The sequence below is a fragment of the Pseudarthrobacter sp. fls2-241-R2A-127 genome, assembly GCF_030209355.1.
Classification (GTDB): domain Bacteria; phylum Actinomycetota; class Actinomycetes; order Actinomycetales; family Micrococcaceae; genus Arthrobacter.
In genome coordinates, this window is the sequence record NZ_JARVSF010000009.1 from 1 (window position 1) to 226,179 (window position 226,179).

210 protein-coding genes, 3 tRNA genes and 2 pseudogenes (1 of these 215 only partly in view) are annotated in these 226,179 nt (G+C 66.7%); 110 read left to right on the forward strand and 105 right to left on the reverse strand.

The window, feature by feature from the left end; all coding sequences use genetic code 11:
* Positions 1 to 396: 396 nt before the first annotated feature.
* The 4 genes from QRN53_RS06670 to lysS all read right to left on the reverse strand — a co-directional run bounded on the left by QRN53_RS06670 (position 397) and on the right by lysS (position 5,425).
* Positions 397 to 2,889, reverse strand: a complete 2,493-nt coding sequence (locus tag QRN53_RS06670) for an ATP-dependent Clp protease ATP-binding subunit (protein WP_285243236.1) — start codon at positions 2,887 to 2,889, stop codon at positions 397 to 399.
* Positions 2,890 to 3,233: 344 nt separating this feature from the next.
* A complete protein-coding gene (locus QRN53_RS06675) occupies positions 3,234 to 3,566 on the reverse strand; it encodes a histone-like nucleoid-structuring protein Lsr2 (RefSeq protein WP_285243237.1) in 333 nt (110 codons plus the stop codon).
* Between the two features lie 141 nt (positions 3,567 to 3,707).
* Positions 3,708 to 3,884, reverse strand: coding sequence for a hypothetical protein (locus QRN53_RS06680; protein ID WP_285243238.1), 177 nt, complete (start codon positions 3,882 to 3,884; stop codon positions 3,708 to 3,710).
* A 2-nt stretch (positions 3,885 to 3,886) separates the two neighbouring features.
* Positions 3,887 to 5,425: a lysine--tRNA ligase gene (lysS, locus tag QRN53_RS06685; protein WP_285243239.1), complete on the reverse strand. Its 1,539-nt coding sequence runs from the start codon at positions 5,423 to 5,425 to the stop codon at positions 3,887 to 3,889.
* Between the two features lie 68 nt (positions 5,426 to 5,493).
* On the opposite strand from lysS, the gene QRN53_RS06690 reads away from it, so the two are divergent.
* Positions 5,494 to 6,408: an alpha/beta fold hydrolase gene (locus QRN53_RS06690; protein WP_285243240.1), complete on the forward strand. Its 915-nt coding sequence runs from the start codon at positions 5,494 to 5,496 to the stop codon at positions 6,406 to 6,408.
* On the opposite strand, the gene atzF is transcribed toward QRN53_RS06690, so the two are convergent.
* From atzF to QRN53_RS06715, 5 genes are read right to left on the reverse strand one after another with little or no spacing between them, the layout of a single operon-like run.
* Entirely contained in the window at positions 6,386 to 8,248 is a 1,863-nt protein-coding gene (atzF, locus tag QRN53_RS06695) for an allophanate hydrolase (protein WP_285243241.1), read from the reverse strand. The genes QRN53_RS06690 and atzF overlap by 23 nt on opposite strands.
* The gene (uca, locus tag QRN53_RS06700; protein ID WP_285243507.1) at positions 8,245 to 11,976 is read right to left on the reverse strand and encodes an urea carboxylase; all 3,732 of its coding nucleotides are present in this window, start codon (positions 11,974 to 11,976) and stop codon (positions 8,245 to 8,247) included. The genes atzF and uca overlap by 4 nt, the downstream gene beginning before the upstream one ends.
* An 11-nt stretch (positions 11,977 to 11,987) precedes the next feature.
* A complete protein-coding gene (locus QRN53_RS06705; RefSeq protein ID WP_285243242.1) occupies positions 11,988 to 12,665 on the reverse strand; it encodes an urea amidolyase associated protein UAAP2 in 678 nt (225 codons plus the stop codon).
* Entirely contained in the window at positions 12,662 to 13,537 is an 876-nt protein-coding gene (locus QRN53_RS06710) for an urea amidolyase associated protein UAAP1 (RefSeq protein ID WP_285243243.1), read from the reverse strand. Before QRN53_RS06710 ends, QRN53_RS06705 begins: the two co-directional genes overlap by 4 nt.
* A 43-nt stretch (positions 13,538 to 13,580) precedes the next feature.
* Entirely contained in the window at positions 13,581 to 15,086 is a 1,506-nt protein-coding gene (locus QRN53_RS06715; RefSeq protein ID WP_285243244.1) for an amino acid permease, read from the reverse strand.
* Between the two features lie 229 nt (positions 15,087 to 15,315).
* Here QRN53_RS06715 and QRN53_RS06720 point away from each other — a divergent pair, with 229 nt between their 5' ends.
* Together QRN53_RS06720 and QRN53_RS06725 are read left to right on the forward strand one after the other, a co-directional pair.
* On the forward strand, positions 15,316 to 15,987 hold the full coding sequence (locus QRN53_RS06720) for a TetR/AcrR family transcriptional regulator (RefSeq protein WP_285243245.1): 672 nt from the start codon (positions 15,316 to 15,318) through the stop codon (positions 15,985 to 15,987).
* A 56-nt stretch (positions 15,988 to 16,043) separates the two neighbouring features.
* On the forward strand, positions 16,044 to 16,880 hold the full coding sequence (locus QRN53_RS06725) for an alpha/beta fold hydrolase (protein WP_285243246.1): 837 nt from the start codon (positions 16,044 to 16,046) through the stop codon (positions 16,878 to 16,880).
* A gap of 66 nt (positions 16,881 to 16,946) precedes the next feature.
* On the opposite strand, the gene QRN53_RS06730 is transcribed toward QRN53_RS06725, so the two are convergent.
* Positions 16,947 to 18,392, reverse strand: coding sequence for a DHA2 family efflux MFS transporter permease subunit (locus tag QRN53_RS06730; RefSeq protein WP_285243247.1), 1,446 nt, complete (start codon positions 18,390 to 18,392; stop codon positions 16,947 to 16,949).
* Positions 18,393 to 18,519: 127 nt separating this feature from the next.
* On the reverse strand, positions 18,520 to 19,086 hold the full coding sequence (locus QRN53_RS06735; protein ID WP_285243248.1) for a type 1 glutamine amidotransferase domain-containing protein: 567 nt from the start codon (positions 19,084 to 19,086) through the stop codon (positions 18,520 to 18,522).
* A gap of 307 nt (positions 19,087 to 19,393) precedes the next feature.
* On the opposite strand from QRN53_RS06735, the gene QRN53_RS06740 reads away from it, so the two are divergent.
* Positions 19,394 to 19,660 carry a hypothetical protein gene (locus QRN53_RS06740; RefSeq protein WP_285243249.1) on the forward strand — a complete coding sequence of 89 codons (267 nt, stop codon included), beginning with the start codon at positions 19,394 to 19,396 and terminating at the stop codon, positions 19,658 to 19,660.
* Between the two features lie 46 nt (positions 19,661 to 19,706).
* Here the strand turns inward: QRN53_RS06740 and QRN53_RS06745 are convergent, their stop codons facing one another.
* From QRN53_RS06745 to dacB, 15 genes are all read right to left on the reverse strand, one after another.
* On the reverse strand, positions 19,707 to 20,633 hold the full coding sequence (locus QRN53_RS06745) for a 4-phosphopantoate--beta-alanine ligase (protein WP_285243250.1): 927 nt from the start codon (positions 20,631 to 20,633) through the stop codon (positions 19,707 to 19,709).
* Positions 20,634 to 21,527 carry a Rossmann-like and DUF2520 domain-containing protein gene (locus QRN53_RS06750; protein ID WP_285243251.1) on the reverse strand — a complete coding sequence of 298 codons (894 nt, stop codon included), beginning with the start codon at positions 21,525 to 21,527 and terminating at the stop codon, positions 20,634 to 20,636.
* On the reverse strand, positions 21,520 to 23,082 hold the full coding sequence (locus tag QRN53_RS06755; protein ID WP_502934824.1) for a PH domain-containing protein: 1,563 nt from the start codon (positions 23,080 to 23,082) through the stop codon (positions 21,520 to 21,522). Before QRN53_RS06755 ends, QRN53_RS06750 begins: the two co-directional genes overlap by 8 nt.
* Positions 23,079 to 23,591 (reverse strand): PH domain-containing protein, encoded by a 513-nt coding sequence (locus tag QRN53_RS06760; protein WP_285243252.1) that lies wholly within the window; start codon positions 23,589 to 23,591, stop codon positions 23,079 to 23,081. Before QRN53_RS06760 ends, QRN53_RS06755 begins: the two co-directional genes overlap by 4 nt.
* Positions 23,572 to 24,117, reverse strand: a complete 546-nt coding sequence (locus tag QRN53_RS06765) for a DUF3180 domain-containing protein (protein ID WP_285243253.1) — start codon at positions 24,115 to 24,117, stop codon at positions 23,572 to 23,574. The genes QRN53_RS06760 and QRN53_RS06765 overlap by 20 nt, the downstream gene beginning before the upstream one ends.
* Positions 24,114 to 24,659: a 2-amino-4-hydroxy-6-hydroxymethyldihydropteridine diphosphokinase gene (gene folK, locus QRN53_RS06770; RefSeq protein ID WP_285243254.1), complete on the reverse strand. Its 546-nt coding sequence runs from the start codon at positions 24,657 to 24,659 to the stop codon at positions 24,114 to 24,116. The genes QRN53_RS06765 and folK overlap by 4 nt, the downstream gene beginning before the upstream one ends.
* Positions 24,656 to 25,048, reverse strand: a complete 393-nt coding sequence (gene folB / locus QRN53_RS06775) for a dihydroneopterin aldolase (protein ID WP_285243255.1) — start codon at positions 25,046 to 25,048, stop codon at positions 24,656 to 24,658. The genes folK and folB overlap by 4 nt, the downstream gene beginning before the upstream one ends.
* 14 nt (positions 25,049 to 25,062) lie before the next feature.
* Entirely contained in the window at positions 25,063 to 26,001 is a 939-nt protein-coding gene (gene folP, locus QRN53_RS06780; RefSeq protein WP_285243256.1) for a dihydropteroate synthase, read from the reverse strand.
* 6 nt (positions 26,002 to 26,007) lie between these two features.
* The gene (gene folE / locus QRN53_RS06785; protein ID WP_285243257.1) at positions 26,008 to 26,652 is read right to left on the reverse strand and encodes a GTP cyclohydrolase I FolE; all 645 of its coding nucleotides are present in this window, start codon (positions 26,650 to 26,652) and stop codon (positions 26,008 to 26,010) included.
* A 9-nt stretch (positions 26,653 to 26,661) separates the two neighbouring features.
* Positions 26,662 to 28,725 (reverse strand): ATP-dependent zinc metalloprotease FtsH, encoded by a 2,064-nt coding sequence (ftsH, locus tag QRN53_RS06790; protein ID WP_285243258.1) that lies wholly within the window; start codon positions 28,723 to 28,725, stop codon positions 26,662 to 26,664.
* 172 nt (positions 28,726 to 28,897) lie between these two features.
* Positions 28,898 to 29,971, reverse strand: a complete 1,074-nt coding sequence (locus tag QRN53_RS06795) for a LacI family DNA-binding transcriptional regulator (RefSeq protein WP_285243259.1) — start codon at positions 29,969 to 29,971, stop codon at positions 28,898 to 28,900.
* Between the two features lie 41 nt (positions 29,972 to 30,012).
* Positions 30,013 to 30,564: a hypoxanthine phosphoribosyltransferase gene (gene hpt, locus QRN53_RS06800; protein ID WP_285243260.1), complete on the reverse strand. Its 552-nt coding sequence runs from the start codon at positions 30,562 to 30,564 to the stop codon at positions 30,013 to 30,015.
* 30 nt (positions 30,565 to 30,594) lie between these two features.
* On the reverse strand, positions 30,595 to 31,659 hold the full coding sequence (tilS, locus tag QRN53_RS06805; RefSeq protein ID WP_285243509.1) for a tRNA lysidine(34) synthetase TilS: 1,065 nt from the start codon (positions 31,657 to 31,659) through the stop codon (positions 30,595 to 30,597).
* 123 nt (positions 31,660 to 31,782) lie between these two features.
* Complete coding sequence (locus QRN53_RS06810) at positions 31,783 to 32,913, reverse strand: Rv3626c family coenzyme F420 biosynthesis-associated protein (protein ID WP_285243510.1); 1,131 nt, start codon at positions 32,911 to 32,913, stop codon at positions 31,783 to 31,785.
* Positions 32,914 to 33,181: 268 nt separating this feature from the next.
* Complete coding sequence (dacB, locus tag QRN53_RS06815; RefSeq protein ID WP_285243261.1) at positions 33,182 to 34,699, reverse strand: D-alanyl-D-alanine carboxypeptidase/D-alanyl-D-alanine endopeptidase; 1,518 nt, start codon at positions 34,697 to 34,699, stop codon at positions 33,182 to 33,184.
* Between the two features lie 154 nt (positions 34,700 to 34,853).
* Here dacB and QRN53_RS06820 point away from each other — a divergent pair, with 154 nt between their 5' ends.
* The 3 genes from QRN53_RS06820 (at position 34,854) to QRN53_RS06830 (ending at position 37,595) form a co-directional block, all read left to right on the forward strand.
* Positions 34,854 to 35,342 carry an inorganic diphosphatase gene (locus QRN53_RS06820; protein WP_142042744.1) on the forward strand — a complete coding sequence of 163 codons (489 nt, stop codon included), beginning with the start codon at positions 34,854 to 34,856 and terminating at the stop codon, positions 35,340 to 35,342.
* 146 nt (positions 35,343 to 35,488) lie between these two features.
* Entirely contained in the window at positions 35,489 to 36,832 is a 1,344-nt protein-coding gene (locus tag QRN53_RS06825) for a carboxylesterase family protein (protein ID WP_285243262.1), read from the forward strand.
* 7 nt (positions 36,833 to 36,839) lie between these two features.
* Positions 36,840 to 37,595, forward strand: a complete 756-nt coding sequence (locus QRN53_RS06830; protein WP_285243263.1) for a DUF429 domain-containing protein — start codon at positions 36,840 to 36,842, stop codon at positions 37,593 to 37,595.
* Position 37,596: 1 nt separating this feature from the next.
* On the opposite strand, the gene QRN53_RS06835 is transcribed toward QRN53_RS06830, so the two are convergent.
* Positions 37,597 to 40,023 carry a phosphoketolase family protein gene (locus QRN53_RS06835; RefSeq protein ID WP_285243264.1) on the reverse strand — a complete coding sequence of 809 codons (2,427 nt, stop codon included), beginning with the start codon at positions 40,021 to 40,023 and terminating at the stop codon, positions 37,597 to 37,599.
* Positions 40,024 to 40,191: 168 nt separating this feature from the next.
* On the opposite strand from QRN53_RS06835, the gene QRN53_RS06840 reads away from it, so the two are divergent.
* A complete protein-coding gene (locus tag QRN53_RS06840) occupies positions 40,192 to 40,791 on the forward strand; it encodes a hypothetical protein (RefSeq protein WP_285243265.1) in 600 nt (199 codons plus the stop codon).
* A gap of 98 nt (positions 40,792 to 40,889) precedes the next feature.
* Here the strand turns inward: QRN53_RS06840 and QRN53_RS06845 are convergent, their stop codons facing one another.
* Positions 40,890 to 41,474: a histidine phosphatase family protein gene (locus QRN53_RS06845; protein WP_285243266.1), complete on the reverse strand. Its 585-nt coding sequence runs from the start codon at positions 41,472 to 41,474 to the stop codon at positions 40,890 to 40,892.
* Positions 41,475 to 41,533: 59 nt separating this feature from the next.
* Positions 41,534 to 42,418, reverse strand: coding sequence for an HAD family hydrolase (locus QRN53_RS06850; RefSeq protein ID WP_285243267.1), 885 nt, complete (start codon positions 42,416 to 42,418; stop codon positions 41,534 to 41,536).
* Positions 42,419 to 42,655: 237 nt separating this feature from the next.
* Between QRN53_RS06850 and QRN53_RS06855 the strand changes: the two genes are divergently transcribed.
* A complete protein-coding gene (locus QRN53_RS06855) occupies positions 42,656 to 43,651 on the forward strand; it encodes a hypothetical protein (RefSeq protein WP_285243268.1) in 996 nt (331 codons plus the stop codon).
* Positions 43,652 to 43,736: 85 nt separating this feature from the next.
* Here QRN53_RS06855 and serS read toward each other — a convergent pair whose 3' ends face one another.
* Positions 43,737 to 45,017, reverse strand: a complete 1,281-nt coding sequence (gene serS / locus QRN53_RS06860; protein WP_285243269.1) for a serine--tRNA ligase — start codon at positions 45,015 to 45,017, stop codon at positions 43,737 to 43,739.
* 87 nt (positions 45,018 to 45,104) lie between these two features.
* On the opposite strand from serS, the gene QRN53_RS06865 reads away from it, so the two are divergent.
* Entirely contained in the window at positions 45,105 to 46,193 is a 1,089-nt protein-coding gene (locus tag QRN53_RS06865) for a diacylglycerol/lipid kinase family protein (protein ID WP_285243270.1), read from the forward strand.
* A gap of 65 nt (positions 46,194 to 46,258) precedes the next feature.
* Here QRN53_RS06865 and QRN53_RS06870 read toward each other — a convergent pair whose 3' ends face one another.
* The 3 genes from QRN53_RS06870 to QRN53_RS06880 all read right to left on the reverse strand — a co-directional run bounded on the left by QRN53_RS06870 (position 46,259) and on the right by QRN53_RS06880 (position 47,866).
* Positions 46,259 to 46,465 (reverse strand): hypothetical protein, encoded by a 207-nt coding sequence (locus tag QRN53_RS06870; RefSeq protein WP_018762673.1) that lies wholly within the window; start codon positions 46,463 to 46,465, stop codon positions 46,259 to 46,261.
* 94 nt (positions 46,466 to 46,559) lie between these two features.
* Complete coding sequence (gene pheA / locus QRN53_RS06875; RefSeq protein ID WP_285243271.1) at positions 46,560 to 47,540, reverse strand: prephenate dehydratase; 981 nt, start codon at positions 47,538 to 47,540, stop codon at positions 46,560 to 46,562.
* A complete protein-coding gene (locus tag QRN53_RS06880; RefSeq protein ID WP_285243272.1) occupies positions 47,540 to 47,866 on the reverse strand; it encodes a rhodanese-like domain-containing protein in 327 nt (108 codons plus the stop codon). Before QRN53_RS06880 ends, pheA begins: the two co-directional genes overlap by 1 nt.
* A gap of 225 nt (positions 47,867 to 48,091) precedes the next feature.
* Here QRN53_RS06880 and QRN53_RS06885 point away from each other — a divergent pair, with 225 nt between their 5' ends.
* From QRN53_RS06885 to QRN53_RS06895, 3 genes are all read left to right on the forward strand, one after another.
* Complete coding sequence (locus QRN53_RS06885) at positions 48,092 to 49,498, forward strand: amidase (RefSeq protein ID WP_285243273.1); 1,407 nt, start codon at positions 48,092 to 48,094, stop codon at positions 49,496 to 49,498.
* A 136-nt stretch (positions 49,499 to 49,634) separates the two neighbouring features.
* The gene (locus QRN53_RS06890) at positions 49,635 to 49,862 is read left to right on the forward strand and encodes a hypothetical protein (RefSeq protein WP_285243274.1); all 228 of its coding nucleotides are present in this window, start codon (positions 49,635 to 49,637) and stop codon (positions 49,860 to 49,862) included.
* A 488-nt stretch (positions 49,863 to 50,350) separates the two neighbouring features.
* On the forward strand, positions 50,351 to 50,821 hold the full coding sequence (locus QRN53_RS06895) for a LapA family protein (RefSeq protein ID WP_285243275.1): 471 nt from the start codon (positions 50,351 to 50,353) through the stop codon (positions 50,819 to 50,821).
* Between the two features lie 60 nt (positions 50,822 to 50,881).
* Here the strand turns inward: QRN53_RS06895 and QRN53_RS06900 are convergent, their stop codons facing one another.
* Genes QRN53_RS06900 through QRN53_RS06910 form a run of 3 tightly spaced genes read right to left on the reverse strand, consistent with a single transcriptional unit; the run spans position 50,882 to position 55,050 of the window.
* Positions 50,882 to 52,408 carry a carboxyl transferase domain-containing protein gene (locus QRN53_RS06900; RefSeq protein ID WP_285243276.1) on the reverse strand — a complete coding sequence of 509 codons (1,527 nt, stop codon included), beginning with the start codon at positions 52,406 to 52,408 and terminating at the stop codon, positions 50,882 to 50,884.
* Position 52,409: 1 nt separating this feature from the next.
* The gene (locus QRN53_RS06905) at positions 52,410 to 53,624 is read right to left on the reverse strand and encodes a CaiB/BaiF CoA transferase family protein (protein WP_285243277.1); all 1,215 of its coding nucleotides are present in this window, start codon (positions 53,622 to 53,624) and stop codon (positions 52,410 to 52,412) included.
* Positions 53,625 to 53,682: 58 nt separating this feature from the next.
* A complete protein-coding gene (locus QRN53_RS06910; RefSeq protein ID WP_285243278.1) occupies positions 53,683 to 55,050 on the reverse strand; it encodes an SLC13 family permease in 1,368 nt (455 codons plus the stop codon).
* 129 nt (positions 55,051 to 55,179) lie between these two features.
* On the opposite strand from QRN53_RS06910, the gene QRN53_RS06915 reads away from it, so the two are divergent.
* Entirely contained in the window at positions 55,180 to 55,878 is a 699-nt protein-coding gene (locus QRN53_RS06915; protein WP_285243279.1) for a FadR/GntR family transcriptional regulator, read from the forward strand.
* Between the two features lie 107 nt (positions 55,879 to 55,985).
* Here QRN53_RS06915 and QRN53_RS06920 read toward each other — a convergent pair whose 3' ends face one another.
* Together QRN53_RS06920 and QRN53_RS06925 are read right to left on the reverse strand one after the other, a co-directional pair.
* The gene (locus QRN53_RS06920; protein WP_285243280.1) at positions 55,986 to 56,489 is read right to left on the reverse strand and encodes a DUF4190 domain-containing protein; all 504 of its coding nucleotides are present in this window, start codon (positions 56,487 to 56,489) and stop codon (positions 55,986 to 55,988) included.
* 34 nt (positions 56,490 to 56,523) lie between these two features.
* Positions 56,524 to 57,120, reverse strand: a complete 597-nt coding sequence (locus QRN53_RS06925) for a LysE/ArgO family amino acid transporter (RefSeq protein ID WP_285243281.1) — start codon at positions 57,118 to 57,120, stop codon at positions 56,524 to 56,526.
* Positions 57,121 to 57,191: 71 nt separating this feature from the next.
* Here QRN53_RS06925 and QRN53_RS06930 point away from each other — a divergent pair, with 71 nt between their 5' ends.
* A complete protein-coding gene (locus QRN53_RS06930) occupies positions 57,192 to 58,115 on the forward strand; it encodes a LysR family transcriptional regulator ArgP (RefSeq protein WP_285243282.1) in 924 nt (307 codons plus the stop codon).
* Here the strand turns inward: QRN53_RS06930 and QRN53_RS06935 are convergent.
* On the reverse strand, positions 58,075 to 58,995 hold the full coding sequence (locus QRN53_RS06935; RefSeq protein WP_285243283.1) for a nuclease-related domain-containing protein: 921 nt from the start codon (positions 58,993 to 58,995) through the stop codon (positions 58,075 to 58,077). The two genes, QRN53_RS06930 and QRN53_RS06935, sit on opposite strands and share 41 nt — an antisense overlap.
* A 240-nt stretch (positions 58,996 to 59,235) precedes the next feature.
* Between QRN53_RS06935 and pgm the strand changes: the two genes are divergently transcribed.
* Positions 59,236 to 60,909, forward strand: coding sequence for a phosphoglucomutase (alpha-D-glucose-1,6-bisphosphate-dependent) (gene pgm / locus QRN53_RS06940; protein ID WP_285243284.1), 1,674 nt, complete (start codon positions 59,236 to 59,238; stop codon positions 60,907 to 60,909).
* A 127-nt stretch (positions 60,910 to 61,036) separates the two neighbouring features.
* Here the strand turns inward: pgm and QRN53_RS06945 are convergent, their stop codons facing one another.
* The gene (locus QRN53_RS06945) at positions 61,037 to 61,642 is read right to left on the reverse strand and encodes a malonic semialdehyde reductase (RefSeq protein ID WP_285243285.1); all 606 of its coding nucleotides are present in this window, start codon (positions 61,640 to 61,642) and stop codon (positions 61,037 to 61,039) included.
* Between the two features lie 199 nt (positions 61,643 to 61,841).
* On the opposite strand from QRN53_RS06945, the gene QRN53_RS06950 reads away from it, so the two are divergent.
* Positions 61,842 to 63,194 carry a uracil-xanthine permease family protein gene (locus QRN53_RS06950; RefSeq protein ID WP_285243286.1) on the forward strand — a complete coding sequence of 451 codons (1,353 nt, stop codon included), beginning with the start codon at positions 61,842 to 61,844 and terminating at the stop codon, positions 63,192 to 63,194.
* A gap of 12 nt (positions 63,195 to 63,206) precedes the next feature.
* On the opposite strand, the gene QRN53_RS06955 is transcribed toward QRN53_RS06950, so the two are convergent.
* Complete coding sequence (locus QRN53_RS06955) at positions 63,207 to 64,124, reverse strand: SGNH/GDSL hydrolase family protein (RefSeq protein WP_285243287.1); 918 nt, start codon at positions 64,122 to 64,124, stop codon at positions 63,207 to 63,209.
* Positions 64,121 to 65,008: a GAF domain-containing protein gene (locus tag QRN53_RS06960; protein ID WP_285243288.1), complete on the reverse strand. Its 888-nt coding sequence runs from the start codon at positions 65,006 to 65,008 to the stop codon at positions 64,121 to 64,123. The genes QRN53_RS06955 and QRN53_RS06960 overlap by 4 nt, the downstream gene beginning before the upstream one ends.
* A 186-nt stretch (positions 65,009 to 65,194) precedes the next feature.
* On the opposite strand from QRN53_RS06960, the gene QRN53_RS06965 reads away from it, so the two are divergent.
* The 5 genes from QRN53_RS06965 to treS all read left to right on the forward strand — a co-directional run bounded on the left by QRN53_RS06965 (position 65,195) and on the right by treS (position 72,605).
* The gene (locus tag QRN53_RS06965) at positions 65,195 to 66,079 is read left to right on the forward strand and encodes a LysR family transcriptional regulator (RefSeq protein ID WP_285243289.1); all 885 of its coding nucleotides are present in this window, start codon (positions 65,195 to 65,197) and stop codon (positions 66,077 to 66,079) included.
* A gap of 214 nt (positions 66,080 to 66,293) precedes the next feature.
* On the forward strand, positions 66,294 to 67,391 hold the full coding sequence (locus tag QRN53_RS06970) for a tartrate dehydrogenase (protein ID WP_285243290.1): 1,098 nt from the start codon (positions 66,294 to 66,296) through the stop codon (positions 67,389 to 67,391).
* Between the two features lie 175 nt (positions 67,392 to 67,566).
* On the forward strand, positions 67,567 to 69,015 hold the full coding sequence (gene dctA / locus QRN53_RS06975; RefSeq protein WP_285243291.1) for a C4-dicarboxylate transporter DctA: 1,449 nt from the start codon (positions 67,567 to 67,569) through the stop codon (positions 69,013 to 69,015).
* 1 nt (position 69,016) lies between these two features.
* Positions 69,017 to 70,216, forward strand: a complete 1,200-nt coding sequence (locus tag QRN53_RS06980) for a glycerate kinase (protein ID WP_285243292.1) — start codon at positions 69,017 to 69,019, stop codon at positions 70,214 to 70,216.
* A gap of 112 nt (positions 70,217 to 70,328) precedes the next feature.
* Positions 70,329 to 72,605: a maltose alpha-D-glucosyltransferase gene (treS, locus tag QRN53_RS06985; RefSeq protein ID WP_285243293.1), complete on the forward strand. Its 2,277-nt coding sequence runs from the start codon at positions 70,329 to 70,331 to the stop codon at positions 72,603 to 72,605.
* Positions 72,606 to 72,665: 60 nt separating this feature from the next.
* Here treS and QRN53_RS06990 read toward each other — a convergent pair whose 3' ends face one another.
* Positions 72,666 to 73,886: an ROK family transcriptional regulator gene (locus tag QRN53_RS06990; RefSeq protein ID WP_285243294.1), complete on the reverse strand. Its 1,221-nt coding sequence runs from the start codon at positions 73,884 to 73,886 to the stop codon at positions 72,666 to 72,668.
* A 192-nt stretch (positions 73,887 to 74,078) separates the two neighbouring features.
* Between QRN53_RS06990 and QRN53_RS06995 the strand changes: the two genes are divergently transcribed.
* The 9 genes from QRN53_RS06995 (at position 74,079) to QRN53_RS07035 (ending at position 83,487) form a co-directional block, all read left to right on the forward strand.
* The gene (locus QRN53_RS06995) at positions 74,079 to 75,176 is read left to right on the forward strand and encodes a Gfo/Idh/MocA family protein (protein WP_285243295.1); all 1,098 of its coding nucleotides are present in this window, start codon (positions 74,079 to 74,081) and stop codon (positions 75,174 to 75,176) included.
* Positions 75,173 to 76,003, forward strand: a complete 831-nt coding sequence (locus tag QRN53_RS07000) for a hypothetical protein (RefSeq protein WP_285243296.1) — start codon at positions 75,173 to 75,175, stop codon at positions 76,001 to 76,003. Before QRN53_RS06995 ends, QRN53_RS07000 begins: the two co-directional genes overlap by 4 nt.
* A 112-nt stretch (positions 76,004 to 76,115) precedes the next feature.
* Positions 76,116 to 77,441: an ABC transporter substrate-binding protein gene (locus tag QRN53_RS07005; protein WP_285243297.1), complete on the forward strand. Its 1,326-nt coding sequence runs from the start codon at positions 76,116 to 76,118 to the stop codon at positions 77,439 to 77,441.
* Between the two features lie 9 nt (positions 77,442 to 77,450).
* Positions 77,451 to 78,413 (forward strand): carbohydrate ABC transporter permease, encoded by a 963-nt coding sequence (locus tag QRN53_RS07010; RefSeq protein ID WP_285243298.1) that lies wholly within the window; start codon positions 77,451 to 77,453, stop codon positions 78,411 to 78,413.
* Positions 78,413 to 79,306: a carbohydrate ABC transporter permease gene (locus tag QRN53_RS07015; protein ID WP_285243299.1), complete on the forward strand. Its 894-nt coding sequence runs from the start codon at positions 78,413 to 78,415 to the stop codon at positions 79,304 to 79,306. The genes QRN53_RS07010 and QRN53_RS07015 overlap by 1 nt, the downstream gene beginning before the upstream one ends.
* 46 nt (positions 79,307 to 79,352) lie before the next feature.
* Positions 79,353 to 80,105, forward strand: coding sequence for a sugar phosphate isomerase/epimerase family protein (locus tag QRN53_RS07020; protein ID WP_285243300.1), 753 nt, complete (start codon positions 79,353 to 79,355; stop codon positions 80,103 to 80,105).
* Positions 80,102 to 81,229 carry a Gfo/Idh/MocA family protein gene (locus QRN53_RS07025; RefSeq protein ID WP_285243301.1) on the forward strand — a complete coding sequence of 376 codons (1,128 nt, stop codon included), beginning with the start codon at positions 80,102 to 80,104 and terminating at the stop codon, positions 81,227 to 81,229. The genes QRN53_RS07020 and QRN53_RS07025 overlap by 4 nt, the downstream gene beginning before the upstream one ends.
* A gap of 20 nt (positions 81,230 to 81,249) precedes the next feature.
* On the forward strand, positions 81,250 to 82,440 hold the full coding sequence (locus QRN53_RS07030; protein WP_285243302.1) for a Gfo/Idh/MocA family protein: 1,191 nt from the start codon (positions 81,250 to 81,252) through the stop codon (positions 82,438 to 82,440).
* Positions 82,441 to 82,485: 45 nt separating this feature from the next.
* Positions 82,486 to 83,487, forward strand: coding sequence for a sugar phosphate isomerase/epimerase family protein (locus QRN53_RS07035; RefSeq protein WP_285243303.1), 1,002 nt, complete (start codon positions 82,486 to 82,488; stop codon positions 83,485 to 83,487).
* A 134-nt stretch (positions 83,488 to 83,621) separates the two neighbouring features.
* Here QRN53_RS07035 and QRN53_RS07040 read toward each other — a convergent pair whose 3' ends face one another.
* Positions 83,622 to 83,975, reverse strand: coding sequence for a hypothetical protein (locus QRN53_RS07040; RefSeq protein WP_285243304.1), 354 nt, complete (start codon positions 83,973 to 83,975; stop codon positions 83,622 to 83,624).
* 142 nt (positions 83,976 to 84,117) lie between these two features.
* Between QRN53_RS07040 and QRN53_RS07045 the strand changes: the two genes are divergently transcribed.
* Positions 84,118 to 84,642: a DUF6328 family protein gene (locus QRN53_RS07045; RefSeq protein ID WP_285243305.1), complete on the forward strand. Its 525-nt coding sequence runs from the start codon at positions 84,118 to 84,120 to the stop codon at positions 84,640 to 84,642.
* A 31-nt stretch (positions 84,643 to 84,673) separates the two neighbouring features.
* On the opposite strand, the gene QRN53_RS07050 is transcribed toward QRN53_RS07045, so the two are convergent.
* The 3 genes from QRN53_RS07050 to QRN53_RS07060 form a co-directional block, all read right to left on the reverse strand.
* The gene (locus QRN53_RS07050) at positions 84,674 to 85,798 is read right to left on the reverse strand and encodes a glycerate kinase (protein ID WP_285243306.1); all 1,125 of its coding nucleotides are present in this window, start codon (positions 85,796 to 85,798) and stop codon (positions 84,674 to 84,676) included.
* 61 nt (positions 85,799 to 85,859) lie between these two features.
* A complete protein-coding gene (locus QRN53_RS07055; protein WP_285243307.1) occupies positions 85,860 to 86,324 on the reverse strand; it encodes a hypothetical protein in 465 nt (154 codons plus the stop codon).
* A gap of 154 nt (positions 86,325 to 86,478) precedes the next feature.
* Entirely contained in the window at positions 86,479 to 87,255 is a 777-nt protein-coding gene (locus QRN53_RS07060) for a class I SAM-dependent methyltransferase (RefSeq protein ID WP_285243511.1), read from the reverse strand.
* Between the two features lie 179 nt (positions 87,256 to 87,434).
* Between QRN53_RS07060 and QRN53_RS07065 the strand changes: the two genes are divergently transcribed.
* The 3 genes from QRN53_RS07065 (at position 87,435) to QRN53_RS07075 (ending at position 91,883) form a co-directional block, all read left to right on the forward strand.
* Positions 87,435 to 89,108 carry a sensor histidine kinase gene (locus QRN53_RS07065; protein WP_502934825.1) on the forward strand — a complete coding sequence of 558 codons (1,674 nt, stop codon included), beginning with the start codon at positions 87,435 to 87,437 and terminating at the stop codon, positions 89,106 to 89,108.
* 19 nt (positions 89,109 to 89,127) lie between these two features.
* Positions 89,128 to 90,678 (forward strand): putative bifunctional diguanylate cyclase/phosphodiesterase, encoded by a 1,551-nt coding sequence (locus QRN53_RS07070; RefSeq protein WP_285243309.1) that lies wholly within the window; start codon positions 89,128 to 89,130, stop codon positions 90,676 to 90,678.
* Between the two features lie 173 nt (positions 90,679 to 90,851).
* Complete coding sequence (locus QRN53_RS07075) at positions 90,852 to 91,883, forward strand: EAL domain-containing protein (protein WP_285243310.1); 1,032 nt, start codon at positions 90,852 to 90,854, stop codon at positions 91,881 to 91,883.
* Positions 91,884 to 91,896: 13 nt separating this feature from the next.
* Here the strand turns inward: QRN53_RS07075 and QRN53_RS07080 are convergent, their stop codons facing one another.
* From QRN53_RS07080 to QRN53_RS07090, 3 genes are all read right to left on the reverse strand, one after another.
* On the reverse strand, positions 91,897 to 92,709 hold the full coding sequence (locus QRN53_RS07080; RefSeq protein ID WP_285243311.1) for a glycerophosphodiester phosphodiesterase family protein: 813 nt from the start codon (positions 92,707 to 92,709) through the stop codon (positions 91,897 to 91,899).
* 28 nt (positions 92,710 to 92,737) lie between these two features.
* On the reverse strand, positions 92,738 to 93,001 hold the full coding sequence (locus tag QRN53_RS07085) for a hypothetical protein (protein ID WP_285243312.1): 264 nt from the start codon (positions 92,999 to 93,001) through the stop codon (positions 92,738 to 92,740).
* Between the two features lie 107 nt (positions 93,002 to 93,108).
* Positions 93,109 to 93,927 carry an HAD family hydrolase gene (locus QRN53_RS07090; protein WP_285243313.1) on the reverse strand — a complete coding sequence of 273 codons (819 nt, stop codon included), beginning with the start codon at positions 93,925 to 93,927 and terminating at the stop codon, positions 93,109 to 93,111.
* Between the two features lie 89 nt (positions 93,928 to 94,016).
* Here QRN53_RS07090 and QRN53_RS07095 point away from each other — a divergent pair, with 89 nt between their 5' ends.
* Entirely contained in the window at positions 94,017 to 94,448 is a 432-nt protein-coding gene (locus tag QRN53_RS07095; protein ID WP_285243314.1) for a LexA family protein, read from the forward strand.
* A 26-nt stretch (positions 94,449 to 94,474) separates the two neighbouring features.
* On the forward strand, positions 94,475 to 95,755 hold the full coding sequence (locus QRN53_RS07100; protein ID WP_285243512.1) for a Y-family DNA polymerase: 1,281 nt from the start codon (positions 94,475 to 94,477) through the stop codon (positions 95,753 to 95,755).
* A 55-nt stretch (positions 95,756 to 95,810) separates the two neighbouring features.
* Here QRN53_RS07100 and QRN53_RS07105 read toward each other — a convergent pair whose 3' ends face one another.
* The 4 genes from QRN53_RS07105 to QRN53_RS07120 all read right to left on the reverse strand — a co-directional run bounded on the left by QRN53_RS07105 (position 95,811) and on the right by QRN53_RS07120 (position 97,696).
* A complete protein-coding gene (locus tag QRN53_RS07105) occupies positions 95,811 to 95,957 on the reverse strand; it encodes a lmo0937 family membrane protein (protein WP_109044233.1) in 147 nt (48 codons plus the stop codon).
* A 320-nt stretch (positions 95,958 to 96,277) separates the two neighbouring features.
* The gene (locus tag QRN53_RS07110) at positions 96,278 to 96,907 is read right to left on the reverse strand and encodes a maleylpyruvate isomerase family mycothiol-dependent enzyme (protein WP_285243315.1); all 630 of its coding nucleotides are present in this window, start codon (positions 96,905 to 96,907) and stop codon (positions 96,278 to 96,280) included.
* Complete coding sequence (locus QRN53_RS07115) at positions 96,904 to 97,347, reverse strand: SRPBCC family protein (protein WP_285243316.1); 444 nt, start codon at positions 97,345 to 97,347, stop codon at positions 96,904 to 96,906. The genes QRN53_RS07110 and QRN53_RS07115 overlap by 4 nt, the downstream gene beginning before the upstream one ends.
* Positions 97,340 to 97,696 (reverse strand): ArsR/SmtB family transcription factor, encoded by a 357-nt coding sequence (locus tag QRN53_RS07120; RefSeq protein WP_285243317.1) that lies wholly within the window; start codon positions 97,694 to 97,696, stop codon positions 97,340 to 97,342. Before QRN53_RS07120 ends, QRN53_RS07115 begins: the two co-directional genes overlap by 8 nt.
* 258 nt (positions 97,697 to 97,954) lie before the next feature.
* On the opposite strand from QRN53_RS07120, the gene QRN53_RS07125 reads away from it, so the two are divergent.
* On the forward strand, positions 97,955 to 99,130 hold the full coding sequence (locus QRN53_RS07125) for an ABC transporter substrate-binding protein (RefSeq protein WP_285243318.1): 1,176 nt from the start codon (positions 97,955 to 97,957) through the stop codon (positions 99,128 to 99,130).
* A 642-nt stretch (positions 99,131 to 99,772) separates the two neighbouring features.
* Positions 99,773 to 100,363 carry a matrixin family metalloprotease gene (locus tag QRN53_RS07130; RefSeq protein ID WP_285243319.1) on the forward strand — a complete coding sequence of 197 codons (591 nt, stop codon included), beginning with the start codon at positions 99,773 to 99,775 and terminating at the stop codon, positions 100,361 to 100,363.
* Between the two features lie 138 nt (positions 100,364 to 100,501).
* On the opposite strand, the gene QRN53_RS07135 is transcribed toward QRN53_RS07130, so the two are convergent.
* The 4 genes from QRN53_RS07135 to QRN53_RS07150 form a co-directional block, all read right to left on the reverse strand.
* A complete protein-coding gene (locus QRN53_RS07135; RefSeq protein ID WP_285243320.1) occupies positions 100,502 to 101,716 on the reverse strand; it encodes a sensor histidine kinase in 1,215 nt (404 codons plus the stop codon).
* A gap of 206 nt (positions 101,717 to 101,922) precedes the next feature.
* Complete coding sequence (locus tag QRN53_RS07140) at positions 101,923 to 102,150, reverse strand: DUF2188 domain-containing protein (protein WP_285243321.1); 228 nt, start codon at positions 102,148 to 102,150, stop codon at positions 101,923 to 101,925.
* Between the two features lie 228 nt (positions 102,151 to 102,378).
* Positions 102,379 to 103,320 (reverse strand): carbohydrate kinase family protein, encoded by a 942-nt coding sequence (locus tag QRN53_RS07145; protein ID WP_285243322.1) that lies wholly within the window; start codon positions 103,318 to 103,320, stop codon positions 102,379 to 102,381.
* 35 nt (positions 103,321 to 103,355) lie between these two features.
* A complete protein-coding gene (locus QRN53_RS07150) occupies positions 103,356 to 104,144 on the reverse strand; it encodes an alpha/beta hydrolase (protein ID WP_285243323.1) in 789 nt (262 codons plus the stop codon).
* 179 nt (positions 104,145 to 104,323) lie between these two features.
* On the opposite strand from QRN53_RS07150, the gene QRN53_RS07155 reads away from it, so the two are divergent.
* Together QRN53_RS07155 and QRN53_RS07160 are read left to right on the forward strand one after the other, a co-directional pair.
* Positions 104,324 to 105,349 (forward strand): hypothetical protein, encoded by a 1,026-nt coding sequence (locus QRN53_RS07155; RefSeq protein WP_285243324.1) that lies wholly within the window; start codon positions 104,324 to 104,326, stop codon positions 105,347 to 105,349.
* 89 nt (positions 105,350 to 105,438) lie between these two features.
* Positions 105,439 to 106,611: a chaplin family protein gene (locus QRN53_RS07160; RefSeq protein ID WP_285243325.1), complete on the forward strand. Its 1,173-nt coding sequence runs from the start codon at positions 105,439 to 105,441 to the stop codon at positions 106,609 to 106,611.
* 131 nt (positions 106,612 to 106,742) lie between these two features.
* On the opposite strand, the gene QRN53_RS07165 is transcribed toward QRN53_RS07160, so the two are convergent.
* Entirely contained in the window at positions 106,743 to 107,402 is a 660-nt protein-coding gene (locus tag QRN53_RS07165) for a GntR family transcriptional regulator (RefSeq protein WP_285243326.1), read from the reverse strand.
* A 214-nt stretch (positions 107,403 to 107,616) separates the two neighbouring features.
* On the opposite strand from QRN53_RS07165, the gene QRN53_RS07170 reads away from it, so the two are divergent.
* The 12 genes from QRN53_RS07170 to QRN53_RS07225 all read left to right on the forward strand — a co-directional run bounded on the left by QRN53_RS07170 (position 107,617) and on the right by QRN53_RS07225 (position 120,665).
* The gene (locus QRN53_RS07170; RefSeq protein WP_285243327.1) at positions 107,617 to 108,831 is read left to right on the forward strand and encodes a 4-oxalomesaconate tautomerase; all 1,215 of its coding nucleotides are present in this window, start codon (positions 107,617 to 107,619) and stop codon (positions 108,829 to 108,831) included.
* Positions 108,828 to 109,853, forward strand: a complete 1,026-nt coding sequence (locus tag QRN53_RS07175; protein WP_285243328.1) for an amidohydrolase family protein — start codon at positions 108,828 to 108,830, stop codon at positions 109,851 to 109,853. The genes QRN53_RS07170 and QRN53_RS07175 overlap by 4 nt, the downstream gene beginning before the upstream one ends.
* Before the next feature lie 20 nt (positions 109,854 to 109,873).
* Positions 109,874 to 110,557, forward strand: a complete 684-nt coding sequence (gene ligK, locus QRN53_RS07180; protein WP_285243329.1) for a 4-carboxy-4-hydroxy-2-oxoadipate aldolase/oxaloacetate decarboxylase — start codon at positions 109,874 to 109,876, stop codon at positions 110,555 to 110,557.
* Positions 110,558 to 110,603: 46 nt separating this feature from the next.
* On the forward strand, positions 110,604 to 111,524 hold the full coding sequence (locus QRN53_RS07185) for an amidohydrolase family protein (protein WP_285243330.1): 921 nt from the start codon (positions 110,604 to 110,606) through the stop codon (positions 111,522 to 111,524).
* Between the two features lie 43 nt (positions 111,525 to 111,567).
* Complete coding sequence (locus QRN53_RS07190) at positions 111,568 to 112,974, forward strand: MFS transporter (RefSeq protein ID WP_285243331.1); 1,407 nt, start codon at positions 111,568 to 111,570, stop codon at positions 112,972 to 112,974.
* 156 nt (positions 112,975 to 113,130) lie between these two features.
* Entirely contained in the window at positions 113,131 to 114,474 is a 1,344-nt protein-coding gene (locus QRN53_RS07195; protein WP_285243332.1) for an ABC transporter substrate-binding protein, read from the forward strand.
* A complete protein-coding gene (locus QRN53_RS07200) occupies positions 114,474 to 115,367 on the forward strand; it encodes a carbohydrate ABC transporter permease (protein ID WP_285243333.1) in 894 nt (297 codons plus the stop codon). The genes QRN53_RS07195 and QRN53_RS07200 overlap by 1 nt, the downstream gene beginning before the upstream one ends.
* Entirely contained in the window at positions 115,364 to 116,203 is an 840-nt protein-coding gene (locus QRN53_RS07205; protein ID WP_285243334.1) for a carbohydrate ABC transporter permease, read from the forward strand. The genes QRN53_RS07200 and QRN53_RS07205 overlap by 4 nt, the downstream gene beginning before the upstream one ends.
* A gap of 42 nt (positions 116,204 to 116,245) precedes the next feature.
* On the forward strand, positions 116,246 to 117,328 hold the full coding sequence (locus QRN53_RS07210) for an ABC transporter ATP-binding protein (protein WP_285243335.1): 1,083 nt from the start codon (positions 116,246 to 116,248) through the stop codon (positions 117,326 to 117,328).
* The gene (gene ggh, locus QRN53_RS07215; RefSeq protein ID WP_285243336.1) at positions 117,325 to 118,683 is read left to right on the forward strand and encodes a glucosylglycerate hydrolase; all 1,359 of its coding nucleotides are present in this window, start codon (positions 117,325 to 117,327) and stop codon (positions 118,681 to 118,683) included. The genes QRN53_RS07210 and ggh overlap by 4 nt, the downstream gene beginning before the upstream one ends.
* Before the next feature lie 27 nt (positions 118,684 to 118,710).
* On the forward strand, positions 118,711 to 119,889 hold the full coding sequence (locus QRN53_RS07220; RefSeq protein WP_285243337.1) for an ROK family transcriptional regulator: 1,179 nt from the start codon (positions 118,711 to 118,713) through the stop codon (positions 119,887 to 119,889).
* A gap of 44 nt (positions 119,890 to 119,933) precedes the next feature.
* Positions 119,934 to 120,665 carry an SDR family NAD(P)-dependent oxidoreductase gene (locus QRN53_RS07225; protein WP_285243338.1) on the forward strand — a complete coding sequence of 244 codons (732 nt, stop codon included), beginning with the start codon at positions 119,934 to 119,936 and terminating at the stop codon, positions 120,663 to 120,665.
* 107 nt (positions 120,666 to 120,772) lie between these two features.
* Here QRN53_RS07225 and QRN53_RS07230 read toward each other — a convergent pair whose 3' ends face one another.
* From QRN53_RS07230 to uriH, 3 genes are read right to left on the reverse strand one after another with little or no spacing between them, the layout of a single operon-like run.
* Positions 120,773 to 121,741 (reverse strand): ribokinase, encoded by a 969-nt coding sequence (locus QRN53_RS07230; protein ID WP_285243339.1) that lies wholly within the window; start codon positions 121,739 to 121,741, stop codon positions 120,773 to 120,775.
* Entirely contained in the window at positions 121,738 to 123,153 is a 1,416-nt protein-coding gene (gene uriT / locus QRN53_RS07235; RefSeq protein WP_502934826.1) for a uridine transporter UriT, read from the reverse strand. The genes QRN53_RS07230 and uriT overlap by 4 nt, the downstream gene beginning before the upstream one ends.
* A 12-nt stretch (positions 123,154 to 123,165) precedes the next feature.
* Positions 123,166 to 124,272, reverse strand: a complete 1,107-nt coding sequence (gene uriH, locus QRN53_RS07240; protein ID WP_285243341.1) for a uridine-preferring nucleoside hydrolase UriH — start codon at positions 124,270 to 124,272, stop codon at positions 123,166 to 123,168.
* 216 nt (positions 124,273 to 124,488) lie between these two features.
* Between uriH and QRN53_RS07245 the strand changes: the two genes are divergently transcribed.
* From QRN53_RS07245 to QRN53_RS07255, 3 genes are all read left to right on the forward strand, one after another.
* The gene (locus tag QRN53_RS07245) at positions 124,489 to 125,478 is read left to right on the forward strand and encodes a LacI family DNA-binding transcriptional regulator (RefSeq protein WP_502934832.1); all 990 of its coding nucleotides are present in this window, start codon (positions 124,489 to 124,491) and stop codon (positions 125,476 to 125,478) included.
* 45 nt (positions 125,479 to 125,523) lie between these two features.
* Positions 125,524 to 126,630: a GTP pyrophosphokinase gene (locus tag QRN53_RS07250; RefSeq protein ID WP_285243343.1), complete on the forward strand. Its 1,107-nt coding sequence runs from the start codon at positions 125,524 to 125,526 to the stop codon at positions 126,628 to 126,630.
* 180 nt (positions 126,631 to 126,810) lie between these two features.
* Positions 126,811 to 128,328, forward strand: a complete 1,518-nt coding sequence (locus QRN53_RS07255) for an arylsulfotransferase family protein (protein WP_285243344.1) — start codon at positions 126,811 to 126,813, stop codon at positions 128,326 to 128,328.
* A 51-nt stretch (positions 128,329 to 128,379) separates the two neighbouring features.
* Here the strand turns inward: QRN53_RS07255 and QRN53_RS07260 are convergent, their stop codons facing one another.
* Both QRN53_RS07260 and QRN53_RS07265 read right to left on the reverse strand, forming a co-directional pair.
* Positions 128,380 to 128,814: a hypothetical protein gene (locus tag QRN53_RS07260; protein ID WP_285243345.1), complete on the reverse strand. Its 435-nt coding sequence runs from the start codon at positions 128,812 to 128,814 to the stop codon at positions 128,380 to 128,382.
* Between the two features lie 159 nt (positions 128,815 to 128,973).
* Positions 128,974 to 130,518, reverse strand: coding sequence for an MDR family MFS transporter (locus QRN53_RS07265; RefSeq protein WP_285243346.1), 1,545 nt, complete (start codon positions 130,516 to 130,518; stop codon positions 128,974 to 128,976).
* A 128-nt stretch (positions 130,519 to 130,646) separates the two neighbouring features.
* On the opposite strand from QRN53_RS07265, the gene QRN53_RS07270 reads away from it, so the two are divergent.
* The 4 genes from QRN53_RS07270 (at position 130,647) to QRN53_RS07285 (ending at position 133,960) form a co-directional block, all read left to right on the forward strand.
* Positions 130,647 to 131,237, forward strand: coding sequence for a TetR/AcrR family transcriptional regulator (locus QRN53_RS07270; protein ID WP_285243347.1), 591 nt, complete (start codon positions 130,647 to 130,649; stop codon positions 131,235 to 131,237).
* Positions 131,238 to 131,302: 65 nt separating this feature from the next.
* Positions 131,303 to 132,001 (forward strand): ABC transporter ATP-binding protein, encoded by a 699-nt coding sequence (locus tag QRN53_RS07275; protein ID WP_285243348.1) that lies wholly within the window; start codon positions 131,303 to 131,305, stop codon positions 131,999 to 132,001.
* Positions 131,998 to 133,284: an ABC transporter permease gene (locus QRN53_RS07280; protein ID WP_285243349.1), complete on the forward strand. Its 1,287-nt coding sequence runs from the start codon at positions 131,998 to 132,000 to the stop codon at positions 133,282 to 133,284. Before QRN53_RS07275 ends, QRN53_RS07280 begins: the two co-directional genes overlap by 4 nt.
* A gap of 274 nt (positions 133,285 to 133,558) precedes the next feature.
* Positions 133,559 to 133,960 (forward strand): VOC family protein, encoded by a 402-nt coding sequence (locus QRN53_RS07285; RefSeq protein WP_285243350.1) that lies wholly within the window; start codon positions 133,559 to 133,561, stop codon positions 133,958 to 133,960.
* A 68-nt stretch (positions 133,961 to 134,028) separates the two neighbouring features.
* Here the strand turns inward: QRN53_RS07285 and QRN53_RS07290 are convergent, their stop codons facing one another.
* The 5 genes from QRN53_RS07290 to QRN53_RS07310 all read right to left on the reverse strand — a co-directional run bounded on the left by QRN53_RS07290 (position 134,029) and on the right by QRN53_RS07310 (position 139,210).
* The gene (locus tag QRN53_RS07290; protein ID WP_285243351.1) at positions 134,029 to 135,369 is read right to left on the reverse strand and encodes an LLM class flavin-dependent oxidoreductase; all 1,341 of its coding nucleotides are present in this window, start codon (positions 135,367 to 135,369) and stop codon (positions 134,029 to 134,031) included.
* Positions 135,366 to 136,316 carry a TauD/TfdA dioxygenase family protein gene (locus tag QRN53_RS07295; protein WP_285243352.1) on the reverse strand — a complete coding sequence of 317 codons (951 nt, stop codon included), beginning with the start codon at positions 136,314 to 136,316 and terminating at the stop codon, positions 135,366 to 135,368. Before QRN53_RS07295 ends, QRN53_RS07290 begins: the two co-directional genes overlap by 4 nt.
* 67 nt (positions 136,317 to 136,383) lie before the next feature.
* Entirely contained in the window at positions 136,384 to 137,286 is a 903-nt protein-coding gene (locus tag QRN53_RS07300; protein WP_285243353.1) for an ABC transporter permease, read from the reverse strand.
* Positions 137,286 to 138,188 (reverse strand): ABC transporter ATP-binding protein, encoded by a 903-nt coding sequence (locus QRN53_RS07305; RefSeq protein ID WP_285243354.1) that lies wholly within the window; start codon positions 138,186 to 138,188, stop codon positions 137,286 to 137,288. The genes QRN53_RS07300 and QRN53_RS07305 overlap by 1 nt, the downstream gene beginning before the upstream one ends.
* A complete protein-coding gene (locus QRN53_RS07310) occupies positions 138,185 to 139,210 on the reverse strand; it encodes an ABC transporter substrate-binding protein (protein WP_285243355.1) in 1,026 nt (341 codons plus the stop codon). Before QRN53_RS07310 ends, QRN53_RS07305 begins: the two co-directional genes overlap by 4 nt.
* A 603-nt stretch (positions 139,211 to 139,813) precedes the next feature.
* Between QRN53_RS07310 and QRN53_RS07315 the strand changes: the two genes are divergently transcribed.
* Together QRN53_RS07315 and QRN53_RS07320 are read left to right on the forward strand one after the other, a co-directional pair.
* On the forward strand, positions 139,814 to 140,194 hold the full coding sequence (locus tag QRN53_RS07315) for a low affinity iron permease family protein (RefSeq protein WP_285243356.1): 381 nt from the start codon (positions 139,814 to 139,816) through the stop codon (positions 140,192 to 140,194).
* Positions 140,195 to 140,256: 62 nt separating this feature from the next.
* Positions 140,257 to 140,601, forward strand: a complete 345-nt coding sequence (locus tag QRN53_RS07320) for a hypothetical protein (RefSeq protein ID WP_285243357.1) — start codon at positions 140,257 to 140,259, stop codon at positions 140,599 to 140,601.
* A gap of 65 nt (positions 140,602 to 140,666) precedes the next feature.
* On the opposite strand, the gene QRN53_RS07325 is transcribed toward QRN53_RS07320, so the two are convergent.
* A complete protein-coding gene (locus QRN53_RS07325; protein WP_285243358.1) occupies positions 140,667 to 141,257 on the reverse strand; it encodes a TetR/AcrR family transcriptional regulator in 591 nt (196 codons plus the stop codon).
* A gap of 106 nt (positions 141,258 to 141,363) precedes the next feature.
* Between QRN53_RS07325 and QRN53_RS07330 the strand changes: the two genes are divergently transcribed.
* Entirely contained in the window at positions 141,364 to 142,473 is a 1,110-nt protein-coding gene (locus tag QRN53_RS07330) for an ABC transporter permease (RefSeq protein ID WP_285243359.1), read from the forward strand.
* Between the two features lie 39 nt (positions 142,474 to 142,512).
* Here QRN53_RS07330 and QRN53_RS07335 read toward each other — a convergent pair whose 3' ends face one another.
* The 5 genes from QRN53_RS07335 to QRN53_RS07355 all read right to left on the reverse strand — a co-directional run bounded on the left by QRN53_RS07335 (position 142,513) and on the right by QRN53_RS07355 (position 151,392).
* A complete protein-coding gene (locus tag QRN53_RS07335) occupies positions 142,513 to 143,394 on the reverse strand; it encodes an SDR family NAD(P)-dependent oxidoreductase (protein WP_285243360.1) in 882 nt (293 codons plus the stop codon).
* An 88-nt stretch (positions 143,395 to 143,482) separates the two neighbouring features.
* Positions 143,483 to 144,370 carry a helix-turn-helix domain-containing protein gene (locus QRN53_RS07340; protein ID WP_285243361.1) on the reverse strand — a complete coding sequence of 296 codons (888 nt, stop codon included), beginning with the start codon at positions 144,368 to 144,370 and terminating at the stop codon, positions 143,483 to 143,485.
* A gap of 31 nt (positions 144,371 to 144,401) precedes the next feature.
* Positions 144,402 to 146,741, reverse strand: a complete 2,340-nt coding sequence (locus QRN53_RS07345) for a beta-galactosidase (RefSeq protein WP_285243362.1) — start codon at positions 146,739 to 146,741, stop codon at positions 144,402 to 144,404.
* An 11-nt stretch (positions 146,742 to 146,752) separates the two neighbouring features.
* Complete coding sequence (locus QRN53_RS07350) at positions 146,753 to 148,069, reverse strand: cellulase-like family protein (protein WP_285243363.1); 1,317 nt, start codon at positions 148,067 to 148,069, stop codon at positions 146,753 to 146,755.
* Complete coding sequence (locus QRN53_RS07355; protein ID WP_285243364.1) at positions 148,066 to 151,392, reverse strand: DUF5107 domain-containing protein; 3,327 nt, start codon at positions 151,390 to 151,392, stop codon at positions 148,066 to 148,068. The genes QRN53_RS07350 and QRN53_RS07355 overlap by 4 nt, the downstream gene beginning before the upstream one ends.
* A 227-nt stretch (positions 151,393 to 151,619) precedes the next feature.
* Between QRN53_RS07355 and QRN53_RS07360 the strand changes: the two genes are divergently transcribed.
* Positions 151,620 to 153,974, forward strand: coding sequence for a polysaccharide lyase family protein (locus QRN53_RS07360; protein WP_285243365.1), 2,355 nt, complete (start codon positions 151,620 to 151,622; stop codon positions 153,972 to 153,974).
* Positions 153,975 to 154,013: 39 nt separating this feature from the next.
* Positions 154,014 to 154,181: pseudogene (locus QRN53_RS07365) on the forward strand (twin-arginine translocase TatA/TatE family subunit); the annotation flags it as partial.
* A gap of 76 nt (positions 154,182 to 154,257) precedes the next feature.
* Here QRN53_RS07365 and QRN53_RS07370 read toward each other — a convergent pair.
* Positions 154,258 to 154,647, reverse strand: a pseudogene (locus QRN53_RS07370) (CBU_0592 family membrane protein).
* A gap of 255 nt (positions 154,648 to 154,902) precedes the next feature.
* Here QRN53_RS07370 and QRN53_RS07375 point away from each other — a divergent pair.
* From QRN53_RS07375 to QRN53_RS07385, 3 genes are all read left to right on the forward strand, one after another.
* Positions 154,903 to 155,352 (forward strand): helix-turn-helix transcriptional regulator, encoded by a 450-nt coding sequence (locus tag QRN53_RS07375; protein WP_285243366.1) that lies wholly within the window; start codon positions 154,903 to 154,905, stop codon positions 155,350 to 155,352.
* Positions 155,349 to 155,768 (forward strand): VOC family protein, encoded by a 420-nt coding sequence (locus QRN53_RS07380; protein WP_109044183.1) that lies wholly within the window; start codon positions 155,349 to 155,351, stop codon positions 155,766 to 155,768. Before QRN53_RS07375 ends, QRN53_RS07380 begins: the two co-directional genes overlap by 4 nt.
* A gap of 92 nt (positions 155,769 to 155,860) precedes the next feature.
* On the forward strand, positions 155,861 to 158,251 hold the full coding sequence (locus QRN53_RS07385; RefSeq protein WP_502934827.1) for an ATP-binding cassette domain-containing protein: 2,391 nt from the start codon (positions 155,861 to 155,863) through the stop codon (positions 158,249 to 158,251).
* Between the two features lie 34 nt (positions 158,252 to 158,285).
* Here QRN53_RS07385 and QRN53_RS07390 read toward each other — a convergent pair whose 3' ends face one another.
* Complete coding sequence (locus tag QRN53_RS07390) at positions 158,286 to 159,257, reverse strand: alpha/beta hydrolase (RefSeq protein WP_285243367.1); 972 nt, start codon at positions 159,255 to 159,257, stop codon at positions 158,286 to 158,288.
* Positions 159,258 to 159,348: 91 nt separating this feature from the next.
* Between QRN53_RS07390 and QRN53_RS07395 the strand changes: the two genes are divergently transcribed.
* Positions 159,349 to 159,918, forward strand: a complete 570-nt coding sequence (locus QRN53_RS07395; protein WP_285243368.1) for an MOSC domain-containing protein — start codon at positions 159,349 to 159,351, stop codon at positions 159,916 to 159,918.
* Between the two features lie 137 nt (positions 159,919 to 160,055).
* Here the strand turns inward: QRN53_RS07395 and QRN53_RS07400 are convergent, their stop codons facing one another.
* From QRN53_RS07400 to QRN53_RS07410, 3 genes are all read right to left on the reverse strand, one after another.
* Complete coding sequence (locus tag QRN53_RS07400; RefSeq protein ID WP_285243369.1) at positions 160,056 to 161,414, reverse strand: MFS transporter; 1,359 nt, start codon at positions 161,412 to 161,414, stop codon at positions 160,056 to 160,058.
* 205 nt (positions 161,415 to 161,619) lie between these two features.
* Positions 161,620 to 162,492 (reverse strand): NAD(P)-dependent oxidoreductase, encoded by an 873-nt coding sequence (locus QRN53_RS07405; RefSeq protein WP_285243370.1) that lies wholly within the window; start codon positions 162,490 to 162,492, stop codon positions 161,620 to 161,622.
* 157 nt (positions 162,493 to 162,649) lie between these two features.
* Positions 162,650 to 162,853 (reverse strand): hypothetical protein, encoded by a 204-nt coding sequence (locus QRN53_RS07410; RefSeq protein WP_285243371.1) that lies wholly within the window; start codon positions 162,851 to 162,853, stop codon positions 162,650 to 162,652.
* Positions 162,854 to 163,158: 305 nt separating this feature from the next.
* Here QRN53_RS07410 and QRN53_RS07415 point away from each other — a divergent pair, with 305 nt between their 5' ends.
* Positions 163,159 to 164,502: a glycosyltransferase family 87 protein gene (locus QRN53_RS07415; protein ID WP_502934828.1), complete on the forward strand. Its 1,344-nt coding sequence runs from the start codon at positions 163,159 to 163,161 to the stop codon at positions 164,500 to 164,502.
* 28 nt (positions 164,503 to 164,530) lie between these two features.
* Positions 164,531 to 165,787 (forward strand): glycosyltransferase 87 family protein, encoded by a 1,257-nt coding sequence (locus tag QRN53_RS07420; RefSeq protein ID WP_285243372.1) that lies wholly within the window; start codon positions 164,531 to 164,533, stop codon positions 165,785 to 165,787.
* Here QRN53_RS07420 and mptB read toward each other — a convergent pair.
* On the reverse strand, positions 165,784 to 167,400 hold the full coding sequence (mptB, locus tag QRN53_RS07425) for a polyprenol phosphomannose-dependent alpha 1,6 mannosyltransferase MptB (RefSeq protein WP_285243373.1): 1,617 nt from the start codon (positions 167,398 to 167,400) through the stop codon (positions 165,784 to 165,786). The two genes, QRN53_RS07420 and mptB, sit on opposite strands and share 4 nt — an antisense overlap.
* Positions 167,401 to 167,547: 147 nt before the next feature.
* Complete coding sequence (locus tag QRN53_RS07430) at positions 167,548 to 167,949, reverse strand: MerR family transcriptional regulator (RefSeq protein WP_285243374.1); 402 nt, start codon at positions 167,947 to 167,949, stop codon at positions 167,548 to 167,550.
* 184 nt (positions 167,950 to 168,133) lie between these two features.
* Between QRN53_RS07430 and QRN53_RS07435 the strand changes: the two genes are divergently transcribed.
* Both QRN53_RS07435 and QRN53_RS07440 read left to right on the forward strand, forming a co-directional pair.
* Positions 168,134 to 169,633: a SulP family inorganic anion transporter gene (locus QRN53_RS07435; RefSeq protein WP_285243375.1), complete on the forward strand. Its 1,500-nt coding sequence runs from the start codon at positions 168,134 to 168,136 to the stop codon at positions 169,631 to 169,633.
* A 48-nt stretch (positions 169,634 to 169,681) separates the two neighbouring features.
* Entirely contained in the window at positions 169,682 to 170,086 is a 405-nt protein-coding gene (locus tag QRN53_RS07440; RefSeq protein WP_285243376.1) for a DUF1003 domain-containing protein, read from the forward strand.
* Between the two features lie 9 nt (positions 170,087 to 170,095).
* Here the strand turns inward: QRN53_RS07440 and QRN53_RS07445 are convergent, their stop codons facing one another.
* Complete coding sequence (locus QRN53_RS07445) at positions 170,096 to 170,839, reverse strand: FadR/GntR family transcriptional regulator (protein WP_285243377.1); 744 nt, start codon at positions 170,837 to 170,839, stop codon at positions 170,096 to 170,098.
* 228 nt (positions 170,840 to 171,067) lie between these two features.
* Here QRN53_RS07445 and QRN53_RS07450 point away from each other — a divergent pair, with 228 nt between their 5' ends.
* The 6 genes from QRN53_RS07450 (at position 171,068) to QRN53_RS07475 (ending at position 177,239) form a co-directional block, all read left to right on the forward strand.
* Positions 171,068 to 172,432: an MFS transporter gene (locus QRN53_RS07450; RefSeq protein WP_285243378.1), complete on the forward strand. Its 1,365-nt coding sequence runs from the start codon at positions 171,068 to 171,070 to the stop codon at positions 172,430 to 172,432.
* A 145-nt stretch (positions 172,433 to 172,577) separates the two neighbouring features.
* Entirely contained in the window at positions 172,578 to 174,320 is a 1,743-nt protein-coding gene (locus QRN53_RS07455) for a dihydroxyacetone kinase family protein (RefSeq protein ID WP_285243379.1), read from the forward strand.
* Complete coding sequence (locus tag QRN53_RS07460) at positions 174,317 to 174,787, forward strand: ribose-5-phosphate isomerase (RefSeq protein ID WP_285243380.1); 471 nt, start codon at positions 174,317 to 174,319, stop codon at positions 174,785 to 174,787. Before QRN53_RS07455 ends, QRN53_RS07460 begins: the two co-directional genes overlap by 4 nt.
* Positions 174,771 to 175,580, forward strand: coding sequence for a triose-phosphate isomerase family protein (locus QRN53_RS07465; RefSeq protein ID WP_285243381.1), 810 nt, complete (start codon positions 174,771 to 174,773; stop codon positions 175,578 to 175,580). Before QRN53_RS07460 ends, QRN53_RS07465 begins: the two co-directional genes overlap by 17 nt.
* Positions 175,577 to 176,377, forward strand: coding sequence for a sugar phosphate isomerase/epimerase family protein (locus tag QRN53_RS07470; protein ID WP_285243382.1), 801 nt, complete (start codon positions 175,577 to 175,579; stop codon positions 176,375 to 176,377). The genes QRN53_RS07465 and QRN53_RS07470 overlap by 4 nt, the downstream gene beginning before the upstream one ends.
* A gap of 1 nt (position 176,378) precedes the next feature.
* Complete coding sequence (locus QRN53_RS07475; RefSeq protein WP_285243383.1) at positions 176,379 to 177,239, forward strand: phosphogluconate dehydrogenase C-terminal domain-containing protein; 861 nt, start codon at positions 176,379 to 176,381, stop codon at positions 177,237 to 177,239.
* Between the two features lie 90 nt (positions 177,240 to 177,329).
* On the opposite strand, the gene QRN53_RS07480 is transcribed toward QRN53_RS07475, so the two are convergent.
* Entirely contained in the window at positions 177,330 to 178,373 is a 1,044-nt protein-coding gene (locus QRN53_RS07480) for a LacI family DNA-binding transcriptional regulator (protein WP_285243384.1), read from the reverse strand.
* Positions 178,374 to 178,614: 241 nt separating this feature from the next.
* Here QRN53_RS07480 and QRN53_RS07485 point away from each other — a divergent pair, with 241 nt between their 5' ends.
* Genes QRN53_RS07485 through QRN53_RS07515 form a run of 7 tightly spaced genes read left to right on the forward strand, consistent with a single transcriptional unit; the run spans position 178,615 to position 185,863 of the window.
* Entirely contained in the window at positions 178,615 to 179,943 is a 1,329-nt protein-coding gene (locus QRN53_RS07485) for an extracellular solute-binding protein (protein WP_285243385.1), read from the forward strand.
* Complete coding sequence (locus QRN53_RS07490) at positions 179,940 to 180,875, forward strand: carbohydrate ABC transporter permease (protein WP_285243386.1); 936 nt, start codon at positions 179,940 to 179,942, stop codon at positions 180,873 to 180,875. Before QRN53_RS07485 ends, QRN53_RS07490 begins: the two co-directional genes overlap by 4 nt.
* A 1-nt stretch (position 180,876) precedes the next feature.
* Complete coding sequence (locus QRN53_RS07495; protein ID WP_285243387.1) at positions 180,877 to 181,782, forward strand: carbohydrate ABC transporter permease; 906 nt, start codon at positions 180,877 to 180,879, stop codon at positions 181,780 to 181,782.
* Between the two features lie 14 nt (positions 181,783 to 181,796).
* A complete protein-coding gene (locus QRN53_RS07500) occupies positions 181,797 to 182,975 on the forward strand; it encodes a Gfo/Idh/MocA family protein (RefSeq protein ID WP_285243388.1) in 1,179 nt (392 codons plus the stop codon).
* A gap of 37 nt (positions 182,976 to 183,012) precedes the next feature.
* The gene (locus tag QRN53_RS07505) at positions 183,013 to 184,017 is read left to right on the forward strand and encodes a sugar phosphate isomerase/epimerase family protein (RefSeq protein ID WP_285243389.1); all 1,005 of its coding nucleotides are present in this window, start codon (positions 183,013 to 183,015) and stop codon (positions 184,015 to 184,017) included.
* A gap of 47 nt (positions 184,018 to 184,064) precedes the next feature.
* Entirely contained in the window at positions 184,065 to 184,763 is a 699-nt protein-coding gene (locus tag QRN53_RS07510; protein ID WP_285243390.1) for a ThuA domain-containing protein, read from the forward strand.
* Complete coding sequence (locus QRN53_RS07515; protein WP_285243391.1) at positions 184,748 to 185,863, forward strand: Gfo/Idh/MocA family protein; 1,116 nt, start codon at positions 184,748 to 184,750, stop codon at positions 185,861 to 185,863. The genes QRN53_RS07510 and QRN53_RS07515 overlap by 16 nt, the downstream gene beginning before the upstream one ends.
* Positions 185,864 to 185,887: 24 nt before the next feature.
* Here QRN53_RS07515 and QRN53_RS07520 read toward each other — a convergent pair whose 3' ends face one another.
* Positions 185,888 to 187,039, reverse strand: coding sequence for a GGDEF domain-containing protein (locus QRN53_RS07520; RefSeq protein ID WP_285243392.1), 1,152 nt, complete (start codon positions 187,037 to 187,039; stop codon positions 185,888 to 185,890).
* A gap of 247 nt (positions 187,040 to 187,286) precedes the next feature.
* Between QRN53_RS07520 and QRN53_RS07525 the strand changes: the two genes are divergently transcribed.
* The 7 genes from QRN53_RS07525 (at position 187,287) to QRN53_RS07555 (ending at position 195,851) form a co-directional block, all read left to right on the forward strand.
* Positions 187,287 to 188,648 (forward strand): hemolysin family protein, encoded by a 1,362-nt coding sequence (locus QRN53_RS07525; protein WP_285243393.1) that lies wholly within the window; start codon positions 187,287 to 187,289, stop codon positions 188,646 to 188,648.
* Positions 188,641 to 189,681, forward strand: coding sequence for a hemolysin family protein (locus tag QRN53_RS07530; protein ID WP_285243394.1), 1,041 nt, complete (start codon positions 188,641 to 188,643; stop codon positions 189,679 to 189,681). The genes QRN53_RS07525 and QRN53_RS07530 overlap by 8 nt, the downstream gene beginning before the upstream one ends.
* A gap of 254 nt (positions 189,682 to 189,935) precedes the next feature.
* Positions 189,936 to 191,096, forward strand: a complete 1,161-nt coding sequence (gene rsgA, locus QRN53_RS07535) for a ribosome small subunit-dependent GTPase A (protein ID WP_285243395.1) — start codon at positions 189,936 to 189,938, stop codon at positions 191,094 to 191,096.
* 110 nt (positions 191,097 to 191,206) lie between these two features.
* On the forward strand, positions 191,207 to 192,307 hold the full coding sequence (locus QRN53_RS07540; protein ID WP_285243396.1) for an agmatine deiminase family protein: 1,101 nt from the start codon (positions 191,207 to 191,209) through the stop codon (positions 192,305 to 192,307).
* A complete protein-coding gene (locus QRN53_RS07545) occupies positions 192,304 to 194,076 on the forward strand; it encodes an amidase (protein ID WP_285243397.1) in 1,773 nt (590 codons plus the stop codon). Before QRN53_RS07540 ends, QRN53_RS07545 begins: the two co-directional genes overlap by 4 nt.
* A gap of 176 nt (positions 194,077 to 194,252) precedes the next feature.
* Positions 194,253 to 195,503 (forward strand): D-arabinono-1,4-lactone oxidase, encoded by a 1,251-nt coding sequence (locus QRN53_RS07550; protein WP_285243398.1) that lies wholly within the window; start codon positions 194,253 to 194,255, stop codon positions 195,501 to 195,503.
* A 9-nt stretch (positions 195,504 to 195,512) separates the two neighbouring features.
* Entirely contained in the window at positions 195,513 to 195,851 is a 339-nt protein-coding gene (locus QRN53_RS07555) for a hypothetical protein (protein WP_285243399.1), read from the forward strand.
* 44 nt (positions 195,852 to 195,895) lie between these two features.
* On the opposite strand, the gene QRN53_RS07560 is transcribed toward QRN53_RS07555, so the two are convergent.
* On the reverse strand, positions 195,896 to 196,429 hold the full coding sequence (locus tag QRN53_RS07560; RefSeq protein ID WP_285243400.1) for a MarR family winged helix-turn-helix transcriptional regulator: 534 nt from the start codon (positions 196,427 to 196,429) through the stop codon (positions 195,896 to 195,898).
* 129 nt (positions 196,430 to 196,558) lie between these two features.
* The gene (locus QRN53_RS07565; protein WP_285243401.1) at positions 196,559 to 197,380 is read right to left on the reverse strand and encodes a LysR substrate-binding domain-containing protein; all 822 of its coding nucleotides are present in this window, start codon (positions 197,378 to 197,380) and stop codon (positions 196,559 to 196,561) included.
* Here QRN53_RS07565 and QRN53_RS07570 point away from each other — a divergent pair.
* Positions 197,343 to 197,747, forward strand: a complete 405-nt coding sequence (locus tag QRN53_RS07570) for a DUF5997 family protein (RefSeq protein WP_285243402.1) — start codon at positions 197,343 to 197,345, stop codon at positions 197,745 to 197,747. The two genes, QRN53_RS07565 and QRN53_RS07570, sit on opposite strands and share 38 nt — an antisense overlap.
* 3 nt (positions 197,748 to 197,750) lie before the next feature.
* Here the strand turns inward: QRN53_RS07570 and QRN53_RS07575 are convergent, their stop codons facing one another.
* Complete coding sequence (locus QRN53_RS07575) at positions 197,751 to 198,131, reverse strand: VOC family protein (protein ID WP_285243403.1); 381 nt, start codon at positions 198,129 to 198,131, stop codon at positions 197,751 to 197,753.
* 13 nt (positions 198,132 to 198,144) lie between these two features.
* Positions 198,145 to 198,702 carry an NADPH-dependent FMN reductase gene (locus QRN53_RS07580; RefSeq protein WP_285243404.1) on the reverse strand — a complete coding sequence of 186 codons (558 nt, stop codon included), beginning with the start codon at positions 198,700 to 198,702 and terminating at the stop codon, positions 198,145 to 198,147.
* Positions 198,703 to 198,862: 160 nt separating this feature from the next.
* Here QRN53_RS07580 and QRN53_RS07585 point away from each other — a divergent pair, with 160 nt between their 5' ends.
* Positions 198,863 to 199,489, forward strand: coding sequence for a hypothetical protein (locus QRN53_RS07585; RefSeq protein ID WP_285243405.1), 627 nt, complete (start codon positions 198,863 to 198,865; stop codon positions 199,487 to 199,489).
* Positions 199,490 to 199,549: 60 nt separating this feature from the next.
* Positions 199,550 to 200,158, forward strand: coding sequence for a DUF6919 domain-containing protein (locus QRN53_RS07590; protein ID WP_285243406.1), 609 nt, complete (start codon positions 199,550 to 199,552; stop codon positions 200,156 to 200,158).
* A gap of 21 nt (positions 200,159 to 200,179) precedes the next feature.
* On the opposite strand, the gene QRN53_RS07595 is transcribed toward QRN53_RS07590, so the two are convergent.
* Positions 200,180 to 200,662 (reverse strand): pyridoxamine 5'-phosphate oxidase family protein, encoded by a 483-nt coding sequence (locus QRN53_RS07595; RefSeq protein WP_285243407.1) that lies wholly within the window; start codon positions 200,660 to 200,662, stop codon positions 200,180 to 200,182.
* Positions 200,663 to 200,728: 66 nt separating this feature from the next.
* Positions 200,729 to 202,120 (reverse strand): flavin monoamine oxidase family protein, encoded by a 1,392-nt coding sequence (locus tag QRN53_RS07600; RefSeq protein ID WP_350224161.1) that lies wholly within the window; start codon positions 202,118 to 202,120, stop codon positions 200,729 to 200,731.
* A 108-nt stretch (positions 202,121 to 202,228) separates the two neighbouring features.
* Between QRN53_RS07600 and QRN53_RS07605 the strand changes: the two genes are divergently transcribed.
* Positions 202,229 to 202,969, forward strand: coding sequence for a TetR/AcrR family transcriptional regulator (locus QRN53_RS07605; RefSeq protein ID WP_285243408.1), 741 nt, complete (start codon positions 202,229 to 202,231; stop codon positions 202,967 to 202,969).
* Positions 202,970 to 202,984: 15 nt separating this feature from the next.
* Here the strand turns inward: QRN53_RS07605 and QRN53_RS07610 are convergent, their stop codons facing one another.
* Positions 202,985 to 203,914, reverse strand: coding sequence for an NADP-dependent oxidoreductase (locus QRN53_RS07610; protein WP_285243409.1), 930 nt, complete (start codon positions 203,912 to 203,914; stop codon positions 202,985 to 202,987).
* Positions 203,915 to 204,068: 154 nt separating this feature from the next.
* On the opposite strand from QRN53_RS07610, the gene QRN53_RS07615 reads away from it, so the two are divergent.
* Positions 204,069 to 205,196, forward strand: coding sequence for an L-talarate/galactarate dehydratase (locus tag QRN53_RS07615; protein WP_285243410.1), 1,128 nt, complete (start codon positions 204,069 to 204,071; stop codon positions 205,194 to 205,196).
* 9 nt (positions 205,197 to 205,205) lie between these two features.
* A complete protein-coding gene (locus QRN53_RS07620; protein ID WP_285243411.1) occupies positions 205,206 to 205,934 on the forward strand; it encodes a FadR/GntR family transcriptional regulator in 729 nt (242 codons plus the stop codon).
* Between the two features lie 159 nt (positions 205,935 to 206,093).
* Here QRN53_RS07620 and QRN53_RS07625 read toward each other — a convergent pair.
* Positions 206,094 to 206,176: transfer RNA gene (locus QRN53_RS07625), tRNA-Leu, on the reverse strand.
* A gap of 395 nt (positions 206,177 to 206,571) precedes the next feature.
* Here QRN53_RS07625 and QRN53_RS07630 point away from each other — a divergent pair.
* From QRN53_RS07630 to pknB, 7 genes are read left to right on the forward strand one after another with little or no spacing between them, the layout of a single operon-like run.
* Entirely contained in the window at positions 206,572 to 207,321 is a 750-nt protein-coding gene (locus tag QRN53_RS07630) for an FHA domain-containing protein (protein WP_285243412.1), read from the forward strand.
* On the forward strand, positions 207,318 to 207,800 hold the full coding sequence (locus tag QRN53_RS07635; protein ID WP_285243413.1) for an FHA domain-containing protein FhaB/FipA: 483 nt from the start codon (positions 207,318 to 207,320) through the stop codon (positions 207,798 to 207,800). The genes QRN53_RS07630 and QRN53_RS07635 overlap by 4 nt, the downstream gene beginning before the upstream one ends.
* Before the next feature lie 2 nt (positions 207,801 to 207,802).
* Positions 207,803 to 209,506: a PP2C family protein-serine/threonine phosphatase gene (locus tag QRN53_RS07640; RefSeq protein WP_502934829.1), complete on the forward strand. Its 1,704-nt coding sequence runs from the start codon at positions 207,803 to 207,805 to the stop codon at positions 209,504 to 209,506.
* Entirely contained in the window at positions 209,503 to 210,900 is a 1,398-nt protein-coding gene (locus QRN53_RS07645; protein ID WP_285243414.1) for an FtsW/RodA/SpoVE family cell cycle protein, read from the forward strand. Before QRN53_RS07640 ends, QRN53_RS07645 begins: the two co-directional genes overlap by 4 nt.
* The gene (locus QRN53_RS07650) at positions 210,897 to 212,357 is read left to right on the forward strand and encodes a peptidoglycan D,D-transpeptidase FtsI family protein (RefSeq protein WP_285243415.1); all 1,461 of its coding nucleotides are present in this window, start codon (positions 210,897 to 210,899) and stop codon (positions 212,355 to 212,357) included. The genes QRN53_RS07645 and QRN53_RS07650 overlap by 4 nt, the downstream gene beginning before the upstream one ends.
* Entirely contained in the window at positions 212,354 to 214,075 is a 1,722-nt protein-coding gene (locus tag QRN53_RS07655; protein ID WP_285243416.1) for a serine/threonine-protein kinase, read from the forward strand. The genes QRN53_RS07650 and QRN53_RS07655 overlap by 4 nt, the downstream gene beginning before the upstream one ends.
* A 15-nt stretch (positions 214,076 to 214,090) precedes the next feature.
* Positions 214,091 to 216,037 carry a Stk1 family PASTA domain-containing Ser/Thr kinase gene (pknB, locus tag QRN53_RS07660; RefSeq protein ID WP_285243417.1) on the forward strand — a complete coding sequence of 649 codons (1,947 nt, stop codon included), beginning with the start codon at positions 214,091 to 214,093 and terminating at the stop codon, positions 216,035 to 216,037.
* A 22-nt stretch (positions 216,038 to 216,059) separates the two neighbouring features.
* On the opposite strand, the gene QRN53_RS07665 is transcribed toward pknB, so the two are convergent.
* Genes QRN53_RS07665 through QRN53_RS07675 form a run of 3 tightly spaced genes read right to left on the reverse strand, consistent with a single transcriptional unit; the run spans position 216,060 to position 217,665 of the window.
* Complete coding sequence (locus QRN53_RS07665) at positions 216,060 to 216,701, reverse strand: aminodeoxychorismate/anthranilate synthase component II (protein ID WP_285243418.1); 642 nt, start codon at positions 216,699 to 216,701, stop codon at positions 216,060 to 216,062.
* Positions 216,698 to 216,874, reverse strand: coding sequence for a hypothetical protein (locus QRN53_RS07670; protein ID WP_285243520.1), 177 nt, complete (start codon positions 216,872 to 216,874; stop codon positions 216,698 to 216,700). The genes QRN53_RS07665 and QRN53_RS07670 overlap by 4 nt, the downstream gene beginning before the upstream one ends.
* Positions 216,871 to 217,665 (reverse strand): class E sortase, encoded by a 795-nt coding sequence (locus QRN53_RS07675; RefSeq protein WP_285243419.1) that lies wholly within the window; start codon positions 217,663 to 217,665, stop codon positions 216,871 to 216,873. The genes QRN53_RS07670 and QRN53_RS07675 overlap by 4 nt, the downstream gene beginning before the upstream one ends.
* Positions 217,666 to 217,838: 173 nt before the next feature.
* Here QRN53_RS07675 and QRN53_RS07680 point away from each other — a divergent pair, with 173 nt between their 5' ends.
* Both QRN53_RS07680 and QRN53_RS07685 read left to right on the forward strand, forming a co-directional pair.
* Positions 217,839 to 218,090, forward strand: coding sequence for a cell division protein CrgA (locus QRN53_RS07680; RefSeq protein ID WP_285243420.1), 252 nt, complete (start codon positions 217,839 to 217,841; stop codon positions 218,088 to 218,090).
* A gap of 31 nt (positions 218,091 to 218,121) precedes the next feature.
* A complete protein-coding gene (locus QRN53_RS07685; protein ID WP_285243517.1) occupies positions 218,122 to 218,727 on the forward strand; it encodes a DNA-3-methyladenine glycosylase I in 606 nt (201 codons plus the stop codon).
* A gap of 193 nt (positions 218,728 to 218,920) precedes the next feature.
* Here QRN53_RS07685 and QRN53_RS07690 read toward each other — a convergent pair whose 3' ends face one another.
* The 3 genes from QRN53_RS07690 to QRN53_RS07700 form a co-directional block, all read right to left on the reverse strand.
* Positions 218,921 to 219,388 carry a carboxymuconolactone decarboxylase family protein gene (locus tag QRN53_RS07690; RefSeq protein WP_285243421.1) on the reverse strand — a complete coding sequence of 156 codons (468 nt, stop codon included), beginning with the start codon at positions 219,386 to 219,388 and terminating at the stop codon, positions 218,921 to 218,923.
* 539 nt (positions 219,389 to 219,927) lie between these two features.
* Positions 219,928 to 220,806: a rhomboid family intramembrane serine protease gene (locus tag QRN53_RS07695; RefSeq protein ID WP_285243422.1), complete on the reverse strand. Its 879-nt coding sequence runs from the start codon at positions 220,804 to 220,806 to the stop codon at positions 219,928 to 219,930.
* Positions 220,807 to 220,815: 9 nt separating this feature from the next.
* Complete coding sequence (locus QRN53_RS07700) at positions 220,816 to 221,361, reverse strand: peptidylprolyl isomerase (protein ID WP_285243423.1); 546 nt, start codon at positions 221,359 to 221,361, stop codon at positions 220,816 to 220,818.
* Between the two features lie 155 nt (positions 221,362 to 221,516).
* Between QRN53_RS07700 and QRN53_RS07705 the strand changes: the two genes are divergently transcribed.
* Positions 221,517 to 222,503, forward strand: coding sequence for a hypothetical protein (locus QRN53_RS07705; RefSeq protein ID WP_285243424.1), 987 nt, complete (start codon positions 221,517 to 221,519; stop codon positions 222,501 to 222,503).
* 112 nt (positions 222,504 to 222,615) lie between these two features.
* Complete coding sequence (locus tag QRN53_RS07710; protein WP_285243425.1) at positions 222,616 to 223,491, forward strand: glycosyltransferase family 2 protein; 876 nt, start codon at positions 222,616 to 222,618, stop codon at positions 223,489 to 223,491.
* A gap of 34 nt (positions 223,492 to 223,525) precedes the next feature.
* On the opposite strand, the gene QRN53_RS07715 is transcribed toward QRN53_RS07710, so the two are convergent.
* The 6 genes from QRN53_RS07715 to gyrA form a co-directional block, all read right to left on the reverse strand.
* Positions 223,526 to 224,467: a DMT family transporter gene (locus QRN53_RS07715; protein WP_285243426.1), complete on the reverse strand. Its 942-nt coding sequence runs from the start codon at positions 224,465 to 224,467 to the stop codon at positions 223,526 to 223,528.
* Positions 224,468 to 224,550: 83 nt separating this feature from the next.
* Positions 224,551 to 224,626 (reverse strand) — tRNA-Ala (locus tag QRN53_RS07720).
* 72 nt (positions 224,627 to 224,698) lie between these two features.
* Complete coding sequence (locus QRN53_RS07725) at positions 224,699 to 224,815, reverse strand: DLW-39 family protein (protein ID WP_285243427.1); 117 nt, start codon at positions 224,813 to 224,815, stop codon at positions 224,699 to 224,701.
* Positions 224,816 to 224,886: 71 nt separating this feature from the next.
* Positions 224,887 to 224,960 (reverse strand) — tRNA-Ile (locus QRN53_RS07730).
* 97 nt (positions 224,961 to 225,057) lie between these two features.
* Entirely contained in the window at positions 225,058 to 225,699 is a 642-nt protein-coding gene (locus QRN53_RS07735) for a DUF3566 domain-containing protein (protein ID WP_285243428.1), read from the reverse strand.
* Positions 225,692 to 226,179, reverse strand: partial view of a DNA gyrase subunit A gene (gyrA, locus tag QRN53_RS07740; protein ID WP_285243429.1) — the 3' portion only. It continues 2,191 nt past the right edge of the window; only the last 488 of its 2,679 coding nucleotides appear in the window; its start codon lies beyond the right edge, outside the window; its stop codon occupies positions 225,692 to 225,694. Before gyrA ends, QRN53_RS07735 begins: the two co-directional genes overlap by 8 nt.

Below are 226,179 nucleotides of genomic sequence, written 5' to 3' on the forward strand. Positions count from 1 at the left end.
CAACAGCGAAATAGATGAGGACAAAAGCGGGCGCAAGTTGCCATCCCATAGTCAACCCGGCTACCACGCCGACAAGGATGCCGCTTGCGATCCACAGCACGAGCCTGAGTTTGCTTCGAGGTTGATAGCCGCCATCCATGGCTCAGGCTAACCCTGATTGCGCTTAAGTGACAGGCGTACGTCTCACTGAAAAACCTGATTCACGACGTTCCATCGGATGCCGATGGGGGCCGTTGGTCCACTTCCACGCAAAGAAGGCTCCGCCCTTAGTAGGACGGAGCCTTCTTCAAAAAGCCAAGCCGATCGCTGGCCGCTAAAGTGAAACGTCAAGCATTTAAAAGTCCAACTTTGGGGGACCAGTTCATTGTGGAGTGGCGGGGCTTTCGGGTGTGGCGCTTAGACGCTCGGGGCGATTTCCGGGATGCGGGGCTTGGCGTTGCCGGCGAAGGTGAACTTCGCGTCGTCGCCTTCGCCCTCGACATCCACCACGACGATGTCGCCGGGGTGGATCTCGCCGAAGAGGATCTTCTCGGAGAGCTGGTCCTCGATCTCGCGCTGGATGGTGCGGCGCAGCGGCCGGGCACCCATGGCGGGATCGTAGCCGCGGGTTGCCAGGAGCACCTTGGCGGCCGTGGTGAGCTCGATGCCCATGTCCTTGTCCTTGAGGCGCTTCTCCAGGCGGGTGACGAACAGGTCCACGATCTCGATGATCTCGTCCTGGGTCAACTGCGGGAACACCACGACGTCGTCAACACGGTTCAGGAACTCGGGGCGGAAGTGCTGCTTGAGCTCTTCCGTGACCCGGGCACGCATCCGGTTGTAGCCGGTCTGCGTGTCGGTTCCCGACTGGAAGCCGGTGGCAACGCTCTTGGAGATGTCCCGGGTACCCAGGTTGGTGGTCATGATGATCACGGTGTTCTTGAAGTCCACCACGCGGCCCTGGGAGTCGGTCAGGCGGCCGTCTTCCAGGATCTGCAGCAGCGAGTTGAAGAGGTCCGCGTGGGCCTTTTCCACTTCGTCGAACAGCACCACGGAGAACGGACGGCGGCGGACCTTCTCGGTCAGCTGGCCACCCTCTTCGTAGCCGACGTAGCCCGGAGGGGCACCGAAGAGCCGCGAAACGGTGTGCTTCTCGGAGTATTCGGACATGTCCAGCGTGATGAGGGCGTCCTCTTCACCGAACAGGAATTCCGCGAGTGCCTTGGCGAGCTCGGTCTTGCCGACGCCGGTGGGGCCGGCGAAGATGAACGAGCCACCGGGACGCTTGGGGTCCTTGAGGCCTGCACGGGTGCGGCGGATAGCCTGGGAGAGCGCCTTGATGGCTTCGTCCTGGCCGACGACCCGCTTGTGCAGTTCCTCTTCCATCTTGAGCAGCCGCGAGGACTCTTCCTCGGTCAGCTTGAAGACGGGGATGCCCGTGGAGTTGGCCAGCACTTCGGCGATGAGGTCCTCATCCACCTCGGAGATGTCGTCCATGCCGCCGGACTTCCAGTGCCGCTCCTTCTCCGAACGCTCGGAGATCATCTTCTGCTCCTTGTCGCGGAGCGCGGCAGCACCTTCGAAGTCCTGGGCGTCGATGGCGGATTCCTTTTCCATCTTCAGCTTGGCGATGCGCTCGTCCATTGCCTTGAGCTCCGGCGGAGCGGTCATGCGGCGGATGCGGAGCCGGGCGCCGGCCTCGTCGATCAGGTCGATTGCCTTGTCCGGGAGGAAGCGGTCCGAGATGTAGCGTTCGGCGAGGCTTGCCGCCGAGGCCAGGGCGCCGTCGGTGATGGTGACGCGGTGGTGTGCCTCGTACCGGTCGCGCAGGCCCTTGAGGATCTCGATGGCGTGCGCCACGGAGGGTTCCTTGACCTGGATCGGCTGGAAGCGGCGTTCCAGCGCGGCGTCCTTCTCGATGTGCTTGCGGTACTCGTCCAGCGTGGTGGCACCGATGGTCTGCAGCTCGCCGCGGGCCAGCATGGGCTTCAGGATCGAGGCTGCGTCGATGGCGCCTTCGGCTGCGCCGGCACCAACCAGGGTGTGGATCTCATCGATGAACAGGATGATGTCCCCGCGGGTGCGGATCTCCTTGAGGACCTTCTTCAGGCGCTCTTCGAAGTCACCGCGGTAGCGGGAGCCTGCCACCAGGGAGCCGAGGTCCAGGGTGTAGAGCTGCTTGTCGCGGATGGTCTCCGGGACATCGCCGCGAACGATCGCCTGGGCCAGGCCTTCGACGACGGCGGTCTTGCCGACGCCGGGCTCGCCGATGAGGACCGGGTTGTTCTTGGTGCGGCGGGAAAGGACCTGCATGACGCGTTCCATTTCCTGCTCGCGGCCGATCACCGGGTCCAGCTTGTTCTCGCGCGCAGCCTGGGTCAGGTTGCGGCCGAACTGGTCCAGGACCACGGAACCGGCGGGTGCGCCCTCGGGCTGGCCGCCGCCGACGCCTGCACCGGTGGTTTCCTTGCCCTGGTAGCCGGAGAGGAGCTGGATGACCTGCTGGCGGACCCGGTTAAGGTCTGCGCCGAGCTTGACCAGCACCTGTGCGGCGACGCCCTCACCCTCGCGGATGAGGCCGAGGAGGATGTGCTCCGTGCCGATGTAGTTATGGCCCAGCTGGAGGGCTTCGCGCAGCGAGAGCTCCAGTACCTTCTTGGCACGGGGGGTGAAGGGGATGTGGCCGGAGGGAGCCTGCTGGCCCTGTCCGATGATCTCCTGCACCTGCTCGCGAACGCCGTCGAGCGAAATGCTCAAGGACTCAAGAGCTTTGGCGGCAACGCCCTCACCCTCATGGATCAAACCCAAGAGGATGTGTTCGGTACCGATGTAATTGTGGTTCAGCATGCGTGCCTCTTCTTGGGCAAGCACAACTACGCGACGGGCACGGTCCGTAAATCGCTCAAACATTTCGCCACACTCCTAGCTACGACGTACTTTGATGCTACGTGCCCGGTCCGGAGTTGTGGAGCGTGTTCGCCACAGGGGAAACCGGGCCGCTTGCGGGAATAACCGCGGCGGCGCCACGGGCCGCCCGGCACCCGGCGATACCGGGGGCAGGAATCCCGGGCAGGCCGGGTGTTCCAATGCCGGGAACGGCCCAAATGTTCCCGGCCGGCGGGCGCGGCCGCATGATCCGAATTGCCAATTGGCCAAAGCACCGCACGGGCAGTCCGGCCGGCTTATTTGACAATGGAAAAACCCCGCCCCGCCTGGCGGCGGTAAGCGGGGTTTCTGCGGAGCTAAAGCCCGGGCTAGGAATTTGCCTTTTGGTAGGCTTCCTGGATTTCGGCTTGAATTCGGCCGCGGCTGTTAACCGTGTAGCCGTTGTCCCGTGCCCATTGCCGGATTTGCGCCGAATCGTGGCCCCGGCCGCCGGCGGGTGCCTTGGCCCGCTGGGCCCTGGCCGCTCCGGAAGCCTTGCGTGCGACGCCAATGAAGCGCTCCAGCGAAGACCGGAGTTCAGCGGCATTGGCTGCCGACAGGTCAATCTCGTAGTTGACCCCATCGAGGCCAAACTTAACATTCTCGTCTGCGGATCCCCCATCCAGATCATCAACGAGGATGATGTTTACTTTCTGTGCCATTAAAAGTCTTCCTCTTGCTGGAAAGTTCGGTTTTCAGAAAAGCAGGATGTTTCCTAAAAAGTATGACTCTTGTGTTGGCAACGCGTCAAAGCGCCTTTTGGTTCCCGGTGGATAAAGGCGGAAAGTCGGCGGGGATTTAATCTATTGTGAATCCGGCCGCGGGCGTTCTGCGGGCTGTGCCGGGAGGGAATCTGCCTCGGCCTGTGCACGGGCTTCGGCCTGGCGCTCAGCCTTATCCGCGTTGAAGATCGCCTTCATGGCAAACCAGAAAATCAGGCCCACCACCAGGGAGGGAAGAATAACTGCTACGTATTCCATGGTCAGTGCCCTTCGGGCTTCAGCAGGGGGAACAGGATGGTTTCGCGGATACCGGCCCCGGTGAACAGCATCACCAACCGGTCGATGCCCAGGCCGATGCCGCCCATGGGCGGGGCACCGTACTCAAGGGCGCGCAGGAAGTCCTCGTCCAGCTGCATGGCTTCGACGTCGCCGGCGGCTGCGTGGAGGGACTGCTCGGTGAGGCGTTCGCGCTGGATGACGGGGTCGATCAGCTCGGAGAAGGCGGTGCCGCGCTCCATACCGCCGATGATCAGGTCCCAGGCCTCGATCAGCCGGCCGTCCTCCCGGTGCGGGCGGGCCAGCGGCTGGGCCGAGGGCGGGTAGTCGTACACGAAGGTGGGGTTGAGCAGGGTGGGCTCCACGATCTCGCCGAACAGCTCGACCGCCAGCTTCTCGGCGTCCCAGTTGGGATCCACCTTGACGTCGTGCTTAGCTGCGATCTCCCGAAGCACCTCAGCGGAGGTGTCCGGCGTGATCTCCTGCCCAACGGCGTCGGACAGTCCGGGGTAGACGGCCAGCCAGGTCCACTCGCCGTCGAGGTTGATCTCCCCCGCCTCGGTCTGCAGGACGCGTCCTGCGCCCACGGCGTCAGCGGCGTCCAGGATGATCTCCTTGATCCGCTCCGCCATGACGAACTGGTCTGCCCAGGCCTCGTAGCACTCAAGGGTGGTGAATTCGGGGCTGTGGGTGGAGTCCACGCCCTCGTTGCGGAACACGCGGCCCATGTCGTAGACGCGGTCGATGCCGCCCACCACGGCGCGCTTGAGGTACAGCTCGGTGGCGATGCGCAGGGTCATCTTCTGGTCGAACGCGTTCATGTGGGTCTCGAACGGACGCGCCAGTGCGCCGCCGTGGACCAGGTTCAGGATGGGCGTTTCCACCTCCACGTAGCGGTGGCGGAACAGCGTTTCGCGGATGGACCGCGTGATCGACGCGCGGGTATAGACCATCTCGCGGGCCTCGTCACGAACCATCAGGTCCACGTAGCGCTGGCGGACGCGGGTTTCCTCGTTCAGGTCCGCGTGCAGGACCGGCAGCGGGCGGAGGGCCTTGGATGCCATGGACCAGGATTCGGCCATGACGGACAGCTCGCCGCGGCGGGAGGAAATGACCTCACCCTTGATGAACACGTGGTCGCCAAGGTCCACCAGGGCCTTCCATTCGGCGAGCGCTTCCTCGCCCACGTTGGCCAGGCTCAGCATGGCCTGCAGGCGCGTGCCTTTGCCGTCCGTCCCGCCCTCCTGCAGCGTGGCGAAGCAGAGCTTGCCGGTGTTCCGGACGAAGACCACCCGGCCGGTGACGCCCACAACGTCGCCGGTGGTGTCGTCTGCCTCGAGGTGGGCGTACTTTTCCCGGATCTCGGCGAGGGAATGCGTGCGTTCCACTCCCACGGGGTACGCCTCCGCGCCGCGCTCAAGAAGTTTGGCGCGCTTTTCCATGCGGATCCGCATCTGCTCGCTGGCGTCGAGGGGCTCCGGGGCGTTCTTGGGCGCGGGGGTGTTTTGGGAAGTCACAATCATCAAGTTTACCGGGACTTGGCCACCCGGACTTTCAGCTGGCCCGCAGGCTTGCCTCCTAGGATGGGCGGGTGAAAGAACGGGTACTTCCAACGCACGACGGCGGCAGGCTGGCTGTGTACAGCTACGGCACCGAGGATGCGCCGGGAGAGCGGCGCGTCGTGCTGATCGGGGGAGCGTTCCTCACCGCCTCGATCTACCGCCCCTTCTCGGTTGAACTGGCGAAAGGCCTGGGCGACGGCTGGGCGGTGGACGTCTATGACCGGCGCGGCCGGGGCAACTCCTCCGAGCAGCCGCCTGATTACTCCATGGCCACCGAGATCGCCGATGTCCGGACCGTGATGGATGCAACGGGGGCGCGGAACATCCTGGGCCACAGCCTGGGCGGCGCAGTGGCGCTCAATGCCGTGCAGGAGTTCTCCGGCATCGGCTACGTGCCGGACAAGCTCGCGGTGTACGACGCCGCGGTGAACATTGACGACAGCATCGACACCGGCTGGCTGGGTGGGTTCGAGGACGCCGTCAACAACGGCGAGGTGGGCCGCGCCTTGGCGTACATGACGAAGGCCACCAGCCCCGGCTCCGTCATGGCACGGATCCCGGACCCGGTGCTGGCGGGCCTGATGGCGGTTCTGTCCCGCACCAAAATCAACAGGATGTTCCGCGAGGTAATGCCCAGCGGCGTGGGCGAGCTGAAGGCCGCGTACGACGAGAAGGACCATGCCCGGGACTTCAGCGTGCTGCCTCCCGGCACCCACTTCATGGCCGGCGGGAAGAGCCCAAGCTACTACAAAGTGACGGCGGAACGGCTCCACGCAGCAGTCCCGGGGAGCACCTACCAGTTATCCCCCAAATGCGTCCACGGTTCCATCCCGGCGGCGGTCAAGGAGCTTGTGGCCGATATCTCCGCCTACTTCACGGGAGGGAATCCGGACGGGCCGCCCCGCCCGGATTCTCCTGGAGCTATCCCCGTTCCCCGCGGCTGAAGCCTGCGAGGGCGGCAACTCCCAGGTCCCGCCACAGGGTCTGCGGCCGGGGTTCCGTGCTCCGGTCAGCCAGCCAGTCGCCCCAGGCGGTGATGTCCTCCCCGCCCGCGGCGGCCACGGCGTCACAGGCGAACCCCACGGCGGCCGTCCCGTCGCGGAGCTGGACCGATCCGAGCAGCATGGGCTCGGGGAGGGAAGCCAGGAACGTCCCCAAGGCTGCGGGCGGCAGCAGCCACCGCTCCCCCACCAGCTCGGCGCCGTCGTCGGACCGGTAGACGCCCGGCTTCGGCGGCATGGTGTCCAGCGCAACCATCCGGTAGCGCGCAGCGGTCCGGACGTGGCCGTCCCAGAAGGCGCCGAGTTCCTCCAGTTCGTGGGCCAGCGGCTGGCCCTTGCGGTGCGCGCCCACCACCACCAGCGGTACGGCAGCAGCCCCCGCGGCCACGGGCCAGGGAACGGGCGACGACGGCCGGGCGGCTCCTGCGGTTGCATCCAGTGCCGGGGCGCCTGGCGCTGCCCCGGCTGCGAAGAGCCCAGACGGCGCGGGAGTGGTTTCCACCCGGCGGGCGATGTCCGCCGCCACGGCGTCATCGAACGCCCGGCCCACCACGGTGACACCGAACTGGGCGCCGTCCACCTCGCCGGCCGGGACAGCCACGGCGCAAAGATCAAACAGGTTGCAGAAGTTCGTGTAGGTGCCCAGCAACGAGTTCACCCGGACCGGATCCGCAGCCACCTCGGCCAGGGTGGGATGGAACGGTGCCGTGGGGACCAGGAGGGCATCGAAGCCCTCGAGTTGGGCCATGGCAGTGGATTTCAGCTCCAACAGCCTGGCGGTGTCTGCGACGTACCGGTGCGCCGGCACTGTCCCGGCCGCCCGGATAATGCCTTCCACCGTGGGATCGATTCCCGCCTTGCTGTCCCGGCCGCCGTCGTACTGTTCAAGGAAGCTGCCGACGGCGGCGAAGCGCTCTGCCACGAGCGCGCCGTCATAGAGGAGGCGCGCAGCCTGGAGGAACGCGCCGAATTCGATGGGTTCCGCGTCCACCCCCGATTCACGCAGGCGGTCCACTTGGCGGCCGAACTCGGCGGCCCATGCCGGCGGAAGGGCCGGCAGGGAGGCGGGATACGCCACGCGCGGCCGGGCCGGTGCGGCGAGCTTTGTGTCCGTGGGCCACGGCCGGGCGTTGCCTGCCATGGCGCCCATGGCGAGTTCGGCGGTGGCAAGGTGCCGGGCGAAGATGGTGACGGCGTCCCAGGAGCGGCACGCCGGCACCACCCCCGCCGTGGAGACCACGCCCAGGGTTGCCTTGATTCCAACGATGCCCTGCAGGCCTGCCGGTACCCGGCCCGAGCCGGCAGTGTCGGTGCCGATGGCGATGTCCACCAGGCCCAGCGCCACGGCCACGGCGGAACCGGAGCTGGACCCGCCGGAAATCCGGTCCGGCCGGCGGGAATCGCGGACGGCGCCGTAGGGGCTGCGGGTCCCCACCAGGCCGGTGGCGAACTGGTCAAGGTTGGTGGCCCCCAGTACCAGGGCACCGGCGGCGCGGAGGCGCGCCACGGCTTCGGCATCCTGCTCCGGCACGTATGCGAAACCCGGGCAGGCCGCCGTGGTGGGGATCCCGGCCACGTCAACGTTGTTCTTGACGGCCAGCAACAGCCCGGCCAGCGGCAGGTCCGCACCCCTGGCCACGGCGGCGTCGATGGATGCCGCTTCTGCCAGGACGTCCCCGCGGCTGCGGAGCGTTATCCAGATTTCGGGCCGGTCCACGGCTTCAATCGCGGCGAATGCTGCTTCGGCGCGCCGCGTGGCGGCGCCTGTGGGTGCCGGGCTCATACCGTCGCCCCTTCCAGTTCCAGGTCCTCAACCTCGATCAGCGGCAGGTCGGTGCCGCCAAGGACAACCACTGCCTCGCCGGCAACCACCTGGGAGCCGGCCACCGGCAGGACCCGGAGCACCACGCCGTCGCATGGTGCCTCCAGGACTGTTTCCATCTTCATGGCCTCCAGGGACACCAGGGGCTGCCCCCTGACCACGCGGTCGCCTTCGGCTACGTCCACCTTCCAGACGCTGGCGGCGAACGGGGCGGAGACAAGGGACCCGCCGTCCGGAACCACCACGTCATCCGCTGCGGGGGCGGCGACGGCGGCCAGCGCCTCGGCACGGTCGAACTCGCCGGCGTCGGCCCAGGCCTGCCGTTCCACCGCGAACGCCGCACCCTGCTTTTCCCGGAACGCATCGATGGACGCGCGGTTTTCGGCCAGGAACGCCTCGTGTTCAGCGAGCGAGAACGTGCCGTCCCCGATCTCCACGCCCCGGCCGCGTCCGGCGGCCATGTCGGCGCGCAGGTCCAGGAGTTCCTCGGGGCTGACGGGGTACCAGGAGATCCGGTCGAAGAAGCGGAGCAGCCATGGCGATCCGGGTTCGAACGGAGCGGAATCGGCGTACCGGGACCACACCTGGGTGGTGCGGCCCACGAACTGGTAGCCGCCGGGACCTTCCATGCCGTAGATGCACATATACGCCCCGCCGATGCCCACCGCGTTCTCCGGGGTCCAGGTCCGCGCCGGGTTGTACTTGGTGGTGACCAGGCGGTGCCGCGGGTCCAGCGGCGTGGCTACGGGCGCGCCCAGGTACACGTCGCCCAGGCCCAGGACCAGGTACTCGGCGTTGAAGACGGTGTCGAAGACGTCGTTGACGGAGTCCAGGCCGTTGATCCGGCGGATGAACTCGATGTTCCAGGGGCACCAAGGGGCATCATCCCGGACGCCGGCCATGTAGCGTTCGATCGCTTCGCGGGTGGCGGGATCGTCCCAGGAGAGCGGCAGCCGGACGGTGCGGCTGGGAACCACCAGCTCGGAGCTGGCAGGCAGCGCCGCCTCAACCTCCTGGACCAGGTCCAGGAGCCGGGTGGTGGACAGGACGGAGGGATCCACCTTGATCTGCAGCGACCGGATTCCCGGCGTGAGGTCCACGATGCCGGGCACCCGGAGCCCCTCGATCTGCTGGTGCAGGGCATGAACCCGGGCGCGCAGGCCAAGGTCCAGCACCATGTCGCCGTATTCGACCAGGAGGTTGTCATCGCCGGAGCGGCGGTAGGTGACGGCGGGCCGGCCGGTTTCTTCCGGCACCCGGCCCAGCACGCCGTCGTCGCCATCTCCGCGGACCAGCCGCTGCTCTGCCGAAGAGCCCGTCGGCAGGGCATTGCCCGGCCACCCGGCGTCGGCCGGGAGGACCAGCTGGCGGCCGGGTCCCAGGTCCGTGGCCGACGGCGCCTGGCTGGCTTTAATGGGCACGAACCGGACCTTGTCCCCCGGGCGGAGTTGGCCCAGTTTCCAGCGCTCGGCGGTAACCACAGTGACCGGGCAGACGAATCCGCCGAGGCTGGGTCCGTCCGGGCCAAGCAGGATGGGGGTGTCGCCGGTGAAGTCCAAGGCTCCCACGGAGTAGGCGGTGTCGTGGATGTTGGACGGGTGCAGGCCCGCCTCGCCACCGTCGGTCCGTGCCCAGCGGGGTTTGGGGCCAATGAGGCGGACGCCGGTGCGGGCTGAGTTGAAGTGCACCTCGTACTCCGCGGCGTACAGTTCCTCGATGTCTTCGCGCTGGAAGAACTCGGGGGCACCGTGCGGCCCCTCGGCCACGGCCAGTTCCCAGGTGGATACCAGGGCGGGGCGGTTGTCGGCGGGCACCGGCGCGGCCGGGACGCCTGCCGGTGCGCCCGTAGCGGGTTTGACCGCGCGGAGCACGTCCCCGGCGCGCAGCACCCGTCCGGCGTGGCCGCCGAACTGCCCCAGGGTAAAGGTGGAGGCGCTGCCCAGGTAGGCGGGGATGTCCAGGCCGCCCTGGAACAGGATGTAGCCGCGCAGGCCCTTGCCGGTGGCGGTGCCGGCGTCGAGCGTTCCGCCGGCCGGCACGGTCACGGGCGTCCAGGCGGGCACCTCCACGCCGTCGACCGTTATGGTGACCTCTGCGCCGGTAACGCAGACGGTGGTGGCATGCGTGAACACCAGGCTGGGGCCGGTCATGGTGAACTCCAGGCCCGGGGCTCCTTCGGGGTTGCCCAGCGCCTTGTTGCCCAGGCGGAAGGAAAGGTCATCCATGGGGCCGCTCGGCGGAACGCCGATCTGCCAGAGCCCGGTGCGGCCCGGCCAGTCCTGCACGCTGGTCTGCAGCCCGGGGCGTTCCACGGTGATCCGCGGTTCGGGATCCCCCACTGAGTCCAGGGTGCTGGTGGAGTGGCCCACCGTGCGGACCACGTCCATTCCGGTGACGGCGCGGAGCATGCCGAGGTTGGTCTCAATGCCGTCGATCCGGGTGCTTTCCAGTGCTGCGGCGAGCCGGTCGAAGGCCTCGGCGCGGCTTGCGCCGGAGGTGATGATCTTGCCCAGGAGGGGGTCGTAGTTGGTGGAAACTTCCGTGCCGGTTTCCACCCACGCATCCACCCGCGCTCCTGCCGGGCCGGGGTAGGCGGCGTTGGTGACAGTTCCGGCGCTCGGCTGGAAACCGCGGGCCGGGTCCTCCGCGTAGACGCGCGCTTCCACGGCGTGGCCTGACACCGGCAACGCATCCGGGACCTGGGCCAACACCGTGCGCGCTTCGGCGCCGCCCTGGGCCAGGCGGAGCATCCAGTCCACCAGGTCCACTCCGGTTACGGCCTCGGTGACGGGGTGTTCCACCTGGAGCCGGGCATTGACTTCCAGGAAGGAGGCTTCCTTGCGGGCGGAGTCGTAGACGAACTCGACCGTGCCGGCGGAGCGGTAGTTAACGGAAGCGCAGAGGGCACGGGAACTGCGGTGAAGTTCCTCGCGGAGATCCGCGGGGAGGTCCGGGGCGGGGGCCTCCTCGAGGACTTTCTGGTGGCGGCGCTGCAGTGAACAATCGCGGTCGCCCAGGCTGACCACCCGACCCTCGCCGTCGCCAAAGACCTGGACCTCGACGTGCCGGGCGTTCTCCACGTAGCGCTCGGCGAAGACTCCGGCGGTGCCGAAGCTGGCGCTTGCCAGGCGGGCCACGCGGGGGAAGCTTTCTGCGAGTTCCTCCTCGGAGCGGCACACTGTCATGCCGATGCCGCCGCCACCGCCGGTGGCCTTGAGCATGAGCGGGAACCCGATCGTCCTGCCGGCTTCGACGGCAGCGTCCACGTCCTCAAGCAGCCCGGAACCGGCGATCATGGGCACCCCGGCCGCCCGTGCGGCGTCGCGCGCTGTGTGTTTGGTGCCGAAGATGCGCAGCTGCTCAGGAGTGGGGCCAACAAACACCAGCCCGGTGGCTTCCACTGCTTCGGCGAAGGCGGCGTCCTCGGAGAGGAACCCGTAACCGGGGTGGATGGCACCGGCGCCGGTGGCTTTGGCCGCGGCCAGGATCGCCTCGATGCGGAGGTAGGACTCCTTGGCCGGGGCGGGGCCCAGGAGCACCGCCTCGTCGGCGAGCCGGACGTGCTTGGCGCCGCGGTCCGCTTCGGAGAAGACGGCCACGGTGCGCAGCCCCAGCTTTTTGGCGGATTCGATGATGCGGCAGGCAATCTCGCCGCGGTTGGCGATCAGGAGGGTGTCAAAGGTGTTCACGGTCTTGCTGGTCACAGTGCAGCCTCCGGCCGGGTGATGATCATGCGGACGGGGGTTGGGTTGAAACCGTTGCAGGGGTTGTTGACCTGCGGGCAGTTGGAAACGAGCACCAGGGTGTCCACCTGGGCCTGCAGGGCCACCCGTTTGCCGGGAGCGGACAACCCGTCAACGATGCCCAGGGCGCCGTCCGGATCCACCGGGACGTTCATGAACCAGTTGATGTTGGACACCAGGTCCCGCTTGCCAAGGCCCCAGCGCGAACCCTCGATCAGGAAGTTCTCCACGCAGGCGTGCTGTTCGCGGGTGTGCTGGCCGTACCGGAGGGTGTTGGATTCCTGCGAGCAGGCACCGCCGATGGTGTCGTGCACGCCCACCTCATCTGCGACGACAGTCATGAGCGGCGTGCCGGTGTCTGCCCTGAGGACGGATCCGGTGGTCAGGACGATCGACCGCTGCGCCGCGATGGTGGCGGCGGCTGAGTAGCGAACGGTGGTGTCCCCCGCGGCGTAGAGCAGGCAGTCCACGGCCTGGTTTCCGTCGAGGTCAACGATGGTCAGGACGTCACCGGCGGCCACGACGGCGGACCAGGGGCCGCGGGCTTCAACGAGTTCATCGAGGACTAATTCGCCGGCGACCAGCGCTGTTGCCCCCGCGTCCGGGAGGGTCTTGGTGTCAAGGGCAGTGTTCATCGGGCGTTCCTTGCGGCGAGGTCGTGGTCGGTGTTGCGGAGGGCCTGGAGGTGCTCGGGGGCCAGCGGGCCGGTCAGGTTGCCGGCCTCCAGGGCGGCGAGGTCCTGCGGAGCGTGCCAGGCGACGATGTCGACGGCGGTTCCGGCGAAGTCCGTGCGCGGGTCCAGCGGATGGGCGGTATTGGCCAGGACCAGCACGGCGTCCATGTGGAGGAGGAGTTCGACGACGGCGCCGGGCCCGGCGCTGCCGGAAAAGGCGATGCTGCCGGCCGGGTCAACGGTGATGCCCTTGAAGAAGGACAGTGACGGAGCGACGTCCCGCGGGCCCAGGCCGTTCTTCAGGGCGCCCAGCGTCAGCAGTTCGCGGGCGGCGGGTGAGGCGCTGTGGACGGTCCCGGCTCCGTATTTTGCGGTGTTTCCGGCGAGGGTGGTGGCCCCCGTGAGGGCGTCGTGGCGTGCGGAGGTGTCTGCCACGATCGTGGCCATCAGCCGGCCTGCGTCGGAGAGCAACGGGTGGCCTGCAGCGGGGTAGGCCTGCCACGGGACCTTGACGGTGTCTGCGACGTTCAGGCGTTCCTGCGTGGCGCCCGAACGGTACATCAGGGTATGCACGCAGGCGTCGCCGGCGGTGTCCGTGAGCCTGAGGCGGGTGCCGCGGCCCAGTGCCATGGCGGTGTAGCGGCCGAAGGCGAGCGACTCCGCCCAGGTGGGTGAGGCGGCGTCGGGCAGTCCTGCCAGGAGGCGGGCCGGCGCTGAGGTTGCGGGGACGAAACGCATGGTTTCGGCGGTCTTGCCGTGCTGTTCCCTGGCGTGGGCGCGGGCGCCGGCGGTGGTGGCGGTGCCGGTGGCGGCCGTTTCGATGGTCTGTGTCATGGTCAGTCCTGGTGTCTGTCGGGATCGATGAAGTACGTGGCTATCAGGCTTTGGCGGCGGCCAGGTTCCTGTTCCGGACCCAAAGGCCCAGGAGCAGGACGGCGGCGACCATCAGCGGTGCGGACCACAGGAGGAGTCCGTTGTCGCCGGAGGGGTCGTACACCTCGGGCCGGGGCCAGGCGAGGTTGACCACCATGACGCCCCCGTAGAGGACGGCGAGGATGTTGACCGGAAGTCCCCAGCGGCCCAGTGAAAAGAGGCCGGCGGGCATGGTTTGCCCCACCCGGTCCCAATCCCCGCGGAGCCGGTTGGCCAGCTGCGGGACCGTGACCAGGAGGTAGGCGATGTAGACCATCACGATGCAGACGCTGCAGAGGGTGGTGAACAGCGCGGCGTTGCCCACGTTGATGGCCAGCACGGCTACAGCCAGCGCGCCGATCACGATGGAGGGCCACATGGGCGTGCCCCGGGTGGGGTGGACGGAGGAGAGCAGTGCCGACGCCGGGAGCTTGCCGTCGCGGGCCATCGAGAATACGAGCCGGGAACCGGCGGTCTGGATCGCCAGGGTGCAGACGAAGATGGCGATGGCGACATCAACCAGCAGGACCTTGCCCCAGAAGGTGCCCAGGACGGCGGTGAGGACGTAGGGCAGTCCCTCGGTGGCGAGGCGGCCGTCGTCGAGGCTGGGGGCGGCCATCAGGGCGGTGATGATCATCAGGGCGCCCCCGATGCCGGAGATGAGCAGGGCGGAGAGGATGGTCCGTGGGGCGGTGCGGCGCGGGTCCTTGGTTTCCTCGGACAGCTCGCCGGCGGAGTTGAAGCCCACCATGACGTACGCGGCCATGAGTCCCGAGACCAGGAAGGCTCCTACGGCGCCGAGGTCTGAGCCTTGGAGGACGGTGGTGTCTGCCACCACGTCCGGACCGCGCTGGGCGGCGCTGATGAGGGCAAGGATCACGGCCGCGACGCCGACGATTTCGCAGGTGACACCGACGGAGTTCACGTGTGCCATGAGCTTGACGCCCAGGGAGTTGATGATGGTGGTGGCCACCAGCAGGACGGCGCCCAGGATTACGGCGTTCGAAGCCCCGGTGACCGTGTTGAGGGCGGGGTCGCCTCCCACCACCTGGAAACCGTCCCACAGCTGGGGCAGGACCACCTGCAGGGCAATGGCTGCTGCGGCGGCGGTGACCACCTGCGCGATGGCCATGAACCAGCCGGCAAACCAGCCAACCGCTTCCCCGCCGACGCGCCGCGCCCACTGGTAGACAGCTCCGGAGAGCGGATAGCGGGCGGCGAGTTCGGCAAAGTTGAGGGCCACGAGGAGCTGGCCCACCAGCACTACCGGCCAGGTCCAGAAGAACGCGGGACCTGCGAAGGAGTAGCCGAAGGCGAAGAGCTGGAAGATGGTTGTGAGGATGGAGACGAATGAGAAACCGGCGGCAAAGGAAGCGTAGCGGCCGAGCTTTCGGTGCAGGGTGGGCTGGTAGCCAAGGGACGTCAGGTCGGCATCGTCCTGGTGGACGGTGGGGAGAACGGTTGATGTCATGGGAATCTCCGGGGCTGGAAAGGGATCTTGGGTGCGAAGCCTTCCGGCAGTGCAGCGCTCGGCCGAAGGCTGCGGATTACCGGTCACTTGATAGTTTTCCAGCGCGATGTCCCCAAACAGTTTCACCTCTGTAAAAGGCGGATAGACATCTTGTTTCGGGGACATTTCCGTCCCCTCACCGCCGCCGCAGGGCACCTTCGAGCCCGCCTGGCGGTGCAAGAATGAGTCGGTGACTTACGCCGGACCGGGACGCCCCCGCCACCAACAGCCCTCACGGCCAGGCGCCACCGCCCGCGACGAAATCCTCGACGCCGCGGCGGAACTGTTCACCACCCAGGGTTTCGCCAGCACCTCCACCCGGTCCATCGCGGACGCCGTCGGGATCCGGCAGTCATCGCTCTACCACCACTTCAAGACCAAGGACGACATCCTGGAGGACCTGCTCGAGGGAACGGTGTCCGGCGGCCTGGAGTTTGCCCGGGCCGTGGCCGCACTGCCCGCCGGCAGCGCAGGAACCGAAAGCCCGGCCGGAAGCCGGCTGCACGCCGTCGCGCTTTATGACGGCACGCAGCTGTGCAGCGCACGCTGGAACGTCGGCGTCCTGTACCACCTGCCCGAGGTCCGGAGCACGCGCTTTGCCCGGTTCCTGGCCCACCGGCGCGAACTGCGGCGGCTCTACGGAGAACTTGGCAGCGGCCTGCCTGCCGCCGCCCCGGGTCCGGACGGCGGCGACTTCACGTTCCGCCTGGTCGAATCGCTGATCTACCTTCGCGCCGATGGAGCCGCCAACGCAGAATCGGCACTGCAGGCGGCGGACGCCGGGCTCATCCTCTGCGGCCTCGGCCCGGAACTGCCGGCCATCCGCGCGGCCAGCCGGGAGCTGATCGAGCGGCTCGCCTGAGGCCGGCCGTGCCGTCCGTGATGCCCGCACCCGGCTTGCTCGGCTAGGCTCGGAACATGACGCGAGAGAACATCAGGACCCCCGACGGCGGCACTGTGGAGCTCTTCTCCACCGGCGCGGAACTGGCTTCGGCAGGTTCGGGCGTGGTGGTGGTGCCGCCTTCCATGGTGACGGCTGCGGATTACACCAAGTTTGCCCAGAAACTGAGCGCCGCCCTGGGCCGCCCGGTGCATACCTTCAACCGTCGCGGCCGCGGCACATCGTCCCCGCAGCCCGAGGATTACACGCTCGACGTGGACATCCGGGACCTGGACACGGTCATGAAGCACACCGCCAGCACGGACGTCTTCGGCCACAGTTTCGGCGGCGCAGTGGCCCTGCACGCGGCCCGGACCCTGCCGGTGGAGCGGCTGGCGGTCTACGACCCCGCCGTCTCCGTGAACGGCAGCGTCACTGCCGACTGGATCGTGGAATATGAGCGTGCCATCGCCGCCAAGGACGACGACCGTGCCCTCGCCGTGATCCAGCGCGGCCTGGAAGCCGGCGGTGCATTTTCTTCGCGCATGCCGCTGTCCATGCTGACCCTGGCCAACAAGCTGACCGCGGGCACCACCGAAGGCAAGCAGCAACGCGAACTGATGCGCACAGGCGTCCGGGAAATCAAAGCCATCATTGCCGCCGACATGCCGGCCGAACCGTTCCAGGCACTCCCGCTGGAGACGCTGATTGTGGTCGGCGAGAAGAGCCCTGCGTACTTCGGCATCGCCTGCGGCCAGATCCACGACGTCCTCTCCGGCTCCAGCTACACCATCCTGCCCGGCTTCGGGCACGACGGCGCCATCAAGTCCCCGGACAAGCTGATCAAGGAACTGAGCGAGTTCTTCGCCGGCTGACCCATGTAACTCGCAGTAGTTGTCGTTTTGACCGCTCAAAACGACAACTACTGCGAGCCAGTTGGGCTAGTGCGCGCCGTGTCCCGGTCCGGCGCCTTCGGTCCTGCGCATCATTGCGGACAGCACGACGGCGGCCAGGGCTATGACCGTTGCCGTCAGGAAAGCGGCGCTCATCCCGGCGACGAGTCCCGACGCCGCACTCACCACCGCGAAGATGGACACGAGCAGCGCCGTGCCGGCAGCGCCGGCCACCTGCTGGGTGGTGCTCATGATCGCGGAGCCGTGCGAGTAGAGGTGCGGCGGCAGCGGGTTCAGCCCGGTGGTGAAGGCCGGGGTGAACAGCAGGGCCAAGCCGAAACTCAGCCCGACGTGCAACGTGATGATCCACCACACCGCCGTGCCGGCGTCGAGCATTGAAAACTGCCAGAGCGTCACCACCATCAGGATGGACCCGGTCACGGTGAGCGGGAACGGGCCCACTTTGTCGAACGCGCGGCCAATCACCGGTCCGAGCAGGCCCATGGCCAGGCCGCCGGGGAGCAGCGCGAGTCCGGTTTCCAACGAGCCGAGGCCCCGGACTTCCTGAAGATAGAGCGGCAGGAGGATGACCCCGCCGAACAGTGCCATCATGGCCACCACCATCAACAGGACCGAGACGGTGAACATCCGGAAGTTGAAGGCGCGCAGGTCCAGCAGCGGGGCAGCGGACTTCTGCAGGCGGACCTGGCGGAGGACGAAAACCGCCAGGGCAGCCACGCCGATCACCAGGGCTGCGATGGCTGCGGCGCCAGGCCCGGCCTGGCCGCCGCCGCCGATCTGGCTGAGCCCGTAGACCAGGCCGCCGAAGGCCGGGACAGTGAGGAGCACGGAGAGGAAGTCCAGCTTGGTCTTCTCCGCCTCGCCCACGTTGGTGAGGAACTTCGCGCCGATAGCCAGGGCCGCGAGGGCTACCGGCAGCACGAACACGAACATGAAGCGCCAGGTGAAGTGCTCAAGGATCAGCCCTGAAACAGTTGGGCCCATGGCGGGGGCGACCGAGATGGCGATACTGACGTTGCCCATGACGGCACCGCGCTTGGCGAGCGGAACCAAGGTGAGGATGGTGGTCATCAGCAGCGGGAGCATGATGGCCGTGCCGCCTGCCTGGACGATGCGCGCGAGCAGCAGGACTTCGAACCCGGGGGCCACGGCCGCCAGTGCGGTACCGCCGGCAAACAGGCCCATGGCCAGCATGAACACGGCCCGGGTGGACAGGCTTTGCAGGATGAAGCCGGTGGTGGGGATGACCACGGCCATGGTGAGCATGAACCCGGTGGACAGCCACTGGACCGTGGGCGCGTCCACGCGCAGGTCCACCATGAGCCGCTGCAGGGCGACGTTCATGATGGTCTCATTGAGGATCACTACGAACGTCGCCACCAGCAGCGTGCTGATGATGGTCACCGATTCCCGGGACATCTTCTCCGGCACAGCGGTGCGGGTGCCTGCATTGGGAGAGACTTCGGTAGACATGGGTATTCCCTCAGGGGTTTTGAAAGTGATGCGCGGGCCGGCGCCGCTGCAGATGCCAACACTCTACCCGTTGGAGTAATTCCCCGGCACGGGGATGTCTCCTAAACCCTGAGGGAACAGTAGGGGTTTAGGCCGTCTGGCCCGCGTGCCGGCCTTCCGAGATCTCCTCCACCAACTTGCTGTTGAATGCCGGGAGGTCATCCGGGTTGCGGCTGGTCACCAGGCCCTGGTCCACCACCACTTCCTGGTCGGTCCAGTTGGCGCCTGCGTTCTTCAGGTCGGTTTCCAGGGTGAAGTAGGACGTCACGTTGCGGCCCTTGATCACGCCGGCCTCGATCAGCAGCCACGGACCGTGGCAGATCGATGCCACCGGCTTGTGCTGTTCAAAGAAGCTGCGGGTGAAGTTCTGGGCGTCCTTGTCGACGCGCAGGTGGTCGGCGTTGACGACGCCGCCGGGAAGGACCAGTGCGTCGTAGTCGGAGGCATCTGCTTCCGCCACCGTGAGGTCGACGTCGAAGGTGTCGCCCTTGTCCGTGCCGTTGTAGCCCTGCAGCTTGCCGCTCTTGGGTGCCAGCAGGGTGGGCTCGCCGCCGGCGTCCTTCACGGCCTGCCAAGGACTGGTGAGCTCCACCTGCTCCACGCCGTCAGTGAGAAGGAATGCGACCTTCTTGCCTGCGATGCTGTGCTCTGACATTGCTCCTCCTTGCCTGGGGCGGACCACGCGCCGGTACGGCGTACGGAGATCCGCTTCCAGAGTTGAATTCCTGACAATTTCCACCCTAGGAAAGGTGAAAGTAATAAGCAAGCTGACTATATTGGGTTATGCAAGCAAATCGCTTCACCGGATGCTCGGGACCTTCGACTCTGGTGCTGCGGGTTTATGCGGGATTGGGGTACAGACAGAACCCGGTTTCCGGCAGTAAGGTTTCACCTACGCGCAGTGCTCTCGACGCCGCAGCGGCCACCCACGGGCCACTTCGGATTGGTGCAAGGAGGCCCCGATGACAGTAGAGCGGATGTTCCAGGGCGTTCCCTCGGACCCGGACCCCTGGATGTCCGGCGACACCCCCGAGGAAGTCCGGCAGTTCGCCATCGAATCGCTCCGATGGCAGGCCCAGGAGATCATCGACGAGGTGCTCTGCAGCAAGGATCCCCGGGAAGAGTGGGTCCGGGACCGGCTTCGCGGGTGCGTGGCCAGGAATCCCGGGCGTCCGGAGCGCGCGCTGCTGGAGCAACTCATGAGCAGCCCGGACAGGTCAGGCTTGTAGTCCGGGCACGTCCGCCGGCGCCAAGCCACAGCGCCCGGGAAGGCGCTCAGGAACTCAGCGGCATGTTGTCAATCAGGCGGACCGGCCCCACCTTTGCGGCGATGAGGGCCAGGGCGTCGCCGCGGAACGGGGTCTCCCTGCAGTTCTCGGCCAACGGCTCGAGCGTGCCGGGGTCCACCACATCGAAGTAGTCCAGTTCCACCAGCGGCTGGGACTCCACCAAGGCCAGTGCCGATTCAAGGTCCAGCGGCTCGTGGGCGTTCGCGCGCTCCTCGAGCAACCGCAGCGCCCGGGACAAGACCAGCGCGGCCTCCCGCTCGTCCGGGGACAGGAAACGGTTGCGGCTGGACAAGGCCAGCCCGTCCGCCGACCTCACCGTGGGCACGCCGACGATCTCCACCGGGAAGTTCAGGTCCGCCGCCATCCGCCGCACCAGGGCCAGCTGCTGGGCGTCCTTCTGCCCAAAGTAGGCCCGGTACGCCGGCAGTCCGCCGGGCGAAGCTGCGTCCGCGGACCCGGCCGGAAGACCCGCCGCGGGCATGCCGTAATGCAGCAGTTTCGCCACCACGGTCAGCGCGCCGTCGAAATGGCCGGGACGCGATGCGCCCTCCCACTTCTCGCCGAGGCGGCCGGACGTGATCCGCACCAGGGGTTCCCCGCCGGGATACACCTCTTCCACGGAGGGCGCGAAGGCCAGGTCCACGCCCTGTTCCTCCAGCAAGGCAAGGTCCGCCTCAAGCGTCCGTGGGTAGCGGTCCAGGTCCACGGCGTCGCCGAACTGCAGCGGGTTGACGAAGATGCTCGCCACCACGAGGTCGTTGTGCTCGACGGCGGTACGCGCCAGCTCTGCATGGCCTTCGTGGAGTGCGCCCATGGTGGGCACCAGTCCCTGTGAGGCGCCACGCCTGGCGCTGAGGAGCCGGGCGCTCTCGGCGTGCAGCCCGGCGACGGTGGTGACAAGTTGAATGGACATTCAGTCCTCCTTCGGATCGAGGGCCTCGCGCAGCCCCTTCAGCTGGTCGGGTTTAAGCAGTCCACGGCCCTGTGCCCGCAGGGCCGTGGCCCGGGCCATCGCAAGGTAGGCCTCCAGCACGTCACCGTGCCCGCCGCCGTCGAACTCCCGCAACGCTTGGGCGTGCGCACGGACCGTCCCCACGTCGCCGCGCGCCACCGGGCCGGTAAGCGCGGATTCGCCGGAGGCCAGCGCGTTCTCCAGCGTTGCCCGCAGGAGCGGGCCCAGCATGCGCTCCGGCAGCTCCACCCCTACCTCGCGCAACAGCTGGGACGCCTGCGCCACCAGGGTGACCAGGTGGTTGGAACCATGGGCCAGGGCAGCATGGTAGAGGGTCCTGTCCGCTTCGGCGATGGCCACCGGCTCAGCGCCCATCTCCACCACCAGCGCCTGGGCGATGGGCAGCATGGCGGCATCGGCCGTCACGCCAAAGGTGCAGTCCAGCAACCGGGTGAGGTCCAGGCTCATGCCGGTGAATGTCATGGCCGGATGCAGGGCCAGGGGCACGGCACCGGCGGCACGCACCGGGTGCAGCACGCCCACGCCGAACCGGCCCGAGGTGTGGGCCACCAGCTGGCCGGGCTGCCAGGCGCCGAGCTTCGCCAGTCCCTCCACAAGGCCCGGCAGGGCGTCGTCGGGCACAGCCAGCAGCACCAGCTCGGCACGCTCCACGATGTCCTGCACCTCAAGGATGGGGACGCCCGGCAGCAGGGACTCAGCCCGTTCGCGGCTTGCGTCCGAGACCGCCGAGACCCCGACGACGGCGTGCTCGGCAGCGCGCAGGGCTGCACCAAGCACGGCGCCCACCTTGCCGGCGCCGATGATTCCGACGCCGAGGCGTCCGGGTTTAGCCATGCTGCTGGCCTTCCTGTTGAGGTGGAGTGCCGGCGTTCGCCGGTTCAATGGCCGGAGCAACCTGGCTGAGCCATTGCTCGGTGGTTTGCCGTTTCCGGGCCAGCCGTGCACGTGCGGACTGATCGTTGAATAGTTGCCGGACCTCATCCAGCCCGGCCTGGGTCAGCCGCGGGGCGACGGGCCCGGCGGTGGTGTGCAGCACCAGGTCTGCCACCCGGAACAGACGCGCCACGGGGCCCTGCTGCAGGGCCAGTGACTGCGTCCGTTGGTGGGGAACCACCACAAGCTCCCGCCACCAGCGCCCGGAGCGGAGCAACAGGGCGGTTTCCGTGGCGGCAAAGCCGTTGCGGCGCCACGCAAAGGGGGCAAGCAGCCATGCCCGCTGCGGCGTGGTGACGAACCCGGCGCCGGAATCCCTCCCGTTCAACCCGGCGGCAAAGACGGCTGCGGGCTGGTCCGTCCCGGGGTCCGGCAGCACCAGGGAGAGCATGGCCAGGACGTCGGGAAGCCTGCCCACCGGCAGGAGGATGGTCCGGGTATTGCCCTCGACGGCGTTTCCCGAGTGCCCGTAACCGGCCACATTCACCTGCATCCGGTACCAGCCGAACGGGCGCCACAGCGGCGACTGGGCAACCTTCACCGCCTGGATCCGGCCGGGCGGCAGGGTCTGCGCCTGGGTGTCCAGCAGTCCGTACCTCAGCCGGATGCCGTCCGGCGAGACGGCAGCCGTGAAGTTGTAGCCCCGGTTGAAGTAATTCCAGTAGCCCGCCGCCAGGCCCAGCACCGCCGGCACCAGGTAAAAGTAGAAGGCTCGGTTGTCCGTCACCGCGGACAACACCACGGAGGCGGCGCCGCCCGCCACCACAAAGAAGCTCTGCTCACTCAGCAGCAACGACCCCAAAAGGCGCGACGGCGGGACGGAAAGTACCGCGAATTCCGGCGCCTCGGTGGCGGGCCGGGCCGGCTGTCCGCCCTGGGAGGCGGCGCCGGCTTCCGGCGCGGCGACTGCGGCGGCACCCGACGCGCGGGCCAGGATGGTGGCGCGCAGTTGGCGGGCATCGCCGATCTTGAGATAGGCAAGCCGCATCGCCGACTCGCCGGCATCGGCCACCTCGAACTTGAGCTCGGCCAGGCCGAAGATGCGGGCCAGGAGCGGCTGCACGATGTCAATGGCCTGCACCCGGTCCAGCCGCGCCTGCCGGTGCTGGCGGAACAGCAGGCCGCTGGTGACCCGGACGTAGCCGCCGGACACCTGGTACTTGGTGAAATACCAGGTCAGCACGAATCCCAGCACCGCCACCGCCAGCACGGCCGCGCCGCCACCCAGGAGCCACGGGGCCCGCCGCGCCAGGCCTTCCTCGAAAACGGGCTGGCCCTGCAGGGCCCGTTCAAAGATGTCCCGGCCAAAGAAGAACGCAATGGCGGCCAGGGCAAACCAGCCCCGGACGAACGGCGAGGCGGGGTGCACCCGCAGCCATCCGTCGTCGGACGCTGAAGTGGCGTCCCGGCGGGCCGCTGCAGGCGGCATCGCAGGCGGCCGGCCGTCAGCGGTCACAGCCCGGCCAGCCTGGCTTCGCCGCGTGCCGTCAGCTCTTCCCTGAGCCGGGCGCCCTCGGTCGCTGGAAGTCCTGGAACGCGGGCGTTGGTCCCGGGCGAGGCGGTGTGGAGTTTCAGTGTGCACAGGCCCAAAGCGCGCTCCACGGGCCCCACGGCGATGTCCACGTACTGCATGCGGCCATACGGCACGGCCATGGTGCGCTGGAAGAAGATGCCGCCCCTGACCAGCAGGTCCTCATCCCGTTCGGCGTAGCCGATAGCCCGGACCTGGCGGGGAATGAGCACCAGCCGCCACAGGGCCACGGCCAGCATCGCCGCAGGGACGGTCACGGCAAGCCACAGCGGCGGCCATGACCACCAGCCAAGGAGGACAAACACCAGCGGGGCGGACAGGACCAGCACCGCAACCAGGTTGCCAAGGGCCCACTCCGCGAGCCGGACCGTGACGTACCGTGGTGACACCCGCTGCCAGTTGATACCGGGCGGGTCAATCGCCTCGGTATGCATATTCGCCTTCTCCGGCGGCCTCACCGCGGGCAGGGCGGCCCTTGCCGTCGGTACTGGTGGTGTCGCCGTCCTCCGGGGGAATGCGGCAGAACCGCTCCACCACGAGTCCCACCACAATCATCACCAGGCCGCCGCCGGCCATGGCCAAGGCAAGCCAGGTGATGCCCTGGTCGCTCCGCAGGCTCCAGATCCTCAACTGGTCCAGGAAGATTCCGGCATGCCAGCCGAGCAGCACTGTTCCGGCATAGGCGCACGCCTGGGCAAGGATCAGCGTCCTCGCGGCCAGCAGCGGATCCAGCTGGGTCTTCTTTGCCTTGCTGCCCGGCTTGAGGCTGTTGCGCCAGCGCAAGACCCGGATGCCCAGGATCAGCGTGATGATGACGATGACGCCCATGGTGGCCAGCGCGGTGGCGGGCAGGACAGGCGTGGCAATGCTGTAGCGGCTGGTGACCACGGTCGCCGACCAGCCCGCGACGGCAAGTATGACGCCGATCAGCATCAGGCGCAGCGGGTTGATGGGTTTCATCGCGGCTCCACCGCTCCCGCCGTCGGCATCCCGTCGAAGTCCCCGAAACCGTCGAACGGGGCAAGGTCGCCAAAGTCCGGGGCCCGGACCGCCAGCGCACTGATCCGCTCGCCGTTCAGGGTGGCGGCGGGTTCGATCAGCGACCACGGATACAGGACGAAGGCGCGGGTGGCGGCCCGGGGATGCGGGAGGGTCAGCGCGGGATCGTCGCTGTGCAGGTCGCCGTAGGTGATGATGTCGACGTCGAGCGTCCGGGGCCCCCAGCGGACCTCTCGGACGCGGAAGTGCTTGTTCTCCACCGCCTGGCAGTGCTCCAGCAGTTCCTGCGGATCCAGGCTGGTCTCCACGGTGATCACCATGTTCAGGAAGTCCGGCTGGCCGGCCGGCCCGCCCACGGCCTTGGTCTGGACGATCGGGGACACTGCCAGGAGCCGAACTTCGGGCGGGTCCACGAGGTCGGCCACAGCTTCGGTGAGGGTCTCGTTCCGTTCGCCAAGGTTGCTGCCCAGGGCCAGCACAGCCTTGGTGTACAGGCCGTTCATGCCTGCTCCCCGGACAGGCTGCCGACGGCGGGAACACGGCTCCGGTGGACAGTGACGGCGACGTCGCCGAAGGGCACTTCGATGGGAGCCTGGGGTTTGTGCACAGTGATGTCCACCGCCTGGAGCGGAAATTCGGTGAGCAGGCCCTCGGCGATCCGCACGGCCAGGGCTTCGATGAGGTTCAGCGGTTCCCCGGAGATCCATTCGGTAATACGCTGGGCCACTTCGCCGTAGTGCGCGGTGTCCTTGACGTCGTCGGACTGCGCCGCTGCGGCGAAGTCAAGGTACAGCACGGCGTCCACCACGAAAGGCTGGCCCTCGCGGCGCTCAAAATCAAACACGCCGTGATGGCCGACGGCTGTCACTCCCGTCAGCGTAATCCTGTCCATGGGGTCCCCCGGCCCTAGTGCGTCTTGGGTACGGCCTGCGGCGTTGGCACCGCGGCCATGCGGGAGGCCACCTTGACGGCGTCAAGGCTTGGCCCGACGTCGTGCACGCGGACTGCCCAGGCGCCGCGGGCGGCGCTGATGGCGGTGATTGCCGCCGTGGCCCCGTCCCGTTCCTCCGGGGCGGCGGACTTGCCGGCCACGGTTAGCAGCGTGCCCAGGAACCTCTTGCGCGACGCCGCCACGAGGACCCGGTGCCCCAGGCTGTCCAGCTGGTCGAGGTTCTGCAGCAGCTCCCAGTTGTGGGAATCGTTTTTGGCGAACCCAAGGCCCGGGTCCACGATGATCTGTTCAGGGCTGACACCGGCGGCGTAGAGCTTGTCCCGCACCCCTGCCAGTTCCGCCACGACCTCGCCGGCCACGTCCGTGTATTCGGCGAGCGAATTCATGGTCCGGGCGTCCCCGCGGCGGTGCGTGAGGACGTACGGAACCTTGGATGCTGCCACAAGTTCTGCCATCTCCGGTTCGATGGTCAGCCCGGAGACGTCATTGATGATGGCGGCACCGGCCTTAAGCGCGGCGGCCGCGGTGGAGGCGTGGGTGGTGTCGATGCTGACCAGCGCGCCGGCCTTCACGAGTGCTTGGATGACCGGCAGGACCCGCCGCTGCTCTTCCTCCGGCGTGACGTCCTCGGCGCCCGGCCGGGTGGACTCGCCCCCGACGTCGATGATGTCCGCACCCGCGTACAGCATCCGCAGGCCGGCCGCGACTGCGGTGTCCGCGGTGGGGTGCTTTCCGCCGTCGCTGAAGGAATCCGGGGTGACGTTCAGGATCCCCATGACCAGCGTGCGGCCGGTGGGGAGGTCCTCGAAGCGCGCAGCCGGGCGGGGCTTGCGCAGGATGGGCAGCGGGGAGGTTGCGGGCCCCGTTCCGGGGGCTGCAGCGAGTGAATCCATGGTTTGTTACCTTCCGAGGATGAGGCTCATGGCCTCGGCACGGGTGGCCGGGTCATGCAGCTGCCCGCGGACCGCACTGGTGACGGTCTTCGCTCCGGGCTTGCGGATGCCGCGCATCGACATGCACATGTGTTCGCATTCGACGACGACGATCGCCCCGCGGGGCTTGAGGTAGCGGACCATCGCTTCGACGATCTCCGTGGTCAGCCGCTCCTGGACCTGCGGGCGGCGGGCGTAGATGTCCACCAGCCGGGCCAGTTTGCTCAACCCGGTGACCTTTCCGTCATGCGACGGGATGTAGCCAACGTGCGCCACCCCGTGGAACGGCACCAGGTGGTGTTCGCACGTGGAGTAGAACGGAATGTCCTTGACCAGGACCAGTTCCTCGTGGTCCAGGTCAAAGGTGGTGGACAGGACCTCAGCGGGGTCGTGGTGCAGCCCTGCGAACACCTCGGCGTACGCCTTCGCAACCCTTTTGGGGGTATCCACGAGGCCGCCGCGGTCCGGGTCCTCGCCGATGGCGAGGAGGATCTCGCGGACGGCCGCCTCGATCCGGGGCCGATCCACTTTTTCATGTTTTGGGGACCGGTGACCGTCCTCCGCCGAGTGATCGGCGGAGGCGGAAACGTCGTCGTCGTCGAAGAAAGTCACAGGGAAAGCTTAGCCGTGAAGGGTCCCTGGCCCCGATTCGGGGGTGCCTCCGTGAAACGGCGCATCCTCCGCGACACCTTGGGAATGAGGCGGCTGGGCGTCCAGCGGCTCCTCCATCCGGGCCTTCTTCGCTTCTTCCTGCGCCTCGCGTTCGGCACGCTCCATGCGGCTCTCCACCGGCCCGGCCAGCTGCACGGGGCGGGTCTCCTTGGACAGCCACACCTCCCGGAAGTCACGCTTGCGGACGTCACGGAAAATGTCGGCGATCTCGGCCTGGTTCAGGGTTTCCCGCTCCAGCAGTTCGAGGGCCAGGATGTCCAGGATGTCGCGGTTTTCGGTGAGGATTTCGTACGCCTCGTCGTGGGCCTGCTCGATCAGGCGGCGCACTTCCTCGTCCACCACGTAGGCGATCTGGTCCGAGTAGTTGCGCTCGTGCCCGGCGTCGCGGCCCAGGAACGGCTCGCCGCCGCCCTGGCCCAGCCGGACAGCGCCGACGCGTTCGCTCATGCCGTATTCGGTGACCATCTTGCGGGCGGTTCCGGTGGCCTTTTCGATGTCGTTGGACGCACCGGTGGAGGGGTCGTGGAACACGATCTCTTCGGCGACGCGGCCGCCCATGGCGTACGCCATCTGGTCCAAGAGCTCGTTGCGGGTCACGGAGTACTTGTCGTTATCCGGCACCACCATGGTGTAGCCGAGGGCGCGGCCGCGCGGGAGGATGGTGATCTTGGTGACCGGTGCCGAGTTCCGCAGGGCGGCGGCAACCAGCGCGTGTCCGCCTTCGTGGTACGCGGTGATCTTGCGTTCGTGTTCCTTCATGACGCGGCTGCGCTTCTGCGGGCCGGCCATGACACGGTCGATGGCCTCATCCAGGGCGCGGTCATCGATCAGGTTCGCGTTGGACCGCGCGGTGAGCAGGGCGGCCTCGTTGAGGACGTTCGCCAGGTCTGCACCGGTGTAGCCCGGCGTCTTCTTGGCGACGGCCTTGAGGTCGACGCCCGGAGCCATCGGCTTGCCCTTGGCATGGACCTTGAGGATCTGGTCGCGGCCGATCAGGTCGGGGGCCTCCACGCCGATTTGGCGGTCGAAGCGGCCCGGACGCAGCAGGGCCGGGTCCAGGACGTCAGGCCGGTTGGTGGCTGCGATCAGGATGACGTTGGTCTTGACGTCGAAGCCGTCCATCTCCACCAGCAACTGGTTGAGGGTCTGCTCGCGTTCGTCGTTGCCGCCGCCGATCCCGGCGCCGCGGTGCCGGCCAACGGCGTCGATCTCGTCCACGAAGATGATGGCCGGCGAGTTGGCCTTGGCCTGTTCGAAGAGGTCGCGCACGCGGGAGGCGCCGACGCCGACGAACATCTCCACGAAGTCGGAGCCTGAGATGGAGAAGAAGGGAACGCCGGCCTCACCGGCAACCGCGCGGGCCAGCAGCGTCTTACCGGTACCTGGAGGGCCGTAGAGCAGCACGCCCTTGGGGATCTTGGCGCCGACGGCCTGGAACTTGGCGGGCTCCTGCAGGAATTCCTTGATTTCCTGCAGTTCCTCCACGGCCTCATCGGAACCTGCCACGTCAGCGAAGGTGACTTGCGGCATGTCCTTGCTGACCATCTTGGCCTTGGACTTGCCGAACTGCATGATCTTGGAGCCGCCGCCCTGCATTCGGGTCATCAGGAACCAGAAGAGGGCGCCCAGCAGGATCACGGGGATCAGGAGCGAGAGCAGGCCGGAGAACCAGTTGCTTTCGATCGGCTGGTCGGTGAAGCCCTGGGCGGGCTTGGCGTCGGTGACTGCCTTCACCACATCCTGCGCACGGGCATCCACGAAGAAGAACTGCACGCTCTTGCCTTTGTCCTGCCCGTTCACCTGCAGGTTGTCCTTCAGCGTGAGGTCAACGCGGTTCTCGCCGTCGAAGATCTTGGCCTGCTCCACCTTGTTGCTGGAGAGCAGTTCCAGGCCTTTGTCCGTGTCGATCCGGGCCGCACCGCCGGGGGCGAGCGTTGCAAAAGCCACGAGGAGCAGACCGACCACAACGACGATCCAGATGCCCGGGCCTTTGAAGAAGTTCTTAGCTTTCATCTGTTCGGGGGCTCGCCCCGTCCCTTCCGGTAGTGCTTCACGGCGAGTAGTCTGCGCGCGTGATGGTGCTGCGTCAGCTTCTAGCTATACACCGTCCGGAGTACATCACGCATAGCGAAAAGCAAAAGTTCCCTGTGGGCGTAGCGGGCCCGGAAGTCCGGGAATGCCCCGGTCAGGGCTGTTCCCGCGGTGCTGCGACGGACCCGCGGGTGACCAGCGGGCAGCCGAGGAGCACCGTGCCGGCTGTCCCGCCATCGGTGCCGGCGCCGGTCCTGGGGGCTTCGCCGGAACCGGCTTCGATGGCGTCGATCAGCCGGCCTGCCGCCCACGCACCCATTTCGTAGTGCGGCAGGGCCACGGTGGTCAGGCCGGGGTGAAGGCTGGCGGCAATCAGTTCCTGGTCATCGAAGCCGACGACGGACAGGTCGCCCGGGATGGAGAGGCCCAGTTCCGCCGCGGCGCGGTAGGCGCCCATGGCCATGCGGTCGTTGTAGCAGAAGAGGCCCGACGGCGGGTGGCCGCTTTCCAGCATCCTGCGGGCGGCAGCGTATCCGCCGGCAGCATCGGACGACGCCGGTTCGACGGGGGCGGAGGCGCCGTCCAGGCCCGCGCGGGTCAGCGTGTCCCGGAAACCCTGGAGCCGCCGGACGGTGGAGGGAACGTCCTCGGTGTTGTTGATGAACCCGATCCGGGTGTGGCCCGCAGCAAGGAGGGCTTCCACCGCGGCGGCCGCGCCGCCGTACTCGTCCGGGACTACTGCCGGAAAGCTGTCATCCGCTGTGACGGCATCCACCAGAACTGAAGGGACCTTGCCAAGGTTGGCGGGCGCCTCCAGGTACCGGTGGTACATGGTGGCGTAAAGGATGCCGTCCACCTGCCGCTCCAGCAGGGACTCCACGTCGGCTTCGCGGGAGCCGTGGTCCGCCCAGCCCGCCGTATTGATGATCATCAGGGTGTAGCCGCGGGCGCGGGCCGCTTCGTCGGCGCCAAGGATGATGCGGCCGGCATGCGGCGTGGTGGCCACATCCTCGCTGACCAGGCCCAGCACACCTGACTTGCGGCTGCGGAGGGCCCGGGCCAGCCGGTTGGGCCCGTACCCCAGCCGGACCGCCGTCGCCTTCACTTTTTCTCGGGTTTCGGGGCTGACGCGGGCGTACGGCGCGTCATTGAGGACATGGGAGACGGTGGTGGCGGACACCCCTGCCGCCCGGGCCACGTCCCTGATGCCAACGTTCCTGCTACCCACGGTGGTTGCCCCGGGCAGCAGGGGCTGGGCCCGCGGGCAGCTTATTCGTAGACGTGCGGGGCGAGGGTGCCCACGAAGTCCAGGTTGCGGTACTTTTCGGCGTAGTCCAGGCCGTAGCCCACCACGAATTCGTTGGGGATGTCGTAGCCAACGTACTTGACGTCGATCTCCACCTTGGCGGCGGTGGGCTTGCGGAAGGCGGTGCAGATCTCCACCGAGGCAGTGCCGCGGGATTCCAGGTTGGTCTTCAGCCAGGACAGCGTGAGGCCGGAATCGATGATGTCCTCGACGATCAGGACGTCCTTGCCCATCAGGTCGGTGTCCAGGTCCTTCAGGATCCGCACCACACCGGAGGACTGGGTGCCCGAGCCGTAGGAGGACACCGCCATCCAGTCCATGGAGACGTGGCTGTGCAGGGCCCTGGCCAGGTCTGCCATGACCATCACGGCGCCCTTGAGGACACCGACAATGAGGATCTCGCGCCCTTCGTAGTCCTTGTCGATCTGTGCAGCGAGTTCGGTGATCCGCTGCTGGATCTGTTCCTTGGTGTAGAGAACGTGCTTGAGGTCTGCCTGGACGTCGTTTGAATCCACCAATGGCTCCTGTTTAGATGCGGGGTGCGACTATTCTTGGGGCGGTTTTTGAGGCCGGAATACTAGCTTCCCACAGCGCGCCCGTTCACGGGGAACGGAACCGGCGCCTCCCGGACCGCCGGGACCGGCAGGCCGTTCCCGTTGCGCCAACGACAACCGGTACACGCTCACGCCGCCGGGAAGCTCCACCGGACCGGCCGAACCCTGCCGCCGGAGCAGCGCTTCGGCCGCCAAAAGGCGCTGGTAGCCGGGCTGCTGGCCGCCGGTGGCGGCCGCCGCCTTGGCGATCACGCGGAACCTGATGGCAGGGGCCAGGGCCCGCAGCGGCTCCTCGGGCAGGCTGAGGTCCGCGCCGTCCCGCTCCACGAGGGAGGCGTAAGTGCTTTCTGCCACATCCTCCAGGTAGTCGGCGTCCAGCTGGAGGATCGAGGCGGTCCGGGCCAGGGATTCGGCCACGCCGGGACCCAGCTTTTGCTCAAGGTGCGGGAGGACTTCCACCCGGGTACGCGAGCGCGCGAACGCGGGGTCGGTGTTGGTGGGATCGTGCCAGGGCTCCAGTTCCTCCACCTCGCAGATCTCCTCCGTGCCGGCCCGCCGGAGTCCGAGGAACGGGCGCAACAGCACCTGGTTGCCGGTACCTGCGCGGGCGGGCCGCATGCCGGCGAGGGACCGGGTTCCGGAGCCGCGGGCCAGGCCCAGCAGGACCTGTTCGGCCTGGTCGTCGAGGGTGTGGCCCAGGAGGATGGCGCCGGCGCCCTGCTCCGCGGCCGCCGCCTCAAGTGCGGCGTGCCGGGCCTCGCGGGCTGCCGCTTCCGGGCCCATGCCTGACGCCGAGACCGTGACGGTGCGGATCTCCACGGGGTGGAGACCGAGTTCCCGCAGTGCGTCGGCGGTGCGGGCGGCCACCTGGGCGGAGCCGGCCTGCAGCTGATGGTCCACCACGACGGCGCCCACGGCCAGCGGGTGGCCGTCCACGTGGCCGCGCCGGGCGAAGTAGGCGGCCACGGCGGCGAGCGCCAGGGAGTCGGGCCCGCCGCTGCATGCAACCGTAACGCGGCCGGGATATCCGGCGTCGGCGAGGGCGTTCTGCAGCATTTTGCGGGCGGTGCCGACGACCGGGGCGAGCCTGCCGGGACGGCGCCGTCCGCTGCGGCGCGGGGTTGGGCCGCTGGAAGGATTGTCAGGCATAGGCGGCTGCTGCGGCTGGGCGTCCGGCAATCAGAGACCCATCCGGTCGATCCAAAGCTTGGCGTCGTGGATCTCCGGTTCCGTGGGCAGGTGGTCAACCGACTCCCAGACCCTGTTGAAGCCCTCCATGCCGGCCACGTCCACCACGGCGCGGACAAAGCGTGCGCCGTCGGAGTACTGCCGCATTTTCGCGTCCAGGCCCAGGAGGCTGCGGATGAACTTCTCGATCACGCCGCGGTCCTTGCCGCGGTCGTTGAACCGCTGCCGGATGGTCTTCACGGAGGGGACGATGCTGGCATCAACGGCGTCCATCACTACGTTGGCATGTCCTTCGAGGAGGCTCATCACTGCAGTGAGGTGCGAGATGGCGGCCTTCTCCTCGGGGTCCTGCAGGAGGTCCAGGATGGCGCCCCGGCCTGGCGTGTTTCCGGTGGCCGAGCGGTCCTTCAGCGAACGGGCAGCAGCGGAGGCGCGCTCCATCAGCGAGTCGACGTTGCCCAGCAGGTGGCCGCTGAGTTCGTCGATCTGTTCCAGCATGTGGTGGCGCAGCCAGGGCGCCGCGGCGAACTGGACCCGGTGGGTCTGCTCGTGCAGGCACACCCAGAGCCGGAAGTCCTCCGGCGCGACGTTGAGCTCCCGCTCCACCGTGACAATATTTGGTGCCACGAGCAGGAGCCGGCCGGCTGCGGGCGCGGTGGAGTTCTCGGCCAATGCCGCGAAAGGATCGTACTGGCCCAGCACCTTGCTGGAGAGGAAGGCGAGGACCGCGCCGAGCTGGCCGCCGGTGATGGCGCCGCTGACGCTGGCAGCGGAGGGGCTCAGGTTGCCGCGGCGGCTGTCCAGCATCTTCTGCATGGCCGGCTTGAGCATCACCGCGAAGCTCTGCGTGTTGGCCTTGGCCCAGGAAGCCCGGTCCACCACCAGCACTGAGGAATCCCGGAGGTCCCGGGCGGCTTCCAGGCCGGTGATTTCGTGGACGTGCGGGACGGACGCGTCAGCGAGCCGTCGAAGGCTCTCCACCGCCTCGCCGATGGCCTTTTCATCCAGCACCGGGCCGGCCGGCGCCAGCCGCGCCGCGGCGGAAGCAGCGAGGTCCCAGTTGATCAGGGACTGGGCCGTTGGGGACAACGTCGGTGCGGACTCGCGCGCGGTGGACTCCATGGTTCCCATCAGAACACAGCAGGCCGGGGAACGTCCTTAAAGTTCGCTGACCGGCGAACTTCCACAGCCACAGCACAGGGTGCCGAAAGCACCGGCCCAGTCCGCCCGGCCATGGTGGAGGTACAGGCCAAGACCCCGTATGAAGGAGGCCCCCCCGTGATCCCCTACCGCCCCATCCCTCCCCTGACCACAAGCCCGGGCAAGGGCTGGGCGTCGGTGCTTGCCGCCGTCGTCATGGCCGCGTTGCTGGGCGTGCAGCCGCAGTAAGTCAGCGGCAGCCGCATCCGGCCAGCGCCGTGGCCGCCCGGTCCAGCGCCTGCTTGTTTCCTGCCGCCCCCGGCGTGAGCCCGTTGCCGATGAAAGAGAACACCAGGAGCCGGCCGTCGGCGTCCACCACATAGCCGCTCAGCGCCAGGACGGTGTTCAAGGTCCCGGTCTTGGCGCGCACCAGCCCTGCGCCGCCCGCAGTGGTGGCATCCCCGTACCGGGCGTCCAGGGTGCCGGAAAGTCCGCCCACCGGAAACCCGTCCAGGGCACCGCGAAGCCTGGAATCGGGGCCGGTGGTCATGGCCCTGACCGTGTCCGTGAACTGGCGGGCGGACACCTGGTTGCCCAGGGCCAGCCCGCATACGTCCACCAGTTTGATGGTGTCCGGGGTGACGCCGGCGGCCCCTGCCTCGGCGGTGACCACGGCCGTGGCGCCGTCATTGCTGCCGGGCCGGCCGGTGGCCAGCGCCGCCATCCGGCCCATGGTTTCGGCCAGGTAGTTGTCCGATACCTGCAGCATCAGGTCCACCTGCTCGGCCACGGTGGCCGATTCAACCTCTGCCAGCACCGCCGGCTGTGCCTGGGCAGGGGCGCCTGCCGCCGTGGCCGCCACGGGTGCGCGTTCGACGCCGGCCGCAACGGTCAGGCCCGCTCCGGCACCTGCAGCCCGGAGCCGTGCCGCGAATTCCCCGGCCGCAGCCATGGCAGCGTCCTGGGGCCGCGGACCCGTGGTGGCCGCGGGATCAAAACGCGCGGAGTTGAGGGCGAGCGGGTAAAGCGGGGCGATTTCGCCTGCTTCAACGTCTCCCGCCAGCCAGGCCGGGTTCAGTGCGGGGCCCGTGAAGAGCGAATCGTCCAGCAGGACGGTGATTTCCCCGGTGGTGCCGGCAGCCCGCAGGGCATCCACGGCCAGCGCGGCAAGGGTAGCCATCCCGGCGTGGCCCAGTGTCTGTTCCGGCTGCGATTCCCCCGCCCCCAGCAGGACGTCACCGCCACCCAGCAGCACTACCTGCCCCGGAGCGGGACCGCGCAGCACCTTGGTGGCGAACCGATGGTCCGGTCCCAGGGTCCGCAGCGCGGCGACGGACGTCAGAAGCTTGAGGTTGGACGCCGGCACCCGGCCTTCGGAGCCGCCCCGGTCAAAAAGGACCTGGCCGGTGGACGCGTCCTGCACGATGCCCGTGAACGTACCGCCGCCGTCGGTCGTCAACAGCGGATCCACCTGGGCCGCCACCACCGAGGGCGCGGGCACCGGTGCGGACTGCTGGAGCGGGGCAAGGGCCTGCGGGGCCGGCACGGTGGCGGGGAGCTGCTGCCAGGGCGGCACCGGCGCTGCCGGGGCGGGAGCCCCGGGGCTGACGAAGCCCTGGGCCACCAGCAGAGCACCCGGAACCGCCAAGGCCGCCAGCAGCAATATCGCCAGCACCGGCAGGACGGCCGGCCTCAAGGCCCGGACCAGGCCTGCCGAGCCCCGGGATCGCCGGCCACGCCGCGATTCCGTGCCGGTTGTGTTGCTCATGCTGGTGCTGGTCCTCAAGTCCTGAAATTTCCCCACAAGTTCCTGATTCCAGGGCCTCTCGCTATATCCTCAATAATAGTCGGCGGCACCGACACTCTTTTTTGTGGGCCGTCAAGTGTGCCGCGCACCCCCTGTAATTGCCGAGGAGCATTCCATGAAGCACGACGTGACCATCGAGATCCCCAAGGGATCACGCGTCAAGTACGAAGTTGACCACGAGACCGGCCGCGTCCGCCTGGACCGCGTCCTCTTCACCTCCATGCAGTACCCCACCCACTACGGGTACTTCGAAAACACCCTCGGCGAGGACGGTGACCCGCTGGACGCCCTGGTCCTGCTGCAGGACTTCGACCTGCACCCGGGCGTCATCGTCGAATCCCGCCCCATCGGCGTCTTCAACATGACCGACGACGGTGGCGGAGACGCCAAGGTGCTGTGCGTCCCCGTGGATGCCCGCTTTGACCACATCCAGGAAGTCAGCGATGTCAACGAATTCCTGATCAAGGAAATTGAGCACTTCTTCACCCGCTACAAGGACCTGGAGCCCGGCAAGTGGGTCAAGGCCGAGGGCTGGGGCGACCGCGCCGCCGCCGAAGCCGAACTCGAAGCCTCCATCAAGCGTTACGTGCCCACCGGCCACTAATCCCCACCGTCCCCCTAACCTCGCTTCGCTCGGTCAGGGAACCCCTGACGGCGTGGGCCCTGTCTTAACGCCGACGGCGGGTGGCCGGCTTTTCGAAGCCGGCCACCCGCCGTCGTTGTTCCAGGAACTTATGGCATCGTGGGGCTGTGAGTTCCGAGCCAGCGTTGACATCCCAGCTTCTGTTCCACCCACCCTGCGGCCCCGTGGGCGGCTGGCGCGACGGCGACGTCCTCCGGGCCACCGGCATCCCGTATGCAAGGGCCGGGCGGTTCCAGCCGCCGGCACCGGTCCCGGACTGGATCACTGAGCTTGCCGCCACCTCGCTCTCCCCCGCTTGCCCCCAAGCACCTGTACCGTTCCTCGACGACGTCCTGGGCACCAAGTACGGGGAACTTCCGGGCAGCGAGGACTGCCAGAACCTCTCCATCACCATGCCCGGCGACCTCCAGCCGGAGGAAAAGCTGCCCGTGATGGTATGGATCCACGGAGGGTCATACACCACCGGGTCCGGAGACCTGGCCATCTTCGATCCGGCCCGGTTGGTGGCCGAAAACCGGGTGGTGGTCGTGTCCGTGACCTACCGCCTGGGCCTGTTCGGGTTCCTCGCCACGCCGGCCGGCCGGCCCGGCAACCTGGGGCTCCTGGACCAACTGGAGGCGTTCCGCTGGGTGCAACGGAACATTGCGGCCTTCGGCGGCAACCCGCGGCAGGTCACGGCCTTCGGCCAGTCCGCCGGCGGCGACGCGATCGCCCACCTGATGGCCACCCCTGAGGCGCCCGCGCTCTTCCAGCGTGCCATCATCCAAAGCGCACCGCTGGGCATCACCCGGGGCCGGGCGAAGATGAACCACGCCATGGGCATCGCCGCGGACGGCGTCACGGAGGAGACTCCGGCCATGGACGTGGTGGCGCTTGAGGCACAGGTTACCCAGGTGGCCAAGAAGTTCGGGATGCTCGCGGCCATGCCGTTTGGAACCCAGTACGGCCACGATCCGCTCCCCGATGAGGATGCCGTCGAGGCGGCCTGGGACCGGTCCGCGCCGGAGATCGACGTGCTGATCGGGCACACCTCAGAGGAGGCCAGGCTGTTCCTCCCCCGCAGCCCGCGGCTCATGCGGGTGGCCGCCGTTCCGCTGGTGGGCGCCGCCGCCGTCCGCGCCATCGACTGGGTGGTCACCGAAACCGTGTACGGCCGGGCCACCCGCCGCTTTGCCCGCCGGCACGTGAAGGCGGGCGGCCGGGCCCACCGGTACGTCCTGGACTGGCACGCCCCCGGCAACATCTTCGGCGCCGCCCACACCATCGACCTGCCCCTGCTGCTTGGCACCCGGAAGACCTGGGACGGCGTGGGCCTGATCGAGGGCGCCCGCTGGGAGGACGTGGACCTGACCGGCCGCTCAGTACGGGCCCTGTGGGCTGCCTTTGCGCGGGGCGATGACCTGGGCGAAGCCGGATCCGTGGACGGGGCCCTGCACTACCGGCGCGTCTGAGCCCGGCATGAAGACCCTTGGCGTAGACCTCGCGGCGGCCACCAAGAAAACTGCCGTGGCGGCCATCGAGTGGAGTGACCACCAGGCCCGGCTCACCCACCTGGCCCTGGACGTGGACGACCAACACATCGTGGAGCTGTTCGGCAGCAGCGACATGACCGGCGTCGACTGCCCCGTAGGCTGGCCCGATGCCCTGATCCCGTTCCTCACCGGCCATCTGGACAACATCGCGGCCCCCGTCCTTGAACACGACGGAATCGCCGGCCGCCGGCTGCTCGCGTACCGGGACACGGACCGTTTCTGCACGGCACGGACTGGCCTGATCCCGCTCAGCGTCTCCGCGGACCGGCTGGCCCACCCTGCCATGCGCTGCGCGGTCATCCAGGCAAAGATCGCCCAACTCCATGGCCCGCAACCGAGGGACGGTTCCGGCCGCCTGGCCGAGGTGTATCCGGCGGCGTCCCTGAAGATCTGGGGCCTGAACGGCCGCGGCTACAAAGGCCGGGGCGCCCCGGAATCCGAACGCCTTGGCTTGCTGCTTGCGGCCCTCGAGGAGCGGGCACCATGGCTGGACCTGGGCGGTGACCGGGACAGGCTAACCAGTTCGGACGACCTTTTCGACGCCGTCATCGCGTCACTGACCGCCCGTGCCGTGGCCCGGCGTCGTACGCTCCTGCCGGACATCGCCCACGCTGCGGCCGCGCGCAGCGAAGGCTGGATCCACCTGCCCGGCTGCACGCTGGATGAACTCCCGCTTCAGTAAGTCAGCCGCCGAGCCTCCAGTTCCGGATCTCCTCCGGGTCCTCACCGTGCGTGCGGGTGTGCTCACGCGCCCGGTTGCGCCGGTCCTGCAGGTCCTGGCGCAACAGCGCGTGCTTCCCCGCCAGGCCGGGGACGCGGTCGATCGCGTCGATGGCCAGGGTGAAGCGGTCAATTCCGTTGAGCATGGACATGTCGAACGGCGTGGTGGTGGTGCCCTCTTCCTTGTACCCGTGCACGTGCAGGCCCTGCTGGTTGGTCCGGCGGTACGCAAGCCGGTGGATCAGCGCAGGATAGCCGTGGTAGGCGAAAATGACCGGCTTGTCCGAGGTGAAGATGCCGTCAAAGTCGTGTGCGGCGAGGCCATGCGGATGCTCGCTGTCATCCTGCAGCCGCATGAGGTCCACCACGTTCACCACCCGTACTTTGAGCCCGGGAGCGCCGTCCCGGAGCAGTTCGGCGGCGGCGACGGTCTCCACGGTGGGGACGTCGCCGGCGCAGGCCAGGACGACGTCGGGCTCCTCGCCGGGCACCTCGGACCCCGCGAACGTCCAGATGCCCAGGCCGCGCCGGCAGTGGTTGGCGGCGTCTGCAGGGCCAAGCCACGTGGGCGAGGGCTGCTTGCCGCTGACCACGATGTTCACGTAGTCCGTAGAGGCCAGGCAGTGCTCCATGACGGACAGCAGGGTGTTGACGTCCGGCGGCAGGTACACCCGGATGACCTCGGCCTTCTTGTTCACCGCGTGGTCGATGAAGCCCGGATCCTGGTGCGAGAAACCATTGTGGTCCTGCTGCCAGACGTGCGAGGACAGCACATAGTTCAGGGAAGCCACCGGCCGGCGCCACGGCAGTGCCCGCGAGACTTTAAGCCATTTGGCGTGCTGGTTGAACATGGAATCGACAATGTGGACGAAGGCCTCGTAGCAGTTGAACACCCCGTGCCGGCCGGTGAGGAGGTATCCTTCCAGCCAGCCCTGGCACAGGTGCTCGCTCAGCACCTCCAGGACGCGGCCGGAGCGCGCAAGGTGCTCGTCGACGTCGTCAACCCGGTACTGCCACACCTTGTCGGTGGCCTCGTAGACGTTCTGCAGCCGGTTGGAGGCTGTCTCGTCCGGCCCGAAAAGCCGGAAGTTCTCCATGTTCTGCGCAATCACGTCCCGCATCCAGGAGCCCAGCGTGACCATCGGGCTCACCCGTTCAGTGCCCGGGCGGGGCACCTCCACGGCGTGGTCCCGGTAGGCGGGCAGCTTCAGGGCGCGCCTGAGCAGTCCGCCGTTGGCGTGCGGCGTTGCACTCATCCGGAAGTCGCCGGTGGGGGCGCCCTCGGCGACATCGGCGCGGAGCCTGCCGCCGCCGTCGAACAGTTCCCGGGGCCGGTAGGACTGCATCCATTCCTCCAGCTGCTTCAGGTGGTCACCATTGGTGCGGACTTCGGACAGCGGCACCTGGTGCGCACGCCACGTCCCTTCCACCTGCAGCCCATCCACGGTCCGCGGCCCGGTCCAGCCCTTCGGCGAGCGCAGCACGATCATCGGCCAGCGGTGGCCACCCTCCCCTGTTTCCGCGCCGGCGGGGACTTGCCGGTGGGCGTCCTGGATGGCTTTGATGTCCGCCAGGCACCGGTCCAGGACCGCGGCGAAATCCCGGTGTGCCTGTTCCGTGTTGTCCGGGTCCGCCACGGTGACGAAATATGGCTCGTGCCCATAGCCGCGCAGCAGCTGCTCCAACTGCTGCTCAGGCATCCGGGCCAGGATGGTGGGGTTGGCGATCTTGTAGCCGTTCAGGTGCAGGATGGGCAGCACCGCGCCGTCCGCCGCGGGATCCAGGAAGTTGTGGGAGTGCCAGCTGGCAGCCAGTGGCCCGGTTTCCGCCTCGCCGTCGCCAATCACAACGGCGGTCACCAGCCGGGGGTTGTCGAACACCGACCCGTAAGCGTGCGCCAGGGAGTACCCGAGTTCCCCGCCTTCGCTGATGGAACCGGGAGTTTCCGGGGCCGCGTGGCTGGGGATTCCCCCGGGGTACGAGAACTGCCGGAACAGTTCAGCCATGCCGGCCTCATCGTTGCCCACGTGGGCAAAGATTTCGGAATACGTTCCCTCCAGCCAGGCATTGGCGACGACGGCGGGGCCCCCATGGCCGGGACCGGCCACAAAGAGCATCTCCAGGGAGTTGCGGCGGATCACGCGGTTCAGGTGGGCGTAAACAAAGTTGAGTCCGGGTGTGGTGCCCCAGTGGCCCAACAGGCGGGACTTGGTGTCCTCCGCCTGCAGCGGTTCCCGCAGGAGCGGGTTGGACCGCAGGTAGATCTGCCCCACCGAGAGGTAGTTTGCGGCCCGCCACCAGCGGTCCACCAGGGCCAGTTCGTCCGCCGACGCCGGTGCCTGCCCCTGCCCGTCGTGCCGCATGTCGTCGTGCCCTGTATTCCCGGCCATAGCCATCCTCACATCGGGTGTGCCGCTGGGCGGCCGTTCCCCCATGGCAACAGATGAAGGGGCACGCGGGCAAGACCCGGCGTCGTGCCCGCGGGCCCCTTACAGGACTTTCATGCCCCCGGACCCGGCCGTTTCGTCATTTCTACTTCCGGGTAGTGTGTACCCAGAATGTTCACGCTGACCATCAACCAGACTGACAGCCGGCGCGACGGCGACCAGGTGCCGCAGCTGCTTAAAGCGCTGCGACATATCCCTGCGCGCCTGGATTTTGACCGGTCCGTCGAGGATGAGGTGCAGGGTGTTGTGGACTGCCCGCACCAGGCCGTGGAAGCGGCGCTGATCGCTTTGCGCGGCGGAGCCTGGTACGTGGGGATCGGCGCCGGGCCGGTGGACGAGCCGCTGCCCAACCAAATCAAGGACGCCACCGGCCACGGCCTGGTCTACGCGCGGCGGGCCGTGGACCGGCTCCGCAACGGCAAGGAACGGATTCCGGTGGCAGTGGAGGGGCCCCTGGCCGATGTGGCCCATGACGCGGAGGCCGTACTGCGGCTGCTCGGACACATTGTCCGGGACCGCTCCGGCGCCGAATGGCGGGTGCTTGACCTGCTGACGCCCGGTGTCCGCGGCCAGCAAAAAGCGGTGGCGCAGGAACTGGGAATCACCACCCAGGCAGTGAGCAAGGCAGTGTCCCGGGCGCAGTGGAACGAGGAACATTCCGCCCGGCCCGCCGCGGCACGGCTGCTCGCCTTGATCCTCGAAGCGAGGTAGCCGGGAACCCGCTGCGCTGGGTCAGACCTGCTTAGCTGCCGGTCAGGAGGCGGCTGGTTGGACTGCGGCCAGGCGCCCGCGGCGGGTCAAGCCGCTGGTCAGGCGCCCGCGGCTGCCATCATCGGTTCGCCGTTGAAATACTCCAGCTTCCACCCGTCCACAGCGTGGTGGTGTGCCAGGTTCAAGGCGGCGTTGTCAACGCTGGCAAGGGTTTGGCCGATGGCGCGGCTGAGGCTGACCCGGAGCAGGGTGCCGTGCGCCACCACCAGGACGCGTTGGCCGCGGAACTCTTCCGCCAGCGCCTCAAGCGCGGCAAGGCCACGGTCCGCCGCCTCGGCTTCGCTCTCCGCACCCTCGAACCCGCCGGGGACCCGCAGCGCCTCCAGTTCGGGGCCGGCCTGCAGTCCTTCAGCCGGCCCGAAGCTACGCTCGGTCAGTTCGGGGATGCGCCTGGACACAGCGAGCCCCAGCCCCTCGGCGATCAGGTCCGCGGTTTCGGCGGCCCGGCTCAGCGGCGAAGAGACGATGGCATCCCATTCGTAGGGGGCCAGGACGGTGACGGCGTCCCGTGCCTGGCCGCGTCCGACGTCGTTCAGGGGGATATCGGTGGCACCCTGCAGCCGGCGCTCGGCGTTCCAGTCGGTCTGGCCATGGCGGACGAGGGCGAACGTCGTAAGGGTCATGCTCCTATTTTGCCTTGGTGCCGGGTGCCGGTCGGAATCCGGGCCTTCGGTGTGGACTCCTAGAGGAGGCTGCGCAGCACGTGGGCCGCGCCGTCGTCGAACACCGAATGGGTGACCTCATCCGCCGCCGCAATCACTTCCTGCGGAGCTTGCCCCATGGCCACGCCGCGGCCGGCCCAGGTAAGCATTTCAATATCGTTGCGGCCATCGCCAACGGCGACGGTGCGGTGCTGCTCGATGCCGAGCCGGAGGCGGAGGCTCTCCAGGGCGCTGGCCTTGGTCACCCCTGCTGCTGCGATATCCAGCCATGCGGTCCAGCCCACCGAGTACGTCACCCCGGCCAGTCCCACGTGCTTGATGGCCTCATTGAATTCCTCGGGCGTGTTTTCAGTGCTGAACACCACCACGCGCACCGCGGTGGCCTCCAGCATGGTGTGGAAGTCGACGCCTACGGCCTCGACGCCGAAACTGGCGTCCTGGAACCGTTCCGTGGAGAGGAAGTTTCCGTCCGCGTCCTCCAGGGCGTACTTGGCAGAGGGGAGCCGATCCCGGAGGGCCCTCAGGGCCGGACCGGGGTCGAAGGTGGCCTTGTGGATGATCTCGTAGCCGTTGGCCAGTTCGGGGTGGAGCCGGAGGGTCACGCCGCCGTTGCAGCAGACTGCGTAGCCGCGCTCTATACCGATTTTTTCGATGACGGGAAGGGTGGCGTTCAAGGAGCGGCCGGTGGCGATCATTACCTCGTGCCCGGCTGCCACCACCGCCTGCGCCGCGTCCCGGACGCCCGGCGTCATGTGGCCGTCGTGGTCCACCAGGGTGCCGTCCACGTCCAGTGCGACCATCAGCTTCTGGCCGATTTCCGAAAAGCGGTAGGTGTTGGTGTTGTCTTGGTTGTTCTCTCGCCGGTCATCGTTGCCGGCGACTGAGGTTTCAGTCAGCGTTGTCATTGAAACAGTGAAGCAGACGTCACTGACAGGCGCTAGGACGCAGGACACAGCTTTACTGAACTGTTGATTAACTGCGGGTTTCCGGCGCCGCCGCCACCGCGGCACCCCCTTACGGACGGTGCACCCCCGGACGCGCTGGTGCATCGTCCACTCGGGGGTGCAGGCGCGGGTTCCGGTTGTCCACATGCCCACGCCGGGTCCTTCAGCACCGCTGACGCTCCGGCCACCATGAATGGCATGCAGCTGATTTCCGCACTGGACCTCCGCCACAGCACCGGGGATATCCGATCACTCAGCAGGCGCTACGCGCAGGGTGAACTCGTCCGCGTTCGCAGGGGCGTATACGCCGTCAGGGATGAGTGGGTATCGCTGGCCCCTTGGCAGCGATACCGCCATACGGTGCTTGCCGTGGACCTGGAACTGCCGCAATCCACGTTCTGCCTGAACACTGCTGCCGTCCTGTGGGACCTGGACCTGCTTGCTGTGCCCGGATATGTCCACTTGTCGGGAGCGTCCAGGGGCCACACCGGCCGCAGGAAGCCAACCACCTCTGCCGCTCCTGACAAATCCGGGCGGACCGGGATCACCCATCTCACCGCATACGGCGTCCACAGGCATGGCGGGGATGCAGCGTCGGTCCGGCGCGGAGGCCTGCTGGTCACTACGCTGCCCGATACCGTCATAAACGTCATCGCGAGGGAAAGCTTCGCGGCAGGGGTCGTGCTGGCGGACCACGCAATCAGCCCCCGCCGCGCCTCCGGGCCTCCGGTCGGCAAGGACGAGCTGGTCCTGGCGGCTTCCCTGCTCCCGTCGGCAGCCCGCCGAAACTGGGTTGCCCGGGTGATTGACTTCGCCTCGCCCCATTCGGAGTCAGCCGGAGAATCCCTCAGCCGCGCACAGATGCATCTTCTCGGCGTCCCGGCTCCCATGCTCCAGGCGAAGTTCCTGCAGGCGGGTACGTTGCTGGCCCGGACTGATTTCTTCTGGCCGAAATACCGGCTGATCGGCGAGTTCGACGGCGACGCCAAGTACCTCAATGACGAATACTTGGGCGCACGGACGGCACGGCAAACAGTGCTCGCAGAGAAGAAGCGCGAGGACAAACTCCGGGCGGCGGGTTTCCGGGTGGTCCGGTGGGACTGGGCAACAGCATCCGACCCCGCCCGCTTTGCGGCATGCCTTCGGCAGGCAGGCCTGCCCGTCAAGCGGAACAGAGTATCCAGCACCCCGTAACGGACAGTGCACCCCCGTGTTCGGGGGTGCACTGTCCGTTGGCGGGTGCAATGCCCGGGACCCGGTGCACCGGCGGGGAAGGACCCTAGAGGACCGGGAGCACCTCGAGGCCGCCCAGGTACTTCTGCAGCGCCTTGGGGACGTTGACCGAGCCGTCAGCGTTCTGGTGGTGCTCCAGCAGCGCCACGATCCAGCGGGTGGTGGCCAGCGTGCCGTTCAGGGTGGCCACGGCCCGGGTTCCCTTGGCCACGCCGTCAGCGTTGACCGCGCGCTCACGGATATTGAGGCGGCGCGCCTGGAACGTGGTGCAGTTTGAGGTGGAGGTCAGCTCGCGGTAGGCGCCCTGGGTGGGAACCCATGCTTCGCAGTCGTACTTGCGGGCGGCGGACATTCCCAGGTCACCGGCTGCGGTGTCGATGACGCGGTACGGCAGCTCGCACTTGGCCAGCATCTCTTCTTCCCAGGCAAGCAGGCGCTGGTGCTCGGCGGCGGCCTCTTCCACGGTGGTGTAGATGAACATCTCCACCTTGTTGAACTGGTGCACGCGGATGATGCCGCGGGTGTCCTTGCCGTGGGAGCCGGCTTCGCGCCGGTAGCAGGAGCTCTGGCCGGCGTAGCGGATGGGCCCGGCTGAGAAGTCGAGGATTTCGTCCGCGTGGTAGCCGGCCAGGGCCACCTCTGAGGTGCCCACGAGGTAAAGGTCGTCCTCGGCCAGGCGGTAGATCTCGGCGTCGTGCTTCACATCGAAGCCGGTGCCCTGCATGGTTTCGGGGCGCACCAGCGTGGGGGTGATCATCGGGACGAAGCCTGCTTCGATGGCCTGCTCCATGGCCATCTGCAGCAGTGCCATTTCCAGCCGGGCACCCACGCCGCGGAGGAAGTAGAAACGGGCGCCGGAGACCTTGGCACCGCGCTCCATGTCGATCGCGCCGATCAGCTCGCCGATCTCCAAGTGGTCCTTGGGCTCAAAGTCGGGGAACTCACGCGGGGTTCCGACGGTCTTGACCACCACGTAGTCGTCCTCGCCGCCCTCCGGAACGCCATTCTCCACCAGGTTGGGGACGGTGCGCAGCAGCTCTTCCTGCTTGGTTTGGGCGGCGTCGGCCTCGGCGGAGGCTGCCTTGACGGAGTTGGCCAGTTCCTTGACCTCTGCCAGCAGCGCCTGCTTTTCCTCGCCCTTGGCCTGCGCCACCTTCTTGCCGAAGGCGTTCTGCTCGGCGCGGAGGTTTTCGAAGCGGATCAGGGCTGCGCGGCGGGCGGCATCCGCGGAGATGATCGCGTCCACCACTGATTCGTCCGCGCCGCGGGCGCGCTGGCTGGCACGGAACTTGTCCGGGTTTTCGCTGAGGTCTTTTACGTCGATCACCAGACAAGGGTATCCAATACAGCGCACGACGGCGGGCGGCAGGCCCGTGCGCCAGGCCGCCGCGCGCCGGGCTACTGTTGAACCACCATGAGCGACTGGATTCTCTACCTGCTGATTGCGGTGGCGCTTGCCTTCGCCACCTCCAGCTGGTGGGGGGTCCGGCGCCTCCAGGCCCTGCACGTGCGCAGCACAGTGGCCGGCGAAGCTTACGATCCAGGCCTGGCGCAGCAGCGGGTGGCCGTTGTCCTGAATCCCATCAAGGCGCGGGCGGAGGAAGCAAAGGCAACAATCCAGCGCGCCTGCCTGGCGGCAGGGTGGGAGGAACCGGCCTTTTTCGAGACAACCGCGGACGACCCCGGCTTTTCCCAGATGCAGGCGGCCCTGGCCGGCAAGCCCGACGTCGTCCTGGTGGGCGGCGGGGACGGCACGGTCCGCGTGGTGGCCGAGGCCCTGGCGCACACCGATGTTGCCATGGGCCTGATCCCGCTGGGAACCGGTAACCTGCTGGCCCGGAACGTCGACCTTGACGTGAGCGACCTCCACGGGAACGTCCAGACGGCGCTGTTCGGCCGGCAGCGCTACATTGACACCGCCCGGATGGCCATTGAAAACTCCCGCACCGGTCACTACTCCGAGCACCTCTTCCTGGTCATTGCCGGGATTGGCATGGACGCGGAAGTCCTGGCGGACACCAACGACGGGCTGAAGAAGGCGGTGGGCTGGCTCGCCTACACCGAGGCGGGCGTCCGCCACCTCCCCGGCCGGCGGAAAAAGGTGTCCATCTCGCTGGACGGCAACCCGGAGCAGGTCCGGAACATCCGCAGCGTACTTTTTGCCAACTGCGGGCTGGTACCTGGCGGCATCGACTTCATTCCGCAGGCAATGATTGACGACGGAATGCTGGACGTGGTGGTCATGAGTCCCCGCAGCGCCCTGGGCTGGCTGCTGATGTACATGAAGATCATGTTCAAGCACAGCGGAAAGCTGCCGATCATGACTGTCTACAGGTCGGTCAAGGTGGTCATCAAATGCCCCGAGCCGATGCCCACCCAACTCGATGGCGACACGTCCGGGGACGCCACACAACTCACCGTCCAGGTTGAACCCAAGTCACTGCTGGTCAGGGTCAGGGCGCACGAACCGGGCGGCGCCGGGCCGGCGAAACCCCGGCTCTAGGCGTGGGCGGCCCATCAGCGTCTGAGGGAATGCCGGGCCAGGCCTGACCGGCAGGTTCACGCGGGTCAGGCGCCGGCGTCCTTCTTCTCTGCCTCAGCGGCTGCTTTCGCAGCGGCATGGGCCTCGGACTGTTCACGGATCATTGCCTGTTCCTCTTCGAAACGCAGGCGGTCCGCGCGGTCAGCGTCGTCGCCGTCCCAGTCCTGGTTGTCTGCGGCAGGCTTGGGGTTGACGATCATCCCCTGGCCGTCGTTGTCAGTGGTGCTGGTCATGACCCGCTCCCTTCGTCAGAGGCCATACCCCGTGTGGATCAAGCAAGCATACGCATTGTCCACACCCCGCGGAAGTACTCCGGAAGGCATTTGCCTACGCTGTGGGCGAAGACCCGGAACCGCTTTCACCTGCGGTGGATGCCGCATCAAGTATGGATCCCACCCACTCCCGGGCCGCTGAGAAGGCAGCATCAGAGGTATGCGCCGCCACCGGGGTGGACTGCCTGTCCGCCCGGGCATACGAGCCCAGGAACCGGGTCCCGGGGCTGATGCGGTGCAGCCCCGCCAGGGCATCGGCAACGCGCGCCTCACCGGCGTGGCCATCAGCGTCGATGCTGAAGAAGTAATGTCCCAGGTACTGCCCGGTGGGTCGCGATTCGATCCGGCTGAGGTTGACGCCGCGGCTGGCGAACTGGTCAAGGATCTCCATCAGCGCACCCGGGCGGTCCTCCGGAAGAGGGACGACGAGCGTGGTCTTGTCAGCGCCGGTGCGTTGCGGCAGGACACCCGGGCGGGCGACCAGGATGAAGCGCGTCACGGCACCCGGGTTGTCACCGATGTTCTCCGCCATCACCGACAGGCCCGGATGCACGCTCGCTACCAGCGGCGCGCAGATGGCGGCGTCGTAATGGCAGTCCTTCTCCAGCAGCCCCATGGCCGCGGCCGCAGTTGATGAACCCGGAACATATTCCGCGGCCGGCATATTGTTCTCCATCCACATCCGGCACTGCGCCCAGGCGTGGCCGTGGGTGGATACCCGCCGCACGTCCTCCCGGCCTACGCCTGGCCGCGCCACCAGGACAAAAGTGATGGGGACCAGGACCTCGCGGATGATGCGCAGTTCCTGGCCGGTGGCAATCGCGTCGAGGGTGGCGGTGACGCCGCCTTCCACCGAGTTTTCAATCGGCACCATGGCAGCGTCGGCAGATCCGGCGCGCACTTGGTCCAGGGCAGCATTGACGTTGGACGCCGGCACCCGGACTGCCTGTTGCGCGCCGGGGACCTGGAGGAGGGCAGCCTCGGTGAACGTGCCCTCGGGTCCGAGGAACGCGTAGGTGGGGGAACCGCCGGGCACTAGAGGACCAGCGGCTTGAGTCCGTTGTCCGAGACCAGGGGCTTGCCCGATTCCAGCCACTGGTCCATCCCGCCGGAGACGTTGATGGCGGTGTACCCCTGGCCCGTGAGCCATTGGGCAACACGGAAGGACCGGCCGCCGGTCCGGCAAATCACGTAAACGTCTTCGTCCGGATCGAGTTCGTCCAGCCGGGCCGGGATCTGGTCCATGGGAATGTGGAGTGCGCCGTCGGCATGCCCGGCCACCCACTCGTAGTCCTCCCGGACATCCAGGATTACGGCGTCAGCAGGGATGTCGTGGACGGGCACGGTATCGAAATCGCTCATGGGAGTCCTGTCGTGGCGGATCAGAGTCACGTTTAAGCCTAGTCCTTCCGCCACAAATGGGACGGGAAACCGGCAAGTTAGGCTGGTTTCCCAAGGAGGTTTCCATGACCCGTCAGCAGTCTGCCCGTCCGGCGCGGCCACAGGCGTGCCCTGGCCGGAACCCCGGCGAAGATGCCGGCGGGGACACCGGCCCATCTCCGCTCCACGAGCCGGAAGTCCGGGTCCGTGGCTGAACTCCACGAGCTGACGGCACTGGACCTGCGGAACCTCCTGCGCGGCGGGACCGTGTCCGCCGCTGAGGCCACAGCACATTTCCTGGCACGCATCGGCCGGCACAACCCGTTGCTGGGAGCCTTCATCACCGTCACCGCGGGCCAGGCCATGGACCGGGCAAGCGCGGCTGATGACCTGCGCTCCCACGCCCGCATCGAAGACCTGCCGCTGCTGCACGGCATGCCGCTGGGCTTCAAGGACCTGACCGATGTTGCCGGCGTGGTGACCACCCACGGAAGCGCCGCCGTCGAGCATAAACCCGCCCCCGCGGACGCTCCCCTGGTGGCGCTCCTCAAGGAGGCGGGCGTGGTGTCCCTGGGCAAGACCCAAGTGCCAGAGTTCGGGCTGACGGCCTACAGCGAAAACCGCATCGCGCCGCCGTCGCGCAATCCGCACGCTCCCGGCAGGAGCTCGGGCGGTTCTTCCGGCGGCAGCGCTGCCGCCGTCGCCGCGGGCCTCCTGCCCTTCGCCCCAGGGACCGACGGCGGCGGTTCAGTCCGGATTCCGGCCGCCGCCTGCGGCCTGGTGGGCCTTAAACCGGGCCGCGGTCTAGTGGCTGCCGGGGAAAGCAGCGGCGATCCGGCCCGGCTGGTGGTCCCTGGCCCCCTTGCCCGGAACGCCAGGGACGCCGCCCTGATGATGGACGCCCTGGCACCGGGGCACGGATACCTTGCAGGCATCGGCCAGGAGCCGCAGCGGCTGAGGATCGGCGTCACGCTGGAGAGCCCGTGGTCGGGCACCTTCCCCTTCAGCATCGAACCAGAGGCACTCGAAGCCCTCCGCACCGGCGAACGGCTACTGGAACACGCCGGCCACACCTTGGCCGAAGCGGCCGTACGGTACGACAACCGCTACCCCGATGCCTTCACCACCGCCTGGACGGCAGGCGTCGGCGCGGCACGGATCAGCCCCTCGCGTGAGGCGCTGCTGGCTCCGTTGACCCGAACCTTCCGGCGGCGGGCGCAGCAACGCAGCCCTGCGAAGCTGGCCGAAGCCCTGGCGTTCCTGCGGCAGTTCCAGCACGACACACTTGTGCAATACGGCCAGTGGGATCTGATGCTGATGCCCGCGCTGGCGCAGACACCCCGGCCGGTGGGCTGGTTCACCGGGACCGGCCACGGCGGCGAGCGCTGGCCGGCCGCGCAGTGGCCGGGAGATGCCGACGGCGACTACCGGAAGCAGTGTGAGTTTGCGCCATGGTCGTCGATGGTGAACGTCTGCGGGTTGCCGGCCATCACGGTTCCCGTCCACTGGACCGGGGGATCCGCCGGCAACGGACTTCCCATGGGAATACAGCTCGTGGGTCCCATGGGCTCGGAGGCCCTCTTGCTGCAGGTGGCACATCAACTGGGCTTCTAGGCAAGGGGCGGTGTGCTGTTGTTGACCTGAACCTAACGCCCCCTTAACCCGGCGGTAACCCCTGCGGCGCAGACTGGAAAAACCACCTTTTCGCACCCTCCATACGCCTTTCCGCCCGATGAGGAGTTGCATCACCATGAATGCTGAACAGCGCGCCACCGGCGCCGGCCCCGCCGAAACCGCAGACGACGGGCGGCCGGACCTGAGCAACTCCAACGTCCGGGAGGATCTGGCCATGGCCGGCCGCTGCGCTCTGGTGCACCTGCCCACCGGCAGGACCTGCTTGCTTCCGCTGCGTCACCGCGGCCCTTGCGAGTTCCACCGCCCGCAGGAAGCGCAGGATGTGGTGGCCGGCGGACGCTGACAGGCGCGGGCCGGCGCCGATGCCGATGCCGGACTATCGACTCCACCGCCGATGTGGAGGACGATTAAAGGGCAGTCACCATGAGGAGGTCTGTGATGTGCTATTCATCAAGCAAGGACTTCGGGTGGGGCGCCAGGAAAGAAACCAGGCGCCAGCCTGAAGAGCGGCCTGAGACCCACGAAACTCCGAAGCCGGCCAAGGCACCGGAATTCACCCTCTGGGCCTTCCCGAACTGGCACAGGGCGCCTGCGCCAGGAACGCCCACCGGCGAACGGAACAAAGAACGGGTCTGATGTCCGGCCTGCACGGCCCGGCCAGCGATCCAAGGAGGGGTTCCCTTCGGGGCCCCTCCTACCGCGAGGGCTCACCGTCCAGCCCTGCCCTTTCGTGCTGCCGTAGACGCGGGCGGCGCGCTCGTTGTACTGCGGTAACGCCGGCGTCTATGGTTGTGCCATAAGCATGCTTAGCATTCTGCGAAAGGAACGGGCGTGAGCGAGGGACAGTACACGCCAGGACCGAACAGCCAGCCGGACCCGGACATGGCCGCCACGGCGTCGAACGCGGACGGGCCGGCAGGCGGCCGGGAAGCAACTTACGGCGGCGCGCCGTCCTACGCCCCGGATGCCCCGGATACACCCGCAGTCCCAGCACCACCAGCAAGCACCGAAAAGGCCGCAGCGGGTGGCCGCGCACCCGAAAGCAAAGTTACCCGCGCCGGCGTCATCTGGGCCGGCGTCGTCGCCGCGCTGATCCTGTTGATCCTGCTGATCATCTTCATCCTGCAGAACCAGGAACAGGCCATGGTGAAGTTCCTGGGCTTTGAGGGTTCCGTCCCGCTGGGCATGGCACTCTTCATTGCCGCCGTCACCGGCGGGGTGCTGGTCGCCGTGGCAGGCGGGGCGCGCATCCTGCAACTGCGCGCCACCGCCCACCGGGCCAAGATCCGTCAACGGCGCTAGGCAAACGGCGGCCGGAGCCGCCGGAGCGAATACGCCGGCGGTTCCCGGCCGTGCGGTGCGTCAGTTGCCGCCCAGGTTCCGGTACTTCCGGAACCGCGCCCCCACCAGCCCCGCCACGGGGACGTCCGCCACGGACGCGAGTTCGTATTCAATGGCACGTGCCATCCGGGCACAGAATTCGCGCGGCTCCAGCGAAGCGTCGTCGCGCTCGTCAACGATGTGGTCCACCAGTCCGTTCGCATACAGCGCCGCCACATTGACCCCCTGCGCCTGCGCCATCCCGGGCGCGAAGGCCGTGGTGCGGTGCACGATGGCACTGGCGCCCTCGGGCGGCAACGGCGACAGCCAGCTGTGCTGAGCGGCGATGGTCCGGTCCGCGGGCAGCAGGGCGAGCGCCCCTCCCCCGGCACCCTGGCCAAGCAAAACGGAGACCGACGGCGATTCCAGGCCGATCAGTTCGTACAAGGAGCGGGCGATCTCTCCGGCGAGCCCGCCCTCCTCGGCTTCCTGCGAGAGCGCGGCGCCTGCGGTGTCGATGACCGTGAGCAGGGGGAGCCGCAGTTCTTCGGCCAGCTTCATGCCGCGGCGTGCTTCCCGCAGTGACCCGGGCCCCATTCCTGCGGCGTCCTTGCGCAGCGGGCGGGCGTGCCCCAGCACAATGCAGGACCGGCTGCCGAACCTCGCGAGCGCCAACAGCAGCCCGGGGTCCTTTTCCCCCTGTCCCGTCCCGTTCAGCGGCAGGGCGTCGCTGGCCCCGAATTTGAGGAGCTGGCGCAGGTCCGGCCGCCGCGGCCTGCGTGAAATCCCGATCGATGTCCAGGCATCAACAGCTGCCGGCCGCACGGCAAGGGTGGCCGGTGCAGCGGGCCGGATGACCGTCCCGGACGCTGCCTCCCGGCGCGGCGCCAGGATATCCAGCGCCCTGGCAACCAGTTCTGCGAGGTCCTCGGGCTTTACGACGCCGTCGATCAGACCTTTGTTGAAGAGGTTTTCCGCGACCTGCACGTTGTCCGGGAAGGACTCCCCGTACAGCGCCTCGAAGACCCTGGGGCCCAGGAATCCCAGCAGGGCGCCCGGTTCGGCCACATTGATGTGGCCCAGGGAGCCCCAGGATGCCATGACGCCGCCGGTGGTGGGATGCCGCAGGTAGACCAGGTAGGGCAGGCCCGCCTGGCGGTGCGCCCTGACCGCTCCGGTAATTTTCACCATGGACAGGAACGCCGGCGTCCCCTCCTGCATCCGGGTTCCTCCGGAGGCGGGGCCCGCCAGCAGCGGCAGGCCCTCCGCGGTGGCCCGTTCGACGGCGGCAACGATCCGCTGCGCCGCAGCGTGGCCAATGGAGCCGGCCAGGAAGGAAAACTCGCTGACGATCAGCGCCACGCGGCGGCCGCGGATCAGCCCGGTGCCGGTGAGCACCGATTCGTCGGCGCCGCTGCGTTCGCGGGCTTTGGCCAAGTCACGGGCGTATTCTTCGGACAGGGCCGGCTGGTGCGGCGGGGTATCCCAGGAGACAAACGAGTCCTGGTCCACCACGGCGTCGATGAGTTCGGCGGCGCGCAGGTGCCGCACTTTCTCGGTGGTTGGCACGTTAGTTCACCCCGGCCGCCACCGGAGCGGGCAAACCGAGCCACTCCCGGATTGCGGGCCCGTCGGCGTCCAGCAGGGGCGGCGCGGCATGATCCGTCAGGGTGGTCTCGCCGGAATCCCCTTGTTCGAAGAACCGCAGCGGCGGTCCGGGGAGGCTGACCGTTCCGAGCAGCGGATGCTCCACTTCCACCACGAGCCCCTGGGATGCCACCTGCTCCCAGGCGTACACCTCGTCCAGCGAGCGGACCTTCCCTGCCGGGATCCCGGCGTCGTTCAGTTTCTCCAGCAGTTCCGCCGCGCCATAGCCGGCAAAAGCGCGCTCGACGGCGGCAATCACCGCGCCGCGGTTCCGCACCCTTTCGGCGTTGCTGGCGAACCCGGGCGCCCCCGGGTCCAGGCCGAACGCGGCGGCGAAGGAAGCCCAGAGCTTTTCGCTGCCGACGCTGATCTGCACGCTCCCGTCCTTGCAGGTAAACAGCCCATAGGGGGCGATGGAGGGATGGTGGTTGCCCTGCGCCTGCGGAACCTCGCCGGCCACGGTGGCCCGGGTGCCCTGGAAGGCGTGGACCCCGATGAGGGAGGCAAGCAGGGAGGTCCGGACCACCTTGCCCTGGCCGGTGCGTTCACGCTCAACCAGTGCCGCCAGTACGCCGGTGGCGCCGTTCATGCCGGCCAGCAGGTCAGCAATCGGAACACCGACGCGCTGCGGATCGTCCGGGCCCGACCCCGTGAGCGACATGAGCCCGGCCTCGCCCTGCAGGATCTGGTCGTAGCCGCTGCGCCGCGATTCGGGCCCGTCATGGCCGAAGCCGGTTATGGAAAGGATCACCAGGCGGGGGTTGAGCTCATGGATGGCGGCTGTGGAGAAGCCCAGCCGGTCCATGACGCCGGGACGGAAGTTCTCGATCACCACGTCCGCGTGCGCCAGCAGCCCGCGGAGTACGGCCCGCCCGTCCTGGCTCTTCAGGTCCAGGCTGATGGATTCCTTGTTGCGGTTGCAGGACATGAAGTAGGTGGACTGCAGGTCCTCTTCCGGGCCTACGAAGGGCGGTCCCCAGCCGCGGGTGTCATCCCCGGTGCCGGGGTTCTCCACCTTGATGACGCGGGCGCCAAGGTCCGCCAGCATCATGCCGGCGTGGGGGCCTGCCAGTGCGCGGCTCAGGTCGACGACGGTGTGCCCGGCCAGGGGGCCTCGGGAATTTTCGGCTGTGCTCATGTGCTGGGTTTCCTCTCTGAAGTGGGGGGCGGCGTGCGGTGCCGGGCGGCTGCGCCGGCTAGAGCCAGCCGGGGACCACCAGTGCCAGCCAGGCCAGGATGGGTCCGGCCACGATCACGATGCCGCTGTAGCCGAGGATCTTCTTGTAGAACCGGTCCTTGTCCACGCCTTCCGGAGCATTGGCCAGGACCAGTGCCCCGTTGGTGGAGAACGGGGAGACGTCCACGATCGTGGCGGAGACGGCGAGGGCGCAGATGACGCCGACGGCGCCGATCTCGCCGGTGGAGAGGAACGGCACGGCCAGCGGGATAAGGGCGGCCAGGATGGCGGTGGAAGAGGCGAAGGCGGACACGATGGCGCCGATGAAGCAGATGATGAGGGCTGCCAGCAGCGGCATTCCCATGCCGGCCACGCCGCTGGAGACGAACTCGATGGTCCCGGCTTCCTCCAGCACGCCGACGAACGTCAACATGCCGCAGATCAGCAGCACGGTGGACCAGCTGATCTTGTTGATGGCGCCTTTCTGGGCCGCGGGTGAAACCAGGGCAAGGACGATCGCGATGGTGATGGACACGAAGCCGACGTCCATCTTGAAGCCCAGGGCCACGACGGCCAGCACGATCAGGCCCGCAATGGTGACCAGTTGCGGAATCCGGTCCTTGCGTTCCTTGGTGGCGGCAACGCCGTCGCCTGCGGGGTCGCGGGGGCCGTACATGCCGGAGCCGAAGCCCTTGAACGGCACATCGGTGCCGGCTTTGGCGCCTACGCTGACCGCCATCCGGGCCTCGGCGGCCTGCTCCACGAATTGACCCACCTTGGAGGACATGAGGTTCCTGCCGCCCAGGATCACAAAGAGGACCAAGGAGATGACCAGGTTGAAGATGAAGCTTGAGAGGAAGAGTGCGGCCGGGCTGAAGGCGAGATCGGTCTTGGCGATGATGCCGTTGACCGTGACGCCATAGACGGCGATGGGCGAGAAGCCGCCGGCCTGCGCGCCGTGGATCACCATCATGCCCATCAGCAGCGGGCTGATCTTGTACTTCCCGGCGAAGCTGAGGGCGATCGGGGCAATGATGGCGACGGCGGCGGGAGACAGTGCGCCCACGGCCGTGATGACGGCGGTGATGGCGAACATAACCCAGGGGATCAGGGCGACGCGGCTGCCCACCAGTTTGACGGCGCCCCGGACCAGGAGGTCGATGGTGCCGTTGTTTTGCGCGATGGCGAACAGGTAGGTGACGCCGACGATTGTCAGGAAGAGGCCACCGGGGAAGTTGGCAAGGATGTCATTGGTGGACATGCCCAGCACGAGGGAGCCAAGCAGGAAGGCGCCGACGAAGGCGAGGGCGCCCATGTTGAGGGGCAGGACGGTGGCGAGCAGGAACATCGCCGCCAGGATGATGATCGATAAGACAGGAGCGGACATCGTTGGTCCTCCATTGGTACGAAAGAATGTGACGTGAGTTACTGGCTCACTGGACTAGCCTCTTAGACAGTGAGTCTATCTGTCAATAGATGAAGGGGGTATTCTGGTCCCAGAACCTCGGGAGGAACTGTGGAAAAAACGGCACGGGCAGGCCTGGAACGGGTCTCGCGGCCCCGGCTCTACGAGCAGCTGGTGGAGCAGATCCTCGCCTACATCGAGTCGGCCCGGCTCCGCCCCGGGGACCTGCTGCCGGCCGAACGCGACCTTGCCGAGCGGCTGGGCGTTTCCCGCGCCACCCTGGCCCAGGCCCTGGTAGCCCTCGAAGTGCTGGGCGTGATCGACGTGCAGCACGGCACCGGCGCAGTCCTGGCACGGCGCCCCAGCGTGGCATCCGTTATCAAGGGCCTGCGCGAGCACCAGAGCCGGCTGCCGGAAATCGTCGAAGCCCGCAGCACGCTGGAAGGCAAGCTCGCCGCACTGGCCGCCGAACGCCGGACCGCGGACGACCTCGCCGCCATCAACGACGCCCTGGACGTCATGGCCCGGGAAATCAACGACGGCGACCGCGGCACCCATGGCGATGAACTCTTCCACCAGGCCATTACCGCGGCGGCCCACTCCTCCGTGCTGGCGCAGCTGATGGCCTTCATCGCCGAGATGATCCTGGAAACCCGGATGGAATCGCTGGGCCAGCCCGGGCGTCCGGAACAGTCACTGGCGTCGCACCGGAAAATCGCCGACGCCATCCGCGCGCAGGATCCGGCCGCAGCGACGGAGGCCATGCTGGCGCATATCGACCTCGTCTCGGATGTGGAACTGCTCCGCTAGCGGCAGCCGGCCGGGTTCTCGGCGGTAATTCCCCGCGCCGCAGGGACAGTTTCCCGCTTATGCGCAGGGGAACTGCCCGTCCGGAGGGGACGTCAACAGGGACGCGCCTAGAAAGTCCCCGAATTCGATCCGGTGGTGCTGGCGACGGTGAGGCCGATGATGAGCAGCAACCAGATGGCACCGTATCCCAGCAGGCACAGGTAGCCCAGCACCAGGCCGGAAATGGACATCCCCTTCCCGGACGGCTCGCGCCTGAGGGCAAGGTGGCCGGTAATGATGGCGGCGAGTTGGGGAAGGATCAGCCAGCCCATGATGACCGAGGCGATGCCGCAGACCATGCTGGCGATGCTCAGGGTCTTCGGCTCTGCCGGGCTGCCGTAGTAGGCCGGCTGGCCAAAGTATTGCCCTTGGTTGTCCTGGGGCTGTGTGTACGGGGATTGGTTGTACTGGCCCTGGTTGTAGGTTGGGCCGTAGGGCGACTGGCCATATTGGCCTTGTCCGTACTGCGTCTGGCCGTACTGCGCCGGCGGCTGGTAGCTGGGCCACGGCGCATCGTTGGCCTGGTGGTCGGGACGCCGGTAGTCGGGCCCCTGGGACGGCTGGTCAGTCATGGTTTCTCCCCTGTGGATCTGGCTCCAGCCTACTTCAGTGCAGGACCAGGCCGACGGCCAGCACCACCATCAAAACACCGATGCCGGCATCAATCCAACGCCAGCTGCGCGGATTGCCCAGGACGCCCGCCAGGGCCCGCGCCCCGTACCCCAGCACCGAGAACCACAGCACGCTTCCGGTCACGGCACCGGCGGCAAAAATCCAGCGCAAGTCCGGTCCCTGCTGGTTGGCCAGGCTGCCGAGCAGCACCACGGTGTCCAGGTAAACGTGGGGATTCAGGAACGTGAGGGCGGCCGTGGTGGCGAGCACAGAATGCCTGGAGCGGGGCGCCTGCTCCGCCAGCGCTGACGGCTTCGCCGCCGCCATGAAGGACCGCGCCGCGAACCACAGCAGGTAGGCGGCTCCGGCCCACCTCAGGACTTCGAGAGCTTCGGGGAAACGGGTCACCACTGCTCCGATGCCGACGGTACCGCCAACTATCAGCAACGCGTCCCCCGCCATGCATACCGCCACCACCACGCCGACGTGCTCGCGGCGGATACCTTGCCGCAGCACGAAGGCGTTCTGGGCGCCGATCGCCACGATGAGCGCCAGCCCGGTCAGCATTCCGGTAGTCCACGAGGTCCACATGGTTTAGACGGTAGGTTTCGGCGCTATCTGTAGGCAAATGAATGATTCTAGGGACACATTAGAATTGCTTCATGAATTTGGAGCATCTCAAGGCCCTGATCGCGGTCATTGATGAGGGAACGTTTGAGGCGGCGGCCGACCTCCTGCGGATCACGCCGTCGGCCGTCAGCCAACGGATCAAGGCACTCGAGGGATCCGTGGGCCAGGTCTTGGTGCGCCGCCGGCTCCCCTGCACCACCACGGACGCCGGCGCCCTGCTGCTGCGCATGGCACGGCAGGTGCAGGTGCTCGAGGCGGAGACGGCGGCGGCACTCGGTGCAGGGTCGCCCGCCCGCGCCCACCTTCCGGTGGCCATCAACGCGGATTCCCTGGCCACCTGGTTTGTCCCCGTCCTCCACCAGGCCGCCGGCTGGGAGGACGCCGTCCTGGACCTGCGCGTCGAAGACCAGGGCTACAGCAGCCAGCTGCTCCGCGAAGGCGAGGTGATGGGCGCCGTGACCTCTGATCCTGTGCCCGTCAGCGGGTGCCGGGCGGAAATGCTGGGTTCCATGAGGTACATCCCGGTGGCAAGCGCCGGACTGCGGCGCCGGTTTGCAGCCTCCGGCGGTGTTGACTGGGCAGCCATGCCCGTCCTGAAGTTCAACGCCAAGGACAACCTCCAGCAGCAACTGCTGGCGGCCAGGGGCATCGGGCAACCTCCCCCCACACACACCGTGCCGTCGTCGGAGGGTTTCTTCGCGGCGGTAAAGGCGGGCCTGGGCTGGGGCATGATCCCAGAGCTCCAACTCATGGAGGGATTTTCGGACGGCGCATTGGTCCGGCTGGCCGACGACTACCAGGATGTGGCCCTCTACTGGCAGGCCTGGACCCTCGATTCGGACGGGCTCAACCGGATCACGCATGCGGTCCGGACCGCCGCCGAGGACAGGCTGCGCCCGGGCAGCGCGCCGGGTCTCAGCGGGCCAAGTAGGGCAGGATATAAACGGCAAAAATGACGAAGGCCGCCAGGAGTGCCAGCTTCCCCCCGCTGGTGCCGCTCTGGTGCGCTTTGGCTTTCCCGCCCCGCCGGACCGCCGCTGCCGGGACGCCTGCCGCCGCTCCTGCCCGGGATCCGCCGGCAGGCAGGTTGCGGCCGGCCGGATGCCGGGACATGCTCCCGCTGTGGCCATTGCCATCACCGGGACGCCGCCCTTCCACCGCACCCGCCGCAGCGGGACCGGTAGGGGGCAGTGCCCCCGCCGGGCGCACCACGGTGCCGGGGCGGACGTTACGCAATGCGGTGATGCCAGGCTCCTGTTCATGGGTGAGCTGCTGGCCCAGTTGTTCGTACAACCCCACCACCGCCTGCGGGTCCAGCACCGGCGGAAGTGCCTCAATGGTCCGCACCACCCGCTGGGAACCGGCAACGGCAACATCCGACGCGGTCACCCCGAAGAGGTCCGGCTGCGCCGACATGCAGATGAGCGGACGCACCAGGCGCCGGTGCTGGGGGGCCAGCACCGAGGCGACGGCGGCGCACTGGGCCAGCGCCCCTTCCACAGCCTGGGTCCGCGCGTAGCGGCCCTGCCAGAGCACACCGGACACCACCCGCACTTCGCCGGTCCAGTTCTTCGAATCAACCACCACTACCCCGCCGGGGCCCACCAGGACATGGTCAAGGTTGGCCTTGGGCCGGCCCGGCCAGTGGACATCATGCAGAACGTACCAGCCACGCGGGACCAGTTCGCTGAGTTTGTCCGCCACCACCCGTTCGCCCAGGGCTCCAGCATCCCAGGCCTTGGTGGATCGTTCGGCCTCATCCAGCTGGCGCTTCAGCCTGGCAACACGCTCGGCAGCGAGCCTGGACTGTTCGGCTGCCCCGTCTCCTGCCCCCATTGGACGTCCCCGCTTCCTTGCCGGACGGGCCGATCGGCGGGTGCCGCCGTCGTCCGTTGCTTGCGCTTGTGTGCCTGGAATTTTCTTGAAAATAGCAGGGCGCTGAAGGGCCGGTATATAGGTACTTTCGCGGCCCTGTACTCAGGTTGACTACTTGGTTGATGACGTTATTGCGTGTCACACCGTCCGGATCATGGGCAATTCGTTTTGACTCCCGCCAGGTTCTGGCATGCTGGTCCCATGGCTAGCCGCGCGGGTACAGTTGCCCAACCCCAGGACCTTGTTGACATCACTGCGCTCCTTGACGCGTATTACGACATCGCGCCGGACCTGGGTGATCCCGGCCAGCGCGTGGTGTTCGGCACCTCCGGGCACCGGGGCTCCAGCCTCAAGGCGTCCTTCAACGAGCCGCACATCGTGGCCATTACCCAGGCGATCGTGGAATACCGGGCGGCGCAGGGCGTCACCGGCCCGCTGTTCCTGGCCAAGGACACCCACGCCTTGAGCGAACCGGCGCAGAACTCCGCCCTGGAGGTGCTCGCCGCCAACGGCGTCCACGTCCTGGTGGACGCCCGCCACGGTTACACCCCCACCCCGGCACTGAGCCACGCCATCCTCACGTACAACAGGAAGGCCGCGCCGGGAGCGCCGCAGGCTGACGGGATCGTGGTGACCCCCAGCCACAACCCGCCCGCTGATGGCGGCTTCAAGTACAACCCCCCGCACGGCGGGCCCGCGGACTCGGACGCCACCGGCTGGATCGCCAACCGCGCCAACGAACTGCTGGAGAACGGGCTGCGCGGCGTCAAGCGGATCCCGCTGGCGGACGCGCAGGCCGCGGACACCACGGGCAAGTTCGATTTCCTGAGCAGCTATGTGGATGACCTTCCGTCCGTCCTGAACCTTGACGCCATCCGCGAGGCCGGGGTCCGCATCGGCGCCGATCCGATGGGCGGCGCGTCGGTGGACTACTGGGGCGAGATCGCCGAACGGCACCACCTGAACCTCACCGTGGTGAACCCCACCGTGGACCCGCAGTGGGCATTCATGACCCTGGACTGGGACGAGAAGATCCGGATGGACTGCTCGTCCCCGTCCGCCATGGCGTCCCTGATCAGCCGGATGTCAGTGGGGGCGGACGGTTCCGTGCCCTTCGACATTGCCACCGGCAACGACGCCGACGCCGACCGCCACGGGATCGTCACGCCTGTTGTTGATGGGGTGGGCGGGCTGATGAACCCGAACCACTACCTGGCCGTCGCCATCGATTACCTCTACCGCAACCGCAGCGGCTGGAACCCCGAATCCGTGGTGGGCAAAACCCTGGTGTCCTCCTCGATCATCGACCGGGTGGCGCAGAGCCTGGGCCGCAAGCTGGTGGAGGTTCCCGTAGGGTTCAAGTGGTTCGTCCCGGGCCTGCTCTCCGGTGAGGGTGCATTCGGTGGCGAGGAATCCGCCGGCGCGTCCTTCAACAAGCTGGACGGCAGCGTGTGGACCACGGACAAGGACGGCATCCTGCTGGCACTGCTGGCCTCCGAGATCACGGCCGTGACCGGCAAGTCGCCGTCGCAGCTGTACAAGGGGCTGACGGACCAGTTCGGCGCCCCCGTCTACGCACGCATTGACGCTGCCGCCACGCGCGAGCAGAAGTCCAAGCTGGGCAAGCTCTCCGCCGCGGACGTCACGGCCACGGAACTGGCCGGCGAGGCGATCACTGCCAAACTCACCGAGGCTCCCGGCAACGGCGCTGCCATCGGCGGCCTGAAAGTCGTCACCGAGAACGCCTGGTTCGCCGCCCGCCCGTCCGGTACCGAGGATGTCTACAAGATCTACGCCGAGTCCTTCAAGGGCGAGGACCACCTCAAGCAGGTCCAGGCCGAGGCCAAGGCGCTGGTGGACAGCGTCATCGCCTGACCCGACGCCCCATCACATCCTGCCGGTAAAAACCGAACGCCCCATCACGAAAGTGATGGGGCGTTCGGTTTAAGGACGCAGAAAGTGATGGGGCGTTCGGTTTAGGGACGCAGGAGGTGGTGGAGCGTCAGACGGTGCGGACGGCGTCGTCGTAGGCGTACTTGGGCTTCGCCTCGCCCCAGGCTTCCTCACCGGGCTGGCCGACGTTGACCACCAGGAAGCTCTTCTGGTCGCCTGCCGGGAAGAAGGCGGCGTCAATGGCCTTGAAGTCGGCGCCGGTCATCGGGCCGGCGGCGAAACCGAGCGAGCGGACGGCCAGGATGAAGTAGCCGGCCTGCAGGTGGGCGTTGTTGTTGCCCGTCGCGGCGGCGAGCTCGGGATCGGCGTCGTACATGGCCTTGGGGGCGTTGTAGCCGGGCAGGAAGCTGTCCCACTTGCCCGCCCAGTCGGTGTCATAGCTGAGGATGGCCACCAGCGGAGCCGACGCAGTCTTGGCCTGGTTGCCGCGGGACAGCGCATCCACCAGGGTGGCGCGGGCTTCGGGCGAGCGGACATAGGTGACGCGCAGCGGCTGGGAGTTGAAGGCGGTGGGCCCGAACTTGGTCAGTTCGTAGATGGCCTGCGCCTGCTCCTCGGTCACCTCGCCGGTGAACGTGTTGGCGGTGCGGGCCTGGGCGAAGATCGCGTCCACGGCTGCCGAATCGATAACCGCTTCTTCGTGGGCAATGGTCATTGGCTTACCTTTCGCTGTGCCGCCCGCTTCCCGGGGTGGCCTCTGTGCTTTCCATAGTTGCAACTTCAAGTGCTTGGTTCCTCTTCCCATGACGGCACGTGACGTTGGCCACAACGGACGGCAGCGAAATACTTGGCGGTATTCTGGACCGAGTTATCCTTCGCCCCCTCGCGGCACCCCCTGAAAGGCATTCCTTCCCATGAGCATGCTCGGAATCAAATGGAAGCTGCACGGCACCGGCAAGACCATCAAGCCCGGCCAGGTGGTGGCCCCGGATGAGCGGCTGGCCTGGCCCCTGACCATCGGCGTGGGCATGCAGCACGTGGTGGCAATGTTCGGCGCCACCTTCCTGGTGCCCATCATCACCGGGATGCCGCCGGCCACCACGCTGTTCTTCTCCGGCATCGGAACACTGCTCTTCCTGGTGGTCACCAAGGGCCGGGTGCCCAGCTACCTCGGCTCCAGCTTTGCGTTCATCGCGCCCATCACTGCCTCACAGGCACAGTTCGGCATCCCCGGCGCGCTGGGCGGCGTAGTGCTCGCCGGCGCCACGCTCGCCCTGGTGGGTGCCGTGGTGCAGAAGTTCGGCGCCGGGTGGATCAACCGGCTGATGCCGCCCATCGTCACCGGCGCCATCGTGGCGCTGATCGGCCTGAACCTTGCCCCCGCGGCCAAACAGAACTTCGACGCCGCGCCCATCACCGCCGTCGTCACACTGGCCACGATCATCCTGGTCAGCGTCCTGTTCCGCGGAATCCTCGGCCGGCTCAGCATCCTGGTGGGCGTCGTGGTGGGTTACCTGGTGGCCATGGTCCGGGGCGAGGTGGCCTACGACAAGATGGACGCCGCAGCCTGGGTTGGCCTGCCGCATTTCCAGACCCCCGAGTTCCACATCGGCGTGCTGGGGCTGTTCGTCCCCGTCGTCCTGGTGCTGGTGGCAGAGAACATCGGCCATGTGAAGTCGGTTGCCGCCATGACGGGGCAGAACCTCGACGACGTCTCCGGCCGGGCGCTGATGGCTGACGGCGCGGCGACGGTCCTCGCCGGCCTTGGTGGAGGCTCGGGCACCACCACCTACGCGGAGAACATCGGCGTCATGGCAGCCACCAAGGTGTATTCGACGGCGGCCTACTGGGTGGCCGGCATGTTCGCCATCCTGCTGAGTTTCTCACCCAAGTTCGGCGAACTGATTGCCACCGTCCCGGCCGGCGTCCTGGGCGGCGCGGCCACCATGCTGTACGGCATGATCGGCGTCCTGGGCGTGAAGATCTGGGTGCAGAACAAGGTGAACTTCGCCAATCCGGTAAACCTGACCACCGCGGCCGTGGCCCTGATCATCGGCATCGCCGACTACACGTGGACCATCGGCGACCTCAAGTTCACCGGTATCGCGCTGGGTTCGGCAGCGGCACTGGTGATCTACCACGGCATGCGGGCCATCGCGAAGGCGCGGGGAACGGCGGCCGAGCCCGAAACCGAGCAGACAGGACTGCCGCCGGCCGTCAAGGCTGCCATGAATGCAGCCTCGAAGCGGTCGCCCAGGAAGCGCTGACCCGTTCCGGCGTCAGGCCACCCGGTCCGCCCTCCCGTCCGGGCCGCCGGCTGCCGTGCCGGGGCCCATCACCGACCCCTTGGCCGGGTGTCCCGGCGGGAAGGGACCGGGAAGGCCTTGGCCGAAGACCGGGCCGGCCTGCGGCCGCTTGGCCGCCAGCGCGTCGGCCTGGTGCGGCCGCAACTGCTTGAGCACCCACGGCATGAAATACTGCCGCGCCCACACCAGGTCCTCCGCCCGGGCCTGCGTCCACCCGTGGGCCGGAAGCGGCCTTGGCTGCAACGGCTTGAGCGCATGCTCCACGCCCAGCGCGTCCAGGGTAGCCGCGGCCACGGCATGGTGGCCCAGTGGCGACAGATGCAGCCGGTCCGGGTCCCACATGGACGCGTGCTGAAGTTCCGGCAGGCACCACAGGTCAACCATGATGGCGTGATGCCGGGCCCCAATGGTGTGCAGATGCTCGTTGTAGATGGCCACGCGGCCGCGGATCTTGCCGAAGACCGGCGTGTTGCCCCAGTCCGGGCCCGCAAACAGGAGCACGGTGGCACCGGTGGCCGCGAGCGTACCGATGGCCTGGTCCAGCTTCCCTGCCAGCTTGTCCGGGTCGCCGTGCCGGAAGATGATGTCGTTGCCACCGGCGGCAATGGCTACGAGGTCCGGCTTGAGGGACAGTGCCGCAGAAAGTTGCCCGTCGAGGATTTGCCGCAGCAGCATTCCACGGATGGCCAGGTTGGCGTACGCGAAGTCGGGCCGGCCTGACGCCAGCTCCTCGGCCACACGGTCCGCCCAGCCGCGGAGGCCGCCCAGGCTAAGCGGTTCCGGGTCGCCGATTCCTTCGGTGTAGGAGTCTCCCAGGGCAACGAACCGGTGCCAGGGGTGGCTGTCCGGCCCGTACGCAATGAATCGCGGCTCCTGCTTTTGGATGGTCATGCTGTCCTCCCCTCTGCGGGAGGCGGGGTTTCCGTCTTCACCGCAGCGTTCCTCCGGGGTTGCTTTCCGGTTGGAAAGCCCCGCCCCGCCGCCGACGGACGCGGAAGCTCCGCGACGCCGTCGTACGCTTCCTGCCGCAACCCGGACGGCGGTGGGCCGCTCCGGTCCCGGCCGACCCCGGGGGCCACGACGTTCAGGGCCGCGTCCCGGAGGTCAAGCTCATGTTGGAGTGCCTGCGTCTGCAGGAAGAGCAGCGCGGCCTCCCTGCTGAGGCCGTATTCGCTGGTGAGGCTGCGCACGGCCAGGTCCACCAGGACCAGGGAACTTTGGACGACGGCGAAGCCCGCCGTCGCTTCGGCCCTTTCGGCCATGAGGAACACCAGTCGCAGGGCCCGGGCCAGCTGGCGCGCATAGCCCTGGATCCTGACAAGGTCGTCGCTGGTGAACGCGTGCGGCACGCCCGCGTAGAAGGTGATGGCGGCGCTTGTCCCGCCTTCGGACATGATGGGCACGGAAAGCATTGACTGCACCCCGTGGCCCGACGCAGCACTCGCATAACCAGGCCACCGCCGGTCACGGCTGAGATCGGATACCAGCACGAATGCCTCGGTGCGCATGGCCTCCAGGAGGGGCCCGTCGGCGAACGAGCACTGTTCCCGGTCTGCCTCCCGCGCCTGCTCGGTGCTGGCCGCGAGGGTGCGTGCCTGACCCAGCCGGAAGAGCGTGGCGGCCCAGCCAATGCCGCGGTGTTCGCCCTTGATATCGCTCATGAAGTCATGGGTGAATTCCCGGAGGAAGGCTTCGACATCCTTGTTGTCGAAAACCGGTTCCGGGGTAACTGGAAGCAGCCCCCAGCCAACCTGCCCCGAAGGTTCAGCCGCCATGTTCCAGCCCTGTTCGAAGCGCTTCGGCTTACTACAAAACCTGGTTCCAAGAATACGTCCGAACCGGGCCCTGGCGGGAGTGGCAGCAGAAATCAGCCAAAAGAAGGGGAAATGGTTCGCTGATAGGGTCCCCCTGTACGGCAACAGCTGCACCGCAGCATAGGCCCGGCCGGAGAGGAGCCCCGTTTGGACACCCGGAAGCTGAAGTATTTCCTGGCGGTGGTGGATCACGGCGGGTTCAACCGCGCGGCCGAACACCTGTTGATCGCCCAGCCCTCGCTGTCGCAGACCATCGCGGGCCTGGAAAAGGAGCTGGGCGTTCCGTTGTTCCACCGGATTGGCCGCCGCGCCGTCCTCAGCGACGCAGGCAAGGAGCTGGTGGGGCCGGCCCGGCTGGTGATGAGGGACCTGGACGCCGCGCAATCCGCGGTTCAGGCATTGCGCGGCGTCCGCAGCGGGCAGCTGGACATCGTCACCATGCCCTCGCCCGGAATCGAACCCCTGACCTCGATGATCGCCGCGTTCACCCGGTCATATCCGTCGGTCAGGCTGAACGTGGAGGCGGCATTCACGCCGGAGGAGGTCATCGAGTCGGTGCGCAACGGCAGCACCGAGATCGGGCTGGCCGGTTCTGCCACCGCCATCCGCGTGCCCGGGGTGGAAGTGCTTGAGCTGGAGCGCCAGCCGCTGATCCTGATCGTTAATCCGCAGGCAGACACTTTCGGCCCGGGAAAGGTTATCGCCCGGGAGGACTTGAACGGGCACCGGCTCATCGCCAGCCAGCGGGGTTCCTTGATGCGCTGGCTGGTGGATGATGCCCTGGCCCGCGGAGTCAATGCCGAGATCGTCGTGGAAGTGGCCCACCGCACCTCGGTCCTGCCGCTCGTGCTTGCAGGGGTGGGGCACGCGGTGATGCCTTCCTCGTGGGCCCCTACCGCCGGGAAGGCCGGCCTGCGCACGCTCTTGATCGAGCCGGTTTCCCACCTGGAGGTGGCCATCCTGAGCCGCAAGGACGACCTCACTCCCGCGGCGCGCGCCTTCTTGCAGGTGGCCAGGGACCACGCGGAATAGCCGCCCATCGATTGCTCCGTTAATGCCTTTTTGAGCCCCCAAAACGGCATTAACGGAGCAATGGATGGAGAAGTTGATAGGCCCTTCCTATCAGCAGGATCGAATCTTGGTCTTGGACGCCCCACCTGCCGCGCCCGTCTACTTGAAGAGGAAGAAAACAGTGTGACCGGGGCGACACCCGCACACTGCCCATACTCAACGAGGAGGTAGGCAAATGAGCGCCAACCAGACATTCAGCATCGCTTCAATCCCGGCCGACGGCGTTGGCAAGGAAGTGGTATCCGCCGGCCGCCGCGTCCTGGACGCCCTGGCCGGCAACTCCAACGGTAAGTTCGCGTTCGACTGGACCGAGTTCCCCTGGGGCTCGGAGTACTACGCCCGGACCGGCCAGATGATGGACCCCAAGGGCCTGGAGGCCTTGAAGGACTTCGACGCCATCTACTTCGGCGCCGTCGGCTGGGAAAACGTCCCCGACCACATCAGCCTCTGGGGCCTGCGCCTGAACATCACCCAGAACTTCGACCAGTGGGCCAACATCCGCCCCGTGAAGTTCCTCCCCGGCGTGCAGTCCCCGCTGCGCAAGGCCGATGACACCGAACTCGACTGGGTCGTGGTCCGCGAAAACAGCGAAGGCGAATACGCCGGCCTCGGCGGGCGCAACCTCAGCGGCCGCGGCCCCGGCAACGAGGTGGCCCTGCAGACCGCACTGTTCACCGAGAAGGGCTGCGAACGCATCATGCGGTTCGCGTTCGACCTGGCCCGGACCCGCACCGTGAAGAAGGTTTCCTCGGTGACCAAGTCCAACGCCCAGCAGTACGGCATGGTCCTCTGGGACGAAGTCTTCAACCGAGTGGCCCTGGACTACCCGGACGTGCAGACCGAAAGCGTCCTGGTCGACGCCATGAGCGCCAAGTTCATCCTCAAGCCCGAAGAGCTCTCCGTGGTGGTGGCCTCCAACCTGAACGCCGACATCCTCTCCGACCTCGGCTCCGCCCTGGCCGGCAGCCTGGGCCTGGCCGCCAGCGCCAACCTGAACCCGGAGCGCCGCTTCCCGTCCATGTTCGAACCCGTCCACGGCTCCGCCCCGGACATCGCCGGCCAAGGCATCAGCAACCCGATCGGCGCGATCGCCAGCGCAGCCCTGATGCTGGACCACTTCGGCCTGCACGAGGAAGCCCGCCGGGTCGAAGCCGCCATCGAAGCGGCCACCGGCGCCGGCCACCTGACCCGCGACGTCGGAGGCGACGCCACCACCGAGGACGTCACCGAAGCCATCATCAAGGCCCTGACCCTCGCCCCCGCAGCGGTCTAAACACTCTTTTCAGCGGAGGTCCCACGCCAAGGCGTCCCGAGGGCCCCAACCCGAGCTTGCGAGCGTAGGGAAGGGACCTCCGCGGACGGCGGCCAGCCGGCCGCCGTCGTGTATCACCTGTGCAGCAATCCCCAAAAGCCCCACTCCAGCGATATTCCACAATGAGGTAGGAATCATGGCCCACAACAGCACCGCCGCAGCTGCAACCGCGGCCCCGAAAACCAGATGGTACCGCCAGCTCTACTTCTGGGTACTGACAGCGATCCTCATCGGCATCCTGGTCGGTTGGCTCGCCCCGGCAACCGGTATTGCCATGGAGCCCATCGGCACCACGTTCGTGAACGCAATGAAGATGCTCATCGGCCCCATCGTGTTCCTCACGATCGTCGGCGGCATCGCCAGCGTGGCGGACCTGAAAAAGGTGGGCATGACCGGGCTGAAGGCGCTGACCTACTTCCAGGTCGGCACCATCTGCGCCCTGGCATTCGGCCTGGTGGCCATCAACGTCTTCCGGCTTGGCGAAGGCGTGAACGCCGATCCCGGCGCCATCAAGACCTCGGACTCGGCCGCCAAGCTGATCGACGCAGGCCAGCACCAGGAATGGTGGCAGTTCATCACCAACATCATCCCCACCAGCGTGGTCCAGCCCTTCGTGGTTGGCGACATCCTGCAGATCATCTTCATTGCGGTGGTCTTCGGGATCGCCCTGAACGCCATGGGCAAGGTGGGTGCCCCGGTCCTTGACGGGGTGCAGCGACTTACCGGAGTCATGTTCAAGATCCTCGGCTTCATCATGAAGGCCGCGCCCCTGGGAGCCTTCGGCGCCATGGCCTTTGCCGTGGGCAAGTACGGCGTCTCCTCGCTCACCAGCATGGGCGGCCTGATCGCCCTGTTCTATGCCACCTCCATCCTGTTCGTCGTGGTGGTCCTCGGCTCGGTCATGGCGTTCCTGAAGCTGAACATCTTCAGCATGATCCGGCACCTCAAGGAGGAATACATGCTCATCCTGGGCACCTCCACCGCCGAGCCCGCCCTTCCGGGCCTGATGCGCAAGCTTGAGGATGCCGGTGTCAAGAAGGAAACGGTCGGCCTGGTGGTCCCCACCGGCTACAGCTTCAACCTGGACGGCGCCGCCATTTACCTGTCCCTGGCCGCCCTCTACATTGCCCAGGCCACCAACACCCACCTGAGCATTGGCCAGCAACTGGGCCTGCTCGCGGTCATGCTGCTCACCTCCAAGGGCGCGGCAGGAGTCGCCGGCGGCGGCTTCATCGCACTCACCGCCACCCTGGCCACAATCGGGACCATCCCCGCCGCCGGAATCATGCTGATCTTCGGCATCGACAAGTTCATGTCCGAATGCCGGGCCCTGGTCAACTTCACAGGCAACGCCGTGGCCACCCTGTTTATCGCCTGGTGGGACCGCACCCTCGACGCCGACCGTGTGCGCCGCGTCTTCGCCGGCCAAGCCGTGGACCCGCTTCCCGTCCTGGAGCCGGGCCTCATCGAGGCCGCCGACGGTTCAGGCGCCCGCCCCCACAAGGAGCCTGCCCTCCAGGAAGGCACCGCCGGCGTCGAGCCTTCCCTGCCTGCCCGCCGCCCCGCCTACTCCGAAACCGCCTGACATGCCCATCAACAGCACCACGGTCCGTGCCCTGATCGCACCCGACAAGTTCAAGGGCAGCCTCACCGCCGGCGAGGTGGCACACGCCCTGGCGGCCGGGCTCCGGTCCACCGCCGGGGCCGCCCGGACCATCGAATGCGAGCTGCTGCCGCTGGCCGACGGCGGGGACGGCAGCGTGGACGCCGCCGTCTCGGCCGGCTTCACCCGGCACACGTGTTCGGTCACGGGCCCCACGGGGCAGCGGGTCCAGTCGTCCATCGCCTTCGACGGCGTCACCGCCGTCGTGGAAGTCGCCAACACCTGCGGGATCGCGCTCCTGGCGGACGGCTCCCTGGATGCCCTCAATGCATCCAGCCGCGGCTTCGGTGAGGCAGTCCGGTTCGCGCTGGGCCTGTCGCCCGCGCGGATCGTCCTGGCCTTGGGCGGCAGCGCCAGCACCGACGGCGGGATGGGAATGCTGTCCGCCCTGGGATACGACTTCCTCGCGGCCGACGGCACGAAGCTGCCGGGGACCGGCCATGCACTCGGCCGGATCCACGCCGTCCGCGGTTCCCTCCTGCCTGGCCTGGCTGGGACGGAACTGGTGGTCGCCAGCGACGTCTCCAATCCCCTCACCGGACCAACGGGGGCGGCGGCCGTCTTCGGGCCGCAAAAAGGCGCCGGCCCGGCGGACGTCGCCGCCCTCGAGGCCGGGCTGGAACACTTCGTTGGCAGGATGGCGGACGCGGGGTTCGGCGCCGCGGCCGGACTGGCACGGCATGACGGAGCCGGCAGCGCCGGGGGAATCGGGTTCGCCTGCCTGCTCCTGGGTGCGCGCCAGGTCTCCGGAGCGGACTTCTTCCTGGACCTGCTGGACTTCGATGCCCGCAAGGACGGCTGCGACGTCGTCATCACGGGCGAAGGCAGCATCGATGCGCAGACCCTCGCCGGCAAGCTGCCCGCCGCAGTGGCCCGGCGCTCCGGCACCCGCACCCTCATCGCCGTGGCCGGCCGCTCCCTGCTCCCCCGGGAACGCTGGGCGGACCTGTCCCTGGCGCAGGTCTATGCCCTGGCCGACTACACCAGCCGGGATTCCGCCAAGGACCCCGTGCTGTCCGCCGCCCTGCTTACCCGGATCGGCCGCGACATCGGCCGGCAGATCGGGCAAGGCATCCGCCAGCACGGCACGTTTGTCCCGTCCACCGGTTGCACCGCCCAGTAGCATCGGGAGAGGGAACACCGAATACTCCCTGTCCGGCTGGGTACCTTTCCACGGGCAAGGGGCTACGGAGCATCCATGCCAGCACGGAGACGAGCAGTGGAAAGAGGAGCTTATGCGGGAGCCGGGGACCAGCGAGCGCGTTTCGGATGCGGATAACACCGCCGGAGTCGGGGAAGGGGAGGCAGCCGCCACGGAGCCGGCAGCGGACCTGGAAGTCACTTTCGACGAACAGTTCTTCGCCGCCCGGCCAAAAGCGCTGCGGCCCGTCGCGCGGCGGCGCCAATTCGTGGGCAACAGGCCCTCCTTCGAATTCGACGGCCGGAACGCCGCGTACGTGGATTGGCTGCGCAACCAGGCCATGCTCGGTGACGCCAACGTCCTGGCCCGGCAATTGTCCGGCCAGGCCAGCATGTGGCAGAACTCGTACGCGCATCCGAACCCCCGGGCCGCCGTCGAACGCGCCCCTGTCTGGTTCACCGCCTACCCGCTGTCCTTCATCACCGAGACGGGCCGATCGTTCCTGTCCGCCCTTGGAGACAAGGCCATGTGGGAAGCCTTCCGCGAAATCGGCATCCGCGGCATCCACACCGGGCCGGTGAAACTGGCCGGCGGCATCAGCGGCTGGTCGCACACGCCCAGTGTGGACGGGCACTTCGACCGGATCAGCATGGCGATCGATCCGGTCTTCGGCACCGAAGAAGAGTTCCGCAGCATGTGCGAGGTCGCTGCGGAGCACGGCGGCACGGTCATTGACGACATCGTCCCGGGCCACACCGGCAAAGGCGCCGACTTCCGGCTGGCCGAAATGAACTTCCGCGACTACCCCGGGATCTACCACATGGTGGACATTCCGGAGGAGGACTGGAACCTCCTGCCCGATGTCCCGGAGGGGGCGGATTCGGTCAACCTCAGCCCTGAGTCTGAACAGTCGCTGCAGAAAGCCGGGTACATCATCGGCAGGCTCCAGCGCGTCATCTTCTACGAACCCGGGGTCAAGGAAACCAACTGGAGCGCCACCCGGCCCATCGTGGACACCACCGGCAAGACCCGCCGCTGGGTCTACCTGCACTACTTCAAGGCCGGGCAGCCCTCCATCAACTGGCTGGACCCCACCTTCGCCGGGATGCGACTGGTGGTGGGCGACGCCCTGCACTCCTTGGTGGACCTGGGCACCGGGGCGCTCCGCCTTGACGCCAACGGGTTCCTGGGCGTCGAAAAGAGCGCCGAAGAACAGCCTGGCTGGTCCGAGGGCCACCCGCTGTCCGAGGCCGCCAACCAGCTGATCGGATCCATGATCCGCAAGGTGGGCGGGTTCTCCTTCCAGGAACTGAACCTCACCATCGACGACATCAAGGCAACCTCCGAATCGGGTCCCGACCTGTCGTACGACTTCATCACCCGGCCCGCGTACCACTACGCCCTTGTCACGGCGGACACCGAATTCCTGCGGCTGACGCTGCGCCTGTCCATGGAGATCGGGGTGGACCAGGCCTCCCTGGTCCATGCCCTGCAGAACCATGACGAACTGACCTACGAGCTGCTGCACTTCGCCGCCGGGCACCGGGAGGAAATGTTCGAACTAAACGGTGAGGAACTCACCGGTGCGCAGCTTGCCGAGCAGGTCCAGCAGACCCTGCGGGACCGGCTGACCGGCGAGAACGGACCGTACAACGCCGTCTTCACCACCAACGGCATCGCCTGCACCACCGTCAGTTTCATCATGGCGGCCCTGGGCATCCAGGACCCGGCCGCCGTGACCCCGGAGCAGGAGGCCCAGATCCGGGACGTCCACATCCTCCTGGCCATGTACAACGCGCTGCAGCCGGGAGTCTTTGCGCTCTCCGGCTGGGACCTCACGGGCATCCTGGCCCTGGACCGGAGCAGCGTCCGGGAACTCACCTCCCAGGGCGACACCCGCTGGATCAACCGCGGCGCGCACGACCTCATGGGGACCAGCCCGGACGCCACCACGTCCTCGGCGGGTATGCCGCGGGCCCGCAGCCTGTACGGCACGCTGCCGGAGCAGCTGCAGGACTCGAACTCGTTCGCGCGCAGGCTGCAGCGGATCCTTGCCGTCCGCGAGGACAACGGGATTGCGACGGGCACGTTGCTCGATGTCCCCGAGGTTTCAAACCGCGGGGCACTGGTGCTGGTCAACCGGCTCCAGGACGGCGCCTTGCAGGTCACGGCGCTCAACTTCTCCGGGCAGGACATCGCCGGCAGCATCCAGTCCAACGAGCTGCCCTCCGGGGCCAACGTCAAGGACCTCTTCAGCGGCGAGACGGTGGGGCAGGTGGATGACCTGCACAGCTTCTTCCTCGAACTGCCGGCCTATCAGGGGACGGCACTGCTCCTCACCGAGGCACCGGAGCCGGACGCGGAGGCTTAGCGGAGGACGCCGGGCGGCGCCGGAGGATTCGTTCCCGGCGCCGCCCGGCGCTGCTCTTTGTTACCCCGCGATGGCACCCGACAGCGTGGCTTCGATGATGGCCGGCGAGAGGACGTACTGGGTGACCAGCTGGCTCGCGCCGAGGACGGCCGCCTGGTCGCCCGCCCGGGAGATGTTGATGCGCAGGTGCGAGGTGGCCAGCGGCGGGGAGCGCCGGTACACCACTTCACGGATGCCTGCCACGAGGTGCTCGCCCGTTTCGCCGAAGCTGCCGCCGACCACAATGACGGACGGATTCAGCAGGTTCACCGCGGTGGCCAGTACCTCGCCGATGTCCCGGCCGGCCTGCCGCAGGGCCTGGATGGCCTGCAGGTTGCCGTCCGCGGCGAGCCGGATCACGTCCGCGCCCCGGGCCACGTCCACGCCCTGGTCCCGGAGGGAGCGTGCGACGGCTGGACCGGACGCGAGCGCCTCGAGGCACCCATAGTTTCCACAGGCGCAGAGAACCTCCGCACCGCGTGCCACCTGGACGTGCCCCAGGTCGCCGGCCGTACCGTTGGCCCCGCGCTGCAACTGCCCGTTGCTGATGATGCCGGAGCCAATGCCGGTGGCCACCTTCACGAAGAAGAAATTGTTGTGTTCTGCCCAGTGGGCGGACTGCTCCCCCAACGCCATGATGTTCACGTCGTTGTCGACGAGCACATGGACGGGCAGGGACCGCTGGACGTAGCTGACCACGTCGAACCCGTCCCAGCCCGGCATGATGGGCGGCTTGACCGGTTTTCCGGTGTCGTGTTCCACCGGGCCCGGGAGTCCGATGCCGATTCCCGCGAGTTCACTGACGCTGCGTCCCGCTGACGCCAGCAGTTCCTTGCCGTGCGCAACCACCTGGTCCAGCACGGCTTCCGGCCCATCGGCTACCTGCTGGGCCAGCCGGTGCTCGGCGAGGATTGTCCCGCCAAGGTCGGTGACCGCGACCATCACGTGCGTGGCTCCGACGTCGACCGCCAGCACCAGGCGGGCGGAGGGGTTGAAGGCAAAGCGCGACGGCGGCCTTCCGCCGCTGGAGAGCGCCTCGCCGGCGGGTCCCACCAGGCCGGAGAGCATGAGCGCGTCAATCCGGGAGGCCACCGTGGAGCGGGCGAGCCCCGTGCTCAGGGCCAGCTCGGCACGGGTGCGGGCCCTGCCGTCGCGCAGCAACTGGAAGAGGTCCCCGGCGCGCGACAGGCTGCCGGCGTCGGATTCTCTTCCGAGCTGCCTCCCAGCGGGTGAAGATGTCATGCCCTAAGTCATAACACTCTTACTTAGCACTGTCACCCGTCAGAAGAGTATCGAGAAACAAACAACTTTTGCTTGACGTTCGTCAAAAGTAGTCCTACGTTGTGATGCAGGGCACATCAGTGAATCAGATGGCTGGTATCCACCACGGTGATCCCCGAACGCCAGAGTCCGCTTACGAAGAGGTAATTGAACTTGTCCCATCACGCAGCTGCGGCAGGCCGGCCCTTGGGGGTAGGAATCCTGGGTGCAGGACCGGTCACCCAGGCCATCCACCTTCCCGCCCTGGCCCGGCTTGGCGACGTCCTCGAGGTCCGGCACATCATGGATGTCGACGCCGCGGTTGCGTCTTCCGTGGCGGCGCGCGTCGGAGCAAAGTCCAGCACCAGCATGGACGAGCTGCTGGGCGATCCCGACGTGGACATCGTCGCTATCTGCAGCCCGCACCACTTCCACGCAGACCAGGTCATCGCCGCATGCAGGGCGGGCAAGAAAGCTGTCCTCTGCGAAAAGCCGTTCGCAATGAACGGCGGGGAAGCCGCCCGCATCTCGGCGGTCAGCGCCGAAACCGGGGTCCCGATCGTCGTCGGCGCCATGCACACCTTTGATCCCGGCTGGCTGGCCGCGGAACAGAACTGGGGCAACCTCCCCGACACGGCCCACACCATCCGCTCCTCCATCGTCCTGCCGCCCAACGCCCGCTTCGAAGACTTCGCCACGGAAATCGTCACCCGCCCTGCCGCCGGCCGGCCGGACTTCTCGGACATCGAGGTCATCAAAGCCGCCCTCCAGGGCGGGATCATGGGCCTGGCCATCCACGACCTTCCGCTGGTGCGACGGTTCACGCCCGATTTCGAGCAGGTAGAGGTCCTGCAGGCACGGCACGTCCGCCCGTTCGGCTACACCGTCTCGCTCCGGACCCCGTCCCGCGTCATAGAACTGCGGGCCGTCATGAACGGCACCTGGAAGCCCGAGTGGACATTCGAGGCCATCGCCGACGATTCGGCGCTCCGCATCGACTTCACGCCCTCCTACGTCCAGGCCGGCTCCGCAGTGGCCACCTTCACCCGCAGCGATGGCAGCGAAACCACCAGCTTCGGCCCCTACGGCCACAACGGATACGAGGGCGAGTGGCGCGAACTCGCCGGGCTCGCCAACGGAACCCTGCAGGCCCAGTCCGCCCAAACCCTGATCGACGACCTCACGTTCGCCCTGTCCATCGCAGAAGCCACCGTGGCAACCGGCGCCGCGGACCATGCAAACGCAACCCGCACGGCGGGAGTTTCCGCATGAGCGCCCAATTCACGGTGCAGGCAACGCCGGCCGCCCGGGAGGCCGGCGCGGTCACGCAGACCGTGGCATCACTGCCTGAAACGTTCGGGCCCGTCCCGGCCGGCCACACCGGCCCGGCCGACGTCCTGGTGGTCGCCGGCAGCGGCGGCTGGACCGCTGAAGCCGCCGGCGCCGTGCAGTCAGGGGCGCGCGGCATTATGGTCGCCAACCCCGTTCCCGAGGACACCTCGGAGCTGGCGGCTGTGGCAGACGCCGCGGGGGCCGTCGTCGTCCTTGACCTCCGCTGGGCCGCGAACCCGGCCCTGGTTGCCGAGGGTTCCGGCCCGGATGCCCGCGCCGCGGTACGCAGCGGACTGGGAACCGCCTCGCTGCTGGACAGCGTGGCGACGGCGCCGCCCGGCACCGATCCACGGCAACTCCTCAGCGACCACCTCGCCGCGCTGCTGGCCGTCACCGGCCAACTTGACGGCGTGGCGGTCCTGCGTCGGGACGCCTCCGGTTACACGGTCAGCGGCAGGCTCGCCAACGGTGCGCCGTTCACCGCCCAGGGCGTGCTCACCGCCGCCCGGCCCGCCGGCGTCGACATCCGCCTCTACACCGCCGACGGCGGGGTGGCCGTCCAGGTCCCCGACCCGGACGCCGCTTGGCCGGCCGAGGTCCGGGTCACCGGGCCGCACGGCAACCTCCTGCTTCCCACCCTGTACGAATCCGCCCACCGGTTTGCGTGGCGGCGCCTGAAGGAGCACCTCAGCGCCGGCACCAGGCCGGACGATCTGGCCGGCTTTGCCCGGCTGACCGACCTCTACGCAACCCTGACCGCCACATAACCAGCCGCCGCATACGCAACTGATACCGCAGTCCAGTCCCACCTCCACTCTCAACGATGAGCAGGACCGTACCAACGGCACACTGCGCCCGACGGTCCCGAAAGGACACACCATGAATGCATCTTCCGAACCACGCCGCTCCTTCTCCCGCCGCGGCTTCCTGGGCCTGACAGCTGCCGCTGCCTCCGTACCGCTGCTGGCAGCCTGTGGTGGCGGCTCGGCGTCGCAGGGCGGCGGAGGCGGGGCCGCCGGAACCGTCAAGTTCTGGGACATGCCCTGGGCAACGCCGGCCTACAACGATGCTGCCAAGAGCATCGCAGAGGGCTTCTCCGGTGCCAGCGGCAGCAAGGCCAGCTACCAGATCATCCAGTGGAACAACTTCTACCAGACCTTCTCCTCCGCGATTGCTTCCAAGACCGGCCCCGCGGTTTCCACCGGCGGCGGCTTCCAGGCGTTCCAGTTCGAGCAGCAGGGCCAGATAGCCTACGCGGACAAGGTGATCGACAAGCTCAAGGCGAACGGCCAGTTCGACGACTTCCTGCCCGGCGTACTGGACCCGTTCAAGTCGGACAAGGGCTACGTTGCCGTTCCGTGGCAGCTGGACATGCGCGTCTTCTGGTACCGCAAGTCCCTCTTCGAGAAAGCCAACGTTGCCCTGCCCACGGACTGGCCGTCCCTCCTTGAAGCCGGCAAGGCCCTGAAGAAGGTCGGCGCCTTCGGCTTCACCACCGGCGCAGGTGCCGGCAACAACTACGCCAACCACTCCATGATCATGATGATGGTCAACAACGGCGGAGGCGTGTTCAACAAGGACGGCGAGCTGGACCTGTTGAACGACCGCAACGTAGAGGCCATGGAGTTCGTCCTGGAGCTCGTGTCCAACGGCATCGTGGACCCCGCCGCGGTCAGCTACACCACCGACAACATGTCAGCCCAGTGGAAGGACGGCAAGGCAGGCTACGGCCTCTTCCAGGTGAACGTTCCGCAGCGCGTGGGCGACACCTCAGGCGACCTCCTGGTGGCTGACCCGATCAAGGGCCCGCACGGGGACAAAGCCACCATTGTGTTCCCGAACAACATCATGATGTACACCAACACCCCGTCCCAGGACGCCTCCGAGGAGTTCCTGGTGTACTACCTTGGCCAGCTCAAGCAGCTGTGGCAGAAGAAGCTCATGTCCGCACTGCCGGTCTTCAAGTCCATCACGGAGATGCCCGAATTCGCGGACGATCCCAACAACGTCAAGATCGTCAAGGACTGGCAGCCGATCGCCAAGACCTTCGCCTCCCAGGGCAGCAAGCTGAACGCCAACCTTGCCGCGCTCGACGGCGGCCAGGCCCTGAACCAGTTCAGCCAGACCATCATCACCGGAAAGGCCGACGCCAAGACCGCCCTGCAGACCTTCCAGTCCGGCCTCGAGTCCGTCCTGAAGAAGTAAGCGTCCGCCATGTCCTCCACCACTGCACAGTCCGGCCTGGCCCGGGCCCGCCGCGGGGTTGCCCCCGGCGGGTCCGGGACCGCCCCCGGCAAACGCAAGAGCAAGCTCTCGGCCCAGGCCACCAGGACCTTCTTCTGGCTCCTGCTCCCCTCTATGGTCCTCCTGGTCCTGATCCACGGCTACCCGCTGATCTACGCCGCGGTCCAGGCCACGCACGACGGTGACCTGCTCCAGACCGGCAACTTCGTCGGCGTCCAGAACTTCTCCACCGTCCTGACCTCGCCGGCGTTCTGGAAAGCCGCCCAGTTCACCCTTTGGTTCACCATCGTCGGTGTGTTCGGATCCTGGCTCGTGGGCCTGGGCCTCGCCCTGCTCCTGCGTACCAAAATCCCCGCCGGCAACACGTTCAAGGTCCTGCTGCTCCTGCCTTGGGTGGTGCCGATCGTGGTGTCCTCCACCGCCTGGAACTGGCTGGTGGCCACCCCTGACAGCCTGATTCCCGCGCTGTTCCGGAACCTTGGCCTGGGTACCCCGCTGTTCCTGGCAGACCCCACCTTGGCCTCCATCACCGTGATGGCCTTCAAAGTCTGGGTCAGCTTCCCGTTCATGATGATGATGATCTCGGCCGCCCTGGCCTCGGTGGACACCACCGTGTATGAGGCCGCCAGCATGGACGGCGCCAGCCGCTGGCAGCAGTTCACCCAGATCACCCTGCCGCTGATCGCCCGCTCCACCTACATCAGCTGGATCCTGATGACCATCTTCTGCGTGAACGACTTCCCCACCATCTACCTGCTCACCGGCGGCGGCCCGGTCAACGCCACCACCTCCCTGGTGGTCCTGGCCTACCGGACGGTGTTCCAGGACTTCGCCACCGGCCCCGGCGTGGCCATCGCCTTCCTCATGACCATGACCCTGGTGGTCATCTCGGTCATCCTGTACCGCCAGATCCGAAAGTCGAGTGTCGAATAATGAGCGCAGCAGTCCACGCCCATCCGCAATCCGGCCCGGCCCTGGGAGTCGGCCAGGCAGGCAACGCCCGCCGGGTACTCTCCGAGGCGGGCCAGCGCGGCCGCTGGTGGCGGTTCATCGCCATCCTCATCATCACCGCGGTCGTGCTGGTGCCCATCATGGTCACCGTTGTGCTCGCCTTCACCCCCGGCCCCAACAGCACCGCCACCGGCCTGACCTTCGAGAACCTCAACAACGTCTTCTCCAAGACCCTCGCCGCCACCTGGCTGAAGAACAGCCTGGTCACCACCCTGTCCACAGTGGTGGTATCGGTGGCCGTGGCCGCACCCGCCGGCTACGTCCTCTCGCGCGGCCGGTCCAAAGCCGTCTCCGGCTACTCCCTGCTCCTATTCGTCATGCAGTCGCTGCCCATCATCACCTCCGTGGTGCCGCTGTTCATCCTGTTCGCCGGGATGGGCCTGGTGGACAACCTCCTGGGCCTGACCATCATCTACGTCGGCTCCACCATGACGGTGGCCACCTGGATGATGGCCGCGTACTTCGACTCCATCCCCATCAGCCTCGAGGAAGCATCCTGGATCGACGGCTGCTCCGTCTTCGGATCCTTCACCAAAGTGGTCCTGCGGAATTCCCTGCCCGGCGTCCTCTCCACCGCGATCTTCGCCTTCCTCCTGGCCTGGAACGACTACCTCGTCGCCATCGTCTTCCTCCGCTCGAACGAAATCTTCACCCTTCCCATGGGCGTGCAGTCCTTCTTCCAGCAAAACGCGACAGACTGGACCTCAGTCATGGCTTTGGCCGTGGTCATGATGCTCCCGCCCGTCATCGTGTTCGCCGCCCTGAACAAATACTTCAGCGTCGGTGGCATCGGCGGCTCCCTGGCCGGCCGCTGACCTCCGGCTCTCGTCCAACCGCTCCACAAAACTGCTAAGGAAACACATGTCCTACTCACTTCAGCTCTACACGCTCCGCAACGCCATCTCCGAAGACCTTCCCGGCACCATCAAGAAGGTGGCCGATATTGGTTTCACCCAGGTGGAGCCTTACAACTTCGTGGCCACGGCCAAGGAACTCGGCGCAGCCCTGAAAGAGAACGGCCTCACGGCACCCTCCGGCCACGCCCCGCTGATGAGCCAGGACCAGGACGAGATCTTCACCGCCGCCAAGGAGCTGGGCATCAGCACCGTCATTGACCCGTTCCTGCCGGCCGAGCACTGGCAGACGGCCGAGGACATCCAGGCCACGGCAGCCAAGCTCAACGCGGCCGCAAAGAAGGGCGCGGGATACGGCATCCGGGTGGGCTACCACAACCACGCCTGGGAACTTGAGTCCATCATTGACGGCCGTACTGCGCTGGAATACTTCGAATCCCTGCTGGACCCGGAGCTGGTCCTGGAAGTGGACACGTACTGGGTAGCCGTTGGCGGCCAGGACCCGGTGGACATCCTGGCCAAGCTGGGTGACCGCGTGAAGTTCATCCACATCAAGGACGGCCCCCTCACCACTGACAACAAGGCCCAGCAGCCGGCCGGCCAGGGCAAAGTACCGGTCATGGACGTCATCGCCGCAGCCAAGTCATTGGAAGTGGGCGTCGTGGAGTTCGACGACTACGCGGGTGACATCTTCGAAGGCATCGCCGAGAGCCTCGCTTTCCTCAACAGCAACACCGCAGCCGAGGGGGCACACGCATGAGCACTCCAGCAGCAACGTCTCTCCGCAAGGGCCCGGTGGGCGTCGGTGTCATCGGCGCCGGGGTGATCAGCAAGCAGTACCTGGACAACCTGACCGCTTTTCCGGACCTGAAGGTCCACGTGATCGCGGACCTCTTCGAGGAGGCGGCCGAGGCCCGCGCCAAGGAGTACGGCGTCCCCGAGTGGGGCGGGGTGGAGAAGGCCCTGAACCACCCCGACGTCGAGATCATCGTCAACCTCACCATCCCTGCAGCGCACGTGCAGGTGGCCACCGCCGCCGTCAACGCCGGAAAGCACGTCTGGACCGAGAAGCCGTTCTCCCTTGACCGCGAATCCGGCCTGGGCCTGCTCAAGACCGCGGACACCGCAGGCATCCGCCTCGGTTGCGCCCCGGACACGTTCCTCGGCGCCGGGATCCAGACCGCCCTGCGCCTGATCCAGCGCGGCGACATCGGCACCCCGCTGACGGCAATGACCACGTTCCAGACCCCCGGCCCGGAATCCTGGCACCCCAACCCCGCGTTTCTCTTCCAGCACGGCGCCGGCCCGCTGTTCGACATGGGACCGTACTACCTCACCACCCTGGTCCAGGCCTTTGGTTCCATCCGCAAGGTGGCCGCCGTCGGGTCCAAGGCCAAGGACGTCCGTGTCATCGGTTCCGGCCCCAAGGCCGGCGAGGAGTTCACCGTCGAGGTGCCCACCCACGTCTCGGCCATGGCACAGTTCGAGTCCGGCGCCTCCTCGCACAGCGTCTTCTCCTTCGAGTCGCCACGGACCCGGATGGGTTTCGTGGAGATCACGGGCACCGAAGCAACCCTGTCGCTGCCGGATCCCAACTACTTCACCGGCGACATCAAGCTCTGGCGTGCCGGCGACGAGGACTGGACCACCGTTCCGGCCACCGGGCCCGCCAACGGCCGCGGCATGGGCGTACTGGACATGGCACGGTCCATCCGCGCCGGCGTTCCGCACCGCGCCACCGGCGACCTGGCGTACCACGTGCTGGACACCATGGTTTCCATCAGTGAGTCCATCGACGCCGGCACGTTCATCGACGTCGAAAGCTCAGCCCCCGCATCCTCCGCCATCCCGGAGGACTGGGCCCCGGAAACCGCCACACTCTGACAGGCAAGCAGGAACGCATCATGAGCACACCCGCACACCCCTCCGAATCCGCCGCCTCCCGGCAGGCCCCGCGCCCTGTTTCCCGTCCACTGGGGGTGGCCGCCATCGGCTACGCCTTCATGGGCAAGGCGCACTCCAATGCATGGCGGAACGTGGCCAGCTTCTTCGACGTGCCGGCCTTCGAGCAGAAGGTCCTCGTCGGCCGGGACGCCACCGCCGTGGCGGAGGCGGCAACCAGGTATGGCTGGGCGGAGTCGGCCACGGACTGGCGCGCCGTGATCGCCCGGGATGACATCGACATCGTGGACATCTGCGCACCGGGCTGGATGCATGCCGAGATCGCCATCGCCGCGCTGGAGGCGGGCAAGCACGTGCTGGTGGAAAAGCCCCTGGCCAACACCCTGGCCGAGGCCGAGCTCATGACCGCCGCGGCCGCCAAGGCCAGGGCCCGGGGAGTGCAGTCAATGATCGGGTTCAATTACCGGCGCGTGCCGGCACTGGCCCTGGCCAGGGAACTGATCGCCGAGGGACGCCTGGGCACGGTCCGGCACGTCCGCGCAGCCTACCTGCAGGACTGGCTCGCCGACGCCCAGTCCCCCATGACCTGGCGGCTGCGGAAGGAAACCGCCGGGTCCGGCGCGCTGGGGGACATCGCCAGCCACGCCATCGACCAGGTCCTCTTCCTGCTGGGCGACCAGGTCAGCGAGGTCAGCGGCCGGCTGCACACCTTCGTGGACCGGCGCCCGGGCGCCGGCGGTACCGAGGACGTCACGGTCGACGACGCAGCCTGGGCCACCCTGTCCCTCACCTCCGGGGCAGTCGCTTCAGTGGAGGTGTCCCGGATGGCCACCGGACGGAAGAACTCCTTCCAGATCGAGGTCTACGGCGAGAAGGGCAGCCTCCTGTTCGACCTCGAAAACCTCAACGAACTCGGCTTCCTCGACGCGACCGTCCCGGTCCGGGAGCAGGGCTTCCGCCGGATCCTGGTCAACGAACCCGAGCACCCCTACCTGGAAGCGTGGTGGCCGCAAGGGCACATCATCGGCTGGGAACACAGCTTCACCCACCAAATCCGCGACTTCCTGCTGGCCATCCAGGACGGAACCCAGCCTTCGCCGTCGTTCGAAGAAGGACTGAACGTCCAGTACATCCTGAACGCCGTGGAAGAATCCGCGGCCAACAAAAGCACCCTCACCGTGGTCCGCCACTAACGCGCCCCCAAACCAGCCACCAGTCCCAATCCGAGGAGCCCCCGCATGCCCCGCCCCTTCACCCTGTTTACCGGCCAGTGGGCCGATTTGCCCTTCGAAGAAGTCGCCAAGCTCGCCTCCGGCTGGGGCTACGACGGCCTGGAAATCGCCGTCTCCGGCGACCATCTGGACGCCTGGCGCTGGGACGAACCCGGCTACGTCGACTCCAAACTGGAGATTCTGGACAAGTACAACCTCAAGGTCTGGGCCATCTCCAACCACCTCAAAGGCCAGGCCGTCTGCGATGACCCCATCGACTTCCGCCACCAGGCCATCGTCGGATCCAAGGTCTGGGGCGACGGCGACCCCGAAGGCGTCCGCACCCGCGCCGCCGAGGAAATGAAACACACCGCCCGGCTTGCCAAAGCACTCGGCGTGGACACCGTCGTCGGGTTCACGGGCTCCTCCATCTGGCAATACGTCGCCATGTTCCCACCGGTTCCGGAAAAAGTCATCGACGCCGGCTACCAGGACTTCGCCGACCGCTGGAACCCCATCCTGGATGTCTTCGACGAATGCGGGGTCCGCTTCGCCCACGAGGTCCACCCCTCCGAAATCGCCTACGACTACTGGACCACCGTCCGCACCCTCGAAGCGATCGGCCACCGCGAAGCGTTCGGGCTGAACTGGGACCCCTCGCACATGATGTGGCAGGGCATCGACCCCGTCTCCTTCATCTGGGACTTCAAGGACCGGATCTACCACGTGGACTGCAAGGACACCAAGATCCGCCAGACCGGACGGAACACTGTCATGGGCTCCCACCTGCCCTGGGGCGATCCGCGCCGCGGCTGGGACTTCGTCTCCGCCGGCCGGGGCGACGTCCCCTGGGAAGCCTCATTCCGCGCCCTCACCGCCATCGGCTACAACGGACCCATCAGCGTCGAATGGGAAGACGCGGGAATGGACCGGCTCCACGGCGCCCCCGAAGCACTCGCCGCGCTCAAGAAGTTCGACTTCCCGGCCTCCCAAACCAGCTTCGACGCCGCCTTCAGCAGCAACGACTGAGCGAAGCCACCCGGCATCCGAATTGCCGGAACGCTGCGGGGACGCCGGAAGGTTCCGGCGTCCCCGCAGCTTTCTGGCGATGTCAGTGCTCATCCCAACCCCCGCACGGTTGTGCAAGGCCCGGGTGAGGTGCCTTATCCGGCGTCGAAGCTCTCGTCGTCGTCGTTCGGCGATTCCTCCCGCGGGAGGTCGTTGCCGCTGCCGTCCGGAAGCCCGGTGGCTTCCTGGCCGGATTCCGAGGAAACCGGCGCGGACCCCTGGGAATCGTCATTCGACTCATCGATTTCGGCGGCGCTTGAGGGAAGATCCATATCGTGCGGGACGGGTTCGTTGCCCCCGCCCTGCTGCGGCTGGTTGGTGTCTGCGCCGGCGGACGACGTGCCGCCGGACTCCTGGCCTTGCGTGCCGGCCGCCTCCTGCTCGGCAGTGGGGGTGCCGTAGCCGCCCGGGGCCGACTCGGGTTCAGCCTGCTGGTTTTCCTGCGTCATGCTTCCTCCTGGTGTGCCAACGACGGGTAATAATCAGCAAACTTATCAAATATGGGTGCAAGTGCAACGGGGCAGCCTTGTTTCCGGGTACGTGAGGAGTAGAAAGAAGACCTGGGCCTTGGCCTGCGAGGAAGGAGGACCGGTGTCCAACGTGGAGGATTACACGGGCCGGACGGGACGGAATGAGACCCGCGAGGAGCAGCTGGACCGCAACTGGGCGGAACTCCTGCAGGAGCTTCGAGTACTCCAGACCGGGGTGCAGATCCTGGCCGGCTTCCTGCTGACGCTGCCGTTCCAGCAGCGGTTTCAAACCCTTGACGATGTCGAGGTGAGCCTTTACCTCGCGAACGTGGTGGTGGCCGCCCTCACCACCGCCTTCATCCTGCTCCCGGTCAGCGTGCACCGCAGGCTGTTCAGGAAACGGCTGAAGGAAACACTGGTGTCCAGCGCGGACACCATCACCAAAATCGCCCTTGGCGGCATCGCCCTGCTCAGCGCCGGAACGGCCGCCTTGGTCTTCGACGTCACGGCCGGCCGTTCCGCCGGAGTCACCGCCGGCGGAGCCTTGCTGGGCGTCTTGGTGGTGCTGCTGGTATTCGTTCCGCTCCGGCTCAACAAGCGGGCCTCAGGACAAGCGTTCCCGCCCCCTCCCGGCAACGAGCAGTGATACGCAGGCTGGTTAGGGGCGGCGCGCCCGGCTAGGCACCTTCCAGCACCTGGCTGGTTGCCCAGGCGAGGTACTTGCCCGCGTTGGCGACGGCGTCTTCCGGGCTCGAGGCGACGTCCAGCAGCTGCGCCGCGCCGACCACACCGTGTCCGGCGAGATCCTCAAGGGTCACCAGGATCCGGCCGGCCACCACGATCACTGGAATCCCGCGTTCCCTGGCCGCGTCGGCGAGCGCGATCGGCGCTTTGCCGGTCAGTGACTGCGAGTCCATGGACCCTTCGCCGGTGATCACCAGGTCCGCGCTGTCCAGCTGGCGGGCCAGGCCGGTCAGTCCGGCCACCAGGGCAAAGCCGCCTTCCAGCGTGGCGTTGGTGAAAGCAAGGAACGACGCCGGGAAGCCGCCGGCGGCGCCTGCGCCGGGGACATTCACGTCCCGGCCCGTTACTTCCCGCAGGATGGACGCCCAGTTGCGCAGGCCGGCGTCGAGCAGTTCCGCGGCGTCCTGGTCCGCGCCCTTCTGGGGGCCGAAGACGTGGGCCGCGCCGGAGGGCCCATACAGCGGGTTGCGGACGTCCACGGCGATCCGGAACGTGGTGGCGGCGAGCCTCGGGTCCAGCCCGGACGTGTCCAGGGATACGACGTCGGCCAGTGACCCGCCGCCCAGCGGCACCACATTGCCGGCAGCATCGAGGGGCTTCAATCCGAGGGCGCGCAGGGCACCGCTCCCGCCGTCGGTCATTGCCGAACCGCCCAAGCCAAGTACGATCTCGGTGGCGCCGGCCTCCAGGGCGGCGGCGATGAGCTGGCCGCAACCGTAGCTGTGGGCGCGCAGCGCATTCGCGGGGGTCGGTTCCATGTCAGCCAGTCCGGACGCCTGCGCCGTTTCGATCACTGCCGTGGCCGTGCCGCCGGCCGACTTATGGATGGCCCAGGCAGCGCCGACGGGAGCCAGGATCGGCCCCACCACGGCATTGAGCCGCTCCTCGTACCCGGCCGCGACGGCGGCTTCCAGGGTACCCTCCCCGCCGTCGGCGATGGGGAATTGGGTGGCCACGGCATCCGGGTAGACCCGCAACGCCCCTTCGGCGATGGCTGCGGCCGCTTCCGCCGCCGTGAGGGACCCCTTGAACTTGTCCGGAGCAATAAGAATGCGCATGCGGTCCATCTTGCCAGCTAAGCCAGGGAAAGCGCTTGCCGTGGCGTAATACGGACGCAGTTCAGGCGGGCCGGCGGAGTTCGGGCGCGTAGGGCGCGTCCGTGGCGCCGGAGCGCCCATCCGGTCCGTCCGCAACGCCGGCCCCGGCCTCGGGTACGGCCATCAAGGGCACGGCGAAGGTCACCACTGGCCGGCCGTCGTCGTCCGCGGACCTGACGGTCAGGCTCCTGGTGCCGGGAGGCACCGTGGGGGTAAAGACCTGCAGGTTGCGGGTACCGACCGTGGCCGAATCCTGCAGTGTGTATTTGGTCCCGAAGTGGTCCTGGAGCGTGAGCCGCGGCTCAGGCGCGCCGTCCGATGGCAGGTGGATGTTGACTACCAGCCCTGATGCCCACACCTCCACGGACAAGACGGTGAATTCGGTAACCGGCGTGACATGCCGCCCGTAAGTTGGTGGCAGCAGCAGCCGGCGGAGTACCCCGGACGGAATGAACTTGCGGGCGGTGTTGCCTTGATCCCCTGCCACAGCCGTTTTCCTTTCCTGCGGCCCAACTGATAAGTCTACTTACCATGGAGCCTCCGGATCCGCCCGCTGTCAAGGACCCGCGCAGGTAGGGTGTGGATGGCCTGCGGGGATGCGCACAAGCCTGCGGAAACATGCGGAAAAGCAGGGCCGCGCGCTACCGCCGCGGACGGACCACCGCATAGTAGCCAGGCACCCGGTCCTGTCCGGGGACGCCCGTCACGGGGTTGGTTTCGATGGCAACATGGCCGTCTTCCAGGAGTTCCCACTGCGACGTCGGGAACGCCCGTTCGCGTTCGGCGGGTCCGAAATGCCCGGGCATCGGCAGCCCGCGGATGGCCAGTTCCAGCGGCGCCGGGATGCCGTGCGTGCTGGCACCCAGGTGGGACACGTACTCCACCGGATTCCCGTGGAAATTGGTTTCCGCCATGAAGACCGTGCCGCGGTTTCCTGCAAGTGTCCGCAGGTTCTCCACGAGCGCCTTCTGGTGGGCCGGATCGAGGACGTGCAGGACTCCCCGGATAAAGACATTGGCGCCCTCAACACCGGCATGGATGGACTCCGCCAGGGCAGCGCCGGCGCCCGGTGCCGTCATGTCGCGGGCTTCAAAGGCGGGGTTGGCGCCTCCTGCGGATTGCCGCCGGGCCATCTCCACAGCGTGCGGGGATACATCCACGCCAACCACCCGGGGGAAAACGCCGGCGAGCGCCCAGGTGAAGCTGCCGTGGCCGCAGCCGGTGTCCACCACCGGAAGGGCCGGGTCAAGGTAGCGCAGGAGGTTGTTCTTGTAGCCGAGGAATTCGTGGTCGGTGCCCGAGTCCCACAGGACCTCGCCGCCGGGGCCGGTGGCGGTGATGCGGGCCCAATACTGGTCCCATGCCTTGTGCCGGTCCTTCGGAGCGCTCCGCGACAACCTGACGAGCTTGGGGATCATCAGGTACTTCCGCAAGGCGGACAACGTCGGTCTGGTTCGGGATGGCACGGCTCAAATATATGTTCCCGCCCGCGCGAGGCGGCGCACCTTCCGCCACATTACGGCGCGCCCCGGGCTTTGGCGGCCCGTTGCGGCGCGGGAGGGCTGTGGTGGCCACTGGCGCCCGGCATCCCCCTACAATGTACTCAACTGGGAGGGAAGGGAGCACTGTGACGGCTGTCCCGAGTGACGCGCGCCCGCCCCGCACCGCCATCGTCGCCGATCCCGACGCCGGCCGGCTGGCCCTCAACGCACACGCCCTGCGGGACGCCGGCTACACCGTCCTGGAAGCCGCCGACGCCGATGGGCTCGCCCGGCTGCTGGACGCCGGCGAACCCGCCGTCATCGTCGCGGACGCGCCGCTGTCAGGGGTCAGGACGAACGCCCCGGTCCTGGTGATGGTGGACCTGGACGACCCCGCGGACATTGCGGCAGCGAACCCTTCCGGTGTCCACGACTGCATCACCAAACCGCCCGCACCGCAGGAACTGGTCCACCGCGCGTCGGTCCTTATCGAGCAGGTGTCCCGCCGCCGCGCCTCCCGGCAGGAGGCCGAAGGGCTCCGCGAACAGCTGCGTGAAGTCTCGGCGGCAGTCCGGGCCACCAACGATCCCCAGGAGATTGCCGACCACGTCGTGGCCGGATTCGGCCGGACCTTCAAGGCCGACTACGTTGTCCTTGCCACCTTCGAGGACCACAGGGTCCCGGTCATCACGGCCACCTGGCACCGGCGCGGCCTGGTGGAACTGCACCCCGACGCCCTGCCCGGCGAGGATGACGCCCGGGCCACGGCGGATGCGCTCTGGGCCGGCACGGAAACGCTGGCTGCCGAAGGAAGCGAGGCTGACGCACATGCCCCCGTCAGGGCCGCCCCTGCCGTCGCCGGGGCCGCCTCCACCCTGGCAATTCCCATCGGTGAAGGTAAGTCCTCCCTGGGCATCATCTGGATCGCCATGATGGACCGGCCCCGGACCTGGTCCAGCGCCGAGCTGGGGCTGATCCAGCACGTGGCGGGCAACGCCGCATACGGACTGATCCAAAGCCACCTGATCAACAGCCAGCAGCAGGTGGTCAAGCAGCTGCGCGAACTCGATAAGGCCAAAACGGACTTCCTGGCCACGGTGAACCACGAGCTGAGGACGCCGCTGACCTCGATCATGGCGTACCTGGACATGATCCAAGAAAGCACTGAGCACCCGGTGTCCAAGGAAGTCCACCAGATGCTGGACATCGTGGTCCGCAATACCGAACGGCTGCGGACCCTCATGGAGGATATGCTCAGCGTCTCTCGCGGGGGCCTGGACGACACCATGATGCACCGGGCACCGGTGCGCCTGGGGCAGACCCTCGACCTGGTGGCCGCAGCGCTGCGGCCACTGGCCACCCTGCAGAACGTCACCATCGACGTCGATCCTGTACCGGAGGATCCGGAGATTCTCGCCGACGAGGTGCAGCTGCAGCAGGTCTTCACCAACCTGGTGTCCAATGCCATCAAGTTCACCCCCAGCGGCGGGCGGATCGAGGTGGGCAGCGAATCCCACGCCGGAGCCGACGGATCAAAGTGGGCCACCGTCCGGATCGCCGATACCGGCATCGGCATTTCCAGCGACGAGATCAACCACGTGTTCACCCGCTTCTACCGGGCATCCAACGCCATGAACGGGGCCATCCCGGGGACCGGCCTGGGCCTGGCCATCTCCAAGGACATCGTGGACCGCCACGGCGGCAGAATCGATGTGGCCTCCACCCTGGGCGCCGGGACCACGGTCACTGTCAGCCTTCCCGTTGGCACCGACCACGCCCAGGTCAACTAAGCCGGAAGGAGGACTGGCGATGTTTGCCGACGACGACCCCCGGCTTTCCCAGCTGCTGGAAGGCATTGTCCGGCTTGCCTCCGGCGACCTCACCTCCCGGATTGAGGTCTCCCCCGCCCGGGACGAACTCGATGCCATCATCATGGGCACCAACCTGCTGGCCGAGGACCTGCAGGTCATCTACCAGGAACTTGAGCAGCGGGTCCAGGTCCGGACCCAGCTCCTCCACGAAGCCCATCTGGAAATGCAGAAGATGGCGATGCAAGACCCCCTGACCGGCCTGGCCAACCGTTCTGCCCTCATCGACGCCCTTAGGACCGCGCTGCAGGCCGCCGGCGAAAAGGGCCCGGAACCAGCCGGGGAATGCCCGGCGATCCTGCTGATGGACCTGGACGCCTTCAAGTCCATCAATGACAGCCTTGGGCATACGGCCGGTGACCAGGTGCTGGTGACCGTGGGCGAACGGCTGCGGGGCGCGGTGCGCGGTTCCGACGTCGTTGCCCGCCTGGGCGGCGACGAATTCGCCATCGTCATGCCCTCGGCGTCGCCGGACCAGGCCGCCATCGTGGCGCACCGCATCCTGGCAGCACTCAGTGAACCCATCGAATTACCGGGCCGCAGCGTGCGCTGCGGGGCCAGCATCGGGCTCAGCGTGGGCAGCGAGGGCCAGAGCCCCGAGGACATGCTGATGGAGGCCGACGTCGCCATGTACGCTTCCAAGGCCGAGGGCCAGAACAAGCTGCACCGTTTCGAACCCGCGCTGCTGCTGATGCGGCGGCTGCGCAGCCAACTGGTGGATGACCTTCGCGCGGCCATCAAGGAAGATGGGCTGACCCTCTACTACCAGCCTGTGGTGGAGCTCAGCAGCGGACGGGTCGAGGGCATGGAGGCGCTGGTCCGCTGGAACCATCCCACCCGGGGCTTCATCATGCCGGACGAGTTCATCCCGCTGGCCGAGGAAGCGGGACTGATCTCCGAGCTGGGCCTGTGGGTGCTCCGGACCGCCGTGCGGCAGCTGCGGGAATGGATCGATGCCTCGCTGGTGGACAGCGTCTTTTCCGTGCGGATCAACATCTCCGCCACCGACCTCCAAAGCCTGCAGTTCATCGAGGACGTCCGCAATGTCCTGAAAGAAACCGGCGTCCGGCCTGAACAGGTGGTTCTGGAATTGACGGAAGTGGCCATCGTCAAGGGCAATGAGCTGGACCGGTACTCGCTGGGCGGCCTGCGGGGCCTGGGCGTGGGCATTGAAATTGACGACTTCGGCACCGGCTACTCGTCCATCAGTTACCTCCGCCGGCTGCCGGTGGACCGGGTCAAGGTTGACCGGTCGTTGATCACCGGGCTGGAGAGCGACCCCAGCCAGCCGGCCCTGGTGGCGGCAGTCCTCCAGCTGGTGCGTGCCTGCGGCCTTGAAGCTGTCTGGGAGGGCGTGGAAACGGCGCAGCAGGCGGAAATCCTTCGCGGCCTGGGCTGCCGAAGCGCACAGGGCTACTACTTCGGCAGGCCGGTCCCGCCCGACCAGATCCCTGCGTTATTGAAGGAGCGGGCGGAAAGCGCTAACCAGTAGTGCGCAAACTACTGCGCTTTTGTGTCCGCCGTTATACGATCAGCGTGCGGTGTCCGGTTTTCGTCGCCGCGGAATTTCAGGTCTCACAGCAGCACCGGACTCTAAAAGGCGTTTTTGAAATTGAACATTAATGGGCCAATGGGTCATTACTTCGTCAACTGGGGGCGTAGCTAATGTCGGTTCGTGTACAGGCATGGGGAATTATCGCCGCCGTACTGGCGGATGCGGATCCCGCGGGAGCCGCTGTCCGGCAGCGGCTGAGCCAGAGCCTCGATGAGAATCCCGGCGTGCCCGAGAGGGCCCTGCTGGAATATCTCCTGGAGGCCCGGAGCAGCGACGCCAACACGTCGGAAACCATTGAGTCCCTCCGGCAGATGCGCCTGGCGCCGCCCGCACTTCCGCCCAAGCTGGCCGAGCAGCTGGACGCCATCCGCAGCGCCTCCAGGATCAGTGCCCTGCTGGAAAACCGGATGCTGATGACCGCGTTCCAGCCCATCTACGGGCTGGAAGGAAAGACCGTGGTGGGCGCGGAGGCGCTCTCGCGGTTCGTTAGCGACGACGGCGCCACCGCGGAACTCTGGTTTGCCGAGGCAGAGGCGGTGGGCCTGGGCGCAAACCTTGAGTTCTCTGCCCTTGGCTCGGCCGCAGCGGCCGCCCGTGACCTGCCCGGCTCCCTCTACGTGTCGCTCAACATCTCACCCACGTCCTGCATGGACCCGCGCCTGCCGGAACTGTTCGAGCACATCGAGCTTCCCATCGACCGGGTGGTGCTCGAATTGACTGAAGACATTCCGGAAGAGGAATACCTCCAGTTCATCTCCGCGCTCAATCCGCTGCGGGAGAAGGGCCTCCGGATCGCCGTGGACGACACCCACACCGGAGCCGGCGCACTGAGCAGGATGATCCACCTGAAGCCGGACTTCCTCAAGGTGGGCCGCAACGTGATCGGCGACGTCGACAAGGACGGCGTCCAGCGCGCCCTGGCGGCCTGCCTGGTGGACTTCACGGACCAGCTCGGCATCATCCTGGTGGCCGAGGGCATCGAGACGGTGGGCGAGCTCAAGGTACTGACGGAGCTGGGCATCAGCGCCGGCCAGGGCTACCTGCTGGGACGGCCTTCCGTGCGGCCAGAGGACTGGGCCAGCTGGAACACGCGCCTGGACGTCGACGGCCTGGAGCGCCACCTGGCCAGCCCCGGCGAGTAGTCCCGCAGGGAGCCTAGGCTTCCTGCGCCGGCGGCCACTGGCCGCGTGCAACCAGAACCTCGCGCAGCAGGTCCGCCCGGTCCGTGACAATGCCGTCCACCCCCAACTGGAGGAGGCGGTGCATCTCAGCGGCCTCGTTGATGGTCCAGACATGCACCACCAGGCCAAGGTCGTGGGCACGCCGGATGAAGCCCGCGGTAACCACCGGGACCCGCCCGTAGCGCACGGGAACCTGAAGTGCCTGGACGTCGCGGAGCGTCCGGCGCATGATCCGGCGGAAGACGCGCCGCGGAAGGACGGGTCCCAGGAGGGCGAAGAGGGCGTTGGAGGCGACGCCGGCGGAGGAAGCCACCGGCCGGCTGAGCAGCTTCAGCACCGCCCGTCGCCGCCGGTCCGAGAAACTGGTGACCAGCACCCGGTGGTGCACCTGGTGCCGCTCAATCGCGTCGGCGGTGCTGCGCACCGAATTCCAGTCCTTGACGTCCAGGTTCAGCCTGGCCCCCGGCAGCCCGCTGACCAGTTCGTCGAACGTGGGGATGGGTTCACGGCAGCTGATCCGCGCCTTCGCCACCTCCGCTGCGGCAAGGTCCCCCACCCTGCCCTTGCCGTCCGTCACCCGGTCCAGGGTTTCATCGTGGAACAACAGCAGCACGCCGTCTGCCGTGGTGTGCACGTCCGTTTCGAGGTACCGGAAGCCCAGTTCGACGCCGGCGCGGAACGCGGCCATGGAGTTTTCCAGCCCGTCCACCGAGAAGCCCCGGTGGGCCATGCCGATCGGGAGCTGCCGCCCGGCGTCGTCAGCGTGTTCAAAAAAGGGCAGGGTCACCCTGCGAGCGTACCCGAGGCCCGCACCGTCAGTCCCGGCAGTCGGTCTCGCCGCACGGCAGGATGTCCACGCCGTCGCCGCAGTGCAGCAGGATGCGTCCGCGGCCGCCATCGAGGTGGACCCAGACAGCGGTGTGATCCGCGGTGATGGTGTCCACTGCCCCGCTCGCCTGGAAGCCGGGTGAAAGCAGGACGCGGACCCTGTCGCCCTGGCGCAACTGCTTCCAGTGCGGATCAGGCGTTGCCTTGCGCAGCGGCGTGTCCGCTGCGCGCTGTTTGACGCTTCGTGCCATCGGAACCCCCTGTGAGCCGGCCGGGGAGGGGTGTGCCCTCCTCCGTCGACGCTACAGAGGAAAGGTAAACGCCAGGTGAGCGCCAGCTGGAAGTACGGGGGCGGGAGTCAGGAAAACTGGACGCCCAGCGCAGCGAGCCTGGCCTCCAGGACCTGGGCTACGCCGTCGTCGTCAAAATGCGGGGCCTGCTGGCCAGCTGCCCTGATGGCTTCGGGGTGGCCGCTGGCCATCGCGTAGCCGTTCCCGGCCCAGCGGAGCATTTCAATGTCGTTGGGCATGTCGCCGAAGGCCACCACGTCCGCAGCTTCGATGCCCAGTGCGGCAGCGTACTCGGCCAGGGTGACGGCCTTGTTCACGCCGGGGAGGGACAGTTCCAGCATGGCAACGCCGGGCGAGGAGTGGGTGGCGGCGGCGAGGTGCCCGACGGCGGGCGCCACTTCCGCGAGGAAGTCGTCCGGCGAGCCCTCCCGCACAATGGCGAGGAATTTGACCACGGAGTCGTCCCCGGTGAGTGTTTCACTGAGCGGCGCCGGGGTGAACTCGGCCAGGAGTTCGCTGGATTCGTTTTCGATGAAGCCTGGTTCGAGGTGGAACCCGGTGAGCGTTTCGGCGGCGAACAGTGCGGCGGGCCGGATTTCCTTGATGATGCGGCGGATTTCCAGGACGGCACCGGTGGCCAGGGCGCGGGCGGACACCAGGCGGTCTTCTTCGAGGTCCCAGACGACGGCGCCATTGGAACAGATCACGCGCCCGGTATGGCCCAGCTGATCCTCCAGCGGGTGCAGCCAGCGCGGCGGGCGGCCGGTGACGAAGACCAGTTCGACGCCGGCGTCCCGGCAGGCCTGGAAGGCGCGTATGGTGCGCGGGCTGATTTTTCCGTCGTGCCCAAGGATCGTTCCGTCAATATCGCTTGCAACCAACCGCATCCTGCAAGTCTACGTTGGCCGCGGGGCGCCGTTGTCGGTGTCCGGCGCTACACTGAACTATCGAACATATTTTCGAATAAGGGTGTGTTGTGGGCGTTATTATCGGTCCCCGCGTGATAGATGCGGGTGCCTCGTTGTTCTCGGTGCTGATCTCGCCCGTGGCAGTGGCGGCGGGGTTTCCCTCCCCCGCGCAGGACTACTTCGATGGCCGGATCGACCTGAACGCCCACCTGATCAAGGACATCACAAGCACTTTCGTGGTCCGGGTGACTGGGGACTCCATGGAGGGCGCGGGCATCAGCGACGGCGACGAACTCATTGTGAACCGGGCCCTGGAGCCACGGGACGGGTCTGTGGTGATTGCTGTCCTGGACGGAGAACTAACGGTCAAGCGCCTGCGCATCACCGGCAACGGCGTGGTGCTGCAGGCGGAAAATCCGCGGTATCCGGACATCCGGGTGCTCGCTTTGTCCGAGCTGACCATCTGGGGCGTTGCCACCCGGTGCCTGCACCATGTGTAGGGTGCGTCGTGGCTAGGCCGGCCCCCATGCGGCGGATGCCGCAGATCGCCCATGTGGACGTCAACTGCTTCTACGCGTCGGCAGAGCGCGCCTTCGATCCCTCCCTGGAAGGCCGGCCGCTCGTGGTCCTGTCCAACAATGACGGCTGCGCGGTTACCCGGTCCCCCGAGGCGAAAGCCCTCGGCATCTCCACCGGGGAACCGTGGTTCAAGCTCGCGCCGCGGGCCAAAGAATGGGGCCTGGTGGCCAGGTCCAGCAATTATGAGCTGTATGGGGACATCAGCGCCCGCGTCATGGAGCTCCTCGCCCGCTACTCGGCGTGGCTGGAGGTGTACAGCATTGACGAGGCGTTCCTCGGCGTCAAGGGCGAACCGGACCAGTTGCTGGTCCTTGGCCGCGGGATCAAGGAGGCCGTGCTGCGCCATGTCGGGGTTCCCGTGTGCGTAGGGATAGCTCCCACCAAAACACTGGCCAAGCTGTGCAACAAGTGGGCCAAGAACAATCCCGCGTTTGGCGGGGTGTGCCTCTGGGAGTCAGTGCCGCCACCGGTGCGGGAGGGCCTGATGGGCCGGTTGCCCGTGGACGAGATCTGGGGCGTCGCCGGGCGCCTGGCCAAGCGCCTGAATGCCATGGGAATTCTCACCGTGCTGGACCTGATGCACGCCGATCCGGTGGCGATCAGGGGCAAGTTTTCGGTGGTGCTGATGCGTACGGTCCTCGAACTGCGCGGCACTCCCTGCATTCCCATGGAGGAGGAGCGCGTTGGCCGCGACCAGTTGATCTTTTCCCGCTCGTTCGCCACCCCGGTGACCACGCCTGCCGGCTTACGGGAGGTGCTGGGTATTTACAGCCAGCAGGCGAGCGCGCGGCTGTCCAGGCACGGTCTCCAGGCAAAGGTGCTGACGGCGTTCGCAGCCACCTCGCCGTTCCGGAACCAGGAGCAGGCATACCCTTCGGTGTGCGTCAGGCTTCCCATGCCCACTGCGGATCCGCTCCTGCTCACCAAGGCCGCGCACGCGCTGCTGCCGAAAATCCGGGAAGGGCTCAAGTACGCGAAGGCAGGCCTGATGCTGACCGATCTTCGGCCCACCGGCAACCAGCCGCCGCTGGAGCCTTTCGAGAACCGGCACGAGGAACGCGGCATCGGGCCGCTGCTGGAGGACGTCAGCCGCCGCTTTGGGCGGGGCTCCATCGGATTGGGGTACGCAGGCGTCAAATCCGGCCTTGACTGGACCATGAAACGCAATATGCGTTCACCCCGGTACACAACTCACTGGGACGAACTGCCGCTGGTGAAGGCCGCCTGACCCTCTGGGTCCCCGCCGGCGGCACCAGGGCCGGCGGCGGGGACCCTTGTGCCCATCAGGCGCGGGACCTGCCGCGGACAAAGTGGAAGATCAGGACTACCACGGCAACAACCAAAAGGATGTGGATGAGCCCGCCGCCAATATTGGCGAGCAGTCCGAGGAGCCAGAGAACGGCGATGATAATAGCGATCCAAAGCAACATGAATTTCTCCTGCATTGTTATTCGTTGGAACTGCTGCATGTGCAGTACGGCGCCTTAGCCGGGCCTACTGCAAGGAATACACCTCTACCTCTCCCTCCAGGCCCCCATGCCGCTTCCGTTCATCAGCACGGTCGGTAAAACATCGCAGTGACCTGCCGAATCCCCACACCGAAATTGTGTGGCGATTCCCAGACTATTTCAGGATGCCCCTGCTGAAAATGGCAGCGCATCAAAAAATAAACGTGTCCTTTGTGCGGGATTTCGCGCCGGGGCGCAATGTCCCAGCAGCTCTCCTGGAACGCTCCGGGGCCGGGGCAGGATCAGGTGGTGGTGAACCGGGCAGCTGCCCCGCCGGCGACGGCGCCGTTGGGCAGCCGGCGGTCCATGAGCACCATCAGGAGGTGGTGGGCGGCGCCGCGGAGGGGTTCGCCGGCCCCGAAGGCCCAGTCCAGATCGGTGGCTTCGAGCCGGACGCCGGCCAGGTCAAGCCGGAAATGCTTCCGGCTGAGCGGGCTGGTCGCATGGTCGAGGACCGTGAGGAGGCTTGCGTCGCCGACCGGGTGTTTGAGGCCGAGCGGGATGGTGATGTCCAGGCCATGGACGATGTCGTGGGTAAGGGCTCCCTGGAGTCCACCGCCGGGTGGTTTCCACAGCGTGTCCTCGTTCGCGCGCCAGCGGTGAAGCAAGGTGCTGACCGGTTCTTGGGCGTCGTGGCGGGCGACCCGATCCGCCATGCGGGCGAAGTTGCCGCGGGAGCGCAGCATCTCGCCGATGAACCGCGGGGTGGAGAAGCGCAGGGGCATGGCCATGTGCGCGACGACTTCCCGCACGCGCCAGCCGGTGCAGAGCGAGGGGGTATTCCACGCCTGTTGGGGCAGCGCTTCCAGGATTTTGGTGAAGGCCCGCCGTTCGGCAGCTATGTTCACCATGGTGTGGCTGTCCGCACTCATCGGTGGGCTCCGGCGTGTTGGGCCAGGTAGGTCTCGAAGCGGTCCAGGGAGGTGAGGAATCCGGCCTGGGCGGCGGGGTCCAGCATTGGCGCCGGAACGTTGGTTTGTTCGATGTCGACTTGGGTGCGGCGCGTTCCAAGCTCGGTGAAGGTGATGGTCACGGTCATCCCCGAGTGGTCCTCAATCCACGACAGGCGCTCTGGCGGGTTCACCTCAAGGTACCGTGCGCTGGTCGGGTAGGTGCTGCCGTCGCCGTCGTTGACCATAACGGTGGTGAAGGCACCCCCGGCCCGGGCATCCACGGTGATTGTGTCCAAGGGCGTGGTGACGCCGGTCGGACCCCAGAAGTGGGTCAGATGCTCGGGTTCGACCATGCAACTGAAGACCAGCTGCCGTGGCGCCTCGAAGATGCGGGTGAAGCGGAGGGTGTTCTCATTCATGGCGGTCTCCATTCGGGGGTTCCTGCAGGGTGCGGAGGTGTTGGTCGAGCTTGTCGAAGCGCTCGGACCAAAGGCGCCGGTTCTCTTCGATCCAGCCGGCAGCGGCATCGAGGGCCTGCAACTCCAGGTGGCAGGGGCGGAACTGGGCTTTCCGGCCTCGACTGATCAATCCCGATCTTTCGAGAACCTTCAGGTGCTTGGAGATGCCCGGAAGGCTCAAGTTGAACGGTTCCGCCAGTTCATTGACGGTGGCGTCGCCGGCAGCGAGACGGACCACGATGGCCCGGCGCGTCGGGTCGGAAAGCGCGCTGAACATCGCGTCGAGCCGCTGATCTTCCACCACTGTCATGTGGGCCTCCAGAACTTCTCCATCTTCTTATTTTACTTAGTAGCTAATTAACCGTCAAGCAAAATACAGTCTGGACATCCCCACTGCGGGGCCGGGCGCGGACTCCCGCAAGAAGACGCCTCACGACGTTTCTTGACGCTCTGCGACGCCGCGTTGCGCGTTCGCGTCGCCGGGTGAACCAGTGCGACAGGAACGATTGTGGCCCCGGTGGGCGCTCCGTAACCTCGTCTCAGCATCCGCCGCAGCAAAGGAATCCCCATGACCAACCCGCAGGACAAGGCTCCGAAGAACCCGCAGAACTCCACGCGCATCGTGGCCGGCCAGTCGGCCAAACCCAAGCGCCCCTTGGGCCTGAAAATCGGCATTGCCGCCGCAATCCTGGCCCTGGTTGGCGGTGGCGCCGCCGTCGCCTCCGCCGTCAACAGCGCCCCGGCCGCAACCCAGGAAAGCGCCCCGTCCGGCAACCCGGCAGCCGAGCTGAAGCTGGGCTACTTCGGCAACGTCACGCACGCCCCGGCCCTGGTGGGCGTCAGCAAAGGCTTTATCGCCGACGAACTGGGCAGCACCAAACTCAGCACCCAGGTTTTCAATGCCGGTCCGGCCGCCATCGAAGCCCTGAACGCGGGCGCCATCGATGCCACCTACATCGGCCCCAACCCGGCCATCAACTCGTTCGTCAAGAGCCAGGGCCAATCGGTGAGCATCATCGCCGGAGCTGCCGCCGGCGGGGCGCAGCTTGTGGTCAAGCCGGAAATCAACTCCGCCGCGGACCTCAAGGGCAAGACCCTCGCATCGCCCCAGCTGGGCGGCACCCAGGACGTCGCCCTCCGAGCCTGGCTCTCAGCGCAGGGCTACAAAACGAACGTGGACGGCAGTGGCGACGTCGCCATCAACCCCACGGAGAACGCCCAGACCCTCAAGCTGTTCCAGGACGGAAAGCTCGACGGCGCGTGGCTGCCCGAGCCCTGGGCCTCCCGCCTGGTGCTGAACGCCGGCGCCAAGGTGCTGGTGGATGAAAAAGATCTGTGGGACGGCTCCCTCTCGGGCAAGCCGGGCGAGTTCCCAACCACCATCCTGATCGTCAACCAGAAGTTCGCGGCGGACCACCCGGACACCGTGAAGGCGCTGTTGAAGGGCCACGTGAAGTCGGTTGAGTGGCTGAACAATGCCTCTGCCGCCGACAAGGCCACGGTGATTAATTCCGCCCTGAAGGAAGCCGCCGGCGCGGAGCTGAAGCCGGATGTCATTGACCGGTCCCTGAAGAACATCGTCTTCACCGTGGACCCGCTTGCCGGAACCTACCAGAAGCTCCTGGCCGACGGCGTGACCGCCGGTACCACCAAGCAGGCCGACATCAACGGCATCTTCGACCTGCGGGCGCTTAACAGCGTGTCCGGCGAGAAGACCTCGGCAGCCGGGCTCGGCAAGGAATAGCTCCGCCGCATCGGTTGCTCCGCGGGTGTCGTTTGTGCCCTTACAGAGACACCTGCGGAGCAACCGTTCTAGGCCGGCGGCCTCACCACGTCCGGGACTGCCGCTCCGCCCGGCCGGGTCATTTCCTGCGTTAATCCTGTGGATTTCCAGCGCCGGGGCCGAGCACGCCGCCCCTAAGCTAAAGGAGCTGACCTGCGGCAGGCAGCAGGGACGAGGGGGATGCCGGTGCTTGGTTCCGGGAAAAGCAACGGCTCAGGACAGGACGCGCCCAGAGATTCATTCCCGCCAAGAGTCCGGCGCTCCCCCAGCGGACGCATCCCCCAGTGGGCCATTGATGAGGCTTTTGGCGCCGCGAATCCGCCATCACCCTGGCGCGGCACTGACCCTGACCCCGCTCGACTAAAAAAGCCCCGACGCGGGCCAGGACAGCGACGTCGACCCCAACGGTCGATGCAGTTCAAGACGATGCTGGGGATCGCATTGGTTACCGGTTTGTGGCTCACTCCTGCGGTCTTTGATAGAGCAGTTCTTCCTGCCGTTGCCCCTTATCTGCCCGGGGCAAAGGTGCCTCCCCCCGGGTACGAAGCTGCCCCGTCTCCCCTGGGTACGCCTCCTCCAAGCACTGGGTCAACGGCGTTCGCCTTGCAGGCATCACCCAATGCGGATCAGCGTTTCGTCGCCTACGATCCGTGCCGCCCGGTCCACTTCGTTGTGCGGCCGGACAATGCGATACCCGGTGGCGACACCCTCATTCGGGAAGCCGTGGCAGCAGCTTCCGCGGCCTCCGGCCTGCAATTCGTTGATGACGGAACCACCACCGAGGCCCCGACAGACAACAGGCCGGTTTTCCAGCCCGACCGCTACGGGAAACGGTGGGCGCCACTGTTGATCGCCTGGTCGACTCCAGCGGAAAGTCCCAGGCTTGCCGGAAACGTAGCCGGCGATGGCGGCAGCGGCTATGCACAAGTCACCGGGCAGCCGCTGGTCCTCGTTGCGGGCCAGGTGCGCCTTGACGCGCCCGATCTCGCGGGCATACTGGCCAGCCGCCCCGATGGCGCTGCCCAGGTCCGCGCAGTCATCATGCATGAACTTGGCCATGTGCTGGGCCTGGGCCATGTGAACGATCCAGGCCAACTAATGCACGCGGAAAACATGGGTCTGGTGGATTACGCAGCTGGTGACCGCGCCGGCCTCGCCCTCCTGGGAACGGGTCCGTGCGCCCCGCAGCTGTGAGGACCGGGCGCCCAATATCCGCAGTCCTGGGCCAGGGATGGATTCCTGCCCGTGCTGGCACCCCGTCCGCAACCGGGACGCCGAGCATGAGTGGATGAGGGGCCTGTTCAAGGAGGCCGCCGGCATCGTGGCGGCTGGTTAGCTGCCAGGTCCCAGGTGAATGGTGACAACAGTCCCGGACTCGGGGGCCGGACCGAGGTCAATCCGTCCGCCGGCCGCGGCGGCAATCCGGGCGCAGGTTGCCAGGCCCAGGCCGGATCCGGGCGGGTCCCCCTGGCGGTCAAGGCGAACCAGTGGATCGAGGACGCGTTCGCGGTCGCCCGGGGCGATGCCCTTGCCGTTGTCGATCACGCGCAGGACCGCGCCGTCTTCGCCGCGGTGGCCGCTGATGTGGATGACTGGTGGGACGCCTGGCCGGCGGTAGGCGAGAGCGTTGTGGATGAGGTTCTGCAAGAGCACCCGGGTCTGGACCGGGTCAGCGGTAAATAGCAGCTCCCCCGAGTCCACCGACGCCCCCGACTCCTCCACGGCGGTAGCCAGGTCCGCGACGACATCCCCCACCAGGTCCGCCAGGGAAACCGTGGCGGGCTGCAGGTCTCCGCCGATGGTGGCGAAAGCCAGGACGTCCTCGACCATCGCCAGCATGCGCCGCCCGGTCCGTCCCACAATGCCCAGGTACTCCGGAAGCCGGGCGTCGTCGCCTGCCTCTGCGTCCATTTCGCCCAGTTCCACGAATCCGAGGATCGAGCTCAGCGGGTTGCGGAGGTCGTGGCTGATCCTGCCGGCAAACTCCGCCAGGAGGGTGTTGCTCCGCTCGGCTTCGGCCAGCGCATCAGCCAGCCGGCGTGCGCGGTGTTCGAGCTGCAGGACGTCGACAATTTGGGCGGCGAGGATTTCAAGGCCGCGGAGTTGTTCGCCGCTGAGCCGGCCGGTTTCCCGGGCGCCGGCACACAAGGTGCCCAGGACAAACCCGTCGTCGGTCACCAGCGGAATGGAGGCGTAGAACCTGACACTGCTCCGTCGGCCGTCAACATAGGGATTGTCGCGGTACCGGGGATCCAGGGACGCATCCTCGAGGACGGTGGGTTCACCACTAAGGAACCCCACCGCGCACATCGAGTCTTCCCTGGTGCACAGATACGGCTCCATGCCCGCGGTGGCTGCCTGGTATTGGAGGTCTTCGGTAATGATGTTGATGGCCGTCACGGGCTGGCCACAAACCGTGCGGGCCAGTTCGACAAGATTCTGCAACCGTTCCGACGCAGCCGGGACTTCGACATATCCGTCCGGACCAGGAATTGGCAGTCCCGTTCCGGCAAGGACTGCGTCGCGGACCATCTCGTTCACCGTCATGGCCTGCGCACCTTCTCATCAGGGCACTGGAAGCACCGGCCATCCGCACACGCGGTGGCCAAGCCATTCATGCCGGGATCGTCCACCGGTCCAGCATCGCATACAGGCGCCCCCGCGCGGGGAGAACACAGGAGGGCCTGCTCGAAACCATGAGCCGGCCCTCCTTGCCTCCCCCGGCACGGCGGCGCCAGGGGGTGCCGTACCAATCAGCCCGGGACGTTCCGGGGATCGTTGCCGTAGCTGTACTTCTCCCCGACCTGGCCATCCTGGTTCTTGACGACGTGCTCCACCCTGTCCGCTTTCGCGGCGTCGCGGCCGGCGGCTGCTGCCTCTTCCTTGGTGCTGTAGCCGGCGCCAAAAGCTCGCGCAGCGCCTTCACGCTTGTTCTTCCACTGGCCGTCTTCGTAGTACGTCTCGATGTCACCCTGAGCCATTGCACACTCCCTCTGCCGTTCGGTTCCAAGACACCTGCTGCGCAAGCGCGGATAGCGAAAAGCCCCGCAGCACAAGTTGTAGAGCGGGGCATTCCTGGCAACCACTCCGCCTGTTGGGGGGCCGGCGGAGAAGCTGACACCAACCTAATAGAAAGCATGCTTACGTTTCAAGCCGGCTGGTAATCCAAGTCCTTTGGCTCCGTGGAGAACCGTCTCCGCAACCTCGTCCTACCCCTCCACTGCGTTCAGCTCAGCCCGTGTCGGCGGATTGGCACCAGGGCGCGACACCGTAACGGCCGCCGCACGGGCAGCATGCGCCAGGAGTTCGGCCAGCCCTTCGGCGGGCAGGTTGCGCAGGTCCTCGCGGTTCTGGGCGCCGTCCAGTTCCCGGTCAACCAGGCCGGAGAGGAGCGCGGCCATGAACGAGTCGCCGGCGCCCACGGTGTCCGCCACCTGCACCTTAGGTGCGGGAATTGACGCTTCACCCGCACGGCAGACGCCCCAAGGGCCGTCCGCGCCGCGTGTCACCACCACCAGCGCGGGGCCCTCCTCCCCGCCAAGCGCCAGCCATTTCCGTGCCGAATCCAGCACGTCCTGGCCCGGGTAGAGCCAGGCGAGGTCCTCGTCGGAGGCTTTCACCACGTCCGAGAGTGCCACGAACTTCTCCGCCTGCCGGCGCGCGTAGTCCACATCGGCGATGATGCTGGGGCGGCAGTTCGGATCGAAGCTGATGGTGGCGGACGGGTGGGCATGCTCGACGGCGGCCAGCACCTCGGCGGCGCCCGGCGCCAGCATGGTGGCGATGGAGCCGGTGTGCAGCAGCGTGGTGCCCTGCAGCATGAAGCCGAGCCGGCCTGCGAGGCCGGGCAGCTCCCAGGCGAGGTCGAAGGTGTAGGTGGCGGCGCCGTCGTCGTCAATCAACGCGGTGGCAACGCTGGTAAGCAACTCATCCGGAGGCAGCGGCAGCATCACGGAACTGGCGCGGAGGTGCGCGGCCACAGAGTCGCCGTAGGCGTCCCGGCCATAGCGGCCGATGAACTGCACCGGATGGTCCAGCCGGGCCAGGCCGACCGCGACGTTGAGGGGGCTGCCGCCGACGTGCGCCTCGATTCCCGAGGCACGCTGGACGACGTCGACAAGGCCTTCGCCAATAACTGTGAGCATGGTCATACTCTGCCAGAAAGCGGCGTGGTCAGCAGTTCGTGTCAGCGCAGCAATTGCGCTACCAGTTCGCGGCACGTCGCATACGCCGGGGACACGGGATTGATCAGGTCGAAGTGGTCGCCGGGCACCATGACAAGGCGCGCAGGGACTCCCCCGGCCCCGCTTGCGTCCACGTACAGCGCAGACATGGCCACCGGCACGTCCTCATCCGCCTCCGCATGCACCGCAAAGACCGGAACGTCCAGCGGCAGCGCGGCCATGGGGTCGGCGCTGCGGTGCCGGCCGGGAAATTCCGACGACGGTCCGCCGAGGAGGTTGGCCACCGCACCGTTGCTGAGGTTGAGGCGTTCGGCCTCGGCCAGGTTCAGGACGCCCGATTGGCTGACCACCCCGGCGAGGCGGACACCGCCGGCGTCCGGTCGCTCCGCGTCCGGCCCCACCGCGGCCCGACGCCCCTTCCCCGCAGCCCAGACGGCCAGGTGGCCGCCGGCGGAATGGCCCAAGGCCACCACTTTGCCGAGGTCAAGCGCGTGCGGCTCGACCAATTCGCCGAGCTTGTCGATGCCGGCCAGGACATCCTGGAACGTGCCGGGCCAGCCGCCGCCGTTGCCGGCGCGGCGGTACTCCAGGTTCCAGGCGGCCATCCCATGTTCGGCGAGATCCATGGCAAGGGGCTCCCCGAGCTCCGCCCCATACGTTGAGCGCCAGTAGCCGCCATGGATCACCACCACTACCCCCCGGCGCTGCCCGGCCGCGGGAAGATCTGGCAGGAAAAGCTCGCCCCATTGGCTGGGGTCCGCACCGTAGGAGTACTTCAGCCGCTGCACCATGTGCCAGAGACTACAGTGACTGGGCGTGGGCGGAAGCCGCGCCGGCGATCGGCCCGAACGAACCGGCATAAGCGAAAGTTCCCTCTTGTTTAATTCTTCTATTTGCTGGACTTGGCTTCCGACCTGCGCTTATGCTTGATGTTGCTTGAAAGAGCAATCTCTGGGGGGAGGCGTTCCGAGTGAAGTCACATATTGAGCCTTGGGCTTTCCTCCGCCCCCTCCTGCTTGCCCTCGCCGCTACCGCCGCCTGGGTAGCATTGTCCGCCGGCGGCGCCGCTGCCGATACCGGAGCGGACGACTCGGACTCCCGACATTCCCTGCTCGGATCGGTCGGATCATCCCTTCGCTCGGCCACCACCAACGTCGCACATCAAGCCAAGGGTGCCTTGGAACCGGTGGAAGCCAGCATCAAGGGCGGTCCGGATAATGCGCCTGTCTCGAGCGTTCCGGCACTGATCCCCACGCCATCCCTGGGCCCGGCAGTGAAAGATGTCACCGGCCTTGCTGACCAGGTGGTGCAGGCCGTCCCCGTGGTCAACCGGGTAGTGCCGGCCGGAACGGTGGGCACGGTGGTGGACCCGGTTGTCACCACGGTCGATACCGTGGTGAACCGTACAGTGATAACCGTGGCCCCAGTTGCCGGCGCCGTCCTTGAGCCGTTTGACCCCGTTGTGGAACCGTTCATCGACGCAGTTCCGCTCCCCGGCGTGAACCCGGCCGACTCCGGCCCGGTTCCCCCCGTGGTCACCGACGCCATCGACATTCTTACCCCTGATCCGGCGCCGACCACCGCCCCTTCCGTGACCGGCCTTCCGCAGGCAGGCCAAGAAGCGGATGCGTCTGCGGTTGCAAACGCCGGCGCCGCCTTCACCGCGCCGGGTCGAGCCGCGATAAGTCACAGGGACGCCCTGCCCTTAATCGGCCAGGCCTGTGACACCCGAATGAAGTCAGTGGCAGACACCCCGGCACTTGCCGAAGCCGGCCCGGACCACGCACCAATCCACGAACCTTCGGATGCCCTCCCGGGCATGCCGGGTGCCACCACCGGCGGAAGCAGCTCCTCCGGCTTCAACGGCCCGGCCGTCCCCGCGTGGCTCAACGCCCACCATTTCTACATTCCCGCGGGGGGTACAGCCGCCATCGAAGGCCGCCTGCTTGCGGCCCCCGCACCGGTGCCTTTCGACCCCGGATCTTCTCCTGATTAGTTGAGGCCCCTCCGCGCATTCACATGCGGAATCTGAGCCAATTCCGGGCTAAGCAGTATGCCCACACCAACTTTTCAGGAGAACTCAAAATGATGCATCGCAACATTCGCAGGTGCCTGCTCGGCACCGCATTCGCCGGTGGACTGCTGGCCTTCGGGGGTGTCGCCGCCAACGCAGCAGACACCACGACCTCGGGAAATGACGGGCTTCTTTCAGGGACCCAGGTGATGGCCCCCGTAACGATTCCCATCAACGTTGGAAGCACTTCGTTTGGCCTGCTGGGCGACTCGGCAGCGAGCACACAGAATGCCGGAACACCGGCAGCACCGGCTCCGGCACCGGCCGCATCCACAGGCGGCGGCGACGGCATCGCATCCGGAACCCAAGTGGTGGCGCCCGTAACCGCGCCGATCAACCTCGGGGCAACCTCCGTGGGCCTCGTCGGGGATTCAGCCGCAAGCACGCAAAACACAGCCACTTCGGGCACGGCACCAGCAGCCCCCGCGCCCGCTGCGACCACCACCGGCGCTGACGGCATCGCATCCGGAACCCAGGTGGTCGCCCCGATCAGCGTTCCCATTACCGTGGGGGCAACGTCGGTGGGCGGTGTTGACGACTCGGCAGCGAGCACGCAGAATGCCGGAACACCGGCAGCACCGGCTCCGGCACCGGCCGCATCCACAGGCGGCGGCGACGGCATCGCTTCCGGAACCCAGGTAGTGGCGCCTGTAACTGCGCCGATCAACCTCGGAGCCACGTCTGTGGGTCTCGTCGGGGATTCAGCTGCCGGCGCTGAAGGCGCCGGCACCACGGGCACCACGACGGCACCCGCTGGGTCCATCACCACCGGCGGAACTGACGGGCTCCTCTCCGGAACCCAAGTAGTGGCCCCGATCACCCTTCCGATCTCCCTTGGTGCCACCTCTGTGGGCGTGGTTGGTGATTCGACAGCCACAGTAGTGAACCCTCCGGTTGTCACGCCGCCAGTTGTGACTCCTCCTGTGGTGAACCCCCCGGTAGTTACCCCGCCGATCGTCACCACCCCGACGGTCACCACTCCGTCCACCGAGGCTCCGGCGGACCAGCCGGCGGCCGGCGCCACTGACGTCCGCGCCGCAGCGGCTCCAATGCAGGCCAACTACGCTGCAGCCCCGGCGGCCCTTGCCAACACGGGAGTGAATACCGGCATGTTGCTGGTGGGCCTGCTGTTCCTGGCCTTCGGCGGTCTGCTGACGCTGGTCCTGCGTCGGAAGCAGGGCTGACCCAATCGCGCGTGCGGCGGGCTGCACCAGGCAGCCCGCCGCACTTTCCCGCGCCCACAACCTAGAGCCGCCGAGCAGGCCACAGCGGAACGGCGGCCGCAGGATCGCGCACCAGGTTAGTGCAGAAGGGGTCAGGTATGCGTTGAACGGATGACGTCAGCGACGCTTTCCAAATGCACCCGCATCGCATGGGCGGCGGCATCCGGATTGTGCGCACAGACGGCGTCGATGATGGCGAGGTGCTGCGGCAAAGAAACTGCCGGCCGGCCTGGCTGCCGGGCAAGCCGGAACTGGAAGCGCACGGCCTGGCCGCGGAGCCTGTGGATGGTTGCTGCGGCAGTTTGCTGTGCACTGATGTCGATGACCCTGGCATGCAGGATCTGGTTGCACTCCGAATATGAGTCCCGGTCGCCACGTTCCACAGCGTCCTTCATCCGCCCGGCAAGCTTTTGAAGCTCGGCGGCCTCATCCGCCGTGATCCGCTCGGCGGCCTTCCGCGCGCACAAGGCCTCCAAGGCGGCGCGGACTTCGGTGATCTCAACCGCCTCTTCCACGGAAACAGCGCGTACGCGGGCGCCGCGGTTCTGGACCCGCTCCACCAAGCCTTCGACCGTCAGTTCTGCCAACGCCGCCCGTATGTTTCCCCGGCTGGCCCCATATTCAGCGGCCAGGTCCGCCTCCACCAGGCGCTGGTTTGGCACCAGGTCTCCGCCCACGATGGCGGACCTCAGCACATCCACCAGTTCGGCAACCGTAAGGGACCGGCCCGTGATGCCTCCGAGGGTTTCCATGCCTTGCCACCTCCGCGCTTGTCCAGGGCAATCAATATTGTCAACAACTTTGTACCAGCCTACTTGCCCCTCCAAGGGGAGACATCCACGCCCCAAAGCAGACCGTAAACATAAATGTACAAGAAATTGTTGACAATCTTGAATGTAACTTGGTTCACTTGAGGCGACGGCGTCGTTACCGAGGGCGCCCTCCCACATCACCAAAGGACAAACCATGGATGAGGGCATTCCCCTGGCGGCGGGCGCGGGCCGCGCGGACTCAGTGGCGCCGCACACCACGCCTGCGCACGTCGGACCCTCCGCGGGAGGCCAAACCCCCGTACCGTGCTGGCTCATGCGCGGCGGGACCTCGAAGGGCCCATTCTTCCGTGCCGCCGACCTGCCGGCCGACACAGCCATCCGGGACGCGGTCCTGCTGGCGGCCATGGGCTCCCCGGACCCGCGACAGATCGACGGGCTCGGCGGCGCCCACCCATTAACCAGCAAAGCCGGGATCGTCTCGATCAGTGATCGGGATGGGGTGGACCTTGAGTTCCTGTTCGCCCAGCTCCAGCCGGACAGCGGCCTGGTGGACACCACGCCCAACTGCGGGAACATGCTGGCGGCCGCGCTCCCGTTCGCCATCGAGTCAGGTCTGTTGACGCCCGACGGCGACACCACCACGGCGCGGGTCCTCACCGTGAACACCGGCTTGGTCGCCGAGATCACGGTCCGGACGCCTTTGGGACCGGCAGGACGGTACGTCGAGTACGCCGGGGACGCCCGGATCGACGGTGTTCCGGGCACGGCCGCGCCAGTGGAAATTAACTTCCTGGACACGGCGGGCTCGGTCTGCGACGCACTGCTGCCCACCGGCAACCTCCGCGACACTGTGGAAATCGCCGGGGTGGGGGCGGTGGACGTGACCTGCATCGACAATGGCCAACCGCTGGTGATCATCAACGCCGGCGACCTGGGCCGCACGGGGCGGGAGTCCGCCGTCGACCTTAATAAGGACACAGAACTGAAGGCCCGCCTTGAGGACCTGCGGCTGGCATGCGGAAAACTCATGGGCCTCGGCGACGCGACGGACAAGAACTACCCCAAAATGACCCTGGTCTCGGCGCCGGCCACGGGCGGTGCGGTCAATACCCGCAGCTTCATCCCGCACGTCTGCCATGAATCCATCGGCGTGCTCGCCGCGGTCACCGCAGCCACCGCCGCAATCCTCAAAGGGACCGTGGCGCACGACGTCGCCATCCTGCCAGAAGGGACGGACATGACGGTCGCCGTGGAGCACCCCAGCGGTGAATTCACCGTCCAGCTCGGCCTGGACGCCGAAGACCCCACCAAAGTGGTCAAATCCGCGCTGATCCGCACGGCCCGGCTTCTCATGGCAGGCACCGTCATGGTCCCCGCCCACCTCTCATTCCAGGAGCACACACTGTGATCATCGATATCCACGGCCACTACACCACCGCCCCGGCCGCCCTGGGGCAGTGGCGGGACCGGCAGGTCGCCGCACTGCAAGACCCCGCCTTGGCGCCGTCCCCGGCAGATTTGAACATTTCCGACGACGAACTCCGGGAGAGCATCGAAGCGAACCAGCTGCGGCTCATGGACGAACGCGGAATCGACCTCACCGTCTTCTCGCCCCGGGCTTCCTACATGGCACACCACGTCGGCACCTTCGAGACCTCGGCCGAGTGGGCGGCGATCTGCAACGAGCTCTGCTACCGGGTCAGCCGGCTCTTCCCGGACCGGTTCGTCCCGGCCGCGATGCTTCCCCAGTCACCCGGCGTGGATCCGGCCACATCCATCCCGGAACTCACCCGCTGCGTTGAGGAATACGGAGCGGTGGCCCTGAACCTGAACCCCGACCCTTCCGGCGGGCACTGGACCGCTCCCCCGCTGACAGACCGGTACTGGTACCCGATCTACGAAAAAATGGTCGAGTACGACATCCCCGCCATGGTGCACGTCAGCACCAGCGTCAACCCCGCCTTCCACACCACCGGCGCGCACTACCTCAACGCGGACACCACCGCCGTCATGCAGCTCATCCAAGGCGACCTGTTCGCGGATTTCCCGTCCCTGAAATTTGTCATCCCGCACGGCGGCGGTGCTGTCCCCTACCACTGGGGACGCTTCCGGGGCCTGGCCATGGCACTGGGCAAACCCGCCCTCGAAGAACACCTGCTGCGCAACGTCTTCTTCGACACCTGCGTCTACCACCAGCCAGGCATCGACCTGCTCCTGGACGTCATCCCCACCAGGAATATCCTGTTCGCCTCGGAAATGATCGGCGCCGTCCGCGACATCGACCCCTGCACCGGCCACCACTTCGACGACACCGCCCGCTACATCGACGCCGCCGGGCTGAACGAAGCAGACCTCGCCGCCATCCAGGAACACAACGCCCGCACCGTCTACCCCCGCCTCAACACCCTGCTCAAGCAGCAGGGCCGCTAGCCATCCCAGGAGCCCCAAACATGCAGGAACTCGGCGTGGTCCACACCACCATCACCCGCGCAGCCGAACAGGACGTCAAAGCCCTCTCCGCCTTCGGCGTCAGCACCATCCACGAAGCCATGGGACGGCTGGGCCTCATGCGCCCCTACCTCCGCCCCGTCTACCCCGGCGCCGCCATGTGCGGCACCGCCGTCACCGTGTTGCTCCAGCCAGGAGACAACTGGATGATGCACGTCGCCGCCGAACAGGTCCAGCCCGGGGACGTCGTGGTCGCCGCGTGCACCACCGAAAGCGAAGACGGCTTCTTCGGCGACCTCCTGGCCACCTCCCTCAAAGCCCGCGGCGCCAAAGGCCTCATCATCGACGGCGGCTGCCGCGACGTCGCCACCCTGCAGGAGATGGACTTCCCGGTCTTCAGCCGCGCCATCAACTCCAAAGGCACCCTCAAAGCCACCCTCGGATCCGTCAACATCCCCGTTATCTGCGCCAACGCCCTGGTCAACCCGGGCGACGTAGTGGTCGCGGACGTCGACGGCGTCGTCATCGTCCCGGCCCAACGCGCCGCCGACGTCGCGGAAGCGGCCCGCAAACGCGAAGACAACGAAGAAGCCAAGCGCCAGCGCTTTGCTAACGGAGAACTCGGACTCGACATCTACAACATGCGCGGACCCCTCGAAACCGCAGGCCTGCGCTATGTCCCCTGACGCACGCAGGACTGCCGCCCATTCAACTGCCCGCCAAAGGAACCCCATGGACAGCACCTTCACCAAGTCGCCCGGCTGGCTCGACTGGTACAGCAACCCGTCAACGCCCCGCTTCAAACTTCCCGCAGGAGCAGTGGACTCCCACTGCCACGTCTTCGGCCCGGGGGCGGAATTCCCGTTCGCTCCTGAACGGAAGTACACACCGTGCGACGCCGGCAAGGAGCAGCTTTTCGCCCTCCGCGACCACCTGGGCATCAGCCGCAACGTGATCGTGCAGGCCACCTGCCACGGCGCCGACAACAGCGCCATGGTGGACGCGGTGCAGGCAGCAGGAGGCCGGGCCCGCGGCGTGGCCACCGTCCGTACGGACATCAGTGACGCCGAACTGCAGCGTCTCGATGCGGCCGGCGTGCGGGGCGTGCGATTCAACTTCCTGAAGCGGCTGGTTAACGCCGCACCCCAGGAAGAACTTGCGGAAATCGCCCGCAGGATCGCCACTTTGGGCTGGCACGTCGTCATCTACTTCGAGGGACAGGACCTCGAAGGCCTCGAGGGGTTCTTCGGATCCCTGCCCACTCCGCTGGTGGTGGACCACATGGGCCGGCCGGACGTCGCGAAGCCCGCGACCGGCCCCGAGTTCGGCCGCTTCCTCCGCTTCGTGGAGAACAACGATGTTTGGGTCAAGGTAAGTTGCCCCGAAAGGCTGAGCATTTCCGGTCCGCCTGCACTGGACGGGGAACCGCAGCCATACCGTGACGTGGTGGCATTCGGCCGCACCGTCGTCGAGGAGTTTCCTGACCGGGTTCTGTGGGGAACGGACTGGCCCCACCCGAACCTCACGGACCACATGCCGGACGACGGTCTACTGGTGGACTACATCCCCCGCGTTGCCACCACCGCCGAACTGCAGCACAAGCTGCTGGTCAGCAACCCCATGAACCTTTACTGGCCCGGCGAAAAAGCCTAGCCAGCCGCCCCGAGCTTCCCCGACCTTTGCCCCAAGGATTCCAATGACGCATTCCAACGCCGCCAACCGCCTGGACCGGTTGCCCATCTCCAAGTTCCACAAGATTGCCCTGGTGGCCGTCTCGTTCGCCTACTTCTTCGAGTTCGCGGACATCAACAGCTTCGCCACCACCGTTCCCAAGCTGATCAAGCTGTGGGGCGTCACCGTCAACCAGGTGGCGTACGTGACCTCGGCATCCTTTGTCGGCATGTTCTTCGGCTCCCTCATCGCCAGCTGGATGGCCGACCGCTGGGGACGCAAGAACGCCTTGGTGATCACCACGCTCTGGTACGCGGCGTTCTCCCTCGTCGCGGCCTTCTCCTGGGACATTGTGTCCCTCGGCGTCTTCCGGGTCTTGACGTCGGCCGGGCTCTCCGCCATGACGGTGGTTGCGGTTATCTACGTCAACGAACTCTTCCCTGCGGCGAAGCGCGGCAAGTACCAGGCGTACGCGATCGTCATTGGCATCTGCGGGACGCCGGCCACCAACCTCATTGCAAGCCTGGTAGTTCCCCTGTCTGACTGGAGCTGGCGCCTCGTCTACATCTGGGGTGCGCTGGGGATCCTCTTCATCCTGTTCACCCGGCGCCTCAAGGAATCCCCGCGCTGGTACGAAAACAAGGGCGATTACGCAAAAGCCGATGCCATCCTGAATGAGATCGAAGCAACCGTCAGCGCGGAAAAGGGCGCACTTCCCGAGCCTGCTGCACCTGTGGAGACCCTCAAAGCCACCAAGGCGCCCCTGACGCTCCTGCTGCAAAAGAAGTACCTTGCGCCCACCCTCCTGCTGACCGTCCTTTGGGTCACCCAGACCATCGGCTTCTTCGGCTACTCCAGTTGGGCTCCCACCCTCCTGGCCAAGGAAGGCTTCAGCGTGGAGAACTCCATCTTCTACGTGGCGCTGACAACCGTCGGCGCGCCGCTGGGCTCATACCTCGCCGCCCTGGTCACGGACCGCTTCGAGCGGAAGTGGTGCCTGGTGGTCTTCGGCAGCGTCATCGCCGTGTGCGGACTGCTCTACGGGCTCACCTTCAACCCGGTCCTCATCGTGCTGTTCGGCTTCCTGGTCAACCTGTTCGAACGGGGCTACACGGCACTGGCCTACGCCTACTCCCCCGAACTGTTCGACACCACTGGCCGTTCCATGGGTACCGGCGTCTCCTACGGGCTGGGGCGCCTCTCCAACGCAGCCGGGCCGCTGATCATCGCGGCTCTCTACAACGGCAGCGGCTACCAGAGCGTCTTCTTCTTCATCGCCGGCGCTTGGCTGTTCGGTGCGGTGGCACTGGCCATTTTCGGCCCAGCAACGCAGAAGGCGCGGCTGTTCGCGGCAACGGGGGCAGACCCCGCAGCCGGGCCGGTGGACGGAACCGCCGCGGCCAGGACGCACGACGGCGGCATCCGCCACTAATATGCGCGACTCAGAGCCCGGTGCCGCACGGCGGCACCGGGCTCTTCCGTTAACTCCATGTCCGCATGCTCCCCAAGGAGGGTTGACACTGCGCCACTTATGTCTAATGCTTAAACGAAAGTTTGTGCAGTGGAGCACATCCGATGGGAGCAGTCAATGACCGACACCACATTCCAACCACGGCACAGCGCCGTTTCGCGCAGAAGCCTGCTTTTGGCAGGCCTGGGAACAGCCATGTCGGCACCGTTCCTGGCATCCTGCGCGGGGTTCGACACCAGCGGAGCCGCCGCGGGCCAGGGAACCGTAGGGTTCCTGTCCACCCAGTTCACCCCCGTCGAAGAAAAGCAACGGTACGAAGCGGTCCTCAAGAAGTTCGCCAAGGTGCCCATGGCCTATAACTCCGTGGACCCCGGCGTCTTCTCCTCCACGGTGAGCACGCAGGCGGCCGCCGGGAACGTGAAGACCTCCTTGCTGGGCGGCCTGCACGGTGAGCTGGCCCCTCTCGCCGACTACCTCGAGGATGTCGACGCCCTCCTGCGGGACCTGGCCGGGCGCGGGTTCACCAAGGAAATGCTTGACCTCACCAAAGTGGGCGGCTCCACCTCGCGATATGTCCCGTGGATGCAGGCCACCTACGTGGTGGCCGTAAACAAGAAGGCCTTGGAATGGCTGCCCGCGGGCGTGGACGTCAATGATCTGACCTACGAGGGCTTCCTGGCTTGGGCCAAAGCCGCCAAACAGGGTGCAGGCAGGCCGGTCTTCGGGATGCCCGCCGGACCAAAAGGCCTTCACCACCGCTTCTACCAGGGCTTCCTGCTGCCCAGCTTCACCGGCGGCCAAATCACCACGTTCCGAAATCAGGACGCCATAGCCGCCTGGGACTACATGCAGGAACTGTGGTCCGCGATGGCGCCGGCTTCCACCAACTATGACTACATGCAGGAACCCCTGGCGCGGGGCGAGGTCCTGGTGGCCTGGGACCATGTGGCACGCCTGGTCAATGCACCCGCCGCCAAGCCTGACGACTGGCTCATGGTTCCCGCGCCCCGCGGTCCCAAGGGACGCGGCTACATGCTGATCATTGCCGGGATGGCGCTGCCGAAAAACGGCAAGGACCGTGACTTGGCGGAAAAGGCCATTCGCGCCCTGACCGAGCCGGCGTCCCAGATCGAAACCCTTCGCAGCAACGCTTTCTTCCCGGTAGTCCAAACGGAGCTTCCCTCGGACTTGACCGGCGCCATTGCGCTCGAAGCTGCCGCAGTCCGCCGGCAGCAGCGGTCTGCCGGAGCCCTGCTGGCACTTCCACCGGTAGGGCTGGGCGCCAAGGAAGGGGAAGTCTCGCAGATCTTCAAGAACTGCTTCCAGCAGATCTGCCTCGAAACCAGGCCCATCCAGCAGGTCCTTGATACGCAGGCAACACAGTTGAACACCATCCTGAAGGGCCTGAATGTTCCGTGCTGGGCGCCCGATCCGATTTCGATGAAATGCGAGGTAGCGTAATGGTCGTTGAGGCACCTCCCACCCCCGCCGCAACAGTTGCTCCACCACGGCACCGCAAGATTCCGCCCGCAGTCCTGTTGATTGGCCCGTCCGTCGTCTTCATGGCACTGCTCCTGGGCTGGCCCGTTGTCCAGGGCGTCCTGCAGGCCTTCAAGGACGACCAAGGCTTCACCCTCGAGTTCGTCAACCGCATGGTGCAGGACCCCTACTTCTGGCCGGCAGTCCGCAATACGCTGCTCCTCATTGTCGTGATGATTCCCCTGCAGTTCGCCCTGGCGATCGCCATGGCCCTCATGCTGCGGAGCAATCCGCGGCTGCACAAGGTCCACTTCTTCATCTGGGCCATACCCCTCGCCCTCAGCGACCTGGCGGCCGGCTTGGTCTGGCTCGCGATCTTCAACGATCGCGGGTACCTGAACTCGGCCCTTTCCTGGTTCGGTCTTCAGGGCATCTCCTGGCTCGCCTACGACAACCAGACCAGCATGTTCATCTGCGTGCTCATCGCCGAACTTTGGCGCGCAACCTCCCTGGTGCTGATCATCGTGGTGGCGGGCCTGCAGGGCATCCCCAAGGACTACGACGAGGCCGCCCAGGTCTTCGGCGCCACGTTCTGGCAGCGCCTGCGCCACGTAACCTTGCCGCTGCTGAAGCCTAGCCTCCAGGTTGCACTGATCCTGCGGACCATCCTCGCCTTCCAGACCTTCGCCGTAGCGCAGGCCCTGACGGGCCAGAACTTCCCCTTGGTAGTGGGGGAAACGTACCGCTGGTACACCGGGCTGCAGAACCCCAACGTGGCTGCCGCACTGGCGCTGGTCATCCTCGTTGTCTCGATGGTCACGTCGATCTTCTACCTGCGGGCTCTCCGCGACAAGAACCAGGGAGGGCTCCGATGAGCACCAAAGTGGACACCACACCGATCGCCAGGCAGAAGCGGAACCGGTTCCTGCTGCAGGCAGCATGCATCGCCGTCTCGCTGTTCATGCTGATCCCCATCTACCTGATTTCCCTTGCAGCGCTTTCGTCCAGGGCCTCGCTCAACGAGTTCCCGCTCTCGCTCCTGCCCACCAACCTCTCCGTGGAAACACTCACCGGATTCCTTGGGGCGACCGGCATTTTCGGAGCGCTGGGCAACTCGCTGATCGTTGGGGCCGGGACGCTGATCCTGGCGGCGCTGATCGGCGTGCCCGCGGGGTATGCGCTGGCCCGCTTCAGCTTCCGCGGCAAAGACCCTTACCAACTCTTCCTGCTGTTCACCCGCGCCCTGCCGATCGTGGTGCTGTCCGTCCCCCTGGCCAGGCTTTTCCTCACCGTGGATATCTACGACACGACCTATGCGGTGATCCTCCTGCACACCGCCCTGGCCCTGCCTACCACCATCCTGATCTCGGCCAGCGTCTTTCTCAGCGTCCCCATCGATGTTGAAGAAGCGGCTCGCCTCTTTGGCTGTTCACCGCTCGGAGCATTCGGCAGGGTGGTGCTGCCCATGGCCCTGCCGGGCCTCGCCGCGGCGTCGATCTTTACCTTCGTCATGTCCTGGAACGAAGTGCTGGGCGCCTCCATCCTCACCCTGGACCACCGCACCCTCCCCGCCCAGGTCCTCAGCTCACTGTCCGACTCCCCACTGGCGTACCGGTTTGCGGGCGGTTTTGCCCTGGTCATCCCGTCCATCATCTTCATCGCGCTGATGCGCCGCTACCTCACCAACATGTGGGGCTCCACCATCCGTTAGGCCCGCGCCGGCCGACCACCACTTTCCCCGAAGGAGCCGATTGTGGCTGATATCCAGATTTCCAACCTAGTAAAGACATACCCCGGAGGTTCCGAGCGCGCCACGGACGACGTGTCCCTGTCCATCCGCGACGGCGAGTTCACCGTCTTGCTGGGACCATCCGGCTGCGGGAAGACCACCCTGCTGCGGATGATTGCCGGACTCGAACTTCCGGACTCGGGTTCGATCTCCATTGGCGGCCGCGACGTCACCTACCTGCCGCCGAACAAACGCAACCTCTCGATGGTGTTCCAGTCCTACGCCGTGTTCCCGCACCGAAAGGTCCGTTACAATATCGGCTTCGGCCTGCGGATGGCGAAAGTGCCCGCCGACGAGATCGAACGTAAGGTCCAGTGGGCCGCCGACCTTCTACAACTGGGACCGTACCTGGACCGGCTTCCCGCCAACCTTTCCGGCGGACAACGGCAACGGGTGGCCGTGGCGCGGGCCATCGTCATGGACGCCGACGTGCTGCTGATGGACGAACCGCTGTCAAACCTGGACGCCCTGCTGCGCCTGACCTTCCGGTCCGAGCTCAAGAAGATCGTCCAGGACCTCGGCACCACAACTGTGTACGTCACACACGACCAAAGCGAGGCTTTGTCCCTCGGCGACCAGGTGGCCGTCATGCGCAAGGGCCGCATCGTGCAGCTGGGAGATCCGCTGGACGTTTATGACGCACCTGCGGACCAGTTCGTGGGCGGCTTCATCGGGTCCCCGCCCATGAACTTCCTGGACGCCGCAGTCAGCCACGACGGCGGCACGCTGGTCCTCGGTGAGCAGCAGCTCATGGCCCCGTCCATCCTCCGCTCGTTTGCCGGCAAGGACGTTCTCCTGGGGGTTCGGGCCGAGAACGTGACAGTCAGCAACCAGCGGTCCTCAGGCGACGTGGCGGCCACAGTCCTCGTCGTCGAACCTATGGGATCCACCGTCCTGCTCACGGTCGAGGTGGACGGCCACAACCTAAAGGTCCAGGCCCCTCCCACCTTCAAGACGGCTCCCCGCCACACCGTTTGGCTGGGCTTCGCCCCAAACACCATGCGCGTCTACGACCGCGAAACGTCAATGGCACTGGAGGCCAAATGAACCCGACCCACGCCCTGTCCATGGAAGAACTGCGCTCCGCCGCCATCGACGTGCTGAAGATCAACGATCTGGGCACCATGACCAGCGCCGCCCCCAACCTGTATCCGCATATGTGGAGCTGGGACGCGGCATTCGTGGCCATTGGGCTGGCGCGTACCAACGTCCCCCGCGCCGTCACGGAGCTGCGCAGCCTGCTCAGCGCGCAATGGTCCACGGGAATGATTCCCCACATCGTCTTCAGCGACAACGACACCGGCTACTTTCCGGGCTTCGACCGGTGGGGAACGGCGGCCGCGGCGGCGCTGCCCCCCGGGGTTCGCAGCAGCGGAATCTGCCAACCGCCCGTGCACGCCATCGCCCTGCGCCACATTGTTGACCGTGGGAGGGAAAACGGCGGAGCCGACCAGAAGGCAGCCGAGGAATTCCTGGCCGAGTCTTTTGACGGCTGGCTGGCATGGCACCGTTGGCTGGCCACGGTCCGCGACCCGGACAGCGTTGGACTGATTGAAATCCACCACGGCTGGGAATCGGGCTTCGACAACTCGCCCCGCTGGGACGGCCCCTACTCAAGGATCGTGCCGGGAGCCGTGCCGGCCTTCACGCGCCGGGATGTCCTGCACGTCGCGGACGCCAGTGAACGGCCCGACGACGACGAGTACACCAAGTACCTCTGGCTGGTGCAGCAGATGGCCGAGGTCGGGTTCGATGACGCCGCCGTGCAGGACGTCGTCGATTTCCGCGTCCGCGACGTCTTCTTCTCCGCGATCCTGGCGGCGTCCAGCGACGTCCTTGCAGGTCTTGCCGATGAGCTCGGCCGGGAATCCGAGGCCGGCGAGCTCCGGGACATGGCGGACCGGTTCCGTGCGGGTGTCGCCTCGACAGTGGACCCGGAGACCGGGCTGGCCAGGGACTACGACGTGCTCGCCAAAGAATGGATCGGCACCGAAACCGTTTCCGGCTTCGCCCCCCTCATCGCCGGCGGCGACCCTGCCCTCCTCGCGGCCCAGCGCGAACTCCTGCGCGGACCTCGGTGGATGGGCTTCCCGAAGCTCCGGTTTCCGCTCCCGCCGTCCACCTCGCCGGCCAGCGATGCGTTCCGGCCGCGAACCTACTGGCGCGGACCGGTGTGGCCTTTCCTGAACCTGCTCCTGGGCTGGGCCTGCTCCCGCGACGGCGCCACCGGACTCTTCGAGGATCTTCGGTCCGCATCAATTCAGCAACTGTCCGACCTGCAGTTCGGCGAGTACTACGAGCCCTTCACCGGCGAACCATTGGGAAGCCTCGCGCAGGCCTGGACAGCAGCGGCCGCCCTCGAATGGATGGGAACGGCGCAGGAGGCCGCGTCGGGCAAGTAGGCTTATGGACCGTGAGAGGGGGCCGGCGTGACCGTTGAAAGAGTGCCTGCCAGCTTGGGTGGGGCGACATCGCACGGATACCTGCTGGAGCTGATCCGATCCGCGGACGGATTGTCCCGGCAGCAACTCCTTTCCACTACCGGGATGTCGCGGGCCACACTTTATGAACGCCTGGATACCCTCACCCGCCGGGGCTACATCTACGAAGCAGAACCACTGGATTCCACTGGCGGACGCCCTTCACGGAAGATCCGCTTCGAGGACCGGGGCCGGGTAGTCCTGGCCATCACGCTCGGCCAGACCCACGGCACCGTGAGTATTGCCGACACCACCGGCACGCAACTGCGCTCCGTAACCAGGGACCTGGATATCAGCGATCCCGCCGCGTCCGTCCTGGATCCGTTGATCCAGGACGGACGCGCGCTGCTGGCGCGAGGTGCGGATGAGACGTTGCTTGGCATCGGTGTCAGCCTTCCGGCACCGGTGGAGGCAGTTACCGGATTCGTGAAACACCCAACCACCATCCCAGGGTGGGCCCCGGATTCCGTCGTTGCGGCCGTGAAGGCAGCCTGGGACCTGCCGCTTGTCATCGAAAACGATGCCCGCGCCGCTGCCCTCGGCGAACGGAACAGCGACACCGAAACAGTGGTCTACGTAAAGGTTGGAACGGGCATCGGTTGCGGCATCGTGGTGGAGGGTTCCATCCTCCGGGGTGCCCACGGTTCGGCGGGCGACATCGGCCATATCCGGATGACACCGGACGGGCCGCTGTGCCGGTGCGGACGTCGTGGCTGCCTGGCAGCCTATAGTTCCGGGCGTGCCATCCAGGACCGGCTCGGTCATCTGCACTTTTCGACGGCCGGCGAGGTCGGCGATGCTGCGATGGCTGGAAACCCTGAGGTGCTGAATGCCCTCGACTCGGCTGCCGAAGTCCTGGGGCGGGCGCTTGCGGCGACGGTCACCACGCTGAATCCGGACCGGCTGGTGCTCGGGGGCCGGATAGGTTCACTGGCGATGTTCGTGGACCAAGTGGCACACAGGGTCCTTGCCGACGTCGTTGAACGGATCGCCGAAGGCATGATGGTGGAGGCGGGCCATCCGGAGGATCTGGCAGCGTGCCACGGGCTCACCACGCTGGTGATGCGCGAAATATTTGCCCCCCGCGCCGTTGACCGGATGTTCTCGGATGTGACCGGCCTGGCGTGACGCCTCATCCGGTCCATCACACACCATCGAAGGAAGGCCGACCCGTGGCACGCATTTTCATCACTGGCTCCGCTGACGGGCTGGGCCTTGCGACGGCGGAGACGCTGCTCCGGGACGGCCATGACGTGATTGTGCATGCGCGGTCCTCCCGCCGGCTCTCCGCGGTGCAGCACCTGCTGGACCGCGGGGCGCACAGCCTTATCGGAGACCTGGCTATCCTGGCGGACGTCAGGCAGCTCGCTGCGGACGCCAACGGAATCGGCGGCATTGATGCGGTCATCCACAACGCGGGGGTGCTCAACGGGGCGGCACTGTTGCCCGTGAACGTGGTCGCCCCGTACCTGCTGACGGCCCTCATCCCGGGTCCGCGGCGCCTGGTCTACCTGAGCAGCGGCATGCACCGCGGCGGGGACGCCGGCCTGGAGGGCCTGGACTGGGAAGGGCGGACGACGACGGCCTCCTACTCGACCACCAAGCTCCAGGTCACTGCGCTGTCCTTGGCGCTGGCCCGGCTGGTGCCGAACGTCGCCAGCAACGCCGTGGACCCCGGCTGGGTGCCCACCCGGATGGGTGGGCGTTCCGCGCCGGACAGCCTGGAGCTGGGCCACCGTACCCAGGAATGGCTGGCCACCAGCGACGACCCGGCGGTCCTGGCCGGCGGCGGCTACTGGTACCACCAGCAACGGCAGACACCGCACCCGGCAGCCAACGATCCCCGCTTCCAGGACGCCCTGCTGGCCCTGCTCGCTGAGCACACCGGCGTCACCCTTTATTAGCTGGGCTGACCTCATCGATTGCTCCGTACTTGTCGTTTTGGAGCGCGAAAACGACAAGTACGGAGCAATCGACGAAGGTTTTGTGCCGGCGGGGTGCACCCGAAGGGTCAGGAGGAGCGGAGCCGGCGCTCGACGTCGGCCGTTTCCGGATACGCCGCTTGGGTGCCTTTCCGCGTGGTGGCCAGGGCCGCGGCAACGGAGGCGAACCGGGCGGCGTCGGCGAGCGCATCTCCGGCGGCCAGCCGGACCGCAACCGCCCCGGTGAAGGCATCGCCGGCGCCGGTGGTGTCCACGGCGTCGACCCGGGTGGGCGCCACGAAGGTCACGCTGGAGCCCGGAGCCGCTTCCGAATCCAGCACCACGGATCCGTGCGCGCCGAGGGTCACCAGGACACACCGAATCCCCCGCCCGGCAAACCGTTCCCGGACGGCATCCCATTGCGCTGCGTGGGCGTCCGCACCCGGGACCGAGGCCCCGGGGCCAAGGAACAGCGCTGCCTCGTGGGCGTTCACCAGCAGGACGTCGGTCAGTTCGGCCAGCTCCGCCGGAATGTGCGCGTACGGCGAGAGGTTCAGTAAAACCGTTGCGCCGGCGTCGTGCCCTGCCTGGGCGGCAGCCAGCACGGTGGGCATGGCCACCTCCAGGCAGAGGCTGACGACGGCGGCCCCCTCCAGGACGTCCGCGGCGTCCGCGACGTCAGCCGGGGACAGGGTTCCGTTGGCTCCGGCAGAGATGATGATGTTGTTCTCGCCGTGGGCGTCAACGGCAATCACCGCAACGCCGGTTGGTTCGCTGGAGGTCCGCACGTGCCCCACGTCCACCCCGGCCCCGGCTGCCGAGGCCTGGAGCATGTTCCCATTGGCGTCCTCGCCCACGGCTCCTACCAGGCTGACGTGTCCGCCCAGGCGGCCCGCGGCGACGGCCTGGTTGGCACTCTTGCCGCCCGGGTTCACGGCGAATCCGTTGCCGTGCACGGTCTCGCCGGGCTGCGGCAGGCGTTCGCAATAGATGGTGAGGTCTGCGTTCAGGGAGCCGACGACGACGATCCGGCCGGCGCGTTCGGCTGCGGCGCTCATACGTCCACCTCGGCCTCAACCGGCTTGGGGATCAGCAGCGACGCGGCGAACGCGGCCACGGTGAGGGCCAGCCCCACCAGCACGACGGTCAGGTACGATGCCGCCGCATCGCCCAGTGCAGACGTTGCCACCAGGACGGCAGGCAGGATGAGGAAGCTCAGGCCCGCGCCCAGGTTGAAGGCGCCGGCGTTCATGCCGGGCAGGAAGCCGGGGTTGCCGGCCGGCGAGAGGACAACGCCGAGTCCGTTGAGCATGATGTTGACGGTACCGGCGTACATGATGCCCAGCAAGACCGTGCCGGCGATCATCATCGGCAGGCTGTGCAGCCCCAGGAAGGCGATGACGGCGAGCGCGGCGATGCTGCCCAGGAGCCCGATGCGCAGCACCTTGGTGTAGCCGAGGACCGGTGCCAGCCGGCCACTGACCGGACCCACCAGCCAGCCCAGCAGGGCGTACGGGGTGAGGATGATCAGCGACATCTCGGTGGGGCCAACACCGAACCCGGGTGAGGCGGCCTGGACGTAGGCCGGGACGATCCCGTTGATGACCGCGAAGATGCCGGTCATAGTCAGCGTGGTGGTGAGCAGCGGGGCCCAGGTGGCGCGCTGGCGCAGGTGGACGGTTTCCACCATGGGCTGGGCTGCGCGCTGTTCGGTGCGCCAGAAGGCGAAGAACGCGGCGGCGGAGACGAGGACCAGCGCCAGGCTCAGCATCAGGGTGCCGGAGTTGAAGCCGGCCACGAGCTTGGAGGCTTCGTTGAGCGCGGTCAGCAGGGCTCCCACGGCAACCACAATGAAGAACACACCGCGCCAGTCCATCCGGGTACCGGCGGCGGGCTTGCTCTCCTTGGCCAGGACCATGACGAGGGCGGTGGCGGCGGCAGCAAGGACCACCATCAGCCAGAAGATGCTGCGGAAGCCGAAGTGCTCGGCGAAGTAGCCGCCCACGAAGGAGTCCACGCCGGCCACGCCACCGTTGACGGCGGTGATAAGGCCCATCAGCGTGCCGTACTTGCGGGGGTTGCTGACGGCGGAGCGCAGCATGATCAGGCACAGCGGCACGGTGGGTCCGCTGACGCCCTGGATGATGCGGCCCACGAAGAGCCAGGTGACGTCCGGGGCGAGAGCGGCGATCACGGAGCCCATGGCCATGAGGACCATCATGCCCACCAGGACCTTCTTGCGGCCCACGATGTCGCTCAGCCGCGGCAGGAACAGGGAGAACAGGGCGGCAGCGGTGAAGAACCAGGTTTGGGAGAGGCCAATGACGGCTTGGTCGGTCTTGAGTTCCTCGCCCATGGTCACCAGGGCGGGGCTGAGCATGGAGGCGTTGAGCTGGAACGCCACGCAGGCTGCCAGCAGGGCGGTCATGAGGGCGGCGGTGTTGCCGCGGCCGGTCTTCGTTTCAGTCATGGAGGCAGTCATTTACTTGACCCCTCCAACGGTGAGGTGGGCACTTTCCGGGCGTACGACGTCGGCCGCGCCGCCTGGGGTGCGCTCCGCACCTTCTTTGCTCCCGGCGTCGTCCGCGTTGGTGTTGCTGACCGGCTCGCCGATGCGGACCAGCGCGTCGGTGACGAGGTCCCAGAACCGTGCGTGATCCAGGTCCACTGCCACGCTGGTGTGGCAGTCGGCGGGGGCGGGGGCGCGGAAATCGGCGACCGTCATGCCCAGGGTGAGCGTGCCTGTCAGCTCGATGTTCACCGGCACCTTGCGGGTCGTGACGATGCTGGGGTCGATCACGTACGCGACGGCGCAGGGATCGTGCACGGGCGGGTGGTCAAAGCCCTGGGCGTCCTTGTAGGTGTGGGCGAAGAAGTCCATCAGTTCGGTGACGAACTTGGCGGGGCCGGTGCCGATGGCGGCGATCTTCTCCACGACGTCCGGGGTGGCCAGCGCCTGGTGGGTGAGGTCCAGGCCCACCATCACCACGGGCCACTTTTCGTTGAAGACGATGTGCGCGGCCTCGGGGTCGATGATGATGTTGAACTCGGCCACGGCGCTCCAGTTGCCCACGTGGTAGCCACCGCCCATCAGGACCACTTCCTTGATGCGTTCCACGATGCGCGGTTCCTTGCGGGCGGCCATGGCGATGTTGGTCAGGCCGGCGGTGGGGACCAGGGTGACGGTGCCGGGCTCGTGCGCCATGACGGTGTCGACGATGAGGTCGACGGCGTGGCGGGGGTCCAGTTCGATGGTGGACTCAGGCAGCGCGGGGCCGTCCATGCCGGAATCGCCGTGGATGTCCGGCGCGGTTTCGATGCTGCGGAGCAGCGGGCGGGGGCAGCCGGCGGCGAAGGGGACGCCGGTAATGCCGGCGATGGTGCCCACGGCCAGGGCATTGCGGGTGACTTTTTCGAGGGTCTGGTTGCCCACCACCGTGGTGACGGCCAGCAGTTCGATATTGGGGTTGCCGTGTGCCAGGAGCAGGGCCACGGCGTCATCGTGGCCGGGGTCGCAGTCCAGGATGATCTTCCGGGGCTGGTGCTGACTCTGTTGCGGGTTTGGTTCCACGATGGTTCTCCACGTCATTGGGGCCTGCCGGGGAGGCAGGGTTCAACATTCCGGTGTGATCATGGCACCGTTTCGTCGGTTACGTCAAGCGCTTAACGCGATGCTTGCGTTTGCCCACGTCAAACGCTTGATGCCCTGTCCTGCAGTGGAACGCCGGGCGGCGGCTAGGATCGAGGTATGGATTCCGGGGAACAGGTGCAGCAGCGGGCCCGTCCCCGGCGCGTAACGGCGGCCATGGTCGCCGCCCGGGCCGGAGTTTCGGTGGCCACAGTGTCGCTGGTGGCCAACGGCAAGACCGCCGGCCGCGTCTCCGAGGACAACATTGCCCGGGTGACAGAGGCCATCGCCGAGCTCGGCTATGTGGTGGACGGAATCGGCAGCTCGCTGGCCAAAGGCGTCAGTTCCATCGTGATCCTGGTGGCGCCGGACATCTCCAACCCGTTCTTCGCCAAGGTGATCGGCGGCGTACGGGAATCACTGGGCCCCAACTACCAGCTGCTGCTCTCCGTCACGGACTCGGGCGAGTTTCCCAAGGCCACGGACGTCCGGAAGCTGATGTCACTACGGCCCGCAGGGCTTTTGGTTGACGCCCCGAACGCCGGGTTCCTGGCGGATCTTTCGGTGGCCGGGCCCCTGGTTTTGCTGGACGCGCCGGGCCTGGAATCGTTCGCACCGGCCGTGAACCTTGATGTTGCCCAGGGCGCACGCGAGCTGGCTGCGCACCTGGCCGAGGCCGGCCACCGGCGCGTGGCGTACCTGGACAGCGTCACGGGAACCGAGACCTTCAGGATCCGCCGGGAGGCGTTCCTGGCGGAGGCTGCCGAGCGCGGGATGAGCCTGGATCCGGACCACATGCCCGCCACCACCATCGACGTCGGTGCGGCTGCTGCCGCGTTTGCCGGTGCCTGGCAGGGCTGGCAACGGGCGGGGGTGACCGCCGTCGTCTGCGCCACGGACACCCATGCCTACGGGGTGCTGCAGGAAGCCCGCGTGGCCGGGGTCCGGATTCCGGCGGAACTGGCCGTGGCCGGGTTCGACGACCTGCCCTATTCGGCTACCAGCAGTCCGGGACTGACCAGCGTGCACCTGCCCGCAGCGAACCTGGGCCTGAAGGCCGGTGAACAACTCCGCCGGCTGATGGAAGGCCAGGCCTTGGAGCAGGAGCAGCTCGTCCTGGGAAGTTCGCTGGTGGTGCGCGGTTCCACGTCGGCCGGCGAAACGTAGCTGCACCGGCGGGTTCCTGTCGGACCCCGGCCGTAAGCTGGGATTATGCCGAGTAACTGGGAGAGTCTTGACGCGCCGCAGCGTGAGTCGGTACAGCACAATGTGGAGATCTACGAGCGCGTCCGCCCTGCCCTGAAGCTCATCACCCGGGATGTCCTCCTCACCCTTCGGGACATGCTCAAGGGCACCGAGGTGACGCCGCTGTTCGTCAGCGGCCGCACCAAGACCGTGGAGTCGTTCAGGGAAAAGATCTCGCGGACCGAAGAACCGCTGGAGCCCGGCGGCCCGCGGCTGCTCAAGTTCCCGGACCCGTTCCGCACCCTCAATGACATGGTGGGGATCCGGGTGATCACCAAGCTCCCGGCGGAGAACGCAGTGGTGGCCAACATCATCAAGCGCCAGCGGCAATTGTTCGACTGCCGCGGCGACCGGGAAAAGGACATCGGGTCCATCGAGTCAGGCACGTACGGGTATTCCAGCCGGCACCTGATCCTGCGGACCATCCAGAACGAGGCCGTCAAGGAGTACCAGCAGGTCTTCAACCCGGATGCCGTGCCCAACGGCAGCTACTTCTTCGAGTGCCAGATCCGGACCATCTTCGCCCACGCCTGGAGCGAGATTGAGCATGACATCCGGTTCAAGGCGGAGGATCCGCGCGCGTGGACACCACACTTCGACCGGCAGTTCACCGCCACCGCCGCCATGCTGGAAACCGTGGAAACGGCGTTCGCCGACCTCCACGAACGGTACGAGGAAGTCCGCAGCTTCTGGGACCTGGACGGGGAAGGGGCGGCAGCCCTCACACCGAACCGAATCCGCGACGTCTGGCGGACCCTGCTCCCGCACGTGGACCGGAAAGTGGACGACGACTGGGGCTGGGCCGCGGAACTCCTGGCCGCCCACGGCCTCAACCAGACCGTGCAGCTGGCAGGACTGCTCAGCGCCAACCGCATCACCGAGGTCCGCAAGGCCCTGGACCACCGCTACTCCCCCGGCCCTGACCGGCTCATGGACGACCTCCTGCTCTGGCAGTACGGCACCAAACACATCGACCTCACCGCAGAACCGGCCGACGCCGTCCCGCACCCGCGGCGCGACAGCCTCCTGCGGCGGCTGCGGCAGATCGAGCGGTACAGGATGACGGCGAAGTAAGCCACCACAGTTGCCGCTGCCGGGCGCCGTCACAGCGAATGCATAGGTTGGCCGGGGCTGGGGCATAGGCTCCAGCTGTAGGTTGAACGCGTGGACGTGGAGCAGGATCCGGCACGCGAGACCGGACACGGAGGACTTTTCCATACACCGGCGGAAGGCGGAGCCAAAGGCTTGCCGAACGTGAGCCGGCGCAGGTTCCTCCACGGTGCCGGCCTGGTGGGCACCGGGGCCTTGGTGACCGCGGGAATCTCAAAGGCCGGACTGCTGCCAGCCCTCGCCACCGCTCCACGCAGCGAGCCCGCCCCCAGCGCCCAGCCCACGCCGGCGCCGTCGCCCACTGCAGCGCAAGCCTCCGCCCCGCCGGACAGAACGTTCCTCAGCACCCACCTGACGGCGCCGCACGTGACCAGCTGGGCTACGGCCGCGCCGGCATCCGGGCTTCTGTTTACCGGGCCAATGGGGCACGGCTCCAACGGGCTCATCATGAATGACGCCGGCGAACCGGTGTGGATGGAGCCGACGGGCGCGGGCGTCATGGACCTGCGGGTGCAGACGTTCGAAGGCCGGCCCGTGCTTACTTTTTGGACCGGGACGGGAATCGGCGGCCACGGGCTGGGCAAGGGCGTGGTCATGGACAGCGCCTACCGCACCATCCACGAAGTCCAGGCCGGAAACGGGATCCAGGCAGACCTCCACGAATTCACGCTCACCTCCAACGGGACGGCCCTGTTGACTTCCTACCCAACCATCCAGCAGGACTTGAGCTTGCTGGGCGGCCCCGCCGCCGGCTACATGTACAACTGCCATGTGCAGGAGGTGGACGTTCGCACCGGGGCCGTGCTGTTGGACTGGAATGCCCAGGAGCACATACCGCTGACGGACTCCTACCTGCGCCCGCAGGAGGATCCCAACAGTGACGGATCAACAGCGGCAAAGGCCTTCGATCCCTACCACCTGAATTCCGTGGACGCAGACGGTGGAACACTGCTGATCTCCGCCCGCCATACCCACACCCTGTACTTGGTGGACCGCACCACCGGGGCCGTCCGGTGGCGCATGGGCGGAAAGCAGAGCGACTTCACCCTGGGACCCGACGCCGGGTTCGCGTGGCAGCACGATGCGCGCCGGCAGGCGGACGGCAGCATCAGCATGTTCGATAACCACTACGACGCCGGCACCACGGGAACGTCCCGCGGCCTGGTCCTCAACGTCAACGAGACAGCCAGGACTGCGACGCTCCAGCGGCAGTTCAACCATGCAGGGCACCGGGGCAATGCCATGGGCAGCGTCCAGTTCCTGCCCAACGGCAATGTGCTGGTGGGCTGGGGCACGGACCCCGCGGTCACGGAATTCACGGCGGACGGCACCGCCGTGTACGAGGCCAGCCGGGTGGGCACCGGATCCTACCGGGCTTATCGGAGCCCCTGGACGGCCCAGCCCGAGACGCTGCCGGACCTGACGGCCGTGCCGGGCAACGGGTCCACCATGCAGGTCTACGCGAGCTGGAACGGCGCCACGGAGATCAACAAATGGCGCTTCTTCACCGGCCCCACCGCCGGGGCGCTCAGCGAGGCCGGTACCTTCCCCAAGCACGGGTTTGAGACCTCGATGGCGATCGCCGCGGCCCAGTACGTCGCCGTGCAAGCCCTGGACAAGAACGGCAACCTGCTGGCCACATCCGCCACTATCGCCGTCTGACGGGCGCGCCTCCGCCGGTGACCACACGGCAGCTAGCTGTACTGAGTACAGCTAGCTGCGGCGGCCTTCCCCAACGCCTGCGGTCTGCGGGGCCGTGCCCGCGGTGAGGAGTTTGATGGCCAGCATGCCTGAGAGGGCTGCGAAGGGCAGTTCAACCAGGGCAGCTTCCAGCACTGCAGTAACCAGCGGTGTCCCTTGCGCTGCGGTTGTCACGTCGAACAGGGCATCGATGCACAGGCTCGTGGAAAAGCCCGCGGCCGTGAGCGCCGCATAGCTGCTGCCCTTGAAGAGGAAGATACCGGTCAGCAGTGCTGCGAGGGCTTCGAATCCGTCCAGGGCGAGCCAGGCCGTGGACCAGTTGTAGGCAACGGTGACGGACGGCATGGTGCCACTGAGATAGAAGATCCAGACGGCGTAGAACAGCACTGCCGCGGCAGCGCAGACGATCGCTGTCCGGCGCCATCCCATACCCCTGAGCCGCACCATAATCCGCCTGCGGGCACGCAGGACCAGAAGGATGCCAAGGACGACCAGCCCTATTTTGAACCCGACAAAATGAGGGCCCGCTGACCAGGCAGCGTCCCGGGCACCAGGCACCGCGGCCAGTGCGGCCGCCGAAATATTCACCGTATCCCCGCGTCGCTGTCAGACCGCAAGTTCTTCAGCTGCCTGTTCGGCCGCCTCGGCGGGGGAGGGCGCATGCCCACGGAGCGGGACGTGCCGGATGAACAGGGCCAGGATGAAGCCTGCCGCGGCCACCAGGGCGGCCAAGAAGAAGACCGACTGGATGCCGTTGGTCACGGCGGTCTTGAACAGGTCCTGAACCGCCTGCGGGAGGGACTGGAGGGCCGCCGGGGTGATCTGCCCGCTCTGGTGCAGCCCGCCGGCGCCCATGCTGTCGGCGAGCCTGCCGGCGTAGATTGAGCCGAGGACCGAGATTCCGAGGGAACCGCCCATGTTGCGGGCAAACGTGCTGGTGCCGGTGGCCGCGCCGATGTCCCGGATGTGGACGCTGTTCTGGGCGATGAGGTTGGTGGTTTGCATCATGCAGCCCATGCCGGCACCGAGGATCGCCATGTAGACGCCGGACTGCCAGGCAGGGGTGTCCAGGCCCATCGTGGAGAACAGGAACAGACCCGTAGCCATCAGCGCCGACCCAATGACGGGCAGGGGCTTGTAGTGTCCGGTGCGGCTGACCACCAGTCCGCCGCTGAGCGAGACCGCCATGGCCGCAATCATCATCGGCATTAGGAGCAGGCCGCTGCTGGTGGCCGACTGGCCCTGGACGTACTGCTGGAACTGGGGCAGGAACGTGATCCCGCCAAACATCGCGAAGCCAACGATGAAGCCCAACGCATTGGCGAGCGTGAAGTTCAGGCTGCTAAACAGCCGCAGCGGAATAACGGGTTCCGCGGCGCGCCGCTCGATGAACAGGAAGAGCACCAGGCCCACGGCCGCCACTGCGCCCAGGCCGATGATTTCGGGTGAGTTCCATTCGTACTGGCTTCCACCCCAACTGAGCATCAGAACCAGCGCCGTGATCCACGCCGTCAGGACCGCCGAACCCCACCAGTCAATCCGGACCTTGGCAGTGCGCTCCTGCCGGGGCAGCTTGAGCGTGAACCAGCACACCACGAGGGAAAGGACCCCCAGGGGCAGGTTGACATAGAACGCCCACCGCCAGGAGGCGTTGTCGGTGATGAACCCGCCCAGGAGCGGTCCGCCGATCATCGCCAGTGGCATAACGGCCATCATAACGCCCTGGTATTTGCCGCGCTCCCGCGGCGGGACCATCAACCCGATCGCGGCCATGATGCCGACCATCAACCCGCCCGCGCCCAGGCCCTGGAACGCGCGGAATCCGATCAGCTGCGCCATGTCCTGGCTCATCCCACACAGCGCCGAGCCAGCCAGGAAAACCACGATCGAGGCCATGAATGTGCGGCGGTGCCCGAAGATATCCCCGAGCTTGCCCCAAATGGGCGTGGCCACAGTCGAGGCCAACACGTACCCGGTGGTGACCCACGCGAGGTGCTCCATGCCGCCCAGTTCACCCACGATGGTGGGAAGCGCCGGCGCCACGATCATGTTGTCCAACTGGGCAAGCAGCATGGCAATCACCAGCCCGCTCATGGCGGTCAGGATTTGCCGGGGTGAAAGTCTGGCCTGGCCAGCGTCCTGGGCTGTCATCGGGAATTCGTCCTCGGGGTCTGGGGTTTGTCGGTTCACTTACCGCGCGGTTAGTATAGTACTTACCGGCCGGTTAGTTAGCAAGAGGAACGCTCTTGAAGAAGCGCGGTTGAGAGGGAAGCGATTACATGAGGTCCACGAGCGAGGCCCCTGCGGACGGTGAGGGCGGGACACGCGAGAACATCCAGGCCGTCGCCCTGCGCCTTTTTGCCGAGCAGGGGTACGAGTCGACGTCGATGCGCCAGATCGCCGAGGAACTCGGCTTCACCAAAGCGGCCCTCTACTACCACTTCAGGAGCAAGGAAGACATCGTCCGAGCCCTGATGGAGGCGATGCGCGCCCAAATCACAGACCTCCTGGAGTGGGCCCGCACCCAGGAGCCCGGACCGGAACTGCGTCGAACCGTGATCGCCCGCTGGACCGGGATCGTCCAGGCCCAGGGCTTGCGCATGTTCCGTTTCCTGGGCTCGAATTACCGACTGCTCAGGGACATCAAGTCTGAGCCCGGCCAGCGGCAGGGAATGGCCGCGGCCGTCACCGAGCTGTTCTCGATCATCACCCCGCCCGGGGCCAGTGTAGAGGACCGGCTGCGGGTCCGTTTCGCCCTGCTCACCATCAACATGCTCGGCATCGCCGCCCGTGACCTGGACGCCGACGAGGACGAAATCCTCGAAGCGGCGGCACGGATCTCAGCCGGACTGCTGCCTCCCGGGTTCTAGAACCCCACAACGGCCCTGCCCGTCCTACAACCCCTACCGCTTTCATTCCTGATGGGAAAACCCTTATGCCTGTGCCAATCCTGTCCACCCGCGACCTGACCAAAACCTACGGCCGCGGCCCCGACCGCTTCGACGCCCTCCGCGGCGTCTCCCTGGACATTGACCGCGGCGACTCCGTGGCGATCGTGGGCAAGAGCGGATCCGGAAAATCCACCCTCATGCACCTGCTCGCGCTCCTGGACACCCCCGGCGCAGGATCGGTCCATGTGGATGGAACCGATGCCCGCAGCCTCAGCGGCCGTAAGCTGAACGCACTCCGCAACCAAATGTTTGGGTTCGTGTTCCAGCAGTTCTTCCTCAACCACGCCAGCACCGTGCTGGAGAACGTCGTGCTGCCGCTGAAGATCGCCGGCGTGGGGGCACGGGAACGCCGCGCCCGCGGCATGGCTGTCCTGGAGCAGCTGGAACTGGCCGACAAGGCCCGCAACAAAGCCGGGAACCTCTCGGGCGGACAGAAGCAACGCGTCGTCATCGCCCGGGCGCTTGCCAACAACCCGCGTGTTCTTTTCGCCGACGAACCCACCGGAAACCTGGACTCCGCCACCGGCCGCATCGTCGAAGACATCCTCTTCGACCTCAATCACAATCAGGGGATCACCCTGATCACGGTCACGCACGACCACGACCTGGCCGCCCGCTTCAACCGCCGCGTCTACATCCGGGACGGGCAGCTCATCACCACGGACGAGGAGCACGCGGCATGAATCCGCTGGAAACCCTGAAAACCGCCATCGCCAACAGCTTCCGCAGCAAACTGCGCACCACCCTCACCGTGCTGGCCATCTTCGTTGGAGCCTTCACCCTCACCATCACTAATGGCCTCGGCACGGGGATCTCCAACTACATCGACAGCCAGGTCGCCGCCATCGGCGCCAGCAACGCCTTCACCGTCACCCGGACCGATACCAACGCGGGCCTGGGCTCCGGGCCGCAGAAATACGACCCCAACACCCGCGTCCTCGCCGCCGGCGGCCGCCCCGGCTCCACCCAGGTCGCGCTCACCCAGGCCGACCTGGACAAAATCGGGGCCGTCCCCGGAATCACCGGGGTCTCCCCGGTGACGCGGCTGAATACGGCCTACATCCAGTGGAACAACCAGGAGAAGTACCAGCTGTCCGTGAGTGTGCTCGCAGGCGCCCAGCCGCAGCTGGACGCCGGCCAGAACCTCGACGACGCCTCCACGGTGCCGCAGATTATCCTCCCGTCCAGCTACGTGAGTCCCTTGGGCTTGAGCGACAGCGCCCAGGCAGTAGGCCAGGACGTGACCATCGGCATCCCCGATGCCACCGGCACCATGCGGACCGTGACGGCCACGATCAACGGCATCGAACAAAACGCCCTGCTCAGCTCCGGCGGCGCGTTCATCAACAAAGCGCTCTCAACCGCCCTCGCCCAAGCCCAGGCAACCGGAACAACCACGGCCTCAGCGCCGGTGTACACGACGGCCACAGCGTTGTTCGCGCCCTCAACCGCGGCGCAGATTTCGGACATGAAAAATCGGCTCTCCGCGGCCGGCTACACGGCACAAACACTCGATGACCGGATCGGGACGGTGAAGACCGTCATTAACGGCATCATCGGCGTCCTGGACGCGTTCGCGGTCATTGCCCTCATCGCCGCCGGGTTCGGCATCGTCAACACCCTGCTGATGTCCGTGCAGGAACGCACCCGCGAAATCGGGCTGATGAAGGCCATGGGCATGGGCAGCGGATCGGTCTTCGCCCTCTTCAGCACCGAAGCTGCGTTCATCGGCCTGCTCGGCAGCCTGATCGGCTCCGGCGCCGCAATAGCCCTGGGCACCGTCGTCAGCAATGCTTTGGCCCGCGGCCCCCTCAGCGACCTCGCCGGGCTCCAAATCCTCAGCTTCGCCCCGGGAACGGTCGCGGTGGTCATCCTTCTCGTCATGGCCATAGCTTTCATCGCGGGCACCCTTCCGGCGTGGAGGGCCGCGCGACAAAACCCGATCGACTCACTCCGCTACGAATAGGCGCCCCTCACAGGCTCGCTTCCTAGCGTCCAACCTGACATGCCGAGTCCCCTCCGGACCGTCCGAAACAGAGCCTTCCCCTTGATGTTGGCAACCTGCTCGGACGCCCGTAGCCAGCCCTTAGAAGTCAGAAAACAGGGTGAGCGTCAGCCAGCATGGGGTTGAGGCCGCTATGGTTCGGCATGCGATCGTCAGGTCGCGGGCCGCTGAAATTCCGGCCGAACGGCGGACGCTCCCCCACCGGAGCGCATGCTGCGCTGTGTAGGCTGTGGCCATGACGGCGCCGCAGATCTATGTCCTCTTCCCTGGTACGGCGCGCGAGGCTCTCGGGTTCTATGCGGAAGTTTTCGGCGGAGAGCTTTCCCTGTTTACCTACAGGGATTTCGGCCGGGAGGACGGCCCCGCTGACGCCATAGCCCATGGCGTCCTCTCTGGCGCAGTCGCCGTGGCGGGCGCGGATGCGGCAGCGGGCGAGGCGACGTTCCGGTCGGAGGGTTTGTTGCTCTCCCTGCTGGGAACCGCCGAACCTGCCACCCTGCACCAATGGTTCGACAGACTCGCCGGGAGCGGACGCGTTGTTGATCCGCTTGGCCCGAAGCCATGGGGTGCTTCCGATGGCCAGGTCATCGACCGCCATGGCCTCCACTGGCTCATCGGTTACGAATCGGGGCAGTGACAGCAGTTCCGGTGCCGCGCCCCTCGATGTGAAAACGCATCCAAGGGGCACGGCGCTCCTGGGCACTGCTATGCCGGCAGGGGCTCCAGCCTGCGCGTCGTGGCGGGCTGAGCCAGGCCGAAGTGGTCCCGGAGTGTGCGTCCCTGGTATTCGCGGCGGAAGAGCCCCCGGTCCTGAAGGATGGGGACCACCTGGTCCACGAAGATGTCCAGCCCTGAGGGCAGCACCGGCGGCATGATGTTGAACCCGTCCGCGGCGCCGGCCTCGAACCATTCCTGGATGGCGTCGGCCACCTGGGAGGGGGTGCCGGCGAAGGTCCTGTGCCCCCGGCCGCCGCCCAGGCGGCCGATGAGTTGGCGCACCGTGAGGTTTTCGCGGCGGGAAAGGTTCACGATCAGGGTGTATCTGCTTTTGGCACCCTCGATGGCGTCTTCGGAGGGCAGGTCGTCGGGCAAGGGGGCGTCCAGCTTCAGGGATTCCGCCGGCACCCGGAGGACGCCGGCGAGCTGGTTGCGGGCATGTTCGGGCAGGATGAGGTGATCGAGTTCCTGCTCCAGGCGTTGTGCTTCCTTCAGCGTGGAGGCGATGACGGGAACGATGCCGGGCAGGATTTTGATCGTCTCGGGGTCACGTCCGGCTGCGGCCGTCCGCTGTTTCAGGTCAGTGTAGAAGTGTTGGGCGTCCGCGAGGGTTTGGTGTGCGGTGAAGACTGCTTCGGCGTAGCGGGCGGCGAAGTCTTTGCCGTTCTCTGACGAGCCGGCTTGCACGATCACGGGGTGACCTTGCGGGGACCGCGGGACGTCCAGGGCGCCTTCCACTTGGAAGTGCCGGCCGTGGTGGTTGGCCTGGTGCACCCGGGTGTTGTCGGCCCAGACACCGGCGGCTTTATCGCCCACGATGGCGTCGTCGTCCCAGCTGTCCCAGAGCTTCCTGGTGACGTCGAGGAACTCGGCGGCACGGTCGTATCGTTCGCTGTGGGCGGGCTGGCCGGCGCGGGAGAAGTTCTTCGCTGCCGCGTCACCGGCGGTGGTCACCACATTCCATCCGGCCCTGCCGCCGCTGATCTGGTCTATCGAGGCGAACCGGCGGGCGAGGTTGAACGGTTCGTTGTAGGTCGTGGAGGCGGTCGCGATGAGCCCGATTCGTTCGGTGACAGCTGCTATGGCCACCAGCAGAACGGTGGGTTCCAGGCTCCCGTACGGCCGCTGGGTGACGTCGCCGTGCAACACCGGGGAGTCGGCGAAAAAGATGGAGTCCAATTTCCCGCGTTCGGCGGTCTGCGCCAGCCGTTGGAAGTGCGCCACGTCGGTCCCGGCCCGGCTGTCGCTTTCAGGCAGCCGCCAGGATGCTTCGTGGTGGCCGGTGCTCATCAGGAACGCGTTGAGGTGAAGCTGCCTCTGCCCGCTCATCGCTGCGCCCCTTCGGATACGGGGCCGTTCACGACGACGGTTTCGGAGTAGGTGGATGAGTCACCTTTGAGCGCGGTGCTGCGGCGCCCGTCCACGCCGGCCGGGATGTCACCGGCGATCGTAACGCGGTTCAGGGTGCGCGGCTGGCCGTCGTAGTTGTCCGGGGCGTAGTGCTGGGTGATGCGGTTGTCGAACAGGACGAGCTGGTTCGGTTCCCAATTGACCCGGACCACGTTTTCGGGACGGGTGATGTAGGCCTGCAGCAGCCGCAGGATGTCCTTTGACTCGGTGTTGGACAGGCCCACGATCCGCAGCCGTTGGGCAAACCCGCCGATGAACAGCCCCCGCTCCCCTGTCAGCGGATGGACCCGTACCACCGGGTGGGCCGTTTCGAAGTGGATCCGGGTGAACTCCTTGCGCCGTTCTTCGGCGTTGGCGTGCTCGAGGTTCTTGGGCACGGAGTAGTCGTAGTCGTTGGTGTGGATGGCCCAGAGGGTGTCTGCGAAGTTTCGCAGTTCCTCCGGAAGGTCCCGGTAGGCGCCGGCGGAGGACGCGATGAGGGTTTCGCCCCCATATTCCGGGAGGGTGATGCTGCGCAGGGTGGAGGCCTGGGGCGGGTTGACGACGAAAGTGACGTCGGTGTGCCAGTTGTTGGCGCTGCCATTTTCGCTGTCGACCGGGAGAACGGCCGGTTTTCCGTCCACGGAGGCGACCGTGGGGTGGGCGTTGGTGAGCGGTCCAAAGCGGCTGGCGAAGCGGACCTGCGCGTCGTCGTCGAGGACGTTTGCTTCGCGGAAGACAAGGGCCTTGTGCTCGTTCAGCGCCTCGCGGATCTGGCGGATCGTTGCGTCGCTGAGGTCGGCGTTGAGGTCCAGGCCGCGGATTTCGGCGCCGATGCGCGAGCCGAGTTTGGTGAACGTGAGCTTGGTTTCGGTGATGACGGACATGGTGGTTTCCTTTGCGTTCAGTAGGCGCAGATGCGCTGATGGGTTGGGTGGGCTGTGCGGGGGGGTGCTAGGCGGTGCCGGAGCCGACGCCGGTGCGCCAGCGGGAGAAGCGGCGTTCGACGCCGACCAGCAGGTAGTTCACGGCAAGCCCGAGCAGGGCGACGGTCAGGATGCCGGCGTACATATCGGGGATGAGGAAGCTGCTTTGGGCGTTGACGATCAGGTAGCCCAGGCCGGCCTTCGCACCGACCATTTCGGCGGCAATGAGGACAAGGATGGAGGAGGTGCCGGCCATCCGGATGCCGGTGAAGATGGTGGGGACCGCCGAGGGCAGGATGACCTTTTGGAAGAGCCCGACATTGGACAGTCCCAGGGAGCGGGCGGCACGGATCAGCAGCGGGTCCACTGTCCGTACACCGGCGATGGTGTTCAGGAGGACGGGGAAGAACGCGGCGTAGGCGACGATGCTGATTTTCGAGGTTTCACCGATCCCGAGCAGCAGGGTGAAGACCGGGAGCAGGGCCAGGGCGGCGGTGTTCCGGAAGACTTCGAGGAGCGGGTTCAGGAACCGGTCCAAGGCCCCGTACCAGGCGACGAGCAGGCCCATTATCACGGCTGAAACGACGGCGATGCCGAAGCCGCTGGCTGAGCGGGTGAGGCTGGCCGCGAGGTGGTTCTGCAGCTGGCCTTTGGCGACCAGTGTCCCGAGTGCGGCGAGGACCTCGTGCAGGGGAGGCAGGAACACCCTGGTGGATGCGGGGGCGAGGTAGAGCGGTCCCAGTTCCCACAGGAGCAGGAACAGCACGACGGCGCCTGCTCCCCAGAGTGCCCTGGCGCCGCTTCTGATCCAGCGCAGGACCCGTGGACGGCCGGTGGCCGGGACGGGGATGCTGCCAGGGACGGGGCGGCCGGACGTGGCTGGGCCCTGGGTGGTGAGGGGGGTGTCTGTGGTCAGTGTGGGGGCGCTCATCAGGCTGCCTTTCCGCTGAGGGTTTGCGGTGTCTGATCGGGTGCCGTGCCGTCCGGGAGGATCTTGGCGTGGCCGGCCTGCTGGGCCTTGAGGACTTCGTCGTGCAGGAGCGACCAGACCTTGTGCCGGCGCTCCACGAAGGCCGGGTCGGAGCGGATGTCACGCTCTCCGGTCCGCTCTCCAAGGTCGATCGGGACGATTTCCTTGAGCCGGCCGGGGCGTGAGCTGAGCACGGCGACGCGCTGGCCCAGGTAGACCGCCTCTTCGATGCCGTGGGTGATGAAGATGATGGTTTTCCCGGTGGTCCGCCAGATCCGCAGGAGCTCGTCCTGGAGCTGTTCGCGGGTCTGGGCGTCCAGCGCGGCGAACGGCTCGTCCATGAGCAGGATGTCCGGCTCGTAGGCGAGGCTTCTGGCGATGGCCACGCGTTGCTTCATACCGCCGGAGAGTTCGTGGGGGTAGCGGTCTTCGAAGCCGCCGAGGCCCACAAGGTCAAGGTAGGTGCGGGCTCTTTCTGCGCGTTCCCTGCGGCTGAGTCGTTTTCCGTCCGGCCCTGGGCCTTCGAGTCCGAAGGAGACGTTGGCCGCCGCGGTGCGCCAGGGAAACAGGGCGTATTGCTGGAAGACGACGGCGCGGTCCTTTCCGGGCCCGGTGACCTCTTTGCCGTCCACCAGGACTTTTCCGGTGTCGGGCCGGGTCAGTCCGGCCAGGAGGTCCAGGAGCGTGGTCTTGCCGGATCCGCTGGGTCCCACCAGGGTAAGGAATTCTCCGGCGGCGACGTCGAGGGTGATGCCATCGAGGGCCGTCAGGGTCGACCCGAGCGGCGCGTCCTTGGTGGGCCTGACGGTGAAGGTTTTCCCGATGGTGTGCAGGCTGATTTTGGGGGTGGGGCTTTGCGTCATGATGAGGCCTTCAGCAATCCGTTGTAATCGTTGGTGTAGTACTTCGACGGGGTTACATCTCCGGTGACGATGCCGGTGTCCTTCAGCCAGTCGGACCAGCGGCCGAAGTCCTGGTCGGTGATTTCGCCCTTGGCCGGTACACCGACGCTCTTCCAGTACTTCAGCGTCGCGGTGCTTTCATTGCGCTGGCGCTTTTCGATGATGCTTGTGAAGCGGGCGATGACCTCATCGCGGGGGGTGCTGCGTTCCCATTCGATGGCTTTGGCGACGCTGGTGGTGAAGATTTTGGCCGTCTCCGGATTCTGCTGGATGAAGTCTTTCCGCAGCACGTACTGGCCTCCGGCGAAGGTTCCGAACAGCTCGAAGTCGTTGAACAGGGAACGAAGGCCGCCCTTGGCGACGGCGTTGTCCTGCAGCACTCCGCCGAGGACGCCGACGTCGACCTGGCCGCGGCGGATGGCTTCCTCGGTATCGTTGGGCGGCACCACGACGAGCTGGACCTGTTTGATCTCGTCCTGGCTGAGCCCGTTCTTCTTGAGGTAACTGTTCAGGACGGCATCGGAGTGGGCACCCAGGGTGTTCACGGCGACCTTCTTGCCGATCAGGTCCCGTGGTGACGTGATGGGGCTGTCGTCCTTGACGTAGAAGCCGTTGAAGGTCTTCTCGTCCTCCCCGTAGTAGTTGATGACGGCTGTGACGGGTGCGCCTGCCTCGATGAGTTTGACGACGGCGCCGGAGAACGCGCCACCGAAATCGGTGGCACCGGTGGCGGCCGATTGGATGCTGGCCGGCCCGCTGATGGTGTTGCCAACCCAGTTCAGCTTCACGTTGCCCAAGTAGCCGAGGTCTTCGGCAAGCTCGGGAAGGCTGACGCTGTTGGCGGAGCCTTCATAACGCAGTTCAGTCACCTCGGGGCCGCCGGAGCCGCCTTGGGCGGTGGCCGGTCCCCCACAGCCGGAGGCCAGCAAGGCGGTGGACATGGCCGCTGCCACGCCAAGGACGGAGAAGGTTCGTCGGGACATGTGCGGATTTTTCATGAGGGACTTTCTGAGCTTTCGATGGGGATTCCCGCGGCCGGCGGTCTGTCCGGCCCGGTTGTGTCCACCATGAGAGCAGAGATGAAACCAGCGCAGAAGGGCAGTGTTCATGCTGGGAAACCAGGAGTAATCCACGGCTCATGCCCCGTCGCACAGGGCAAAGAAGACGCACCACGACATGCGGCGAAAAGGTGGCGAAATCCAAGGAAAGGCAAGGCAACGTAGCCACGGGTACGCCGACGCACGGCGTCACCCTTCGTCTCCTGGACCCTTCCCATGACACCGGCACGCGGCGTCACTCGAAACGAAACCCGAAGAATCCGACACCTGGAGACGCCTTCGACGCCGCCGAGGTATCCGCCTGAACCCTTCGAGCGCCCAAAGATTTAGCTAGAAGTCGCCCATTGTGTCGCGCCCTGGTCGGCGTCACCCTTCACGGGAACGCCGCATACGGACCGTCGGCGTCGCGCCTTTGACCTGCGGATGCATCTGCTTTGAAGCCCTGCAGACGGCGCCACCAGAAGAGTACGGGTTTATGGTTTTTGATAGGGGGACTGCCAGGTGGACAGTGCGCGGAAGGGGACCACAATGACTGCAACCGATACTGACCAGCCGGACATCTTCACCCGGTTTACCACCAGGACGGCGAAGGTTCTCGGCCATGCCTGGGTGTTTGTAGTGGCCGTCGCCGTGTTGATCATCTGGGCCCTGACCGGCCCGCTGCTCGGCTTCTCGGACACGTGGCAGCTGGTCATCAACACCAGCACCACTATCGTGACGTTCCTGATGGTTTTCATTATCCAGAACACCCAGAACAGGGATACCGCCGCCCTGCACGTGAAACTTGATGCCTTGATGCTTGAGCTCAAGATCAGCAACGCGAAGTTGTATGAAGCCGAAGAAGAGGGCGAAAAAGAAATCGAACGGCAACGGCGCCGGATCGAGGACGCCGCCGAAAAGGAAGAATAGCCGCACCAATACTTTGGTGAAGCAGTGGGTACGGGGAGAAACAAGAGAACCGGAGGACCACCATGACCATCAAACTCAATCAGGCCGCATTGCGTCACGCCCGGCAACTGATCAAAGACTCCCAAACCGCCAAGGACACCCGCGATGACTGGAGCGAGCATGCTCCGGACGCCGACCAAGAGAACAAGTTCATCGAGAAGAACGGCTATCCGGAATACGGCCGCTGGCACCTTGGCGAAGACCCCGACAAAACGCCGGAGACAAAAGGCAGGTACAGCTTTCCGTTCGGCGACTTCCGTCGGCTGCACAGGTGCGCCATCCTCGCCGTCGAAAACCGCGCTGCCCAGAACAACTACGACGATATTGCCAAGGCAGCCAAAGCCCTCCTTGAGGATCTCGACAAATAGCAGCGGGCAGTGTGCGGCCTCGTCCCGGAACCGGGCGCACCAACGTGGCCAAGTTCGGACGCCGGCTAGATACCGGCCAAAAGGGTGCGGGCGGATTCGAGGTAGGCCGCTTCTACATCCTCTCCCGCAAGGGCGCACTGGACGGCGCAGCCCTGGATCAGCCCCATGACTGCCGGGGCCAGCAGCCGTGCTTTCCCCTGCGCGTCCTCGGCAGGGCGTGAAACGCGCAGCCACGCCTCCAGATAGGTCTCGATATGCCCGCGGATCTGGGCGAGGATGCTCCGCGCCACTTCCCCCATGCGGTCGTTGCGGACGGCCTCACCCCACACCTGCACCGCGACGCCGGGGAAGAAGTCCATCTGCATCAGTCCGGTCATAAGCTCCACAATGGCCTGCTCCGGCGGCAGGACGGCCCCCTCTCCGCCCAGGCCCTCGAGCGCCGCCATCCGCTCGGCGAAAACGCGCTGGCCGGCGTCGACAATCAGTTCCTCTTTACTGCGGTAGTACACATAGACGGCACCGGCCGAGAGCCCGGCCTCGGCGATGATGTCCCCCATTGAGACGTTCGAGAAACCCTTCTCCGCGACGCACGCCAGCGCAGCCTGCTGGATGCGCTCCCGCATGGCGACCCGGTGCTTCTCGCTGACTTTAGGCATGGATCCATGCTATCTCGAAAGAAAACGAATGATCATTCTTGACGGCGTCGGCCGCCGGCCCGAGAATAGAGAACAAACATTCTTTTTCCTCCGGGAGGCAAGCACCATGTCCACCACCGCTGAACGCACGCAGGCTCCGGACCACCGGTCAGAGCCAACTACCGGCACGCACACCCCCTGGCCGCACGCCCTGCGCACCGCACTCCTTGCAGCGGCGGCCGTCTGCACTGTCCTGCTGGCCTTTGCGTGGCCGAGCGTCACCGCCAAAGTCCAAGATCTGCCCATCGCGGCCGTGGGTACCGCAGACCAGATTTCACAGGTCACGTCCAAGGCCCCGGCCGGCGCCTTGGATGTCCGCACCGCTTCAAGCCGCGATGACGCCGTAAACCTCATCAGGCAACGGGATGTCTACGGTGCAATCGTCCTGGGCGCTTCGCCGGAAATCCTGGTAGCCAGCGCCGGCAGTCCGGTCGCATCGCAGGCCGTGACCCAGATGGGCGCCCAGATGCAGTCCCAAATCCAAACCCAGGCCATCGCCAAGCTCCAGGAGGCACTTGCCCAGGCGGCAGCAAAGGCCCAGGCCTCGCAGGGCGGACAAACGGCGCAGGGCCAGTCTGCGGCCATCCCCCAGGTGACCGTGACCGACGTCGTCCCCCTCTCCTCCGATGATGCGCGTGGCACCGGACTCGCCGTTGCCGGCCTGCCTTTGGCGATGGGCGGCATGATCGGCGGCGTCCTTATTTCACTTCTCGTCTCGGGGACGTGGCGCCGGCTGGGGGCGATCCTGGCCTACGGCGTCATCGCAGGACTTGGCCTCGCCGGCATCCTGCAGGGCTGGTTCCACACCCTGCTTGGCAGCTACTGGACGAATGCCGGTGCGATCGGCCTGGGAATCATGGCGACGGCGGCCATCATCGTGGGACTGAACGCGCTCATCGGGCAGCCGGGCATCGCAGTTGGCGCGGTGATCACCCTGTTCATTGGCAACCCGCTGTCTTCGCTCACCCAGCCCAAGGAATTCCTCCCTGCACCGTGGGGTGACGTGGGGCAGTGGCTGGTGCCCGGCGCCTCGGGAACGCTCCTGCGCGATCTCTCGTATTTCCCCGAGGCCGCAACGGCGTTCCCGTGGCTCGTGCTCGCCGGCTGGGCCGTCGCGGGGGCCATCCTCATCGCCGTCGGCCACTTCCGCAACGCGCCCGCCGTCGCCGACGCTTAGCACGCGCCACCGGGCCCTGGGGCGCCGGCGCCTGAAAAGCTAGTTTGAGGCCACCCAGCCGGCGGTCAGGCCGGTGACCCGGCTGCCGTCCAGGTCAGCCAGTTTGGTGGCCACAAAGTCGTGCGCCCAGGCGGAGGTCTGGATGCGGAAGTCGGGATTTTCCTCTTCCATGGCGGCCAGGACCACCGCGGCAACGTCTGCCGGCTGTTGCGCGTTGCTGCTGGCGAACTGCGTGCTGGTCCTCGCCAGGTACGCCGAGATAGCGGGGACGTAGGATCCGGCCGAGGCCAGCAGGGAGTCGACATCGATCCCGGCGTTTTCCACGAAATTGCTCGAGACGGCGCCGGGTTCGATGACGTGCACCCCCACGCCAAGGGTCTTGGCCACGGGCTGCAGGCTTTCCAGGAAGCCTTCAACGGCGAACTTGGCGGCGCAGTACGCCTCGTTGAACGGCTGGCCCACGATCCCTCCGACGGAACTGATGGTGATGACGCGTCCGCCACTCTCGCGCAGGTGCGGCAGCGCGGCACGGGTCAGGGCCACCACGCCAAAGAAGTTAACTTCCATGGCAATGCGGAAGGCCTCCAGTCCCAACATTTCCACCGTCCCCACGGCGGCGCTTCCGGCGTTGTTGACCAGCACGTCGAGCCGGCCGTAGGCATCAATGCAGTAAGCGACTTCCCGGTCGATATCGCCGGCGTTCGTGACGTCGAGGCGGCGGACGTCCAGGACCACTCCGGCGGCATCTGCGGCAGCCCGAAGCGCATCCGCCCGCCCAAGGTCGCGCATGGTGGCAACTGTGGTCCAGCCGGCCCGCGCAGCCTCGATGGCGGTGGCCAGGCCGATCCCGGTGGATGTTCCGGTAATCAGCGCCACGCCCTTGGCCGGCGCCTGCGGCCGGGTCATGCTCTCTTCGCTCACGGGGGCTCCCTCTTACTGCTGGAATCTGCTGCCAATGGTTGCCTTCAGTCTCTCCGGCGGCTCCGGATCCGGCAAGATGCAGGCGGTCCTACCCCTTGCGCTCAGCGCGGTACGCGCTGGGGCTGACCCCGTGCAGCCGGCGGAACTGGCGGGAGAAGTAGAACTGGTCCTGCAGCCCGACGTCGCGGCCCACCTGCGCGATGGTCAGGTCCGTGGTGTCCAACAGATGCCGTGCGCGCGCCATTTTCAGGGCAGTGTGGTGGGCCAGCACGCCCCCGCCGGTCGCCTCCCGGAACAGCTTGCTCAGGTGCGACGACGAAACACCAACCAGCGCGGCAAGGTCAGCCAGCCGGACGGCTCCATCCACCCGGTCCTCCAGGTAGTTCATGGCCTGCTGCAGCGGCGTCCCCTTCTCCGGCACCCGCCGGTCCACGGCCAACGTGGCAAGCAGCTTCCACGCCATCCCCGCCGTGGCCACCAGCCGGGCGGGCGACTGGTCCTTCTCCAGGGCGCTGATGATCTCATCGAGCATCGCCGTCAACCGGTCTGCCGCCACCACCGGAACAATGCACCGTCCCGGCCTGACCCCGGCGCCCTCAACCAACTCCGCCGCATCCGTTCCCCGGACGTGGCACCACCAGATCGTCCATGGGTCATCCGCGGCGGCACCGTACGCATGGGCCTCGCCCGTTCCGCCGGGAAGGACGACGGCGGTACCCTTGCCGACGTCGGTCCGCACACCGGCGGTGTCCACCCACCCCCGTCCGTCCACACACAGGATGACGATGGTTTCCTCCGCGCCTTGCGGCCGGTAGCGGCCATGGTCCTTCGCGGCGGGAAACACGCCTGCGTCGGTGACCACCAGCCTGCGGGTGATGGGACGGTTGAGCGCCTCGAGGACCAGCGGCCGCGGCACCACCACCAGCCGCTGGTTTTGGAACCCATGCGCCCGCTCCACAGCTGCCCCCTCCGTCACGAAACGTCCATCCTATGACGGCAGGGGATGGTCAGCCCAGGTCCTCCCGCCACTCAGACCAGCACACCAGCTGCACCCCGTCCACGGCGAGCAGGTCGCCAACCGCTGCGTCCCGTCGACGCTGGGCGGCGGCGGGCAGCCCCACCTTCGCGCCCTTGGCGAGCGGCAGGACCTGGAGCGAAATGTCCGCGCCGGGACGGATGCCTGCGTCGTCAATGTCGATGACCCACGCAGACCCGTCCCAGAAGCGGTCGGCCACCACCTTGCCGTCCACGAGCAGCCGGGCGACGTCGCCTGCCCAGGTGATCTCCAGCTCGGTGGGTGCACTGCCAACGCCGGGATCCGTCGTCGGAAGTTCCAGCCGGTACACCGCAGAAAGGTCCGCCACGGATTCCCGGCCTGGCGCTGCGGCCCGGCCTGCGAGCGAGCCGAAGGACGCAGGAACCGCGGCGGCAGCGCGGACGGCCTCGACTGCGACATCCCGACGCGGAGGTTCCCGCAGCACTGCAGCAGCAGCCACGTCCTCAAATCGGCCGGATCCGCATGAATACCGTCGGGCAGCCGGCGCGCCCAACGAGCGGCCCGCCAGCCGGCCGCCGGCGTCAACCCACACGGGGTCGGAGGACAGCACCAGCTCCCGGCCACGCGGCGTCTCCAGCACCCACGCCTGGTCAGCCAGCTCGGCAGGCAGCACCAGGATTTTCACCGCACCCCCGGGGCCCGTGGCCGTCACCGGTGCCGGGCAGGAAGGTGAAAGAGCCCAGGCATTCCCGCCCAGCGCAGCGGCCCCACCCGCCAGGACCGTCCCCGCCGACAGGCACAGCCGGGGTTCGATACCGGCTTCCGCGGCGAGGACCAGCGTGGGCGATCCCTCCGGATCGAGCACTGTGAGCGCGGAGGCGGTGGCCCAGCGCAGCCGGATGCCCCCAACGTCCAGGTTCACCGGCCAGGAAGCGATGGTGCCGGCCGGAATATCGACGGGAAAGTCGGGAACCGTCACCGGCCCGTCCGCCAGCCCCAGGCGGAACTGGGCCCCAGTATATGCATTAAGCGGTATATGTGGCTGATGCCAGGTGATGAATATAAAGCCGGACTTCCCGTCGGAACGGAGCGCCCAGCGCAGCGTCTCCGTGTCCTCGATCCCGGACTGCTCCCGGTCCGGCAACGTGGACGGCATCGGCGCCAGTCGCTCCCCGAACGCGGCCAGGAATGCGTGCTGCCGGCGCAGCAGCGCGTAGCTGGGCGCCAGCCTGCCGGACGCACTGATGGGCGCATGGAAGTCGTAGTCGAACTCCGGAAGATCGTTCGGGTACCCCGTGGCCTGGGACTCCTGCAGGCCGGCCGCAGGGTTCGTCCCGCCGGCGAACATGTAGTACCCCTGCCAGCCGGATCCGCTGCCGATCTTGTTGTTGGCAACAGCCGCCACGTCCTTGCCCTGTGGCCAGGGCCGGCGCTGGTAGGCCGTGGCCATGCCCCCGGTCAGTTCGCAGGTGGCCGGCGGATAGAGGCCGGAGGCGGACCGGGGCTGCGACGCATCGTTTCCGGAGAGGTGTTCGCGGAGATCGGCTCCGATGCCTGGATCGTCCCATTGGTGGCTGAAGAAGTAGTGCTGGCGGAATGTCGGGTCCCAGGGCGCCTCGGCGTCCACCCAAAACCCGTCCCCGTAGCCGCCGAAGACCGGCAGCACGTCCGTCTCAGGCAGGTCGGCGCCGCCCCACGCGGTCGCGGTCCAGATCGGGACCGTGAGTCCGGCAGCCTGTGCCAGTTCCTTCAACCGGGAGATGTGGGCCGGCTGGTCGTAGAGCTCGTTTTCAAGCTGGATGCCGATTACGTTGCTGTCCGCCCCGGTCAGGCCGCGGAGCTCCGTCCCCAGCCGGTTGTACCAGCGCTCCACCATGGCCAGGTACGCGGGATCGTTGGTGCGGTGGTGGACGCCGGCCGCCTGGATCCAGTCCGGGAAGCCGCCATTGCGGACCTCCCCGTGCGCCCAGGGCCCGATGCGCAGGACCACGTCCAGGTCCAGCGAGCCGCAAAGCCGGACGAACGCCGCGACATCGAGGTTGCCGTCAAACCGTGCACCGCCCTGCACCGGCTCGTGGTGGATCCAAAAGACGTAGCAGGCCACCACGGTGATTCCGCCGGCCTTCATCAGGCGGAGCCTGTCCTCCCAGCGGTTCCGGGGCAGCCGGCTGAAGTGGATTTCCCCGGAGACCGGGATGGCGGGACGTCCGCCGCACTCCAGGTAGTGGTTGGTGACCCGCCACCTGGCGTGCGGATCATCGGCGTTGCTCATAGGCGGCCGCTGCAGGGCATTGCCGTGCGGCCGGTGGGTGGCGGACAGGAGGTCAAGGGCCGTGTTCGGCGAGGGCATGGCGACGTCTTTCAGTTCACTGGGGAGGTAAGGATCAGGTGGTTCATGCGGCGCTGCCACTCTTCGCTGGCCCACCCAGGGTGGTGCGGCGCAGCGTTGGAGCACAGCACCATGCCCCACACGCCGTGCTCCAGTGCGGTGCGGATGCCGTGTTCGGCGAGGTCCCGGCCCACCGGCCCCTCCTCGAAGGTGCCGTGCAGCGGTGTGTAGCCGATCCAGCCCTCGCCCACCACTGCGGGAAGGTTCTTCCAGCGGGCCCATGCGGCGAGGGCGATCACCCGCGATGCAATTTCGCGCCGCATCACTTCCCGGTAGGGCCCGTACTCGTTGTACAGCCAGGTGTCCCAGGCATTGGGGTCGATCCAGTCGTAGCCGTAGAACATCTGGCCGGTGACCACGGTGGCGCGATACCTCCACTCCGCCAGGCGGCCGTACTCCGCGGGGGACGGCGCGCCAGGTTTCAGCAAATCCCGCAATGCCTGGTTGGGAAATCCGCTGGTCCCCTCGGAACGGATATCGATCTGCTGCTGGAGGGCGTCCAGCACCCCGTAGCTGTAGACGTGGAACTGCGCCGCCCCCAGGCCATCAGGCAGGGTATGCATGGCAAGGTGTGGCGGTTTTCCGTAACTGGCGGTGATCAGAAGGTCCGGATGCAGCGAGCGCAGCCGCTCCACCTCATGCATGCCGTCGGCGAGCGCCGGGAGGATGGAGAAGTCCACCTCGTTGTGCAGCTCCACCAGGGCGATGCGGTCCCGGTGCCCGGCCCCTGAAACCACGCCGATCAGCCGGTCCCAGGCGTCGGCCAGGAGCCGGTACCGGTCATCCAGCGGGACGGCGTCGATGGCGTCGAACCATTCCGGCGATGCCGCGAACGCGGGTGACTGCTGGTATTCCCAGCTGGCCAGGATCACCACCAGCCCGTGCCGTGCGGCGGCGTCGAACAGGTCCAGGAGCCGGGCGCGGAGGTTAAGCCGGTATCCGCCGGGAACGTCGTACCAGCGCGTCCCCCGGCCGTACATTCCGCCGTCGGGCGCTGTTCCGAGCCCCTCGATTTCCAGGTCCTCGGCCAGTGCCTCCAGTCCCAGCCCGCCGCAGAGCAGCAGCGGGGCGGCGCAGATCCGGATGGCGTTGTATCCAAGCCCGGCGGCCTTTGCGCAGGCGGCGTCCAGGTCCGCGTAAGGTCCGCCGGCCTCGGCGCGGGTGTACCAGGAGAAGTCCCAGAGGCTGATGGCCAGGCGGGGCGGCAGGTGCGGCGGCGGTGCTCCCGTCAGGGAGCGCGTGTCCATGGGGACCGTTCCGGAGCCGAGGTAGCGGGGTTCTTCACTCACAGGGCACCGGTTCCTTCCAGCTGCGGGCTGCCGGCCAGCAGGCGGCCCCTCCCGGCCAGGTCCCGGAGGGACGCAGCCGCGGTGCTGCGGGACGCGGCAGTGCCTGTCGCGAACAGCAACAGCTCAGGCAGCGAAGTGGCGAAGTAATCGGGTGCGGCGGGAGCGGCTTCCAGTTCGTCGGCCCGTTCCTCCAGCCGGCGCCACACGCCCTCGGCGTCGTCTATCCTGCCCAGGCGGGCAAAGGCGACGCCCCGCCAGTAGTCGTCAGGCCCGGCGGGACCGGGGTCGACGGCCAGGGGACTTCCCTGCCGGCAGGCACGGCGCCAGGCCTCCACCGCAGCCGCTGTTTCCCCGTCGCGTTCCAGCGCGTCACCGAGGACCACGAAGCGTTCAGCCATGGTGTCCCGGGGGTGCCGGCCTTCGCCCAGGTTGGCGGGCGCTTCGACGCCGGCGCGCAGCAAGGCGATGGCCGCCGTCGGGTCCTGCTCCATCAGGGTCCGTGCGTGCTGGACCGCGGCACGGTCGTAAGCGGCGAGGGCCAGGCCTTCACCGCCCTCGAACGGCTGGAACGTGCGGGAACCCAGGAGCGCCAGGGCTTGCTCCGGGCGTCCGACGCCGGCCAGCAGGTTGGCGCAGAGAATGGCGAGGTCGTCCCGGGCCAGGACAACCGGGCCGTGCCGCTCAATGGCGGCGAGCCGCTCCTCTGCCGGCAGGCCGCGGAGCTCCGACAGGACGGCCCGCTCGAAGACCAGCCGCGCGTCATCCGGGCTGAGTTCCAGGGCCCGGGCAAAGTACGCGTCCGCGGCGGCGTGGTCCCCACCGGTGTTGACCGTGGCCAATGCGGCGTTGCGCCATACAACGGGGTCGGCGGCGCCGTGGATCATCGCCTTTTGGAGGTGGCCCAGCGCATCCGTGGGCCGTTCCGCGTCCAGCAGCCAACAGCCCATTAACCCGTGTGCCACGGGATCGCGCGGGTCGGCCTCGAGGGCCCGGTGCAGCGCATCGTAGTCGTCCAGGCCGTAGGGGAACGCATGGCTGGTGTCCGCACGCCGGGCCTTTCCCCGTTCGGCGGCAGCTTCCTGCGGGTCCAACAGTTCTTCGAGCCAGCCGGCGCGCAAGTAATGGCGGATAGGCGCGGGGTTGCCGAACGCCGCATTGCCCGGCGTCGCAGTGCCGGCGCCGCCGTCCCGGGTCAGGTCCAGGGCGAGCTGCCACTGGCCTGCGCGGGCCAGCCAGCAGGCGACGGCCAAGCCGGTTTTGGGGTCTGCGGCGTCAAGGGTTCCGGCCAGTGCGAGGGCGACGGGGTCGAGCGGGTCCGCGGCAAGGATGTCCTGCAGCAGGCGGGAGCTGTCAGCCGTGCGGCCCAGGTGCTCCAGGGCCAGGTAGCGGAGGTGCCTGGCTTCCGGGCTGCTGGATTCCAGGGCCAGCGCGGCATCGGCATGGCGGAGCGCGTTCCCGGCCTCGCCCTCCCGGAGGGCCAGCCGGGCGCAGGCGAGGAGCGCAGGGTGCGCCCAGGCCCTGTCCCAGGCGGCCTTGCCGAATCGTTCCCGGGCGTCATCAAGCCGGCCTGTCCGCTCCAGGGCCACGCCCAGCCGGTAGCTTGCCTCCCCGCTGGGAGGGTTCAGGTTGCGGCTGGTCAGCCGGGCCAGGGCGGTTTCGAGGAGTTTCCGGGCGCCGGCATAGTCCCCGGTCCGATACTTGGCAGCGGCCAGTGCCGTGGCGGCGCGGGAATCCCGGGGATCCCGGCGGAGTATCTCCTCGAAGTAGGGCAGGGGACCCCTGGTGGGGTGCCGGTTTTGGGCCAGGTGGGTTCCGGTGGCAAAGAGCTCGTCAACGCTGTCAAAGTCCGACGGCGGCCCGGGCTCGGTGGCGGCCCAGGGCTCGGCGGGACGGTCCACCGGTTGCCGCGGGGTCCATGTGATGAGTTGCGTGGTGCCGTCCATGACGCTGAGGGTGAGGTCTGTTTCGGCGGCCGGCACAGGCAGTTCAATGGTGGCGGTGAAGGGCCGGTCCGGGGACAGCGCGGCGCTCCAGGTGTGAAGCGTTTCGCCGTGCAGGGCCAGGACCACGGTGGCGGCGTCCCGGCGGGTGGTGGCGGCAACACCCACCGTGGCAGCATGGCCGGCGTGATCCACGGAAAGCGCGACGGCGGCCTCCAGGTTCGCCTGGTGCGCCGGACCGATGCGCCGGATCGGGTACCAGTACTGGCTGAACGTGCGCGTCTCACCGGGGGCCAGGTAGCTGAAGTCCGGCTGGTTGTCCGTGAAGACGCCCGCCATCAGCTCGACGTACGGGCCGTCGTCGTCCGTTAAATGTTTGTCCCAGGCCTCGCCCACCGGGCCGTTCCCCCACGTCCACTGCTTCTTGCCGGGCGCAATGCTGCGGTCCGCCCAATGGATAAAGCCGGCTTCGGCGTCGTGGTCGTAGCCGCCGAAGAAACTGTCGGCGGTGTCCGTGACCATGTAGGAGGTGGGGACGGGGATGTTGGCGTAGAAATCGAGCCGGCCCGCTTCCGGGGTGCCGGCCTGGCTGGCCAGGGCAGGGTAGTCCACCCCGTAGTAGGGCCGGTCGGCGAGGGGGAACGCCGTGATGGCCCGCCGCGCATGGTCCGCCACATAGGAGACGTCCGTGGGAAAGAAGGACTGGTAGTTCCCGTGCACCCTGGCGGCGGCGTTCGCCCACCACAGGAAAGTCTGTGGCTCGTCGGTGCGGTTGTAGAGCCGGGCCTCCACCTCGATCAGGGAGCTGCCCGGCCGGAGCCGGACGCCATGTGTTCCGCGCATCCGCTGCAGCGGGTCCAGGTCGGTGTGCCAGGCGGTGACGCTGCCGTCGCCGGCCTGCTCGATGCCGGTTTCCACCGGCAGGAACGTGGCGGGCCGGTGATGCTGAGGCCAGTTGAACTCCACCCCGCCGGAGATCCACGGCCCGGCCAGCCCCACCAGGCCCGGCTTGATCACATTATTGCGGTAGAAGAAGTCATAGCCGGCCGTTTTGTCATAGCCCACGTGGATGCGGCCGCCGATTTCCGGCAGCAGCATGAGGCGGACGTACTGGTTTTCCAGGTGTATGGCCTGCCACAGCCGGGGCTTCCTGACCGGCTCGATCCTGTCGATGAACGGCATGGGGTACACCTTGCCGCTGGAACCCTGGTACACCCGCCGGTCCAGGAACGGGGGGTAACGGTCCGGCTCCCCCGGCGCGTAGGTGTCAATGAGCACCGGTTCGCTCCAGCAGGCCACGCCGCCCGCATCAAGGATGTCCTGTTGGTCCTGCGGAGCGTCCGGCAGCACAATCCTGCCCGGCTCGTTACGTTCAATGGTCACCCCTCAAAGCTATGGAGTGGCCCTCAGGGGAGGCCATGGCAAATACGCGCCCTTATATGGACGATCGTGTTCCGGCGCCCGTGGATGCCAGCGACTACCGCGGGGCGGCGTCCGTGGGTCCGCGTGTTTGCCGTAGGCCATTGACCTTGTAGCAAACCCCTCATAAAATCGTTTCAATCACTTGGAAAGCGTTTTCCAGATCCAGTCCGCTCAACGAGGAGCCAAGTATGCAGCTCAACGGAATCCAGCCGCCGGCCAAACGGGGAATCACCCGAAGGAACGCCATCCAAGGGGTGGGCGGGGCAGCGCTGGGTGCGGTCCTTGCCAGCCAGGCCGGGCTCGCTGCCTCGGCGGCACCACCGGCAGCAGCAGGAGAAGGCGTCCGGGTGTTGATCGGTGGCGCTCCGGCCAGCGTGGGAAGTTACGCCTTCCCGGCAGAGGTCCCGGAACTGGTCCTGGACAACGGGCTGGTTCGGGCCACCTTCGGACGCGACGACGCCGGCATTCCCACCGGCTGGTCCGATGTGTCCATTACCGCCACATCGATCGTGGTCGGCGGACAGGAACTGGCGCACAATCTCAATGGCGTCGAGCCGCGGGATCCGGACCGGCAGCACTCTTTCTACGTGGACGCCTCGGGTGGCAAAACGCGGCTCGTGTGTTCGCGGGTTGACGTTGTGCGGGCCGAACCCGGCCTGGTGGAGGTTGTCTTCGTAGACACAACCAGCACCCCGCTGCGCCACGAGCACCACCTCGTGATGCGGTCGGGGCGGCGGGGCATCTACGGCTACAACGTGATGACCGCAGTGACCGACACCGTCATCAACGAGGTGCGGATGAATACCAGATGGGACCGCGGCATCCTTGACCACTCCTACAACTGGGAGCGCGGCGCGGGCCAGCAGCCGACGTACGCCTACCTGGACACCCAGCAGCGCATCCAGGACGAGACCTGGAAGGTGGACGGCATAAACAACGCGAGCCTCCCCAGCCCGGAAAGCAACTCAGGGAATTTGCCGGCGGGCTCGGTCTACAGCAAGTACGACTGGAGCCTCTACCACCATGAGAACCCTATGTTCGGGCATTTCGGCCACGGCTACGGCGCGTGGTTCACTCCGCTGGGCGGCGTTACGGACGGCACCCTGTGCGCGTTCTATGGAGCCGGGCCACAGCACCAGGACCTGGCGATCCACCAGGACGCCCTCATCCTGAACTATTTCTCCCGTAATCACTACGGGGAACCCGCCTATCCGATCCCGGCCGGATACCGAAGGCTGTACGGGCCTTGGCTGACGTTCTTCACGGTCGGGGACGGCGCCGATCCCGATGCAATGATTGCCCAGGCCGCCCGGACCGCAGAGGCCGAAATCAGCGAGCACAGGGCCGGTGCCCCGTGGGTGGCCGATGACCTCTACCCGTCACCGGCCGCCCGCACCACTGTCACCGGCCGGGTCCGGCTGACCGACGGCCGGGCCGCCGCGAACTTCCACGTCGTCCTGTCCACCCAGGACAGCGACGGCCTGTTCCCCATCGCCGAACCCACCTATTTCGTCAAGACCGACGCGGACGGCAACTTCGCCCTTCCCGGCATTCCGCCGGCATGGAAGCCCGGCAGCACGGCCTCTGGGTCCTACGTCCTGTACATCCAGCCGGCGGACGGCTCCGTTACCGACCTCTACCGCCGGACCGGCGTCGTTGTCTCCGGCAGCACCCAGGACCTCGGCGAAATCGTCTGGAGCCCAGGCAGCCGCGGAACATTCCTCTGGCAGCTTGGCCGCTCGGACCGGACCGCCGGGGAGTATGCCCTGGCTGCCGAGTCCCCGGTTAACGCCGGCCCGCGAGGCTATGTAAAGCCGTCCAACATACCGGCCGACCTGACCTTCACCATTGGCGAGAGCTGGGAACCCACTGACTGGTACTACGCCCAGACCAACAGGGGAACCTGGACGGTGCGATTTACCCTTGATCGCGCTTTCCAGGGAACTGCCTACCTCACCGTAGCAACATCAATGCAGCAAAGCGGTGCGCCCACGGTAGCCGTAAACGGCAACACCTCGTCCATAAGTGGTGTCTTTCCCAACAACAACGACTCCACCATTGCCCGTCAGGCAGACAGGAGTGGATATCCACGGACCGCCGTTTTGTCCTTCCCGGCAGCACTGCTGGCAGTCGGAGAAAACCGGATCACTTTCACGCATGGCGCTGCAGCACCGGCCGGCAAGGGACCGGGTTGGGACACGCTCGTCCTCGAAGTCGACGAAGGCACGCCCCAGCCCCCGGCGCAGCTGACCGCCGAGGTACGCAAGGCGTACTCCGGCGGCACCACCACCTGGGCGGTGACTGTCACCAACAGTGGCGCCGGGACCGCGCGGGACCTCCGGATCGGAAGCATCGTGAACCCGTCGGGTCAGCCGGCCAAAATCATCGGCCGTGACCCCGCCAAGTTCGCCGTTCCGCTGGCCGCCGCCCTGGAGGCGGGAGCCAGCATCACAGCGCATATCAGCGTCCTCGGCGGCCAACCGGTGACGGTCGCCGTAACAGCGGACGGCGGACGCACCACCGCCACCGCCTTGGCCAAATAACCGGGCCACAAAACAAGCAGGCAACGAAAGGGATTCATTGTGGGAAGACTGTTCGATGGCCCCTGGCCCATCACCATCATTGTTGTTGTGGCGCTGCTGCTGTTTGCGGCGCCGAAACTCCCGGTCATGGCACGCAGCCTGGGCCAGTCCGTGAGGATCCTGCGCTCCGAGGTCAAGGAGATGAAGGCCGACTGCGGCCAGGCCGACGGCGACCCCCACCGCAGCGATGCCCCGGCGGTCCGCAGCTGAAGGCACTTTGCGCGTACCTCCTGCCCGGGGATGCCTAGACCGCCAGGCGCGGCCCGTCTGCCACGCCGGGAGCGGAAGACACAACCGGCAGGGCCCCGGTGAGGGCTTCCACCACAGCCATCTGGCCGGTGGAATCCGGAACGCCGGGGTACTGGAGGTGGGTGGCCTCGACGGGTTCTGCGTCGGCTTCCTCCGACCGCATGCGGACCAGCGCCACCGCGGAGATGAGGAACCAGGCCACGTTGGTAACCACCGACGGCCAGGCCTGATGCAGCGTGCCGTTGAGAATGAAGGCCACGGAGCCGAACAGGTTTGCCGTCTGGAAGCCCTTGCCGGCCTTCAGTCAGCCCATGGAAACGGCAAGATATGCGCTGAGAATCGCAACAGCGCCTGTCCAGCCGGCAATTTCCCACAGCAGTTCCATGGCGTCCTTTCAAGGGTGCCCGGCGCAGTATGCAGGCAGGGCTCAAGGGGGTGTGTTCGAGGTTTGGTTTCGCCGCGCGCCGTCCTGAAGGAAACGGCGCGTCCAGCTCTGCGTTGCCTCCAGCCCTGGTCGGGCGAGGACCTCATGCTGGCCAGCGGCATAATCCTATCCTGTGCTGGGGTGGCTTTAATGCCGCCTGACAGTGACACTCCCCACGTCTGGACAAGTCCTCCACCGCGTAGCACGATCAAAGCTGTGACCAGCAGTCCAGCCTCCGATCCCTATCTCCGCGAACTCACCCAACTGAGGCGCGTCAAGGACCGGATGGACCGCGAATATGCGCAGCCGCTCGACGTCGAATCGCTCGCCAAAGACGTCCACATGTCCGCAGGCCACTTCAGCCGCCGCTTCAAGCTCGCCTACGGTGAATCGCCCTACAGCTACCTCATGACGCGGCGCATTGAACGGGCCATGGCATTGCTCCGCATCGGGGACCTCAGCGTCACGGACGTGTGCTTCGCCGTGGGCTGTTCCTCGCTGGGAACCTTCAGCACCCGCTTCAGCGAGCTGGTGGGGATGCCGCCCAGCGTCTTTAAGCAGGAGGCGGCGCACTCGACGGCGGGGATCCCCTCATGCGTGGCGAAGCAGGTCACCAGACCGGTCAGGAATCGAGAAGCCTCAACCCCTGAGCCGTTACTAGCATGACTGCCATGGACATCAACATTTCCTCAACCTTCCTTCCCGCCACCGATCCCGACGCCTCACTGGCGTTCTACCGCGACGCCCTGGGCTTCGAAATCCGCAACGACGTTGGCAGGGGCACCATGCGGTGGATCACCGTCGGCCCCGCCGGCCAGAAGGACGTTTCCATCGTCCTGCACCCGCCGGCGGTGGACCCCGGCATCACCGACGATGAGCGCCGCACCATCGCCGAAATGATGGCCAAAGGCACCTACGCCACGATCGTCCTCTCCTCCCCGGACGTGGACGCAGCTTTCGCCAAAGTCGAGGCCACCGGGGCCGACGTCGTCCAGGAACCCATCGACCAGCCCTACGGAATCCGCGACTGCGCCTTCCGTGACCCGGCAGGCAACACCGTGCGCATCAACCAGCAGCCTTAGGTATATAACCAGCAACGTATATAACGGGCGACGCCGCGGGAGGCTGCCAGCGCAGCCTCCCCGCAGTGCCGCCCAGGACAGAGGGGGACACCTTGAGTACCGACACCAGCACCGACGCCGGCCATGCCCGGATGCATCTGGCCGACAGTCATGACCTCATCCGGGTGCAGGGCGCACGGGAAAACAACCTCAAGGACGTCAGCCTCGAGCTGCCCAAGCGGCGGCTCACCGCGTTCACCGGAGTGTCCGGCTCGGGCAAGAGCTCACTGGTGTTCGCCACCATCGCCGCCGAGTCCCAGCGCATGATCAACGAGACCTACAGCGCGTTCGTCCAGGGCTTCATGCCCAGCCTGGCCAGGCCGGACGTGGACCGGCTGGAGGGACTGACCACGGCCATCATCGTGGACCAGGAGCGGATGGGCGCCAACCCGCGGTCCACCGTAGGCACAGCCACGGACGCCAACGCCATGCTGCGGATCCTGTTCAGCCGCCTGGGCCAGCCCTACGTCGGCCCGCCCACCGCCTTCTCCTTCAACGTGCCCACGCGCAAAGCCAGCGGCGTCATGAGCACCGAGAAGGCCGGCAGGGTGGAAAAGAACGTGGTCCGCCAGGTGACCTACCTCGGCGGCATGTGCCCGCGGTGCGAGGGCATGGGCGCCATCAGCGACATCGACCGGACCGCCCTCTATGACGATTCCAAGTCCTTGGCCGACGGCGCCCTCACCGTCCCGGGCTACTCCATGGACGGCTGGTACGGCCGGCTGTTCGAGGGCATGGGCCTGCCCATGGACAAACCGATCGCAGCGTTCACCGCGAAGCAGTTGGACACGATGCTGTACGCCGAACCCACCAAGATCAAGGTGGAGGGCGTCAACCTCACCTTTGAAGGCGTCATCCCCAAGATCCAGAAATCCATGCTGTCCAAGGACGTGGAGGCCATGCAGCCGCATGTGAAGCGGTTCGTGGAGCGGGCGGTCACGTTCGCCACCTGTCCGGACTGCGGCGGCACGCGACTCACGCCGGAGGTTCTCAACTCAAGGATCAACGGCAAGAACATCGCGGACCTGTGCACCATGCAGATCAGCGACCTCGCACAATGGATCCGCGGACTGGACGAGCCCACGGTGCGCCCGCTGCTGGCCGGACTGCGGGACCTGCTCGACGCCTTTGCCGAGATCGGCCTGGGGTACCTGTCGCTGGATCGTCCGGCCGGCACCCTGTCCGGCGGCGAGGCGCAGCGGACCAAGATGATCCGGCACCTGGGCTCGTCCCTGACCGACGTCACCTACGTCTTCGACGAGCCCAGCATCGGCCTGCACCCGCACGACATCGAGCGGATGAACACGCTCCTGCTGCAGCTGCGGGACAAAGGCAACACCGTCCTGGTGGTGGAGCACAAGCCGGAGATGATCGCGATCGCCGACCACGTCGTCGACCTTGGCCCGGGCGCCGGCACCGGCGGCGGCGAGATTGTCTACGAGGGCGACGTCGACGGGTTGCGTTCCAGCGGCACCATCACCGGGCGGCACCTGGGTGACAGGTCCCGGCTGAAAGATTCGGTCCGGGCGGCCCGCGGCGCGCTTGAGGTGCGCGGCGCCGCCACGAACAACCTGCGCGACGTGGACGTCGACGTTCCGCTGGGCGTGCTGTGCGTGGTGACGGGCGTGGCGGGGTCCGGCAAGAGCTCCCTGATCCACGGCTCACTGGCGAAGCGTGACGGAGTGATCGTGATCGACCAGGGTGCCATCAGGGGGTCCCGGCGCAGCAATCCGGCCACCTACACAGGGCTGCTGGAACCAATCCGCAAAGCATTCGCCAAGGCCAACGGCGTCAAGCCCGCCCTGTTCAGCTCCAACTCCGAGGGTGCCTGCCCCACCTGCAACGGCGCCGGCGTGATCTTCACCGAGCTCGGCGTCATGGCCACCGTGGAGTCCACATGCGAGGAATGCGAGGGCCGCCGGTTCCAGGCCGCCGTCCTGGAATACACCCTGGGCGGCAAGAACATCGCCGACGTCCTGGACCTGTCCGTGGACGCGGCACTGGCGTACTTTGCCGAGGGCGAGGCCAAGACGCCAGCGGCGCACAAGGTCCTGGAACGGCTGGCGGACGTCGGGCTGGGCTACATCACGCTGGGCCAACCGCTGACCACGCTGTCCGGCGGCGAGCGCCAGCGCCTTAAGCTGGCCTCGCAGATGGCCGAGGCCGGGGAGATCTACATCCTGGACGAACCCACGGTGGGCCTGCACCTGGCCGACGTCGAACAGCTCCTTGGCCTGCTGGACCGGCTGGTCGACTCGGGGAAGTCCGTCATCGTCATCGAGCACCACCAGGCAGTCATGGCACACGCGGACTGGATCATCGACATCGGCCCGGGGGCCGGGCACGACGGCGGCTCGATCGTTTTCGAGGGTACGCCGGCGGACCTGGTGGCCAGCCGGTCAACGCTCACAGCGCAGCACTTGGCCACCTACATCGGCCGCTAAGCCGTCAAAACCCGTTTGTTGAGCCTGTGGAAACCTAGCTTCGCTGCAGCCGGCCAAGGAAGGACACCGTGGCCGCGGCGATCTGCTGCTGCGCGGCCTGGCGGCTGATGCCGGGTTCGCCGTCGCCGGGCTGTGCGCCGTAGTCGCCGAAGAACGCGTGAACCCCGCCCTGGACGGCCGCGAATTCCGTGTCCGCGGGCAGGAGTTCCCGGGATGCCTGGATCTTGGCAGGGGTGCTGAGTCCGTCCTGGCTGCCGGAAACGGACAGGACGGACAAGCCGGTGCGGCCGCGCAGCGACTCGATCGGGTAGGAGGCATAGAGAACCAGTCCGCTGACATCGGTGTTGGCCAGGGCGAAAGACGACGCGGATACCCCGCCCAGTGAGTGGCCGCCCACCGCCCACGTGCTGATGTCCGGGTTGTCGTCCATGGCGCTCCTGGCCTGGTTTCCGTCCAGCAGGCTCAGCCCCAGCGGTTCCTTCAGGATGACCACCCGGTACCCGGCCCCCACGGCAGGGGCCAGGATGTCCTGGTATGCCTTGGCGTCCACGCGGGCGCCCGGGTAGAAGACCAGCCCTTTGGTGGTGGTCGTGCCCTCCGGCGACATGGTGATGGTGGTGGCTGACTCGGTAATGGCAAGATCCGACGTCGGGCCGGCTTCCGCTGCCTGGCCCGGCTGGTAGGCGAAGGGGCTGAGCCAGGCCAGCCCGGCTGCCAGCGCCAGGACGGCGATCCTGCCCGTCCAGGCACCCACGGCCCGGACCCGGGAGAGGGGCCGCGGAACGGCGCGGCGCAGCCACAGCAGGACGGCCCAGAGGACACCCGCCGCCGCGGCTGCCAGCAGGATGACCGGCAGCAGGGGGTGGCCGCCCAGGACCGCAGGATTGCCGGCCAGCATCCAGGCGGGAACGAGGATCAGGGCGGCAGCGCAGGCCACCGATGCCCAATAGAGAACGGTCCTGTGCCTGGCGGCCAGGGCACAGGCTGCGGTTGGTGTGGCGTCCATGGGTCTGATCCTTCCACTGCGCGGCCGGATTTGGTGAACGGCATAAGCTGGTTGGACCAGGGCGGCGTGGACTGTAAAGGGGAGGGAACGGATGGGGACTTTCCGGTACGACGTCGAGATCCTGCACTTGCTGGTGTCCCCCGCACACGCCTATTTCGGGAGGGCCCGGGACGGTGCCGCGGACGTTCCCACCAGTGATGCGGCCGAGGCTGAAGTGGTGGCCGGGAAGGGCATCGTGGGCGACCGGTTTTTTGGCAAGGCCGCACACATGGACGCCGCGGTGACCTTGTTCGCCGTCGAATCCCTCGAGGCCATCGCCGCCGAGCTGGGTACGCAACCCTTCGATCCGCTGCTCACCCGCCGCAACGTGGTGCTCCGCGGAGCCGAGCTGGCGCCGCTGCTGGGGCAGGATTTCGCGCTGGAGTCGGGCGGGGACCTGGTGGAGTTCCACGGCGGCCGGCACGCGCAGCCCTGCGCGTGGATGAATGAAATGCTCGCCCCCGGTGCACACGCCGCCATGCGCGGCCGCGGCGGCATCCGCTGCCGGGCTGTGTCCGGCGGTTTCCTGCACCGCGGTCCTGCCGTGCTGGTCAGCCCTGTACCGCTGGATCCGGGGAAGGCCCGGGAGGCGAGGCTGCTGCGGCCGTCGCGGCTGCCCTAGCAGCCCAGCGGTGAGACGCACGACGGCGTCACGCACGGCACGCTTTCAACCCATCTGGGGCGGCGGTGCCCCGGAAACCCGGGACACCGCCGTCGTGCTGTGCCTGAAAAGCTGTCCGGCGTGACGCGGGCGCCGAGTCAGCCGGCCTTCTGCCCCTCGAGGTCCTCGAGCGACTTGCCCTTCGTGTCTGAGGACATCAGCGTGGCCACCGCGGACACCAGGCAGATCCCAAGCGTGGTCAGGCCGATGGTGAGCGGCACGTTGGTGGAACCGGGAGGGGCGAGCGCGGTGAAGATGCTCGGGAAGAACGAGGCAATCATGAGCCCGATGTTCTGCGAGACGGCGAAGCCGGTGACCCGGATCCGCATGGGGAACTGCTCCTGGAAGAACGTGGCGAAAGTGGCGTTCCACATCTGGAAGAAGATGCCCTGCACGATCACGACGCACACGAAGACCAGCGGCAGGCTCCCCTGCTGGATCGCCCACAGGTACCCGGTGACCAGCACACCGCCAATGACCCCGCCGGCGGCCATGAGCATCCGCCGGCCGATCTTGTCCGACAACGCCCCGAAAAACGGGATGGTGATGACGGCAGCGATGTTCGCCCCCAGGGTCACCCAGAGGAATTCGCTGCTGGAGAATCCGTTGCCGTAGCCCTTCTGGGTGGCGTAGGAGACGCCGAAGATCAGCGTGGCCATGCCGATCACGTTGGTGAACGTCATCGCGACGCAGCGGACCAGGACGCCGGGGCGGGTGCGGAGGAGTTCGACGAGCGGGAAGCGCTGCTTGGCCGGGGCCGTTCCGGACTGCGCGGCGTAGGCGGGGGGTTCGGTCACGCGGCGGCGGATCAGGTATCCGGCCAGGATGACGACGGCGCTGAGCAGGAACGGGATGCGCCAGCCCCAGGAGCTGAACTGGTCCGCCGGGAGAAGGGCGGCGAGCGGGAGGAGGACGGCGGTGGCCAGGATCGAGCCTACCTGCGTGCCCTGGAGGCTGAAGCTGGCGAAGAAGCCGCGCTGGGCGTCCGGTGAATGTTCCACGATCATGGCGCTGGCACCGCCCAGCTCGCCGGCAACCGCGAAGCCCTGGATGAGCCGGAGGATCACCAGCAGCGCGGGCGCGAGGAGTCCCACCTGCCCGTACGTGGGGAGGAGGCCTACAGCGAACGTCGCGAAGCCCATGAGCAGCATCGCGAACACAAGCACCTTCTTGCGGCCGTGGCGGTCACCGTACGCGCCGAGAACCACGGCGCCGATGGGCCGCGAGACATAGCCGACGGCATACGTGGCCAGGGAGGCGATGATGGCCACGGTCGGGTTCCCGGACGGGAAGAAGATGGCAGGAAAGACCAGGGTTGCCGCCAGTGAATACAGCGCAAAGTCGTAGTACTCCAGGGCGCTCCCGATCCAGCCGCTCATCGCGGCCTTCCTGGGGTCCCGGACGCCGGTTCCAGCACCTTGGCTGGTGAGTGGCTCGCGGGTTGGGGTGGTGCTCATGTGCTTGTCCTTCGTCTTCATTGAAAAGGAACCGGAACCGCTGGTCGTCAGCAGCGTTCAGGGTTTGGTGTGCTGCGCCGCAGAAGCCGGAACGGGGCTGGAGCGGCAGCTCTTGAATCGATTCATCAAATATAGAAGGTGACGCGGATAACGTCAATGGCAAGCGCTATCCCAAAGGGTCCGGGCGTCCGGCCCCGAGTCCGGGCTACCGGCTGGCGTGGTACGCGGCAGCCATATCCTGCTTGGCATGCCCCTGGGCGGCCACCCGGTCAAGCCGGGCGGCAGCGGCCTCGGCTCCATCGAGTTTCAGCCCCTCGGCTGCTGCGGCAGAGACAATGAGGTGCGCGTCCTTGCGGGCAGTGTCCACGGCGAATGAGGCTGGCTCCAGCCCATCGTCCAGGATGAGGCCCATCTTGGTGCGCAGGTAAGGCAGGTCCAGCGGGCCGCCGTCGAGCACGTCAAGGAACTGTTGGGGATCGACGCCCAGCGCCTGGGCAAGCGAAACCACCTCCCCTGCGGCGTTGGAGGCGGCAATGACCCAACTGTTGACCACCAGTTTGAGCCGCGCCGCCGAACCCTTGGCCGGGTCATCGCCCGTCCAGATGGTGCGGGAGCCAACGGCATCCAAAACCGGCGCCACGCGGGGGCGCACGTCCTCGGCGCCGGCGGCCAGGACCAGGAGCGCGCCGGCTTCGGCGGGCGCACGGGTACCGGAGACGGGTGCTTCCACCAGGTCCAGGCCGAGCTCAGCGGCCATGGCGGCGATCGCGGGAACGTCCTGCACCCCCATGGTGGTGGACTGGATCCAGGCCGTGCCCGGGCGGATGCCGGGCGCTGCCTGGCGCATGACCTGCGCCACCGCGGCGGCGTCGTAGAGCATGGTGAGGATAACGTCGGCGGCCTCCACCGCGGCGGCAGGGGTGGGCGCCCGCAAAGCACCTTCGGCGGCGAGCGGCTCAGTCTTGGCAGCGTCCCGGTTCCACACAGACACTTGGTGGCCGGCCCGAAGGAGGTTGCGCGCCATGGCCGCGCCCATGATTCCCGTCCCCAGAACCGCCACGCTCACAGTGGTATCCATGCTGTTGTTCTCCTGACCCGGCTGTTCTCAGTGCAGACGAACGGCAGGTACCCAGGACGGGCGGAGTCCAAACGCCATGGGGCAGGTCAACCGCCGGGTATGGGGAAGGAGGTGCGGCACGGAAGTCAGTTAAGGCGCCGGGCGCCCCGGGAGGCGGCTACCAGGCCTGGTGCTCCCGGGTGAGGCCGAAGGGAACAGTCTCGCTGAGGGCAACGGTGAATTTGTCCACGCCGTGCCGGGTGACGAGGATGCCGTGGCGCTTACCGGTGAGTGCATGGGCCTTGGCGGCGGCGACGGCGGCGTCGAGTTCGCTGTCCATGCTCTGGCGGTCGGACACGGTCAGGGTCAGGGGGAAGTTCATGTGATGGTGCCTTATGTCTTTCGCGGGGTTGGGTGGTCGTACGACGCCTTGCGCTCCCCCTGGCTGCATAGGCGGTGGGCACCTACGTGCCTCGCTTCATGGTGCCTGAGCAATTAAGTGCCAGCAACTTTAGATAAATGCCGCAGGTCAGGCGCGCGGAGCCCCCGGTTTGTCCTGACAATTATTGGCGGAGATGCGCCGTGAATTAGAGTTGAACAGGACTGTAACCCGAAATTCAGGGCCTCCGGTCCCCACGAGACCCGCTTCGGGGCATTGACCCGAGCCATTTTGCGCCGCCGCTGACTGTGCAACGACCTGACAAGGAACCCGCCATTTCCACCGACGCTCTCTTCGGCAACCTCACCCGGATCCGCGACGTCATCCTTCCCGCCAGGGTGCGGGCGGCGCTGAACAGCGGACGCGGACTGCTCGGCGGCTTCATCGTGGTGCACCTGGTCTTCCTCGTGTTTGGCGCATCCTTGTCCCTGCGCGGCGAGGCCTTCAGCGATACCTTCATCTACCGCGAATGGGCCATGGCCGGCTTCAACGACGCCAACCTCTCCGGCGGCCCCAGCCCCTGGGTCTACCCCATCCTGGCCTTGATCCCCATGGCTATCGCGGGCGTGGCAGGGCCGGGTCCCTTCTTCTTCCTCTGGGTCCTCATGACCACGCTCCTTAACGGCTGGGCGCTCCTGAAACTCACTGAGCGGGGGCGCAACACCAACGCCATCCCGGCCGGCTGGTGGTGGCTGGCATTCACCTTCCTGATGGGCTGGCTGGGATTCGCCCGCGTGGACGGCCTCACCGCCCCGCTGGTCCTGGTAGCCCTGGCGTACGGCGTCCAGCGCCCGTTCGTGGCCTCGGTCCTGCTGGCAGTCGGCACCTGGGCGAAAGTATGGCCGGCGGCCATCATGCTTGCCCTCTTCGCCGTCGTAAAGAACCGCCTGCTGGTGGTGCTGGCAGGAATCGCGACGACGGCGGGCGTCGTGGCGCTGGCGGCAGCCCTGGGCAGTGTCCCCAAGCTCCTGAACTTCCTCACGCAGCAGGGCGACCGCGGCATGCAGCTCGAGGCCACCTTCACCACCCCTTGGCTCTGGTTGTCCGTACTGAATGTGGGCGGCTCCCGGATGTACATGAACACGGACATCAACTCCATGCAGGTGGACGGCCCCGGCACCGCGGTCATGTCCGTTTTGATGCAGCCGCTCCTGGTCCTCGCCGCCCTGCTGGTGGCCGGGCTGACGTTCTGGGCCCTGCACAACGGCAAGCAGAACAAGGTGGCCGGCGGCGTTGACCGCACCGAGCTGCTCCTGGCCGGGGCCCTGACGCTGGCCACGGCCTTCGTGGTGTTCAACAAGGTGGGCTCACCCCAGTTCATGGTGTGGCTGGGCCCCGCAGTCGCCGTCGGCCTGGCACACAGCTGGCGCGAATGGCGCGTCCCGGCACTCATGCTGATCGCCATCGCCGTGGCAACCTACTTCATCTACCCCCTTTTCTACGACGCCCTCAGCCACAACAACCCGTGGATGGCGCTGGTGCTGACCATCCGCAACGTGCTGCTGGTGGTTCTGTTCCTGTGGAGCGTCCGGCGCCTCTACTCCCTGGGCATGAAGACCGCAGCACCTGCCCCCGCGCTCAAGGAGACCTGAGATTTCCACGAGGTTCTTTGACCGCCTGGTGACGGTCCGCAGCAAGGTCCTCCCGGCCACGGTGGTGGATTGGTTCGCCCGCCCGTCCAGCGTCTGGTGGGGCTTCGCCGTCGTGCACGTGTATTTCCTGGGCTGGATGGCGTCCTTCTTCCTGAACGGCAACACGTTCAGCGACACCGAGCAGTACCGGCAGTGGGCCACGGACGGCTACAACCCCGTGGACCTGACCGGCAAGATCAGCCCCTGGGTCTACCCGGTGCTGGCGCAGATCCCCATCTTCCTGGCAAACATCGCCGGACCGGGACCCTACCTGCTGGTCTGGTTCCTGATCATCACGGCGCTGAACGCCGTCGGCCTGCTCTACCTCACCCGAGGACCACGGAAGGTTAAGGGCGTCGCTCCGGCCTGGTGGTGGCTGTTCTTCACCGTCTTCATGGGCTACTTGAGCTTCGCCCGGGTGGAGGGCATCACCGCACCGATCGTCCTGATCGCGCTGCTCTACGCGGCCGAACGGCCCGTGGTGGCGGGGGTCCTGCTCAGCATCGCCACCTGGATCAAGGTGTGGCCGGCGGCGGTCCTGGTTCCCATCGTCATCGCCAGCCACAAGCGCCTCCAGGTGGTCCTCGCCGGCGCCGCCGTCACCGCGGCCGTCGGTCTGGGCACCTGGCTGACCGGCGGCCTGCCGCACATCATGGACTTCCTCCTCAACCAGGGCGAACGCGGCATGCAGCTGGAGGCCACGTTCTCCACACCCTGGGTCTGGCTGAGCGTCTTCCACATCGCCGGCTCCAAAATGGCGGACAACACGGCCATCAACTCCACTGAGGTGTACGGCCCGGGCGCCAGTACCGCGGCGTTCCTGATGCAGCCGCTGCTGGTGCTGGCAGCGGTCACGGCCGCCATCCTGCTGGTGCGTGCCATGCGCCGCGGCGCGGAGCGGGAGGAGCTGTTCCTCGAGGGTTCGCTGATGATGGTCACCGCGTTCATCGTGTTCAACAAGGTGGGCTCCCCGCAGTTCATCATTTGGCTGGCGCCGGTGATCATCGCGGGCCTCACCCACGACTGGGAGCGCTGGAAGGTACCGGCAGCGCTGCTGATGGGCATCGCCATGACCACGTTCGTGATCTACCCGCTGTTCTACACGCCGCTGATCCACGCCCACCCGGTCATGGCGGCCATCCTGACCACCCGCAACGTGCTCCTGGTGGTTCTGCTGTGGTGGTCGGTGAAGCGCACCGCAGAACTGGGCCGGAAGACCGCAGCGCAGGTACCGGCAGGAGCCTAGGGGGCTTCGGAGCGGTCGACGGCGGCGTGGGCTTCAGCCCGGCGCGCAGCCCGGCGTTCAACCGCCCACGCCCAAGCACGCCGCGCCACATCGAGCGGCCTGCCTTCGATGAGAAGTTTCCGTGTGTGCACATCAAGGACCAGCAGGTAGAACGTGAACGCCAGGGCCGTGAAGAATGCCAGGGATGAGGCGTCGATGGGCAGTTCCACGAAGGACCAGACCGAGAGCTGGTCCTGGGCGCCGAACACCACGAAGAACGTCACGCCCACATACAGTGAGCGGATCTGCCAGTCGTCCCGGATGCCGGTGACGGCCAGGAACGGCAGGAACCACAGGATGTACCAGGGCTGGATGATGGGCGAAAGCATTACGACGGCGGTGAACGCCAGGGCCATCCGGCGCACCGCCCGCGAGTAGTCGCCGCGGAACATCAGCAGCAGGACCAGCCCGATGGCCGCCCACTTCATGCCGGTCCGCAGGAGGGTGGCCAGGGTCCCGCCGGGCAGGCCCAGCGCGTTGGCCAGCATCTCCACCTGCTGGCCCAGGAACCCGGACGGGGAATAGCCCGTGTAGCCCGGGGTGGGGTCCATGATGGCCCAGGTCCAGCCGACGCCCAGGTTGAACGGGATGCCGCTGAGGGCCAGGACGCCAAAGCTGATGCCCGCCGTCGCAGCCCACATCAGGAACTTGCGCGGCCAGGTGGCGCCCGGGCCGGCCCACATGAGGCCGATGAACGGCAGCAGCAGCACGGTGATGGGCTTGATTCCGATGGAGGCGGTGACCAGGAGGATGCCCAGCAGGTAGCGCCGGGTCGCGGCCAGGTACACGCCGGCGACGGCAAGCCCCACCATGAGGGCGTCATTGTGGGCGCTGGCGATGAAGCTGATGAGGAAGAGCGGGTTGGCCACGGAAACCCAGAGCGCGCGCGCGCCGTTGATGCCGTGCAGCTCGGCGAGCTTGGGCACATAGATCACGCAGAGCAGCACGCCGACGCCGGCCAGCAGCCGGAAGAGCAGGACCGATGCGTCGGGCTGGGCACCGGTCAGCCCCACCACTCCGCGTGCCAGCCACAGGAAGTAGGGGCCGTACGGTGTCCGGTTTTCCGCCCAGGCGGGGTCGGCGCCCAGGGCGAACCAGTTGTTGAGGGTGGAGATGCCAACCTCGTAGGGGTTTTGGCCCTCCATCACCAGCCGGCCTTGGCCGGTGTAGGCGTAGACATCGCGGGAGAAGACCGGGACGCAGAACAGCAGGGGCAAAGACCAGGCCGAAATGGCGATGACCACTGACCGCAGCGACGACTGCCCCCAGTCCCCCAGCCGTTGGCCCAGCCGCAGCCAGGAGCGCATCAGCAGCATGGCCCCGGCCGTCAACAGCACGGTGGAAACCGCCACGCCCCACCCTTCGGTGCGGAGCGCGATCACCACGGGCTGGCGGATCATGGGCGAGCCGTTGGCGATCCAGCCGGTGCCGATGGACCCTACGAACATCATGAGGGCACCGATGAAACCTTCGATGGTTGCCAGGTAGGCGCGGCCCTTGGCAGGCACGGAGGCGCGGGCCGGTTCGCCCGGCCGGCTGTCCGATGTCCTGAGGTGTGACCCGCCTGCCGTCATGATGTGTGTGGTCCCCTACCTTGTTACGGCCATGGCAGCACCAACTCCAAAGCCGTCCTGCGACCCGGCCATTTTATCAGCCATGCTTACGGCTGCCCCGGGGCGCGGTACGGGCCCACGGCACAGTTTGGCAACGGTGCAGGAAACCTAGCGGGCGCGCAGCAGTGCGAGGAATTCGTCAGCCATGCCGAGTTGTTCCTCAAGTTTGGCGCGGCGCCGCGCCGCTTCTTCGATAAAGCCGTTCAGCTCGTCCCGGATGTCCGCAACATCCTGGCCGGGACCGGCCGCCTCCAGCGCATCAATCACACGAAGGAGCCCTGCCATGGCTTCGAGCGAGAACCCGAGCGGTTTCATCCTGCGGATCAGCAGCAGCCGGGTGAAGTCGCGTTCGGTGTAAAGACGGAACCCGCCTTCGGTGCGGCCCGACGGTTTGAGCAGGCCTACCTCGTCGTAATGGCGGATGGTCCGCAGGGAAAGCTGCGAGCGGTCCGCCAATTCGCCGATGTGCATGGTCGCCACCACTTCTTCAGCGGTCATCTCTTTCACCATTACGTCACCAATCCTGCCCAACCCTCACGTTAGGGTAGTGTTGCCTACGCAGCCGAAAGTCACCGGCGCATTCTTCTCCACCCCCATTGTCTTCCATGGCCGGGCTGGACCCGTGCGCACCGTGGCGCGCAGAACGTTGCACACCGCTCTCCCGAAAGAGCCCAAGTCACCCTGGAGCCGCTCCTTGGCCGTCGCCGACCGCACCCGCCCCATCCGGCAACCCGTCAGCGTCCTGACGGCCCTGCGCTCTCCCCGGCAGCTGTCCCGCGAGGTCCTTGCCGGCATGGTCACCACGCTTGCCCTGGTCCCGGAAGTCATCTCGTTTTCGATCGTGGCCGGGGTGGATCCCATGGTGAGCCTTGTCGCCTCCATCGTGCTTGCCTTGGCGATGTCCATCCTGGGCGGACGGCCCGGCGTGGTGACGGCCGCCGCCGGCTCCGTCGCGCTGGTGGTCGCCCCGCTGGTGCACCAGCACGGCGCGGAGTATGTGCTGCCCGCGGTGCTCCTGGCGGGCGTGATCCAGGTGGTCTTCGGGCTGGCGGGGCTGGCCCGGCTGATGCGGTTCATCCCCCGGTCGGTGATGATCGGGTTCGTCAACGCTTTGGGTGTGCTGATCTTCATGGCGCAGGTGCCGCATGTCATCGATGTCCCCTGGCTCGCCTACGTCCTGTTCGCCCTGACCTTCGCGATCATCTTCATCCTTCCCCGGTTCACCAAGGTGGTGCCGTCGCCCCTGGTGGCCATCGTCGTCGTCACGGCGATTGTCATCATCGCCGGCCTCACGGTGCCGAACGTCGCGGATGAGGGCCCGCTCACGGGCAAACTACCCGGCATCACGCCTTTCCTGTTCCCCGTGACGCTGGAGACCTTCCAGCTGGTGCTGCCCACCGCACTCAGCGTGGCGTTCGTCGGCCTGATGGAAACGCTCCTCACCGCGAAACTCGTCGACGACATGACCGACACTCCGTCCCACAAGGGCCGCGAGTCCTGGGCCCTGGGCGTCTCCAACATCCTGGCAGGCCTCTACGGTGGCATCGCCGGCTGCGCCATGATCGGCCAGACCGTCCTCAACGTGAAGACCGGGCAGGCCCGCACCCGGATATCCACGTTCGTGGCCGGGCTGTTCCTGCTGGCCCTGGTCACCGGGCTCAGTTCGATCATGGGGCAGATTCCCATGGTTGCCCTGGCCGCGGTGATGATGGTGGTTGCGGTCACCACGGTCGACTGGCACAGCCTCAAACCGTCCACGCTGAAGCGGATGCCCGTTCCCGAGACCATGGTCATGGGCGTTACGGTGGCGGTCGTGGTCCTCACCGGGAACCTCGCCTACGGCGTGTTGGTGGGTGTCGTCCTGGCAATGGTGCTGTTCGCGCGCCGGGTGGCCCACGTCATCACCGTTGAGCGGCACCTTGCGGAAGATGGCGAACACGTCCGGTATGAGGTGGTGGGGCCGCTGTTCTTCGGCAGCAGCAATGACCTGGTGGAGCAGTTCGCGTACGCAGACGATCCGGCCGCAGTGGCCATCGACCTCAGCCGTGCGCAGATCTGGGATGCATCAACGGTGGCGGCCCTGGACTCGATCGAAACAAAATACGCGGATCACGGTGCAACGGTGGCGATCGAAGGCCTGGACGAGCGCAGCACTGGGTTCCACCGCCGCCTCACGGGGCACTTGGGCGCCTGACCAGCCCGGTCCTGCCTGTGGCATGGCTTTCTGGGTCTACCCTGAGCCATGAGCCTCCAACAGAAGACCTGGCACGAGAAACACAAAGCCTCCCTGAGCAAGGGACAGCGGGCCGCTGACATCATGCGCAACGGGATGGGAAGCTGGCCCTTCGTAGCGAGCTTCATCGGCTTCATGCTCATCTGGGCCGCCATCAATACCGTGGCACTGGCCGCCAACGCCTGGGACCCGTACCCCTACATCCTGCTGAACCTCTTGCTTTCCATGCTCGCCGGACTGCAGGGCGCCATTTTGCTCATCGCCGCCAAGCGGCAGGACGCCATTGCCGCAGCCATGGCCCAACACGACTACGACACCAATGTCGAGGCGAAAAAGGAGATCGAGCTGCTGATCTCCATGAACCGGGTCCAGCTGGAAATCCTGCAGGAACTGAAGAAGGCAGCTGCCCGATAGGCCGGTGCCCTACTGGGCGGCGTCGTATCCTGCCAGCAGGCGCCGGGATGCTGTCTGCATGTGCGAGCGCATGGTGGCGGTCACGGCCACGGCATCCCGGGCAGCCAGCGCCTCATAGATCTTGGCGTGTTCCTTCAGAGCGGCAGCAGCATGCCCTTCGTCGGTCAGGGCACGGTCCACCCAGATCCGCAGCAGAGAGCGGATGCTTTGCAGGAGTTCCTGGAGGACCTGGTTTCCTGACGCCCCGGCGATCTCGCGGTGGAAGGCTGCGTCCGCCTCGACGAAGGCGCCGAGGTCATCCAGGGTGCGGGCCATGGTGTCCAGATTGTCGCGCATCCGTCCCAGCGCCTCATCGGTGATGCGTTCCGCGGCCAGCTGTGCAGCCTGCACTTCCAGCCCGCTGCGCAGTTCCACGAGTTCGCGGGTGCGCGGGGCGCCCAGCATCAAGCCCCAGCTCAGGGTGCGGGGCAGAAGCTCCGAGACGCCGTCGCGAAGGTAGGTTCCGGACCCGGGCCGGACCACCACGATGCCCAGGATTTCCAGTGCAGCGAGGGCCTCCCGCACCGCTGACCGGCCCACGCCAAGGGAGGCGGCCAGCGTGCGCTCTGCAGGGAGCCTGGTGCCCGGCGCGATATCGCCGCTCGTGAAGAAGGCCAGCAGGCGCTCGGCCACTTCCGACACCACTGATCCCTGCCCCAGAGACCCCAGGGCGGCACTGATCTTGGCCGTCGAGGCGGCGGATTCTACGGACACCACCCAAGCGTAACAACTGGTTGACCATGCCCGGCAGCCGACGCCGCCCGCTTCGGCACCGCCTAACGAAGAAATAAATTAGTCAACCGGTTGACCAATTCTAATTTCGATTCTATGGTGGAACTCACAGCTTCACGCTCCGCGGCGCCTCCCAGGCCGCGCGTACATGAGAGAACCCCACGCCTCCAGTGACGGACGCGGCCGGGGCACCAACATCTAGGAGTCAATGTGGACACCACACAATCGGTGGTCGAAAAATCCGCAATCAGGAAGGTGGCGATCCGGCTTGTCCCGTTCGTCGCGCTGATGTTCTTCATCAACTACCTCGACCGCACCGCCATCTCTTTCGCCGGCCCCAACGGCATGAACACGGACCTGGCGCTGAATGCCGCCCAGTTCGGCTTCGCCTCGGGCGTCTTCTTCATCGGCTACATCCTGCTCGAGATCCCCTCCAACCTGGCGCTCCACAAATTCGGCGCCCGCCGCTGGCTGGCCCGCATCATGGTCAGCTGGGGTATCGTCTCGCTGCTGTTCACCTGGGTGGCCAACGTTGAACAGCTCTACATCCTGCGCTTCATCCTCGGCGTTGCCGAGGCAGGCTTCTTCCCCGGCGCCATCCTCTTCCTGAGCCTCTGGGTTCCCGCACGGCACCGCAGCAAGATCCTGGCCCTGTTCTACCTGGCCCAGCCGCTGACCACCGTGATCGGTGCCCCGCTGGCAGGCCTCCTGATCCAGCAGCACGGCCTCTTCGGCCTCGAAGGCTGGCGCGTCATGTTCCTTGGCGTGGCCATTCCCGCCATCCTCATCGGCATCATTTCCTGGTTCTACCTCGCCGATTCCCCCGCCAAAGCCAAGTGGCTCTCCGCCGAGGAAAAGACCTGGCTGACAGGCGCCCTGGAAAAGGAAAAGAACGAAACGGCCGCGGGGAACAAGCACGTCAGCGTCCGCACAGTGTTCGGCAACGGCCGCGTCTGGATGCTCTCCCTGATCTACTTCGGATTCATCTACGGCCTCTACGCCCTCGGCTTCTTCCTGCCGACCATCATCTCCGGCTTCGAAGGCATTTACGGCACCAAGTTTGACGTCCTCCAGAAGGGCCTGATCACCGCCATCCCGTACCTGCCGGCAGCCTTTGCCCTCTACTTCTGGTCAAAAGATGCCACCAAGCGCGGCGTCAAGACCTGGCACATCGCGGTCCCGGCCCTGGTGGGTGGCCTGAGCATCCCACTGGCACTGTTCGCTGGATCGCCGGCAGCCACCATCGCCGTCATCACCATCACGGCCATGGCCATCTTCGCGGCGCTGCCCAACTTCTGGACGGTCCCCACCCAGTTCCTCACCGGCGCGGCGGCCGCAGCAGGCATCGCCCTGATCAACACGGTGGGCAACCTGGCGGGCTTCAGCGCCGGCTACATCACCGGCTGGCTCAAGGACTGGACCGGCGACTACACGGTGCCGATGTTCGTGGTGGGCGGCTTCATGCTCCTCTCCGCCGTCCTGATGCTGGCACTGAGCCGCTCCGGCCGCGTCTCGGAGGGTATCCGGGCCGAGGCATTGGATCCGGCAGCCGCCGGGCAGCACGCCGAACCCTAGGACCGCAAGCAAGCCGAACTGACTCGCAGTTGTTGTCGCTGTGGACGGCCATAGCGACAACAACTGCCAGGCAGTTGCACTGGCACCACCGCACTCACTCAGTCAACCAGCCGCCCTTCCCCAGCTAGGCCCAGGAGCTTTTCCCATGACCCGCCTTTTCAACGAACCTTCGGCCTTCGCTGACGAAATGATCGAAGGTTTCGTCGCCTCCCACGGACGCTGGGTTAAGCGTGTTTCCGGCGGTGTTATCCGCAACACCAAGAGCACCCCGGAGACGGTGGCACTGGTGATCGGCGGGGGCTCCGGACACTATCCCGCGTTCGCGGGACTGGTGGGCCAGGGCCTGGCGCACGGTGCCGCTATGGGCAACCTCTTCGCCTCGCCGTCGGCCCAGCAGGTCTACAACGTGGCCAAGGCCGCCAACAATGGCGCCGGCGTGCTGCTCGGCTACGGCAATTACGCGGGCGACGTCCTGCACTTCACCCAGGCGCAGGAAAAGCTGCGCCGGGAGGGCATCGACTGCCGCAGCATCGCGGTCACGGACGATGTTTCCTCGGCCCCGGTCGAGGAACACACCAAGCGCCGCGGCATAGCCGGAGACCTGACCGTATTCAAAGTGGCGGCGGCCGCCGCCGAGGCCGGCTACTCGATGGACCAGGTGATGGAGATCGCCGAACGCGCCAACCACCGCACCCGCTCGTTCGGCGTGGCCTTCACCGGCTGCACCCTCCCAGGCGCCGAAACCCCGCTGTTCTCCGTTCCCGAGGGGCGGATGGCGGTGGGCATGGGCATCCACGGAGAGCCCGGCATCGGCGAAACGGCGATTCCGACGGCGGATGAGCTCGCCGATATGTTCGTCGCCAAGCTCCTGACCGAGGTGCCGGAGGGCGTGGACCCCAGGGGTGCACGCGTGGTCCCCATCCTCAACGGCCTGGGCAGCGTGAAATACGAGGAGCTCTTCGTGGTGTACCGCCGCGTGGCCCAACTCCTGACCGACGCGGTCCTGGAAGCTGTAGATCCGCAAGTTGGCGAATTGGTCACCAGCTTCGACATGGCCGGCACCTCCCTGACACTCTTCTGGCTCGACGACGAACTCGAGGCCCTCTGGAACGCACCCGCCGACGCCCCGGCCTTCCGACGCGGCGCCGTCGCTGCCGAGGCCCTTGAGGAGACGGCAGGCGAGACGGCCGACGTCGAACTTTCCATCCCTGAGGCCACCGCGCCATCCCGTGCCGGCGCTGTCCGGGTCCTCGCCGCGCTCGGCGCGGCCAAGGACGTGGTGGACGCCAACGCGGCCGAACTGGGCCGCATCGATGCGGTCGCCGGCGACGGCGACCACGGCATAGGCATGGAGCGCGGCGTCCGCGCGGCCGTGCAAGCCGCGGCAGACGCCGTCGGCCGCGGAGCCGGCGCAGCCACCGCCCTCTACTTCGCGGCGGATGCGTGGGCGGACAAGGCCGGCGGTACCTCGGGTGCGCTGTGGGGCATGGCCCTGCGCGCCGTCGGTGACGCGGTGGGTGACACCGAAGCGCCCGACGCCGGTGCTGTCGCCGCCGGGGTGGCCGGCGCCGCCGCCGCGATCATGGACTTCGGCAAGGCCAAGGTGGGCGACAAGACCCTGGTGGACGTCCTGGTCCCCTTCCGCGACTCCCTCGCCGCCGGCGTCGACGTCGGCAAGTCCCTTGCCGACGCGTGGGATGCTGCGGCCACCGCAGCGCAGCGGGCCGCCGAGGACACCGCCAACCTGCTGCCCCTCATGGGCCGGGCCCGGCCGCACGCCGAGAAGAGCCTGGGCACCCCCGACGCCGGCGCCGTGTCCATGGCCCTGATTGTCCGGGCCATCCACAACACCCTCAGCCAGAACACCACCATCAAGGAGAACGCATGAGCACCAAGCTGCGCCTGGTCATCGGGGCCGACGACGCCGGTTTCGACTACAAGGAGGCCCTCAAGGCGGACCTGGAAGCCTCCGAACTGGTCGAATCCGTGACCGACGTCGGCGTGGACGCCGCCAGCCACACCCCCTACCCCTCCGTGGCCATCGCCGCGGCAGAACTGGTCGCGGCCGGAAAGGCCGACCGGGCCTTGCTGGTCTGCGGCACCGGACTCGGCGTCGCCATTGCCGCCAACAAGGTCCCGGGCGTCCGCGCCGTCACCGCGCACGATTCCTTCTCCGTTGAGCGGGCCATCCTGTCCAATAACGCCCAGGTCCTCACCTTCGGCCAGCGCGTCGTCGGCCTGGAGCTCGCCCGCCGCCTCGCGAAGGAATGGCTCACCTACACCTTCGACGAAACCTCCGCCTCGGCGGAGAAGGTCGCCCTGATTAAGGACTACGAGGGTGTCACTTCCTGCTAATCCCGCCGCCCCGAAGGCCACCATCGGCGTCAGCCTGAAGATGTACTTCGGCTACGCCCATTCGGTGGACTACTGCCGTGACGTTGCCGCCATCGCGTTCGCACACCCGGCGGTCCAAAGCGGCGACATCGAACTCTTCGTTCTGCCCGTCCTTCCCGCGCTGCCGGAAGCCTCGCGGATCCTAGGCACGGCCGGCGCAGCCACCGGAGCGCAGGACATCTTCTGGGAGGACGAGGGCGCGTTCACCGGCGAGGTGGGCGCCAGGACCATCGCAGAACTCGGCGGCCGGTACGCCGAAGTGGGCCACGCCGAACGCCGCCGGATCTTCGGGGAGGATGACCGCGTCATCGGGCTGAAGACCGCGGCCGCCTACCGCAACGGACTCACCCCCGTCCTCTGCGTCGGGGAGCTGCAGCAGGGATCCGTGGAGGAAGCCATCGCCCGGTGCACGGCAGAGATCGACGGCGTCCTCAACCGTGCGCAGTCCCTCGGACCCGCCGGCCGGACCATCGTGGCCTACGAACCGCAGTGGGCCATCGGTGCCCCCGAACCGGCCAGCCCCGGGTACATCAGCGCCGTCATCACGGGCCTGGACGCGCACCTGCGCGGTCTGCCCGGCCAGCACAACAGCCGGGTGATCTACGGCGGCAGCGCCGGCCCTGGCCTGATCACCCAGCTTGATCCCGCCGTCGCCGGTTTGTTCCTGGGCCGTTTCGCGCACGACCCGCAGGCGCTGAAGACCATCCTGGACGAGACAGCGGCCCGGCTGACCGCAGTGGGGGTACCGGCATGAGCTCGCGCATTGGAATCAGCAGCTACGCGTTCTTCTGGCAGCTCTCGGACAGGGTCTCCCAGCCCCTGAGCATCCACGACGCCCTGGAACGCACGGCGGAACTGGGCGTGGACCTTTTCCAGGTCTGCGATTACGCACCGCTGGAGGTCATGACGGATTCCGGGCTGGAAGCCGTCCGGGCCACAGCGGACTCCCTGGGCATCGGCCTTGAGCTGGGCACCAAGGGGATCCGCCCGGACCACCTGCGAAGGTTCCTGCACATCGCCGGGATCCTGGGCTCGCCGCTGCTGCGCACCATGTTCAACTCCCCCGGGCACGCACCCGGCACGGAGGAAGCGGTGGCCATCTTCACGGACGTGCTGCCGGAGTTCGAGGCGGCCGGGGTGAAGATCGCGGTGGAAACCTACGAACAGGTCCCCACCGCCCGAGTCCTGGACGTCGTCCGCGGCGTGGCCAGCCCGTATCTGGGGATCTGCAGCGACCCCGCCAACACCGTCGCGGCGCTGGAGATGCCGCGCGAGGTGATTGACGCCGTCGCGCCCCATGTCCTGAACATGCACGTCAAGGACTTTGCCTTCAGCCGCAAGGACGGGTGGGTGGGCTTTACCTACTCCGGCGCACCCCTGGGCGAAGGCCTGCTCGACTACGACTACATGATCGCGAAAATCCAGCCGCACCAACGAAATATCAACCAGATCGTCGAACACTGGCTGCCCTGGCAGGACACCGAGACGGACACCATCCGGCTCGAAAACCAGTGGACCCGGCAAAGCATCGAATTCCTAAGGAGCAAGTGAAATGTCAGCAGAAACTTTGACCGTCGCCGTCATCGGAGCCGGAGGCAAGATGGGGCTGCGTGTTTCCCGCAACCTCCATAAGTCCGGCCACACCGTTTTCTACAGCGAAAACTCGCCCGCCGGCCAGGAACGCGTCCAGGCCGAAGGCCGCGGGATCACCGCCACCGACGACGCCGTCAAGGGCGCCGACGTGGTGATCCTCGCCGTCCCGGACACCGTCCTGGGCATCGTGTCCGAAGGCGTGGTCCCGCAGATGAAGGCCGGATCCATCCTGCTCACCCTGGACCCCGCCGCCGCCTACGCCGGCCTGCTGGCCAAGCGCGACGACGTCGTCCAGGCAGTTGCCCACCCCTGCCACCCGTCCGTGTTCCTGGAACGCACCACCAAGGAAGAATGGGCCGACACCTTCGGCGGCGAAGGCGCCCCGCAGAACGTCGTCGCCGCCATCGACGAGGACGCACCGGCCACTACCCGCGACAACGCCGAAGCCGTCATCCGCACCATCTACGCCCCCGTCATCGACGTCCACTGGGTCACCGTCAAGCAGCTCGCCATCCTCGAGCCGACACTCGTGGAAACCGTCGCCTGCATGATCGGCACCCTGCTCAACGAGGCCCTGCACGAGACCGTCCACACCGCCGGCGTCCCCGAGGAAGCCGCAAAGGCCATGCTGTTCGGCCACGTCCAGATCGCCCTCACCAACGCCCTGCGCGGCTCCAACCCGTTCTCCGAAGCCTGCGAAATCGCCATCCAATACGGCAAGGACACCATTATCAAGGACGACTGGAAGAAGATCTTCGACGACTCCGAACTCGACGGCGTCATCGCCAAGATGCTCAAGCTCGAGGCTGTGAAACGCTAGGAATCGGTCCCACACGGCGGCTGCCACCCCGGCCCTTCCGGCCGGGCGGGTGGCCGCCTGCCGTTTAATCACCGGCGCCGGGCCCGCTGTTCAGCCTGCGGGCGGTGCCGTGGATTCGCGGACGATCACCTGGGTGGCCAACTCCACGCGGTGGGAGTCCAGCACTTCCCCGCGCGCCTGCCGCAGGAGCGACCTCAGGGCAGCCCGACCCATCTCCTCCAGCGGTTGGGCCACGGACGTCAGCGCCGGCACGGACTCCTCGCCCTGGATGGTGCCGTCAAACCCAATGAGGCTGATGTCCCCCGGAACCCGGAGGCCATGGTGTGCAGCTTCCCCGAGAACCCCCAGTGCGATGCTGTCGCTTCCGGCGAAGATGGCTGTGGGGCGGTTCTCGAGGCCAAGAAGTGCCTTTAGCCCCGCGACTCCGCTGTCCCGGCGGAACCTGCCGCCGGAGACGATGTATTGCGGATCCACGGGCACGCCGCGGGCCGTCAAGGCCGCCATGTAGCCGTGCAGCCGGGCCTGGTTGCACTCGGCCCGCTCAATCCCCCCGATGTAGGCAATGCGCCGGTGGCCCAGCTCCAGCAGATGTTCGGTGGCGGCCTTGCCCCCGGCCCAGTTCGTGGCACCGACGCTGACAACATCCGACGAGGGTGGATTGAGTGGATCGATGACGACGACGGGAATCCGGCGACGCTGGAAGGCCTGCAGTTGCGCTTCGCTGAAGGCCGACGTCACCACGATCATCCCCGCCCTGCCCTCGTCCAGCATGCGCTGCGCACGGCGTTCCGGGCTTCGCCGTCCAGGCTCGGGCCGGCCGGTCACGCTGACCATGATGTCAACATCCTCGACGGCGGCAAATTGCAGGATCCCGTTCAGGACCTGGGTGGTGTAGGCAGAGTCGAGGACGTCCATGACTACTTCCACCACGGTCACGCCCTCGGTGGCCGCGCGGCGCTGGAGGGGTGACTGGTAGCCCAGTTGCTCCAGCGCAGCAAGAATCCTGGCCCTGGTTTCGGGAGCCACGTCGTCGCGCCCGTTGACCACCTTCGAGACGGTCGGGGCAGAGACCCCGGCCTGCGTGGCTACTGTCGCGAGCGTCGGTTTGGGCCGGCCCGGCAATGTTGTCCTCATGACGTTCGCAATCTTTCGAAAATGGAGTGCATCTCATCATTGTCCAGAGGGGTGGGCTGGCTGGTCAAGCAATTGCGAGCAGTTCTTAGGAAAGAGAAAAATGTCCGCCCCTATCCCTTGACCGTGCAGCCATTTCGGGATTTAGTTTACACCGTGACTTATATCACTCTTTCGAAATGTTTCGAAGGAGATCGGAGTTGATGCTCCGGACCTCGCCAGTAAATTCACAAATGGAGAAGCAATGAAGCAACCCCAGACCTCCCGGCGCTCTTTCCTCGCCCTCGCCGCCCTGACCCCCTTCGCCGTCGCCGCCACCACTGCCTGCGGCACATCCGGGCCCGGCGCATCCAGCGCCAACGGGGGTGCCAGCATGTGGTTCCTTTCCGGCGAACCGAACCAGACCACCATGCAGAAGGCAGTCGACGCCTTCAACGCGGCAAACTCAAGTGACAAGATCGCCGTCACCTATTTCCAGAACGACGCGTATAAGACCAAGATCAAGACCGCAATTGGTGCCAACCAGGCTCCCACCATCATCTACGGCTGGGGCGGCGGTGGCCTGAAGACCTATGCGGAAGCCAACCAGGTTGAAGACCTGACCAGCTGGTTCGACCAGAACGCCGACCTGAAGAAGAAGTTCTTCCCGGCCTCGTTCGGTGCCGCCACCGTCAACGGCAAGATCTATGCACTTCCCAACCAGGCCGTCGCCCCGATCGTCCTGTTCTACAACAAGGAAATCTTCCAGAAGGCCGGCGTCCAGCCACCCAAGACCTGGGAGGACGTCATGTCGCTGGTGAAGACCTTCAATGGCATGGGCATAGCTCCCTTCTCCCTGGGCGGCCAGTCCCGCTGGACGTCCATGATGTGGCTTGAATACCTGCTGGACCGCATTGGCGGAGCGGACGTGTTCAAGGCGATCTTCGACGGCAAGCCCAATGCCTGGATGGACCCCGCCGTGATCGAGACCGGCACCAAGATCCAGGAACTCGTCTCCGCTGACGGCTTCATCAAGGGTTTCTCCTCCATCACCGCGGACTCCAACGCAGACCAAGCACTTCTGTTCACCGGCAAGGCCGCGATGATGCTTCACGGTTCCTGGACGTACGGCTCCATGAAAAAGGACGGTCAGAACTTCGTCCAGGACGGGAAACTGGGCTTCGTCGCCTTCCCCACGGTTGCCGGTGGCAAGGGGGACCCGAAAAACGGGGTCGGCAACCCCGCCCAGTACATGTCCATCTCGTCCAAGGCCAGCGACAAAGAAAAAGAGTCTGCGAAGAAGTTCTTCAAGGACGGAATCATGACCGACGCTGTCATTGACGCCTACATCAATTCCGGGGCAGTTCCCATCGTGAATGGAATTGAAGACAAGCTGAACACGTCCGGAGACAAGGATTTCCTGAACTTCGTTTACGGGCTGGCCAAGAACGCCCCGAACTTCCAGCAGTCTTGGGACCAGGCACTGAGCCCCACCGCGGCGGAGGCGCTGCTGAACAACATCGACCAACTATTCCTGAAGTCCATCACGCCGCAACAGTTCGCCCAGAATATGAACGGCACGCTCGGGAAATGACCAGCACCCTCTCCACCGCGCCGCGGGCCCAGCTGGGCCGCGCCGATTCCGCTCCTGCCGGGCAACGCAAGGCCGCCCTGGCATGGCTGACCGTTCCCGCGCTGTTCTTCTTCCTGGTGTTCGCAGTGGTTCCGCTGGCAGGGGTGCTTATCCTGAGCTTCACCAGCTGGGACGGCATCGGCGCCATCGGTGCCGCGGGAATGGACAACTGGTTCTCCGTGCTGGCCGATCCGGGACTCTACAACGCCTTGGGCCTGACCTTCCTGATCATGATCTTCTCCTGGCTGGTCCAGACCCCCATCAGCCTCCTGCTGGGAGTCTTTACGGCGGGCAGCCAGCGCTACCGGGCTGCCCTTGCGGTGCTGTATTTCCTGCCCCTCCTGCTCTCCTCGGCTGCCGTCGCCATCGCCTTCAAAGCGCTGCTGGACCCCAATTTCGGCCTGGCCACGGGCCTGGGCCTGCCATTCCTTGCACAGGACTGGCTGGGCGTTCCACACCTGGCCTTGGGCCTGGTCATCTTCGTGATCGCCTGGCAGTTCGTGCCGTTCCATACGCTGATCTACCAAGGCGGTGTCCGGCAGATCCCCAAGTCGCTCTATGAGGCGGCCCAGATCGATGGCGCAGGCACGGTCAAGCAGTTCTTCCACATCACCCTCCCGCAACTGAAGTACACGATCATCACCTCGTCCACCCTGATGGTGGTGGGGTCGCTGACCTACTTCGACCTGATTTTCGTCCTCACCGGCGGCGGCCCCGGCAACTCCACGCGAATCCTGGCCCTGGACATGTACCTGCGCGGCTTCCGGGCCAACCTCATGGGCCCGGCCAGCGTCATCGCTGTCATTCTCGTCATCATCGGCCTTGTTCTTGCCCTTCTCCTCCAGCGCCTCGGGGGCAAGGACAAGCAGGGCAGCCAATTGGAAGGTTTGTAGGGTGAGTACAGTCCTGAAAAGCGACGTGCAGGAGGCCCGGGCGGCTTCCCCTTCAGGGGGCGGCCCGGCGGGACTCAAGCTCAGCACGCGGCTGGCCCGGCTCAACATTCCGGGCGGCCTGGGCGGATGGATCTGGCTCGCCGTCATCATCCTGCCCGTCTACTACGTGGTGATTACAAGCCTCAAAACGCAGGCAGGATACTTCGGGCAGAATCCCCTCGCGGTGCCCACCTCACCCACACTGGAGAACTACCAGATGGTTCTTGAGGCCGATTTCGCCACGTACTTCTTGAACAGCGCCATCGTCACCCTCGGTTCCGTTATTCCCGCAGTACTGGTTTCGTTCATGGCTTCCTTCGCAATCGTCCGTGGCAGCGGGCGTTTCCTCAAGCTGGTCAATGGCGCGTTCCTCATGGGGCTCGCGATCCCGCTCCAGGCGACGATCATCCCCATTTACCTGATGATCATCAGGCTCAACCTTTACGACAGCCTTTTGGCGCTGATGCTGCCATCCATCGCCTTCGCCATCCCGCTGACGGTCCTCATCCTGTCCAACTTCATCCGCGATGTACCGAATGAACTGTTCGAGTCCATGCGGCTGGACGGGTGCAGCGAATGGCAAACCATGTGGCGGCTGGCGTTGCCGCTCACCCGGCCGGCCATCGTGACCGTTGCGATCTATAACGGCTTGAATGTATGGAACGGGTTCCTGCTTCCGCTGGTCCTCACCCAGAGCCCCGGACTCCGGGTCCTGCCACTGGGCCTGTGGACCTTCCAAGGTGAGTACAGCGTCAATATCCCGGCCGTGCTGGCCTCCGTCGTCCTAAGCACCCTGCCCATCCTCGTCCTTTACATCATCGGCCGCCGCCAACTGCTCGCCGGCCTGACGGCCGGCTTCAGCAAGTAGAAAGAACCGTTGTCATGACTACCGCACAACCCCTCCGCGTGGGCATGGTGGGCTACGCCTTCATGGGCGCAGCGCACTCCCACGCCTGGCGCACCGCACCCCGGTTTTTCGACCTGCCACTGCAGCCACAGCTCACCGCGGTGGCCGGACGGAATGCCGTCGGCGTCCGCGCAGCCGCAGACAAGCTGGGCTGGGAGTCGGCCGAGACTGACTGGCGCCGCCTGATCGAGCGCGACGACATCGACCTGGTCGACATCTGCACTCCCGGCGATACGCACGCCGAGATTGCCATCGCCGCCCTTGAAGCCGGCAAGCACGTGCTGTGTGAAAAGCCGCTGGCCAATTCCGTGGAGGAAGCCGAGCGGATGACGCTTGCCGCCGAAACTGCCGCAAAGAACGGCGTCTTCTCCATGTGCGGCTTCAGCTACCGCCGGACCCCCGCTTTGGCGCTGGCCAAGCGGTTTGTGGAGCAGGGCAGGCTCGGCGAGATCCGCCACGTCCGCGCCCAGTACCTCCAGGACTGGCTCTCCGACGCCAACGCCCCTATGACCTGGCGGCTGGACAAGGCGAAGTCCGGCTCCGGCTCGCTGGGCGACATCGGGGCGCACAGCATCGACGCCGCGCAGTGGGTCACGGGCCGGAACATCAGCGGTGTATCGGCACTGATGGAAACCTTCGTCCGGGAACGTCCGCTGGCCGGGGACCTGGTGGGCCTGGGCGGCCACGGCGACCTCAACAGCGACGCCCCGCGCGGGAAGGTCACCGTTGATGATGCCGCCATCTTCAGTGCAAAGTTCGACGGCGGCCCCATCGGTGTGTTCGAAGCGACGCGTTATGCGCTGGGCAGGAAGAACGCCATGCGGCTGGAGGTCAACGGCGCCAAGGGTTCCCTTGCCTTCGATTTTGAGGAAATGAACGTCCTGTCCTTTTATGATGCGGCGGAGTCCCCCGACGCCGGTTTCCGCCGGATTTTCGTTACCGAACCCGAGCACCCCTACGTCGGCAACTGGTGGCCCACCGGCCACGGCCTGGGCTATGAACACGGCTTCACCCACCAGGTGGTGGATCTCGTCACTGCCATCGGGGAAGGCCGCCAGCCGGAACCGTCGTTCGGCGACGCCCTGCAGGTGCAGCGGGTCCTCGCCGCCGTGGAAGCGAGCGCCGCGAACTCCAGCCAGTGGCAAAAAGTCTGAGCAGCCGCCACGCATCAAGAACACCTTAGGAACCGATATGACACGACCAATCACGTTATTCACGGGACAGTGGGCCGATCTTCCTTTCGAGGAAGTGGCCCGGCTGGCCGGCGAGTGGGGCTTCGACGGGCTGGAGATCGCCTGCTGGGGAGACCACCTGGACCCGCGCCGGGCGGCCGAGGACGACAATTACCTCCAAGGGCGCTTGGACATCCTTGAGAAGAACAACCTCCAGGTGTTCGCCATCGCCAACCACCTGACCGGGCAGGCCGTGTGCGACGACCCCATCGACGAACGCCACCAGGGCATCCTCTCCGCAGAAATCTGGGGCAACGGCGAGCCCGAAGGGGTCCGGCGCCGGGCAGCGGAGGCCATGAAAGACACCGCGCGGGCCGCCGCCAGGCTTGGGGTGAAGACCGTCACGGGGTTTACCGGTTCTTCCATCTGGAAGGCCGTGGCCATGTTCCCGCCGGCCTCCCAGGCAATGATCGACGCCGGCTACCAGGACTTCGCGGACAGGTGGAACCCCATCCTGGACGTCTTTGACGAGGTCGGCGTGCGTTTCGCACTGGAAGTCCACCCGTCCGAAATCGCCTACGACTACTGGACGGCCAAACGCACCCTTGAGGCGATCGGCCACAGGGAGAGCTTCGGCCTGAACTTCGATCCATCCCACTTCATCTGGCAGGACCTGGACCCGGTGATGTTCCTCCAGGACTTCGCGGACAAGATCTTCCACGTGCACGTGAAGGAATCCGTCCGCCAGCTGGATGGACGGAACGGACGCCTGGGCTCGCACCTGGCCTGGGCGGATCCCCGCCGGGGCTGGGACTTCGTCACGGCGGGGCACGGCGACGTGCAATGGAACCGGATCTTCCGGACCCTGAATGCCATCGGCTACCAGGGGCCCACCAGCATCGAATGGGAAGACGCCGGGATGGACCGCCTGGTCGGGGCCCCGCAGGCGCTTGCCATGGTCCGGGAACTGGCCCGGATTGCCCCGCCCGCAGCCGCCTTCGACGCAGCCTTCGCCAGCCGCTGACCCACGCTTTGCCGGCAAGAGCCGGCAGCCAAACAAAGGAAACGTCAATGACAGAAACCAAGAACGCGTTGGTCGTCCGCGGCGGCTGGGACGGCCACCAGCCCTACGAGGCCACCGAGCTCTTCATCCCCCACCTTCGGGACAACGGCTATGCCGTCCGGGTGGAGGAATCCCCCAAGGTCTACGCCGATGCCGAATACATGGCGGGCGTTGACCTGGTCATGCAGTGCATGACCATGAGCACCATCGAAAAGGACGAGTTCGCCGGACTGCGGGCAGCCGTGGAGAACGGCACCGGCCTGGCAGGATGGCACGGCGGCATCGCCGATTCCTACCGGAACACCTCCGACTACCTGCACCTGATCGGGGGGCAGTTCGCCTGCCACCCCGGCAAGCACCCCGACGAGTGCGTGGGTGAGCAGTCGGACAACTACGTGCCCTACACCGTCAACATGCTGCCGGCAGCCACCGAACACCCCATCACTCAGGGCATCCAGGATTTCGACCTGGTCACGGAGCAGTACTGGGTCCTCGCTGACGACTACATCGATGTCCTGGCCACCACCACCCAGAAAGTCCGCGAGTGGGACCCCTGGCACCGTGAAGTGACCTCCCCCGCCATCTGGACCCGCCAGTGGGGCAAGGGCAGGATCTTTGTCTCCACGCCCGGGCACCGGGTGGAAATCCTCCAGGACCAAAACGTACGCACCATCATCGAAAGGGGCCTGCTGTGGGCAAGCCGTTGAACGTCGGAATCATTGGCTGCGGAGCCATCATCGCCCAGTACCTCACCAATTTCCGGCGGCTGGACCAGATCCGGCTGGTGGCCGTGGCGGACCTCGATCCGGCACGCGCCCAGGCCGTGGCGGCTGACTACGACGGCGTCCGCGCCCTGTCCGTCGAGGAACTGCTCGCCGCTGACGACATCGACCTGGTGCTGAACCTGACCATCCCCGCCGCGCATGCAGAAATCGCCCTGAAGGCCATTGCTGCGGGCAAGTCTGTCTATGGCGAAAAGCCGCTCGCCGCCACCACTGCCGAAGCACGGCAGGTGCTCGACGCAGCAAAGGCGGCGGGCGTCGTCGTCGGCTGTGCCCCCGACACCGTCCTCGGCACCGGCATCCAAACCGCGCGCAAGGCGATTGATGACGGGCTGATCGGCGCACCCGTCTCGGCCACTGCCACCATGGCGACTCCCGGGCACGAACGCTGGCACCCGAACCCGGACTTCTACTACCAGCCCGGCGGCGGGCCCCTCCTGGACATGGGTCCCTACTACGTCACGGCCCTGGTGACGCTGCTGGGACCGGTGGTCTCGGTAGTGGGCGCCGCCAGCCACACGCGGAATGAGCGAACCATCGGCTCCGGACCCCGGCAGGGTGAAAAAGTAGCCGTCAACATCGACTCCCACGTCACCGGCGTGCTGGTCCACGCGTCCGGGGCGTTGTCCACGCTCTTCATGAGCTTCGACGCCGTAAAGTCCAAATCGCCCAACATCGAGATCCACGGTGAGCGCGGCTCCCTGGTGGTACCGGACCCGAACCACTTCGACGGGGACGTCCAGCTGTTTTCGCTGGGCGCCGAGGACTGGGAAACCCTTCCGGCGTCCGCCGGCTATGTTGATTCCGGTCGCGGGTTCGGCATCGCGGACCTGGCCGCCACGCCGGTGGGCAGGGAGCCCCGGGCCGGCGGCGCCCTGGCCTACCACGCCCTGGAAGTCATGGAATCCGTGCTGGAGTCGGCGCACAAAGGGACCACGGTGGCCATCCAGAGCACTGTTGAGCGACCCGAAAGCGTGGAACTGACGGTGCTGGCCGAGCAGGCAGACGCGCTCCAGTCCAAGTAGGCCGGTGCGGGGAGCCGCGCCGCGCTACAGCAGCTCATCGCTGCGGGCGGCGCGGTTCCTGCCCAGCGACTTGGCCCTGTAGAGGGCGGCATCGGCCGAGGCGATGAGCCGGTCCACGCTGGACGTGCCGGCGTCGTAGACGGAAATTCCGTAACTTGCCGTGGGCAACTCCAGTCCGCCCGGCGCCGCAGCATCGGCCAACCGGCTGCTGATTTCCTCAGCGATTGCCTCCGCGCGCTCGGCGCTGGCCCCGGGAACCAGGATGACGAATTCCTCCCCGCCGTACCTCCCGGTCAGGTCCGTGGACCGTACGGTGGCCACGCAGGCGTCAGCGAACGCCTTCAGGGCGAAGTCCCCGGCGGCGTGCCCGTAGGTGTCGTTGACCGTCTTGAAGTGGTCAAGGTCGGCCAGGATCAGGGCCCCTGAACCGCCGGTGATGGTGCGGTCCGCAAGTTGCTCCGCAGCAAGGTCCAGGAACGCCTTGCGGTTCAAAAGCCCGGTGAGGTCATCACGGGTGGCCACCACCCGGAGGGCACGCGTCTGCTGTTCGCTGCTCAGGGCCGCCATGCTGAACGAGACCACCACCAGCAGCACCATGGTCACCAAGGTGGTCACGGCGGAACCGAAGGCCGTGGTGAAAACCGGACCGTCCTGCCCGTCCAGAAGGAATGCCATCCACCGGAACAGGTAGAAGACGGACAGCCCTCCAGCGGCCACCGCCATGGGGATGCGGACCCGCGAGTAGCCCGGTTCCAGGCGCCAGAGCTCATGGGATGCCAGCCCGATGGTGGCGCTCATGGCGGCGAGGAACACGGCCCCGCCGGCCCAGACGTTGGTGGCGGGGTGGTCCGGCACGGCGGCAACCAGCGTGACCAGCGGGATCCCCGTAAAAGCCCACTTCGGCGGCGGCACCGTGCGCAGCGACCGTGCCCCGGCCCAGACCGCCACCGCACCGTACACCAGCACTGCGTTCCCCAACGGGTTGGCCCAGGCCTGGTGGGGGGTGCCGTTCAGCAGGAAGCAGGCCGACCCCGCCAGGAAGCACACCAGGGCAACACACCACCAGCCGCTGTACGGCGAGCGCGTCACCCGGTAGGCGGAAAAGTAGAAGAGGAACACCAGCGCAAGGGCCATCAGGCCAAAGGCGATGCGCAGGGTTGCGGTGTCCAGAACCATATGCAGGAAGTCCCCCCGAAAAGCCCTAATGCTGCTGCAGCAAGTATCACATCCCGCCGCGCCGCGCAGAAGAAGCCGCACCATGATTAAGCGCTGCACCCCACACTGGGCGGCAGCTGGAACTTCGCTGGGAACTTCGCCGGAGGCAGCGGAGTTGAACCGGTTATGGACGACCCTCCTTCACATATGCCGTGGCCCCTCTGCAGCCTGACCGGATCACCGGCCACCACAGGAGAGGGGCGCCCCAATGTATGAATGGATCATGCTGGGCATCGGCCTGGTCCTGACCGTCGGTACCGGCTTCTTCGTCGCTGCCGAATTCGCCCTTGTAAACCTTGACCGGCATGACCTTGAGTCCCGCCAGGCCCGGGGCGAGAAACGCCTTGGCCCCACCATCAAAGCGCTGCGGATCACCTCCACCCACCTGTCAGGTGCGCAGCTGGGCATTACGCTGACCACCCTCTTGACCGGCTACACCTTCGAACCGGCCATCAGCCGGCTGCTCAGTGGACCCCTGACCTCGCTGGGCGTTCCCGATGCGGTGGTCCCCGCCGTCGGCTCCGTCGCCGGGATCTTCCTGGCCACGGTCTTTTCGATGGTGGTGGGCGAGTTGGTCCCCAAGAACTTTGCCCTGGCACTGCCCCTGGCCACCGCCAAGGTGGTGGTCCCGTTCCAGGCCCTGTTCACGGCCGTCTTCAAGCCAGTGATCCTGCTCTTCAACAACACGGCCAACCGGATCATCCGGGGATTCGGGATCGAACCCAAGGAGGAGCTCTCCGGTGCGCGCAGCGCGGAGGAGCTGAGCTCCTTGGTGCGCCGCTCCGCCGTCGAAGGCGTCCTGGACCTTGACCATGCCACCCTGCTGCACCGCACCCTGCGTTTTTCCGAGTACAGCGCAGCTGACGTGATGACCCCGCGTGTGCGGATGGCGGCTGTTGGTGCCGGCGACACCGCGGAGGACATCGTGGCCCTGGCCACAGCCACTGGCTACTCCCGCTTCCCCGTGATCGGCCGCGACCGGGACGAGGTGCTGGGCCTCCTGCACGTCAAGCAGGCATTCGCACTGCCCCTGGACCAGCGCGCCGCGACCACCGCGACCGGGCTGATGGTCGAACCGCAGCGGGTCCCTGAGTCCATGGGCGTGGACACCCTCCTGGGTCTTCTCCGCCGGCAGGGGCTCCAGGTGGCCATCGTGTCCGACGAGTACGGCGGCACCGCGGGAATCGTCACGCTTGAGGACCTGGTGGAAGAGATCGTGGGCGAACTGGAGGATGAACACGACCGCGCGCGTGCCGGCGTGGTCCGCGTTGGCCGGTCTGTCACGTTCGACGCCGGGCTGCGCCCGGATGAACTGCTGGACCGCACCGGGATCGAAGTCCCCGACGGGGAAGAGTACGACACTGTTGGCGGGTTCGTCACCGACCAGCTGGACCGCCTGCCGGAGCTGGGCGACCAAGTCGAGGTCGACGGCGGCGCCCTCCGCGTGGAGCGCGTGGCGGGAATGCATGTGGAACGGCTGCGTTTCACCCCCGGCGCATCCGGCGAACCGCCGCGGAGCCCGCATGAGCGGATCATCGACAACCTGACCCAGGAGCTGACCCATGAGTGACTACCTTCCCGGCATTATCTGGCTGGTGGTGCTGCTTTTGGTGAACGGCTTCTTCGTGGGGGCGGAGTTCGCCGTGATTTCGGCCCGCCGCTCCCAGATTGAACCGAAGGCGGAGGCGGGCAGCAAGGCGGCCAAGACCACTCTGTGGGCCATGGAACACGCGACGCTCATGCTGGCCACCAGCCAGCTGGGCATCACGGTCTGCTCCCTGGTCATCCTGAACGTCTCCGAGCCCGCCATCCACCACCTGCTGGAAGTCCCGCTGGGCCTGACATCCCTGTCCTACGAGTCAATCAGCATCATCGCTTTCGTTGTGGCGCTGCTGCTGGTGACGTTCCTGCATGTGGTGGTGGGCGAGATGGTGCCCAAGAACATCTCATTCTCGGTTCCCACCCGGGCTGCCCTTTTGCTCGCTCCGCCGCTGGTCCTGGTGGCGCGGGTGTTCAAGCCGGTGATCTGGGCGTTGAACGGAATTGCCAACGCGATCCTTCGCCTCTTCAGGGTGGAGCCCAAGGATGAAGCCACCAGCGCGTACACGCTGGATGAGGTGGCCACCATCGTGGAGCAGTCCACCAGGGACGGAATACTGGCTGACACCACCGGCACCCTGACCAACGCTTTCGAATTCACCGCCAAGACGGTGGCGGATGTCCAGGTCCCGATGGCGGAGATGGTGTTGCTGCCGGAGTCGGCCACGCCCGCAGATATCCAGCAGGCAGTGGCCGGCCACAGCTACTCCCGGTACATCCTGACCAACGGGGCCGGGGAGCCTGACGGCTACCTCCACCTGAAGGACGTTATGGACCTGACCACGGCAGCGAAGTTCCACCAGCCGGTGCCGGCCAAGCGCATACGGCGCCTCGCGTCAGCTTTTGCCGGCGCAGACCTTGAGGATGCGCTGGCCGCCATGCGCCGGACGGGGGCCCACGTGGCCCGGGTGTTCGACGCCGACGGCAGGACCACCGGGATGCTCTTCCTCGAGGACATCATCGAGGAGTTGGTGGGCGAGGTGCAGGACGCCACCAGTGCCTAGCCGGGTTTCCTGCGCCACCCCCTAGTGCCCGGCGGCGGCGGGAACTAGAGTGGGTGGCGGTCCCGCCTTGCCGTCCCCGGCAGGAGGACGGGTCCCCCTACGAGGGAATGGAGGTGGTTTTGATGACTGCAGTTGCCGCGCGCCGTGAGCGCCCCGCGAACACCACATCAACCATCCTCTCCCGGCTGCACACGCCTGACTGACGGCAGCTGCCCATAGCGCGTGGCACCGGGGACCTTCGCAAGGAAACCATCGTGCAGAATTCTTCAGGCAACACCCTGGACAACACCCCAAGCACCATCCAACCAACCGGCGCCCTCACCGCCTATGGCTACACCGCCGCCGTCGCCCGGCACTTCGATGATCACCCGTGTCCCGGCGCCACGGGACACGGACGGGTGGTCCGCGTGGACCGCACCCTGCTCCTGGTTGCCGTGGACGACGGGCTGCTCCACCTTCCCTACCCCCTGTCCGGCGAGCCGGCCGTCACCGGCGACTGGGTCTGGATCGGCCAAAACCGGGCCGGCGGCCGGCAGATCCTGGCGGTGCTCCCCCGCCGCTCGGAGCTCAGCCGCAAACGTGCGTTCGAGGACTCTTCCGAGGAGCAGATCCTGGCCGCGAACATGCATACCGTGGGGGTGGTGGTGCCGGTGGACCGGCCGCTCACGCACAACAGGCTGGAACGCACCTTGGTGGCGGTATGGGACTCTGGCGCCACTCCGCTGGTGATCGTCACCAAGGCTGACCTTGCGCAGGTGGCGGACGACGTCGTCGGGAAAGTCATCCTGCAGGCGCCGGGCGTGGAGGTGGTCACCACGTCCGCCGAGAATGGCGACGGGATCGACGAGCTGATATCCCGTATCCCGTCCGGCGGCACCATCGTCCTGCTGGGTCCGTCCGGTGCGGGCAAATCCACCCTCATCAATGCGCTGGTGGGCCGGGAGGTCCAGCAGACCGGTGCCGTGCGGTCCGGCGACTTCAAGGGCAAGCACACCACCACGGCCCGCGAACTGGTGCCGCTGTCCAACGGCACGGTGCTGATGGACACCCCGGGGGTGCGCGGCTTCGGACTGTTCGACGCCGGGGAAGGCCTGGGCGGGATGTTCGGCGATGTGGAGGAACTGGCCGCCAGCTGCCGGTTCGCCGACTGTGCCCACGGAAATGAACCCGGCTGCGCCGTGCGGGAAGCTATTGACAACGGCGCCTTGGAGGCACGGCGCTGGAATTCGTACCTGAAGATGCAACGTGAACTCGCGGCGCTTGCCCGCCGCTCCGACATTGCCGCCCAGCGCGCCTACTACCGGGAGTGGCAGCAGAAGGTGGTCACCGCGGGTAAGTCGCAGCGCTGGGCCGAGCTCGAGGCCTCCGAACGCGGCAGCAGGAACAGCGGGAAAGGTCGGAACCGGAAGCGGTAGCGGACGTGCCGGAACCGGCACGGGCCATCCTGGCGGCGGTGGATCGGTCACACATGGATTGGATCGGCTGATCCCTTGCGTTCGGCATTTCCGCCTCCCATAATAAATGAATGGCATTCATTTATTCCTCCGCCGTTGGGTCCGCCGCCGCGCCCAACCCAGTTTCGCCTTCTGTTGCCACCGGGATGCCCGCCGAGTGGGAAGCCCACCAGCGCACCTGGATGGCGTTCCCGCCGCCCAATGAGACCTTTGGTCCCGCGGGCAGCCAAACCCTGGACCGCGCCCGCGCCGCGTGGACCAGGGTGGCACAGACCATCGCCCGGTACGAGCCCGTTACCGTGGTGGCCGACCCGCGGGACGCCACCGCCGCAAGGGAATGGCTCGGTAGGGGCATCGACGTCGTGGAGATTCCCCTGGACGACGCATGGCTCCGGGACAGCGGGCCCACTTTCGTACACCAGCCGGACGGTTCGCTGGCCGCCGTGGACTGGATCTTCAACGGTTGGGGCGCCCAGGAATGGGCGGAATGGGGCAAGGACGAAGCCGTGGCAACCACGCTCGCCGCCACAGCCGGCGTTCCCGTCCGCGCCAGTTCGCTGGTGAACGAGGGCGGCGGGTTCCACGTGGACGGCGAAGGAACGGTACTGCTGACGGAGACCGTCCAGCTCGATCCCGGCCGTAATCCCGGCGCCACCAAGGAATCTGTCGAGGCGGAGGTTTCCGCGGCCCTTGGCACCACAAAGACCATCTGGCTGCCGCGCGGACTCACGCGCGATTACGATGAATTCGGCACGCGCGGCCATGTGGACATCGTGGCAACCTTCGCCGGACCCGGCACCATCCTGCTTCACCGCCAGGACGACCCCGCGCACCCGGACCACGCCGTCTACCTGCAGCTGAAAACCGTCCTGTCCGGCCAGTTGGACGCCCAGGGCCGGCCGCTGCGCATCATCGACGTTCCCGCGCCCACCACCCTCAAGGACGATGAAGGCTGGGTGGACTGGTCCTACATCAACCACTATGTGGCCAACAACGTGGTGGTGCTGTGCAGCTTCGATGACCCCAACGACGCCATTGCCGCAGGCATCCTGGAACGCGCCTACCCGGGGCGGACTGTGGAACTGGTGGATGCCCGCGACATCTTCGCCTTCGGCGGCGGCATCCACTGCATCACCCAGCAACAGCCGGCCGCGAAGGAGGATGGGGCATGACGCTGATCGGGGAGCAGAAACGCGTGCCCTCGGCCCGCACGTTCAACGTGGTCGAGGCCAGCATCAGCCGGCTGCGCGCCGCACTCGAATCCGGCGAGGTCACCAGCGAGGAGCTGGTGGGGCTCTATCTGGAGCGGATCCGGAAATATGACTCATCAGGCATATGCCTGAATGCCCTGGTGGTCATGAATCCGGAGGCGGTAGCTGAGGCGCAGGCGTCCGACCGGCGCCGGGCGTCCGGTTTCACCCTCGGCCCGCTGGACGGCATTGCGTACACGGCGAAGGACAGCTACCAGGCCCGCGGCCTCACGGTTGCCGCCGGATCCCCGGCATTCAAGGAACTGGTGGCGCAGCAGGACGCTTTCACCATTGAACGGCTCCGGGCCGGCGGGGCAATCCTGATCGGACTTACCAATATGCCTCCCATGGCCAATGGCGGGATGCAGCGCGGGGTCTACGGCCGGGCAGAGAGCCCATACAGCCCGGACTACCTCACCGCCGCGTTCGCGTCAGGCTCCTCCAACGGCTCCGGAACCGCCACGGCCGCCAGTTTCGCGGCGTTCGGCCTTGCGGAAGAAACCTGGTCCTCCGGGCGCGCCCCGGCGTCGAACAATGCCCTCTGCGCCTACACCCCCTCCCGCGGCGTGATCTCCGTCCGCGGCAACTGGCCCCTGGTGCCCACCATGGACGTGGTGGTGCCACATGCCCGGACCATGGCCGACCTGCTGGAAGTCCTGGATATCGTGGTGGCTGACGACGCCGAGGCACGCGGGGATTTCTGGCGCGTGCAGCCGTGGGTTCCCGTGCCAAAGGCGTCAACCGTCCGCCCGCCGTCGTACGTTGGCCTGGCCGTGCCGGGCGCTGCTGCGGCCGCCGGCGTCCTCGCCGGCAAGCGGCTGGGCGTCCCCCGCATGTATATCAATGCCGATCCCGCCGCCGGGACCTCCGCCAACCCGGGTATCGGTGGCCCCACCGGGCAGCGGATCGATACCCGGGCCTCGGTGCTGGACCTCTGGAATGCGGCCAGGCGCGACCTCGAAGCCGCAGGTGCGGAGGTCATCGAGGTGGATTTCCCCGTGGTCTCCAACTACGAAGGAGACCGGCCCGGCGCCCCCACCATCGCCACGCGGGGCCTGGTGTCCCCGGAGTATCTGCGGCGGGAGATCGTGGACCTGTCGGCCTGGGCCTGGAATGACTTCCTTGAGGCCAACGGCGATCCGCAGCTGAACTGCCTCGCCGACGTGGACGGCTCCGCCATCTTCCCCGCCCCCCAGGGTTCGCTGCCCGACCGCTACGACGGGTTCGATGACGACATCAGCGACTACCCGGCCTGGATCCGGGAGCACGGCGTTCCCATCCTGGCTGACATTCCGCACTTGCCCGAGGGGCTGGCCGGGCTGGAAGAAACCCGCCGCGTTGACCTGGAGGACTGGATGGACCGGCTGGGCCTGGACGCCGTGGTGTTCCCGGCAGCTGCCGACGTTGCACCGGCCGACGCAGACACCAGGAAAGAGTCCGCGGACATCGCGTGGCGCAACGGCGTGTGGGTGGCCAACGGGAACCTGATCCCCCGGCACCTCGGGATCCCCACCGTCACTGTCCCCATGGGAATCGCGGCAGACCTTGCCATGCCCGTGGGCCTGACCATCGCCGGCAAGGCGTACAGTGACACGGACCTGCTCCGGCTGGCCGCGGCCTTCGAAGCCACCGGGAACCGCCGTATTCCACCGCCGCGCACCACGGAGGCCGGAGAAGCAAAGGCCTCCTGACAGACGCCGCCGCGGTGGCTGTCTTGGCCGCAGACTTCCGGTGCAGCCTCCATGGCGGCCTCGAACGGCCCGGGGCACTGGCGGACGGCCGCCGCCCGCTCAGCGGAAGTGCCTTGACAGCCCGCTTTGTTAGCGCTGACAGTGGGATGACCCCGATACCAAGCGAAAGCCACTCAATGAAGAACTGGGCAGGAAACCTCGAATACTCCTCCGCCGATGTCAGGCGGCCGGAATCGGTCAGCGAACTGGCTGCCATTGTCGCCGGTTCGCCGCGGGTCAAGGCCTTGGGGTCACGGCATTCGTTCAACCCCGTGGGCGACACGGACGGTGTCCACGTCCTCCTCGACGCACTCCCGCAGCAGGTGGAGGTGGATCGGGACCGTTCAACGGTCCGTGTCAGCGGCGGGGTGAGCTACGGGGTCCTGGGCCGAAAACTGGAGGAAGCCGGCGTCGCCATCCACAACATGGCGTCACTGCCGCATATCTCGGTAGCCGGCGCGGTGCAGACCGGCACGCACGGTTCCGGCGTCAACAATCCCGCACTGGCCGGCGCCGTGGAATCCGTCGACCTGGTACGGGCCTCGGGCGAGCAGGTCACGCTGTCCCGAAAGGACGGGGACGATTTCCTTGCCAGCGTGGTGGGCCTGGGCGCCCTCGGCATCGTCACCGGGTTGGAACTGGCGGTGCGGCCAAGTTTCCGGATGCGACAGCGCGTCCTGGAAGACCTCCCGTGGGACAACGCGCTGGCGGATTTCACCGCCATAGTTTCCAGCGCCTACAGCGTCAGCCTCTTCACGGACTACTCCGGCGACACCGTCAACCAGGTCTGGCTCAAGGCCCTTGACGGGGAAGAGCCGCTGGCCAACTTGTACGGCGCCACGGCTGCCGTCCGTCCCCGCCACCCGCTGCCGGACATGTCTGCCGAGAACTGCACCATCCAACTGGACCAGCCCGGGCCCTGGCTGGACCGGTTGCCGCATTTCCGCCATGAATTCACGCCGAGCAACGGCGACGAACTGCAAAGCGAGTTCATCCTGCCTATCGGGCAAGCCCCCGCAGCGCTCCAGGCGGTCCGCGCCCTGGCGGACAAGCTCGCACCCCTGCTCTTCGTCTCGGAGATCCGCACCGGTGCCGCCGATGAGTTTTGGCTCAGCCCGTTCTTCCGTCAGCAGAGCGTGGCCCTGCACTTCACCTGGAAGCCGCTGCAACCCGAGGTGGAGGCTTTCCTTCCGGTCCTCGAGGAAGCCCTGCGGCCCTTCGGGGCGAGGCCGCACTGGGGGAAGCTGTTCACCGCGGACGGTTACGACTGGGAAGAGCTGTACCCGCGCTTCGCAGACTTCCGCGCCTTCGCCGCCGCGCACGATCCCGAGGGCAAGTTCCGGAACGGGCTGCTGGACAGCATCCTGGGGGTTCCCGCGCGCCGGTAGGCTGGACTTATGATCCGTCGCCACACAGCCCTCGCAGCCGTCCTGTCCACAGCATTGTTGCTGACCGGGTGCGGTGCGGCAGGGGACGCTGCCGGCAACGCGGCCAGTGCGGCAGCTTCCCAAGCGGCCTCCGCCGTGGCCCAGGAAGTCACCAAGCAGATTTGCGCGAGGGTCCAGGACGGGCTTGTCAGCGTGGAGGACAAGAAGGCGCTGGCCGGTCTGGTGTCTGCGGCACGGGACGCCGGGGTGCCCGCGGAAATCACGACGCCGCTGGGCGACGTTGCTGCCTCCGGAGACCAGGTGCCGGCAGACTCAGTCAAGGCCCTCCAGGACGCCTGCCGGTCCTGACCCGGGAGAGGCTGAGAGGGTCCTTCGGCGGTTTCCCGCCGTCGTCAGTTCTGGCGGGGCTGGTCCCACACCCGCATGCCGCCGGCCCGGCCGGCCTGGGCGCGGTGCCCGGTCCGGTGTTCGGGCGGCGCGAAGGGGACCACGCCCGTTTCACTGCCGGGCGGCACGGCGTGCACGAACTTCGTGAGCTCCTCCCGGAGGGCCTTCCAGGAAATGTCGGAGTCATGCGGGTAGGCGTTGACCTCCGCCTGCCGTGCGGCCTCGACCGCAGCGGCGCCCGATTCGGTCAGCTCCACCTTCAGCTGCCGTCGGTCCGAGGCCTGCCTTGTCCTGGTAATCAGTCCGGCCGCTTCCAGCCGGGTGAGGACCCGGCCCAGCGTCTGGCTCTGGACCCTGACCTCCTCGGCGAGCTGTTCTTGATTGAGCGGGCCGCCGGTCAGCCCTTCCAGGGCAATTACGGCGGCACGGGTCAGGCCAAGGTGGGCCAGGGCATCGTCCTGGCGCCGCTGGATCAGACGTGCCGCCAGCGTGATCAGGCGGTAACTGCTCCGGGCATCAGGATCGAGGTTGCTGGTCATCGGGCCGCGGCCTTCCTGCAGGTGGCAAGGTGCTCGTCACCCCGCGTCCCTACCCCCCTACAATAAGCATGCTTAGCAACATATTCGCAAGTAGACTTAGTATTCATCTGCAGCCGAACCCGGACCAGGTTATTTTTTGCCCTTTTTCCGCGAGCCCCGGCCCCGGCCCTTATCCGGGTTGGGGGCGTAGCGCTGGGCCACTTTGGGAGCCTTTTTGGTGCCGGTTCCCCGCCAGTCCGGTTTGGGATCCTTCTTTTCCTTGACCAGCTTGGCAGAGGGCTGCCGCGAACTCTGGGCGGTACGGCCACGCACTATCCCGATAAACTCCTCGAGGACCTCGTCCGTGGCTTCGGCGGGCCACGCCAGCGCGATTTCCGTTCCGTCCGCCCCCGTCAGCCGCCGCGCCACAGTGTCTTTGACGTTGAGATGGCGCGCCACCGGCATGGGGAGGATCACCAGGCCGGCACCGGCGGCAACCACCTGGAGTGCCGCCTCCGGTCCGCCCAATGCGGCCACATCGAGGATCGATTCCTGCTCCAGGTCGGCCAGCGCCACATCCTCGAACACGGAGATCTCGTGGCCTTTGGGAGCCACCACCACGGGCTGCTCCTCATACAACGGGATGACGCTGAGCCCTTCCCGCTCCACCGGAAGGCGGACGAAGGCCATGTCCGCCCTACCGTCACGGAGCACCCCAAGCTGGTCGCCGTCGTCGACCATGAATGCCCGCAGCGGAATATCCTGCATCCGCTCCTCCCACCGGCGGATCCATTTACCGGGCGTCACTCCTGCCACGTAGGAAATGCGGAGAATCCGCGGCTCGTCCCCGGCAATGGCATCGGGGGCGTCGGGGGCAGGGGTATTGTCGGCGGGCACGTCTTCACAGTACCCGCCGCCCGGATACCCTTGAAGCATGACCTCTGCAAACTCCCAGTCCATGAAGCCGGCCACCGTTGCCAAGAAACTTGGCATCTACCTGCCTGCCGCGCCGCAGGAGTTCCAGGATTCAACCATCACCCGCGAGGAATTCGCCGAACTTCAGGCCAACCCGCCGGAGTGGCTCGCCGAGCTCCGCCGCAACGGACCGCACCCCCGCCCCGTGGTGGCCCAGAAGCTGAACGTGTCCATCAGCGGCCTGGCCCGCGGCGGCGTGGAGGACGCGCTCACGACGGCGGAAATCACCGCACTGCTGCAGGCGCCGCCGCAGTGGCTGGTCACCGAGCGCTCCACGCACGCATCCGTCCGCGCCGAGGCCCAGCGGGTCAAGGATGAGGCCGCCAAGAAGCAGGCCAAGAAGGACCGCACGCAGGCCCGGTAGCCCTCAGTCCTGGTGGATCTGGATGTAGTTGCCGCAGCCGTCGTCGAACACGGCGCTGGTGCCGAACGGATCCGTGGTAGGCGGGGTCTTGAAGCTGACACCGGCCGCCGTCAGCCGTTCGAATTCGGCCTGGACGTCCGGGACCCCGAAGACGATGGCGGGCAGGCCTGCCTCCCGTATGGCATTCATGTAGTCCGCGCCGATCGGGTTGTCGCTGGGCTCCAGGAGCAGGCCCGTGGAACTGTCGTCCGCTCCGGGATCCTTGATGATGTAGAGGTTGTACTCAGGCATGGCCATGAGCGTGTCGAATCCCAAGGTCCCGGTATAGAAGGCATGGGCGGCGGCGGGATCCTGGACGTGGATGCTGCACATTTTGATACGCATGGGTCCACGGTACTCATGTCCTGAGCGTTTGCAGTGCGGTGGACCAGGGAATGATCTGGCCAAAGAGCCGCTGGAGCGCCTGTTCGGCGCCTTCGGAGGGTGTAAAGGCGGTGTAGTCCCGGAAGTCCGCGGCAAACGTTAGCGCCACCTGGGCCCGAACGTCGGCCATCTGCAGCTCGCCGGCGATCAGCCGCAGGTTTTCCACCGCCCGGACACCACCGGCGCTGCCGTAGCTGACGAACGCCGCTGCCTTGTTGTTCCATTCGGCATAGAGGTAGTCCAAGGCATTCTTCAGGGCCGCGGGAACCGAATGGTTGTATTCAGCGGTGACAAAGATGTACCCGTCGAAATCCTTGACCGCCGCGGCCCACCGCTTCGTGTGGTCATGCTGGTACCTGCCCCGGGAAGGCGGCAGCGGCTCGTCCATGAGCGGAAGATCGTAGTCGGCCACGTCCAGCATCCCGAATTCGGCGCCGCCGTGCTCCGCCGCGCGCCTGAGCACCCAGTCCGCCACCTCCCGGCCCCGTCGCCCCGGCCGAGTACTGCCTGCCACCACTGCGATCCTGACCATGGTCCGCCTCCTTGCCTGCGCGGTACTCCCCCACGGGACAACACCGCTGCTCGCCGTTTATTCCGGCGCCGGGCGCCATTGACGCTGTGCCCGGAAGAGGGTGCAATGGAATGACCAGCCCGGGCGTTCCGCCCATGGCCTGGGGCGCTGGAGGTGCAAAATGTCAGCCGTGGCCGAATTCCTGTTCCAAGGTCTGCATCAAGGTGCATGGGCGGTCCTGTTGGGCGGCCCGGTCCTGGTTTGCAGCGTAGCCGCAACGGTTTTTGCCGTGCGGAGGCGGACGCTGGGCCGCAGGGACGGCGCGGCGGAGGTGCCGGACCAGCTGTTTTGGGACGTCTTCCTGGGCTCGTGCGCAGCACTTCCGGCCTTGATCATCCCTGCGATGGTGTCCCCGTGGTCCGGGCTTGTCTTGGCAGGAGCGGCCGTTGCCGCGGGAATTGCCGCCCACCACGGCACCCCCCGGTACCTGGCGTGGCAGTCGGCACGCCGTGAGCACCGGCGGCAGCTCTCCGCGCATCAGGCCGCCACGGCGCGCCACGACGAACTGCTGCTCCGCTGGCGCCGCTATGAACTCGATCCGGCCAGCACCATCGACTACCCCGGACTGACCGATGTGCGCCTGCCTGAGACCTCTGCACTGATCAAGGCGATGCGGACGGCGGACCAGATGCGCACCTCCGCGCATACCACGTACCCGGATGCCGTCGGAAGCCTGGCGGCAACCTTGGCGGCGGCCGAACGGGCGGCTGGAATTCCGCCCCGTCAGCCGGCCGACCAGGCCGGCTGACGTTAACTGCTGTGTCGGGAGCGGTGGATCGGGCCGCAGCACCGGCGATAGCATCCGAGGATGAAGCCTGAGGAAGTGCCGGTCCATGACAAGTTCGGACGGCTGCTGGAGGACCGCGGAGTCTGGCGCCAAGCCACCACCCTGGAAGCCGCCGGGGAACTGACGGCCCGGTGGCTTGAAGGCGGCAGTTCCTACCAGCCCGGACACTTTGCGCCAGGCTCCGACGACGAGACCAGGCCCATTGCCGCAGCCTTGGCCGAACTCAACCGGCATGGGCTTTTCACCAAGGAATCCCAGCCCGGCATCCAGGACGGCGCCGCCGCGCAGCGGGAATACGTCACCGGATTCTGCAGTGCCGCCACCGCCGGTGAACTGCTGGCTCTATCCACCCGCACCGAACTGGTGACCGTGGCGCATGCACCTGGCGAGGCAAGCAGCGCAGCCATCCCCGTGACCCTTGCCGGATCGGACGTCACCACAGTGCTGGGCTCCAGCGAAAATCCCGTGGCGGAGGACCAGATCCGGGACTGGGCAGGAGAAACCAACGATGCCCTGGCCCTGCTCCTCGCGGATTCCTGGTACGTGGAAATCCTGGACCCGCTGTGGGGCCGCAATGACGTGCTGCTGCCCGCCGTCCTGCAGGCACTGAAAAGGGCGGAGCAGCCGTAGCCGCCCCGCCCCCTGGCACTGCTAGAGTTCCACGGTTCCGCTCTCGCCAACGCTCATCCGGCTGTTGGTGACCTTCGACTTGACCCACTGCAGTACGGTGGCCGCCGTGCCACCCGGGCTGGTCCAGTACTCCGCGGAGTCCGATTCGACCCGAAGGAGGCACACCTCGGGGGTGTCCGGGCCGTCCGGGAACCATGCTTCGACAACTTGGTTCCACATTTCATGGATCTTGGCCCGGTCTGTGACCACCTCGGCGGTACCGGCCACGGAAACCCATTCGGTCTTCTTGCCAAAGGCGACGTTGACGCGCGGATCTGCCCGGACGTGCGCAACCTGCGAGGTGCCCAGGCCCGTGAAGAACCACATGTCGCCGTCGTCCATGACCTCCTGGACTGCCAGCGGCCGGCTGACGAGGGCGCCGTCTTCGTTGATGGTGGTAACCATCCCGATCCTGGCATCGTTGATGATCTCAGTAACCTTGCTGATGCTCTGGGCGTCAGTCATGCCTCACCTCGTTCGTCTGAAGTCGGGGACGCTCCCCGCCGCCAGCCTATTAGTAAGCATGCTTATTTACCAGCCGGCGGCGACCGGAACCTTCGCGACCTCGGCGATGCGCGCGGCGGTCAGCCGGCCCATGCGGACAGCCCCGTCAACATGCTGGTAGCCCTCCGCGGCCAGGTCCGAGGAAGACCAGTAGATCGGACCCACGGGAGCCAGCTGGTCCTTGCCGTAACGGTGCAGGCCGCCCAGGTCGTAGCTCGCAGCGTAGGCGCCCCGGGTCCATTCCTCCGAACCCCAGTCGGATTCGTAGTAGACCTCGGGAGCCAGGGCCTCGGCGCCGAGGAATCCGGCAATGGACTCCAGGATGGCGCGCTTGCGGTCCTCGGCACTGAGCTCGAAGACGGCGTCGGCCTTTTCGTCGGAAACAAAGCCCACCAGGGTACCGCGGGAATCTCCGTGGTTGGTGTTGTCGTACACCTCCTGGACCAGCGCATCCGCACCGAAGCCGGTGCCGGAGAGCCCTTTATCCCGCCAGAACGGCGTCGCGTAGACGGCGTGGACCTTGATGACCAGGCCCAGGGACTGGTGCTGGTGCATCTGATGCTGGCGGCGCGGAAGCGGCGGGTTGAAGGAGACGCGGGAGTAGAGGTTGGGCGGCACGGCCATGATCACAAACCGGGCGTTGACAGTGGCGCGGTCCGACTCGACGCTCACGCGGTGCCCGCCGTCGGCGTCCGACTCCCACGCAATGGTGCGCACCGGGGAGTCCAGGACGACGTCGTCGCCCAGTTCCCGGGCCTGGAGCAGGGAAACCTGCTGCATCCCGCCCACCACGCGGCGGTCCAGGATGAAGTCCTCGTCCGTCAGGTGCGTGAATGAGCCGGCGGAGGCCGCCATCAAAACCGCCTGCAGGGCGGAGAAAGCGTGTGCCGGCTTGGTCAGCATGCCGCCTGCGATGAAGAGGCCGATGTTCTTGCAGGCTTCCTCGTTGGCCGAATTTTGCCGCAGCCAGTGATGGAAGGAGACGGTGTCCAGCTCGCGGGCCTTCGGGTGCGCCCACGGCTCCGTGGCGCCGATTTCGGCGGCCAGGCCGTCCAGCAGGGCCACCAGTCGGTCCATTTCGACGGCGGTGTCCGCGTCCACGGGGAAGGTGTCACCGGTGTAGCGCACGGGCGTGCCGTCCGCGCCGATGTAGATGGACTCGCCGTCGCGGTAGCGCGGGTAGGTTTCCAGGTTCAGTTCCTGGAGCAGTTCCAGGAGGGCGGTCTGGTCCGGGGAAACCCACTGACCGCCAATCTCGAGCATGGCGCCGTCCACGGTGTCCGTCCAGGTGCGGCCGCCCACGCGGTCGCGGGCCTCGAGCACGGCGACGGTGAGGCCGGCCTTCTTCAGTTCACGGGCGGCGGTGAGTCCGGACGGCCCGGCTCCAACGACCACGACGTCGCGGTTCAGGTTCAGCATGATGTCCTCTCTTCGGTTTCCCTGGTGACGGAAACCACTAAATGAATGGCATTCATTTATTTAAACTATAACCGCCTGCCGCCGGGAGCGGAAGTACCGGATGGAATAATGCTGGAGACCACCAACGAAAGGGCAGCAATGCCGGCAGTATCAGCCGCACAGGGACGCACCGCGACCAGCGGGGGCGCGCAGAGGAGGCGCGCAGGCAGGCCGTCGGCGGCAGTGCTGGACAAGGCAGGGATTACGGCGGCCGCACTGAAGCTGGTCAGCCGTAAAGGCTATGACGGGCTGACCATGGCGGCCCTCGCCAAGGTGCTCGACGTGGCGCCGTCCGCCCTCTACAACCACGTGGCATCCAAGCAGGACGTGCTGCTCCTGGTGGAGGACCACCTGATGTCACTGGTGGACGTGTCCGGATTTGGCAGCGACAGTTGGGAAGACGCCGTCCGGGCCTGGGCCTGGAGCTACCGGGACGTCTTTGCCGAGCACACCCCGCTGATTCCCGTCATCGCCGTCCTGCCGGTGACGGACGCACCGCAGACGCTCGCCATGTACGAGACCGTCAGCAAGGGATTTTCCGACGCCGGGTTCCCCCAGGACCGGATCATTCCGTCCATCGTGGCACTGGAGTCCTTTATCTTTGGATCCGCCTACGACGTCACCGCGCCCGAGGACATCTTCGATGCCGGTTCAATGGCGGAATCCACGCCCTATTTCACGGCCGCCGTGCGAAGTTCGGCATCAGGACAGGATGCGCCGGCCGGGCAGGAACGGGGCCGCCCGGCCGACACCGCCTTCCACCTTGGGCTCGAAGCGCTGATTGCAGGCTTCGGGGCCATCAGGAAGTAGCGGCCGCTCCGGGACTCAGGCGGTGTGGTCCACCGACACGACGATCTTGCCCCGGGTATGTCCGGACATGTTGAGCCGGAAGGCATCCGCCGCCTGATCCAACGGGAACACCTCGGCAACCTCCACCCGCATCTTCCTCTCATCCACCAGGTCCGCGAGTTCCTGAAGCTGGGCACCAATGGGATTTACCCACATCCAGGTGCCGCCATGCTCCTCAACGTCACTGTCGGCGATCGAGGCGTGACGCCCGCCGTCCGCAAGGACCGCGAGGGTGGCCGCCAGGTTGCCGCCGACGAAATCGGCAACCACATCTACCCCGTCGGGACGGAGGGACCGGACCCGGTCCGCCAGGCCGTCCCCGTACGTGACGGGGTGCGCACCCAGTGAGCGGAGGAAATCGTGGTTCTTTTCCGAAGCGGTGGCGATGACCTCGGCACCCAGCGCCACGGCAATCTGGATCCCCAGGGATCCCACGCCACCGGCGCCGCCGTGGATCAGGACGGTCTCCCCGGAGCTGAGGCCAAGGCGGTTCAGCACCTGGTAGGCAGTCAGACCAGCCAGCGGAAGCCCTGCGGACCCGTTCCAGTCAAGGGCGGCGGGCTTCCGGGCCAGGAGCCTTTCGGGCAGCGCAATGTATTCGGCGAAGCTGCCGCCGTGGACATAGTCCTTCCGCCCATACGCGATCACTTCGTCGCCGGGCTTGAACTGCGGTGCGTCAATGCCCACCGATTCCACCACGCCCGCCACATCCCATCCGGGAATCGCCGGGAACTGCAGGTCCATGGCGGCGTCCAGGTAACCTGCCATGATCTTCCAGTCCACCGGATTGACCGCAGCTGCCTTCACCTTAACCAGGACCATTCCCGGCCCCACTTTCGGCAGAGGCTGCTCGGTGAGCTCAAGGACGTCGGGGCTGCCATATTCGCTGTACGTAATTGCCTTCATTGCTGCTTCAACAGCGTCCCGGGCCGGAGCTATTCCGGCCGCAGCCCGGAAGTGGTGAACGCTACAGGTCCAGAACACTACTTGTAATACAAGTAGACCACTTATATCCTAAGGAGGCGGGCGATGGAGCCCAGCCACGCCCAGAGGAGATTCAATGAGTACCGTCGACCTGATCCGGCACGTCAAGCTGTCCACCGCGCGCCTGCCCCTCACCGTTCCCATCAGTGACGCCAAGGTCTTCACCGGACGGCAGAAGCCCATGACCGAGGTAGTCTTCCTTTTCGCCGAGATCACCACGGAACTCGGGCATGCGGGCATCGGCTTCAGCTACTCCAAGCGGGCCGGCGGGCCGGCCCAGTACGCCCACGCAAAAGAGGTCGCCGAGGGCCTGATCGGCGAGGACCCCAATGACATCGCCAGGATTTACACCAAACTCCTGTGGGCCGGCGCCTCCGTGGGCCGCTCCGGCGTCGCCACCCAGGCCCTGGCCGCCGTCGACATCGCCCTGTACGACCTGAAGGCAAAACGCGCAGGGCTGCCCTTGGCGAAACTCCTGGGCTCCTACCGCGACTCGGTGCGGACCTACAACACGTCCGGAGGCTTCCTCAACGCCACCCTCGAGGAAGTCAAGGAACGGGCCACATGGTCCATCGAGGAAGGAATCGGCGGCATCAAGATCAAGGTAGGCCTGCCGGACAGCAAGGAGGACCTGCGCCGGGTCGCCGGCATCCGCGAGCACATCGGGCCCGACGTGCCGCTGATGGTGGACGCCAACCAGCAGTGGGACCGCACCACGGCACTGCGCATGGGGCGCCGCCTGGAGGACTTCGATCTCGCCTGGATCGAGGAACCGCTGGACGCCTACGACTTCGACGGCCACGCCCACCTGGCACAGGTCCTGGACACGCCCATCGCCACCGGTGAAATGCTCGCCTCCGTCGCCGAGCACAAGGGCCTCATCGCCGCCAACGGCTGCGACATCATCCAGCCCGATGCCCCGCGCGTCGGCGGCATCACCCAGTTCCTGCGCCTCGCCGCACTGGCTGACGAACGCGGCCTGGGCCTTGCCCCGCACTTCGCCATGGAAATCCACCTCCACCTCGCAGCGGCCTACCCCCGGGAGCCCTGGGTGGAACACTTCGACTGGCTGGATCCGCTGTTCAACGAGCGCCTGGAGACCAAGGACGGCCGGATGATCGTTCCGGACCGCCCCGGCCTCGGCGTCACCCTCAGCGACCAGGCGCGCGCGTGGACCACCGAGAGCGTGGAATTCGGCGCGTAACCTTGACCCATGAGCCGGAACCTCACCGCGGATCTCGCCGCTGACCTTCGCACCCGCATCGTCGACGGCGTCATCCAGCCGGGTGAGAAGCTGCCCAGCGAGAACACGCTCATCAGCGACTTCGGCGTCAGCCGCACGGTGGTCCGCGCAGCGCTGACCCGGTTGCAGGCGGAGGGACTCGTGGAAACCGAACGGGGACGGGGCAGCTTCGCCCTCACGCCGCCCTCGGACGCTCCGCCGGCCATGCCGGGCGGCCGTCCCGTGGCCAGCACCGAGGACAGGCTCCACTTGCTGGAATTCCGCATGGGAGTGGAGGCCGAGGCCGCGGCGCTGGCCGCCCGCAACCGCACTGACAGGCAGTTGCGGGCCCTGGGCACTGCACTGGAAGCCTTTACCGAAAATTCGGACCACCCGGCCCACGCCATGAAGTCGGACTTCGAATTCCACCGGGCTGTGGCGGCGGCCTCCGGCAACCCTTATTACTCCGATTGCCTGGCCGCGCTTGGCCAGACCATGATTGCGATGCCGCGCACCCGCCTGATGACCGGCGTCGAGCACTATGCGCGGGACCATTTCGACCAGGTGGTACTGGAGCACCGCTCCATCCTTGAGGCCATCGCGGATGGTGACGAGGCTGCCGCGGCGGCCGCCATGCGGAGCCACCTGGCCAATTCACGACGCCGGTTCAAGGCTTCCGCGCGCCCGTCCACCCAGGTGCCCCCCGCCGTCGGCCTTTAACCGTCTTCGCGGGGGCAGGCCGCAGGACACCCTCATCCGGACGGGACACCCGCGGACGCGGGGGTGGAAAGTCCGGACGGGGCGCAAAAGAGGGGCGATGCCCACTTTATGGGGAACGCAAAAGAGCCCCGGTCCAAGACCGGGGCTCTTATATTTGCGTGCGCGAGGGGGGATTTGAACCCCCACGCCCTTTCGGACACTGGCACCTGAAGCCAGCGCGTCTGCCGTTCCGCCACTCGCGCGCAACTTCTTCCACTCAGCCGGCCCGGTTTTCCGTTCCTGCACCTCGTAAAAGCAGCGAGATCAAGCATAACGGACACATGCGGCAAATTACCAATTGGCCCCCGGGCGCCCGTTTCCGCCACCTCGGATCAGGTTGGCGGCAGGACAAAAACAGGGCTGGAACCGGCCGGGGAAGCCGCCGAAAGCCGGGGCGGCGCCAGGGCCGCGGCGTTGTGGGGACGAACTTTTGCCGGCGCCCGGCCGTTGTGGATTAAGGTCATTCACAGGGCTGGCCAGTAGTATCGGATACAGGAGTGACTGCCGCCGGCGGGCACCCCCGAATGCGGCGCACTGCACTGCAGGTGCTGGTCAGGAACAACCACTGCCCCGGGACCGGGGGGAAAGGAGAAGAACCATGGGTCTGCTTGACAGGGTCGAACGCGGCATTGAAAAGGCCGTCCGCGGTGTCTTCTCCACCGGCTCCAAGGCCCAGGTCGAGCCCGTGGAGATCGCCAGCAGGCTCCGCCGCGAGGTGGACCACAAGGCACTGACCGTGGCGGCCGGCCGCACACTGGTACCCAACGTTTTCGACGTCCAGCTCAGTGATGAGGATTTCCGGCGGGCACAGGAGTGGGGCACTCCCCTCGCCGAGGAACTCTGCGACGTTGTCATCAACCACGTCCGGAGCCAGGGCTATATCCTCCAAGGGCCTGTCAGGATTTCCTTTCGCCGGGACGCCGAGCTTCGCGCCGGTGACTTCGAGATCGCTTCGTCCACCGAAAAATCCCAAGGCTCGGCGGCTTCGGCACCCGCCCAGGCGCGGCCCAATGTTCCGGCAGCACCAAGCCGGCAGCCGGCCAGGCTCCAGCCGGTGCTCGATATCGACGGACAGCGCTATTCACTGAACGCGCCGTCCATCATCCTGGGCCGGTCCTCCGAGGCAGATATCCACATCGAAGACACGGGAGTCTCACGGCGCCACCTCGAAATCAGCACGGCCAACGGCGTAACGATCGCGGTGGACCTTGGGTCCACCAATGGCAGCTACGTCAACGGGCAGAGGGTTTCCGGCAGCACCGAGCTCACGGACGGCTCCACCATCACGATGGGACGGACAAAGATTATCTTCCGCCTGCTTCCTGCCAACCCGGGTGGCCGCGCATGAGCGACCTCACCATCACCGCGCTGCGGTTCGGATTCCTGCTCCTCCTCTGGGTGCTCATCTTCAGCATCGTCTCGGCCATGCGCCGTGACCTCATGGTGGGACGCAAGGCAGCAGCCGGCGCCCCCACGGCACGGCAGGTCCGCCGAAACCCTGAACTGGCCGAGCCGCCGCAGCAGCCCGTTAAGCAGCAGGCCCGGCAACTGGTGGTAGTGGAAGGACCCCTCAAGGGCAAAACCCTTCCCTTGGCAGCCAGCCCCATCCTGCTGGGACGCGCCCAGGAAGCCACCCTGGTCCTGGAGGACGACTACGCGTCGGGCCGCCACGCCAGGCTGTTCCCGCAGGGCAGCCGGTGGTTCATCGAAGATCTCGGCTCCACCAATGGAACGTACCTGGGAGACCAGCAACTGACCCGCGCCTTGCCGGTTGAGCCAGGGGTACCCGTGAGAATCGGCAAGACGGTCATTGAATTGAGGCCGTAACCGTGGCCGTTACTGACAAGCCCGCACCCGGATCCCATCCGGCGGAGCGGCCCCTCATCATGCGCTACGCAGCGCGCTCGGACGTGGGCCGGATCCGTTCCAAGAATGACGACTCCGCCTACGCGGGCCGCCACCTCGCAGTGGTCGCCGATGGCATGGGGGGCCATGCCGGTGGTGACGTCGCCTCCGCCGCCACCGTCCTGGACATGATCCACCTGGACCGGCCGGACTACGGCGACGATGCCGGCACCATCCTCGCCGACGAAATCCAGACCGCCAACTCCCTGCTCTCCGAGCTTGTACACATCAACCCCAAGCTCGCAGGAATGGGCACCACCGTCACAGCCCTCCTGCTGGCCGGGGGAAAGCTGCACTTCGCCCACATTGGCGATTCCCGCGCCTACCGGCTCCGTGACGGCGAATTCAAGCAGATCAGCGTCGACCACACTTTTGTCCAGCGGCTGATCGACGAAGGCCGCCTCCGGCCCGAGGAAGCGGAAACCCACCCGCACAAGAACGTCCTGATGCGTGTCCTGGGCGATGTCGACGCCAGCCCCGAACTGGACCTGGACACCCTGGAAGCACGGCAGGGCGACCGCTGGCTGCTCTGTTCGGACGGCCTGAACTATGTTGCAGGGCATGCCGTGGAACGGACCATCAGGGAAACCAAGGACCTGGGCGAATGCGCTGAAACCCTGGTTGACCTGACCCTTGAGGCCGGTTCCCCGGACAACGTCACGGTGGTGGTGCTGGACATCGTTCCGGAAACGCCCGACGACGTCAGCACGGCCGCCGTCGAGATCATCATGCCGCCGCCGGGCAGCAAGCCCGCTGCCGCGACAGCTGCCGGAGGCGCCACCGCGCCGGCCCCGCCCGCTTCGGACAAAGCCAGGCAGGCGGCCGCCCCCGCGGATACCGGCGCCGGGGACGCCACGGAGGCCTCCACGTCCACTGAGTCCGCCGGCGGCGACGCCACGGACCAGGAGCCAAGTTCCGCTGAACCAAACAGCACGGACCCACACCTGGGCGAACACCTGTCCGCCGAGGTCCTCCGCGACGAACTCGCCTCCCGCCCGCATGAACTGGTGGGTGCAGCTTTCTCCGCCGCGGAGTCGGGATCCATTCCCACGGTGGCCGGCCGCACCGTGGCCAGGCGCGCAGCAACGCTCCTCACCCACAAGGCTGAACCGGCCAGCGACACCGCGGACACCCTTGCTCCGCTTCGTCCCCGCCGCTGGGTTGCGTGGTCCGTTGCGGCTGCCGTGCTGGTGGTAGTGGCGATTGGCCTTTGGCTGGGCTATGCCTGGACGCAGACCCGTTATTACGTGGGCGAGTTCGATTCACGGGTGGCCATCTACAACGGAGTTTCCCAGCGGCTGGGCCCCATCCAGCTGTCCTCCCTCGAAGCCGTCACGGATATCCGGATGGATTCCCTGCCGCCCTTTTCGCAGCAGCGCGTCCGCCAAACGGTGCCGGCCAACGACCTCTACGACGCCCAGCGGATCGTCAAGAACCTGGAGCTGACGGGCAGCACCTCCCCGGAAGAGGAATGCCCCAAGCAGTCCGCATCCGCCACGCCGCCCGCACCAACCGACAGCGCGGCTCCCCCGCCGGCATCGGGAACCCCCGCTCCCGCGCCCGCACCGACGGCACCGTCACCTTCGCCTTCACCCACACCCACCATCACCTGCCAGGGGGCCAAATGAGCCAGGTCAACACCGCCCCCAAGCCACGGCGCAATGTTGAGCTCCTCCTGCTGCTGCTGGCACTGACGGTGGGCATCGGCGCCAACATGCTGGTGGGCGTGGACCAGCAGAAGGCCTTCGATTCCGATTTCTGGTTCCAGTCAAGCCTCCTGGCCGCTGCTTCCCTGGCCTTCCACGGCGTGCTGCGCTTCCGTGCCAAATATGCCGATCCGGTAATACTTCCCTTGGTGGTTGCCCTGAACGGCCTGGGCCTGGCCATGATCCACCGGCTGGACCCTCCCGGCGGCGATACGGGGAACAACCAGCTCCGCTGGACGCTGATCGCCATGGCGGTGGCCATCGCCGTCATCTGGTTCCTCAAGGACCACAGGGTATTGCGCCGGTTCACGTTCATTTCGCTGGCGGCCAGTGCCGTCCTACTGGTGCTTCCGCTGATTCCAGGCATCAGCGCAGGCGAGATCCTCGGCGCCCGCGTATGGATCCGGATCGGTCCCATGACCTTCCAGCCCGGCGAAATCGCAAAGATCACCCTTGCCATCTTCTTCGCCGGTTATCTTTCCTCCAACCGGGACCTCATCCTGCTGGCAGGGCGCAAGGTGGGGCCGATGCAGTTCCCGCGCTTCAAGGACCTCGGCCCCATGATCGCCGCCTGGCTGGTGAGCATCGGCGTCCTCGTCTTCCAGAGCGACCTCGGTTCCTCCGTCCTCTTCTTCGGGCTGTTCATCGTCATGATCTACGTGGCCACCAGCCGGATCAGCTGGGTTGTCATCGGTATGGCACTCCTCCTGGGCGGCGGCCTCATAGCGTCCCAGCTCATCTCCCACGTGGGGCTGCGGATCGACGGCTGGCTGAACGCCTTCACCGACGAGGTCTACGGACGGCAGTACGGCGGCAGCTTCCAAATCGTCGAGGGCCTCTTCGGCATGGCCAACGGCGGCCTTGTGGGAACAGGACTTGGCCAGGGCCGCCCCGACCTGGTGCCCTTCGCCAACAGCGACATGATCATCGCCTCCTTGGGCGAGGAGCTGGGCCTGATTGGACTCTTCGCGGTGGTCCTGATGTACCTGCTGCTGTTCACCCGCGGATTCCGGGCAGCCCTGGGAACCCGGGACGCCTTTGGAAAACTGCTGGCCTGCGGGCTGTCCTTCGCGGTGGCACTCCAGTGCTTCGTGGTGATCGGAGGCGTCACGCGGCTCATCCCGCTGACCGGCCTCACCACGCCGTTCCTGGCTGCGGGAGGCTCGTCGCTGCTGGCCAACTGGATCATTGTCGGGCTGCTCCTGATGATCTCGCATACGGCCCGGGGGCCGGTGGATACCACGCCGCTGCCCCCGTCGGCCGGGTCCGAATCCACAGGCATTGATACTCCTACAGAGGCGGTGAAGCACTCATGAACCAGGCAATCAGGCACTCCTGGGTCGCAGCCATCGCAATGTTCGCGCTGCTCTTCGGCGCCATCAGCTACGTGCAGGTGGTGGGCGCCGACGAACTCAAAGACAACCCGTGGAACAAGCGCGCCATCCTCCAGACCTACTGCAATGACCGGGGGTCGATCATTGTGGGCGGGACTCCGGTGGCGGAGTCAGTGGAGAGCAACTCGGAAACCTGCAAATTCCAGCGCACCTACACCCAGCCTGAGCTGTACGCGGGGCTGACCGGCTATTTCTCCCAGCACTACGGCGCCACCGGGCTGGAGCAGTCCATGGGTTCTGAACTGGCCGGCAACTCGGACCAGCTCTTCCTGGACCGCGTGGGCCAGCTTTTCCTCGGCAACCAGCCCAAGGGCGCGTCGGTGGAACTGACCATCGACCCCCAGATCCAGCAGCTGGCCTACAGCCTCATCCCCGACGGCCAGCGCGGCTCGATCGTGGTCACCAATCCCAAGACCGGCGCCATCCTTGCCATGGCGTCCAAGCCGTCCTACAACCCGAACCTGGTGGCAACGCAGGATCCCACGGCTGAAAGCACCAACATCAACGAACTGGTCAAGGTGCCGGGCATTAACCTGAACCAGAACGTCAGCGGCCCCACCGGCGAGCTGCTCGCCCCGGGATCCGTCTTCAAGCTCGTGGACACGGCGGCCGCGCTTGCCTCGGGGAAGTACAACAAGGACAGCGTGCTGCCCAACCCCGCGGAAATGCCGTTCGACGGCATCCAGTACAAACTGCCCAACTACGCCGGCGGCAACTGCTACACCAAGGACAGCGCGAGCTTCGCCTTCGCGCTGCAGCAGTCCTGCAATACTCCGTTCGCCAGCATCGCCCTGGACCTTGGCCGCGACGCGATCGCCGCGCAGTACAAGAAGTTCGGGTTCGGTGAAGATGTTGGGGGTCTGCTGAAGCTGGGCCACGCAACAGGAAATGGCTTCCCCGACAAACTGGACGCTCCTGGGCTGGCCCAGTCCGCCATCGGCCAGAAGGATGTCCGGGTCACGCCGCTGCAGGTCAACATGATGACGAACGCCATCGCCAACGGCGGGGTCCAGATGGCGCCCAGCCTGGTCAAGACTTTGCGGTCCCCGGACCTGCGCGTCATTGACGAACCACAGCCGGCACAGCTCAGGACGTCCACTACCCCGGAGATCTCCAAGCAAATCACCGACTGGATGACCAGCGTGGTTACTGACGGTATTGCCAAGGGTGCCGCTGTCCCCGGCGTACAGGTCGCCGGCAAGACCGGCACCGCCGAACTCGGAAATGGAACCAACAACTCGTGGTTCACCGGGTTCGCGCCCGCTGACAACCCAAAGGTCAGCGTCACGATCGTCATGGAAGGCGTAGACATCTACGCGGGAGCAAGGCTGACCAGTCCCAACGCGAAGAAGATTTTTGAGGCGGTGTTGAATAAGTGAGGCCTACAACAGGAATCACCCTCGGCGGCAGATTCCAGCTGACCACGCGGATTGCGATCGGCGGCATGGGGGAAGTCTGGAAAGCCAAAGACCTCGTCCTGGGCCGTATTGTCGCCATCAAGGTGCTGAAGGAGGAGTACACCGGTGACCCGGGCTTCCTCCAGCGTTTCCGTGCGGAGGCCCGCCACACCGCCCTCCTGAACCACGTGGGCATCGCCAACGTCTTTGACTACGGGGAAGAAGAGGGCTCGGCCTACCTGGTCATGGAACTGGTCCCCGGGCAGCCGCTGAGCAGCATCATCGAGCACGAGCAGGTGCTGTCCCCGGACCGTACGCTCTCGATCATCGCCCAGACCGCCCGCGCGCTGGCCGTTGCGCACGCCCAGGGGCTGGTCCACCGCGACGTCAAGCCCGGTAACCTCCTGATTACCCCTGACGGACGGGTCAAGGTCACGGACTTCGGGATCGCCCGCCTCGCCGACCAGGTTCCGCTCACCCAGACCGGGCAGGTCATGGGGACGGCGCAATACCTGGCACCGGAGCAGGCCACCGGCCAAACCGCTACCGGTTCCTCGGATATCTACTCCCTTGGCGTCATCGGGTACGAATGCCTCAGCGGGCACCGTCCCTTTACGGGCGAATCACAAATTGCCATCGCACTGGCGCAGGTGAACGATGCTCCGCCACCGCTTTCGGAGACCCTGCCCACGCCCGTGCGCGCCCTGCTGATGTCCATGCTGGCCAAGGATCCCAAGAACCGCCCGGCCAACGCCATCAAGCTGGCCGAAGCCGCGGAAGCCATCCGGAACGGCGACATCAACGCAGCACGCGCCGCCGTGCCGGGCATGCTGCTGTTCGATGCCGGGACCGGACCTATCACCGCTCCCGTGGACACTGCGACAGCACCCACCGGAGTGATCGGCGGGCAGCGTGATTCCGCTCCCACCGCCACCTCGGCGTTGCCGGTCCTCGGCGCCGGGGCCGCCGGTGCCGCGGCGGGGATGGCCGCAGGCGCAGGCGCAGCCGCCGCGGGGGGCCCGCAGGGGCCGCTCGCCCGCACCAACGCCCTGGCGGCTGAGCGGAACTGGGACCAGCAGGAGGAGACGTACGACGACGGCCCCGCCGACGAGCCCCGGCGCAAGGGCCGCAGCCCCTGGACCTGGCCTTTGGTCGCCTTGATCCTGCTGCTCCTGTTTGCCTTGGTGGGTTTCCTGCTGAACCAGGTGGGCCTCTTCTCGCCCGCCGGCAACCCCACCTCCGGCACCAGCAGCAGTGCCAGCACCAGCGCCAGCAGCAGTCCTTCTCCGTCGGCCACCCGCACCACGCCGTCGGCTACTCCCACACAGACCCGCAGCACACCGACCCCCACCCCCACGCCCACCCAGGACACAGTCAACGTGATCCCAGCGGCTTACCTGGGCAAGGATTACCGCCAGGTCCAGTCATCCCTGGCAGGCCTGGGACTCCAGGTGACGGTCCTGCCGCAGGAGAGCACCGCAACACCGGGAACTGTTTTGGAGCTCAACCCCACCGGAACCGTGCCCAAGGGTTCGCTCATCACCGTCATCTACGCCACGGCTCCGAAACCGGCCCCCACCTCGGCGGCCCCGACGCCCGCGCCCACCACCTCGCCGGTGGCGGGACCGACTCCCATCTCACCGCTGCCAACTTGTGCGGCCGGCCAAACGCCCGGAACGCCACCAACCTGTACTCCCTGACCGCCGGGACCACCAGTGAATGAGTCATCACGCACACCGTTGCACCGGGAGGACAACCTCCCGGTGGATAACCGGCGTGTCCTGAGCGGCCGGTACGAGCTGGGCAACCTCATTGGCCGAGGCGGCATGGCCGACGTCTACCGGGGAACCGATACCCGCCTCGGCAGGACGGTGGCCATCAAGCTGCTTCGTCCGGACATGGCCCGGGACCCCCAGTTCCAGGCACGGTTCAAGCGTGAGGCCCAGGCGGTCGCTGCCCTGAACCACCCCGCCATCGTTGCCATCTTCGATACCGGCGAACACCTGGTCCACGATGGCTCAGCCGAGGACGTGCGGGTGCCCTACATCGTGATGGAATTCGTTGAGGGCAAGACGCTGCGCGATATGATCCGCGCCAAGGAATTGACCATCGATCACGCCATCGATTACTGTCTGGGCGTCCTGGGGGCGCTGGAATACAGCCACAAGGCCGGGATCGTCCACCGGGACATCAAACCGGCCAACGTGATGTACTGCCCGGGAACCAATTCGGTGAAGGTGATGGACTTCGGCATTGCCCGGGCCATCGCTGATTCCTCCGCCACCATGACCCAGACCCAGGCCGTGGTCGGCACGGCGCAGTACCTGTCTCCGGAACAGGCCAGGGGCGAGACCGTGGACGCCCGCAGCGATCTCTACTCGGCCGCGTGCCTGCTTTATGAAATGCTGACCTCCCGGCCGCCGTTCGTCGGGGACAGTCCGGTATCCGTGGCGTACCAGCACGTCCGGGAAATTGCCGAGCCACCCAGCAGCCTGAACCCTGATGTTTCCCCCGCCTTGGATACGGTCATCGCCAAGGCCCTGCAGAAGAACCGCGACGACAGGTTCCAGGATGCCGCAGCCTTCCGGCGCGCCCTGCGGGCAGCGAAGGCCGGCGTGGCCATTCCCGCCGTGGCGGCGTCTGAGGCGCCCACGGACCCCCACGACCACGTTCCGGAAGCCCAGCCGCGCACCGAGGCTTTCACGGCAACGGGCGCAAGCTTCCTTGACGACGCTCCCACCGGACGGCTGGCTGCCGCCGGCCTGTACCACGACGCCGGCCCGGCCGGTCCGCTGGAAGTGGCGGACGCGCACACGGCGGCTGAGCCGCTTCCGCTCGGCCTCCCTCCGGAACGTGAGCCCAGCAGGCGGCAGAAGTCTCGTCGTCGTGCGTGGATTGCCACCCTGGTGATCTTCACCCTGCTGGTGCTTGCCGGTGCCGGCCTGTGGCTTTACGAAACGGTCAACCGGCCGGCAACCGTGGCCAAGGTGCAGATTCCGTCGGTGGCGGCCATGACGGAGAGCGCGGCGTTGCAGGCGCTGTACAACGCGAACCTGCGCCCCAAGATCACCAGGATGCAGAACGATACCGTTGCCAAGGGAACGGCCATCGGCACCGACCCGTCGGCGGGGGCGTCAATGGATCCAGGTGCCGAGGTGGTCCTCAACGTCTCCGATGGGCCAAGCGCCGTGAAGATTCCCGACAACCTCCCGGGCAAGACCGAGGCTGCCGCACGGGACATCCTACGCCAGGTGGGCTTGGTGGGTGCTGCGTCGACCACGACGGCCAACAGCGCCACGGTGCCGGCCGGGATTGTCATTACGTCGAATCCGGCCCCGGGGCAGAGCGTCGGCGTGGGCACCAGCGTCGAGCTGGTGGTGTCCACGGGCAAGGTGGTGGTACCGGAACTGCGGGGCCTTTCACGCGAAGAGGCCGAGGCCGCGCTGAAGGCGATCAGCTTGGTGCCCCTGGTGGTCGAGGTGGAGAACTCCCAGGTGGAGCCGGGCAAGGTGACGGATCAAAGCGATCCCGTCAACGCCGCCGTCGAGCAGGGCAAGACCATCACGGTGGTTGTTGCCAAGGCTCCCGCCCCGGCACCGTCGCCAACTCCGACTCCGACCCCCACGGACACGCCAACGCCAAAGCCCACGAAGAAGGGCTGACCCCGCCGCCCGGCCGGCCCGGCTAGTGCTGGATGAGCGGGCTTAGCTTCGCCGCACGCGCGGCGGCGCCCTTCATGCCCAGGGACTCGAGCCAGTTGCCAAGCATCTGGTACCCGCCCTCGGTGAGGACCGATTCGGGATGGAACTGGACGCCGCAGAGCGGTGCGGTCTTGTGCTGCAATCCCATGACCACCCCGGAAGCGGTCTGCGCGGTGACCTCCAGGACATCGGGTATGGATTCCCGGACCGCTGCCAGCGAATGGTAGCGGGTGGCCGTAACGGGGGAGGGGAGGCCGGCGAACACGCTGGTGCCGCTGTGCTCCACCTGCGAGGTCTTGCCGTGCATCAGCTCCGGGGCGTGGGTGACCGTACCGCCGAACGCTTCCGCCAGCGCCTGGTGGCCCAGGCACACGCCGAACATCGGAACATTGTGTTCACCGCACCACTTGATCAGCTCGATGCAGACCCCTGCCTCCGCAGGATTGCCGGGTCCCGGGGAGATCAGGACGCCATCCCGGGCACCGGCAAGTTCTATCGCCTCGGCCAAGGTGACGTCGTCATTGCGGACCACTGTGGTTTCTGCGCCGAGCTCCTGGAGGTAGCCCACCAGGGTATAGACAAAGCTGTCGTAGTTATCCACTACGAGGATCTTGGTTGTGGTCATGGCTGGTCTGCGGAACCAATCGTCGAGTCGGTGAATTGGGTGAAGTGGGACATCCAGGGAAAGAGGAACTGGACCATCAATACCAGGACACTGGCGATCAGTACCAACGAGAAGGCGATCCTCAGCCAGAGCGGGCCGGGGAGGTGGCGGAAAATCCAGGCGTACACGGTCATCCCTTCCCTGTGGCGGCTGCAACCTGTGCCGCGATCTCAGCCGGCGGCCCGGCAGACGCCGGACGCCAACTGTCCAGCAGTGCGTAGGCGATGATGCGTTCTTCGGCGCCGAAGCGGGGGTTGCAGCTGGTCATGGTCAAGTAACTTTCCGTGGGTGCCACACCCGGCTGGGTGGGTACCGGTTCCAGGACGTCGGTGCGGGACGGCAGCACGATCTGGTTGTTACGGAAAACGTAGACATAGTAGCCATCCCTGGTCTGGACGTAGATCTTGTCCCCAGGAACCAACGTGTGGATGTTGTCCAGCACCGCGCCGTGCGTCTGGCGGTGGCCGGCCACGGCAAAGTTGCCGACAGCACCGGGCATGGCCGTGTTGGTGTAATGGCCCAGCCCCAGGGTGTCCAGCACGTCCTGGCTGGTCCCCTGAACGATCGGACGGGTGTAGGTGGCACCGAACCGGGGGATGTACATGATGCCGATCGTGCCGGCGTGGCCCGGGGCAGTTCCTACGACGGGTTTTCCGAAGCTGTCACCACCGGCCGGCGGCGTAGCTGCTGCCGTTGCTGCCGGGGAGGGCGGGGCGGTGCTGAGGTCCTGGGCGAATTCCTTGATGACCTGGCTCTGTTTGGCGTCGGATTCGACATTGGTCCACCACAGCTGCCACGCCACAAAGAGCAGGAGGATGATGCCGGCCGTGATCAGCAGTTCGCCGATGACCTGGATGATTCCACGCATCAGGGAGCCACGGGGGGCGGGCGGGGCCACGGGGCCGGCCTTCTCCTGCAATACCACGCATTCTCCTCCGGGCGTCCACCCCAGGCACCGGGTGCCCATCAACTGCGGCTAGAATTGGCTGCTAGTAAGAATCCAGATTTGACCAAGATCGCGCTGACCGCTGGCAATTTCCTTCCTGCAGGATATCAAGCCCGGGCCGCCGAGCTTGCCCAGCCTGCCAAGGAGAGCCAGTGCCCGAGTCGAAACCTCGCAAGAAGACCGCCAGCACCGCCCAGCCGGCTTCCACTGAGGCCTACAAGCCCAACCCGGTGTGGTTCAAACCGGTGATGTTCGGGCTCATGATCATTGGCCTCTTCTGGATCATCACGTTCTACATCAGTGAGGGACGATTCCCGGTCCAGGCGTGGCAGTCGTGGAACATCGTGGCGGGCTTCGGCATTGCCATCGTGGGCTTCCTGATGACCACCCGCTGGCGTTCCTGACGGGTTCGTACTTCTTCCGAGGAGGATCCCGCTGTCTCCCGACTCCGCCGGTGTAATCATTGGCGACGACGGCCTGGCCCGGCCCGCGTGGGCATCAACCGATCCGTTGATGCGCGCCTACTACGACCAGGAGTGGGGGCTGCCCGTCACTGACGAGCAAGGCCTCTATGAACGCATCTGCCTTGAGGGATTCCAGGCCGGGCTCTCCTGGGCCACCATCCTGCGGAAGCGTCCCGGCTTTCGTGCCGCCTTTGCCGGGTTCGATCCCGACGTTGTGGCCTTGTTCGGTGATGCGGACGTGGAGCGGCTCATGCAGGATCCGGGCATCATCCGGAACCGGCTGAAGATCCATGCCGCCGTCAAGAACGCCCGGGCCACCTTGGAGCTCCGGAACGACGGCGGGCTGGTTGATTTTGTCTGGAGTTTCCGCCCGGCGAGCACCCCTCGTCCCCGCGTGGCCGCGGATATCCCCACCCAGTCGGCGGAGTCGGTGGCGTTGTCCAAGGCACTGCGAAAGCGGGGCTTCTCGTTCGTTGGCCCCACCACTATGTTCGCCCTGATGGAAGCCGTGGGAATAGTGGACACGCACCTTCTGGCGAGCCACCGGCGGGGTTCCTCCGGGATCTGGACCGACTAGCCCTGCACCGGCGGCTTCAGCTGTCCCCAGCTGTTGGCAAGGTTATCCACAGTGTGGATAACCTCGGCCGCACCCTTGAACCGCGGCCTCCTTCTGCGCCCTGCCGTCCTGCCGGGCAGAAATTTGCCCGGCAGATGTGGTTATTAACAGTGTGGAATACCTGTGGATAACCGGTGATCCAGCCAAGCCCGTGCTACGGACGGCTGCGCCTGACAGGGTGGTGGCTGGTGATCGACACCCGGTTGAAGGCATTCATGGTCACGGCCACCCAGCTCACCGCGGAAAATTCATCGGCCGTGAGGCACTGCCGCGCATACGCTTCGTCCCTTTCCCGCGCCTCCTGCCCGGGAAGTTCCGTAATGCTTTCCACCAACGCCAGTGCGGCGCGTTCCTTGTCCGTGAACAAGGCCGTCTCCCGCCATGCGGGCAGCAACGCGAGCCGTTGGGAAGTTTCGCCTGCCTCCGTGGCCTTCCGTACGTGCAGGTCCAGGCAATAGGCGCAGCCGTTGATCTGGGAGATCCGCACGTTGAGGAGCTCCAGCAACCCCGGCCCCAGTCCGGCGGCCTCCGCTGCTTCCTGAACCTTCAGTCCAAGGCCGCTGATCGCCCTCCAGAGGGCAGGGTGCTGCTTGTCCAGGTACAGGTGCTCGGTGACGCTCACGGGAGTCCTTCTTGGTCGAACGGCTGGGCAGGGAACCATCATAGGCGGAGGAACGGAGGGGTCCGACGACCCCGGTTATGCACTTAACAACATCCGGATACCCACAAGTTATCCACAACTGTGGGTAACGGCGTGGAAATCACGGCCTCTGTGCCCCTCTGACCTAGTCCTGCGGTAATTCCCGTGCCGGAAACTACAGGGCTGTTACTTATTAACAGTGTGCATAACGCTGTCGATAAGTGCCTGAAACGCCCCTCGTGGGGTCTCTCCCCGGCGCTTTTGGGGGTATTATCCACACGGGGCCCTTCGATGAGCCGTTTATCCACTTACGCACACCCCTGTCCCCACAGGTTATCCACAGATGTGGAGAAACCCGGGTATCTTGGACCCTGAGGGGAACTGAGGGCCAAGGGACGGGAAACAGCATCTGAACTACACCGATGTAAGTTACCAACACTGTGGATAAGGCCTGTGGAAAACAGAAATGCCCGGCACCATAGGTGCCGGGCATTCAAGGTGACGGAGGAAAACCGTGGGGGCTACAGGGTGACCCGCGCCCACGCCAGGGCCACAAGCAGGACCACGACCGCGGCCAGCCCTGCAGCCTGGATCAGGCCCTGCCGGGGTCCCCGCGGAGTGTAAACGAGGACGGCTGCGGACAGGCCGCCGGTTATCAGTCCGCCCAGGTGCGCCTGCCAGGCGATCTCGGGGACCAGGAATCCAATGACTCCGTTGATGGCGATCAGCACCCACAACTGGCGGGTATCGCCTCCCCGCTGGCGCTGCACCAGCAGCATGGCACCGAAGAGGCCGAAGATCGCTCCGGATGCCCCCACCACCCCAAACAGTTGCTGGCCGGGAACGTAGAGCGGGGTGAGCAGGAGGTACCCCTCTGAACCGCCGAATGCCGAGACAAGGAACAGCGCCAGGAACCGAACCCGGCCAAGCACTGGTTCCAGGGCCTGGCCAAAGATCCACAGCGTGTACATATTGAGCAGGATGTGGAGGAGGTTGTCCGGCGAGTGCAGGAATGCCGAGGTGAGCATCCGCCATGGTTCGAACTCGCCGTACTTCGGTTCCGCGTAGATGTTGGCAAAGGCCAGAGCCTGATAGACGCCTTGATTGGGGACGATGAACTGCAGGACCTGGAGGATCGCGCAGACCGCAATGATGGCGAATGTCACCATCGGCCTTCCGGTGGCCACGGCCCCGCCGTAGACCGTCCTTACGTCGGGCGTGGTCCGTCGCGTTTCGTTGACGCAGTCAACGCACTGGAATCCGACGGCGGCCGCCCGCTGGCAGTCCGGGCACGCCGGGCGGCCGCAGCGCTGGCAGCGCACATAGGAGGGCCGGTCCGGGTGCCGGGGGCAGACCGGAACCTGCGCGGACGGCTCGGCCGACGGAATTCCGTAACTCATGCTGTGGTGTTAGAGCTGTTCGATGTCGATGCTGTTGATGGTGACATCCTCTACCGGCCGGTCGCCCATGCCGGTGCGGACACCCTCGATAGCGTCGACGACCTTCTTGGAGTCCTCGTCCGCCACTTCACCGAAGATGGTGTGCTTGCCCTGCAGCCAGTCCGTGGGAATGGTGGTGATGAAGAACTGGGAACCGTTGGTGCCCTTGCCCATCTGGATGCCGGCGTTGGCCATGGCGAGCTTGTAGGGCTGGTTGAAGCTCAGTTCCGGGTGGATCTCGTCATCGAAGCGGTAGCCGGGGCCACCGGTTCCGCGGCCCAGGGGATCGCCGGCCTGGACCATGAAGTCCTTGATGATGCGGTGGAAGATGGTTCCGTTGTACAGCGGAGTGCCGGTCTTGTCCTCGCCGGTTTCCGGGTGGGTCCACGCCTGCTCGCCGGTGGCAAGGCCTACGAAGTTCTTGACCGTCTTGGGCGCGTGGTTGCCGAAGAGGTTAACTACGATGTCGCCGAGGCTGGTGTGGATGGTTGCTTTTGCAGTTGCGATGGCAGTCATAAGCCTCATTCTTCCATGTCCCCTATGGGCGGCAACGGCTCCGGCAGCAGTTCCGCGCTGGGTGAAATCAGCCAAAAATCCGCAGAGTGAATAGCCCGGGGTGATCCGGGCACGTAGGCTAGCGACAGAACCGTCACATTAATCGGGAGGTAGTTGTGAAGAAATCGGATCGTATTGCCCGTGACCTTGAGCAGTCGGTCACCAGTGCGGTGGAAAATGCCAAGGATTGGGCGGCCCCCCGGGTGGAAGCAGCGGTGGATTGGGCTGTTCCCCGGCTCCAGCACAGCCTGGATACCGCATCTCCCAAAATCCAGGAAGGCCTGAAGACGGCGGCGCATAACCTGGCCGACGGCGTTGCCACAGTGACGCCCAGGATCCAGGATGGTCTGGCCCAGCTGGCGCCCAAGATCAACGATGTGGTGGAAAACGCGTCGCCCAAGCTGCACGATGCCCTGGACAAGGCCACTCCGGTGGTCCTGAATGCACGTGACCGCGTGGTGGTGGACTACCTGCCCAAGCTCTCCGATCAGATCGGTGTGGCTTCGGACGCCGTGCACCGCACCCTTGAGGGTGCACCTGCCCGGGTCGACGCCGTCGCCCAGAAACTCGGCGATGCGGGAATCGTGCATGCCATCCAGGAGCAGGCGCAGGCGACGGGTACGCAGCTGAAGGCCGCCGCAACCGAAGCCGGCCGCACGGTGGGTATCCAGCTGTCCCAGCCCGAGCCCAAGAAGAAGCGCGGCTGGTTGGTCTTTGGCGTAATTGCCGCCGCAGTGGCCGCCGGAGTTGCCGCATGGAAGGCTTCCAAGCCCGTGGAGGACCCCTGGAAGACTCCATCGCCGGTGACCCCCACGCCTGCTCCGGTGCCTGCCACCACCGTCAGCGAGGTCAAGGAGCACGTTGCGGACGCCGCCGGTAAGGCTGCAGACGCCGCAGGTTCCGCAGCCGCCGCCGTCGCAGACAAGGCAGCGGACGTCGCGGAGACGGTCAAGGACACGGCTGCAGACGCCGCTGACAAGGCCAAGCACGTGGCTGACGACGCTGCGGATGATGCATCCGCTGCGGCAACGGACGCCAAGACGGCCACCAAGAACATCGCGTCCAACATCGGCAACGACGGCAAGGGAACCACCCAGGCCTAGTCCGTCGTTACGCGCCAGGGGCTCCGTTTTCGGACGGGGCCCCTTTTGTGTGCCCGCGGACGCTCCCGGCACGGCCGCGGCGGGACACTGCATGGATGCTAGATTTGATCTGATGTCAGCCGATCGATCCTCTGGGGATGCCTTGAACGACGCAGCCGAACAGCTCCGCGTGTCCATTGTCATCCCGGCGTACAACGAGGAAAGCGTCATCAGGCAGTGCCTGATCGCCGCGATCTACCAGTCGGTTCCGGCCCACGAGATCATCGTGGTGGACAACCTCTCGAGCGACCGCACGGCAGCGATCGTCAGCCAGATGCAGCTCGAATATCCGGAAAGCCCCATAATCCTGCTTAGCCAGGACCGCGAACAGGGCCTGATCCCCACCAGGAATTTTGGACTGGACCACGCCACGGGAGATGTCCTTGGGCGGATTGACGCGGATTCCATCGTCGAACCCGACTGGGTGGAGCAAGTCCAGAAGGCATTTGCGGATCCTGTCGTCCAGGCGGCCACCGGGCCGGTGGTGTATTACGACATGCCCATGCGCCGTTTCGGGCTCAAGGCGGACGACAAGATGCGCCAGCTCATGCTGAAGCTGGCCAAGCACCAGTACCACTTCCTGTTCGGCTCCAACATGGCCCTGCGCGCCAGCGCCTGGGAAGCTATCCGGGACGAGACCTGCCGGGACGAAAAGGACGAGATGCACGAGGACATCGATTTGTCCTTGCATCTCGCCGACCATGAGCTGCCGGTCCGTTACTGGCCTCAGATGGTGTCCGGAATGTCAGCCCGCCGGCTTGAGGACTCTCCGCGGGACTACCGCTACTACGTCACCCGGTTCGACCGGACCTACAAAGCCCACAATGTGCGGAAAATGGCATTGAAGGCCCCCATGGTGGTCTTCTTTTCGGTGTATTTCCCGGCGAAGCTCCTGCGGGCCATCCACACGGTCAACACGGCGCAGCCTGTCCGCCGCGGCGGACAGTAACGCCTCCTCCGGCGGCAGCGCGGCAGCCGTCCTGTCAGTCCGTTCCCAGTTCGGCCAGCGGACGGCCCGACGGCGGTTCCTCCCCGGGCGGCAGCGGCCGCTTACCGGCCCTCCCGGACCGTTGCCCCAGGACAACGACGGCGAGTCCCGCCAGGATGAAGCCCAGCCCGACGTAGGTGCCCGCCGGAAGGGTTTCGTGCAGGAACACGGCGGCCAGCACTGCGGCCCCCGGTATTTCCAGCAGGATGATCATGGACACGATCAGCGGACTCACGGTGGCCAGCAGGTGGTTGAACGCCGTATGGCCCACCAATTGCGCGCAGACCGTGATGGCCGCGATGCCCAGCCACCCAGCCGGCTCGAACCCGGCCAGCGGCTGGCCGGCCACCAGGGCCAGCACCGCCACGAGGACCGCGCACATCCCGTAACAGAGCGTGGTGTACGTCCCGGTGGTCATGCTCTGCCGTGCTTTGCCTCCTGCCAGCGTGTAAAGCCCCGCCAGGGCGCCGCCAGCCATCGCCAGCAGGTCTCCGGTCAATGCCTGGGGTGAGGTACCCAGGTCAAAGCCGGTAATCGCCACAACACCGCCGAAGGCGATGCCCAGCCCGGCGAGTACCTGCCAGCGGTGCCGGGTTCCCCGGATGAGCTGGAACACGGCAATCCAGCCGGACTGCAGGCACACCAGGGCTGTGGCGGCGGCAACGGATGTCAGCTGCAAGGAGGTGATAAAGCAGGCAAAGTGCAGTGCGAGGGCGACGGCGGCCAGGGACGACCAGCGGAATTCCCTGCCGGTTACCCTGCCGAACTGCCGCGGCTCGCGGACCAGGGTAGGGGTGGCCATGACAGCAGCCCCGATGGCGTTGCGCCAAAAGGCGATTGCAAGGGCGCTGACGCTGGTGGCGCCCAAGGTGGCTGCAATGAGGGGCCCCGATGACGCCACGCCCAGGACGCCCAGGGCCGCGATGAAGAAGTTCACTGCAGCCCCCTTGATGCTGGTTACGCGTGGCGACGAAAAGCGAAAAGTCCCGGTCTGCGTTTCCGCTGACCGGGACTTTCTTATGGTGGAGGCACGGGGACTCGAACCCCGAACCCCCTGCTTGCAAAGCAGGTGCGCTACCAATTGCGCCATGCCCCCATAAGAAGCAACCCGTCAATCATACCCCAGGAACCGTGGAGGCCTTGACGGCTTCCAGACCTGGTGTCCGGGCTAGTCCACCGTGTCGGTTGACTTGCTCCAGACTGTTTTCCGGGTTTCGGATTCCTGTGCTTTCCGGAAGACCAGGAAGCCTGCGATCGCCGCTGCGAGTACCAGCAACTTCTTCACGTGCTCCCCGTTCCGGCCGGGTACCGGATGAATCCGGACCAAACCTCCGTTTGAAACCTGCACAGGTTCCGTGGGCGTACCAGGACTTGAACCTGGGACCTCTTCGTTATCAGCGAAGCGCTCTAACCGCCTGAGCTATACGCCCCGATGCCTCATCGGGCCGAGATATGACTGTACAGCACACCCCGGCCCGATCTCAAATCGGGCATTTCCACCGGATTAGCGCCGGCGAAAACGGGTTCTTAATCGTCCGTCAACGTGACGCCGATTCCGCCTACCAGCGTGGCGGAAATGTTGTAGAGGACGGCGGAGAGCATGGACAGAGCCGTCAGCAGCACAACGTTGACCACGGCGATGATGGTGGCGAATGAGGCTACCTGTCCCAGCGAAGCCACCTTCTTCAGTTCAAAACCGCCGCTTTCGGAGCCGGCGAGCGTTCCCAGCAGGCTGTCCACCTGGTCGAAGATTCCGGTCAGGTCCAGGACCGTCCACAGGACGATTGCTGCCACCACCGTGACGATGCCAAGTGCCACGGAGAGCAGGAATGCCATCTTCAGCACGGACCAGGGGTCCACCTTGCTGATCAGCAGCCGTGCCCGCCGGACCTTGGCCTTCGGCGCAGGCTTGACCAAGCCCGGGTTGCCCTGTCCCTGGGACCCTTGGGCGGGCCGCTGCCCGGGCTGCCCCTGGAAGGGACGCTGGCCGGGCTGGGCCGGGCGGTCGCCCTGCTGCGGTCGCTGGCCCGGGACAGCGGGACGCTGGCCGGGAGCACCTGCCGGGCGCTGCTGCGGACGGACGGGGGCGTTCACGCGGGGCGCCGCTGAAGGCCGGTTCCCGTCAGGAACGGTGCTGTTCGGCTTGGGAAATGAGTCGGAATTACTCACTCGTTACCTCCGTGTTGTCTTCGTTCGGCTCAGCGTCGCCCGAGGCGTCCTCTGACTCAACGGCCGGTGATTCTTCTGCCATTGCTGGCGCGGCGGAATCCCCAGCGGGCCCGCCATCTTCAGCCAACGTTACGTCATCCTCGGCGGATTCATCGTCCTCGAGGCCCCGCTCGCTGTTACGCGCCACCTCGATGATCCGGTCATTCTTGTCCGGCTTGGCGAAGATGACGCCCATCGTGTCGCGGCCCTTGGCCGGAACACCGGCCACGGAGGACCGGACAACCTTGCCGCCCTCCATGACCACCAGGACTTCATCCTCTTCCTGGACAATGAGGGCTCCCACGAGGTGGCCGCGTTCTTCCTGGTACTTGCCCACCTTGATACCGAGTCCGCCGCGGCCCTGGAGGCGGTATTCCTCCACAGCCGTGCGTTTGGCGTAGCCGCCCTCCGTCACGATGAAGACGAACGAACCGTCGGTCA

What these genes read in the sequence shown, in the direction of transcription:
- QRN53_RS06670 (WP_285243236.1), bottom strand. Translation starts at nt 2,889, where the DNA reads ATGTTTGAGCGATTTACGGACCGTGCCCGTCGCGTAGTTGTGCTTGCC.
- QRN53_RS06675 (WP_285243237.1), bottom strand. Translation starts at nt 3,566, where the DNA reads ATGGCACAGAAAGTAAACATCATCCTCGTTGATGATCTGGATGGGGGA.
- QRN53_RS06680 (WP_285243238.1), bottom strand. Translation starts at nt 3,884, where the DNA reads ATGGAATACGTAGCAGTTATTCTTCCCTCCCTGGTGGTGGGCCTGATT.
- lysS (WP_285243239.1), bottom strand. Translation starts at nt 5,425, where the DNA reads ATGATTGTGACTTCCCAAAACACCCCCGCGCCCAAGAACGCCCCGGAG.
- atzF (WP_285243241.1), bottom strand. Translation starts at nt 8,248, where the DNA reads ATGAGCCCGGCACCCACAGGCGCCGCCACGCGGCGCGCCGAAGCAGCA.
- QRN53_RS06705 (WP_285243242.1), bottom strand. Translation starts at nt 12,665, where the DNA reads ATGAACACTGCCCTTGACACCAAGACCCTCCCGGACGCGGGGGCAACA.
- QRN53_RS06710 (WP_285243243.1), bottom strand. Translation starts at nt 13,537, where the DNA reads ATGACACAGACCATCGAAACGGCCGCCACCGGCACCGCCACCACCGCC.
- QRN53_RS06715 (WP_285243244.1), bottom strand. Translation starts at nt 15,086, where the DNA reads ATGACATCAACCGTTCTCCCCACCGTCCACCAGGACGATGCCGACCTG.
- QRN53_RS06725 (WP_285243246.1), top strand. Translation starts at nt 16,044, where the DNA reads ATGACGCGAGAGAACATCAGGACCCCCGACGGCGGCACTGTGGAGCTC.
- QRN53_RS06730 (WP_285243247.1), bottom strand. Translation starts at nt 18,392, where the DNA reads ATGTCTACCGAAGTCTCTCCCAATGCAGGCACCCGCACCGCTGTGCCG.
- QRN53_RS06735 (WP_285243248.1), bottom strand. Translation starts at nt 19,086, where the DNA reads ATGTCAGAGCACAGCATCGCAGGCAAGAAGGTCGCATTCCTTCTCACT.
- QRN53_RS06740 (WP_285243249.1), top strand. Translation starts at nt 19,394, where the DNA reads ATGACAGTAGAGCGGATGTTCCAGGGCGTTCCCTCGGACCCGGACCCC.
- QRN53_RS06745 (WP_285243250.1), bottom strand. Translation starts at nt 20,633, where the DNA reads ATGTCCATTCAACTTGTCACCACCGTCGCCGGGCTGCACGCCGAGAGC.
- QRN53_RS06750 (WP_285243251.1), bottom strand. Translation starts at nt 21,527, where the DNA reads ATGGCTAAACCCGGACGCCTCGGCGTCGGAATCATCGGCGCCGGCAAG.
- QRN53_RS06760 (WP_285243252.1), bottom strand. Translation starts at nt 23,591, where the DNA reads ATGCATACCGAGGCGATTGACCCGCCCGGTATCAACTGGCAGCGGGTG.
- QRN53_RS06765 (WP_285243253.1), bottom strand. Translation starts at nt 24,117, where the DNA reads ATGAAACCCATCAACCCGCTGCGCCTGATGCTGATCGGCGTCATACTT.
- folK (WP_285243254.1), bottom strand. Translation starts at nt 24,659, where the DNA reads ATGAACGGCCTGTACACCAAGGCTGTGCTGGCCCTGGGCAGCAACCTT.
- folB (WP_285243255.1), bottom strand. Translation starts at nt 25,048, where the DNA reads ATGGACAGGATTACGCTGACGGGAGTGACAGCCGTCGGCCATCACGGC.
- folP (WP_285243256.1), bottom strand. Translation starts at nt 26,001, where the DNA reads ATGGATTCACTCGCTGCAGCCCCCGGAACGGGGCCCGCAACCTCCCCG.
- ftsH (WP_285243258.1), bottom strand. Translation starts at nt 28,725, where the DNA reads ATGAAAGCTAAGAACTTCTTCAAAGGCCCGGGCATCTGGATCGTCGTT.
- tilS (WP_285243509.1), bottom strand. Translation starts at nt 31,659, where the DNA reads ATGCTGCAGAACGCCCTCGCCGACGCCGGATATCCCGGCCGCGTTACG.
- QRN53_RS06810 (WP_285243510.1), bottom strand. Translation starts at nt 32,913, where the DNA reads ATGGAGTCCACCGCGCGCGAGTCCGCACCGACGTTGTCCCCAACGGCC.
- dacB (WP_285243261.1), bottom strand. Translation starts at nt 34,699, where the DNA reads ATGAGCAACACAACCGGCACGGAATCGCGGCGTGGCCGGCGATCCCGG.
- QRN53_RS06820 (WP_142042744.1), top strand. Translation starts at nt 34,854, where the DNA reads ATGAAGCACGACGTGACCATCGAGATCCCCAAGGGATCACGCGTCAAG.
- QRN53_RS06830 (WP_285243263.1), top strand. Translation starts at nt 36,840, where the DNA reads ATGAAGACCCTTGGCGTAGACCTCGCGGCGGCCACCAAGAAAACTGCC.
- QRN53_RS06835 (WP_285243264.1), bottom strand. Translation starts at nt 40,023, where the DNA reads ATGGCCGGGAATACAGGGCACGACGACATGCGGCACGACGGGCAGGGG.
- QRN53_RS06840 (WP_285243265.1), top strand. Translation starts at nt 40,192, where the DNA reads ATGTTCACGCTGACCATCAACCAGACTGACAGCCGGCGCGACGGCGAC.
- QRN53_RS06845 (WP_285243266.1), bottom strand. Translation starts at nt 41,474, where the DNA reads ATGACCCTTACGACGTTCGCCCTCGTCCGCCATGGCCAGACCGACTGG.
- QRN53_RS06850 (WP_285243267.1), bottom strand. Translation starts at nt 42,418, where the DNA reads ATGACAACGCTGACTGAAACCTCAGTCGCCGGCAACGATGACCGGCGA.
- QRN53_RS06855 (WP_285243268.1), top strand. Translation starts at nt 42,656, where the DNA reads ATGCAGCTGATTTCCGCACTGGACCTCCGCCACAGCACCGGGGATATC.
- QRN53_RS06865 (WP_285243270.1), top strand. Translation starts at nt 45,105, where the DNA reads ATGAGCGACTGGATTCTCTACCTGCTGATTGCGGTGGCGCTTGCCTTC.
- QRN53_RS06870 (WP_018762673.1), bottom strand. Translation starts at nt 46,465, where the DNA reads ATGACCAGCACCACTGACAACGACGGCCAGGGGATGATCGTCAACCCC.
- QRN53_RS06880 (WP_285243272.1), bottom strand. Translation starts at nt 47,866, where the DNA reads ATGAGCGATTTCGATACCGTGCCCGTCCACGACATCCCTGCTGACGCC.
- QRN53_RS06890 (WP_285243274.1), top strand. Translation starts at nt 49,635, where the DNA reads ATGAATGCTGAACAGCGCGCCACCGGCGCCGGCCCCGCCGAAACCGCA.
- QRN53_RS06905 (WP_285243277.1), bottom strand. Translation starts at nt 53,624, where the DNA reads ATGAGCACAGCCGAAAATTCCCGAGGCCCCCTGGCCGGGCACACCGTC.
- QRN53_RS06910 (WP_285243278.1), bottom strand. Translation starts at nt 55,050, where the DNA reads ATGTCCGCTCCTGTCTTATCGATCATCATCCTGGCGGCGATGTTCCTG.
- QRN53_RS06920 (WP_285243280.1), bottom strand. Translation starts at nt 56,489, where the DNA reads ATGACTGACCAGCCGTCCCAGGGGCCCGACTACCGGCGTCCCGACCAC.
- QRN53_RS06925 (WP_285243281.1), bottom strand. Translation starts at nt 57,120, where the DNA reads ATGTGGACCTCGTGGACTACCGGAATGCTGACCGGGCTGGCGCTCATC.
- QRN53_RS06930 (WP_285243282.1), top strand. Translation starts at nt 57,192, where the DNA reads ATGAATTTGGAGCATCTCAAGGCCCTGATCGCGGTCATTGATGAGGGA.
- QRN53_RS06935 (WP_285243283.1), bottom strand. Translation starts at nt 58,995, where the DNA reads ATGGGGGCAGGAGACGGGGCAGCCGAACAGTCCAGGCTCGCTGCCGAG.
- pgm (WP_285243284.1), top strand. Translation starts at nt 59,236, where the DNA reads ATGGCTAGCCGCGCGGGTACAGTTGCCCAACCCCAGGACCTTGTTGAC.
- QRN53_RS06945 (WP_285243285.1), bottom strand. Translation starts at nt 61,642, where the DNA reads ATGACCATTGCCCACGAAGAAGCGGTTATCGATTCGGCAGCCGTGGAC.
- QRN53_RS06950 (WP_285243286.1), top strand. Translation starts at nt 61,842, where the DNA reads ATGAGCATGCTCGGAATCAAATGGAAGCTGCACGGCACCGGCAAGACC.
- QRN53_RS06955 (WP_285243287.1), bottom strand. Translation starts at nt 64,124, where the DNA reads ATGACCATCCAAAAGCAGGAGCCGCGATTCATTGCGTACGGGCCGGAC.
- QRN53_RS06960 (WP_285243288.1), bottom strand. Translation starts at nt 65,008, where the DNA reads ATGGCGGCTGAACCTTCGGGGCAGGTTGGCTGGGGGCTGCTTCCAGTT.
- QRN53_RS06970 (WP_285243290.1), top strand. Translation starts at nt 66,294, where the DNA reads ATGAGCGCCAACCAGACATTCAGCATCGCTTCAATCCCGGCCGACGGC.
- dctA (WP_285243291.1), top strand. Translation starts at nt 67,567, where the DNA reads ATGGCCCACAACAGCACCGCCGCAGCTGCAACCGCGGCCCCGAAAACC.
- QRN53_RS06980 (WP_285243292.1), top strand. Translation starts at nt 69,017, where the DNA reads ATGCCCATCAACAGCACCACGGTCCGTGCCCTGATCGCACCCGACAAG.
- treS (WP_285243293.1), top strand. Translation starts at nt 70,329, where the DNA reads ATGCGGGAGCCGGGGACCAGCGAGCGCGTTTCGGATGCGGATAACACC.
- QRN53_RS06990 (WP_285243294.1), bottom strand. Translation starts at nt 73,886, where the DNA reads ATGACATCTTCACCCGCTGGGAGGCAGCTCGGAAGAGAATCCGACGCC.
- QRN53_RS07000 (WP_285243296.1), top strand. Translation starts at nt 75,173, where the DNA reads ATGAGCGCCCAATTCACGGTGCAGGCAACGCCGGCCGCCCGGGAGGCC.
- QRN53_RS07005 (WP_285243297.1), top strand. Translation starts at nt 76,116, where the DNA reads ATGAATGCATCTTCCGAACCACGCCGCTCCTTCTCCCGCCGCGGCTTC.
- QRN53_RS07010 (WP_285243298.1), top strand. Translation starts at nt 77,451, where the DNA reads ATGTCCTCCACCACTGCACAGTCCGGCCTGGCCCGGGCCCGCCGCGGG.
- QRN53_RS07015 (WP_285243299.1), top strand. Translation starts at nt 78,413, where the DNA reads ATGAGCGCAGCAGTCCACGCCCATCCGCAATCCGGCCCGGCCCTGGGA.
- QRN53_RS07020 (WP_285243300.1), top strand. Translation starts at nt 79,353, where the DNA reads ATGTCCTACTCACTTCAGCTCTACACGCTCCGCAACGCCATCTCCGAA.
- QRN53_RS07025 (WP_285243301.1), top strand. Translation starts at nt 80,102, where the DNA reads ATGAGCACTCCAGCAGCAACGTCTCTCCGCAAGGGCCCGGTGGGCGTC.
- QRN53_RS07030 (WP_285243302.1), top strand. Translation starts at nt 81,250, where the DNA reads ATGAGCACACCCGCACACCCCTCCGAATCCGCCGCCTCCCGGCAGGCC.
- QRN53_RS07035 (WP_285243303.1), top strand. Translation starts at nt 82,486, where the DNA reads ATGCCCCGCCCCTTCACCCTGTTTACCGGCCAGTGGGCCGATTTGCCC.
- QRN53_RS07040 (WP_285243304.1), bottom strand. Translation starts at nt 83,975, where the DNA reads ATGACGCAGGAAAACCAGCAGGCTGAACCCGAGTCGGCCCCGGGCGGC.
- QRN53_RS07050 (WP_285243306.1), bottom strand. Translation starts at nt 85,798, where the DNA reads ATGCGCATTCTTATTGCTCCGGACAAGTTCAAGGGGTCCCTCACGGCG.
- QRN53_RS07060 (WP_285243511.1), bottom strand. Translation starts at nt 87,255, where the DNA reads ATGATCCCCAAGCTCGTCAGGTTGTCGCGGAGCGCTCCGAAGGACCGG.
- QRN53_RS07065 (WP_502934825.1), top strand. Translation starts at nt 87,435, where the DNA reads ATGTACTCAACTGGGAGGGAAGGGAGCACTGTGACGGCTGTCCCGAGT.
- QRN53_RS07070 (WP_285243309.1), top strand. Translation starts at nt 89,128, where the DNA reads ATGTTTGCCGACGACGACCCCCGGCTTTCCCAGCTGCTGGAAGGCATT.
- QRN53_RS07075 (WP_285243310.1), top strand. Translation starts at nt 90,852, where the DNA reads ATGTCGGTTCGTGTACAGGCATGGGGAATTATCGCCGCCGTACTGGCG.
- QRN53_RS07085 (WP_285243312.1), bottom strand. Translation starts at nt 93,001, where the DNA reads ATGGCACGAAGCGTCAAACAGCGCGCAGCGGACACGCCGCTGCGCAAG.
- QRN53_RS07090 (WP_285243313.1), bottom strand. Translation starts at nt 93,927, where the DNA reads ATGCGGTTGGTTGCAAGCGATATTGACGGAACGATCCTTGGGCACGAC.
- QRN53_RS07100 (WP_285243512.1), top strand. Translation starts at nt 94,475, where the DNA reads ATGCGGCGGATGCCGCAGATCGCCCATGTGGACGTCAACTGCTTCTAC.
- QRN53_RS07105 (WP_109044233.1), bottom strand. Translation starts at nt 95,957, where the DNA reads ATGTTGCTTTGGATCGCTATTATCATCGCCGTTCTCTGGCTCCTCGGA.
- QRN53_RS07110 (WP_285243315.1), bottom strand. Translation starts at nt 96,907, where the DNA reads ATGAGTGCGGACAGCCACACCATGGTGAACATAGCTGCCGAACGGCGG.
- QRN53_RS07115 (WP_285243316.1), bottom strand. Translation starts at nt 97,347, where the DNA reads ATGAATGAGAACACCCTCCGCTTCACCCGCATCTTCGAGGCGCCACGG.
- QRN53_RS07120 (WP_285243317.1), bottom strand. Translation starts at nt 97,696, where the DNA reads ATGACAGTGGTGGAAGATCAGCGGCTCGACGCGATGTTCAGCGCGCTT.
- QRN53_RS07125 (WP_285243318.1), top strand. Translation starts at nt 97,955, where the DNA reads ATGACCAACCCGCAGGACAAGGCTCCGAAGAACCCGCAGAACTCCACG.
- QRN53_RS07135 (WP_285243320.1), bottom strand. Translation starts at nt 101,716, where the DNA reads ATGACGGTGAACGAGATGGTCCGCGACGCAGTCCTTGCCGGAACGGGA.
- QRN53_RS07140 (WP_285243321.1), bottom strand. Translation starts at nt 102,150, where the DNA reads ATGGCTCAGGGTGACATCGAGACGTACTACGAAGACGGCCAGTGGAAG.
- QRN53_RS07145 (WP_285243322.1), bottom strand. Translation starts at nt 103,320, where the DNA reads ATGACCATGCTCACAGTTATTGGCGAAGGCCTTGTCGACGTCGTCCAG.
- QRN53_RS07150 (WP_285243323.1), bottom strand. Translation starts at nt 104,144, where the DNA reads ATGGTGCAGCGGCTGAAGTACTCCTACGGTGCGGACCCCAGCCAATGG.
- QRN53_RS07160 (WP_285243325.1), top strand. Translation starts at nt 105,439, where the DNA reads ATGATGCATCGCAACATTCGCAGGTGCCTGCTCGGCACCGCATTCGCC.
- QRN53_RS07165 (WP_285243326.1), bottom strand. Translation starts at nt 107,402, where the DNA reads ATGGAAACCCTCGGAGGCATCACGGGCCGGTCCCTTACGGTTGCCGAA.
- QRN53_RS07170 (WP_285243327.1), top strand. Translation starts at nt 107,617, where the DNA reads ATGGATGAGGGCATTCCCCTGGCGGCGGGCGCGGGCCGCGCGGACTCA.
- ligK (WP_285243329.1), top strand. Translation starts at nt 109,874, where the DNA reads ATGCAGGAACTCGGCGTGGTCCACACCACCATCACCCGCGCAGCCGAA.
- QRN53_RS07185 (WP_285243330.1), top strand. Translation starts at nt 110,604, where the DNA reads ATGGACAGCACCTTCACCAAGTCGCCCGGCTGGCTCGACTGGTACAGC.
- QRN53_RS07190 (WP_285243331.1), top strand. Translation starts at nt 111,568, where the DNA reads ATGACGCATTCCAACGCCGCCAACCGCCTGGACCGGTTGCCCATCTCC.
- QRN53_RS07195 (WP_285243332.1), top strand. Translation starts at nt 113,131, where the DNA reads ATGACCGACACCACATTCCAACCACGGCACAGCGCCGTTTCGCGCAGA.
- QRN53_RS07200 (WP_285243333.1), top strand. Translation starts at nt 114,474, where the DNA reads ATGGTCGTTGAGGCACCTCCCACCCCCGCCGCAACAGTTGCTCCACCA.
- QRN53_RS07205 (WP_285243334.1), top strand. Translation starts at nt 115,364, where the DNA reads ATGAGCACCAAAGTGGACACCACACCGATCGCCAGGCAGAAGCGGAAC.
- ggh (WP_285243336.1), top strand. Translation starts at nt 117,325, where the DNA reads ATGAACCCGACCCACGCCCTGTCCATGGAAGAACTGCGCTCCGCCGCC.
- QRN53_RS07230 (WP_285243339.1), bottom strand. Translation starts at nt 121,741, where the DNA reads ATGAGCGCCGCAGCCGAACGCGCCGGCCGGATCGTCGTCGTCGGCTCC.
- uriT (WP_502934826.1), bottom strand. Translation starts at nt 123,153, where the DNA reads ATGACTGAAACGAAGACCGGCCGCGGCAACACCGCCGCCCTCATGACC.
- uriH (WP_285243341.1), bottom strand. Translation starts at nt 124,272, where the DNA reads ATGACGTGGAGAACCATCGTGGAACCAAACCCGCAACAGAGTCAGCAC.
- QRN53_RS07245 (WP_502934832.1), top strand. Translation starts at nt 124,489, where the DNA reads ATGGTCGCCGCCCGGGCCGGAGTTTCGGTGGCCACAGTGTCGCTGGTG.
- QRN53_RS07250 (WP_285243343.1), top strand. Translation starts at nt 125,524, where the DNA reads ATGCCGAGTAACTGGGAGAGTCTTGACGCGCCGCAGCGTGAGTCGGTA.
- QRN53_RS07260 (WP_285243345.1), bottom strand. Translation starts at nt 128,814, where the DNA reads ATGGTGCGGCTCAGGGGTATGGGATGGCGCCGGACAGCGATCGTCTGC.
- QRN53_RS07265 (WP_285243346.1), bottom strand. Translation starts at nt 130,518, where the DNA reads ATGACAGCCCAGGACGCTGGCCAGGCCAGACTTTCACCCCGGCAAATC.
- QRN53_RS07270 (WP_285243347.1), top strand. Translation starts at nt 130,647, where the DNA reads ATGAGGTCCACGAGCGAGGCCCCTGCGGACGGTGAGGGCGGGACACGC.
- QRN53_RS07275 (WP_285243348.1), top strand. Translation starts at nt 131,303, where the DNA reads ATGCCTGTGCCAATCCTGTCCACCCGCGACCTGACCAAAACCTACGGC.
- QRN53_RS07280 (WP_285243349.1), top strand. Translation starts at nt 131,998, where the DNA reads ATGAATCCGCTGGAAACCCTGAAAACCGCCATCGCCAACAGCTTCCGC.
- QRN53_RS07285 (WP_285243350.1), top strand. Translation starts at nt 133,559, where the DNA reads ATGACGGCGCCGCAGATCTATGTCCTCTTCCCTGGTACGGCGCGCGAG.
- QRN53_RS07290 (WP_285243351.1), bottom strand. Translation starts at nt 135,369, where the DNA reads ATGAGCGGGCAGAGGCAGCTTCACCTCAACGCGTTCCTGATGAGCACC.
- QRN53_RS07295 (WP_285243352.1), bottom strand. Translation starts at nt 136,316, where the DNA reads ATGTCCGTCATCACCGAAACCAAGCTCACGTTCACCAAACTCGGCTCG.
- QRN53_RS07300 (WP_285243353.1), bottom strand. Translation starts at nt 137,286, where the DNA reads ATGAGCGCCCCCACACTGACCACAGACACCCCCCTCACCACCCAGGGC.
- QRN53_RS07305 (WP_285243354.1), bottom strand. Translation starts at nt 138,188, where the DNA reads ATGACGCAAAGCCCCACCCCCAAAATCAGCCTGCACACCATCGGGAAA.
- QRN53_RS07310 (WP_285243355.1), bottom strand. Translation starts at nt 139,210, where the DNA reads ATGTCCCGACGAACCTTCTCCGTCCTTGGCGTGGCAGCGGCCATGTCC.
- QRN53_RS07315 (WP_285243356.1), top strand. Translation starts at nt 139,814, where the DNA reads ATGACTGCAACCGATACTGACCAGCCGGACATCTTCACCCGGTTTACC.
- QRN53_RS07320 (WP_285243357.1), top strand. Translation starts at nt 140,257, where the DNA reads ATGACCATCAAACTCAATCAGGCCGCATTGCGTCACGCCCGGCAACTG.
- QRN53_RS07325 (WP_285243358.1), bottom strand. Translation starts at nt 141,257, where the DNA reads ATGCCTAAAGTCAGCGAGAAGCACCGGGTCGCCATGCGGGAGCGCATC.
- QRN53_RS07330 (WP_285243359.1), top strand. Translation starts at nt 141,364, where the DNA reads ATGTCCACCACCGCTGAACGCACGCAGGCTCCGGACCACCGGTCAGAG.
- QRN53_RS07345 (WP_285243362.1), bottom strand. Translation starts at nt 146,741, where the DNA reads ATGCCCTCGCCGAACACGGCCCTTGACCTCCTGTCCGCCACCCACCGG.
- QRN53_RS07360 (WP_285243365.1), top strand. Translation starts at nt 151,620, where the DNA reads ATGCAGCTCAACGGAATCCAGCCGCCGGCCAAACGGGGAATCACCCGA.
- QRN53_RS07380 (WP_109044183.1), top strand. Translation starts at nt 155,349, where the DNA reads ATGACTGCCATGGACATCAACATTTCCTCAACCTTCCTTCCCGCCACC.
- QRN53_RS07390 (WP_285243367.1), bottom strand. Translation starts at nt 159,257, where the DNA reads ATGGACGCCACACCAACCGCAGCCTGTGCCCTGGCCGCCAGGCACAGG.
- QRN53_RS07395 (WP_285243368.1), top strand. Translation starts at nt 159,349, where the DNA reads ATGGGGACTTTCCGGTACGACGTCGAGATCCTGCACTTGCTGGTGTCC.
- QRN53_RS07400 (WP_285243369.1), bottom strand. Translation starts at nt 161,414, where the DNA reads ATGAGCACCACCCCAACCCGCGAGCCACTCACCAGCCAAGGTGCTGGA.
- QRN53_RS07405 (WP_285243370.1), bottom strand. Translation starts at nt 162,492, where the DNA reads ATGGATACCACTGTGAGCGTGGCGGTTCTGGGGACGGGAATCATGGGC.
- QRN53_RS07410 (WP_285243371.1), bottom strand. Translation starts at nt 162,853, where the DNA reads ATGAACTTCCCCCTGACCCTGACCGTGTCCGACCGCCAGAGCATGGAC.
- mptB (WP_285243373.1), bottom strand. Translation starts at nt 167,400, where the DNA reads ATGACGGCAGGCGGGTCACACCTCAGGACATCGGACAGCCGGCCGGGC.
- QRN53_RS07430 (WP_285243374.1), bottom strand. Translation starts at nt 167,949, where the DNA reads ATGGTGAAAGAGATGACCGCTGAAGAAGTGGTGGCGACCATGCACATC.
- QRN53_RS07440 (WP_285243376.1), top strand. Translation starts at nt 169,682, where the DNA reads ATGAGCCTCCAACAGAAGACCTGGCACGAGAAACACAAAGCCTCCCTG.
- QRN53_RS07455 (WP_285243379.1), top strand. Translation starts at nt 172,578, where the DNA reads ATGACCCGCCTTTTCAACGAACCTTCGGCCTTCGCTGACGAAATGATC.
- QRN53_RS07460 (WP_285243380.1), top strand. Translation starts at nt 174,317, where the DNA reads ATGAGCACCAAGCTGCGCCTGGTCATCGGGGCCGACGACGCCGGTTTC.
- QRN53_RS07470 (WP_285243382.1), top strand. Translation starts at nt 175,577, where the DNA reads ATGAGCTCGCGCATTGGAATCAGCAGCTACGCGTTCTTCTGGCAGCTC.
- QRN53_RS07475 (WP_285243383.1), top strand. Translation starts at nt 176,379, where the DNA reads ATGTCAGCAGAAACTTTGACCGTCGCCGTCATCGGAGCCGGAGGCAAG.
- QRN53_RS07480 (WP_285243384.1), bottom strand. Translation starts at nt 178,373, where the DNA reads ATGAGGACAACATTGCCGGGCCGGCCCAAACCGACGCTCGCGACAGTA.
- QRN53_RS07485 (WP_285243385.1), top strand. Translation starts at nt 178,615, where the DNA reads ATGAAGCAACCCCAGACCTCCCGGCGCTCTTTCCTCGCCCTCGCCGCC.
- QRN53_RS07490 (WP_285243386.1), top strand. Translation starts at nt 179,940, where the DNA reads ATGACCAGCACCCTCTCCACCGCGCCGCGGGCCCAGCTGGGCCGCGCC.
- QRN53_RS07500 (WP_285243388.1), top strand. Translation starts at nt 181,797, where the DNA reads ATGACTACCGCACAACCCCTCCGCGTGGGCATGGTGGGCTACGCCTTC.
- QRN53_RS07505 (WP_285243389.1), top strand. Translation starts at nt 183,013, where the DNA reads ATGACACGACCAATCACGTTATTCACGGGACAGTGGGCCGATCTTCCT.
- QRN53_RS07510 (WP_285243390.1), top strand. Translation starts at nt 184,065, where the DNA reads ATGACAGAAACCAAGAACGCGTTGGTCGTCCGCGGCGGCTGGGACGGC.
- QRN53_RS07520 (WP_285243392.1), bottom strand. Translation starts at nt 187,039, where the DNA reads ATGGTTCTGGACACCGCAACCCTGCGCATCGCCTTTGGCCTGATGGCC.
- QRN53_RS07525 (WP_285243393.1), top strand. Translation starts at nt 187,287, where the DNA reads ATGTATGAATGGATCATGCTGGGCATCGGCCTGGTCCTGACCGTCGGT.
- QRN53_RS07530 (WP_285243394.1), top strand. Translation starts at nt 188,641, where the DNA reads ATGAGTGACTACCTTCCCGGCATTATCTGGCTGGTGGTGCTGCTTTTG.
- QRN53_RS07540 (WP_285243396.1), top strand. Translation starts at nt 191,207, where the DNA reads ATGGCATTCATTTATTCCTCCGCCGTTGGGTCCGCCGCCGCGCCCAAC.
- QRN53_RS07545 (WP_285243397.1), top strand. Translation starts at nt 192,304, where the DNA reads ATGACGCTGATCGGGGAGCAGAAACGCGTGCCCTCGGCCCGCACGTTC.
- QRN53_RS07550 (WP_285243398.1), top strand. Translation starts at nt 194,253, where the DNA reads ATGAAGAACTGGGCAGGAAACCTCGAATACTCCTCCGCCGATGTCAGG.
- QRN53_RS07555 (WP_285243399.1), top strand. Translation starts at nt 195,513, where the DNA reads ATGATCCGTCGCCACACAGCCCTCGCAGCCGTCCTGTCCACAGCATTG.
- QRN53_RS07560 (WP_285243400.1), bottom strand. Translation starts at nt 196,429, where the DNA reads ATGACCAGCAACCTCGATCCTGATGCCCGGAGCAGTTACCGCCTGATC.
- QRN53_RS07570 (WP_285243402.1), top strand. Translation starts at nt 197,343, where the DNA reads ATGACCTCTGCAAACTCCCAGTCCATGAAGCCGGCCACCGTTGCCAAG.
- QRN53_RS07575 (WP_285243403.1), bottom strand. Translation starts at nt 198,131, where the DNA reads ATGCGTATCAAAATGTGCAGCATCCACGTCCAGGATCCCGCCGCCGCC.
- QRN53_RS07580 (WP_285243404.1), bottom strand. Translation starts at nt 198,702, where the DNA reads ATGGTCAGGATCGCAGTGGTGGCAGGCAGTACTCGGCCGGGGCGACGG.
- QRN53_RS07585 (WP_285243405.1), top strand. Translation starts at nt 198,863, where the DNA reads ATGTCAGCCGTGGCCGAATTCCTGTTCCAAGGTCTGCATCAAGGTGCA.
- QRN53_RS07590 (WP_285243406.1), top strand. Translation starts at nt 199,550, where the DNA reads ATGAAGCCTGAGGAAGTGCCGGTCCATGACAAGTTCGGACGGCTGCTG.
- QRN53_RS07595 (WP_285243407.1), bottom strand. Translation starts at nt 200,662, where the DNA reads ATGACTGACGCCCAGAGCATCAGCAAGGTTACTGAGATCATCAACGAT.
- QRN53_RS07600 (WP_350224161.1), bottom strand. Translation starts at nt 202,120, where the DNA reads ATGCTGAACCTGAACCGCGACGTCGTGGTCGTTGGAGCCGGGCCGTCC.
- QRN53_RS07605 (WP_285243408.1), top strand. Translation starts at nt 202,229, where the DNA reads ATGCTGGAGACCACCAACGAAAGGGCAGCAATGCCGGCAGTATCAGCC.
- QRN53_RS07610 (WP_285243409.1), bottom strand. Translation starts at nt 203,914, where the DNA reads ATGAAGGCAATTACGTACAGCGAATATGGCAGCCCCGACGTCCTTGAG.
- QRN53_RS07615 (WP_285243410.1), top strand. Translation starts at nt 204,069, where the DNA reads ATGAGTACCGTCGACCTGATCCGGCACGTCAAGCTGTCCACCGCGCGC.
- QRN53_RS07620 (WP_285243411.1), top strand. Translation starts at nt 205,206, where the DNA reads ATGAGCCGGAACCTCACCGCGGATCTCGCCGCTGACCTTCGCACCCGC.
- QRN53_RS07630 (WP_285243412.1), top strand. Translation starts at nt 206,572, where the DNA reads ATGGGTCTGCTTGACAGGGTCGAACGCGGCATTGAAAAGGCCGTCCGC.
- QRN53_RS07635 (WP_285243413.1), top strand. Translation starts at nt 207,318, where the DNA reads ATGAGCGACCTCACCATCACCGCGCTGCGGTTCGGATTCCTGCTCCTC.
- QRN53_RS07645 (WP_285243414.1), top strand. Translation starts at nt 209,503, where the DNA reads ATGAGCCAGGTCAACACCGCCCCCAAGCCACGGCGCAATGTTGAGCTC.
- QRN53_RS07650 (WP_285243415.1), top strand. Translation starts at nt 210,897, where the DNA reads ATGAACCAGGCAATCAGGCACTCCTGGGTCGCAGCCATCGCAATGTTC.
- QRN53_RS07665 (WP_285243418.1), bottom strand. Translation starts at nt 216,701, where the DNA reads ATGACCACAACCAAGATCCTCGTAGTGGATAACTACGACAGCTTTGTC.
- QRN53_RS07670 (WP_285243520.1), bottom strand. Translation starts at nt 216,874, where the DNA reads ATGACCGTGTACGCCTGGATTTTCCGCCACCTCCCCGGCCCGCTCTGG.
- QRN53_RS07695 (WP_285243422.1), bottom strand. Translation starts at nt 220,806, where the DNA reads ATGAGTTACGGAATTCCGTCGGCCGAGCCGTCCGCGCAGGTTCCGGTC.
- QRN53_RS07700 (WP_285243423.1), bottom strand. Translation starts at nt 221,361, where the DNA reads ATGACTGCCATCGCAACTGCAAAAGCAACCATCCACACCAGCCTCGGC.
- QRN53_RS07710 (WP_285243425.1), top strand. Translation starts at nt 222,616, where the DNA reads ATGTCAGCCGATCGATCCTCTGGGGATGCCTTGAACGACGCAGCCGAA.